The organism is Prosthecobacter sp. (genome assembly GCF_014879935.1).
Taxonomy (GTDB): domain Bacteria; phylum Verrucomicrobiota; class Verrucomicrobiia; order Verrucomicrobiales; family Verrucomicrobiaceae; genus Prosthecobacter.
Genome location: NZ_JACSRD010000169.1, coordinates 1 through 161,578, shown reverse-complemented (window position 1 = coordinate 161,578; position 161,578 = coordinate 1). Strand labels below are relative to the sequence as shown.

The 161,578-nt window shown below is 61.7% G+C and carries 99 protein-coding genes; 47 read left to right on the top strand and 52 right to left on the bottom strand.

Annotated elements, in window-relative coordinates; all coding sequences use genetic code 11:
* The coding region (locus IAE77_RS17595) for a SulP family inorganic anion transporter (protein WP_294229166.1) at nucleotides 1–1,835 on the bottom strand (1,835 nt) is incomplete at its 3' end.
* 116 nt (nucleotides 1,836–1,951) lie between these two features.
* Here IAE77_RS17595 and IAE77_RS17590 point away from each other — a divergent pair.
* Entirely contained in the window at nucleotides 1,952–2,245 is a 294-nt protein-coding gene (locus IAE77_RS17590; protein ID WP_294229164.1) for a Smr/MutS family protein, read from the top strand.
* Nucleotides 2,246–2,293: 48 nt separating this feature from the next.
* On the opposite strand, the gene IAE77_RS17585 is transcribed toward IAE77_RS17590, so the two are convergent.
* Nucleotides 2,294–2,791, bottom strand: a complete 498-nt coding sequence (locus tag IAE77_RS17585; protein ID WP_294229162.1) for a hypothetical protein — start codon at nucleotides 2,789–2,791, stop codon at nucleotides 2,294–2,296.
* Between the two features lie 122 nt (nucleotides 2,792–2,913).
* On the opposite strand from IAE77_RS17585, the gene tig reads away from it, so the two are divergent.
* Complete coding sequence (gene tig / locus IAE77_RS17580) at nucleotides 2,914–4,254, top strand: trigger factor (RefSeq protein WP_294229160.1); 1,341 nt, start codon at nucleotides 2,914–2,916, stop codon at nucleotides 4,252–4,254.
* A 46-nt stretch (nucleotides 4,255–4,300) separates the two neighbouring features.
* Here tig and IAE77_RS17575 read toward each other — a convergent pair whose 3' ends face one another.
* A complete protein-coding gene (locus IAE77_RS17575) occupies nucleotides 4,301–5,026 on the bottom strand; it encodes a DUF1080 domain-containing protein (protein WP_294229158.1) in 726 nt (241 codons plus the stop codon).
* A gap of 319 nt (nucleotides 5,027–5,345) precedes the next feature.
* Here IAE77_RS17575 and IAE77_RS17570 point away from each other — a divergent pair, with 319 nt between their 5' ends.
* The 3 genes from IAE77_RS17570 (at nucleotide 5,346) to IAE77_RS17560 (ending at nucleotide 9,323) form a co-directional block, all read left to right on the top strand.
* On the top strand, nucleotides 5,346–7,292 hold the full coding sequence (locus IAE77_RS17570; RefSeq protein WP_294229156.1) for an ATP-dependent DNA helicase RecQ: 1,947 nt from the start codon (nucleotides 5,346–5,348) through the stop codon (nucleotides 7,290–7,292).
* Nucleotides 7,293–7,334: 42 nt separating this feature from the next.
* The gene (locus tag IAE77_RS17565; protein ID WP_294229154.1) at nucleotides 7,335–8,579 is read left to right on the top strand and encodes an MFS transporter; all 1,245 of its coding nucleotides are present in this window, start codon (nucleotides 7,335–7,337) and stop codon (nucleotides 8,577–8,579) included.
* Between the two features lie 93 nt (nucleotides 8,580–8,672).
* Nucleotides 8,673–9,323 (top strand): DedA family protein, encoded by a 651-nt coding sequence (locus IAE77_RS17560; RefSeq protein ID WP_294229152.1) that lies wholly within the window; start codon nucleotides 8,673–8,675, stop codon nucleotides 9,321–9,323.
* 108 nt (nucleotides 9,324–9,431) lie between these two features.
* On the opposite strand, the gene IAE77_RS17555 is transcribed toward IAE77_RS17560, so the two are convergent.
* Complete coding sequence (locus IAE77_RS17555; RefSeq protein ID WP_294229150.1) at nucleotides 9,432–9,911, bottom strand: hypothetical protein; 480 nt, start codon at nucleotides 9,909–9,911, stop codon at nucleotides 9,432–9,434.
* Between the two features lie 78 nt (nucleotides 9,912–9,989).
* Here IAE77_RS17555 and upp point away from each other — a divergent pair, with 78 nt between their 5' ends.
* The 4 genes from upp (at nucleotide 9,990) to IAE77_RS17535 (ending at nucleotide 13,509) form a co-directional block, all read left to right on the top strand.
* On the top strand, nucleotides 9,990–10,610 hold the full coding sequence (gene upp / locus IAE77_RS17550; protein WP_294229148.1) for a uracil phosphoribosyltransferase: 621 nt from the start codon (nucleotides 9,990–9,992) through the stop codon (nucleotides 10,608–10,610).
* Nucleotides 10,611–10,663: 53 nt separating this feature from the next.
* Nucleotides 10,664–11,587, top strand: a complete 924-nt coding sequence (locus IAE77_RS17545) for a metallophosphoesterase (protein WP_294229147.1) — start codon at nucleotides 10,664–10,666, stop codon at nucleotides 11,585–11,587.
* Between the two features lie 67 nt (nucleotides 11,588–11,654).
* Nucleotides 11,655–13,061 (top strand): arylsulfatase, encoded by a 1,407-nt coding sequence (locus IAE77_RS17540; protein WP_294229145.1) that lies wholly within the window; start codon nucleotides 11,655–11,657, stop codon nucleotides 13,059–13,061.
* Between the two features lie 52 nt (nucleotides 13,062–13,113).
* The gene (locus IAE77_RS17535; RefSeq protein ID WP_294229143.1) at nucleotides 13,114–13,509 is read left to right on the top strand and encodes an MmcQ/YjbR family DNA-binding protein; all 396 of its coding nucleotides are present in this window, start codon (nucleotides 13,114–13,116) and stop codon (nucleotides 13,507–13,509) included.
* 237 nt (nucleotides 13,510–13,746) lie between these two features.
* Here the strand turns inward: IAE77_RS17535 and tnpA are convergent, their stop codons facing one another.
* Both tnpA and IAE77_RS17525 read right to left on the bottom strand, forming a co-directional pair.
* Nucleotides 13,747–14,196 carry an IS200/IS605 family transposase gene (gene tnpA / locus IAE77_RS17530; protein ID WP_294229141.1) on the bottom strand — a complete coding sequence of 150 codons (450 nt, stop codon included), beginning with the start codon at nucleotides 14,194–14,196 and terminating at the stop codon, nucleotides 13,747–13,749.
* Nucleotides 14,197–14,367: 171 nt separating this feature from the next.
* A complete protein-coding gene (locus IAE77_RS17525; RefSeq protein WP_294229139.1) occupies nucleotides 14,368–15,123 on the bottom strand; it encodes an exodeoxyribonuclease III in 756 nt (251 codons plus the stop codon).
* A gap of 113 nt (nucleotides 15,124–15,236) precedes the next feature.
* On the opposite strand from IAE77_RS17525, the gene IAE77_RS17520 reads away from it, so the two are divergent.
* The 4 genes from IAE77_RS17520 to IAE77_RS17505 all read left to right on the top strand — a co-directional run bounded on the left by IAE77_RS17520 (nucleotide 15,237) and on the right by IAE77_RS17505 (nucleotide 18,648).
* Nucleotides 15,237–15,905 carry a class I SAM-dependent methyltransferase gene (locus IAE77_RS17520; protein WP_294229137.1) on the top strand — a complete coding sequence of 223 codons (669 nt, stop codon included), beginning with the start codon at nucleotides 15,237–15,239 and terminating at the stop codon, nucleotides 15,903–15,905.
* Between the two features lie 123 nt (nucleotides 15,906–16,028).
* Entirely contained in the window at nucleotides 16,029–16,871 is an 843-nt protein-coding gene (locus IAE77_RS17515) for a hypothetical protein (RefSeq protein WP_294229135.1), read from the top strand.
* An 87-nt stretch (nucleotides 16,872–16,958) separates the two neighbouring features.
* Nucleotides 16,959–18,026, top strand: coding sequence for a hypothetical protein (locus tag IAE77_RS17510; RefSeq protein ID WP_294229133.1), 1,068 nt, complete (start codon nucleotides 16,959–16,961; stop codon nucleotides 18,024–18,026).
* Between the two features lie 10 nt (nucleotides 18,027–18,036).
* Nucleotides 18,037–18,648 (top strand): DUF1801 domain-containing protein, encoded by a 612-nt coding sequence (locus IAE77_RS17505; RefSeq protein WP_294229130.1) that lies wholly within the window; start codon nucleotides 18,037–18,039, stop codon nucleotides 18,646–18,648.
* Between the two features lie 3 nt (nucleotides 18,649–18,651).
* Here IAE77_RS17505 and IAE77_RS17500 read toward each other — a convergent pair whose 3' ends face one another.
* The 5 genes from IAE77_RS17500 to IAE77_RS17480 all read right to left on the bottom strand — a co-directional run bounded on the left by IAE77_RS17500 (nucleotide 18,652) and on the right by IAE77_RS17480 (nucleotide 23,623).
* On the bottom strand, nucleotides 18,652–20,919 hold the full coding sequence (locus IAE77_RS17500) for an FAD-dependent oxidoreductase (protein WP_294229129.1): 2,268 nt from the start codon (nucleotides 20,917–20,919) through the stop codon (nucleotides 18,652–18,654).
* 158 nt (nucleotides 20,920–21,077) lie between these two features.
* Nucleotides 21,078–21,551 (bottom strand): type II toxin-antitoxin system VapC family toxin, encoded by a 474-nt coding sequence (locus tag IAE77_RS17495; RefSeq protein ID WP_294229128.1) that lies wholly within the window; start codon nucleotides 21,549–21,551, stop codon nucleotides 21,078–21,080.
* Nucleotides 21,508–21,699 (bottom strand): hypothetical protein, encoded by a 192-nt coding sequence (locus tag IAE77_RS17490; RefSeq protein ID WP_294229125.1) that lies wholly within the window; start codon nucleotides 21,697–21,699, stop codon nucleotides 21,508–21,510. The genes IAE77_RS17495 and IAE77_RS17490 overlap by 44 nt, the downstream gene beginning before the upstream one ends.
* A 43-nt stretch (nucleotides 21,700–21,742) precedes the next feature.
* Entirely contained in the window at nucleotides 21,743–23,008 is a 1,266-nt protein-coding gene (gene tyrS, locus IAE77_RS17485) for a tyrosine--tRNA ligase (RefSeq protein ID WP_294229122.1), read from the bottom strand.
* Nucleotides 23,009–23,110: 102 nt separating this feature from the next.
* Nucleotides 23,111–23,623: a hypothetical protein gene (locus IAE77_RS17480; RefSeq protein ID WP_294229119.1), complete on the bottom strand. Its 513-nt coding sequence runs from the start codon at nucleotides 23,621–23,623 to the stop codon at nucleotides 23,111–23,113.
* A gap of 167 nt (nucleotides 23,624–23,790) precedes the next feature.
* Here IAE77_RS17480 and IAE77_RS17475 point away from each other — a divergent pair, with 167 nt between their 5' ends.
* The 8 genes from IAE77_RS17475 to IAE77_RS17440 all read left to right on the top strand — a co-directional run bounded on the left by IAE77_RS17475 (nucleotide 23,791) and on the right by IAE77_RS17440 (nucleotide 37,310).
* Entirely contained in the window at nucleotides 23,791–24,774 is a 984-nt protein-coding gene (locus tag IAE77_RS17475; RefSeq protein WP_345780993.1) for a MoxR family ATPase, read from the top strand.
* A gap of 8 nt (nucleotides 24,775–24,782) precedes the next feature.
* Complete coding sequence (locus IAE77_RS17470) at nucleotides 24,783–25,805, top strand: DUF58 domain-containing protein (RefSeq protein WP_294229113.1); 1,023 nt, start codon at nucleotides 24,783–24,785, stop codon at nucleotides 25,803–25,805.
* Between the two features lie 94 nt (nucleotides 25,806–25,899).
* Nucleotides 25,900–28,002 (top strand): BatA and WFA domain-containing protein, encoded by a 2,103-nt coding sequence (locus tag IAE77_RS17465; RefSeq protein ID WP_294229110.1) that lies wholly within the window; start codon nucleotides 25,900–25,902, stop codon nucleotides 28,000–28,002.
* Nucleotides 27,999–30,179 (top strand): vWA domain-containing protein, encoded by a 2,181-nt coding sequence (locus IAE77_RS17460; RefSeq protein ID WP_294229107.1) that lies wholly within the window; start codon nucleotides 27,999–28,001, stop codon nucleotides 30,177–30,179. Before IAE77_RS17465 ends, IAE77_RS17460 begins: the two co-directional genes overlap by 4 nt.
* Complete coding sequence (locus IAE77_RS17455) at nucleotides 30,176–33,052, top strand: DUF4175 family protein (RefSeq protein ID WP_294229104.1); 2,877 nt, start codon at nucleotides 30,176–30,178, stop codon at nucleotides 33,050–33,052. The genes IAE77_RS17460 and IAE77_RS17455 overlap by 4 nt, the downstream gene beginning before the upstream one ends.
* Nucleotides 33,049–33,693 (top strand): DUF4159 domain-containing protein, encoded by a 645-nt coding sequence (locus IAE77_RS17450; protein ID WP_294229101.1) that lies wholly within the window; start codon nucleotides 33,049–33,051, stop codon nucleotides 33,691–33,693. The genes IAE77_RS17455 and IAE77_RS17450 overlap by 4 nt, the downstream gene beginning before the upstream one ends.
* Nucleotides 33,694–33,749: 56 nt before the next feature.
* Nucleotides 33,750–35,174 carry a multiheme c-type cytochrome gene (locus IAE77_RS17445; protein ID WP_294229098.1) on the top strand — a complete coding sequence of 475 codons (1,425 nt, stop codon included), beginning with the start codon at nucleotides 33,750–33,752 and terminating at the stop codon, nucleotides 35,172–35,174.
* 51 nt (nucleotides 35,175–35,225) lie between these two features.
* Nucleotides 35,226–37,310: an arylsulfatase gene (locus IAE77_RS17440; RefSeq protein WP_294229094.1), complete on the top strand. Its 2,085-nt coding sequence runs from the start codon at nucleotides 35,226–35,228 to the stop codon at nucleotides 37,308–37,310.
* Here the strand turns inward: IAE77_RS17440 and IAE77_RS17435 are convergent.
* From IAE77_RS17435 to nrdR, 6 genes are all read right to left on the bottom strand, one after another.
* The gene (locus IAE77_RS17435) at nucleotides 37,252–38,613 is read right to left on the bottom strand and encodes an O-antigen ligase family protein (RefSeq protein ID WP_294229091.1); all 1,362 of its coding nucleotides are present in this window, start codon (nucleotides 38,611–38,613) and stop codon (nucleotides 37,252–37,254) included. The two genes, IAE77_RS17440 and IAE77_RS17435, sit on opposite strands and share 59 nt — an antisense overlap.
* 3 nt (nucleotides 38,614–38,616) lie before the next feature.
* On the bottom strand, nucleotides 38,617–39,237 hold the full coding sequence (locus IAE77_RS17430) for a class I SAM-dependent methyltransferase (protein WP_294229088.1): 621 nt from the start codon (nucleotides 39,235–39,237) through the stop codon (nucleotides 38,617–38,619).
* Nucleotides 39,234–40,430, bottom strand: coding sequence for a BtaA family protein (locus IAE77_RS17425; RefSeq protein WP_294229085.1), 1,197 nt, complete (start codon nucleotides 40,428–40,430; stop codon nucleotides 39,234–39,236). The genes IAE77_RS17430 and IAE77_RS17425 overlap by 4 nt, the downstream gene beginning before the upstream one ends.
* A 120-nt stretch (nucleotides 40,431–40,550) precedes the next feature.
* Nucleotides 40,551–41,015, bottom strand: coding sequence for a hypothetical protein (locus IAE77_RS17420; protein ID WP_294229083.1), 465 nt, complete (start codon nucleotides 41,013–41,015; stop codon nucleotides 40,551–40,553).
* A gap of 44 nt (nucleotides 41,016–41,059) precedes the next feature.
* Nucleotides 41,060–41,413, bottom strand: coding sequence for a histidine triad nucleotide-binding protein (locus IAE77_RS17415; protein WP_294229079.1), 354 nt, complete (start codon nucleotides 41,411–41,413; stop codon nucleotides 41,060–41,062).
* A gap of 101 nt (nucleotides 41,414–41,514) precedes the next feature.
* On the bottom strand, nucleotides 41,515–42,003 hold the full coding sequence (gene nrdR, locus IAE77_RS17410; protein ID WP_294229076.1) for a transcriptional regulator NrdR: 489 nt from the start codon (nucleotides 42,001–42,003) through the stop codon (nucleotides 41,515–41,517).
* A gap of 96 nt (nucleotides 42,004–42,099) precedes the next feature.
* On the opposite strand from nrdR, the gene IAE77_RS17405 reads away from it, so the two are divergent.
* The gene (locus IAE77_RS17405) at nucleotides 42,100–42,642 is read left to right on the top strand and encodes a flavoprotein (RefSeq protein ID WP_294229073.1); all 543 of its coding nucleotides are present in this window, start codon (nucleotides 42,100–42,102) and stop codon (nucleotides 42,640–42,642) included.
* On the opposite strand, the gene IAE77_RS17400 is transcribed toward IAE77_RS17405, so the two are convergent.
* Both IAE77_RS17400 and IAE77_RS17395 read right to left on the bottom strand, forming a co-directional pair.
* Nucleotides 42,626–43,471: a hypothetical protein gene (locus IAE77_RS17400; protein WP_294229068.1), complete on the bottom strand. Its 846-nt coding sequence runs from the start codon at nucleotides 43,469–43,471 to the stop codon at nucleotides 42,626–42,628. The two genes, IAE77_RS17405 and IAE77_RS17400, sit on opposite strands and share 17 nt — an antisense overlap.
* On the bottom strand, nucleotides 43,468–44,553 hold the full coding sequence (locus IAE77_RS17395) for an SMP-30/gluconolactonase/LRE family protein (RefSeq protein WP_294229066.1): 1,086 nt from the start codon (nucleotides 44,551–44,553) through the stop codon (nucleotides 43,468–43,470). The genes IAE77_RS17400 and IAE77_RS17395 overlap by 4 nt, the downstream gene beginning before the upstream one ends.
* Nucleotides 44,554–44,676: 123 nt before the next feature.
* Between IAE77_RS17395 and IAE77_RS17390 the strand changes: the two genes are divergently transcribed.
* From IAE77_RS17390 to IAE77_RS17380, 3 genes are all read left to right on the top strand, one after another.
* Entirely contained in the window at nucleotides 44,677–46,089 is a 1,413-nt protein-coding gene (locus IAE77_RS17390) for a Fic family protein (protein WP_294229063.1), read from the top strand.
* Nucleotides 46,090–46,168: 79 nt separating this feature from the next.
* Nucleotides 46,169–47,614: a family 10 glycosylhydrolase gene (locus IAE77_RS17385; RefSeq protein WP_294229061.1), complete on the top strand. Its 1,446-nt coding sequence runs from the start codon at nucleotides 46,169–46,171 to the stop codon at nucleotides 47,612–47,614.
* Nucleotides 47,615–47,679: 65 nt separating this feature from the next.
* Nucleotides 47,680–48,057 carry a hypothetical protein gene (locus IAE77_RS17380; protein ID WP_294229058.1) on the top strand — a complete coding sequence of 126 codons (378 nt, stop codon included), beginning with the start codon at nucleotides 47,680–47,682 and terminating at the stop codon, nucleotides 48,055–48,057.
* Between the two features lie 83 nt (nucleotides 48,058–48,140).
* On the opposite strand, the gene IAE77_RS17375 is transcribed toward IAE77_RS17380, so the two are convergent.
* Nucleotides 48,141–48,743, bottom strand: a complete 603-nt coding sequence (locus IAE77_RS17375) for a DUF6642 family protein (protein ID WP_294229055.1) — start codon at nucleotides 48,741–48,743, stop codon at nucleotides 48,141–48,143.
* A 98-nt stretch (nucleotides 48,744–48,841) separates the two neighbouring features.
* Here IAE77_RS17375 and IAE77_RS17370 point away from each other — a divergent pair, with 98 nt between their 5' ends.
* Nucleotides 48,842–49,129 (top strand): hypothetical protein, encoded by a 288-nt coding sequence (locus IAE77_RS17370; RefSeq protein WP_294229053.1) that lies wholly within the window; start codon nucleotides 48,842–48,844, stop codon nucleotides 49,127–49,129.
* Between the two features lie 9 nt (nucleotides 49,130–49,138).
* Here the strand turns inward: IAE77_RS17370 and IAE77_RS17365 are convergent, their stop codons facing one another.
* The 5 genes from IAE77_RS17365 to IAE77_RS17345 form a co-directional block, all read right to left on the bottom strand.
* Entirely contained in the window at nucleotides 49,139–50,023 is an 885-nt protein-coding gene (locus tag IAE77_RS17365) for a hypothetical protein (RefSeq protein ID WP_294229051.1), read from the bottom strand.
* Between the two features lie 61 nt (nucleotides 50,024–50,084).
* Entirely contained in the window at nucleotides 50,085–50,663 is a 579-nt protein-coding gene (locus IAE77_RS17360) for a hypothetical protein (RefSeq protein WP_294229047.1), read from the bottom strand.
* 174 nt (nucleotides 50,664–50,837) lie between these two features.
* A complete protein-coding gene (rpsA, locus tag IAE77_RS17355) occupies nucleotides 50,838–52,517 on the bottom strand; it encodes a 30S ribosomal protein S1 (protein WP_294229043.1) in 1,680 nt (559 codons plus the stop codon).
* Nucleotides 52,518–52,712: 195 nt separating this feature from the next.
* Nucleotides 52,713–53,156: a cytochrome c oxidase assembly factor Coa1 family protein gene (locus tag IAE77_RS17350; RefSeq protein WP_294229040.1), complete on the bottom strand. Its 444-nt coding sequence runs from the start codon at nucleotides 53,154–53,156 to the stop codon at nucleotides 52,713–52,715.
* A 56-nt stretch (nucleotides 53,157–53,212) separates the two neighbouring features.
* Nucleotides 53,213–54,796, bottom strand: coding sequence for an ATP-binding protein (locus IAE77_RS17345; RefSeq protein ID WP_294229037.1), 1,584 nt, complete (start codon nucleotides 54,794–54,796; stop codon nucleotides 53,213–53,215).
* A 132-nt stretch (nucleotides 54,797–54,928) separates the two neighbouring features.
* Here IAE77_RS17345 and IAE77_RS17340 point away from each other — a divergent pair, with 132 nt between their 5' ends.
* The gene (locus IAE77_RS17340) at nucleotides 54,929–55,582 is read left to right on the top strand and encodes a hypothetical protein (RefSeq protein WP_294229033.1); all 654 of its coding nucleotides are present in this window, start codon (nucleotides 54,929–54,931) and stop codon (nucleotides 55,580–55,582) included.
* 168 nt (nucleotides 55,583–55,750) lie between these two features.
* Nucleotides 55,751–59,368 (top strand): MBG domain-containing protein, encoded by a 3,618-nt coding sequence (locus tag IAE77_RS17335; protein ID WP_294229030.1) that lies wholly within the window; start codon nucleotides 55,751–55,753, stop codon nucleotides 59,366–59,368.
* Nucleotides 59,369–59,398: 30 nt separating this feature from the next.
* On the opposite strand, the gene IAE77_RS17330 is transcribed toward IAE77_RS17335, so the two are convergent.
* The 4 genes from IAE77_RS17330 to IAE77_RS17315 form a co-directional block, all read right to left on the bottom strand.
* Nucleotides 59,399–60,427, bottom strand: a complete 1,029-nt coding sequence (locus IAE77_RS17330; protein WP_294229027.1) for an MlaD family protein — start codon at nucleotides 60,425–60,427, stop codon at nucleotides 59,399–59,401.
* A 45-nt stretch (nucleotides 60,428–60,472) separates the two neighbouring features.
* A complete protein-coding gene (locus IAE77_RS17325) occupies nucleotides 60,473–61,270 on the bottom strand; it encodes an ABC transporter ATP-binding protein (RefSeq protein WP_294229025.1) in 798 nt (265 codons plus the stop codon).
* A gap of 3 nt (nucleotides 61,271–61,273) precedes the next feature.
* Complete coding sequence (locus tag IAE77_RS17320) at nucleotides 61,274–62,077, bottom strand: ABC transporter permease (RefSeq protein WP_294229023.1); 804 nt, start codon at nucleotides 62,075–62,077, stop codon at nucleotides 61,274–61,276.
* Between the two features lie 119 nt (nucleotides 62,078–62,196).
* Nucleotides 62,197–62,889 carry a hypothetical protein gene (locus IAE77_RS17315; RefSeq protein WP_294229020.1) on the bottom strand — a complete coding sequence of 231 codons (693 nt, stop codon included), beginning with the start codon at nucleotides 62,887–62,889 and terminating at the stop codon, nucleotides 62,197–62,199.
* A gap of 243 nt (nucleotides 62,890–63,132) precedes the next feature.
* Between IAE77_RS17315 and IAE77_RS17310 the strand changes: the two genes are divergently transcribed.
* The 3 genes from IAE77_RS17310 to IAE77_RS17300 all read left to right on the top strand — a co-directional run bounded on the left by IAE77_RS17310 (nucleotide 63,133) and on the right by IAE77_RS17300 (nucleotide 68,823).
* Nucleotides 63,133–63,573: a 23S rRNA (pseudouridine(1915)-N(3))-methyltransferase RlmH gene (locus IAE77_RS17310; protein ID WP_294229017.1), complete on the top strand. Its 441-nt coding sequence runs from the start codon at nucleotides 63,133–63,135 to the stop codon at nucleotides 63,571–63,573.
* A 292-nt stretch (nucleotides 63,574–63,865) separates the two neighbouring features.
* Nucleotides 63,866–66,685, top strand: coding sequence for a PAS domain S-box protein (locus IAE77_RS17305; protein WP_294229015.1), 2,820 nt, complete (start codon nucleotides 63,866–63,868; stop codon nucleotides 66,683–66,685).
* A gap of 56 nt (nucleotides 66,686–66,741) precedes the next feature.
* Nucleotides 66,742–68,823: a hypothetical protein gene (locus tag IAE77_RS17300; protein ID WP_294229013.1), complete on the top strand. Its 2,082-nt coding sequence runs from the start codon at nucleotides 66,742–66,744 to the stop codon at nucleotides 68,821–68,823.
* Nucleotides 68,824–69,050: 227 nt separating this feature from the next.
* Here IAE77_RS17300 and IAE77_RS17295 read toward each other — a convergent pair whose 3' ends face one another.
* Together IAE77_RS17295 and IAE77_RS17290 are read right to left on the bottom strand one after the other, a co-directional pair.
* Nucleotides 69,051–71,105, bottom strand: coding sequence for a hypothetical protein (locus tag IAE77_RS17295; protein WP_294229012.1), 2,055 nt, complete (start codon nucleotides 71,103–71,105; stop codon nucleotides 69,051–69,053).
* 131 nt (nucleotides 71,106–71,236) lie between these two features.
* A complete protein-coding gene (locus IAE77_RS17290; RefSeq protein ID WP_294229009.1) occupies nucleotides 71,237–71,953 on the bottom strand; it encodes a YebC/PmpR family DNA-binding transcriptional regulator in 717 nt (238 codons plus the stop codon).
* Nucleotides 71,954–72,077: 124 nt separating this feature from the next.
* Here IAE77_RS17290 and IAE77_RS17285 point away from each other — a divergent pair, with 124 nt between their 5' ends.
* Nucleotides 72,078–72,545, top strand: a complete 468-nt coding sequence (locus tag IAE77_RS17285) for a CYTH domain-containing protein (protein WP_294229006.1) — start codon at nucleotides 72,078–72,080, stop codon at nucleotides 72,543–72,545.
* Nucleotides 72,546–72,730: 185 nt separating this feature from the next.
* Here the strand turns inward: IAE77_RS17285 and IAE77_RS17280 are convergent, their stop codons facing one another.
* From IAE77_RS17280 to IAE77_RS17255, 6 genes are all read right to left on the bottom strand, one after another.
* Nucleotides 72,731–73,381 carry a hypothetical protein gene (locus tag IAE77_RS17280; protein ID WP_294229004.1) on the bottom strand — a complete coding sequence of 217 codons (651 nt, stop codon included), beginning with the start codon at nucleotides 73,379–73,381 and terminating at the stop codon, nucleotides 72,731–72,733.
* 95 nt (nucleotides 73,382–73,476) lie between these two features.
* Nucleotides 73,477–80,025 (bottom strand): ATP-binding cassette domain-containing protein, encoded by a 6,549-nt coding sequence (locus IAE77_RS17275; RefSeq protein ID WP_294229002.1) that lies wholly within the window; start codon nucleotides 80,023–80,025, stop codon nucleotides 73,477–73,479.
* A 69-nt stretch (nucleotides 80,026–80,094) separates the two neighbouring features.
* Nucleotides 80,095–82,272: a thioredoxin domain-containing protein gene (locus tag IAE77_RS17270; RefSeq protein WP_294228998.1), complete on the bottom strand. Its 2,178-nt coding sequence runs from the start codon at nucleotides 82,270–82,272 to the stop codon at nucleotides 80,095–80,097.
* Nucleotides 82,273–82,351: 79 nt separating this feature from the next.
* The gene (gene hisF, locus IAE77_RS17265; protein WP_294228995.1) at nucleotides 82,352–83,116 is read right to left on the bottom strand and encodes an imidazole glycerol phosphate synthase subunit HisF; all 765 of its coding nucleotides are present in this window, start codon (nucleotides 83,114–83,116) and stop codon (nucleotides 82,352–82,354) included.
* 109 nt (nucleotides 83,117–83,225) lie between these two features.
* On the bottom strand, nucleotides 83,226–84,164 hold the full coding sequence (gene tal, locus IAE77_RS17260) for a transaldolase (protein WP_294228993.1): 939 nt from the start codon (nucleotides 84,162–84,164) through the stop codon (nucleotides 83,226–83,228).
* A gap of 331 nt (nucleotides 84,165–84,495) precedes the next feature.
* Entirely contained in the window at nucleotides 84,496–85,644 is a 1,149-nt protein-coding gene (locus IAE77_RS17255) for a lactonase family protein (protein ID WP_294228991.1), read from the bottom strand.
* A 145-nt stretch (nucleotides 85,645–85,789) separates the two neighbouring features.
* Here IAE77_RS17255 and IAE77_RS17250 point away from each other — a divergent pair, with 145 nt between their 5' ends.
* From IAE77_RS17250 to IAE77_RS17240, 3 genes are all read left to right on the top strand, one after another.
* A complete protein-coding gene (locus tag IAE77_RS17250; protein ID WP_294228988.1) occupies nucleotides 85,790–85,927 on the top strand; it encodes a hypothetical protein in 138 nt (45 codons plus the stop codon).
* A gap of 72 nt (nucleotides 85,928–85,999) precedes the next feature.
* The gene (locus IAE77_RS17245; protein WP_294228986.1) at nucleotides 86,000–87,112 is read left to right on the top strand and encodes a D-TA family PLP-dependent enzyme; all 1,113 of its coding nucleotides are present in this window, start codon (nucleotides 86,000–86,002) and stop codon (nucleotides 87,110–87,112) included.
* Nucleotides 87,113–87,133: 21 nt separating this feature from the next.
* Nucleotides 87,134–87,598, top strand: a complete 465-nt coding sequence (locus IAE77_RS17240; RefSeq protein WP_294228983.1) for an EVE domain-containing protein — start codon at nucleotides 87,134–87,136, stop codon at nucleotides 87,596–87,598.
* Between the two features lie 368 nt (nucleotides 87,599–87,966).
* On the opposite strand, the gene IAE77_RS17235 is transcribed toward IAE77_RS17240, so the two are convergent.
* Both IAE77_RS17235 and IAE77_RS17230 read right to left on the bottom strand, forming a co-directional pair.
* On the bottom strand, nucleotides 87,967–88,551 hold the full coding sequence (locus tag IAE77_RS17235; protein WP_294228981.1) for a hypothetical protein: 585 nt from the start codon (nucleotides 88,549–88,551) through the stop codon (nucleotides 87,967–87,969).
* Nucleotides 88,548–90,026: a sulfatase gene (locus tag IAE77_RS17230; protein WP_294228979.1), complete on the bottom strand. Its 1,479-nt coding sequence runs from the start codon at nucleotides 90,024–90,026 to the stop codon at nucleotides 88,548–88,550. Before IAE77_RS17230 ends, IAE77_RS17235 begins: the two co-directional genes overlap by 4 nt.
* Before the next feature lie 282 nt (nucleotides 90,027–90,308).
* Between IAE77_RS17230 and IAE77_RS17225 the strand changes: the two genes are divergently transcribed.
* Both IAE77_RS17225 and IAE77_RS17220 read left to right on the top strand, forming a co-directional pair.
* Entirely contained in the window at nucleotides 90,309–109,082 is an 18,774-nt protein-coding gene (locus IAE77_RS17225; RefSeq protein ID WP_294228976.1) for an autotransporter-associated beta strand repeat-containing protein, read from the top strand.
* A gap of 427 nt (nucleotides 109,083–109,509) precedes the next feature.
* The gene (locus tag IAE77_RS17220) at nucleotides 109,510–123,708 is read left to right on the top strand and encodes an autotransporter-associated beta strand repeat-containing protein (protein WP_294228974.1); all 14,199 of its coding nucleotides are present in this window, start codon (nucleotides 109,510–109,512) and stop codon (nucleotides 123,706–123,708) included.
* 41 nt (nucleotides 123,709–123,749) lie between these two features.
* On the opposite strand, the gene hflC is transcribed toward IAE77_RS17220, so the two are convergent.
* From hflC to IAE77_RS17205, 3 genes are read right to left on the bottom strand one after another with little or no spacing between them, the layout of a single operon-like run.
* Complete coding sequence (gene hflC / locus IAE77_RS17215) at nucleotides 123,750–124,796, bottom strand: protease modulator HflC (protein WP_294228970.1); 1,047 nt, start codon at nucleotides 124,794–124,796, stop codon at nucleotides 123,750–123,752.
* Nucleotides 124,793–125,800, bottom strand: a complete 1,008-nt coding sequence (hflK, locus tag IAE77_RS17210; RefSeq protein ID WP_294228968.1) for an FtsH protease activity modulator HflK — start codon at nucleotides 125,798–125,800, stop codon at nucleotides 124,793–124,795. The genes hflC and hflK overlap by 4 nt, the downstream gene beginning before the upstream one ends.
* A 51-nt stretch (nucleotides 125,801–125,851) precedes the next feature.
* Complete coding sequence (locus tag IAE77_RS17205; RefSeq protein WP_294228965.1) at nucleotides 125,852–126,820, bottom strand: NAD-dependent epimerase/dehydratase family protein; 969 nt, start codon at nucleotides 126,818–126,820, stop codon at nucleotides 125,852–125,854.
* A gap of 55 nt (nucleotides 126,821–126,875) precedes the next feature.
* Between IAE77_RS17205 and IAE77_RS17200 the strand changes: the two genes are divergently transcribed.
* Nucleotides 126,876–127,748, top strand: a complete 873-nt coding sequence (locus tag IAE77_RS17200) for an NAD(P)-dependent oxidoreductase (protein ID WP_294228962.1) — start codon at nucleotides 126,876–126,878, stop codon at nucleotides 127,746–127,748.
* Nucleotides 127,749–127,798: 50 nt separating this feature from the next.
* Here IAE77_RS17200 and IAE77_RS17195 read toward each other — a convergent pair whose 3' ends face one another.
* Together IAE77_RS17195 and IAE77_RS17190 are read right to left on the bottom strand one after the other, a co-directional pair.
* Nucleotides 127,799–128,554 carry an SDR family oxidoreductase gene (locus tag IAE77_RS17195; protein WP_294228959.1) on the bottom strand — a complete coding sequence of 252 codons (756 nt, stop codon included), beginning with the start codon at nucleotides 128,552–128,554 and terminating at the stop codon, nucleotides 127,799–127,801.
* 123 nt (nucleotides 128,555–128,677) lie between these two features.
* On the bottom strand, nucleotides 128,678–129,016 hold the full coding sequence (locus IAE77_RS17190; protein WP_294228957.1) for a hypothetical protein: 339 nt from the start codon (nucleotides 129,014–129,016) through the stop codon (nucleotides 128,678–128,680).
* A gap of 112 nt (nucleotides 129,017–129,128) precedes the next feature.
* Here IAE77_RS17190 and IAE77_RS17185 point away from each other — a divergent pair, with 112 nt between their 5' ends.
* Nucleotides 129,129–129,839, top strand: coding sequence for a DUF1080 domain-containing protein (locus tag IAE77_RS17185; RefSeq protein WP_294228953.1), 711 nt, complete (start codon nucleotides 129,129–129,131; stop codon nucleotides 129,837–129,839).
* 3 nt (nucleotides 129,840–129,842) lie between these two features.
* Here the strand turns inward: IAE77_RS17185 and IAE77_RS17180 are convergent, their stop codons facing one another.
* The 3 genes from IAE77_RS17180 to IAE77_RS17170 all read right to left on the bottom strand — a co-directional run bounded on the left by IAE77_RS17180 (nucleotide 129,843) and on the right by IAE77_RS17170 (nucleotide 134,898).
* Nucleotides 129,843–132,515 (bottom strand): DUF1592 domain-containing protein, encoded by a 2,673-nt coding sequence (locus IAE77_RS17180; RefSeq protein ID WP_294228950.1) that lies wholly within the window; start codon nucleotides 132,513–132,515, stop codon nucleotides 129,843–129,845.
* Nucleotides 132,512–133,435, bottom strand: coding sequence for an alpha/beta hydrolase-fold protein (locus IAE77_RS17175; protein WP_294228948.1), 924 nt, complete (start codon nucleotides 133,433–133,435; stop codon nucleotides 132,512–132,514). The genes IAE77_RS17180 and IAE77_RS17175 overlap by 4 nt, the downstream gene beginning before the upstream one ends.
* An 83-nt stretch (nucleotides 133,436–133,518) precedes the next feature.
* Nucleotides 133,519–134,898 (bottom strand): DUF1501 domain-containing protein, encoded by a 1,380-nt coding sequence (locus IAE77_RS17170; protein ID WP_294228945.1) that lies wholly within the window; start codon nucleotides 134,896–134,898, stop codon nucleotides 133,519–133,521.
* 127 nt (nucleotides 134,899–135,025) lie between these two features.
* Between IAE77_RS17170 and IAE77_RS17165 the strand changes: the two genes are divergently transcribed.
* Nucleotides 135,026–139,534, top strand: a complete 4,509-nt coding sequence (locus tag IAE77_RS17165) for a bifunctional serine/threonine-protein kinase/formylglycine-generating enzyme family protein (protein ID WP_294228942.1) — start codon at nucleotides 135,026–135,028, stop codon at nucleotides 139,532–139,534.
* A 115-nt stretch (nucleotides 139,535–139,649) separates the two neighbouring features.
* On the opposite strand, the gene IAE77_RS17160 is transcribed toward IAE77_RS17165, so the two are convergent.
* Together IAE77_RS17160 and IAE77_RS17155 are read right to left on the bottom strand one after the other, a co-directional pair.
* Nucleotides 139,650–142,433, bottom strand: a complete 2,784-nt coding sequence (locus tag IAE77_RS17160; RefSeq protein WP_294228938.1) for a DUF1553 domain-containing protein — start codon at nucleotides 142,431–142,433, stop codon at nucleotides 139,650–139,652.
* A gap of 96 nt (nucleotides 142,434–142,529) precedes the next feature.
* Nucleotides 142,530–144,353, bottom strand: coding sequence for a sulfatase (locus tag IAE77_RS17155; RefSeq protein ID WP_294228937.1), 1,824 nt, complete (start codon nucleotides 144,351–144,353; stop codon nucleotides 142,530–142,532).
* 190 nt (nucleotides 144,354–144,543) lie between these two features.
* On the opposite strand from IAE77_RS17155, the gene IAE77_RS17150 reads away from it, so the two are divergent.
* On the top strand, nucleotides 144,544–144,996 hold the full coding sequence (locus tag IAE77_RS17150) for a hypothetical protein (protein WP_294228934.1): 453 nt from the start codon (nucleotides 144,544–144,546) through the stop codon (nucleotides 144,994–144,996).
* Between the two features lie 3 nt (nucleotides 144,997–144,999).
* On the opposite strand, the gene IAE77_RS17145 is transcribed toward IAE77_RS17150, so the two are convergent.
* Both IAE77_RS17145 and IAE77_RS17140 read right to left on the bottom strand, forming a co-directional pair.
* The gene (locus IAE77_RS17145; RefSeq protein ID WP_294228931.1) at nucleotides 145,000–146,283 is read right to left on the bottom strand and encodes a PhoPQ-activated protein PqaA family protein; all 1,284 of its coding nucleotides are present in this window, start codon (nucleotides 146,281–146,283) and stop codon (nucleotides 145,000–145,002) included.
* 55 nt (nucleotides 146,284–146,338) lie between these two features.
* A complete protein-coding gene (locus IAE77_RS17140) occupies nucleotides 146,339–146,929 on the bottom strand; it encodes a group 1 truncated hemoglobin (protein WP_294228928.1) in 591 nt (196 codons plus the stop codon).
* Nucleotides 146,930–147,077: 148 nt separating this feature from the next.
* Here IAE77_RS17140 and IAE77_RS17135 point away from each other — a divergent pair, with 148 nt between their 5' ends.
* Nucleotides 147,078–147,539, top strand: coding sequence for a group III truncated hemoglobin (locus tag IAE77_RS17135; protein WP_294228924.1), 462 nt, complete (start codon nucleotides 147,078–147,080; stop codon nucleotides 147,537–147,539).
* Nucleotides 147,536–148,726: an NnrS family protein gene (locus IAE77_RS17130; protein WP_294228920.1), complete on the top strand. Its 1,191-nt coding sequence runs from the start codon at nucleotides 147,536–147,538 to the stop codon at nucleotides 148,724–148,726. The genes IAE77_RS17135 and IAE77_RS17130 overlap by 4 nt, the downstream gene beginning before the upstream one ends.
* A gap of 86 nt (nucleotides 148,727–148,812) precedes the next feature.
* Here IAE77_RS17130 and IAE77_RS17125 read toward each other — a convergent pair whose 3' ends face one another.
* Complete coding sequence (locus tag IAE77_RS17125; protein WP_294228917.1) at nucleotides 148,813–149,598, bottom strand: hypothetical protein; 786 nt, start codon at nucleotides 149,596–149,598, stop codon at nucleotides 148,813–148,815.
* A 135-nt stretch (nucleotides 149,599–149,733) separates the two neighbouring features.
* Here IAE77_RS17125 and IAE77_RS17120 point away from each other — a divergent pair, with 135 nt between their 5' ends.
* The 4 genes from IAE77_RS17120 (at nucleotide 149,734) to IAE77_RS17105 (ending at nucleotide 161,200) form a co-directional block, all read left to right on the top strand.
* Nucleotides 149,734–150,219 carry a phage regulatory CII family protein gene (locus IAE77_RS17120; RefSeq protein WP_294228914.1) on the top strand — a complete coding sequence of 162 codons (486 nt, stop codon included), beginning with the start codon at nucleotides 149,734–149,736 and terminating at the stop codon, nucleotides 150,217–150,219.
* A 6-nt stretch (nucleotides 150,220–150,225) separates the two neighbouring features.
* On the top strand, nucleotides 150,226–150,591 hold the full coding sequence (locus IAE77_RS17115; RefSeq protein WP_294228912.1) for a cupin domain-containing protein: 366 nt from the start codon (nucleotides 150,226–150,228) through the stop codon (nucleotides 150,589–150,591).
* 195 nt (nucleotides 150,592–150,786) lie between these two features.
* Nucleotides 150,787–160,917 carry an RHS repeat-associated core domain-containing protein gene (locus IAE77_RS17110; protein WP_294228909.1) on the top strand — a complete coding sequence of 3,377 codons (10,131 nt, stop codon included), beginning with the start codon at nucleotides 150,787–150,789 and terminating at the stop codon, nucleotides 160,915–160,917.
* Between the two features lie 10 nt (nucleotides 160,918–160,927).
* Nucleotides 160,928–161,200, top strand: a complete 273-nt coding sequence (locus IAE77_RS17105) for a hypothetical protein (protein ID WP_294228906.1) — start codon at nucleotides 160,928–160,930, stop codon at nucleotides 161,198–161,200.
* Nucleotides 161,201–161,578 lie beyond the last annotated feature (378 nt).

The window sequence follows — 161,578 nt, the reverse complement described above, 5'->3', positions numbered from 1 at the left end:
AGATGTGTATAAGAGACAGCCTCGGCGTCCTTGATGCCGAGAATCTCCTGGGCGCGGCGGAGGGCGTTGCGGGTGGCGAGGTTGGGGTTGGCGGGGCTGGCGGGGAAGATGTTTTCCTTCCCCACCACTTCGACGAGCCCGGCGTCCTTCAGCACCCGGTAGAGGTCCTTCACCACGCCGCTGATGATGAGATCGCGTCCGTCGCCGCGCAGGCTGCGCACGAGTTCCTCGATGGCCATGGCGCAGGTCGCATCGAGGTGGCGCGCGTTTTTGAGCCGCAGCACGATGATGCGCAGATTGGGATCGGCGCAGGAGCGCTGAATCTGCGTGCGGAAGAGCTCGGCGGAGCCAAAGAACAGCTCACCCTCCACATGCACGATGGAGATGGCCGGATGCTGCCGCCCGCCTGCCTTCGCCTCGGTGAGGTGGCCTTCCTCGTTGAATTGGTATTCGACCAGCGACGGGTGACTGGCCTTGCGCAGATACAGCACGATGGAAACACCGATGCCGACGAAAATCGCCACGTGCAGCGGCAGCATGAGCGTGGCCGCGAGAGTGACGATGAACACGATCGCGTCCGAGCGTGTGGCGTGCAGGCAGATGGAGATGTGCCGCCGGTTGAAGAGTGAAACGGCCACGCACACCACCAGCGTCGCGAGCGTCGCCCGCGGGATGTAGGCCACGGCGGCACCGAGCGTCAAAGCGCCGACGAGGCAACAGAAGCCGTTGAACATGCTGGCGAGGCCCGTGCGCGCCCCGGACGCGTGGTTCAAGGCCGAACGCGTGAGCGAACACGAGGCGGGCATGCCGCTGAGATAGGTGCAGGCGAGATTCGCCGCTCCGAGTGCGATCATGTCCTGATTCGGATCGACGCTCTGGTTGCTGCGGCTGGCCAGCGTCTTGGACATGGCGCTGTTTTCCAGCGTGGCGAGGAAGGCCAGCGCGAAGGCGAGGCCGAAGAGGCGGCTGGCATCCGCCAGCGCCCGGCTTGAAAGGAAGTCGGGGAAGGGGGGCAGCAGCTCGTTCCAGGTGAAGGTGGCGTTGCTAAACGTGGGCACCTGCAGGCCGAAGGCGGCTGGAATCAGGGCCAGCAGGGAGATCACGATCAGCGTGGTGGCAAAAGCCGGCCAGCGCGGCAGCCAGCGCTTGATGCCGAGGTAGCAGCCGAAGGTCAGCGCGGAGAAGAGGATGCTCAGCCAGCTCGCCCGGTCCAGATGGGAGAAGATGCGATGAATGTGGCCGGGAAAGGTGTTCACGATCTTCCCGCTGGCCTGCAGCACCTCCGACGGGATGCCGAGCAGCACGGGAAGCTGGTTCGCCGCGATGAGGATCGACGCCCCGGTGACGTAAGCCACCACCACGGTGCGGCTGATGAACTGCGTCAGGTCCGCCACACGCAAAAAAGCGCCCATGATCAGCAAGGCCGCCGTCATGAAGACCAGCAGCGGCATCATGCCGATGCGATCCAGGTGCGGATAGGCCGCGAAGTAGGAGAACACCATGAACGCGGTCGCATTGGTCGGCCCGAAGATGGTGTTTCGTGATGAGGAAAGCAACGGCCCCACCAGCGCGGCGATGGCGGAGCAGGTGATGCCGTATTGCAGCGGCAGGCCGGCGATCAGCGCGTAGGCCATGCCCTGCGGGATGTCCAGCAGCGCCACGGTGCTGCCGGCGCGGAAGTCGGAGGCGAAACTGCGTTTTCCATAGCCCCTGAGCGACCGCTTCAGCGGAAACGGGTCCAGCGCACTCTCCGTGACGACCTTTTTCAGCAACGACCGTCCCTCCTGTGTGAGATCACGCAGCCGCTGAATCCAGGATCGAAGGTCGGGTGCCACAACAACAAGCTCCTCAGGTATGCCGGGGCCATGCTAGACGCGCAGGCGTGAAGCACAAGCACTCAGGACATCGTTCGCCAGTGGACGGAAACCGTGTCTCTTTCCAAGCTAAAGACATGTCTGAACCCGATCCTGAAGCGATCCCTGAGCTGGTGGAGCATCCCATCGGCCCGGAGCTCGACCTGCACACTTTCCGCCCGGATGAGATCAGCAGCCTGCTGCCGGAGTACTTCGCGGAGTGCCGGAAGCGCGGCATCCTGCGCGTCCGCATCATCCACGGCAAAGGCAGCGGCACCTTGAGAACCGGTGTGCATCAGTTGCTCGCGAAACTGCCGGAGGTGCGGCAGTGGATCTGGCCCGCCGATGAAACCAGCGGCTCCTGGGGTGCGACCTGGGTGATTCTGGAGTAGGCGCATTCGCCAGAATGCGGATCTGCGGCCTCGTTCTGGCGAACGAATCTACAAAGTCCAGTTCGCGCTCGTCCACACCCTCGGCTTCTTGTTCTCCAGCTTCTCCAGATCGAGAGGCGTGCTGTTTTTCACCTCCAGCTTCTGGCCGCGGATGTCGAACGTGAGCGGGCCGGCCAGGTCGGCCTTTTCCAGCCAGAAGCGCAGGCGGACATCGGAGGTGGCCTGCGCCTCGATGCTGGCGGGTTTCTCGGCGGGCAGGATGAAGGGCGGGACGTCCTTTCCGGCGGCGTTGATCAGACGCACGTCGGGCGGTGTCAGGTAGAGCGGGCGCGGGCTGGTGTTCTTGTAGCGGATTTCGAGATCGAGCCGGGCATTGCCAAAATCACGCTCCAGCGTGCAGCGGCGGAGCTGGAGTGGCGCATCGGCCTTCATCTCGGCCACAGGGCCGTCATCGGTGGGGAGGCTGTCGGATTGAAAGGACCACCAGATGGCCGCCACGCCCGCCAGGAGCAGCAGCCAGACCTCGAATCGTTTGAACAAGTGCATGGAGGGAAGAACCGGGTTTTCCGGGGTTGTCAAACCGGGAAGTTGTCCTAGCATGCCCGCCCCCCAGGCCCGGGACCGGATTCCCTGCCTCGCGGCCTCCGCTTATGGACCAGCTTCCCCCCATGAACATCAACGTCGAACACCAGCCCAACTGCCGCGCCGTCGCCCACGTCCGCGTTCCCGCCGACCAGGTCGGCAAGGAGCGTGATGCGATCATCACCTATTTCGCCAGCATGGTGCGCCTTCCAGGTTACCGCCCCGGCAAGACACCAAAGACCATCGTCGCGAAGCGTTACGAGAACGAGGTGAAGGACGAGCTGGAAAAGAAGCTCATCAGCGAAGGCCTGCGCCAGGCCGTGAAGAGCGAAGGCCTTGAGCTGCTGAATGTCCTCGCTGTGAACGACAAGATGTATCACGACACGGACAAAAGCTTCAGCTTCACCATCGAGATGAGCCTCGCGCCGAAGTTTGAGCTGCCGGAATACACCGGCATCCCGGTCAAACTGCCGCGCATCGAGGTCACCGACGCCGATGTCGATCACGACCTGCTCCACCTGCGCGAAAACCAGGCCACCTATGAAGACGTGGACCGCGACGCCGCCATCGGTGATGTCGTCGTGCTCAGCACCACCGGCAGTGTCGATGGCCAGCCGCTCGACGAGGATGCCCCGGCGCACCTCAAGGAGATGAAGGAAAACTGGTTCCTGCTCGCCGAGGAGGACGACTTCCTCCCGGGCTTCTACGCCGGCCTGGTCGGCATCAAGAAGGACGACGAGCGCTCGCTGAACCTCGCCATCGCCGACGACTTCAAATACGAAACGCTGCGTGGCAAGACCCTCACCCTGGCCGCGAAATGCCTGGGTGTGAAGAACAAGGCCGTGCCGGAGCTGACCGAGGAGTTCATCAAGAAGATCGGTGGTGACGAAATGACCATGGAGACGCTGCGCGACGAGGTGCGCGACGCCATCCGCCGCCGCAAGGAGCAGGCCCGCGACGCCGCGAAGGCCAACCAGGTCATCGCCCACCTGTTCGAGAAGGTCGAATTCGACCTGCCGCAGGAAGTCGTGAACCGCGAAGCCCAGCGCCGCACCAACGAGATCGCCATGCGTGCCATGCAGCAGGGCATCAGCGAGGACGAACTGGTGAAGCAGCAGGACGAGATCCTCAACAGCGCCACCAACCAGGCCCGCAACAACGTGAAGGTGAGCTTCATCCTCGAGCAGATCGCGAAGAAAGAAGCGCTCGAAGTCCCCGGCCAGAAAGTCGCCATGGCCCTCGCACAGATCGCCGAGCGTCAGAAGATGCCCGCGAAGAAGTTCATGGCCGAGGCCCAGAAAAACGGCCTCATCGACAACGTGCGCGGTGACCTGCTCCTGCAGGAAGCCATGGAGTTCCTCAAGGACAAGGCCGTCGTCGAAGAGACCGACCCCGAGCCCGAGCACTGCGACGTGCACAGCAAGTGATCGCACACGAGCCTTGGACCAGCGAAGCCCTTCCGGTTGACCTGTTTCACAGCTCCTTGATCGAAACATTCCTGAACTGAATCAGGCTGGAGGCCGGCGAGAGTTCGCCGGTCTTCGCGTTTTTGCCGCCGTGATGCTGGAGGCCGAGTTTTCCTTTCGCAGGAACGCCGGGAAGTTGCGCGTTTTCGATCACCGTTTTGCCGTTGAGCACGACCGTGAGTCGGTCGCCCTTCATCGTGATCTCGAAGGTGTTCCATTCGCCCACGGGCTTGTCGGCCTTCACCTTTGGCGTCACGCCGGCGCGCACTTCGGGCGGCATCGTTTTGTCCATGCGGTAGCCATAGACCTCGCCACTGCCGATGGGCCAGCACCAGATGTTGATCTGCGACTTGCCCTGGCCGCGCAGGTAGATGCCGGAGTCGGCGTTTGGCGTCGGGATTTTGATCTCCTTGCCGTTTTCATCGAGCTTGTGCGTGCCGTCGGGCAAAACGACGGGCATGTCGTAGAGCCCGGTGGTCTGTTTGAGCCGCCAGTCGATCTTGAGTGTGAAGTCGCCGTATTCTTTGTCGGTCCAAAGGTTCTTGTCCTTCCCCGGTGCCTCGCTGCACGCGTCGTAGTCGATGACGCCGTCGATCACCTTCCAGTGGCCGTTGTCGCCTTCGGGAATGGCCCAGTTCGTGAGGTCTTTGCCGTTGAACAGCGGGGTAAAGCCGTCATCGGCAGCGAAAGCAGCGGTGGAGAGGCAGAGAAGGGCGGTGAGACAGGTCTTCATGGTCGCGAGAGAACGAACTCCGCCAGGTTTGCATTGCACAGAGGCACGAAGTTCCAGGCTACGCTTGAAACATCTGCCTTCACCCCTCACCCGGCCTCTCCCCGAAGAATGCTGTGTTATTCTGCGAAGGTCAGCGACGGGGAGAGGGGATTCGTTTTGCGCCAGCTCCAATGCGAAATCCCTCTCCCCGCCCCATGCAGGTCTCGCTTTGAGGTTCACTTCGGGGAGAGGTTAGGTGAGGTGTCGATTGGAAGCCGCGAAGGTGAATCTGCATGGTCCTGGCTTGCCAAGCATCTGACAATCATGCCAAGAGTATCGGATGCCTCACGATCTCCACGCCGCCCTGAAACAGCACTTTGGCCATGCGGCCTTTCGTGCCGGGCAGCAGCAGGTAATGGAAGCTCTACTGGCCGGACGCAGTGCGCTGGCACTGTTTCCGACGAGCGCGGGCAAATCGCTCTGCTATCAACTGCCGGCGCTGCTGATGGACGGCGTGACGCTCGTGATCTCGCCGCTGATCGCGCTGATGAAGGACCAGGTGCAGGCGCTCAAGGCCCGCGGCATCGCTGCGGCACGGCTCGACTCATCGCTCAGCCAGCAGGATGCCGCGGAGGTCTTCGAAGGCATGCGAAATGGCACGTTGAAGCTGCTCTACATCGCCCCGGAGCGGCTCATGAATGAAAATTTCGTCGAGCGGCTGAAGCGCCTCAAAATCTCGATGATGGCCGTCGATGAAGCGCACTGCATCTCCGAGTGGGGGCACAATTTCCGCCCCGAATACCTGCGCCTCGCGTTGGTGGCGAAGGAACTCGGCATCAAGCCCGTGCTCGCGCTCACCGCCACGGCCACGCCATCCGTCGCGGCGGACATTCGCAAGGCGTTTGGCATTGAGCAGGCAGATCACGTGCAAACGACCTTCCTGCGATCGAATCTGCACTTCCGCATCACACCCTGCACCGCGCAGCAACGCCTGCCGGTGCTCACCAAGCTGCTGCTCAAGCGAAAGGTGCCCAGCATCGTCTATGTCACGCTGCAAAACACCGCGGAGCACGTCGCCACGCACTTGCAGAAAAGCGGCGTGAACGCGCTCGCCTACCACGCCGGTTTGCCGGACGAGCATCGCCACGCCGCACAGGATGCGTTCATGAGCGGGCAGACGGACGTCATCGTGGCGACGATCGCCTTCGGCATGGGCATCGACAAGGCGGACATCCGCGCCGTGTATCACTACAACCTGCCGAAGACGCTCGAAAACTACTCGCAGGAAACCGGACGCGCCGGCCGCGATGGCAAAACCTCCGTCTGCGAGATGCTCACCTGCGCCGATGACTGCATCGTGCTGGAAAACTTCACCTTCGGCGACACACCCACGCCACAGGCCATCCGCCAGCTTCTTGACCACCTGCTGCTCGGCGGCAGCGAATTCGCTGTGTCGATGTACGACCTCTCGCACGCCACGGACATCCGTCCGCTGGTCATCGAAACGGTGATCACGAATCTGGAACTCGATGGCATCCTCCGCCCGCTCGGCTCCTTCTACGCCAGCTACCAGTTCCGCTTCCTCCAGCCCGAGCCGCGCATTCTTTCCGGCCACAAACCCGAACGGCAGGCGTTTTTGCGCCAGTTGTTCCAATGCGGCAAACGCGGCACGAAATGGACGACGCTCAATCCCGACGAAGCCGCCGCCGAACTCAACGAACCGCGTGATCGCGTGCTCAAAGCGCTCACCTGGCTTCAAGAGTGCGGCGACATCGAGCTCAAACCCAGCGGCAGCCGCCAGAAGTATCGTCTCTCGGAAGATGCGCATCGTCGCGATCCGAAGGAGATCACGAAAAAGATGCAGCAGCTCTTTGCCGACCGCGAACGCCGCGATGTCGAGCGTCTGCGGCAGGTGATCGAACTCGCCAGTCATCGCGGCTGCCTCACGAAATGGCTTCTCAACTACTTCGGCGAAACGATGGAGGCCGATTGCGGCACCTGCACGAGCTGCAAAGAGCGTGAAAAAGGCCTCACGGATGATTCACCACGTGAAATTCCGCAATCTGCGACCCCGCCGATCACCACGGAGCATGTCGCCGCGATCCAGGAGCTGCTGCGGGAGAAACATCCTTCGTTGCGGACCGGGCGCCAGCTCGCTCGTTTCCTCTGCGGCCTCACCAGTCCCGCGACGAGTCGCGAGCGCCTCAGCCGTCATCCGAACTTCGGCCTGCTGGAGCGCATTCCCTTCGCCGATGTCCTGGCGCAGACAGATTCCATGCTGAGATAGGCGCTGACGAAACACCACGCGGCCTGCTGACGATAAACAGGGATGAAACCCACCCGCGCACGTCATGTCGTCCTCGCCGGGCTCTGCGTGGCAGCAGCACTGGCGTATTTCGTGCGGAATGGCGTGGCTCCGGCGGAGAGCACGATCCGCGCGGATCTCGGCCTCACGAAGGAGCAGTCGGGCATGATGATGAGCGCGTTTTTCTGGCCGTATGCGCTTTGCCAGATCCCGGCGGCGATGCTGGCGCAGCGTCTCGGCGCACGATGGGCGCTGGCGCTCTACGCGGTGATGTGGTCGCTGGCCACCGCCGGTTTTGCCCTGGGCCAGTTGGGCTGGATGACCGCCTCCCGGGCCTTCATGGGCGTGGCGCAGGCGGGACTCGTGCCGGTGGGCGTGAGCGCGATGGCGCGATGGTTTCCCAAATCATCGCAAGCCACCGCAGCAGGGGCCTTCAGCGGTTTCATGTCCGCCGGGAGCATCGTCGCAGCGCCGTTGACGGCGTGGCTGGTGTCCGATCTCGGCTGGCGCTGGATGTTCGTGCTCTACGCGGTTCCGGGTGTGCTGTGGGCGGCATGGTTCGCGTGGTGGCATCGTGATGAGCCCGCGCTGCATCCGGCGGTGAATGCGATCGAGCTGGAATTGATCGGACCATCGGCCGTGAAAGCTTCCAGCGAGGCTTCGGCGGCCTCGTGGCGTTCATTGACTGCCAATCCAGTCTTGGGTTTGCTCTGTCTGCAGCAGTTCTGTCGTGCGGCGGGCTACATTTTCTTCGCGAGCTGGTTTGCCACCTACCTGCAAGAGGCGCGAGGCATGGCGCTGGTGAAATCGGCGTGGCTCACCACGCTGCCGTTGCTGGCGGATGTAGCGGGCGGCTTTTCCGGCGGGCTGATCTCTGATGCCTTGCTGCGCCGCACGCAGAGCCGCCGCATCGCGCGGCAAGGCATGGCGATGACCGCGCTGCTGCTGTGCGCGGCGCTCATCTTCACGGCGTGGTTTGTCGCTGATCCAGTGCTCGCCGTGCTGGTGATCAGCACAGGCATGTACTGCGCCGGGGTGGTGAATCCGTGCTACTCCGCCACGCTCATGACCTGTGGCGGAGCACAAACCGCGACCTGGAGCGCCGTCACGAACATGTGCGGGAACTTCGGCGCGGCCAGTTTCCCCATCCTCGTGCCGTGGCTCATTGCCCATGCGGGTGGCTGGGACGCGGTGCTGTTCGCGTTCGGTGGCATCTACATCATCGCCACGGTGTTCTGGGCCTTCATCCGGACTGAACACGCGTCGTAGCGCCGGACGGGCGGAGGTTTTTGGCGCACCCCGGGGCATTGAAACCGACTTTTCGTTTGCCGTGACGCTTTGCGGCCTGAGAATCGCGCCCGCATGATCTCCCAGCTCCTCGATTTCGTTCTCCACGTGGACAAGCACCTGCAAACCTTCGCGCAGGACCATGGCGCGTTGATCTACGGCCTGCTGTTCGCGATCATTTTCTGCGAGACGGGGCTGGTGATCATGCCGTTTCTGCCGGGTGACTCGCTGCTGTTCGCCGTGGGAGCCTTGGCGGCGCAGGGTTTCATGCGCATCGAGCTGATCATTCCGCTGCTGATGTGCGCCGCGATCATTGGCGACAATCTGAACTACTGGATCGGCCGCAAGGCGGGCGGTTGGATCGTGAACCAGCGCTGGTTCAAGCGTGACTACCTCGCGAAAACCGAGGCGTTCTTCGTGAAACACGGCGGCAAGGCGATCATCCTGGCCCGCTTCGTGCCGATCGTGCGCACGTTCGCCCCTTTCACCGCCGGTTTCGGCCGCATGGACTACCGGCGCTTCCTTTGCTACAGCCTGGGCGGCGGCCTGTTCTGGGTGCTGAGCTTCAGCATCGCCGGTTACTTCCTCGGCAGCATTCCGATCATCAAAAACAATATCAAGCTGGTGTTCCTGCTCATCATCGTGGTCTCCGTGCTGCCGATCGTGATCGAGGTGATCAAGCACAAGATGGAGGCCAGACGCGCGAAGAACAACGCGGCCGATTGAAGCCGAATGCCGGCTTGTTGTAGCTCGGAATTCCGATTCCGAGGTGGCATCGACGCGGAATCGGAATTCCGCGCCACAATCCCGCCCTGCACGCCGAAACGCCGCGGATTAAAACCGCACACGTGCCCCTGTGGCCGGATTGATGTAGTAGCCGGGGTTTCCACCGACGCCGGGCACAAACACGGGTTGCTGCGAAGCCGGCGTGCCATAATACGGCTGGTTCGGCACGTAGCCCGGAATGGCGGCGCCCGGATACACGGGCACACCGCCGATGGTTTGATAGCTCTGCACGCCGCCACTGGAACGAATCACACCTGAGGAACTGCGGGTGCCGAAGGGGCTGGATTCGTTGTATTGATACATGAACTGATCGCCCTGGGGCATCGCGGTGGGGCCGGAGCCGGGAGCGTAGCCACCGCGCGGCACATTTGTGTTGCTGGCTGTGGCGGCGCTGGGTGTCCTGGTGGTGGGAGGGGCTGGCTGATTCGCCGAAGGGTAGTAATAGCTCGAACCGTCCTGCGGGAGGGGCGTTTCGCAGGAGGCGAGTGCGATGGCGCAGAGACTGAGGATACGGAGGCGGGTTTTCATGCCGGAGTGTATCACGAGAGCCTGTCGCGGCGGTGGAAAACTTTGCCAGCGCAGGCAAACGCGGCAGAATGCGGCCCCATGCAGCCTGTCGTCGTTCAGCACCCTCTGGCGCAATGCCACCTCGCCGCCATTCGAGCGCAGGAAACGCCGTCGCACCAGTTCCGCCGCCATCTGAACCTGCTGGCGCGCATGCTTTTCCTGGAGGCGACGCGTGAGCTGCCGCTGCGGGAGATCCAGGTGCAGACGCCGCTCACGCAAACGTCCGGCGCACGGCTGGAACGACCAGTCGTGTTCGTGCCGATCCTGCGTGCGGGCCTGGGCCTGCTGGATGGCATTCTGCCGCTGATGCCGGACGCCACGGTGGCGCACGTGGGCATCAAGCGGAACGAGGAAACCGCCCTGCCGCAGTCCTATTATGCCAATCTGCCCGCGAACCTCGGCAGCGCGGACGTCTTTCTGCTCGATCCGATGCTGGCCACAGGCGGCAGCGCCTGCGAGGCCGCACGGCAGCTCAAAGCCGCCGGGGCTTCCCGCATCACGATGATCTGCGTGGTGAGCTGTCCGGAAGGGCTGGCGGCAATGAAACGCACGCATCCCGATGTGCCCGTCTTCACCGCTGCCATCGATCAGGGGCTGAACGAGAAGTGCTACATCGTCCCCGGCCTCGGTGATGCTGGAGACCGCTATTTCGGCACCTGACAATCGCTGGACTGCCAGCACGATCCGCGTCTTTTCCCTCGTTCTCCTTTCACATGCCCATCACCCTGCCTCCCTTGTCCCGCCGCGGCTTTCTGAAACGCGGCTCTGCTGCTGCTCTGAGCGCGCTCGCCACGCAACTGCCAGCCATCGAGATTCCGGAGCAGGTCTGGGTGCTGTTTTCCGACACCCACATCGCCGCTGACGAGACGCTGAACGCACGGGGCGTGAACATGGCTGAAAACCTTCTCCGCTGCGCCAACCAGGTGCTGAAACTCGGCCAGAAACCCTTCGGACTGATCGTGAACGGCGACTGCGCTTATCTGGAAGGCATCAGCGAGGACTACGTCACCTTCCTGCGCTGCATGCAGCCGGTGCGGGAGCAGTCGATCCAGGTCCACTGCACGCTGGGCAATCACGATCACCGCAACAACTTCCTGAACGCCGTCATCGGCCCGCCGCCGCCGAATGCGGAGCGTCCGATGAATGTGCCGGACAAACACGTCGCCACGGTCACCAGCGCCCTGGTGAACTGGATCCTGCTCGACTCGCTCGATCTGGTGAACAAAACGCCCGGCCGCCTCGGCGAAGCCCAGCTCGTATGGATTGAACGCGAGCTGCGCAACTCACCGAACAAGCCCACCTTCATCGTCGCGCATCACAATCCGCAGGGACCGGTTCCGGAGGGCAAGAACCCGACCGGGTTGCAGGACAGCGATGCCTTGTTCGACCTGCTGGCCTCCTATCCCAAGGTGCAGGGCTACATCTATGGCCACACGCACACCTGGTTGAAGACCAAGCACGAGAAGACCGGCCTGCCGATGATCAATCTGCCGCCCATCGCCTACACCTTTGATCCGAAACGGCCGAACGGCTGGGTCATCGCCCGCATCGATGCGGATCGTGCCGAGTTTGAGCTGCGGGCGCTGAATCCCGCGCACGACGAGCACGGTCAGAAGCACGTGATCAAGTTCGCTTGAGCCGTTCGTAGGGCGCGCTGGCAAGTCGTCGCAAGCTCCTTGCATGGGATGGCGTTTCAGCGCGGCCATGAAGTCCGCCCTGTTCCCTCTTTTCCTCGCCGTCGCTGCGTTTGCCGCGGAAGCGCCCCGCCCCAACGTCGTATTCCTGCTCGTCGATGACCTCGGCCGCGCTGATTGCGGTTTCATGGGCGGGAAGGACATCCAGACGCCGCACATCGACAAACTGGCCAAGGCGGGAGCGGTTCTGGATCAGTTCTACGTCCAGCCCGTGTGCTCCCCGACACGTGCGGCCTTGATGACGGGACGTTATCCGATGCGCCATGGCCTGCAGGTGGGGGTGGTGCGGCCCCACGCGCAGTACGGCCTGCCGCTGGAGGAGCGCACGCTGCCTCAGGCCTTGAAGGAATCCGGCTATGAGACCGCCATCGTGGGCAAATGGCATCTCGGCACCTTCCAGCCCGGCTATCTGCCATTGCAACGCGGGTTCGATCATCAATACGGCCACTACAACGGCGCCATCGACTACTTCACCCACATCCGCGATGGCGGCTTCGACTGGCACCGTGATGACAAGGAGAACCGCGATGAAGGCTACTCCACGCATCTGGTGGCCAAGGAATGCGTGCGCCTGATCCGCGAGCGCGACAAGGCCAAGCCCCTCTTCCTTTACGTGCCGTTCAATGGTGTGCACAGCCCGTGGCAGGTGCCGGATGAGTACCTGAAGCCATACGGCCACCTGCAAGGCAACCGCCAGAAGTACGCGGGCATGCTCGCGGCGGTGGACGAGGCTGTGGGGCAGATCGCCGGCGCGATTGATGAGGCGGGCCTGCGCAAGAACACGCTCTTCATCTTCTCCAGCGACAACGGGGGGCCCAGCCCCGGCCAGATCACCGACAACGGACCGCTCCGTGCTGGGAAAGGCACGCTTTACGAAGGCGGAACCCGCGTCGCGGCCTTTGCGACATGGGATGGCGTCATCAAATCTGGCACCACGGTGAATGCCGCTCTGCACATGGTGGATTGGTATCCCACGCTGCTGAAGCTCACCGGAGCACCTGCGGAGCAAAAGCTGCCGCTGGATGGACGCGATGCCTGGCCGGCCATCACCCAAGGCGCGGCCTCTCCGAATGACTTCATCCTCTACAACACCACGCCGAACAACGGAGCCATCCGCGTCGGCGACTGGAAGCTCGTGGTGGGTGGCAACGTCGCCGACAGTGAGGATGGCGGCTCGGCCTCGCCCAAGAAGAAGGGCAAGGGCAAAAAGAAGAAGGCTGACAGCGGCCCGGCGGTCGAGCTCTTCAATCTGGCTGCCGACCCGAATGAAAAGACCAACCTGGCGGCCGCACAGCCGCAAAAAGTCGCCGAGTTGCGTGCCAGGCTGGACGAACTGGCCGCTCAGGCCGTTCCGCCGAAGAGCGCGCCTCCAGCGCCGGGTTTCAAGGCCCCGCGGGTCTGGGGCCAGAAAGACTGAGTCGTCAGCGGGATTTCATTCGCCATTCGTCATTCGGATTTCATCATTCTGAATGGACCTGCCCGATGTCATCGCCCACTGCCTGAGCCAGCCCGGAGCCGAGGAGACCCAGCCGTTCGGTCCCGAGGCGCTGGTTTACAAGGTGGGCGGCAAGATGTTCGCAGTGACCGTGCCGGAGGAATTTCCCGCGCGGATCAATCTGAAGTGTGATCCGCAACGTGCGGTCGAACTGCGCGACGAATACAAGGGCATCAAGCCCGGCTGGCACATGAACAAGAAGCACTGGAACACCGTCATGCTCGACGGCAGCGTCCCGCCAAAGCTCGTGCGCGAGCTGGTCGAGCATTCTTATCAGCTCGTGTTCGATGCGCTGCCGAAGAAGGAGAGGGAGGGTTTGAAAACGAAGCGATGGACAAAGAAACCCTCTCCGAGGGAGCGGAGAAAATAGCCAAGGGTCGCAGACCCATGCGAACGCAAGCCTGCCCCCCATTTTCCATGAACAAGTGGCTCACTCAGCCCTCCGAGACTCATCTGCCGCAAAACTGTTTGTGTGTTTGGAAGCGCGTAGCGCTGTGATAATCATAGCCGTGGGTGAAAACCCACGGCCACGTGATGTGGGTGGTTTTTCGCGGGTTGAACCGCGTAGCGGTGACACATTGCCAAGGCAACGCTCGCGGTCATTCAATCACACGACGTATTTATGGTCGTATTGAATTTTCGCCTCGTCGAGCAGACGACAATATTCTGCCAGGTAGTCCGTTTGCTGGTGATGCGCCTGCTGGTCTTTGATGTAGCGAATGACCGCGTCTTTTTCACGCATCGAAACCGTGAAAGCACCATAGCCGTCCTGCCAGCCGTTGAACCCGGGAAAGACCGCCTCTTTACTGATCCATCGACTGGTGCCCGTTTTCAATTCACGCATGTAATCTGCGAGGGATAGTGAAGGATGCAGAGCCATCAAGATGTGGACGTGATCCTCCATCGCATTGATCCGATGGAGATGACAGTTGAGTCCTTGATGAATGCCCCACACATAGCGAAACATCTCCTCCCGGCGCTCAGCATGTAGGACCGGAACACGGTTTTTGGTGGAGAACACAATATGGTACAGAATCTGCGTGTAGGTGTTGGCCATGACGGTGGCGGATGCTGATGCCGCAGTTTGTATCACCGCTACGCGGTTTCTCGTTGTAGATCAATCTACGGTTCATCGGTGGTCCGTGGGTTGGCACCCACGGCTAGGATTGTCGCAGCGCTACGCGCTTCTTGCACCGAACTTGGTTCGCTCTGCAAGAAGCTGTCATATTTACCCCACCACCAGCTCCACCGGGCAGTGATCGCTGCCGTGGATGTCAGCGCGGATGGTGCAGGACTTGAGCGCAGGCTTCAGTTTTTCGGAGGCGAGCCAGTAATCGAGGCGCCAGCCGATGTTCTTGGCCCGCGCATCGGGCGTGCGTTGTGTCCACCACGTGTAGCGGCCGGGATTGGGATCAAACTGACGGAAGACATCGAGGAAGCCGGCCTCGAGATGCTTCGCGAAGCTGGCGCGTTCAGCATCGCTGAAGCCGGGATTCATGCGGTTCGACTTCGGATTGGCCAGATCGATCTCCTGATGGGCGCAGTTGAGGTCGCCGCAGGCGATGACGGGCTTCTGCTTTTCCAGGTTCTTCAAATGCGCACGATAGGCATCATCCCAACTGAGGCGATAGTCGAGACGGGCGAGCTCGGCCTGCGAATTGGGCGTGTACACGTTCACGAGGAAGAAGTCCTCGAACTCGGCCGTGATCAGCCGGCCTTCACGGTCGTGGTCTTCGATGCCGAGGCCCAGGGCGGTCGTTTTGAACGGCACGCGGCTGAGGATCAGCGTGCCGGAATAGCCTTTCTTGACGGCGCTGTTCCAGATGGCGCTGTAGCCGGGGAACCAGCCCAGATCGACCTGATCCTGCTGGGCTTTCGTCTCCTGGAGGCAGATCACATCGGCATCGCAGGCCGTCATGTATTCGCGGAGGCCTTTGTTCAGTGAGGCGCGGATGCCGTTGACGTTCCAGGTGGTGAGTTTCATGAAAAAGCGGAGAGATCGGAATGAGGGAGGCCGAATGAAGCCCGAAACCACCCCGGGGAAAGAAGGAATCGGACAAGGTTGCGACAGCCGCAGTCCTCGGTTTCTCCTCCGCCATGAGTTTCGACCTGCTGGCACCGCATTATCGCTGGATGGAGGCCGTGTTCGCAGGTGGACGCTTGCAACGCTGCCGCACGGCGTTGCTGGGCACGATCTCGCCGCCACGAAACGTGCTGATCTATGGCGAAGGCAACGGACGCTTTCTCTGCGAACTGCTGCGGCGTTTTCCGGAGGCCCAGGTGACCGTGGTGGAAGCCAGCGGTGTGATGATCCAGCTCGCACGCGAACGGCTGCGTAACAGCGGGCTCGCCCGGGCTGCCGTGAGATTCGTCCAAGCTGACGCGCTGGAATGGATGCCGCCCGCCGCGTCATTCGACTTCCTGGTGACCTGTTTCTTCCTCGACTGCTTCCGGGAGGATGAACTGCGGCGGCTGATGCCTCAAATCGCCTCTGCGGCGACGTCTGACGCCCGATGGCTGGTCGCCGACTTCCAAATCGCTGGAGATCATGTCTGGTGTTGGCGAAACCGCATGATCGTGAGGTTTCTCTATGCGTTTTTTCGCTGGGCGACTCATCTGTCAGGGCGCGCATTGATCGATCCCACGCCATCGCTTCATGCTGCCGGTTTCGTGCGGGTGCAGCGCTTGGAGATGAGTCATCGCCTGCTTTCCGCCGAGCTCTGGAGCCGTGAATCGCAGCCGTCCTGCATTCCGCGCATAACTTGATCAATGGATGCCAGGATGTGTGGATCAATCCGCCACATGCCATGCTTTATATAGCGCATGGAAAACAAACCATACTCCCGCAATCGGTGGTTGTCTGCGCTGGGCCTTGGCGCTCTGGCAGCCGTGTCTCTTTCAACCGCAACCGCTGGCACTGTTGCCCCCAAGAATCCTCCCCTTGAGGCGGCTGACTGGAAGGTCAACACCATCGCCCCGGTCACCAATCCGATCTTCTTTGAAGACGCGATCATCCGCTCCGAGATCCGCCCGATCTTCGTGCACCACACGATCGACAACAACTTCCTCGGCGGCGGCACCGCCCAGCTCTACGCGTTGCAGCTCCGCTACGCCGTGACGGATCGTCTGGCCCTCATCGCGACTCAGGACGGTTACTTCGACGTGAACAACGACGCCATCGCCAATCCGGATGGCTGGATGGACCTCGCCGCCGGCTTCAAGTATGCGCTGATCGACAATCCTGCCGCCCAGTTCATCCTCACTCCCGGCCTGACCTTCCACATCCCGACCGGCGACCGCCGCGTGTTCCAGGGCCGTGGGGGTGGTGAGTTCAATCCCTTCGTCTCCTTCCAGAAGGGTTTTGGCGACCTCCATGTCAGTGGCAACCTTGGCCTTCGCATCCCGGTGAGTGGCAATGAGCAGAACCTCATGGCCCACTACAGCCTCATGGTGGACTACTACGTCAGCCGCTGGTTCATCCCCTTCGTCTCGGCGAATTTCTGGACCAATCTGAACGACGGCACCAACATCGGCCTGCGCAGCAACGGCTACGATGTGATCAACTTCGGCGCCAATAATGTGAACGGCGTCACTCAGGGCATGGTCGGCATCGGCTTCCGCAGCCGCATCACCAGCAGCATCGACATCGGTGCCGCCTATGAAGTCGCCGCTGTCCGTCCTTACGGTCTGACGAACAACCGTCTGACCTTCGACATGTGCATCCGCTTCTAAGTTGGTAATCAGTTGAGTTGGGTAAACGCACGGGGGCGGAGGCTCCCGTGCGTTTCTGTTGTTGCCGGTCAGCGCCTTTCCTGCATCATGGCCGCCCTCACCATGAAACTTCCCGCCCTTCTCCTGTCCGCGAAAGTCCTCGCGCTCTCCTTTGTCTTGAGCGCCTGTGGAAAACAGGAGCAGACGTCTGGTGGCGGTGAGAAACCGGCAGCAGCCCCCGCCGCAGCCGCCGCACCAGCCAAAGCAGTGGCGGAGTCAAAGCCGAAGGAAGAGCCGAAAGAGACTCCGGCAGCACCTGCGCCTGCACCGGCTGTCGATCCGCTTTTCGCGCAGCCGATGGTCCACCTGAACGGCTTTGGCAGTGATGAGCCTGCCGTGAGGCCGGATGAGCCGGCCCGTGGTGTGATTCACGTGGCCATGAAGGATGTGAAGCGCATGTCGGCGCAGCATTGGGAGCAGTTTGACTGCACGAGCCTCACGGCCAAGCGCTGGGGGCGCTACGAGATCCGCGTCACCTACACGCTGAAGCACGCCTCCCTCGGCACCCAGTTTCGCTTCAGCCAGCAGCCGCTGAAAAAGACGCTCATGGCTGCCAGCCAGCCGACGCCTGCGGTGTATGGCGAAGTTTACATCGAAAAGCCCGGCACCTATCCCTTCACTCTCTACATCGCCGCCACAGGCGCCGAAGCGGGCTTTGAGATTCAGGACATCGCCTTCGTTCCGGCTCCGGAAGGCCCTGCGCCGGAGCAGGCGGCGGACGGCAGCGTGGTTTTGGAGGCGAAAAGCGCCACCACCTGGTCTGAAAACATGCGCTACGAGCCGAAGCCCGAGAAAAACTGCCTCGGCTTCTGGACGAGCGAGGACGATCTGGCCGAGTGGGAGTTCCAAAACATCAAACCTGGCCGCTACAAGGTCAGCGTCTTCCACGGCTGCGGCACAGGCAATGAAGGCAGCGAGGTCGCGGTGAAACTCGGCAGCCAGGAGTTGAAGTTCACGGTGAAAGACACGGGCGGCTTCCAAAACTGGCAGGAAGCGCAGCTCGGTGAGGTCGAGATCAAGGACAAAGGCATCCAACGCCTCGTCATCGATCCGGTGACGAAGGCCAAAAGCGCTGTGATGGACGTGCAGAAGGTCGTGCTGACGCCTGTCGGCTGAAATCGCCCGCATGGACTGCTCGCGCACGCCGACTCGCGATCCGGAAACCTGGCTCGACCTCGCGCCTGAGTTCTCGCAAGTCCTCGCGCGTCAGGTTCGCGACTGGATTCTGCGTTGGGAGCCTGATCTCAGCGAGTCCATCAAGTGGAACATGCTTTGCTTCAGCGCCCGCAAGCTCGTCTGTGGCCTCAGCGCCTGCAAAAAGCACCTGGGCATCACCTTCTTCCGCGGCACGGAGCTGCGTGAGATGACGCCGCTGTTCGATGGCGGCGAAAGCAACACCAGCATCCAGTCGATCCGCATCACATCGGCCGATCAACTTGACGCAAAGGCCTTGCGCCGACTTTTGCATGCCGCCGTGGCCCTGGATGCGGATGAAACGACCAAACCGCCGCCGCAGAAGAAACGCGCCGAGTGGCCGATGCCGGAGGCGCTGGCCAAAGCGCTGAAGAAGAATCGCGCCGCTGCCGCAGGTTTTGAATCGCTCAGCATTTCCTGCCAGCGCGAATACAAAATCTGGGTCAGCACCGCGAAGCAGGAGGAAACCATTCAGCGGCGCGTGCAGGAAACGATCCGTGCGCTCACCAAAGGCAAAAAGTGGGCGCAAAGGAAGGACGCGTGACGATCACGGCAGGTATTCAAGCCGGTCCGGAATGCTGTTGTTGTTGCTGTCGAAGGGCAGGGGATCGTCGAGGTCGCTGCGGCCATCTTCGTCGTGATCGTTGTCGGCTTGCAGCCACGAATCATCCTCCATCAGCCATTCACCGCGTTCACGGAGCGTGCGCCAGAGCTGGATCACGGCATCAGCGCGGGTGAGCGGGCGATTGGCCGCCTCCTTGGCAATGAGACCGGGATTGGCGGGTAGTTTCAGTGACACAAGCCAGCGATGCAGCGTGTTCCAGTCGGCCGGTTGATCCGGATTGAAGGTCTTTTCCGTCGTCACAATGCCCCACGAACAAATCGCCTCGATTGCCGCACGATCCGCATCCTCCGGGCCGACGTCGCTGAAGCGTGGCGTGGCGACCATCGGCCACTGCGGCGTGGATGGCTGCGCACGGACCAGCCGCGCCAGCACACGGGCCAGTTCGCGGCGTGTCATGACGTGATCGGCGTCGAAGAAGACGCTGTCCGCATCCGCAGGCCAGATGCCGCGCACCGCCAGCATGTTGGCGGCCACAAAATGCAGCGAATCGGTCGGAAGATCCTGCCAGGGCCACAGCAGCATGCCGGGACCCCCGGTGCCACGTGCGAGGCGCAGTTGCAGCTCACGCACGTGCTGCTGGGAACCGGCGATGGTCCGCGGCTGCACACCGTCGCGCAGGCACATCCACGCCAGCGTGGCGCTCGCCTGGCCCACATGCATCATCTGGCCGTGCAGTCGCAACGCGCTTTGCACCACGCAACTCACGCCGATGTTCTTCGAGCAGCCGAGCAGGCCGTTCATTAGCGCGGGAACAAGGCCGCGCAGCGGAAACATCGCGCGGTCGGTGTCTGTGTGCCAGCCGCGTGACGGTGTCTGCACGTACACCCACGGCCCATTGCGATCTTCCGTCAAAAATCGGCGGCGCGTGGGATGGAAGTCGATGTTGAACTGAAACCCGAACACCCCATCCGGCACCATGACCTTCGCCCACTTCGGTTCGCGGGTTTCGGCGCGGATGTCCTGCTCCCGGAGCATGTAGAGCGCCTCCAGCCGCAAACCTTCACGCACATACGGCTTCGGTGGCAGCAGATCGGGCGTGCCGAACTCGGTCGTGAGCTTCATGTAGCGGAACGTCTGCGGAAAATCGCCCACACGGTCATGCACCGCCGTTTGCAGATGATACAGCATGCCCAGCGCGTGCTGCTTCGCGTCGTCGAAGATGATCTGCCGCTGCGCCGGCGTGAGATCGACGATGTTATTCTTCGACGCACCGGCTTCAGTCTTCTCCAGCGCATCCACGACACGCTGCGGCAACTGGCACAGCGGGTAATCCTGCACCGGCCAGTTCAGAAACGTCGCCTCCGTGCCCTCCGGCAGATAGTTGTGCCAGCGATCGACCAGACGGCGATGCGTGTAAACGCTCCAGCCGGACTGGCTGTAGATGCCCACGCTCATGTCGCTGTCCACCCACGGCGGTGTCTTGTCGAGCTGGCTGAAGGAACGCGGGTCGTAGGTCGCTGGTCTCGGAATGGAGCTGTCCTTGCCGGCTTCGCGCAGCACGATGCACCACGAGATGGGATTCATCTCCTGCGGATCGCCATCGTCGTAGTTCGCAGGCGCGCTGGGTTCACCGAAGCGCGATTTCAAATCCGCGCCCGCGCTGTATTTTGCCCCGCTGAGCCGGATCACATCGCCCCAGTCGGAGGAATCGAGCGTGACCTTCGCACGCACCGTGAGGTCGGGCTGGGAGGCCTTCTGGAACGTCACCGCCGTCACAACACCGTCGTCCGCCTGAACGCTCGCAGGCTGCCAGCCGCGTTCGATCCGCAGCACGCCGGAATCCACGTGCGGCTTCACCAGTTGCTCGAAAATCACCGCTGCCGCGGCTGGTTCGATCGTCTCGGTGCCGCAGTAAGCGTTTCCAGGCGATGGAATGCCGTAGGTCTGCGAGTTGTGCGCGCGAATGCGGTCGATCACCTCCTTGTAGAGCCCGCTGCGCGGAAAATTCACGCGTCGTCCGTTCACGCCCGTCCACTCATCCGGACAACCCACGCCTTCGGAACTGAACTGCCCACCGAGCCACTCGATGTCATTCACCAGCACGATCTTCTTCACGCCAAGGCGCGCCGCCTGCACCGCCGCCGCACAGGCTGATTCATTGCCACCGACGATGAGGAGGTCGGTTTCGAGGATCTCAGCCCTCGCAGGCACGAGCAGGGCCGCGAACAAAACAGATGGGAGCAACTTCATAGGATTCGTGATGAAACAGCAGGAACTATTGCGCTCCTTACATCACGCTCCTGCGACGCGAACTGTTGCGCAGCTCTTCTTGTCTTTGCTCAGGATGCAGATCCTGTCGCGGAGGAAGTTTTCAGCGGTGAGGACGGGAGTAGAACCGGTGGCTTTGCTCAATCCAGCCAGTTCTCCACGCGTAGTTCCGGCACCTGATTGAAATGAACCAGATTGCGGGTCAGAACGGTGGCATCGTGGGCGAGGCCGATGGCGGCGATCTTAAGATCTTGTGTGCCGGCCTGCGGCAGATGCTTGCGCAGTTCACGAAAAATGGCGGCTGCCTGCGCATCAAAGGGCAGCAGGGTGAGTTCCATCAGCATTTCGAGGCTGTGTTGGAACTGCTCATAGCCATGGACTTGTTTCTCGCTGCCTGCTTTCTGTTTGCGGATGAAGGCGCTCCAGCCCTCACTGACCTCCTGCGCGGTGATGATCGTGGTCAGCACCTCGGCTTTATTCGACGTGAACCGCCGTTTCAGTCGCGCACCGCTCTCGGTGTCGCGCAAAAGTTCGGAGAAGTGGTTGGTATCGAGCACCACAAACATCGGCCTACCAGTTTTCTTGGTTTGCCTGCTTCCGCCATTTCGCGCCAAGGCGCATGGCTTCCGCGAAGTGATGATCGTCTTTGGCCGCTCCGGCAATCTTCTTCCAGCCATCACGAGGCGTGCTCATGCGGGCCTCAATCCTGGCCACGCGACGTTTAAGGTCGGTGATCGTTTGTTCGAGAACCTTGGTGCTCATGGAATCAAGGTTGCCATGCACAGGCGGCGTTCGCAAGCGTGCTTCACACCACCGCCACCCGCACCGTCGCGTAGCTCTTCTTGCCTTTGCGCAGGATGCAGAGCTTGCCGCCGAGGAAGTTTTCGGCGGTGAGAGTGGGAGTGGCACCCGCGGCGACCTGGACGTTGTTGATGTAGAAGCCGCCGCCTTTCATCAGACGACCTGCATCGCCTTTCGAGGTCGCGAGACCGAGCGTGACGAGCAGATCGGCCACCTGCGGGATGTTCGCGAGATCGACTTCGGTCGTGGGAGCAGACGCGGTGGCTTCGATGAGCGTGCCGACGTCGGCGGTAGCGAGATCGGCTCCGCCAAAGAGCGCGTTGGAGGCGTTGATGACTTTTTGCAGCTCTTCTTCGCCGTGAACCATGCGTGTGACTTCGGCGGCGAGGCGTTTGTGGCCGCTGCGCTGTCCGGGATTCGCGTTGTGCTCGGCTTCGATGGCTTCGATCTCCGCGTGCGAGAGCAGCGTGAACTGGCGCAGGAAGCGCGGCACGTCGGGGTCTTCCGAGTTCACCCAGAACTGGTAGAAGGCATACGGGCTGGTCTTCTTCGGGTCCATCCAGATGGCGCCGGCCTCGGACTTGCCGAATTTTTTGCCGGAACTCGTGGTGATGAGCGGGAAGGTGACGACGTGAGTGTGCTGGCCGCGCAGTTTGCGCACGAGGTCGATGCCGGCGGTCATGTTGCCCCACTGGTCACTGCCGCCGATCTGCACGGTGCAGCCATGGCGCTCATTGAGCACGACGAAGTCATACGACTGCAAAATCATGTAGGTGAACTCGGTGAACGAGATGCCGCTCTCCAGACGCGCGGCGACGGATTCCTTCGCCAGCATCCACGCGATGGTGAAGTGCTTGCCCACATCGCGCAGCAATTCGACAGCGCTCAGCTTGCAGATCCAGTCGGCGTTGTTCTCGATGATGGTCTTGTCAGGAACGAGGATGCTCCGGATCTGCACCTCAATGCGCTTCACGAACTCGGCCACGGTCTCGGGCGTGTTGAGCGTGCGCTCATTCGCCTTGCCGCTGGGGTCGCCGATCAAACCGGTGCCGCCGCCGACGATGGCGATGGCTTTGTGCCCATGCTCCTGCACACGTCGCAGGGCCATGAGCGGAAGCAGGTTGCCGATGTGCAGACTGTCCGCGGTCGGGTCGAAACCGCAATAGAAGGTCTGCGGCGTCTTGAGGGCTTCTTTGAGAGCTTCAAGGTCGCTGCACTGCTTCAGCAGTCCGCGCCATTCGAGGTCGGCGATCAGGTCGGTGGTGGGCATGAGGGAAAAATGACGAATGTCGAATTCAGAATGACGAATGAATGCCGAACAGCGATGAAGCGGTGGCGCTTCATTCGGCATTCGGTGTTCTTCATGGCGCGGTCACGGCGTTGATCCCGGTTCGGCGCGAAGGAGCTGCGAGCCGTTGAAGCGTTCGTTCGGCTTGAAGAGCCAGCCGGGGCTCTCATTGCGGATCTCCCAGCGATGCAGCTCGAACTCCGGCAGCACCATGTTGCTGTTCGGATCAAACACCTTCTTGCCCGTGTAGCGGCCCCAGATGCGGTACTCGGTGTTGTGGTCGTCGCCGTAGGCATAGCCACCGTCCGAGGGCTGCTCATTGAGGCGGTAGGGGATCTTCTGGAAGCGCTCATTCATGATCACGAGGCGGGAGGCGTTCCAGTCCTGGCCCGGGCTGCGCAGGTAGCCCCAGAAGTGGGTGTGATCGATGAAGAAGCGGCGGCCGATGTAGTAGTCCCCTCGTGGCTCCATCGCGATCTGGCGGCGGCGTGATTCGACCTGGGCGGCCTGCTGAGGAGACAGGCCGGTGGTTTCGCAGCCGGTCATGAACAGGCTGGCGAGGCAGATCAGGGCGGAAAAGAAGGCGCGGACGGACATGGCGGCGGGCATTCTGCCGCGTGGGGCCGCTGTCGCAATCGGAAAGGCGGTTTGCAGCCGCCGCGCACAATTGTCTCGTCGTTGCAGACGCGTTCTGATATTCCCACGGGCAAATTCCAAATCTCAAACGCGTGAATTCCCCCGGCTCCCCGTCGATCTCTGCCGCCCTGCCCGATCTCACCCCTGCGGATGCCAGCGCCGTCTTTGAGCGGCTCACGGCCGAAATCTCCAAAGCCATCGTCGGCCAGGATGACATCGTGCGGAAGCTGCTGGCCGCCCTGTTTGCCAACGGCCACGTGTTGCTCATCGGTGTGCCCGGTCTCGCCAAAACGCTGCTCGTGCGCTCGCTCGCGGCCACGCTGGGCATGGACTTCAAGCGCATCCAGTTCACGCCCGACTTGATGCCTGGCGACATCCTGGGCAGCGAACTGCTGCGCGATGAAGGCGGCAAACTGGAGTTCGAATTCCAGGAGGGTCCCGTTTTCACCAACCTGCTGCTGGCGGATGAAATCAACCGCACGCCGCCGAAGACCCAGTCCGCGCTGCTGGAGGCCATGCAGGAGCGCCACGTCACCGTCGCACGCCGCACGCGCACGCTGCCATCGCCCTTCCTCGTCGTCGCCACGCAGAATCCCATCGAGCACGAGGGCACCTACCCGCTGCCGGAAGCCCAGCTCGACCGCTTCATGTTCTCGCTGAAGCTGGAGTATCCTGCGGCGGCTGAGGAGGTCGAAATCGTCCGCCGCACCACCATGGGAGACGTGGAGGAACTGCAACCTGTGACCGATGGCGAGACGCTGCTCGCCCTCCAACGCCTCGTGCGCGCGATGCCTGTGAGCGATCACGTGATGAGATACGCCGTCGCCTTGTCCACCGCCACGCGGCCGGGCGTCACCGGTTCATCGCAGGCGGCGAAGACTTACATCGAGTGGGGTGCCGGACCCCGTGCCTCGCAGTATCTCGTGCTCGGGGCGAAGGCGCTCGCCCTTCTGCGGGGCAAGGCGACACCGGAATCCGAGGATGTGCGCGATGCCTGCCCGGTCGTGCTGCCGCACCGCATCGTGCCGAATTATCGTGCGACTGGCGAGGGGCATGACGCGCATGCGCTCGTCGCCATGGTGCTCAAAGAAGTGCGGGAACCGGCCTACTGACCATCGCCATGAAGCGGGACGACTCGTTTGCGGACATGCTTCGCCTGGCGAAGCAGGCGCCCGCCGTTTGGAATCGTCCGTCCTCGCTGCTCGTCCCACCGGGGAAGGCACAGCCGCCGCCTCTGCCGCGGCAGAATCTTTTCACCAGCCAGTTTCTCAATCCGGCGGAGCTTTCCCGGTTTGAGAACCTCATGGTCTTTGCTCGCACCATCGTGGAAGGCTGGTTCGCCGGTCGCCACAAGTCGCCGCACTTCGGTTTCAGCGCTGAATTCGTCGAGCACAAGCCCTACACGCACGGCGACGACATCGAGCACATCGACTGGCGCGTGTATGCGCGCACCAAGAAGCTCTACACGCGCAAATACCTCGAAGAGACCGACATGACGGTGCATCTGCTCGTCGATGCCAGTCCGTCGATGGACTACACCGGGCCGCATCGGGAACGGAAATACTCGCGCGTCGCTCGCATCGCTGCGGCGCTGGCCTATTTGATGATTCGGCAGGGCGACAAGGCCGCGATGGGGCTCTTCGCGGATGGCATGATCGGCCAGACACCCGCCGGTGGCACGAAACGCCACATTCATCGCCTGCTGCAACTGCTGGAGCGCCCGCCCGTGCACGGAAAGCGCACGAACATCCCACGTGCCTTGCAGCAAGCCGCCGCGCACATGCGCAAGCGTGCGCGCATCGTCATCCTGTCCGACTTCCTGGGCACCGATGTCGATGCCATGTTCGACTGCCTCGGGCAGTTCCTGCATCGCGGCTTTGAGATCATGATCCTCCAAGTGCTCGATCCCGATGAACTCGAGCTGCCTTCCGTCAACGTGGCGCGCTTTCGCGACATGGAAACGAATCAGGAAGTCCAGGTCGAGCCGGAGGAAATTCGCGCCGCGTATCAACGCGAAGTGCAGGCCTTCACCGACGGCATCCGCAAGCACGCCCTGCGCCGCCGCATCACCTACGAGATGGTTTCGACCAAAGCGCCGTATCTCGAGGCCATCGAGGCCTACATGGGCTTCAGGAGGAAATGAGCATGAATGACGAATGCAAAATGACGAATGCCGAATGGCTCCGGCCCATTCGTCATTCTGCATTCGTCATTCGTCATTCCATCGCCACCACACGATGATCTTCCAAAACACAGCACTGCTGCCACTGCTCCTCCCGCTCCTCGCGGTGCCACTGGTCATTCATCTGCTGAACAAGAAGTTTCCGAAGCTCGTGCTCTTCCCGTCGGTGGAACTGATCCGGCGCAGCATGGCGCAGCGCAGCAAACTCATGCGCTGGCGCCACTGGCTGCTCACGCTCGTGCGCACGCTGGTGGCGTTGCTGGCGCTGCTGGCATTTTTGCAGCCGTTCATGGCCCGCATGGGCCTGCCGCCGGTCTCACCGCAGGCGAAACGGCATGTCGTCATCGTCATCGACCACTCCTTCAGCATGGAGCAGCCGGACGGCCTCATGTCGCTTCGCGCACGGGCTGGCGCGGAGGCGCTGCGCATTCTCGATGCGCTCGGTCCGGAGGATGAGATGCAGATCATCGCCGCCGCAGGCAGCAGCACCGCCTGTTTCAGCGGCTGGTCGCACCACCACGCCGCCGCACGCTCATTCATCACAGCGATGGGCCCGGGCTATCAGCGTGCCGACTTCTCGAAAGCCACCGAGGCGGCCGCCGCGCTCATGCGCGATGTTCAAGGCGCGACCGAGATCTATTTCGTCTCCGACTTCCAGCGCACGAACTGGTCGGACGCGGCCTTCAACTCCCTGCCACAGCAGACGCGGGTCTTCTTCGTCGCCGTCGGTGATGCGGCCAAAACACGTGCCAATCGGGCCGTCACGCATGCGGAGATCGTTTCCGGCACCGTCCTGGCCGGCGGTGACGTCACGCTCATGGCGCAGATCGCCAATCACAGCCCCGCCGCGCTCGATGAACCGGTCGAGGCCGTGATCGACAACCGCATGACCTTCGAGGCACGCGTCAAGGCCGCCCCGTGGTCCGTCCAGCGCGTGCCGCTGCGCATCAAGGCACCGGCTCCCGGCTGGCACGCGCTTCTGGTGCGCCTCAAGGACGGCGATTCATTGCCGCTCGACGACGCGTTCCATCTCCCGCTCCATGTCACGGAGAAAGAAGAGGTCGTCATCGCCACCGACGAGCCCGCCAGCACGCTCACCACGCGGTTTCTTGAGGCTGCGATCAATCCGTACGCCGGAAACGCCGGTTCGCTGCTGCCACGTCGTGTGGTAGCATCCAAACTCACGCCGGGCGATCTCGCCTCGACGTCCAAACTGGTGCTCACGCGTGTGAATCAACTGCCGCAGCCACAGATCCGGGCCCTGGCAGATTACCTGAAGTCCGGCGGCGGCGCTTTGTGGTTCCTCGATGGCAAATACGACGCGGAGAACGCCCGGGCGCTGTCCGAGTGGTTCACGCAGGCCGAGGCCGTTCCGCTGAGGCTCACGTTGCGTCGTGATGCGGCGCTTGCGGGCAGCGAAGGATCGCAAATCGCCCGTGGGAAGTTTGATTCCCGCTTTCTGCGGCTGTTTCGTGACAGCGCGCGCGACTCACTCTCGCAATTGTCATTCTACGAGCTGTGGCAGGCCGCGCCGGTCGAGCGTGCGGAGGTCTTGCTGACCTATGCCGACGGCACGCCGGCGCTGGCCCATGGCAGCCCCGGCCTCGGCACGCTGCTGATGTGCAATTTTTCCGTGGCCGAGATCGCCAGCAACATCGCGCGTCAGCGTGTCTTCCCGGCGTGGATTCAGGAAATGACCGCGCAGCTCTCTGGCGAGCGCGTGGCGGCCGCACGCTTCGCCCCTGGGGACGTGATGGATGCCGAGGCGTGGCTGCGCGATGTGCAAAGCACCGAGTTCGTCGGCCCCGCAGGCAGTCCGGTCGTTTCAAGCCGCGCGCTCACGGGCGAACGCGTGCAGCTCACGCTCACCGCACGCGAACCGGGCTTCTACACGCTCCCCGATGCGAAAGGCCGCCCAGCCGCGCTGCTCGCCGCGAACATCGCACCGGAAGAAAGCGATCTGCGCGTGTTGGAAGGCGGCGTGGCGGCGAAACAAGCGCAGCAGGACGCCGTCACCGCCAATCAAATCGCCGCTGGTGCCGATTACCTCGAGCTGGCACGCGGCGCGTCGGTGTTTCATTGGTTCGTGTGGGCCGCGCTGGGCATGCTGGTGATCGAAACACTGCTGCAAACCAAGATCCGGAGGTCCGTGGCATGAGCGGCGGCCCAATTCAGTTCGATCCCGTGCCCGGGTGGCCGCAGTGGTGGGTGCTGGCCGTGTTGAGCGTGCTGTTTTTCACCACGCTGGGCCTGCGCAACGCTTTCCGCCTCGGCTGGCAGAAGGCGGCTCTTCTCACCGGCCTGCGTCTGCTTGGGATCGTGCTGCTGCTGATCATTCTGCTGCGCCCGGCAAGGCGTGAGGAGCTGCCGGAGGAGAAGAAGGACCTCGTCGTGCTCGCCGGCATCGACACCTCCCTCAGCATGCAGCAGACCGATGCGGGCAATGCGAAACGCATCGATGCCGCCACGCGGCTCGTCAGCGAATCCGGCCTCGACGATCCACGAATGCGCCTGCGGTTGTCCGCCTTCGATGACGAGGTGCGCGGCACCACGCTCGATCAATTGACCACGCTGCGTGCCGAAGGCCGCGACACGCGCATCCACAACGCCGTCACCACCATGCTGCAAGGCGTGCGCAAAGAGGAAAACGCCGCCGCCTTGCTGCTCATCACCGACGGCCATGATTTCGAGATGACCAGCGCCGCGAAGACCGCGCTGGCCGCACGCGCACGCGGTGTGGCGATCTACACCGTGCCGCTGGGTGCTTCCGGCCAGGTGCGGGACGTGAGCCTGCGCATCGCGAACTTCCAGCCGTTCTGCTACGTGAAACAAAAATGCCGCATCAGCGCCGTGGCACGCTTCACCGGCTGCGAGAACGAATTCCTCACCCTGCAATTGCTGCGTGATGGCAAGCTGGTCGATTCCAAGCAGCTTTCCACGCGCCAGGAGGCCGAATTGCCGGTGGAGTTCGTCGTCAGCGAAGCAGCCGCCGGCCAGATCGAATACGAGGTGCGTGCGCTGCCGCTGTATCGCGAGACTGAGACCGCCAACAACAGCACCATCACCTACCTGAACGTGCTGGATGACAAGCTGCGCGTGCTACTGCTCGAAGGGGAGCCGTATTGGGACACGACTTTCCTGCAGCGCTCGCTGATGCGGAACGACAAGATCGATCTCGACGCCGTGATCCAGTTCGCGCCGGGCAAGCTGCGCCGCATTCGCAAATCACCCGGCCAGGACAGCCTGAAACTGCCTGCCACCCGGGATGAATTCGAGGCCTACGATGCCATTCTGCTCGGTGCGAAGATCGGTGACATCCTTCTGAAGGAGCAACAGGCCGCGCTGGTCGATGCTGTGCGTGAGGGCGGTGGCGCGGTGATGTGTCTGCGTGGCCGGACCGGACTCGACCCGAGCGCGGCGGCCATCCTGGAGCCGGTGATTTGGGAGGACACTGAACCGGTGACCGGCGAACTCCATGTGCAGCGTGAGGGGCGTTCGCTGGCTCCGTTTCAACTGCTCAACACCTTCCGCACCGGCCAGCGTGTGCTGCCGCCGCTCACTTCGACGTTGCGCATCAAGGAGCGTCCGCCGCTCGCCGCCTCGCTGGCGGTGACGCGTGACACCGCCGCCCAGGTCGCCGCCGATGTGTTCATTCATCGACCTGTCGGCAGAGGCCAGTCGCTCGCGCTGGGAGCCGGCGACTGGTGGCAGTGGGCGTTCAAGAGCGCTGATGCGGCCCGTGATGCGTTGTTCGACCGCTTTTGGGATCAAGTCATCGTCTGGATGCTTTCCAGCTCCGAACACGTCTCCGGCGCGCAGCATCGTCTGCGTGCCAGCACGGCGAATCTGCCGCTCGGGCAGGAGATGTTTCTGCGTTTGCAGTTCAAGAACGACAGCAAGCCCGCCGGCCCGCCGGTGCTCGACATTTCCACCGGTGGCGATGCTCCCGTGCCGGTGACGATGACCGCCACGGACGATCCGCTGCAGTTTGAGGCACGCTACGTGCCGCCGAAGACCGGTCGCTGGCGCGCGGAGGTCAAACTGCCGGATGGATCGGTTCAAAGTGCGCGCTTCATGGTCTTCGAGGAAAATCGCGAGGCCACCGAAGTCGCCGCCGACCGCACCTATTTGAAGAAACTGGCCGAAAGCAGCGGCGGACGCATGCTGGAGGCCGCGGAGGTAAAGCCCTTCATCGCGAGCCTCAAAGACGCGCTGCGTCCCGGCGAGGCGCGATACCGTCTCATCAGCCTCTGGGACCGTGCCTGGGTGCTGTATTTGATCATTTCCTTGCTCGCGCTGGACTGGTATCTTCGCCGGCGCTGGGGACTCACATGAAAGCCTCGCCTCCATCCTCCGATGCGCTGACACAGATGATGAACCGTCTGCGGCAGGCGGATCGTGCGTGGCAGCAGCAGCGGGCCGCGGTGTGGCTGCTGCGCGGGGCGCAATGGCTGCTGCTCGTGCTCGTCGTCCTGCTCGTCACCGATGTGTTTCTGCATCTGGATGCGCCGCTGCGGCTCACATTGTCGTTGATCGCCGCCCTGGCAGCCTTCGGATTGCTGGGTTGGCTGGCACGTCAGGCGTGGTTTGTCACGAATCCGGCGGAACGCATCGCCCGGTTGCTGGAAAGCCGTGCGCCGGAGCTCGGCTCGAAGCTGATCAACGTGCTGCAACTGCGCGAGAAGTTCCTCGCGGACACGAGTTCGAGCGGGCTGACCCGCACTTTGGCGAACCAGGCGGTGAACGACGCCGCGGCCGAGGTGCGCGAGGTGCGCTTCCTGCCGCTCACGCGTGAGCCGGATCTTGGACGCGGCTTGAAGCATGCGCTTTGGGCGGGCGCGGCCTTCATCGTGCTCGCCGCCTGCACCTTCCAGGCCTTCAGCACCACGCTGATCCGCTTCCTCGATCCGTTCGGCGATCATCCGCCCTACTCGCTCACGAATCTGTGGTTGGAGGAGCCGGCGCAGCGTGGATCGAGCGTGCTGTATCGTGACAGCTTCACCGTGAAGTGCCGCTGGTCCGGCCACGATCCGAAAGAGCTGTTCCTGACGGCCCATCCGCCGGGCGAGCCTGAGAAAGCGGTCACGATTCCGATGTTCGCGCAGGAGCAGGGCGTCTTTGTGCAGAAGATCGAGGACGTGCGCACGGATCTCGTCATCCACACGCACACGCGGAACCGTTGGAGCCGCAGCCGCACTCATCCGCTCACCGTTCTGCTCACGCCGCAGTTCCTGATGGCGTCGGTGAGCATCGCGCCGCCGGAATACACCGGCCTGCCGGCAAAAGGCAGCGAGTTTGGCTTCAACGGCCTCAACGCGCTCAAAGGCTCGCGCGTGACGTTCCGGCTGGCGTCGAATCGTCCGCTCAAAGAAGGCCAGATCATGCTCGCCACGGCTTCCGGCAAGCCGCAGGCGATCAAACTGGCTCCTGACACGGAAAAACCGGACGAAGTGACCGGCAGCTTCATCGCCGAGGAGTCTGGCCGCATGACCTTCGCGTTGACGGACATCGGCGGCATTCCGTCCGACGCGGAAAAGAGCAGCGCCTTCACCGTGACGCACGATCTGGCGCCGCAGGTCGCGATCGCCGAGCCTGCGCGTGATGGTTTTCTCGTCGAAGGCCATGCGATGAACGCGCGCATCACCGCCAGCGACGATTACGGGCTGAAAAACCTGCGCGTGATGGTTTCACGCAACGAGACGTATGGCGAGCCTGTGGAGCGCACGTTCAAATCGGTGACGCGCAGCGAGGCGATCACGCTGCCGCTGTCTGAAGGTGTGAAGACGGGCGATGTGATCACGCTCTTCGCCGAGGCGATCGACACGCATCCGAACCCGCCGCACGTCGCACGCTCTGAAACGCGGCGGCTCACGGTCATTTCGAAGGAACAGTTCAACGACTTCATGCGCCAGCGGCACGACATCGCCGATCTGGAGGCGAAGTATGCCGCCTTGATGGAGCAGCACCAGCAACTGCTCGACCAGCAGAAGAAACTGGCCGAGGAGGCCGCCAAGCTCGCCGATTCGAAAAAGCCGGAGGATGCGAAGAAGCGTGAGGAGTTGCAAAAGCAGCAGGAGAAGCTGAACCAGGAGTTGCTGAAGTCCGCGGAGCGCATGGAACAGTTCGTCGCGGAAGCGCCGCTCTACGAGGTGGAGAAGAGCTTCCAGGACGACTTGAAGCGAGAAGCGCAGCAGGTGCGTGACTCGGTGGCGGCGAACCAGAAGGCGAACGGATCGCAGCCTGACAGCCAGAGCTTTGCCGAGGAGGCGAAAAAGCACCATGAACGCATGGCCGGTGCGCAGCAGGAGGCGCAGGAGAAGATCGAAAAAGCCATCGCCGAGTTGTCGCAGCTCCAGGAGATCATGAAGGACTTCAATCGCTTCAAAGCGCTGTTCGAAATGCAGCAGCAGGTCACGTCGCAGACGGAGCCGTATCTGCACAAGCCGACGATGACGGAGGCGGACCAGCTCGCGGTGCAGGACCTGGGTGCCCAGGAACGTGCGATCAGCGGGGAGCTCAAAGAGCTGGCCGAAAAGTTGCAGGCGGACGCCGCCGCGGCGGAGAAAAACTTCCCCAAGGCCGCCTCCAGCGCCCGCAAACTGGCGGAGGCCATGGAAGACGTGCGCATGGACCATCTCGCCTCCAGTGCGGCGCAAAAGATGCTCGCCGGTGATGGCAAGAGCGGTCATCAAGGTGCCCAGCGGCTCGAACAGGAGATGCGGGCGCTGTTTGGCGAATGCAAAGGCGGCGAGGGGGAGATGAGCAACGAACTCGACCAGTTCCTGTCGCTTTCGCAGTGCATGAACCCCAGCATGGGCCAGGGCGGGATGTTTCAGCAGATGATGCAGAGCCAGAAGTTCGGCAAAGGCGGCCGCAGCCGTGGCGGTGAAGGCATGGGCATGGGTGGATTCATGATGGGGGATGATCCTGCGGGTTCGCAGAACGTTTACGGCGCGGATCAAAACCTCGGCCGTGTGAGCAAAGGCATGGGCGATGGCCAGACGCCGCCCGGAGAGGACGTGAGCATGCAGCCGACGATCACGAAGAGCGATGTGAGCACCGGAGCGGCGGAGGTGAACCGCTCCACCGATGCGATCCCCGCCGCCACGCTCATCGAGCAGTATCGCGGTCTCACCGAAGCCTACTTTGAACGCATCACCGGGAAGCCCGCCGATGCCCAACCGCCTGCCCAGGAGAAGAAGCCATGAAACTCGCCGCCGTCTTGTTGTTTGCCAGCGTGGCCGCCGCCGCGGACCTGAAACCCTTCCGCATCGCCTGTGGAAACCTGGTCTATTCGATGGATGAGAAGACGTCCGTCTGCTTCGCCGACTACTTTCTGGGGGAAACCGCACGGCTGACCGGTTTGAACGTCGAACCGAGTTTCCTGAAGCTGAAACTGGGCGACGAGGAGCTTTTCACCACGCCCTTCTGCGTCTTCACCGGCACCGGCGATTTCAAGCTGAGTGAGAAGGAACGCGCCAATCTGCGAGCCTACCTGCAACGCGGCGGCTTCATGGTGGCGAGTCCGGGGTGCTCCGACGCGGCCTGGGTCTCGGCGTTTCGGCGTGAGATCGAAGGCACGCTGCCGGAGGCACCGATGAAGGTCATTCCCATGACGCATCCGATCTTCGACACGGTGCACAAGGTGCCGCAGCTCAATCTGACGAAGAAGAAAGGCATCGCGATGCTCCACGGCATCGAGATCGACGGCCGCCTGGCCCTGGTCTTCTCACCGGAAGGTCTGAACGACACGCATCACACCAAAGGCTGCTGCTGCTGCGGTGGCAATGAGATCGGCGAGAGCATGCTGATGAACATCAATTTGTTGGTGTATGCGTTGCTGTATTGAGACATGCGGAGTGATGGCTGTTGGCGGAGTTGGAAATGACGAATGACGAAATCCGAATGACGAATGAATTCCGAGAAACCAAGGCGAAGCGCCATTTGGGCTTCGTGATTCATTCGTCATTCGTCATTCGGATTTCGTCATTGGCGCTGCTCCTGGCATCGTGCGACAAACCTGCCGCGCTCCCGCAGCAGCGCCCGGTCCGCGTGCATCTGACCTGCGATGTGAATGGACGGATCGAGCCGTGCGGGTGCTTCACCGGGCAGTTTGGGGGGCTTTCAAGGACGCAGACGGTGCTGATGGCGGAGGGGAAGCCGACGCTGCGGGTGGATGCGGGTGATTCCATCGGTGGAGCGGAGGATTACCACGTCATTCAGTTCAAACACGTGCTGCAGGCCTTCAAATCGCTCGGCTTTCATGCGGTGAACCTCGGACGGCGTGAAGCGGCGCTGGATGTGGAGACGCTGCGCAAGGTGGCGGCCGATTCGCCCGTGCCGCTGGTCAGTGCGAATGTGGTTGATGCGCGGACTCAGGAGCCGATGGCCAGGCCGTGGGTGCAGGCGACTGTGGATGGCGTGCGCTACGGCATCGTGGGCGTCGTTGATCCGAAGTCGGTGGGCGAAACGGATCTCGGCGCGGGTGTGGAGCTGCTCGATCCTGCGTCGGCGATCACCAAGCACCTGCCGGAGGCGAAGAAAGACGTGGATGTGCTCGTCTTGCTGACCTTTGCCCGTGAGGAGCGCATGAAGGAGCTGGCAGCGCAGTTTTTTGAGTTTCAGCTCATCCTGGGTGGTGATGTGAGGCAGCCCTCGCAGGAGCTGTTGCGGGCGAATCGCTCGTACATCCTCGCGACGACGAACCAAAGCCGTGCGCTGGGCTTTTTCCAAGCGGCGCTGAAGCCGGATGGCACGCTGGAGCAGCCAAAGCAGGAGATCATCTTCATGGCGGACGACATTCCGCAGGATGAAGGCATCATTGCCCACGCCGAGGCCTATCGCGCCGAGGTGCGCACGACAAAGCTGGCCATTGATGATCCGCAGCGCACGCGTGATGACGCCGTGCCGGGCGTGCGGGTGGCCGCCAGATACGTCGGCAGCGAGGCCTGCGCCGCCTGCCACGCGGAGGATTATGCGATCTGGCAGAAGAGCGCTCATTCGATGGCGTTCCCGGCGTTGCAGCGTCGTGAATCGGAGGCTGATCCGAGCTGCATCGGCTGCCACACCATCGGTTTCGGCACGGAGAGCGGCTACCGGCGCGAGTTTGCGGGCAAACGGCTGACGCAGGTCGGGTGCGAGTCTTGCCACGGCCCTGGCAGCACCCATGTGGAGCAACGAAACGCACAGCGCACGCAGGGCAGGGAACCTGGCTTCAAATTCCGCCCGCTGGCTGCCGCGGACTGCGTCACCTGCCATCACGGCGAGTTCAGCCGCCCGTTTGAATGGGAGGAGTTCTGGAAGCTCATCGCGCACGGGAAGAAGAAGTGACGGCCGGATTTGATGAAAGTCGTCCGGCACCGCCATCGTCAAGAGCGGGCCATGCGCTTCCTCTTCTGCCTCGCTCTCTTCGCTTCGAGCCTCATCGCCGCCGACACGCCGAACATCGTCATCATCCTGGCTGATGATTTCGGCTACGGCAGCAGCGGCTGCTATGGCGCGGACGGGAAGCTGGTGCAGACGCCGAACATCGACCGCCTGGCCCGTGAAGGTCGGCGTTTCACCGATGCAAACACGACCTCGTCCGTGTGCTCGCCGACACGTTACTCCGTGCTGACCGGCCGCTACTGCTGGCGCACGTCGCTCACGCACGAGGTGCTGGGCACGTTTTCACCGCTGCACATCGAGACCACGCGGCTGAACATGGCCTCGCTGCTCAAGAAGCACGGCTACAGCACCGCGGCGGTCGGGAAGTGGCATCTCGGCTATGGCACGAGCGATGGATCGCCGAAGTGGCGCACGGATTACACGGCGGAGCTTTCACCCGGGCCGCTGGACATCGGCTTCGACTACCACTTCGCCGTGCCGGCCAATCACGGCGACCTCACCGGCGTGTATGTGGAGAACCGCTTCGTGTACGGTTTGCGCAGCGGCAAATTCCCGGCCGGCATGAAGCTGCATGCGCCCGACTCCGACGATCCGAACTTCAAGAAGAACTACGGCCCGGAAGACATGGAAAATGGCAAGGCTACCATCCTGGAACTGGATGCGCCGCGACGGGTCAACGAGCGCGTGATGCCGCTGCTGACCTCGAAGGCGGGCGACTGGATCGCGCAGCAGAAAAAAGGCACACCGTTCTTCCTCTACTACACGCCGGTGGCCGTTCACAACCCGGTCACGCCGGACAAGGACATCGCCGGAAAGAGTGCCGCAGGTCCGTATGGCGACTGGATTCACGAGCTGGATCGCAGTGTGGGCGGTGTCCTGAAGGCGCTGGATGACGGCGGCTTCGCCGAGAACACGCTGGTCATTTTCAGCAGCGACAACGGCGGCGTGTTTCATCCCGAACGCGAAATGCCGCAGACCACCGCCTACAAGGCCGGGCTGAAGGTGAACGGCAGCCTGCGCGGCAGCAAACACGACGTGTGGGAGGGCGGCTTCAAGGTGCCCTTCCTCGTGCGCTGGCCGGGCCGCGCTCCGGCAGGCTCCGTGTGTGATGACATGATCAGCGTGGCCGACATCCTGGCGACGACGGCCGCGATCGTCGGCGAAAAACTGCCCGCAGCCGCCGTGGCGGCTGAGGACAGCCACAACGCGCTGGCGGCCTTCACCGGCGCGAAGGACGCGGCTCCGACACGCGACCACATGTTCATCCACAGCGCCGACGGCGTCTTCGCCATCCGCAAGGGACCGTGGAAGTGGATCGAGGGCGAACCGGTCAGTGAGATCAAACCCGGCGTGCGCAAGTCGCGTGCGGATCAATTCAAGCCGCAGCTTTACAACGTGAAGGACGACCCGGCCGAAACGACCGACGTCAGCGCCCGGCATCCGGAGGTGGTGAAGGAATTGAGCGCGCTCGTGAATCGTTATCGCGACGGTGGTTACAGCCGCGAACTGCCGCCAATCGTGGCGAAACCCAAACCAGCTGAGCTTCCGCCGCTGACGGGCAAGACGGTGACCGAGGTGGACTTCAAATCGATGCCGGAGAAGCCGTGGACGAGCCCCCGTGGCGCGTGGAAGAGCGAAGACGGTGCGATTTGGAACACCCGACCCAAAGCAGCTGACCAAGGGGTGACGCTGAGCGGGCCGCTGCCGATCACCGACGGTGTGTTGCAGTATGATTTGAAGCTGCACACAGCAGGCCGGCATTCGCTGCGCATCCACACGGTGGGAAACAAGCATTCCTTCCGCGTGGTGGTGAGCAGCACGCAGATCGAGATCACCAAGAACCCCGATCCTGGTCAGGGCAAGGACCAGACGGAGCCGCTGGCTCGGGAGAAAATCAAACTGCCGGCCGAGGAGTGGCAGACCTTGCGTGTGACCTTGGCCGGGAGTCAGATCACGGCGCAAATCGCCGGCGCCACGGTCAAAGCCTCCCACCCGGTCATCGCCGAGCCAAAACAGCAGCTCAATTTGATCGTGTTCGATGGAGAAGCTGGTTTCCGGAACCTGCGGATCGTGAATTGAGGCCGCCGCGTGCCAGCGCGACGGTCAGCGGCAGCCAGAACAGCAACCCTTCAAAGCGTGGGGCGGTGGCGAGGGAGGTGAGGGACTCGCCATCGAACAGCAGGCCGCCGCAGCCGAAGGCGAGCAAGGCCAGCCACACGGCATCGCCTTCCGCTGAAACACGCCATGCGCGGCGGAAGGCCAGCACGAGGAGGGCGAGCAGCAGCAGCGCACCGATGATGCCGCCATGGACGAAGGTGGCGAAGAAGGCGCTGTGCAGGTGGCACATGATTGCGCTGTCAGCGCCGGGTTGCAGCTCGCATTGCCACACTTCGCGGATCCCCCACTGGCCGGTGCCGGACCAGACATCGTCGATGGCTGTCCACCCGGCGTGGTAGATGTCGATCCGCCGGCTGTCGCCGCGTTCGATGGCCTGCTGCAACGGATGCACGACCGTTGGCACTGGTGCGGCGCCTTTCTCCGCGTGCCATGAAGCGATGTGCGAGAAGACTGGAGCACTGGAGAAGTAGATCGCACCGCTCAGGACAAAAACAGCCAGCGCTGCGATGCCACGACGCCAGCCACGCGCCGCGAACAACGCCACATGGCCTGCGGTGAGGGCCAGCATGGCTCCGCGACTGCCGGAAAGGAACGCCGCCAGGTGTAGGAATGCGACGAATCCCCACATCACACGACGGCGGCTGACGGAGGGTGTGTTTTCCACCTCTGCTGCCAGCCATAACGCCGCAAAGCCAAAGATGAGTCCCGTGCAGACCGGATTCAGGCCGCCATGGACGAGCAGATTCTGCAGGCGTTCACCCGGCTGGTGCTCTGGCAGGATGAAGGTACAGAGGCTCAGGCTGATGAAGGCGGCGGCTCCGGCCGCGCAGGCGTTGATCCAGGCCATGTGACGCAATAGACGGCGATCCCGGGCCAGGGGCCAGAGCACGGCGCAGAACAACGCGAGCAGCGCCGTGCCGCACAGCCCACGCATGACCTCGGTGACGGCATGGCCTTGCCTGACGGTGTCACCCAGACACGAGCGCAGCGTCATCCACAGCAGAAACGCGGTGATGAGCCAGGTGCCGGCGTCCATCGGCCTGCGCTGCAGCATGGACGAGCGTTCCGACCATCCGAAGGCGAAGCAGCCTGCGCAGGCCAGCCAGCCGAGGTGCAGCCATTCATTCGGCAACACGGAGAATCCTGCGAGGTAGCCGGCGATGGCGGCTTTCGCCAGGAGGCCCTGCGCGCCACCGAGGGACCATGCACGCCCTTCTTCGCGGCCGTGAAACCATGTCGCGGGATTCAACGGCGTCGCATTCATGGTTCAAAGCTGCTTTCGTCCGATGAAGATGCCGTAGCTCCACAGGCCGCCGTAAGCGGAGAAGCGGTCGTTGAGCAGCGGCACAAATTTCTGGCCCAGGCGCGGCCAGAGATGATTCTCCATGCGGACATGGTTCACTCCCATCCATCGGCGGAACCAGGAGAAACGGCTGTGCGAAAAATCCACGACGGCGATGACGCCGCCGTCTTCCAGATCGCCCCAGGCGGCGTCGATGGCCTGCTCCCAGCCGGGATTGAACATCGAGAGCGCGTAGGAGAACAGCACGAGGTCGAAGGGCCCGCCTTCCGCATGCACCGGCAGCGAGTAGGAGCGGCGCAGCAGCGTGACCTGCCCGTCAGCCTTGCCCGCGGCGATGGCGAGCATCTGCTCCGACAGATCGACACCCGTGACATGCGCCTCAGGAAACAACCGCCGCAGTGACACGAGATTCCGCCCGGTGCCGCAGCCGACTTCGAGGATGCGGCGCGGATTTGCCACGCGGAGAACACGCCGCAGCACCTCCTCACGGCCGAAGAGGAAGCTCCAGCGCGTGCCGTCGTAGATGCGGGAGTGAAGCCGGTAATAGCGCTCCAGCGCGGTGTTTTGAGCGGTCGTGGAGCTCATGCGATGACTTCTGCGAAATGCAGGCTGCCATAGGTGCCGACGCGGTCGAGCTGATGCAGCGCCTCCGTGCGCTGCGGGAAGAACCGCAGCCGCGAACGCACCGGCTCCGGCACAAAACTCAGATCCAGACCGGCGGAGCGCATGAGCACCTTCGCTCCCGGGGCGCTGTTGGCGAGGATCAGCTCCCATTCGTCTAGCAGCGCGGCGGTGTCGTGCGCGGCCAGCCAGTCTTGATGGTCCAGCAGCACAAAATGCGTGTAGAGGCCGGGATGCTCCCGCAGGAAATTGGACACCGTGGTCGTGTGCGGCGTCAGGCGGTCCACCCGATCCTGGAGGGTGAGGAGATTCTCCTGCTTCAAGTAATTCGGGCAGCACCCCAGCGTGTAGGAGCCGGTCATGTACACGCGCCAGAAGTAGTTTTCGGCCATCGGCAGCTCCGTGAAGACGTGGCGCAGCTTGTCCTTCACGTAATCCGTGAGGCCGCCCGGGTAGGAATCCTGGATGAGCTTGATCTGCGGACGCGGCACGCCGAGCAGGGTCATGAGCGTGGGCTGGCGCAGCAGCCAGTGGCTGAACGGGCCCCACACCTCGCGCTCAAACATCGCGTAGGCCTCGCGTTGCTCTTGGAGGGAGCGGGCATCAAGCAGGCAGGCGGCGAAGTTCTTGATGTTCGGCCGCAATTTGAAGAGCGCATTGCCCATGACCCAGGCGGCGATGCCGGAGGTGCCGTGGTAGTAGAAGGACTTCTTCAGGCTGGCCGGATTGAAAAAGCCGATGCGCCGGTCCCAGAACTTCCTCGCCGGCAGGCTCAAGGTGCCGCGCACCCTGCGGTAAACGGCCTCGTAGCGTGGGTGGGCGCCCAGTCCGAACATTTCAAAGAGCTCGTCGAAATCGCCTTTGCGGATGAGTGCCTGTTTGAGCTCCAGCAGGGCGTTCTGGCGGTAGTTCATGTCCACCGCGTGGATTTCCGCCGGTCCATCGAGCAGGTAGTCGAGCGCGTTGCATCCAGCGCTGGTGATCATGACCACGCGGCTGCTGCCGTTCAGCTTCATCAGCTGCCGGTCCAGCCTCGGGTCCTCCCAGGCGGCGTTGTAGATGAGGTTGGAGTTGTGGACATGGCGGAAGACCATGTCATGGGCCGATTTCAGCAGGGGAGTCGGTTTGCGTCGCGGGGAGTCGAGCAGCTTGGGCATGCGCGGGACGTGTTCCATGCGCCACCGATTCCGCGACTGCCGCATTGCACCTGTTTCGTCACATGGGCGGGGTTTGGCGCGGGAAGAGCGCGGCCCTCGCACGCCTGACGGTGCCGATCCTCAATACAGCAGGAAGCTGATCTCGCTGTCCGTGAACTTGGTGGTGTCTTCGACGGCCAGCAGCGCTTCGGTCTGGTAGGCGGCTTCCCAGGCGGTTTCCGCCGCGGGAAGATCCGGCATCACAGACTCGGCCAGAACGGGCTCTGGAACGGCTTTCACGGCAGGAACCGCCACCGGGACGGCAGGCGGGTGATTCACCATCTGGGGAGACGCGGCTTCCGGCTGCATTTGCAATACCGCCACCGTCAAAGCCACCGCAGCGGTCGCGCCGGCGGCAAAGGCCCAGGCGCTTCCCGGACTCACCGTCTCGGACCACCAGGCACGAACTCCCGCGAACCAACCGCGGTCTTGCGGAGTTTGGCGGGCGGCGCGGACGACATTCTGCGTGAAATTGGAACGCGCCTCGATCCTGCGGGCCTGGGCCAGCAATTGAGTGAGAGGATCTTCGGGAGAAAACGGTTCCATGATGTCAAAAAAACCGGCGGACAGGCCGGAAGTTGCAAAAAATTTCAGCCTGGAGGCCATTCCAGGCTGCGTCCGGCCAGCAGATGCACATGCAGGTGCGGAACGGACTCTCCCGCGTCCCTGCCATGGTTGATCACGAGCCGGAAACCCTTGCTGGTGTCCTTGATGCCAAGCTTCTCGGCGATCTTTCCCGCCGCGAGCAGCAAGGCGCCCAGGGTGGCCTGATCCTCGGCCCCAGCCTCGCCCACACGCGGAATAAGCTTTTTCGGCACGATCAGCACATGCGTCGGCGCCTGGGGGTTGATGTCATTGAATGCCGCCACCAGATCGTCCTCGTAAACGAGCGGGGCCGGGATTTCGCGGTCGATGATTTTTTGGAAAATGGTCTTCTCAGACATGGCGCCGATGGTAGTCAGCCTCGAAGGCGGCGCAAAGGGCAAAGAGCAGAGGGCGCAGAGTCACGGAATGGCCTACGCAAGCGTTGCGACATCTCTTTGCTCTATCTGAACAGCTCGGGCTGGCGTCCATCACGCGGGCGGCGTTCGCCGAGACTCTTGATCTCGTCGATGAACTCGCCCACGTCTTCAAACTGACGGTAAACCGAGGCGTAGCGCACGTAGGCCACGTGATCGATGGCTTCCAGGCGGCGCATGACCTTCGCGCCGATCACGGTCGAGGGAATTTCGCGGTAGCCTTCCTCCTCAAGCTCGTTCGCGATGTCGTCCACGAGTTGTTCGAGCTGCTCCATCTTCACCGGGCGCTTTTCGCAGGCCTTGGTGACGCCGCCCATGAGCTTGTCGCGGTTGAAGTTCTCCCGTGCGCCGTTGCGCTTCACCACCCGCAGCTCCTCACGTTCGACGATCTCATAGGTCGTGAAGCGGAAGTCGCACTTCATGCACTCCCGGCGGCGGCGGATGGCGTGCCCCTCCCGCGCCTCGCGAGAGTCGATCACTTTGTCCTGGGAACTGCCGCATTTGGGGCAACGCATGGTGTGGGGGTCGGAAATGTGCGGTCTCGCAGGCAGCAAGGCAAGTTCCTTCGTCGTCGGGCTTTAAGCGGCCCGTTTCCAGGGTATTCGTGCCCCATGTCCCGCATCATCCTCGGCATCACCGGTTCCATCGCAGCCTACAAGGCGGCGGACCTCGCCAGCCAGCTCACCAAGGCCGGCCATCGCGTGACATGCGTGCTGACGAAGTCCGCGCTCGAATTCGTCACGCCGCTCACCCTGAGCACGCTGAGCAAGAATCCCGTCATCACCGATCTCTTCGCCGAAAAAGAAGGCTGGCAGCCCGGTCACATCCAGCTCGCCGACGAGGCGGATTTGCTCCTCATCGCACCCGCGAGTGCCAACGTGCTAGCCAGCATGGCACACGGCTTCGCCAACGATGCCCTGACCGCCATCGCCCTCGCCACCCGCGCCCCCATTTTGATCGCCCCGGCCATGAACGGCAATATGTGGCAGCATCCGGCGACGCTGAAGAACGTCGAAACCCTCCGCGGCTACGGCGCTCAATTCGTCGAACCCGCCGAAGGCATGCTCGCCTGCGGTTACGAGGGCGTGGGCAGGCTCGCTGAGGTCGAAACGATCCTGACTGCGGTCGAATCGTTGCTCAGCGCGAAGAAGTAACTCGCTTCAGCCACTCGCGGGCTTTGTCACGGGCAGAGCTCGGGCGCAGCGTCCAAGCGTCGTTGTGATTGCGGAAGCCGGTGCCGAGGAAGGTGAGATCGGCTTGTGGCGCGAGAGGGCGCAGGTAGGCCTCGGTTTGCTTAGCGTTCGCGCCTTCGCCGCAGATGAATTGCGGGCGGTTGCCGAGGCGTTGGAGGCGGGTGAGGGCGGATTCGCGATCGGAGGCGGGATAGGGCCACTTGTGGACACCATCGTAGTGGCTGTAGGCAAAGAAGGCGCACCAGAGCTTCGCGGTTTCGTCGTCGTGGAGGCCGAGGTAGCTGCAGGCAATGGCTCCGCGGGAGAAGCCGGCGAGCACGACTTTGGTTTCATCGCCGCTGAAATCGCGGCAGAGGCTTTGCACGCTTTCGCGGAGGTGTTTGAGCGTCGGCTGAGGGTCGTAGGATGGTTTGTCGCCCCACCAGGTGATGGCGATTTGATCGCCTTTGGCATTCAAATAGGGCACGCAGAGCCAGATGAAGCCTTTTCCGCCGGAGAGGCCGTAGCCGAGGTTGCTGCCTTCCGGCAGGCCGGTGCTGACATCGCCATACTTGTTCTTGTAACCGCCATTTCCGGCCAGTTCGACGATGACGGGCCACTTCGTGTCAGCCTTCCAATCGGTGGGCAGGTAGAGGACGTTGAGCCCGAGACGGACGCGTTTGCCTGCGGCGGGCGTGCCTTCGCTCAAAGCGGGCACGACGAGATCCGGCGGCACGGTTTGGATGTCCGGCAGCTCGGCGGCGACGAGCAGCGACGGGAGCAGCAGGAGTGCGAAGAGCAGCGTTTTCATTTCAGAGGAACGCTCCACAGATGGCCGCCGGAGGTAATGAAGAGTGTTTTGCCATCTTTGCCGCCAAAGGCGCAGTTGCAGCACTCGTCGGGAGAGGTCGGGATGAAGTCGATGAGCCTGCCGGAGGGCGAAAGGATGTAGCAGCCGGCTTTGAAGCGTGTCGTTTCGTAGTCCGTGGCCTTGTTCGTGCCGGCGGCGACGTAAATGCGGCCCTCGGCATCCATTTTCATGCCATCGGGGCCGCGACCGTCCTTCCAGTCGAAGATCACTTTCCGCGTGCCGGGCTTCACATCGCCGTTTGGATCGAGCGTGTAGCGCAGCAACTTCCGCGAGCCGCCGTGCGTGTTGTTATTGTTGTCGGCGATGTAGAGAAAACGGTCGTCTGGAGAGATGAGGATGCCGTTGGGACGCTCGAGAATCGCAACGCCTCCCCCATCAAGTATCAGCTTTACATTTTTAGGGCCATCAATGCGATACACTCCCTCTCCGTGGGTGTGCGGGTGGAATGTGTCTTTTAATAGATTGTCGATGTTGTTCTCGATCACCTTTAATCTGGCTGCACCACGCAAACCTGCTGTAAGACCTGGACCCGTGAAGAACTGTGGCTGAACGGGAAAGGGAAATGAAACGAGACACTTTTGGCGAATCTCCATCCCCGCACGCGAGCCATAGCGTGGATCGGTGAAGTAAATCCGGCCCTTCGAGTCCATGCAGAGGTCGTTGGGTGTGTTGAAACGTTTTCCTTCGAAGCGATCCGCCAGCACGGTGATGCTTCCGTCCTTCTCAGTTCGTGTCACTCGGCGCAGGCCGGACTCGCAGGCGACGAGGCGGCCTTCACGGTCGAAGAGCAGGCCGTTGGAGGCGTTGTGGCGGAAGACGGTTGTTTTGCCGTCCGGGCCGAGGCGGTTGATGTGCTTGCCATCGGTGAAGTAGAGCGAGCCGTCCTTCCACGCCGGGCCTTCGGTCGCTCCGATGGCTCCGTGGTCTTTGGGCACCGCTCCGGGCACGATGGGCGATCGCATGGACGAGCAGGAAGTGAGGAGGAGGCCCGGAAGGAGCAGCAGGATGGGTCGAAGGGACATGGCTGGGCGATTGCAGTAGATCGGAGGCCAAAGAGCAAGCCCGTCGTTGCTTTGGCACGATTTTGAAAATCATGCCAAAAGGCTCTTGAATCGTGCCATTATCACGCCAAAATCGCGCCAATCATGCCAGAAATCACGCCAGAAGCCCTGAATCGCGCCATATCCGAGGTCAGCAATGGCCTCGGCATTGACGAGATCGTGGCACGATTCGGCGAGGAAGCCTCCCGCCGCACGCTGCAACGTCGTTTGGACGAGATGGTGCGTGCCGGGCAGCTTGAGCGGGTCGGCAAAGCACGGGCGACGAAGTATCGGACGGCCCAGCCGCCGACGCAGCCTGCTCCCGCGCCGGTTTCCATCCCGCTTTCCGAGTCGAATCTCCTCCGCGAGGACCAACCTGCCGACGCGGGCGATCCGCTCCGGGAGCTGAAGGACTACTTCCGCGAGCACCACAGCCTGCGGAAGCCCGTGGGCTACCGTCGCGAGTTCCTCGACGGCTATGTGCCGAATGAAACGGCTTGGCTGCCGGAGAATCTGCGGGCGCACCTGCGGGTCCGCGGCTTGCCGCCGGACATGGAAGGCATGCCGCCGGGCACTTACGCCCGGCAGGTGATGGACCGGCTCGTGATCGACCTCGTGTGGAACTCCAGCCGCCTCGAGGGCAGCACCTTCTCCCTGCTGGAGACGGATTTCCTCCTCCAGCAAGGCCGCAGCGATGACCCCGCGCGGCAGCAGGAGGCGCTCATGATTCTGAATCACAAGGCGGCCATCGAATTCCTCGTCGAGGAGCCGGAACAGCTCGGCTACAACCGCTACACCTTCCTCAACCTGCACGCGATCCTCACGGAATACCTGCTGGAGAGCCGGAAGGTGGAGGGAGCCCTGCGCACGAAGCCGGTGGGCATCGGCGGGAGTGTTTTTCATCCGACGAACAACCCCGCGCTCATCGAGGAGTGCTTTGACCTCATCCTGCAAAAGGCCGCGGCCATCCACGATCCGCTGGAGTGCTGCTTCTTCCTCATGGTGCAGATGCCTTATCTGCAGCCCTTCCTCGATGGGAACAAGCGCACCTCGCGTCTCGCGGCAAACATCCCGCTCATCCGCGGAAACATGTGCCCGCTGTCCTTCACCGGCGTGCCGGTGCGGGATTACACGACGGGCATCCTCGCCGTGTATGAGCTGAACCGCGTGGAGGTGCTGCGGGAGGTCTTTGTGCATGCCTACGAGGAGTCGTGCATCCGCTATGGCGTCATCCGCGGCGAGATGGGCTCCCCGGACCGCATCGCCATCGGCTACCGCATGGAGCTGAAGGACCTCGCCCGCGAGGTGGTCGTGAAACGCATGACCAAGCCGCAGGCGGCGGACTTCCTCCGTCGCTGGACGGCGAAAAACATCACCGCCAGCGACCGCGAGCACTTCCTCGAGCTCATCGAGGAGCGGCTGCTCTCGCTTCATGCGAACAACCTCGTGCGCATCAAAGTGCGCCCGAGCGAGTTCGACGCGTGGTGGCCGGTGTGGAGCGGTCAGAGCACGAAATGACCGTGCGGCTTGCAGTCGGGAGGCAGGGAACTTAGTTGGGGGAGCAATGCTCACGCGAATCCTGCTTCTCCTTGCCTCCTTGACCGCCGCGGTTTCCGCACAGAACGCCGCTGTGCCGCCGCCGGCGCGTGAGCTGCGTGGATCATGGATCGCGACGGTGCGGAACATCAACTGGCCCTCGGAGCCGGGGCTGCCGGTGGCGAAGCAGCAGCAGCAATTGCTCACGCTGATCGAATCGGCGGCGAACTTGGGATTGAACGCGCTCATTTTCCAAGTGAGGCCGGCGGGCGATGCGATGTATGCCTCGCAGATCGAACCGTGGTCGCCGTTTTTGACCGGGCAGATGGGCGTGGCACCATCGCCGATGTGGGACCCGCTGGAGTTTGCGGTGACGGAGGCGCACAAGCGCGGCATGGAGCTGCACGCGTGGTTCAACCCCTACCGGGCGCTGGCAGGAGAGAAGCATGCGCCGAGCGCGGATCACATCCGCCGCAGACATCCGGAATGGACGATGAAGTACAGCATCGACTGGTGGATGGACCCCGGCGTGCCGGAGGTGCGGCAGCAGGCGGTGGCGGTGATGCTGGATGTGACGCGGCGCTACGACGTGGATGGCATCCACATCGACGATTATTTTTATCCGTATCCCATCACCGACGCGAAGAAGCAGAAGATCGAGTTCCCTGACAGCGAGACCTTTGCGCGCTACAAAGCCGCAGGAGGCACGCTGGAGCTGACCGCGTGGCGCAGGCAGAACGTGGATGAAACGGTGCAGGCGATCTACGAGGGCATCAAAGGCATCAAACGGCATGTGAAGTTCGGCATCAGCCCGTTTGGGTTGTGGCGGCCAAATTATCCGGAAGGCACGGGTGGCGGGCTCGACCCTTATGAGGATCTGGGCGCGGATTCGAAAAAGTGGCTGCAGAACGGCTGGGTGGATTACTTCACGCCGCAGCTCTACTGGACGATCAACCGCCCGAAGCTCGGATTCATCACCTACTACGACTGGTGGCTGGAGCAGAACACGCAGGGCCGCCACATCTGGCCGGGCATGAACACCTCGAAGATCGGCGATGATCGCAACGCGGGCGAAATCCTGCATCAGATGAGCGTGCTGCGTGAACGCGGGCTGAAAATGACGCCGGGGCACTTCCACTGGAACTTCGGGGCGTTGCACAAGGACCTGGGCAAGATCGGCACTTACACGAAGCAGCGGGCTTACACCACGCATGCGATCCCGCCAGCCTCTCCGTGGCTCAGCCAGACACCGCTCCCAGCGCCGGTTGTCGGCAAAATCATGCCGGGAGGCAAGCTGACCGTGGCCTGGCAGCACAGCGATGTGCGCTGGATGAGTGCGACACGCTGGTGGGTGGTGCAGGCGCTGATCAATGGCAAGTGGGTGACGTGGAAGTCATTCTTCAAAGACCAGCTCAGCACGGAGTGGCCTGAAAACGCCGCGGCAGTGGCTGTGAGGGCTGGAGGACTCGGCTGGGAGACCGGTGAAGCGGGCGTGGTGATGAAGTGAGCCTTCTCCAAGACAGATCAAACATCGAGATTGGCAGTCTGGATCACTGTTGATAGATCTGGCTCATGAACTTGAGACTATTGGTGATCCTCACTGCCTTTGTGTCGGGCTGTTACATGTTCGATTCGAATCTTCCACGGCCTGAAGGAGTTTATGGGAAGGCTGCAGAGAACACGATCTCTGTGACTTTGGGCAAAGGGTTTAGAAATCCCGGCACGCATCATTTGCCACGCGGAACGACGGTGCGGCAGTTGCTGACGATGACGCCAATGCTCCCCAATCCAGGAGGAGGATCAGAATTGGGTTGGTGGAGCCTAAAGGTCACCCAGATGAAAAATGGCCGGGCCACCGGTTTTATCTCGAAGGAGACGCCCACCGAAAAGGAGCTCGATACCATCCTTGAAGACGCTGCACAGATAACCGTGATCAAATACAATGCCTGACGTGAAACGGTCGCGTGATTGCGGCATGGGACGATAACGTTCTAATTCCGGGGATGGCCGACGCTGTTGCTGGCAGCCGCGTGTCACGGCCTCTCCCGAATGACCATTTGGAAATCGAGCTTGCGGCAGAGCGCACCGTATTCCTGCCGCAGGCCTTCTTCGACCTGTCGCACACCTTGAAGTGTGAGGTTGTTGCGCAGCAACTCGGAGAACAGCAGCACTTCGAAACAGGAGGACAGCAGCCAGTCCACCTCCATCTTGAAGCCGCTGATGGCATTGGCACCGGTCTTCTGCAGGAAGGCCTGGAGGCTGCGGCGGCTGGTGTTCAGCGTGCTGCATGAGCCCAGGTGAATCACACGCCGGTTGAGATTCGTGCCAAGGATGGTGGCCAGATCATCGAGCGTGACTTTGCTGCGTGCTTTCTGCCTGCGGTCGCCGACATGGATGCCTCCGGGTGTGCCGTGGAAGGCGAGGTAAAGCATCGGATAATGCGCGGAGCCTTTGCGCGTCCAGCGACGGCAGTAGTATTCCAGTTCCTCGCGCGTGCCGACATCGCGATGCACAAAGGGGATCGGGCGGTTCTGCGCCTGGGCGAGCAGCTTCAGCACCGGTTTCACCGACGAGGTGCGGTTGAAGTCATTCCTCCAGTCGCCCTCCAGACAGAAAATGCCGTGACCGTTGTTCATGGCCCAACCCTTTCATCCTGTGCCGGGACTGGCAAGCCGGTTGAAGCGGCGTCCGAGATCGCGGTTGTGTCGTATGCGAAGGACCGCATGTTGTTGCCATGAAATCGAGGACGTTTGAAATCCGCGGGCTGCCAGCCGTGCTGATGGTGGGTTTGTTCGCGGTTGTGGCGGTGGGCATCATCGCCCTGTTGTTGATGGTGGGCGCGGCGGTGGCGGTGGTTGGACTCGCCTTGTCAGCAGGAGCGGCCTTGTTTTATGCGGTTCGACGCAAACTGGCACCTGCAGGGCCGAAACCGGCGTGGCATGTGGAAGATGTGCCGGTGACGCAGGTCTCGCATGAAGTTCGTGAGATCGAATTCGAGGTGCTGCCGAAAAAGGACGACTGAGGTGTCAGCTCACGCGCAATAGTCGCGAAACAGGCCGCCCATCATGCAGCCGAGCTGGTTTCCCGGGGCGAAGTTGCCACGCGTGTAGAGCACGATCGCGTAGGGCGTGCCGCGATGGTAGAAGAACAGCGATTCGTGATCCCATTCACCGTAATTGCCGGTCTTGCCGCCGATGTAGGTGATGCTGGCGGGCATGACCCAGCGGCCGAGGCCGTATTGATCGCGACGCATGGCTTCCAGCAGCAACTCGCAGCCGTGGTCGAGGCGGTAGTTCACGCAGCGCTCGTAGAACTCGGCGTAGAACCGCGGTGACTGCCAGTTCTGGAGGATCTGCACATCAGGGAGGTTGTACTTCCGCTCAAAGTACTGCTCATCCGCCGAGTTGAGGCGGGCCATGAGGTAGAACCAGGCCGCGTTGATGCTGCGGTCACAGGCGTAAACAACGTTCTGGAACTCCTCGCGGGTGAGGTTGCCCTGGCGCTTCTCCAGCAGCACGGCCGAGACGGCGGGTTTCGGCATGGAGCAGCCGAAGAAGGTTTTGTCGGCCTGGAATTCGGCGAGGTAACGGCCGGTGGCGAGGTTCTTCACGGCGTAACCCACACGCGGATCACGGCGATGCGAACGATACACGGCCTCCATGCCGGAAGTCCATGGCCGGCCATGCGCAGCGTGCGGCCGGAAGCGCAAACGGGCTCCGGAGGCGAGGAAGCGATTGTGATACTCCCACTGCGCCCGCGTTTTGCGTGCGCTAAAGCCGAGCATCGAGGTCGTGGAAGCCGCGCAGCCTGTGAAAGCGAGAGGCAAAGCACCGATCGCACGACGCAACCACGTGCGGCGTGTTTCTTCCGGCGATGAAGGCTCAGCTTCGAACATCGTGCCGGAAAATGAGCGCATGCCGTGCCGTTGCCACCCGGAAAATGTGAGAAGATTGTGCCTCGGGGGGTCTGTTCGGCCTTCAGAGCCAGGCCGGGTGGCGGGGGTGGAATCCCTGTTTGTCGCGGCCGGGCACGCGCCAGCGGGGGCCTTCACCCGCACGCTGGCCGGAGGTGTCAAAACGCAGGCCGCAGACCTCCATGAACACGTGGTGGCCGGGGTTCACATAAATGGTGACGTAGTTTCCCGGTCCCGGGAGCCCATAACGCAGAAAGGCAGCGGAGGTGGAGGCGTGCTGGAGCAGGCCGGAACGATAAAGCACGTGCGAGATGGAGCCGGAGCAGTCAAAGCCGTTATCGAAGAGCACCTGGTGCCCGCCGCCCCACTTGTAGGGCTTGTCCACGATCTGATTGGCTGCTGCGACGATGCGGTGCACGACCTCTGGATGGCTGACGTGGGCGAAGGCGTGGATGCCGTTGAAGTAGAGCGGCGCGACGGGTGGTGAGGTCCAATACCAGGCGGCGGCGCCCGCCATGCCGACGGTGCTCCACAATCCCAGCCGCCGAATCCACTGCCGACGGGTCTGCAACTGCCGCGTGCAGGCGGCCTCCGGCGTGTCGGCCAGTGAATCGGGGATGTCCAGCTCCTGCTCTTCTTCCATCGGCCGGAAAGCTAGAGTCAGGCGTGTTTCCGGCAGGTGAATGAGGCTTCAAAGCCGTCTGAGGGATGGTTTACCTTGTCCGCCAATTGCCGCTCAAACGCGGGAAGAAAAAAGAAGGGACGCCTCGCGGCGTCCCTTCGTGGGTTGATCGTGATGTGAGTCGTGGATCGCGGATTACTGACCGCCCGGACGCCATTCTTCGGTGGCGAACTTGAAGGCCTGCTCCAGGCCGACGAGGTCGGTGCTGGGGCGGAGGGCTTCGAAAGCGGCGCTTTCCTTCTGGATCTCGGCGTCGCTGTAAGCCATGGCCTTGATGGAGAGGCCGATGCGGCGCTCCACCTTGTCCACCTTGATGACGCGGGCTTCGACTTCGTCGCCCACATTGAGCTTGTCCTTGACCTTCTCGATGCGCTCCTCGCTGATCTGCGAGATGTGCACGAGGCCGTCGATGTCGTCTTCGAGCTCCACAAAGGCGCCGAAGCTGGCGATCTTCGCGACGCGGCCCTTGACGATGTCGCCCACCTTGAAGCGGGTGTCGATGATGGACCACGGATCGGTGTCGAGCTGCTTCATGCCCAGGCTGATGCGCTGGTTGGCCTTGTCGATGCCGAGAACGACGGCGTCCACTTCCTGGCCCTTCTTGAGCAGTTCGGACGGATGGTTGATCTTGCGGGTCCAGCTGAGGTCGGACACGTGGATCATGCCATCGATGCCTTCTTCCAGCTCCACAAAGGCGCCGTAAGCGGTGAGGTTGCGCACCGGACGCTTGAGCTGCGTGCCGATCGGGTAACGGACGTCGATGTCGTCCCACGGATTCGGCTCGAGCTGACGCACGCCGAGGCTGATCTTGCGCTCGTCCTTGTTGATGCCAAGAACGACGGCGTCGATGACCTGGCCGACGGTGAGAACATCGGACGGACGGGCGATGCGCTTCGTCCAGGAGAGCTCGGAGACGTGGATGAGGCCTTCGACGCCTTCTTCCACTTCCACGAACGCACCGTAAGCGACGAGCTTCGTGACCTTGCCGCGCACCTTGTGACCGACAGGATAGCGGCCTTCGATGTTTTCCCACGGGTTGTTCTGAAGCTGCTTGAGGCCGAGGGAGACACGCTCCTTCTCGCGGTTGACCTCGAGGATCTGGACTTCGATCTTCTGACCGATGCCGAGCATCTCGGAAGGATGGTTGAGGCGGCCCCAGGACATGTCGGTGATGTGGAGGAGGCCGTCCATGCCGTTGAGATCGACGAACGCACCGAAGTCGGTGATGTTCTTGACGATGCCGATGACCTTGTCGCCGGGAGTGACGCCTTCGAGGAACTTCTGGCGCTGCTCGGCACGCTCGGCCTCGATGACTTCGCGGCGGGAGAGGACGATGTTTTTGCGCTCGTCGTTGATCTTGACGATCTTGAACTCGAACACCTTGCCGACGTACTCGTTGAGATCCTTCGGCGGAATGATGTCGATCTGGCTGCCGGGGAGGAAGGCTTCGACGCCGACATTGACCATGAGGCCGCCTTTGACGACGCTCTTGACCTTGCCCTTGACGAGGCCGCCGTCCTTGAACACGGCGTAGATTTTCTCCCAGTTCTGACGATGGGCGGCCTTCTCCTTGGAGAGCACGACCATGCCTTCGTCGTTTTCGAGACGTTCGAGGAGGACTTCGACTTCGTCGCCGACCTGAATGTCTTCATCTTCGAACTCGTTGGAGGGGATGGCCCCTTCGGACTTGTAGCCGATGTCCACGAGGACGACCTGCGGTTTGATTTCGAGGATCTTGCCTTTGACAATGGATCCTTCGGAGAGCTCGCGGAAAGAACCTGCGATCAGGTCGGCGAGCGTAGCGGATGCGTTCATTTAACTTAACGGGTTGGGAGCGTTGGGGTAAAAACCGCACGGGCACTTCCGCTCCGGAGGCGCACGGCGGGCTTTCGTCCTGCGGCACCAGAGGGCACCCGGACAAGAGGGCCGGGATAGTCGGGGAGAATCGCCCTTTGGCAAGGAGGAAGATGGACGGAATCAAGGGGCCGCCCCGGGGCGATTTTCTGCCCGTTATGGCTCACGCAGGTCCACTTTCCTGTCGCCGGGGAGCTGAACTTCCAGGACCTCATACTTCCACGGGCTCCCGGAAGCCTTGTTTGCCTTCACATTCAGAGTTCCTTCGCCCTTCGGGCCGGTGACGGGCAGCGTGAAATCGGCCGAGCCGGCGCCGTTGTTGTAGTTCACGGAGCCTGAGAAGGTCCAGCCCGCTTTGATGGGTGTCCCCAGGGCTTCCTTGACCTCAGCAGACTCCTGCACGCGCTTGAAGGCATGGCTGTAGACGTCCGTCTCCCGGATGATGCCGGTGGCGAAGAAGAAAATAACGGCACTCAGCACGGCGCCGAGGACGATCAGTCCCAAACAGCCGCCACAGCCGACAAGGACCCATTTTGCAGCTCCAGTCTTTTTTGGTGGCAACGGCGGAGGAGCGTTGGGGAAGGGGGACTCGGCGTTCATGGCCAGAGGCTACGAGAAACAACGTTCCAGCGTCAAGCTGGCAACTTGAACGCGGATCAAAGCGTTGGCGGACAGTTCAACCGGACTTCAAAGGTGGTCTCGTCCCCGTCTGAACGTACGAGGCGGAGCTCGGCCCCATTCGCGCGGGCGAGTTCGGTGGCGATGTTGAGGCCGAGGCCGAAGCCATCGGTTTTGCGCGTGTGGGCGGAGTCGCCGCGGAAGAAGCGCTCGAAGAGACGGGCCTGGTTTTCGGCAGGAATGGCCGGGCCATTGTTGGTGAGGGCGAACAAGACGCAGTTCTCTCCCCTGGCCAGACGCAAGGTGACTTTACCGTTGGGACGATTGTATTTGATGGCGTTGCTGAGCAGGTTTTGAAACACCTGCCGCAGCAGCGCACGATCGGCATGCACCTCGATTCCGGGTTGAATCTGCGTTTCGAGCGTCAATCCGGCCTGTTCGCAGAGGATTTCGCCATCCTCGACCAAACGGCCGAGATCGGCGCTGAGATCGTAGGTTTCAGGATGGGTCGGCAGGCGGCCGGCATCGGCCTGGGAGAGCAACAGCAGGCACTGGGTGATCTTTTTGAGCCGGTTCGCCTCGTCGAAGAGGGAGACGAAGTGATCATGCTCGGCGCTGCCAGGCTGGCTGTGGCGCACGGCGTCATCCAACGTGGCGAGCATGATGGCGAGCGGTGTTTTGAGCTCGTGGGAGGCATCGGCGGTGAAGCGCACGGCTTGCTGGAAGCTGGCCTGCAGGCGTTCCATCATGCCGTTGAGCACGTCGATGAGCTGGGCGAATTCGCGGTCGTCGTCCTGGCTCAAATGGATGCGTTCGGCCAGATCGCTGGCGGTGAGGCGCTGGGCGGTGGAGACGACGCGCTCCAGCGGGCGCATGGCGCGTTTGGATGTCCACAAGGCGGCCAGTCCGGCGCACATGAGGCCCAGGGCACCTGCACCCGCATACCAGCGGGCCATGCGATTCACCTCTGCGTAGTAGTCGGTGAGCGAGAGACCGATGAAAATCGTGTAGCTGGGGCTGCCGAAGGCACCGAAACGCCAGTCGATGCCGCCCGAACGTGCGGTGAACGTGGTTGGCTCCCTCACCATGGGCATTTGCGGCCGGAAAGGCAGTTCTTGGCCTTCGGGTGGCGAAGGCCCCGGGGCGGGCGGCAGTCCGAGGAGATCGTCGAATTCCGCGCCCGGAGGTCGTCCGAGACGGCGGCGGCCGCCGGGCATTCCCGGCGCTCCCTCCGGCGGGACGCGATTGATCTCCTCCAAGGTGGGAAAACAGGCGCGGAAATAGACATCCAGGTCTTTCGGGGCGTTTGGCGTGGCAAAAAGGGTCTCGCCCTGGGTGTGTTCCTGCACCACGAGCACGGCATTGGTGGCGTCGTGGGCGGGTGAGGTGCCGAAGACGAGATCGGCGATCGTTTTGAACTCCTCGTCGGTCGTGTAGGGATCGATGCGGCTCCAGACGCGTTGGGCCGGAGCGATGATGCGGTCATCGACACTGCGTTCCAGCGTCTGGCTGGCATACCACCAGGCGGCGATGCCAAACGCCGCCACCAGCGCCCCGGAGACCAGAATTGTCTGCAAGGCCAGGCGGATGCGAAAGCTGCGGGTGTTGGCCGGGATGCTCATGCCGGGGTGACGCGGGGCGATTCTCACGCGGAGACCGGCGGCACGCACGAAGATAAATCGGTTTTAATGATCGGGCGGGGGCTGGTGTCATGCGGCGCGTCTCCAATACGGGGTAACAACCCACTCAAAGCCATGCACCTCGGAGAAGACTACGCCCATGCCAGCCACACCATCGATTCATCCACGCAGGCGGACGCCGCCGCGCTGTACCGCCGCCACTGGGGCGCCCTGTGCGCCTTTGCCCGTGCCCGGGGCTGCGAGGCGCACGATGCGGAGGACGCCGTGCAGGAGCTCTTTGCCAAACTCGTCGCCCGGGGGCAGCATGAACGTGCTGCGGCCATCAGTGATCACGGCGAGCAGGCGGCATTCCTGTTTGCGCGGATGCGCACCCATTTGATCAAGCGCTGGCAGTATCGCACCCGCCAGCGGCGGGGCGGCGGCGCCGGCTGCCTCTCCCTGTGCGATGAGGACGGCAAGAACATCGATGTGCCGGATGATCACGCGACGCCGGACCGCGAGATCGACCGATGCTGGGCCCGCGGTGTGATCGACCGTGCTCTGGACCACATCAGCGTCGAGCTCAAATGCCAGGGCCGTGCCGAGGTCTGGAGCTGCCTGGAGGCAAACATGATCGAGGGAAACCGGGGTGCGCTGCCGCAGAGCGGTGCTTTGCGCACGGCCTTGCATCGGGCACGGAAGCGCCTGCGCCACTTCATTTCCGAGGAACTCCAGGCCATGCATGAAGGCTGCGGATCACCCGGGAAACTCCAGGCCTTGTTCGCCTGAACTTCAGGCTGGGAGTTGCATCACAGTGGTTGAACACCGCCCGCAGCCGGAGTGTCTGAGCGCGTCCCTAGGCCCTCGTCACAATGCGCGCTACTTCCAAGGTTGACGCGTGTTCACGAGCCCCCTTATCCTGCCGACCCTTTCCCCCAGCCTCTCGCTGCCGACCTCATGGCCTGCTCTCTATCACACTCATTGACAAAGGTTTACCTCGCCATGGCGCTCGTCACGCTGGCGCTCGCCACGGACACACTGGCGGTCGCGCCAGCGGCCCCGACCAACATGACGAGCACTTATACCCAAGCGGACGGCAGTACTCTCTACTGGCGCTTCGAATGGACAGACAATTCCACCGATGAAGGAGGATTCACCATCGGATATCGCATCTTCAACGGTGCGTCTTGGGACCAAGGGACACTTGGTAGTTTTGACGTGAATGCAGCCACCAAGGACTCCACCGGCCCGTTGTCGATCAACGTCGATCTGAGTTCGCGATTTGGATGGTATCAAAATCCGCAAAATGGAAGCTGGTTTCCTTATCCAGGCCTCCAGTTCTTTGTGACTGCCTTCAAAGGCACTGCGGCAAACCCGACGGAACCCAGCGCTCCGGCCAATGGCCCTCAGTATTCATCTTCCCCGGGCGCGCAGACGCCGACGCTTGGTGCTCCGACCAATCTGGGGGTCACTGCGGGCGGGGATGGCCACTTCCATCTCACCTGGAATGACAATTCCAACAGTGAGTACTACTTCGAGGTGGACTACAAGAAGACCACTGACAGCACGTGGCTGGCCACGGGTGTTGATTTTAATCTGACGAGCCAGGATGTGGGAGGGTACAAGTCACGCACGGCGGAGGCGGACATGTTTCTGCCGAACTTCCTTCCTGGAACGTCCTATGACTTCAAGATACGTGCGGTGGACTTCGGCAGCAGTGTCAGCGCCTTCACCAGCGTCGTGACCGCGAGCACCCAGGCCTTCAAGGCTCCCACCGGATTGACGGCCACCCGGGTGGGGGAAAACACGTTTGACCTCAGCTTTAGCAACAACTCGACGGCTGAGTCCGGCTACCACTTCCAGTATCGCGTCCAAGGCTCGAGCACCTGGCTGGATCTGGGCTCGATCGACAACCCTTACTTCACCATCATCAACACTGGGGCGATGCCGCCGGGGACGCTGTTCGAGTTTCAGGCCAGGGCCTACATCCGCGGCACCAACACGGCCTCCGACGCCCCGATCCTGTACACGGCTTTTTCGAGCGCCGCCTCAGCCTCGACCAACTTCAACGCTCCGACCAACCTTCAGGCCACCTCCAGCAGTGAAGGGCGGGTAAGCCTGACGTGGACGGACAATTCGTCCTCCGAAGGCAACTACGAGGTGCAGGTGCGCCTGCAAGGGGACACGCAATGGCAGACCTACCAGTATCTGGCAGCCAACACCACCACCCTCACGAATCAACTCATCGCTCCGGGAAAGACGCTGGAGTTCCAGGTGCGTGCCACTTACGGCCCTGAAGCGACGACGACCTCGGCCTTTTCCAACATGGCGACGATCAGCCCGGCGTTCAACGCCCCCACGAACCTCGTGGCCACCGCTTCGACCACCGATCCCTATCGCATCAGCTTTGCCTGGACGGATAACTCGAACGTGGAGACGGAATACGAACTGCAGTATCGCAAGCAGGGTGCCAGCAGTTATTCCACACGCAAAGTGGTGGCTGGCAGCAGCGGCGCCACGCCCAATAGCATGACTTTGTCCAATCTGCCGGAGTTTGATCCTGGCAGCATCTACGAGTTTCAAATTAGGGCACGTTACTCCGCGTCTGACGGCACAGTGATTTCGACGTCGGCGTTTTCATCGACCGCCACGACCACGACCAAGGACGGCTTCAGCAGCAAGCCGTATGCGCCGATCAAAATGGGTGTGTCGTTCTCCTACCAACTGGCCACGATCAGCCAGCAGACACGCACGGGCTGGAGTGTGGGCACTCTGCCGGACGGGCTGACTTTTGACAGCGTCACCGGCATCATCTCCGGAACGCCGGCGGTGGCGGGCCTGTTCGACGTGCCGATGACGGCCAATTTCAGCGGCGGCGGGTCTCATGTGCTGAATCTGGCCCTGCGAATCCTGCGTCCGACGCTGGCACCCGTGGCGGAGGTGATCGCGGATCAAACCATCGCTCCATCGGGCAGCACCAGCATTGATCTGGGCACGAAATTCTCGGACCTGGACACGGAGGCCGCCGTGCGCATGACAACCACGAAAGGCGATGTGGACATGGTGCTCTATTCATCGCTGACGCCGGGAACGGTCGCCAATTTCCAGTCCTACAATTACAGCGGGACCATTTTCCATCGGAGTCCTGCCGGTTTCGTGCTCCAGGGCGGCGGTTACACGATTTACGAGTCTCCAGACGTGTTCGAATCCGTCTCGCGGCAGTCACCGGTGGCCAACGAGCCCGGCATCTCGAACGTCTTCGGCACCGTCGCGATGGCGAAGGTCGGGGACGATGCAGACAGCGCCACGAGCGAGTTTTTCATCAGCCTCGGCAACAACAGCTCGAACCTCGACAACCAGAACGGCGGTTTCACCGTGTTCGGCCGCATCTCCTCGGCATCCACCGCAGTGGTGAATGCCCTGACGAGTGTCGCCACCGGCGACTACGCCGTGAAGCTGCGGCAGGATGGCGTCACGCCTTCATCGGCCAACATGGTGTTCTCGGACCTTCCGATCGATGCGGCCACGGCTCCGACCACGATTGACCAGACGAAGCTGCTGAAAGTGGACTCCATGACCAGCATTCCGGTGCTGACCTATGCGATCACCGCCGCGCCGGACGGTGCCATCGCCACGGCAAATCTGGTGGGCACGAGCCTGCAGATCAGTGCCGTGGCACCTGGAAACACCTCCGTTCAGGTCACCGCCACGGATGTCGATGGCAACACCACCGCGCAGACCGTGAACATCATCGTTCCAAAGCTGGCGGGCACTGTGACGCTTGAAAGCCTGGCGCAGACTTACAATGGAACGGCCAGGGCGGCCACGGCGACCACGGTTCCCGCCGGTCTGGCGGTGACCTTCACCTACGATGGCTCGGACACCGTACCCACGAATGCAGGCAGCTACGCGGTCATCGGGACGATCAACGACCCGAACTACCAGGGCAGCGCAAGTGGCACGCTCGTGGTGGCGAAGGCGACAGCGGGCATCTCGTTGAACGGTCTGGCGGCGGACTACGACGGCAATCCGAAGCCCGTTTCTGTCACCACCACTCCAGCCGGACTCACGGTGAACGTCACTTACGATGGCTCCAGCACCGCTCCCAGCGCCTATGGCAGCTATCTGGTGGAGGCCAGCGTCGATGATGCGAATTACCTGGGCACGCAAAGCGGAACCCTGGTGATTGGTCCCCAGTCGGTGGCCAGTTGGCGCACGCAGCATTTCAGCACCGGGGAGATCGGTGCCGGCTTGGCCGATGATGACGCAGACGCGGATGGCGACGGCATCAAAAACCTCTTCGAATATGCTCTTGGCAGAGATCCACGCGCTCGTGACGCCGCTTTGGTGCCCGTTCGTGATGGGAATGGCCTCACGCTGGAGTTCACACGGCCGAGAAACCTGCCAGGGGTGACCTATTCGGCCGAATCGACCGACAGTTTTGGTTCTTGGAGCCCTGTGACACTCGAAGTGATCGTCGATGGCCCGGTCCAGACCGTCCGGGCCCGCGATTCGCTCAGCACTGGCAATCCCGCCCGTCGCTTCATGCGATTGGTGGTGACGCCGGTCCCATGACGGGATCTCGTGCCGCCCTGGAAGATCGGCTTAGCGGAAGAGGCCGCGTTTTTGTGGCTGTTCTTCCTGCTGCCGTTTCATTTCCTCCGCCCGCAGACGTTCCGCCGTGTCCTTGTACCACACGGCACCGTTGACCTTGAGGTTGTAAATGAGATCGCGGAAGTCGTTCTTCATCTGCTGATCATTGAGCAGTGCGCCGAGCAGGCCTTTGCTGTCAGACACACTGGCGGCAGCCACGGCGAAGCTGTCGGCGGCTTTTTTGATCGATTGAAGCGACTCATCGGCCGAGGTCATGACCTTGTCTGATTTGGCGATCACCGGGTCGAGTTTCCGGCTGGCTTCCTCGATGTTGCGGGAGGCGCTCTTGAAGCTCGATGCGGCGTCTTTCAGCTCGGCGATGGCGGTCTTCAGGTTTTGGGCGTTTTCGTCGCCGAGGACCTTGTCATCGACGCGTTTGAGGGTGCTGTGGAGGAACTCCATGCTTTCCTTGAAGTTCTGGATCGTGGTGTCGGAGAGGGCGTCCTTGTTCACCTTGCCCATGGCGTCCTGGATGTCTTTGAGGGCCACGCGGACATCATCGAGCACGACATCGACCTTCTCGCCGACGGCCTTGGCGGTGGATTGCAAGTCGTTCAGGCCGCCTGCTTTCTCGCCCTCGATGATCTTGTCGTAGTCGTGTGGCAGGAAGACGTCTGTTTCACGGCCGGTCGGTTTGATTTCGACCAGAGCGTCGCCCATCAGGCCGGCGGAACCGATGGCGAAGCTGGCGTCGGCCGGGATCATCACGTCTTTGAAGAGCTCGAGATCAATGACGACGCCGGTGAAGGTCTCGTTGAGCTCCGGTTTCTTGGCGACGCGGCCCACCCGGGAGCCGCCGAGGAAGATGGGGGAGCCCTCCTTGATGCCCGCTGCGTTGGAGAACGCCACCCGGAGGTGGTAGGTGTCTTTGAAGACTTCACGCACCCGGCCGAATTGAAGAATGAGGCCGCCGAGCAGAAGAAGCCCGACGAACAGGAACAATCCGACGAGCATTTCGGTTTTTCTATCGCTGTCGATCATGGAAAGAAGGGAAGGGGATGGTTTGAACGAGGAGGGGCGGCATGGCTAGCCGGTGACGTCGGAGCGGCCGTTGATGAAATTCTGCACCTCAGGGTCGGGGCTGTTGCGCAGTTCTTCAGGTGTGCCGAGGAAATGGATTTTCCCCCGGTAAAGCATCGCGACGCGGTCGGCGATCTTGAAGATGCTGCGCATGTCGTGTGTGACGATGATGGAGGTGACTCCGTAGCGCCGCTGCATGCGCAGGATCATCTGGTCGATGATGTCGGAGCCGATGGGATCGAGGCCGGAATTCGGCTCGTCATAGAGGATGCACTCGCTGCGGGTGATGATGGCGCGGGCGATGCCGGTGCGCTTGCGCATGCCGCCGGAGAGGCTGGTGGGGTATTTGTGCAGATGCTCGGCCAGATCGACGGCCTCGAGCGCCTCGGTGACGCGTCGCTTGATCTCCACGCGATCTCGCAGGCCGCTTTCCCACAGCGGGAAGGCCACGTTTTCCTCCACGGTCATGCGGTCAAACAGCGCGGCCCCTTGGAACAGCATGCTGACCTTCTCACGGATCGGTGCCATCTGGCGTTCATTGAGCAGGTTCACGTTCATGCCCTCGACGAAGACATCACCCTGGTCCGGGCGGATCAGGCCGATGATGTGTTTCATCATCACCGTCTTGCCTTCACCGCTGGGACCGATGACGCACAGCGTTTCGCCATGCTTGAGCTGCAGATCGATGCCGCGCAGGATTTCCTGTGACCCGAAGCGCTTGTGGACATCACGCAGCTCGATGAACACCCCGTCTTTCGGAGGTGCCTGCGTGCCTGAGGTCGTGCTGGAGGGGGCTGCGGCCATGAGCTAGACAGTTCCGATGGGAAAGACGTAGTTGAGCAGGATGGAGAGGAAGAAATTGACGATGAGAATGACGAGGGAGGAGATCACCACCGCGCGAGTGGTTCCCGCGCCCACGCCGACCGCGCCATTCTCCGCCGCCAGGCCCTGGTGGCATGAAATGACGGTGATCAACATGCCGAAGACGAAGCCTTTGATCATCCCGATCGAGAGGTCCTCCATGTTTGTGTGTTCGAGCATGTGGTTGAGATACCAGGCCGCCGGCATGTCATAGCCAAAGCTGGTGACCATGTAGGAGGCGAACAGGCCGAAGGAGATGCTCTCGGCGACGAGAAACGGCATCGAAATCATCATCGCCACGAAACGGGGCAGGACCAGGTAATCGACCGGATGCACGCCCATGACGCGGAGCGCATCGACCTGCTCAGTGACTTTCATGGTGCCGATATCCGCAGCCATCGCGGCCCCCACACGTCCCGCCACCATCAGTCCCGCCAGCACCGGCCCCAACTCCCGGCACAAGGCCACGGAAACCACCGCCCCGACCGTCGTCTCGAAGCCGAACTCCTTGAACTTGGCGTAACTTTGGAAGGTGAACACCGCCCCGGTGAATGCACCGGTCACAATGACGACCCCCTGCGATCCGTAGCCGATGGCCACGATCTGCTGGGCCACAAGCCGGAGCCGCCAGACGCGCGAACGCACCGCGATGGCCAGATCACCGATCAGTTTGGTGATCTGCCCCAAATAGACCAGAAAATGTAGGAAGATGCGGCCTGGAAAAGCCAGCAAGGCGGCGGGGGAATCCATCACCATCCATCATGGCATGTTGTGGGGCGATGGCAAATCATGGAACCGTCACCCAAAAATGAAAAACCCCGTCTGACGAAGGCCAGACGGGGCTTGGAGAACGAACGGTCACAACCCGCTTACTGCGGTGGCACGCGGAAGAGTTTTCCCGTGTAAGGGCACTTTACTTCCATGCCGACAGGCAGCCCGGTGACATCCACAAGCTGATGCTTGGCCGCGTAAGGGCTGTTCACGAAACCCGGACGTCCCGAGATCGGCGATCCATAAGGGAGGTCCGTTGAAGCTTCGGCTGTCGGTGCCGGCGTGACACTCGGAGTGGTGGCTGGCGTCGTCGGCTTGTTCATCGCGGCGACTTTGTCGTCCGCTTTCGGCGTGCTGCGCGGGCGTTCCGGTGTGGCTGGGGCTTTCGGACGTTCAGGAGCGGAAGCAGCGACATTTGACGAGGAGGAAACACCTCCAGGCACCAGAAACGGACGCTGGGTGTAGGGGCACACCACTTTGGAACCGGCGGCCATGCCGCGGACATCGACGAGGCGCGGAGGATTGGTGAACGGCGTGCGCACGTAGCCAGGAAGGTCGGCCACGCTTTGGGCCACCGGCATCGTGGAGGCATTCAGCATTGATGGAGGTGGAGTCGAGGGGCGCTCAGGTCCCACCACGGCAGCCGTCGTGGGTGCCGTCGGCGACGAAACACTGTTGCGCTGGGTAAGCATGGGCGCATGGCTGGAGCCCCCTGCGGAATGACTGCCATCAGCGAGGTAGCTGATCAAACCACGTGTCTGAATCTGCTGCCATGCCTGGCGGGGTGGCACGGCACACGAGGCCATCAGGACGGCCGCGAAGCTGGCTGTGGTAAGGCGAACCATTGAAGGAAGGGCTTGAGACATAGCTTGGAGTTCGGGTTAATTTTTGAATTAGCATTCTCATTTTATCGATGTTTTTAAATTATGCAACAATCAGGATGGTAATGGCAGACAGTATTACTAAACAAATCCGTAATTTATAGAATCAATTGCCGGGTTGTGGCTGGCTGAATCGCGGTTTTAGGCTCTTCCATGCAATGGCGAATCATTTCTGTGGGCAAACCCGGACACGACTGGGTCAAAGGAGCGTTGGTCCTGTACTCCAAGCGGCTCCAGCACTACGCCCGACTCGAACATGTAATGATCAAGGAAGGGCCACGTGATCGTGTGGAGCAGCAGATCAGCAATGCATGTGAAGACGGCCTCTGTGTCGTTCTTGACGAGCGTGGCAGACAATTGCGCAGTGTGGACATGGCGCGGTGGATCGAAAATGAGGAAATCACCGGCCGGAAGCGAGTTTGTCTGGTGATCGGCGGCGCTGACGGTCATTCGCCAGAGTTTCGGGCGAAAGCAGCCGTGTCCTGGTCCCTGTCCAATCTAACCCTGCAACACGACATCGCTCTGATTGTGTTGATGGAGCAGGTCTATCGTGCTTACACCATCATGCGGGGCGAGCCTTACCATCGCGAGTGAACCTCGAACCCCAACAACCACGAAGGAAATGGCCTGAAGGTCTGTTTATTGCTGAAGTGAGTCGCAGATCTTTGATTTTTCCCATTGTCGATAGGTTGGGAAAGGTTAAATTTTAAAAATTCCCAAACAAATACACGTGTCCCGGTCGGTCCTTCAGAACGTCATCCATCCAAAGTCGCAGACAGCGCCTTTGGAGAAGGTGCGTGAGGAGTCTCATGAGTCGCGTCCTTCTGGCGCAGGCCTCTCTGTCAGTTCCGCAACCCCGCAGGACCAAAAGCGTGAGACAGAAGACATGGAGAGTGTGCTCGGAGTGCTGGTTGAAAATGCGCCCGTGGCCATGGCCATGTTTGACCGCGCCATGCGCTACATGCTGGCAAACCGGCAGTGGATTCAGGAATTCGGTCTGCAGCAGGTGCAGCCCCTGGTCGGCCGCAGCCAGTATGAGATTTTTCCCGGCCTTCATCCCGGCTGGCGGCAGGTGTATGACCGTGCGTTGCAAGGACACATCGTCCGCAGCGAGCATGATGCGCACAACGGTCCTGACGGCCGCCACCTGATTTATCGCTGGGAGGTGCGTCCCTGGCGCAAAAAGCGTGATGCCTCCGTGGGCGGCCTGATGGTCACCTGTGAGAAATTCAGCTCATCGCAGGCACCTTCGTCGGAAGAGGACGAAACCCGGTCCTCATCCGATCACGGCCACCCCGCTCCGCCAGTCGATAGAACTCCCGACCCGGTCGATTGTGCGCTGCCAATGGTCGTGGTGAACGATCTGGGCGTCATTCTCCGCTCCAATGTCGCTGCGGCGCATCTGACCTTGGACAAAGGCATCCAGGAAGGTGTCACCTTCTTCTGGGAAGTCTTCGGGGAAGGGCGGGATTTCACCGCCTTGCGTCACCACACGCTCGAATCCCTCGCAAAGGCGGCAGACACCAACGCCGCCGTCTCCAGCACCATCATCTCACTGCCCGGGGTGGCAGCGGATGCGCCGAAGCCCGCCCGTTGGCTGGTGTCCGTGCTGAAAGGGCGAACGGCCGAAGGTTCCTCCAACCTCTTCATGTTGATGGGCCTGCCGCCCCAGGCTGCCGCCGAAACGGTGACTCGTGTCACGTTTCAGATGCCGGCTTCAGCTCCCGCCGCCCCACCTCCACCACAGCCGGTGCCGCCGCCACCTCCACCTGCGGATGACGGAGCGCTCCAGCGCATGGAAAACGAGCTTCTGCGTGCGCGGCAGGAACTGCGCACGTTGACTGAGGCGCAATACGCGTTCGGCCGGCGGGAAGCGCGATTGCGCAGCTACCTCGAAGGCATTCCCTGTGGCGTTTTCGTCCTGGATGAACGCGGCGCTCCGGTGTTTCAAAACGAGCGTCTTGCCCGTCTCCTGGGCCGTCCCCTCGAAAAAGACCAGACGGTGGAAAGCTGGCTCGCCCACGCCTGCCCCACGGAAGAACATCGCGAGCAGGTCACTCTCGCCTGGCGTGAAAGCGTCTGGCGTCGCCAGCTCACACGCACCGTCTCTCTCGCCACGGCGGATGGACTGCTCAAGGAGCTCGAATTCCATCCCATGTCACTGCCTGGCGGCGGCATGCTCGTCAGCATCCAGGACATCACCGAGCACACGCGTCATGAGGAGCAGCTCCGCAGCATGGAGGCAAAGCTGCGCACGCTTCTACAGGGCAGCCCCGTCGCCATCGTGCTTACCGACAAGGCGGGGGTCATCTTCGAGGTCAACCAGCATGCTGAAACGCTGCTCGGCCAGGCGAAATCCGAGCTCCGCCGCTATCCGCTCGACGCCTGGCTGGATCCTGACAGCGCCACGGCACGTCGTGACGCCCTGCGTGCGCTGCATGCCGGCGGCAGGCAGGTCGAGGCGCTCGGCGTTCGCGTCAGGCGTGCCGATGGCAGCCTCTCGAACGCCATTCTGCACCTCGCCGCCGTCCTGGATGCGCAAGGCGACGCTCACTGCACCATCCATTACCTTCAGGAAGTCACCGCTCCGCACAGCGATGCCCCGGCCTCACCCGTTCCGGCGCCCGTCATGCCGCCGGCGGCGTCTCCCATGGCCGCCGCGCCTGGCGGCATCCTCCTGACCACCGACGCAAACGGCCGTGTCCGCACCTGGACAGCGCATGCCCAGCGCCTTTTCGATCTGGATGCCTCCGCCGCCATCGGCCGCCCGCTGCATCAGTTCTTCCGTCCCTCGGATGCCACGGGCTTCTTCGCGGACCTCGTTCAACAAACGGCCGATCCCGACCGCTTCGTCGCTTATTCATTCTTCGGCGGCAACGGCAGGCGGGGCGAGGCGAAAATCAGCGCCCGCAGGCTCGATCACGGCGGCTTTGAGCTCACTTCGAAATCCGCCGCCGACGGTGCGCCTGCTGAATCTGCCGTACCTGCCCCCGTCTCGCCGACACAGGCACTGAAAGCCGCCACGCCCCTCGCATTTCAGGTCGTTTCGCCTTCCAGCCACCGGTGGCCCGTCGTTGATCTCGAGCGCGAGAAGCTCCTGCTCACCGAGACGCACCACCGCATCAAAAACCATCTGCAGATCATCTCCAGTCTGCTGAACATGCAGATCAATGGCGTCAGCGATCAGGACGCCCGCAACGCCCTTCGCTCCAGCCAGAATCGCGTGCGTGCCATCGCCGCGCTGCATCAGCATCTCTATCAGATCGCCCTTGGAAAAGGCGACACTTTCAGCCACTTCGCCCACGATCTTGTCGCTCATCTTCGCCAGTGTTACGAAACACCTGTCGAGCAGGTCAATGTGCGCCTGGAGATCCAGGACGGCCCGGTGCAGCCGGAGTGGCTCATGCCGCTGGCTTTGACTCTCAATGAAGCGCTTTCAAACGCCTTCGAGCACGCCTTCCCGCACGGCCGCCAGGGGCAGATCACTGCCACGCTGCGCTATGCCCAGGCCAGCGGCGAACTCATCATCAGCGACGATGGCATCGGTCTGCCGCCCGGTTTTCATCCTGGCGAAGGCAACGGCCTCGGGCTCAAGATCCTCGCCGTCTTCGCCGACCAGATGCGCGGCCAGCTCTTCGTGCAGGGGAATCCCGATCTCGGCACTGAGATCAAGCTGCGCTTCCCGCTCGCCACGATGGCGGGATAAACCTTTCTCCCGGCATATTCCTTTTGCGAATGTGTGGCCCTTCGTGACAGTGGCGCGTGTTCTTCGCGCCCACGGCAGCTCCGCGCGTCCTTGCGTTTCTGGCGCTGGGATTTGGGGGTATCTCCGCCGAGCCTGTCACCACCCGCACGGATGAGGTGGCCAAAAAGCTCAATGAATGGTTCGTCAATGGTACCGCTGCAGGCCTGAAGGCCATCACCTATGAAAACCGCGACGGCCAGCACTCGCCGCTGAACACCGCCGAATATCCCCAGCTCCAGGTCTTCAAAAGCACGGCGAACGACAAAGGCGCCGCCACCCAGATCCGCGCCACGCCGACGCTCGGCAACTGCTCCATGGCCTCGGCCGCCACCCAGCTCGGCTGCCTGCCGCGCATGTACATGATGGATCCCGGCGGCAACCGCTTCCTGGCCCAGCAGTATCTCTCGAACAACCTCTTCATCTATCCCGAGCACCTCGACCACGACATCGGGGCCAACGGCATCGGCGGTTATGGCGATCTCCTTCCTCTGAACACGCCTTGCTTGGTCATTTCGCAAGGCTCCTCCTTCACCGACCAGCCCTTCCTGCGGGCGTTGCTCTCCGCCACCGCCGCATTACGCCCGGAGACGCAGAAGATCCTCATCGAAAAGCGTCTGCTCTGCCCCACGCTCCAGTCCATCTTCCGTCGCTCGAACCAAATGGTCCGCACGCCCGAGGATTACTTCACTGGAAAAGCGCATCCCGTGGTCTTCGACGGTTCGCAGATCGATGAGGCCAAGATGATCCAGATCGCCCACGACATGACGCCGGAGACCGTTCCGCCCGTCGTGGTCATTCAGGTGCTGGAAGAGACCAAGATCGAGTCCGGCAAAAACTACTTCGAACTGCCCGGCAACTATCCGTGGCAGCTCTCCGACACGCCGTTCTCCATCGCCCGCATCCTGCGTGGCAACGAGGCGGAGCACGGCATGCTCCTCAGCTTCGAAAAGACGCTCAATCTCACCAAAAAGCCCCTCGCCATGCGCGCGCAGGTGCTTCAGGGCGACCCACGCTTCGTCCGCATCGACAATTCGGAAGGAAAGGGCGTCATGCGCCTCCGTGTCCGTTGGCAGCCGCCCGTCATCAATGCCACCGGAATCCGCAGTCATCGCATCGACATCGGCATCTTCGCTGACAACGGCGTCAACATCAGCGCTCCTGCCATCATCAGCTTCTACATGCTGCCGAACGAGATGCACTTCTACGACGTGCAGGGCCGTGTCTCCGAGATCCACTATCAGACGCACAATCCCGACTTTGGCCTGCCTGTCACCGACACCGATCCGCGCTGGGTCAGAGTGCTCCTCGCCTTCAGTCTCAAGGACACCAATCTCCGCAGCCGTCTCCTCGACCAGACGCTGAAACCTGCGGAGCGCGAAGCCCTCCAGAAGCTCTACCTCACACTCAAACCGCAGTCGGATGCGCTCGAAGCCATCGCTGGGGATGACAAACGCAAAGACGAGGCCGCGAAGCTGCGCTCCCAGCTCGGCACGGACATCAGCGCCACTTTGAAAAAGCATCTCCTCGATCCTGCCGGCCTCACCGTCCGCCAGACCCTTGAGCGTGTCCTGCACTCCATCGCCGGCTTCGACACGCTCTACTTTGGCCTCCAGCGTGAGCTCGATGCGCTCGCCGCCCAATCAACCAAATCGTCCGCCGTGGCCGATGTCCGCGCAGACCTTCACCGCCTCATCATGCAGGGCGTGCTGATCGAGCATGCATCCGGCCAGATCGACACCATGTCTCCGCCAGAGCGGCTGTCGCTTGGCGAGCGCCACATGCTCCGCGGCCTCAATCTCACCCTTCTCAGCCAGGTTCTCTTCCCCGACGTCCTGGAACGCTCCACCGAGCCCGCCTACGTCAGCCCACGTCTCACCACCCCGAAGCAATGGCGTGACGTGTATCGTTACGACGACGATTCCGGCCGGCTGATCGGCTGGATTCGATACGCCAAAGGCCGTCTGGCCAATTTTGATGCCGAAGGTCGCTTCCAACCCGATGGCCCAGCTGGCAAATCCGTTCCCGTCACCTATCTCAAAGGCGAAAACGGCACACTCACCTGGCAGCCCCAGGCTGAAGCTGCGGCACCTGCGAAGTAGCCGCATTTGTCACACCTGGAGGTGCTTGCGCAGCGGCGATGTAGCGCGGAATTCCGATTCCGCGAAGGCACCGACTCAGTATCGGCTACGAAGTCGCGAAGAGAATACCGAGCGGCAAAACGCGGCCTCGCATCGTGTGGCTTCCCATGAAGAGAGTGTCAGAAATGCGGGACAACAGCGCTCTGCTGCGGCCAAACGCGGGCACTCAAGCCGCGAGCGGCCTCTGATCAGTCATACCGCAAAACGTCGTGCATCTTCCACGACATCGCACCCCGCCCCACGTCGCCCTCGCCCCACACGCGCAGATCCATCGCATCCAGCGGCTCCAGCCATTTCACAGCGCTTTTCAATCCATCCACCTCGCCACCAGCGCTGCCGCGTGCCGTTGCGAACGCCTTCAGAAACTCCCGCAGCTTCGCGAACCCGGCCTTCACCCGCAGACCCGGCATCAAGGCAGAACCCGGCTGCCGCAGGTTCTTCTCGATTCGAATCTGCTGCTCCCGGGACGTTCCTATCATGAACCAGCGCTCCGTCAGCGACACGCACGGCACCAGATCGTCCGATTCAAACGGCAGCGCATACGTGTAACTCGTCACGCCATCGTCCTGCCGCCTCAACGGTTTCGGCAGTTCAAAAGGTTGCGGCAGCGGCAGTTGGTTCGCCAGTTTCTGCGCCGCCGTCTCGATGTTCTCCCAGGACACGCCGATCAGCTCGCGGTTCTTCATCTCCTGCACCATCACCAGTCGTGCCAGCGGCACTTCCCGCCCTCCGGGCGGCAATCCTGGCAGCGCAGGCATCTTCCCGCCCACATCGGCCACGAACGCGCCATCGCCGCCCAGCCCCTTCTGCCAGATCGACTTCGTGCCATCATACACCTCCACCACTTCTGGCAGAATCCCCTCATCCACCAGCTTCAGCAGGCCTGCTGCCTGCTCCCCGCCGACGCCTGCTTTGACCAGTTCCACCGCAGCGGCATGCGCCGTCGTCATCCACGCCTCGAAATACGCACGTCCTGCTCCTGCCGAGGTGCTCTGGCCGCTCATGCCGAACACTACTGACGGCTCATCCAGCAGTGAATGAAGCGCCGAAGTCTGGGAAAGCACCTTCGTGCTCGCCTTGCTCACGCCACCCGTCCATTCTGCCTGCAAACCGCCTTCCCACCACGCCGACAGGGCGCCTGTGGCGTAATCCCCGCGATAGCAGGCACGCTCTGCTGCTGCCAGTTCCACCACCAACGGCTCCAGCGCACGCGCCACGCCCGCAAACGTCCGCTCCTGCTGCAATCCCGCCAGCAATCCACGCACCATCGGCTGGAACGGTTCGTCCGACTGCAAGGCACTCAAAAACTCCCCGTCCCAGCAGGCGATCACGCCCAGGTTCTTCATCACATTTCCATCCAGCGGCCGCATCTCCGCCCGCGACAGCATGGAATCCTCCGCCGCGTTCGCCAGCCGCACCTGCTCAATCGTCGGCGCCACGGCCAGATAGGCCCGTTCCTTCCCCAGACCCATCGCCAGCACCCACTTCTTCTGCGCCAGCACCTCGATTCCGCGTGCGATGCGGTCCTTCATCTCCGCTGCCATCGGCGGCAGCGCCTCCATCCACGCCCGCCGCTGCTCCGTCGTCAAAATCTGGCTCATCGCGACCACGTTCACCGTGATCTGCTCGCCCTGCGTCGTCACGATCCGCGATTGTGGCGCCTCACCCAGCCATTCCGCCAGCCGCAGCACACTGCTGAACCTTTGCAGCACCTTCTCCGGCTCCGGCGACGCCACGCCGATCATCACGGATGGCATTTCAAACCGTTCCAGCCACAGAATCAGCGCCTCCATCACCTGCGCGTCGCCCAGCGCCGCCTCGACCATCTTCGCCGCGTCAAACTGCGTGCCCAGGCCCTTCAACATCCCGCCGCTCATCATGCCACGATACGCCGTCTCGTTGTAGAGATCGTTCAACTGCCTCAGCATCACGATCCCCTTCACGCTGTCCTTTCCGAAGGCCACAAACGCATCGTCCACCGTGACTCCGCCCGCAGTTTCGTCCGCCGGCAACTGATCCTCCACAAACGTCGCCATCTGCTTCCACCAGTTCGAGGCTTTCAATGCCTCAAAGTGCTTCCTCCCCTGCACGCTGCTCACGCAGAACGCCACATCCGCCGGAACCCGTCCCGCCAGCCCGAGTCGCGCGGCTTCGGTGATCAACGTCGGCTTCACCACCACCTGCGGTTCCGCCTTCGCCTTCGATGGCAGCCTGGCCTTTTTGCAGCCGCAAAGCAGCAGCAAAAATGACAAAACCACAATGGTGAACGACGAATGAATGACCAGACCCGAACGAACACCCGATGATCGACGAAGCCTTGCCTCGTCATTCGAGCTTCGAACTTCGTTCGTCATTCGGAATTCCTCATTCGTCATTACTTCAGCGCCGCATACACCCGGTGCACATCATCGTGTCCGTCGAGCGCCTGGAGGAAGTTCGTCACCTCCTCCCGCTGCGCATCGCTGATCTCAGGATACTCCTTCGGGTGATAGCCCAGCTCCGAACTCGTGATCACCCATCCGGCCGCCTTCAGCGCCTTCGTCACCGCGTCCAGCGTCGTCGTCTGCGTGAAAAACCGCGCGCCGATGTGGCCAGCGGCCTCTTCATCCTCGACTTCCATCGGTTCCACATTCTCCGCCTCGGTTTCGAGCGCCGCCACTTCGATGTCGAGTGACTTGTCCGCATGATGCGCCTCGATCAGGCCGCAGTGGTCGAACATCCACGCCACCTTGCCCATGCTTCCCGCACGGAACAACACCTTCACCTCCGATGACGTGCGGTTGTTGTTGTCCGTGAGGCATTCCACGATCACCGGCACCCGGTGCGGCGTGAATCCTTCGTAAATCACAGTCTCATACTGCACCGCGTCCGGGCCCGTCCCTGAGCCCTTCGCAATCGCACGCTCGATCGTATCACGCGTCACGCTCTGCTTCTTCGCATTCGCCACCGCCGCAGCCAGACGCGCATTGAACTCCGGATGCGGCCCGCCCAGCTTCGCCGCCACCTGGATTTCACGCACCAGCTTGCCCGTGATCTTGCCCTTCTGGTCCGCCGCCAGTTCCCGCCATTTCTGTTTCCATTGTGCGCCCATGATGTGTGTGTCTTGCGTTGAGGATTGGACGCCATGGAAGAGCAGGCCGGGGGAAATGCAAGAGTGAGGGTTCGGCCCGCGGCAATTGGACTGGCGGACGCTGTCCTTGCTGTTAATCACAACCATGCCCGCCGAAATCGAACGCAAATTCCTCCTCGCCTCCGAGAGCTGGCGCAACGCGATCACCCAAAGCCTGCGCATCACTCAGGGCTATCTGTCGCGTGATCCGGAACGCACCGTGCGGGTGCGAATCAGCGGCGAACAGGCCTGGATGACCATCAAAGGCAAAACCGAGGGCATTTCGCGATCCGAGATCGAGTTCCCACTACCGCTGGAAACCGCCCGCGAACTCATCCCACTCTGTTTCCAGCCGCTGATCGACAAAACCCGCCACATCGTCCTCCACGAAGGCTCCCGCTGGGAAATCGACGAGTTCAACGGCGCCAACGCCGGCCTCATCGTCGCCGAAATTGAGCTTCCATCCGAAGAAACGGTCTTCGCTCGTCCTGAGTGGCTCGGTGACGAGGTGTCGCACGACTTCCGCTACTCGAATGCGAGCCTGTCGGAGAGGCCGTTTAGCGAGTGGGGGTGACTTTAATCGCGACAGCGTCGTGGAGTGCGGTGGCAGAGATGCAAGGGCACCTTGCATCGGCGACACCGCTGTCGAGCGCAGGAAGATCGTCCTTCGACCTCAGCGATCCGTCCGGCACACGACAGCGGTGTTGCGCCCAGGCTTGCCACCGCACTCCACGACGCTGTCGCGAATGGCAAAAGCTTTCAATCTACGATCCAAACGATCCATCGACGACGCTCCGAGTCAGCCAACAAGCAAACCTCACGGTGAACTATGGGCGTGCTGTGTTCATCGGCGGACCACCAGTAAATGACATCTGCCTGCCAGGATGCTTTTGGGCTGAAATAGGTTTCGGCACGTTGAATCGCCACACCTGCAATCGGGAGTAGGCTTCTATCAGCGGGTGCCCACCCCCGAGATTGAACCAATCGCTCGAAATCACCCGGGCTTCCCTCCAAGAGCCAAAGTTGCCGGTGATCGGCGAGAGCAAATGTGTGTTGAGCCAACACGAGCCTCGCATTCTTTGGGATGGGCACTCCGACACTACTCTGAAACATTCTTCGCTCACCTTCGGGAGTCAGTTTGTTCAGGGTTGAACGAATCGACAAGAGAAGGAAAGCCATTAATAGCAAGGGTAGAGTCCAGACTCGCCAACGGGCAGCAACCTTCAGCCAGCGCAGCAACAGAAGTAGTGCCACATAAGCAGGAGCAATCACAAACGCAAAGGCCATACCGCTGAAGACAAGGCCCATGACCAAGGCATGAGCGATTCGATCTGAAAAAGACTCTAAAAGTGAGGAGTGCAGGAATGCAGGGACAGCCGTGTGCGCAATGCAGACGAGAAACGTGAACACGAAACCCGGCCACACCTTCTCATACCACCGAGGTGGTGGAACTGCTTCAAGACTGCTCATACACTCATGATTTCGGATCGCCGTCGATTCAGCAATCACAAAAACCGCGCCGTCCGGCTCACCTTGCTCTTCTTCACCTCCTCGGGCGTTCCAGCGGCGACGAGCTGGCCGCCATCGGTTCCGGCTTCGGGGCCGATGTCGATGAGGTAGTCGGCTTCGGCGTAAACGTCGGGGTGGTGCTCGATGACGACGACGGTGTGGCCTTCATCGACGAGGCGGTGGAGGACGTCGATCAAACGGGCGACGTCGCGGATATGGAGGCCGATAGTGGGCTCTTCGATGAGGTAGAGATTGCGCTTCCCGGCCTTTTGAATGCCTTTGAGCTGCTCCTTGATCGTTTTGCCGTCGCCGCTGCGGAGTTCGGTGACGAGTTTGATGCGCTGGGCCTCGCCGCCGCTGAGCGTGGGGCTCGGTTGACCGAGTTGAAGGTAGCCGAGGCCGGTGTCGGCGAGGAGTTTGAGTGGTCGCGCGATTTTTTGCACGGGTGCGAAGAACTCGGCGGCTTCGGTGATGCTCATGCGGAGCACGTCGCCGATGTGTTTGCCGTTGTATTCAATTTCGAGCGTGGCGGCGTTGAAGCGCAGGCCGTGGCAGGTTTCGCAATGCACACGCGTCGTGGGCAGGAAGGCCATCTCGACCTTGATCTCGCCGTTGCCGCCACAGGTCTCGCAGCGGCCGCCTTCGGTGTTGAAGGAGAAGCGGCTGGCGGTGTAGCCGCGCGTTCTCGCGAGCGGCACTTGAGCAAACAGAGCGCGGATGTCGTCGAGGATGCCGACGTAGGTCGCGGGGCAGGAGCGGCTGGTTTTGCCGATGGGCGATTGATCGACCTCGTGGACGGTTTGGAGGTTTTCGAAGCCTGAAACGGTCTTCCAGGCCTTCGTGACCTTGATCTTGGCCTTGCTGATTTTTTCGCGCACGGCTGGCGACAACGCGCCGTGCATGAAGCTGCTCTTGCCGCTGCCGCTGACGCCGGTGAGCACGGTCAAACGACCGAGCGGAATGCTGACGTCGATGTTTTTGAGGTTGTTCGCGGTGGCGCCGGTGACGCGGAGCCAGCCTGGAGATGGGAGGGCAGGATTGTATTCCTGCCCATTTTTCTGGTCTTTCGGTCTCGCCGGGCCTTTCGCCTTCGAATTCGGCGGGAATGCAATCCCGCCCTCCGGCAAAGGCCTGCGAGTGCCGCGTGAGGGATGTTTGAGCGGATGTTTGAGGCTCTGGCCGGTGACGCTCTGCTTCGCCTTCAAAAGATGCGCCAGCGTGCCTTGCGCGACGACTTCGCCGCCGAATTTGCCCGCGCCGGGGCCGAGGTCGAGGATGGTGTCGGCGCGTTTCATCGTCTCGTCATCGTGCTCGACGACGAGGAGGCTGTTTCCTTTGTCGCGTAGGGCGGTGAGCGTGTTGAGGAGCTTTTCGTTGTCGCGTGGATGCAGGCCGATGGTGGGCTCGTCGAGCACATAAAGCACGCCGCGGAGGTTGCTGCCGAGCTGCGCGGACAAACGAATGCGCTGCGCCTCGCCGCCGCTGAGCGTGTCGGCGCTGCGATTGAGCTGCAAGTAGCCGAGGCCGACCTCCTGCATGAATTTGAGCCGCTGCTCGATCTCCTTCACGATGTCGCGGGCGATGATGGCTTCGGTGCCTTCGAATTTGAGCTTGGCGATGAGTTTGCCGGCCTCACCGGCGGTGAGCGAGGCGAAGTCCTGAATGGTGCTTTTTTGAAGCTGCACGGCGCGGCCGATCTCGTTGATGCGGCTGCCGTTGCAGGTGGGGCACACCTGGCGTGGCGCGGCGTCTTCATCGTCGTCGCTGTGGAAGCGGCGTTCTTCCTCCAACTCGGCTTCGAGCATGGAAACGTCGGCATTGCGGTCATTGAGATCGCGTTTTTGACCGACGTAGCCGAAGCCGCGGCAGTCTTTGCACCAGCCGTGCGGGCTGTTGAAGCTGAAGAGACGCGGATCGAGCTCTTCAAACGACAAACCGCAGCTCGGGCAGCTCATTTCGGTGCTGAGCACGTGCATCGACTTGTCGGCGAGACGCAGCTTGATGGTGCCTTTGCCCATCTTGAGCGCGGTTTCGATGTGCGGGCGCAAAACATCCGCATGTTCGCCTTTTCCGACCTTGGCGATGACGGCGTCGATGCTGTGCTCTTTGAAGCGTTCGAGGCGTTTGAAGCCCATCGTCGGTTTGAACTCGCCATCGACCCAAAGCGTCTCGATGCCGTGTTTCGCGGCGTTTTCGGCCACATCGGTGTGGAAGCCTTTTCGCGCCTTGATGAGCGGCGCGAGCAAATGGCCGCCGTTGGTGCGCAGGTGGCCCATGATGGTCTTGAGGATGGCCTCCGAGCTTTGCTTTTTCACTGCCACGGCGCATTTCGGGCAGAACTGCGTGCCGAGCTTCGCAAAGAGCAGTCGCAGGAAGTGGTAAGTCTCCGTCACCGTAGCCACGGTCGATTTGCCACCGCCGCGCGAGATGCGCTGCTCGATGGCCACCGTCGGTGGCACGCCACTGATGAGATCGACCTCCGGCTTCTCCATCTGCTCGACGAAGGTGCGTGCATAGACGGACATCGAGTCGAGGAAGCGGCGCTGGCCTTCCGCGAAGATGAGATCGAAGGCGAGGGAGGATTTGCCACTGCCGCTGAGACCGGTGACGACGACGAATTCGTCGCGAGGGATGTCGAGGCTGATGTTTTTCAAGTTATGTTCGCGTGCGCCTCGGATGGAGATGGCATTGCTCGCGGCAGCGTCTTGGAGTGCGCCAGTCCTCTGGCGCTTTCGAGCGTCTTCAGGCCCACGAAAAGCTCCAGAGGGCTGGAGCACTCCAGGACGCTCTCGCGTTGTTTGGAACAGCAGATCCCGAAGATACTGGCCCGTGTGCGACGCACTGCAATCCGCGACGTCCTCCGGCGTCCCCGCGATCACAAGCGTCCCGCCGCCCGCGCCGCCTTCAGGCCCAAGATCAAGCACCCAGTCGGCGCATTTGATGACTTCCAGATTGTGCTCGATGACGACGAGGCTGTTGCCTTCATCGACGAGGCGCTGGAGAAGTTTGATGAGCAGCGCGATGTCGTCGAAGTGGAGGCCGGTGGTGGGTTCGTCGAGGAGAAGAAGGCTGCTCTTTCCCGGTGTTTGCGGCTCCAGCAGGTGACCGACGAGTTTGAGGCGCTGTGCTTCACCGCCGCTGAGCGTGTTGAGCGGCTGGCCGAGGCGCAGGTAGCCGAGTCCGGCATCAATGACGAGCTGCAGGCTGCGATTGATCGCCGCGACGGCGCGATGCTCGATGCCGGCGAACCACGGCACGGCGTCGTCGATGGTCATGCTGAGCACGTCGTGGATGGATTTGCCATTGAGCAGGATTTTGAGCGCGTGCGGCTTGTAGCGCTTCCCCTCGCACTCGGGGCAGGTGACGAAGAGATCGCTGAGGAACTGCATCTCGATCTTTTCGAAGCCGTTGCCCATGCAGCGCTCGCAGCGGCCCTCGCCGCTGTTGAAGCTGAAGAAGCCGGGCATGATGCCCTGCGTGGCTGCGTCGTCGCAGGCCGCGAAGAGCGTGCGGATGTGATCAAACGCGCCCGTGAACACCGCCGGCGTCGAGCGCGGCGTGCGTGCGAGCGGTGATTGATCGACCATGACCACGCTGCCGAGCTGCTCCCAACCGCTGATGCTGCCCACGCGTCCGGGTTCGTCCTCGCAGACCTCGCCACGCAGCTTTTGCAGGTTCCGGTAGAGCACGTCGTGCACGAGCGTCGATTTCCCGGAGCCGCTGACGCCGGTGATGCAGACGAAGGCGTTCAGCGGGATGTCCGCGTCGAGTTTGCGGAGGTTGTTTTGGCGGGCGGAGCGGATCGCCAAGCACTTATGATTTACGACTTTTGATTTATGATTTGATCGGTCGGCACGAACGGATGCTTTGGACTGGAAGTGAGTAAGCGAGACCCCGTTCTGCTTGGCGGTGGACTCAAAGAGGGCACGTGGATAGGGATGCGCGATGACGTCGATGGGGACGATGATGTTGTCGGCGGCGCGGGAGAAATTCTCAGGGTTGGTGTCGCCGGTGAGCACCGAATCAGCAGCGCGATACCAGAAGAATTTGTTGCTGTATTGGCTGAGCATCATGTCGTCCGGCACGCGCACGAAGCCGCATTGCGTCATGAACTCATTCACTTCGGCCTGAGTGGGACGTCCCAGATCGACCTCCACCTGCGAGGTGATGATGGAGGCTGTTTTGCCTTTCTCTTTGGCGATGGCTTCGACCCGGATGGTGTCGCCGAAGAGGAGATTCTGTGTGCCGAGGCGCAGCAGATATTCGGACGGCAACGCGTGGCGCAGCGTGAGCTTGTTCGACTTGTTGTCGCTGTCCTGATCAATCACATAGCCGAACTCGCCACGATTGGTGGCTTTGTGGACGAGGTGGCTTCCCTGTCGGTGATACACCTCATGCTCACCACCACCACCAATGTGCGTCCCGAGATCCGCCGGTGCGGTGGCGTGACGATTGAGAATCGCTAGCTGGTCATCGAGAAGCCTCTCTCTTTTCGAGCGGCGAGCCCAGCCGAAACTTTCTTGATCAGCGCCTCGGTGGAGTTCTTCGGCGCACGGATGCGGGCTTGGCGCAGCTTTTCCGGATCGGTCTCGAAGCGACGGATCGGACGGGAGTGGCTGGAGGATGGCGGCGTAGGCACGGCTGCGGGATTCATCGTCGGAGAGAGTGGGGAGGTCGAGAGGATTTTCGGCGGCGGAACTTGAAACTTGAAACTTGGAACCTGAAACAGGTCGCCGCGTTTGCGGCACAGGGATCGACTTTCTTCCGAACAAGTAGTCACCGGTGAGCGAGCCCTTCGTCTTCGAGAGCTTCTCCAGCGGTCCGTTGAAGACGAGCTCGCCGCCTTTCTCACCGCGGCCGGGGCCGATGTCGATGAGGTTGTCGGCGGCTTGCATGACGGCTTCTTCGTGTTCGACGACGAGGAGCGTGTTGCCTTTGTCGCGCAGGCCTTCCATCACGCCGATGAGGCGACCGATGTCGCGCGGATGGAGGCCGATGCTGGGCTCGTCGAGAACGAAGAGCGTGTTTACGAGTGACGCGCCGAGGCAGGTGGTGAGATTCACGCGTTGCAGCTCGCCGCCGCTGAGCGTGCGCGTTTGACGGTCGAGATTCAGGTAGCCGAGGCCGGCGCGGTCCATGTAGCTCACGCGGCTGGCGATTTCATCGCGCAGGAGTTTCGCGGCGTGATCGCCTTCTTTGAGCGGCCAGGTTTGCACGAGCGGATGCAGTTCGCTCACGGGCATGCGCCACAGATCAGCGATGGTGTGCGGGCCGATGCGGAAGGCGTAGGCTTCTTTTTTCAAGCGTCCGCCGCCGCAGTCGCCGCACTCGGTGTAGGCGCGGTAGCGGCTCAGGAAGACGCGCACATGCATCTTGTAGCTGCGCGATTCCATCCACTTGAAGAAGCCACGCACGCCATACCACTCGCCGCGATTGTAGGCGACCTCGGGATCGGGGTCGGTGCCCTCGATGAGCCAGTGGCGCTCCTCGGGCGTGTAGTCATCGAAGGCCTTGTGGATGTCGATGCCGCGCTTACGTGCCGCGCGCTCGAGATCGAGCTGCGATTCGCCATAGGTGCTGCCTTGAAACGGACGCACGAGGCCGAGATTGATGCTCAGCGACTCATCCGGGAGCGCCTTGCCGATGTCGATGCCGAGCGTGCGGCCAAAGCCACGGCATGTGGGGCACGCGCCGATGGGTGAATTGAAACTGAAGAGACCCGGCGTCGGTGTCGGCAGCGTGATGCCGCAATCGGCGCAGCTCCAATCGGTGCTGAAGTGCCGCGTCTCGGCATCGATGTTCACCGCGACCTTGCCTTTGCCATAGCGCAGCGCGGCTTCGAGTGCCTCGCTGAGTCGCGAGCGTTGTTTCGCATCGAGCGCCACGCGATCCTGCACCACGAGCACCTGCGCGGGCAGTTTGCGGCCTTTGAGCGCCTCCGCGTCGTCGAGGCGGATGACGTTTCCGTAGAGCCACACGCGGACGAAGCCTTGGGATTGGAGAAACGTGGCGAAATCGGCGGTGACGGCGTTTTTCGGCACGGGGACGGGAAACAGGATGAGCGCCTGTTTTTCGGCGTGGGCGCTCAAAAGCTCGCGCACGATGCTTTCGGGCGTTTCGGGGCGCACGGGGCGTTTGCAGCCGGGACACGTGGCCTCGGCGAGACGCGGGAAGATCATTTTGAGGTAGTCATTGATCTCCGTGATCGTGCCAACGGTGCTGCGCGTGCTGCGCATGTTGTTCACCTGCTCGATCGCGATCGCCGGCGGGATGCCCTCGATCGAATCGACCTTCGGTTTGTCCATGCGCTCGAAGAACTGCCGGGTGTAAGGCGAAAACGTCTCCACATAGCGCCGCTGCCCTTCGGCGTAGATCGTGTCGAAGGCGAGAGAGCTTTTGCCGCTGCCGCTAGGGCCGGTAATGACACTCAACTGGCCGAGCGGCAGGTCGAGATCGATGCCCTTGAGGTTGTTCTGCCGAGCGCCGCGGACGCGAATGACGTTTTCCAGGTTTTTGGCGGCGGATTTTTTGGCAACACGAGGCATGGGAACGCGAGGATAGAGATACGTTCTCGCGTAGCAATCGGGCGCAGCACGAATCCGCCGATCAGGCTTTTATGGGCGCACGAGTTTCTCCAATTCCTCCACCGTCGTCACGGGAGCCTGGCAGGTGAAGTTCTGGCAGACGTAGGCGGCGGGTTTGCTGGAAACGGGCTTCATGCCGGCGACGGCTTCGTTGTGCTGGGCGAGCCAGGACTGGCCTTCGCCGCCATCGGCATGCAGGAGCACGGCGGCGGGGAGAAATTTGCGACGGATGAAATTCGCGAGCGCTTTGAACTCGGGCGTGCTCGAATCACCCGCGAGGACGATTTGCTGCTTCCCGCGTTGATCGAGGTCGAAGGCCATGGTCATCACGGGGACGGCGGAGGGGCTGTCTTTGAGCGTGGAGCCGAAGAGTGAGAAGATTTTCTCCGCCTGCTGCTTCCAGGTGTCCTTGGCGAGCATGGCGCTGAGGCGCACGAGGTTCAGCGCAGCGAGCGAGTTCGGTGAAGGCTCGGCACCGTCGTAGTCCTCCTTGATGCGGAGGACGCTGTTCGGCATGTCGGTGTGGACGCTGTAGTAGCCGCCGTTTTTGGTGTCGAGAAAGAGCGCATCCATCTCAGCTTGCAAGGAAACGGCCCACTGGAGCCATTTCACATCGAAGCCGGCCTCGTAGAGGTCGAGCAGGCCGTGAATGAGGCAGGCGTAGTCGATGGCGAAGGCTTTGGGTCCGCGCTGGCCTTCACGCCAGGAGCGATGCAGTTCCTTGCCCGGTGTGGTGCAGAGCTGGTCGTGGAGGAATTGCGCGGCACCGGCGGCCAGGGCGATCATTTCGGCATCGGCCAATGCGGCACCGGCACGGGCGAGGCCGCCGATCATGAGTCCGTTCCACGCGGCGATGATTTTGTCATCGAGATGCGGACGTGGGCGTTTGGCACGGGCTTCGAAGAGCTTCTTGAAACCGTCATCGATGATCACTTTGACCTCGTCGGCGGGCTTTTTGAAGTACTCACCGGTGCGTTTGAAGGAGGCGGCACGGTAGAGGGTGTTCAGGCCTTTGAGTTCGCCCTGCGGATCGCTTTCCGGGCGGGCGTTGCCGTCACGACGGGCGCCATAGGCATAGCGGAAGATGCTGCCGTTCTCCTTGCCGAGGATTTCGTCGATCTCGGCGGCCTTCCAGACATAAAACGCGCCTTCTGTCTTGTGAGCGGCATCGGCGGTGGCGAGGCTGTCGGCATCCTCGGCGGAGAAAAAGCCGCCGTCTTGGTGGCGGAGATCGCGCTTCGCATACTCGACGGTGCTGCGGATGATGGTTTCAAACATCGCATTCTCCGTGAGCTTCCAGGCCTCGGCATAGCCACTGAGGAGCTGGCCCTGATCGTAGAGCATCTTTTCGTAATGCGGGATGTGCCAGTAGCCATCGACGCTGTAGCGATGGAAGCCGCCGCCGACGTGGTCGCGCATGCCGCCGTTCGCCATGCCGCGAAGGGTCTTCACGGTCATCTCCATGGCCCAATCGCTTTCGGACGAGCGATCCTCGCCCTTTTTCTCGGCGAGGATGCGATGAATGCGCATGAGCAGGTTCAAGGTGGACGGCCGGGGGAATTTCGGCGCGCTGCCGAAGCCGCCTTCGTGGTAGTCAAAGCTGCCGGAAAGGTCGTCATAGGCCTTTTGGATGATGGCGTCGTGATTGTGGTCGCTGACGGCCGAGTTTTCGTTGTCGAGGTGCTCCTGCAGCTTGTCCACGGAGCGCGTGGCTCGTTCCTCGATGCCTTTGCGGTCTTCCTTCCAGACCTTCGTGAGTTCAGTGAGCAGGGCTTTGAAGCCGATGCGGCCCGGCATGCTCTCCGGCGGGTAATAGGTGCCGCCGTAGAACGGCTTGAGTTCGGGCGTGAGGAAGACGCTCATCGGCCAGCCGCCGTGGCCGCTGGCAGCCTGGACGTAGGTCATGTAGGTGAGATCGACGTCGGGGCGCTCCTCGCGGTCCACCTTCACCGGGATGAAGCTCTCATTGATCTGCTTGGCGATCTCCTCGTCCTCAAAAGACTCGCGCTCCATCACGTGGCACCAGTGGCAGGTGGAGTAGCCGGAGGAGAGGAAGATCGGTTTGTCCTCGGCCTTGGCCTTGGCAAACGCCTCGTCGCCCCAGGGCAGCCAGTTCACGGGATTGTGCGCATGCTGCAGCAGGTAGGGCGAGCGCTCCTTCGCGAGGGCGTTGGTGAACTTGGGGGCTTGGGCGGTCGTGTCGCTCATGAGGGTGTCAAAAGGCAAACGTCCGCACATGGGCCGGGGTTGCAAGGGAGCTTCGCAGCACGGATGGCGCCCGGCTGCCTCAAGCCAGCATGCGCACGGGCACGCCGTGCTCACCGAGGAAGCGCTTCACATCGCCCACGGTGTATTCGCCGAAGTGGAAGATGCTCGCCGCGAGCACGGCGTCGGCTTTGCCATCGCGCAGGACATCGACCATGTGGTCCACTTTGCCTGCGCCACCACTGGCGATGACGGGGATCGTCACGGCTTCGCTCACGGCACGGGTCAAAGCGATGTCGTAGCCATTTTTTGTGCCATCGGCGTCCATGCTGGTCAGCAGGATCTCACCCGCGCCGCGTTTACAGACTTCGGCGGCCCATTCGACGGCGTCGAGCTCGGTCGGATTGCGCCCGCCGTGCGTGTACACCGTCCACGAGCCTTTTTCGTTCCGTTTCGCATCGATCGCGACGACAAGGCACTGACAACCGAAGGCTTCGGCGGCTTCGTCGATGACATGCGGCGTTTTGACCGCCGCAGTGTTGATGCCGACCTTGTCCGCTCCGGCGAGCAGCATTTCGCGCATGTCGGCGACGGTGCGGATGCCGCCACCGACGGTCAGGGGCATGAAGCAGCTCGCGGCGGTGCGCTCCACGACATCGACCATCGTCTTGCGCTCCTCATGACTCGCGGTGATGTCGAGGAAGACGAGTTCATCGGCTCCCTGGGCATTGTAAACCTGCGCACACTCCACCGGATCGCCCGCGTCACGCAGCTGCAGGAATTTCGTGCCTTTGACGACACGTCCTTCCTTCACGTCGAGGCAGGGGATGATGCGTTTGGTGAGCATGAGCGGGGGAATTGATGGATGGGTGGATTGTTGGATGAATGGATGAAGCCGCGAAGCTTGGTTCAGGCATCCATCCAATCATCCAGCCATCCATTCATCCGGCTTCGGCTCAGCCGATCGCGGCCTTCACCAGCGCTTCGAGCTTCACGATGTCCTTGGCGAAGTTGCGGATGCCTTCGGCGGTCTTGTCCACGGCCATGGCGTCCTCGTTGAAGAGCCAGCGGAAGGTCTTCTCGTCGCTGCCGATGCGCTCGATCTTCAGCGAGGCGGCGTTGGCGGCGTTCAGCTTCGGAGAGATCGGATCGCTGCTGCCGGCGAGTTCGCCGAGCAAAGCGGGGCTGATGGTCAGAAGGTCGCAGCCGCAGAGTTCGGTGATCTCACCTTTGTTGCGGAAGCTGGCACCCATGACCTCGGTCTTGTAGCCGAAGTGCTTGTAGTAGTTGTAGATCTGCGTCACGGACTGCACGCCCGGGTCTTCGGTGGGGGCGTAGTCCTTGCCGGTGCTCTTCTTGAACCAGTCAAGAATGCGGCCGACGAAGGGGCTGATGAGCTTGATGCCGCCTTCGGCGCAGGCCACAGCCTGGGCGAGGCTGAAAAGGAGCGTCAGATTGCAGTTGATGCCTTCCTTCTGGAGGACTTCCGCCGCCTTGATGCCTTCCCAGGTGGAGGCGATCTTGATCAGGATGCGCTCGCGAGAGATGCCGGCCTTTTCATACATCGCGATGATGTGGCGGGCCTTCTCGATGTTGCCCTGCGTGTCAAAGGAGAGGCGGGCGTCCACTTCCGTCGAAACACGACCCGGCACGATCTTGAGGATTTCGAGGCCAAAGGCGACCACGAGCTGATCCATCACGGCGTCCACGCCGCCGGATTTGCCGTCGGCCACGGCTTTGTCAAAAATGGCCTTGTACTCGGGCTTCGAGGCAGCCTGGAGGATGAGGGAGGGGTTCGTCGTGGCGTCCTGGGGCTTGTAGGCCTTCATGGCTTCGAAGTCGCCGGTGTCGGCGACCACCACAGTGTGCTGCTTCAGTTGATCGAGCTGGGTCATGGTCTTGGTTTTTTGGGGGCGGGAGAGTAAGGGCAAAGGCGGTGCGTGCAATGGCGAATGCGGACACACGCCAGAACTAAACTCGCCCTCGTGGTTTTGGTTCACACCCCTCACCCCGACCCTCTCCCCGGAGGTCACCATGGTGCAAAGCTTGTCCGAGGCGAGGAGAGGGAGCCAGCTCTCGAGCTGCCGATGACCAGATTGAGTTTGGAATGCGAAACTCCTCTCCCCGCCGCTGATCGGGGATACTTCAGTGTTTGCTTCGGGGGGAGGTCGGGTGAGGGGCGGCGCATGGGTCATCAAGACTGCAACCGCGGTGCCTTACGCCATCTCAATCCAACGCCAAAAACCGCACGCAGATGCTGCCGGGGACATTCACCTTGGTGCCGGTGAAGGTCAGCTTGCCGCTGTCCTGATCGACCTTGAAGAGGGCTGCGGTGCCGCTGTTCTGGTGGGCGGCGATGAGCCATTTGCCGGTCGGGTCCAGGCAGATGTTGCGTGGGATCTGGCCTTCCACCGGCACGTTCTGGATGAGCGTCAGCTTTCCGGTGGCAGGATCGCAGGTGAAGACGGCGATGGTGTCGTGCGTGCGGTTGGAGACATAGACGACGCGGCCGTTGGGATGCGCGAGGCTTTCGGCGGTGCTGAAGCCAGGCTTGCCGCGGTCAGCCTCGGGCAAGGTGGAGACGGTTTCGATCTCGGTCAGGGCGCCTTTTTCCGCGTCATAGGCGAAGACGGTCTCCGACATGCCCATTTCATTGTTCACGAAGACGTACTTGCCGCTCGGGTGGAAGGCGAGGTGACGCGGGCCGCCGCCAGCGGGTGTTTTGGCAAAGGCAGGCTCGTTTGGCGTCATTTTGCCCGTGGCCGGATCGACCTTGTAGATCAGCACCTTGTCCAAACCGAGGTCACAGGCGAAGGCGAAGCGGTTGTCCGGGCTGAAATTGACCGAATGCGCGTGCGGGCCGGTCTGGCGCTTCGGATCGACGCTGGAGCCCTCATGCTGGATGAAACTGGCCGCTTCAGAGACCGAGCCGTCGGCCTTGATGGCGTAGGAGGCGACGCTGCCGCTGCCGTAGTTCGCCAGGGCAGCCATCTGGCCGGTTTTGTCCACGTTCACGTGGCAAGGACCTGCACCGACGGCGCTGGCCTGATTGATCGGCGTCAGCTTGCCGGATTTGAGGTCGATGCCGAAGGAACTGATGCCGCCGCCTTTCTTGCCGTCCGGCAGGCTCACGTCACCGATGGCGTAGAGATACTTCTTCGACGGATGGATGGCGAGGAAGCCCGGATTGCCGGCCTCGGCGGCGAGTTCGGGCTGCGTCAGTTCGCCGGAAGCGGAGTTGAAACGGGCGACGTAGATGCCCTTGCTGCCGTTTTTGGCGTTCGTGTTCGTGCCGAAATAGACCAGGAAGTTCTCCCCGGCGATGGCGGTGGTCGTGAGGGCGGCGAAGACGAATGAAAGCGTGGAGCGGTTCATGAGGCGGCGATGCTGAAGGTTGGCGGGGCGTTGGTCAAGGCTCCGACGTCGGCGGGGGCGGTGAATTTACCTGGCGTTGAGATTGTCTGCTTGCCGCGAGGGCTGGAGGGGTCATCTTCGGCCGGTCAACCGCCCTTCACTGCTCATGAAAACGATCTTGCTCTTCCTGGCTGCCTCCTGCCTGCTGTCCAGTTGTTCGGGTTTCCAGCCGGTGCGACTGGAACACGATGACAAAGAGCAGCTCGACTACCGCGAAGGCGACTGGCAGCCGAAGAACGGCTGATCGTGGTTTGCTGAAATACAGACTGATTGAGGCGCGGATTTGACCGTGGCGATGCTCTTGCCACGATGCGACATGCATCCCGCCTGGTTCCACATCGACAACGAAGCTGACATCCCGTCCCCCGCGCTGCTGTTCTATCGCAGCCGTATCGAGCACAACCTGCGGCTCATGATCCAGATCGCAGGCGATGCGAAACGCCTGCGCCCGCATGTGAAGACGCACAAGTGCGCCGAAATCATCGCGATGCAGATCGAGATGGGAATCACGCGGTTCAAGGCCTCCACCATCGCCGAGGCGGAGATGTGCGCCGCCGTCGGGGCCACCGATGTGCTGCTGGCGATGCCCTGTGTCGGCATCAATGCGCACCGGCTGGCCGAGCTGGCGCAGAAGTTTCCCGAAACGCAGTTCTCCAGCATCGCCGATGCGGAGGAGACGATCCGCTTTCTAGCCTCCGCCGCCCAGCAGCACCAGGTCACGCTGGGGGTCTTCCTGGAGCTCGACTGCGGGATGAGCCGCACTGGCATCGTGCCAGGAGACGAGGCAGCCGTCCTGGCGCATGTCATGAAGGACACGCCGATGCTGCAATTCCGCGGGCTGCATGCCTACGATGGCCACATTCACGATGAGAGCCTCGACGTGCGTCGCGAGCGCTGCGATGCCGCATTCGAGGCCGTGGTGCAGTTTCGCTGCCGCCTTCAGGGCGAAGGCATCGTGGTGAAGGAACTCGTCGCCGGCGGATCACCCACCTTCGGCATTCATGCCGGTTACGCCGACCGCACGCTCAGCCCGGGAACCACGGTGCTGTGGGATTTCGGTTACGGGGACAAGTATCCCGGCGACCTGCCCTTCCAGCCCGCCGCTGTCCTGCTGGCCCGTGTGATCAGCAAGCCGGGCAAAAACCGGATCACCCTCGACCTCGGGCACAAATCCGTCGCGCCGGAGAATCCGCACCCACGCGTCCGCTTCATCGAACTGCCGGATGCCACCGCCGTGATGCAGAGCGAGGAGCATCTCGTGCTCGAAACCGAGCGTGCGCACGAATTTGTCATCGGCCAGGCCCTGCACGGCATCCCGCGTCACGTCTGCCCGACCGTTTCGATGCACGGCGAAGCCTACGTCATCTCCGGCGGCAAAACGACCGAACGCTGGCCGATCACGGCCCGGAACCGGCTGATCACGGTCTAAAACGCCCACAAAACGCGCTTCATGAACCACTGGCTGCTCAAATCCGAACCTGACGTGTTCTCCTTCGCCGATCTCAAGTCGCGACCGAAGAAGACGGAGCCGTGGAACGGCGTGCGGAATTATCAGGTGCGCAACATGATGCGGGATGAGATGGCCGTGGGGGATCTCGGTTTCTTCTATCACTCCAGTTGCGAGGTGCCGGGCATCGCGGGCGTGTGCAAGATCGTGAAGGAGGCCTATCCTGATCCGACGCAGTTCGATCCGTCGTCGGAGTACTTCGACAAAGGCAGCAAGCGGGAGGAACCGCGCTGGCTGATGGTGGATGTGAAGTGGGAGGCGGACTTCAAGACCTTCGTCACGCTGGACATGCTGCGTGCGGACGAAAAGCTGGCTGACATGCTCATCCTGCGTCGTGGGAATCGGCTTTCCATCACGCCCGTGGAGCCGAAGCACTGGGAGCGCATCTGCAAGCTGGGTGGGATTTAAATCGCATGCAGGATTGAAGGCCAACGGCCTTCCGTAAGTCAGCCCCAGGGTGCCGAGCCTTGGCGAGTGCTCCCTGGGGTGATGTGTGGGCAATCTCGTGTCTGTTCATGAACCTCAACGAGGTTCCGTCACTCGAACGGGCCTGCGACGTGACGACGTCTGACGGGACCGCGTTGCGGTCCGATGACGTTGGAATGAAAATGGGTGCGAGAATCCCAAGGGAGCCTCGCTGAGGCTCGGCACCCTTGGGCTGTATGACGCAAACCCGTTGGGTTTGAAAAAAGCGCCTGCGCGAACACGAAATTTCCCGGTGCTTTGGCAGGTGTGTTGGAAGGACTGGAGGCGGATGAGGGCGTCTGCACTCCGTATCATTTCTCCACGACCAAATCCTTCACGCTGACGGTGCCGAAGGCGAAGCCGATGCTGAGATTGGTCTTCGGGCGGGCGATGGAGGCGTGTTCGTAGGTTTTGGTGAAGTCGCCGATCTTGAGCGTGGCCTTGGAGCCGCGCAGTTCGACGCTGACCGGCGTCCAGGCGTCCGGTTTGAGCTTGAGAGCGGGCTCATTCCCGAGCGCGATGGACTTGTGGTCCTTTTCATCTGGTGGGAAGGCCCGGACACCGGCACCGGCCAGGCTGAAGACGATGCGGAAGACATGCCCGTCCTCCCCATTGGCGGTGAAGACAATCGACTTGGTGGCCGCGTCCGGCTTCATGGCGAAACGAATCGCCGCGTCGGTGTAAGCCAGATCGTAGAAAAGGATCGGCCCGTGATCCTTGTTCTTTTTGTAGAGTTCGTCGTCCTGAGTGCAGGTGGCGGTGTTGTCGGCGAATGTCCAATCCCCACGTGAGGCGCGGCGATTCTCGAGCTTCGGCGCGGAGAAGTCGTCTTTGAGCAGCGGGGCGTCGGCTGCGAAGGCGGAAGTGACGGCGAGGAGGAACAGGAGGTGTTTCACGGGAGAGTTTTGGCGATTTTGTTGAAGCCCGCACGGACCGTGCCGTCGTGGCTGATGAGTGGCAGCGGGTTTTCGACGCGGCCAAGCGCACGAACGCCGGGGGCGTCCTTCGTTTTGTCACCGAGATCGGCTTGCATGGCTTCCGCATGCTTCAGAAGCTGCGCGACAATGTCCGCATGATCAGCGGCAACGTTTTGAGCTTCACCAATGTCGGAATCGAGGTTGTAGAGCTCGTTTTTCGCCAAGTGGAGCTTCCACGGGCCGCTGCGGACCGCCTGGAGGTCAAACCCGCGGTAGTAGTGGAACACGTCGTGACCGACGGCACCTTTTTCGCCGAGGAGAACGGGGGAGATGTCCTTGCCGTCGAGTTTCAGTCCGGCCGCAGTCTTCGAGCCCGCCAGAGCACCAAACGTGGGCAGCCAGTCCATGTGAGCGGTGACGGCCTGTGTTTCGGAGCCGGCGGCGATCTTTCCGGGCCACCAAGCGATGGTGCAGACGCGGATGCCGCCTTCCAGTGTGCTGCCTTTGCCGCCGCGGAGCGGGGTGTTGTCCGCGTTTTGGTTGAGCGGCCCGCCGTTGTCGCTGGTGAAAATGACGAGCGTGTTGGAGTCGAGCTTCAGCTCGCGCAGCGTGTCGAGCACCCTTCCGACGGACCAATCGACCTCCAGGACCCAGTCCTTTTGAAGGCCTAGGCCGGATTTGCCCATGTAATCGTGATGCGGGTAGAGCGGGAAATGCACGGCGTTGTGCGGGAGGTAGAGGAAGAAAGGCCCGGATCGATGCTCGCGGATGAATTTCACCGCCCGCTCGGTGTATCGGCGGGTGAAGGTGTGCTGCTGGGCGGCTTTGACGCGTTCGACGACGTTTTGGTCGTCAATGAGCGGGAGGGGCGGTTGCGAGGCCCCTTTGAGGCCAGTTTCATCGCCGCCGTAGTTCTTTGGATCGATGCCCTTGGATGCGACGTCCTTTTCCGGAGGTACCGGCTTGTCGGGATTGCTTTTCGAGCCCTCCTGCCGGGGACCCATGTCGTTCGAGTAGGGAATGCCGAAATAGTGGTCAAAGCCCTGACTGGTGGGGAGAAACTCCGGCTGATCGCCGAGGTGCCACTTGCCAACGCAGGCGGTCGCATAGCCCGCGTCTTTCAACACTTCGGCCACGGTGGTTTGGGCCGGGCTCAAACCCACGGCCGACGATGGAAACAGCACGCCAGGGATGGGGAGGACGCGTTTAGGGTAGCAGCCGGTCATCATGGCCGCCCGTGAAGGGGAGCAAACGGGTGCCGCATAGTGGCTGGTCAGCTTCATGCCCTCCTTCGCCATGCGATCAAGCTGTGGGGTGGGCACCTTCCCGCCAAAGGGGCTGATGTCCGCATAGCCAAGGTCGTCGATGTTGATCAGGACAATGTTCGGAGGCGGGGCTGCGAAGGCAGTGACGCCGGTCAACAGGCATGACAATAGGTTGGAAAGGATTCTCATGAAAAGGGTTAGGGGGAGGGCGGATCCGTCAAACGCAGCCATTTTGTGCATTTTTGACGCTTTGACGGCGGGAAAACGGCAAGTCCCATCCAATCTTGCGAAGTCTTGAGTGGTAGCGGACGGGCCGACACCGCAGCCTCAAAGGCAAAGAAAATCTTTATACGCAAACGAACAAAACCTTGCCTTTCACCACTCATGTCGGTTTAAACTGCATGTCCGCCAAAATTTAAATTATTTATGATCAACCAATTGCGCTCTCGAAAGCAGTCAGTCGGCTTCCTGATGACCGTTTTGTTGTTTGCCTGGCAGGTAGGCCAGCCGCTGCAAGCAGCGACGTTTTACTGGGACGGCGGTGACGCGAGTGACGCTGGCAATTCGGTGAACGGCGACGGCCTGGGAGGTGGCGGAGCGTGGGACACGACTACTGCCAATTGGTGGCCGGAACCCGCCGGAGCGCTGACCACCTGGGGTGACACCAGCTCAGATATCGCGATTTTCACGGGGCCGCTCTCGTTCCCTCCCACGTTGAACACGGTGACGCTGACCGGGGCGCTGACGGCCAATCAACTGCAGTTCTGGCGTTCCGGCTACACGCTGACAGGCGGCACGTCCCTCACGCTGGCGGGTGCCAATGCAGGTATTTTCACGTCGCTCGGCGACTCTGCCATCATCAACAGCCTGATCGCAGGCACTGATGGCCTGACAGTGACCGGAGGCGGCTCCCTCCGCCTGGGGAATGCAGGCAACACCTACACGGGGGTGACCACGATCAGCAATGGCACGCTTATCATCAGTGACACAGGGGTTTTGGGAGCGGACGTTTCCGCCATCTCAATCCTGACCACGAACGCGACTCCGCAGAACACCACGCTTTACGGTTTCGGCGGGGGTTCCCTGGTTCTCGACGGCACATCGGCGGGATTCGATTTCTCCCGTAATGTCAATATGGAAGGTCGCGGTCCGATCGGCCAGAGAAGCGCCGCCATCATCAGCCTCGGCAACAACACGCTGTCCGGGACGATCAGCACTGCCATCAGCCCGCTGGCTCCCGTGACGCTCCGAAACAGCGCCATCAACAGCGTCAACGGCACCCTTTCCCTTTCCGGCACGGTCAACACCGGCGGCACCTCCGCCACCACCTTTCTGTCCCTCGGCGGCATCAACAGTGCGGGCAGCGGCAATTTCAACCTCACCGGCGTGCTTGCCGGGACCGGTTCCATCGAAAAAGCGGGTGGTGGCACGATTCTTTGGAATCCGTCCAGCACTTCCGGCTTCAGCGGTACCCTGCGGATCAGTGCGTCAGGCACCGGACAGGAAAGTTCGGTCCTCGTCACCCAGCTCACAGCCGGAAGCACCAGCATCTTTGGGACCAACACGGTTTCTGGGGATGATCCCAGCGCCATCGATCTGAACGGCGGCATTCTGGAGTTCCACAGCGAGAACAGCCTGAACTTCAACAGCCTCACTTCCGGCAAAAACGTCTATCAGCGAGCCTCCTCCACCGTGTATGCGGGTCCTGGCCTGGGTGGGCAGGGCATCAACAGCACAATCACGCTGGGCACCTATCGCGTCGCCGCAAACACCACCGGCACGTTCAACAGCCGAAATGGCTACGGGTTCACCTTTCAGGCATGGACTCAGGAGTCCAGCACCAACCCCAACACCATCACGAACAACATGGGTGGCACCCTGCTTTTCACCGCAGGTGCCTGGGGCAACAGCGACACCACCGCCCGCACTCTGACCATCGGGGGCAATGGCAACACGGTGATCACCGGCAGCATCACTGCCAGCGGAGCTGCCCATGTTCTCGCCAAGTCCGGCAGCGGGAACCTGACGATCATCGGCACTGCATCGACCTACACCGGGAACACCAACATCACCGCCGGCGCCGTCCAGATCACGGATTTCCGTTCCATCAACAACAACACCTCGGCGATTTCGCTGGGCAACGCCACGACGACTGGCGGCAACCTGATCATCGGTGGCACTGGCGTCACACCAACTGCCGCAGGCCTTACAACCAGCAAAACCATCACTCTAAACACAACCTCCGGGTCCAACTCAATCTACGCCAATCAGACGGGTTCGAATCCGGTGGTTCTCAACGGGGCAATCACCAAGATCGCTGCCGCGACCACGGGTGCCTTGATTCTGGGTGGCACGAACGCCGCCGACAACATCATCAACGTGGTGATTCCGGTGGAAACCACCCCGAGCACTGGCGGCGTGACGAAGATCGGATCCGGAACGTGGGTGTTGAACGCAGCAAACACCTATGCGGGTGCCACAACGATTCAGAACGGCACCATCAAACTCCGCGCCACGGCTGCTGCTTCCGACGTCATCAAGGAAGCGGCATCCAACACCATCGTGTTCAGTGGCAACACCACCACGGGAACAGCCGGCGGCACCCTGGAGTTTCGTGGATTCTCAGGTGCGGCAACGACGGAAACCTTGGGTGCCCTTACTCCCACGGCAGGGGCCGCCACGATCCGCCTTCTGGGCAATGATGCCGCAGCCAGCCTGACTTTCACGAGCCTGGGGGCGACTGCTGCTGCATCGAGCGTGAACTTTGACACCTCGGGGGCGAGTGGAGGCATCATCACCCTCACAGGACAGGCGGCGACCAGCGCCACCAACCTGCCTGGGACGGCCAACTTCCTGGGGCATTTGTATCTCAATGGCGCTGACTTCGCCGTCATCAACGGCTCGGCGCAGGTGGTGGCCCCAACTTACGGAGCATCCGGGAACTTCCGCGAGGCCGCCACCGCTTTGACAAGTGCGGTGCACAACAAGCTCACGGACAGCTTTTCGAGCGCCGCGATCACGGTGTCCTCTCTCGTCACCAACAGCAAGACCCTCACCATGAGCGGCAATCTGACCGTCTCGACCGGGGGCATTCTGCAATCTGGCGGCGCGGCGTCCATCGTGAGCGATAGCGGAACTTCCCGGCTCATCCTGGGGGCGGCGGCGGCCACGAACATCGCCATCCGGGTGGATGGTGCCTCGGATGTGCTGAACATCGGCTCTGCGACGAATCCCATCAACATTGGTTCGGCCCAGACAGGTGGGCTGACCAAAAATGGAGCTGGAACGCTTGTTTTCTTTGCCGCGAATGCCCAGACGGGCACCGTCAACATCAACGAAGGGACGATTGAACTGAACGGGCTCAATGCCCGTCTGGCCGCCGCCGCAGGCGTTGCCACGGTGATCAGGCAGAATGCATCACTGGACTTCAACACTGGCGTGGCATTTGCGGCCAATCCGACCGTGGCTGCGCTCGACGGGGCCGGGACGATTCAAAACATCGGGTCGGCGGATGTCACTGTCGTGCAGACCGGTGCTGGAACCTGGGCCGGCAGCTTTAATGAAACGGGAAGCGGCAAGTTGAATGTGAGCAAACTCGGAACCACGGGAGCGCCGACTTGGAGCGGGATCAGCAACTACACTGGCGTCACCACAATCGGAGGCACCACAGGCTCGGTGACAGTGGACTACCTGGCGAACGGCGGTCAGAACAGCGCCATCGGCGCCTCCAGCAACGCCGCGTCCAACTTGGTGTTCAGCGGCACCACCGGGGGCATCATTTATCGTGGCAGCATCATCGAAGGAGCCCTCACCTTGGGCTCCCGATCCGCGACCACCGACCGTCTGTTCACACTCTCAGGTACCGGTGCCACGCTGTCATCGACCGTTTCCAACAACAATGCCATCATCTGGGGCAACACTGGCACCATCGTCCATGGGACGAACGCGAACCGGACGCTTTTCCTCGCGGGGACCTCGACCGGCGACAACACATTCAATCCGCAACTGACGGACAGCACAGGCTTTGCCACCAGCCTCACGAAACAAGAAGCTGGCCAGTGGAATTTGGGCAACAGCAACAACACCTACACTGGAGCGACCACCGTCGCCAACGGCATCCTGGGACTTAATGCCAATGGGGCGCTGCCTGCGAACAGTCCGCTTGTGCTGGGGAGCACCACAACTTCCGGCATCCTTCAAATGTCGGGCACCTTGGCCCGTGATTTGGCGGTCAGTGCCACGGCGGGCGTTGGCACCATTACATGGGGCGGCACGACTGGTGGTGGCGGATTTGCCGCTCATAGCACGCCGCTCACGGTCACCTTGAACAGCGGTGCGGGCCTTAGTTGGGGCAGCGGTGGTTTCGTCGGCACGGGTGGCACGCAGGCCCTTGTTTTCGGTTCTGCCAGTGCCATGTCGGAAGTGATCTTCACGAATGCCATCGATCTCGGTGCCGCCGTTCGCACGATCACCGTGAACAGCAACACCAACACCGGAGGCGACTTTGCCACCCTCAGCGGCGTGCTCTCAGGTGCGGGCGGGGGTATCCTGAAAAACGGCACCGGGGTTCTGCGCCTGACCGGTGCCAGCATTTACACTGGTACCACGGAGGTGCAGGCGGGCACGGTGGTGGTCACCTCACTCGGCAGCAGCACTGGAAGCGGGTCCAGCGGCGTCGGGGCTGACGGGGTGACCATGGACAACAGCAACGCCATTGTCCTTGGCAACGCCACCACCACTGGCGGCATCCTCCAGTATGTCGGCTCCGGTGAAACCAGCGACCGCAAAATCCGCCTTCGTGGCACCACGGCAGGGAATCAGATCCACGCCGACGGCTCGGGCCCCCTCATTCTCACCAATGTGGCTCATGACACGACGGAGACTGGCAACAAAACGCTTTCCCTTCGTGGATCCAACACGGCTGACAACATGATCACGAGTGCGCTGACGGACAACGGCGCGGGCGTTCTCAGCGTGACGGTGGATGGCAGCGCCACCTGGATCCTCACGAACAGCAGCAACACTTACACTGGCACGACCACGGTGGGTGCTGGTGCGCTGGGGATTGGAAGTGACACCGCCATCGGTGCGACGCTCACCATCTCCAACGGCAATGTCTTCGCCTACGGCGGAGATCGCACCCTTGCCAACACGCTCAACCTTGGCAACAACGCGACGAGCGCTTTCATCGGCAACTACAGCCTGACTTTCAACGGGACGAACAACCTTGCCGCGGGCGCCAACAACGTGATCCTCAGCAACAGCGTTGCGGCGGGGAAAGCCGTCACCTTCAATGGTCTTCTGGCCAATTCCCTGACCGCGACTCGCGCGTGGACCATGGGCGGAAATGGCGAAACCATCATCAATGGTGACTTCACCACCAGCACCGCGTTCGGCGTCAACATCACCTTCTCAGGCAATGGCATTTTGACGCTGGGCACCAATGGTGCCACCTCCAACTGGAATCAGGCGGGCAGCGCGTTGGACCTGGACCGCGGCACTCTGAGATTCACTGCAGACAACGCCATTCCGTCGGCGACTGCCGCGAACACCGGCCTCACCCTCAGTCCTGAGCTTGCGACCTTCGACACGGCCACCGTGGATTTGAATGGCACCACTCAGACCATCACCACGCTTACCGCCACCACGGATGGAACGGTTGTCATCGACAACACCTCGGACCTGGCCGCCACATTGCGGTTCGGGGCCAATGACACCGCAGTGAACTTTGGCTCTGGTTCGGGCGCTTACTCGATTGCCAACAGCGGCACGGGTGCTCTGTCGATCGTCAAACTGGGAAACACCAGCGCGACCTTCGCCGCCGGCCTCAGTCTCGGTTACCAGGGTGCGACTCGCGTTGAAGGCGGCACTCTGACCCTGGCATCGCCGGTCAACGGCACCACTTCCCTTGCAGCGGTCAACAGCGGCAGTGTCCTCGCCCTCACTGGCGGCATTGCATCTCCGGGCGTCATCACGAACGTCGTGGTTGAAAATGGCGGCACGCTGAGCCTCCTGGACGGTGCTGGCAACCGGTTGAACGGCCTGATCAACCTTCAACTCGGCTCCACTGGCGGCACTCTGACCACTTTGAATCTCAACGTGGGCGACAGCACGACCCCTGGTGACAATCTCAACACGGATCTTCTTTCTCTCATTGGCGGCGGCACTCTTTCTTTGTTCGCAGGCAACAAAATCTCCTTCAACCTCACGGATGCGGGGCTGAACCCCAACCAGGAGTATGTCCTTCTGGATGCCTCCGCCATCGGAGGCGGGTTCCTTGGCGGACCGCTCAGCATTGGCGACTACGTTCTCGGCGGGACCCCGGGCGGCTTCACCTCGATCAATCTCACCACCAACTCCACCACCAACCAGATCATCATCACCACAGGTGATCTCATCACAGGTGACCTCTTCTGGCGTGGCCTGGCTGGCGGGGGCACGGACAGCACTTGGAATGCCAGTTTGAACAACTGGTCCCAGGACAAGGGCAACACCACACTCGCCACCACCATTCCCGGACAGGGCACCGATGTGATTTTCGCCATTGATTCAGCATCCGGCGCGGTAGCCACCACGCTGGAGCAGAACTTCAAGATCAACTCGCTCACTTTTGAAGCCGGAACTTCCACTCCTGCGTCCGTCACCATCGGGTCTGGAGCGGTCAGCACCAATCGCCTCGAAGTGGCGCCGCAGAACAACACGGACGGGGTCGCGATCACTGCGGGAGGGCCTGCCTCCGTCACGATCTCCGCTCCATTCCGGCTTGGCACGGATCAAACCTGGACGGTGGCGGATTCCGCATCCGTTTTGACCATCTCGGGAGCGCTCCTGGGCGACAAACAAGTCGTCAAGACCGGCTCGGGCAAAGTCATCCTCTCCGCTGCCTCTGATCCTACGTTCAACGGATCCGGAGGGGCCAATTTCACCGTCAACGGTGGCAATCTGGAGATCACCAATGTCGGTGCCTTGGGAACTCTTGCCGTCGGGAACCTCGCCCCTGTGACGGTGAATTCTGGCGGTGCGTTTTATTACAATGGAACGGCCGGGACAGTCGCCAACGACCTGACTCTCGGTGGTGGCACGCTTTCGGCCGGAACGGGCAACCAGACCTACAGCGGCGCGGTGAACGTCAGCGGTGATTCCTTCATCAACATGGCTGAAAACAACGGTCCGGCTGCAAACACAGCCCGCAACATCACGCTCTCCGGTGCATTGACTGGCAATGGCAGCCTGACCATTGACAGCAACAACACCGTCTCCAGCGGCAGTCAAATCGGGGGCACACTCACCATCAACAATGCCGGCGGCACTTGGGACGGGGACTTGTTCTTCAATGAGGGCACGGTCACCATCGCTGCGGCGGCCAGCGCGGGAGTGCTTCCAGATGACATCACTTTCAACAGCTTCGGACGGTACATCGTCCAGGGGGTGGACGCCCGGACGATCGACCGTGCAGGCACCCTGAACCTAGCCGCCGGTGCCGTTGGAGAATTCCAGGTGGATAATACGACCACCACGCAGGTCACCGATTTCACGGTGAATCAGAACGGCCTTGTCACCCTCGGCGCTGGTGGCACGGGAGCAAGTCTCCGGGTGGCCCTCGTGGACACATTGGCGAAACTGAACCTGACTGGTGGAGTGCTGCTCGGAGGGAACAGCAGCATCTCGCTTTCCAATAACGCCGCCCGCGTGCTCACGATCAACAGCGTCATCAGCGACGGCGGCAGCGGCTATTCACTGGCCATCAATGACGACGCGGGTGCGTGGGCTCAAACCAACGGCACAGTCCGCCTCGCCGGGCTGAACACTTTCACCGGCGCTTTCGCCTTGGGTGAGGGCATCGTCGAATTCAACACCGTGACCAATGCCGGGGGCGCCGCCAGCAGCCTCGGTCAGGGCAGCACCATTTCCCTGGCGGGGGGCATTCTGCGGTTCACTGGCTCCACCAGCCAGTCCACCAATCGTGCCATCTCCACAACGGCTTCATCGACTCTCTCGGCCGACGGAACCGGCGGGGCCAGCATCACCTACAGTGGCGCCATCACGCAGGCGACGGACAACGGACTCACGCTGACCGGCACCGCTGGCAGCCTTGGCGTGATCACAGGCGGCATCACCCAGGTGGGTGACGCGGCCGACCTGACTGTCAACGGCGGCACCTGGACTCATGCCACCGGCACGACCCGCATCGGCGACGACCTGAGCCTGACCGGTGCCACCACGATTCTAAATCTGAACAGCGGTGTGTTCCGGGTGCGTGACGACTTCACCGTGACCGCAGGGGCCACGCTGAACCTGAATGGCACCGGTGCCTTGTCGTTCAGCACGGCCACTCTGAGTGCTGATGCGTCTTTGCGTGCCACGGCAGGTGGCGTGATCAATCTTGGTGCCAATGCAGCGGTGCTCGCCACCGATTTCGACGGTCTGCGCATCGGTGTGGACGCAGGCGGCGCCTCGGGTGTGCTGAACATGGGGGCCTTCAGCCTTTCGGTCAGCGAGTTCATTCTGGGCAATCGCAATTTGGACCGTGAAGGTATCGTGAATGGTGTGGGCGTGCTGACGGTGACCGGCAATCTCGATGTGTATGAGGGCACCATCAACGCCAGCCTCGCCAGCAGCGGCAGCAACACGTTCGAAAAGTTCGGGGTCGAAACGGTGACCCTGAAAGGGGACAACAGCGGCCTGAACGCCACCGGCTCCACGATCATCTACGAAGGTACGCTGGAACTCGACTACACCGCCAACACCGCCACCAAGCTGCGCACCGCGACCACTTTGGACCTGCGTGGCGGCACCCTCCTCATCACTGGAAACGCGGGCTTGAACATCGCCCAGAGCATCGGCACTCTCACCCTGGCCAGCAGCGGTTCCAGCACCATCACCGTCAATCCGGGCGTCGGTCGCGAGGCGGTGCTGAACATGGGCTCGATCACTCGTGTTGCCGCCGCGCGTGCGGGCGTGGTCCGCTTCAACCTTCCCGTCGGCTCCCAGAGCAGCACGAACGGGATTACCACCACGGCCAGCCTCACCAATGGCATTCTGGGCGGTTTTGCCACGGTGAAGGATTCCAGCGGGACTTGGTTTGCCACCAAGACCGGCGACAACGTCACGGGCCTTGTCTCAACCACCAAGAATGACGTCTCCACCTGGGTTGCCGGCGACAACATCACGGACGCAGGCACTGGATTCACAGGCACGGTGACCAACAACTTCATCAACACCCTGCGTTTCGACGCGGTCGCCGGGTCCACCTTGAATGTCAGCGCGGCAGGCACTCTCAGCCTCGGCAGTGGTGCCATTCTGGTGACAAACAACGTCACTGGAAACTCACGCATCACCGGCGGAAGCATTGCCTCCGCTTACATTGGAAGCGGAATCGGCGAAATCATCGTGATCCAGGACAGCTCAGGAACCTTTGAGCTCCGATCAGCCATTTCCGGCAGCCAGACGCTGACCAAGGCTGGCACCGGGACCATGTTGCTGGCTGGCTACAACAGCTACACGGGCGGCACGGAACTGTTGGAAGGCATTCTCCAGGTTTCCGGTGGCAATGCCATCGGAGACACTTCGCTGGTCTCTCTTGCCACGTTAAAGGGTTCCACCCTCCAATTACTGGCTGACGAGACGATCGGCCGCCTCCAAGGCGGGCAGAGGGGGACCGATGGTGACTTTGGCGTCGTGGCCCTCGGCGGGAACAATCTCACGATCAATCATTTGGGAGGAAACACCACTTATGCAGGGTTCTTCACCGGCTCCGGCGTCCTGACGTTGGGTTCGCTCAGCAACAGCAACCTCAATCTCACCAACATCAGCACGGGCTTCACGGGGACCGTTGTGGTGAATGGCGGCCTGTTCCAGATGAGTGGCGTGGGACAGGTGGATGCGTCGAGTTTCGTCATCAACAATGGTGGCGCCCTGTTGCTGGACAACAATGGTGGCACGCGCTCAGGCACCCGCATCCTGGACTCGGCGTCCGTCACGCTCAACTCGGCGGCCGGAACCTTTGCAGGTGAGCTCGTTGTCCGTGGCCTTGCCATCCGCACCAATCAGAATGCCTCCACCAATGAGACGATTGGAAATCTGGTGTTCCAGTCTGGTGCCAGTTATCTGACCGGAGAGGCCAGCGGGACGACGGGCGTCGCGCAAATCATCGCGAGCAATTTCATCCGCAACAACAACGCGACTGTCATGGCGCGTGGTCGTGCGCTGGGTCTCACCACTGGTGACCGTAACCAGTTCCGCATCGGTGACGCCACGAATCAGACCACCTTCATCAGTGGTTTGGTGGGTGGAGCGGGCGCCGCTGGCAGCAAGACGATCAGCATCGTGCCTTGGGCGATCGGTCAGACGATTTCAGCGACGGCCACAGTCAACGACATGGGCGACAGCCTTGTCACTTATGATTCAGGCGCAGGCTTCCGCCCCCTGAATCTTGCCACCGAGTACGACACCTACGCGGCCGCCGCAGCGACCAGCAACGTGCGTGAAAGCCTCACCACCGACCTGACAGCGCTGAGCGGCACGACTGTGAACGCGCTGGTGATTCACAACAACAACACAGCGGCCTCCACCCTCAATGTCACTGGTTCCGGCAGCGGCCAGGCGCTTCAGGTCACCAGCGGTGCCTTCCTGTTCACGCTGAACACGGCTGCCACGGCATCATCGGTGCATGGCGTCACTCTCGGCGGTTTTGACAACGGCATTTCCGTGGGCGGCACCAACGAATATCTGTTCTATGTCGTGAATCCTTCGTCATCGGCGACCACTCCGCTGCTCTCGGCTGTCATTGACTCCACCTTGGTGTCCGTCGCGGACATCACAAAATCAGGCCGTGGCACATTGCTGCTGACAGGCACCAACACCGCAGGCGGGGGGGCGCGGAAGACCACGATCAACGAAGGCGTCCTCGAAATCGGCGATCTCGACAACATCGGCGGCAGCAGCGGCCAGCTTGTCTTCGGCGGCGGCACCCTGCGTCTGTCGAGTGGCTGGTCGGGGGACGATTTCACCGAGCGCCAGATCACGCTTCTCACCGGCGGCGGCACGTTGGATACCAACGGGATCGATCTCACCGTGAGCAAGAGCCTGGGCGGCGGCGTGGGCAGCTTCACCAAACGGGGCGCCGGTCTGCTGACGTTGGACGGAGCCTTGTCGGTCGCCACATACACGGGAGACACGAACATTGTGGATGGTGGCCTGGCCCTCAACGGTGGAACGAACAATCGTTTGTCCTCGTTGACTGACCTGACACTCGGCGGCGGCACGACTTCCGGCCTTTTGCGCCTGGGGAACTCTTCGGGAGCTTCAGATCTCACGGTGGCATCGCTGAGCACCGCAGGAACTGGCACCGCCAACAAGATCGTGGGTGGCAGTTCCACAGTTTCGGTTCTCACCATTGACCAATCGGTCATCACCACGTTCTCCGGAGATGTCGGCGGAGCGAATCCAGACGAGGACAAGCTTGCGCTGGTCAAATCAGGTGTCGGAAGTCTCACTCTTTCAGGCGCGGTGATCAACTACACGGGAAGCACCACCGTCAATGGCGGTACTTTGAACATCACCGGATCGACCTCTGCTCCTCTTCAGACCAGCGGCCTGGTGGTTGCTGCCGGAGCCACCTTCAATGTGGTCAATGGAGCAGGCCAGGGAGTGGATCTCGGCGCGGGGCCGCTGAACCTCGGCGCGGGGCTTGGAACCGCCATCCTCGGGCTTGAGCTTGGCTCGACCAGTGACTACGACCATTTCTTCACCTCGGGTGCTGCCACCACGGCCAACCAGGTGGTGTTCAATCTGACGGGCCTGTCCGGCTTCGGCGCGGGGAACTACGACCTGCTGGCTGCTTCAGGGGGGCTCAACAACGCCACGTATTCGATTGGCAAGCTGAGCGGCTCCTTGACGGGCGTCACGCTCAGTTTGAATGCCTCCGACACTCTTGTGCAGCTCTCCGCAGCGGCCTCCAGTGGAGACATTTACTGGAACGGCACGATCAACAACAGTTGGATCGGCATGAATGGCATCAACACCAACTTCGCCAGCGATCTGGCGGGCACCACGAACGCCAACGGGACGCCGGGCGCAGCGAGCAGTGTCTTCTTCAGCACCAGCAATCAAACTGGCACCAACATCAACACGACTCTGGATGCTGTGTTCAGCATTGCGGACCTGACCTTCAACAACTCCCTCGGCTCCGGCCCGCTTGGCTCGATCCTCATCGCCCCGGGCACAGGCGGCAGCCTCACCATCGCCAACGGCATCGAGGTGCAGACGGGAGCTGCGCCGTCGGTCACCATTTCCGCTCCGGTGGTTCTTGGGGGAGATCAGACCTGGACCGTGACAGATGCAGCGACGGCCCTGACCGTCAGTGGCGGCATCAGCGGCACAGCCAGCCTCACCAAGGCTGGGGACGGTATTCTGCGTGTCATTGGCACCAGCAGCTACAGCGGAGCCACCAATGTCAATGCAGGTATTCTTGCCGGCGGGGCGGCCAATGCGTTCAATCCCACCTCGGCTTACACCATTGGTGCCTCCGGAACCTTGGCGCTGAATGGATTTGCCCAGACCATTGGCTCTCTCAGCGGTGTCGCCGGCGCGAACCTGGTCAATGGAGCAGCCAGCGGCAACGTGGTTCTCACGGTGGGGGATGCCACCAGCACCACCTTCGCGGGCAGCATGTCCAACGCCGCCGCCGCGACGCTCGGGCTGACAAAAGCGGGGACGGGAACCCTCACATTAAGTGGCACCAATACCTTCACCGGCGCGACCATCGTGCGCGATGGCGTGCTGTTGATCAGCGGCAGCACCAATACGGGTGCGGGTGGGATTGTGGTGGGTGACACTGCGGCCTCTCGTGGTCGCTTGCTCATTAACAGCGGAGCAGACCTGACCAGTGCGGATCTGGATTTTGGCAGCAATGCCACTGCCGCAGGCGCGGGTTACCAGTCCGGCAGCAACGTCACAATCACAGGGACGGACGGGACGAATCGCTTCGCACTGGGCAATGTGGCGGGTGGTTACGGTTATTACCAGTTGTCAGGCGGAGTGCTCAACACGGCCCGGTTGACCGCCGCTGGCAACAACTTTGCCGGTGCCACAGGCGTGTTTGTGCAGACTGGGGGCACCATGAACGTGGCCACCTGGTCTGTCATTGGCCATGGCAGCGGTAATGCGTTGGTGGACATCTCCGGCGGCACTTACAATGCCGGCGGCAGTTTCGCGCTCAACCACGTCGCCAATGCATATTCAGTGGTCAATGTGCGCGGCTCAGGTTTGATCAACCGAACCGCTGGCACCATCACCCTCATGCAGGGAAATGCCAACTCCGTGAACAATGTCGGCATCATCAACCTGCTGTCCGGAGGAACCATTCGTACCAGCACTGGCGGCATTGCTGTTGGGGCCGGGACCGGAAGTTCCGGAAACATTTCACTGCTCAATGTCAATGGCGGCACACTCGTCACCAATGCCGCCACCACGACTTTGGTGGGAGTCTTCGCCAATGCGGCACACACAGCCACCAGCGGAGCCTACATTTACAGCGGAGGGCTCACCATCGACACCAACGGCTTCAATTCCACGTTGCCCGCTGCCTTGCTCGCTCCCACAGGAGAAGGTGTCGCCAGCATTGCGGTTGTGGACCAGGGCAGCGGCTACATCGGTGCGCCGCTGATCAAAATCACCGGAGGCAGCGGCGTGGGCGCTACTGCTATCGCCAACATGGTGGATGATGGCACTGGCAATGGCACGTTCAAGATCGCCAGCATCACCATCACCAACCCCGGAACAGGGTACCTGAACACGGATGTCCTCACGCTGGCCTTTGGTGACAACACAGCCACCTACACGACCCAGGCCACGTTCGGAGCCGTTGTGTTCAATGGTGGCAACACCTCGGGGGGCATCATCAAGACTGGGGAAGGCACCCTGACCCTGACGGGGGCCAGCACCTACACTGGCGGCACCTCCGTCACTGCCGGGACCCTTGCGCTGGGCCTCAGCAACGCACTCGCCGATGCTGGCGATGTCACCGTCAATGGCGGCACGCTTAATGTCGCCACCTTCAACGACACTGTGGCAACCGTGAGCCTGCAGGCTGGTAGCATCACGGGCACCACGGGCGTGCTTACCTCGACGGCTGCATATGATCTCCGTGACGGCACGGTCAGCGCCATTCTGGCGGGTTCTGTCGGCCTGAACAAGACGACCGCTGGCAACGTCACGCTTGCCGGTGCCAATCTTTTCAGTGGAGCTGTCAGCGTCACCGCCGGCACGCTGTTCTTCTCAGGCAGCAGCAATCTTGGGGACGGATCTGGCACTAACACGATCAGCGTGAATGGCGGGACTCTCAGCTATACAGGCTCCAGCAATGTGGATCTCGGAAACAACCGTGTTCTTACCGTCGGTGCGTCAGGTGCCACCTTGAACGCCAGTGACTCGCTCGGAACAGTCCAGTTCACAGGCGGTGTCAATCCGTCCAGCAGCGGCAATCTGACCAAGACGGGGGCTGGAACGGTCGTTCTGGGTGGCACCACCGATCTCAATGGCGGGCAGGTCACCGTCAGCAACGGGACCTTGCGTGCTGAATTTGGCACTGACGGCATCGGTGCCCTGACAGTGTCTTCCACGGGTGTCATGAACTTTGGCAACGGAGCGGCGCAGGCGCTGGGCGGCCTTGCCGCGCTGACTTTGAACGATGGTGCCAGACTTGGCTTCGATCTGGACGGGATCACCAACGACAGCCTCACGGTGCTCAATGCCGCCACCGCGACAGGGACGATCATCCTGGACTTCTTCAGTGCTGGGAGCGGCATCGCGGCCGGAACTTACAACCTCATCACCGCCACCGGTGGTTTGAACGCCGCCAGCTATATCTTGGGCACCGGTATCAGCGGCTGGAACCTGGTACTGAACAAAACAGACACCTTGGTCACTCTGGATGCCACCCCGTTTGTGCCGGTTTACTGGCGCGGTGGACAGAACTTCTCATGGAACACGCTCGGTTCCGCGGCGGCCAACTGGACGACAGATGCAGCAGGTCTGATTGATGCCACCCAGGTCCCGCAAGCCAGCAACACTGTCGTCTTCAGTGCCGCTGGAGCGCCCTTCAGCAGTGGCACCGAAATCGCCACCACTCTCGATGCTGCGTTCACCATCGACAGCCTCGTGTTTGAAAGCGTGCCCGCCACCGTCACCGCTGTGACCATCAATCCGGGAACGGGTGGCAGCCTGGCGCTGGTCCCAGTGAGCACCACCGCAGGCATTGAGATCAAGGACAACGCGGGACTCGTCACCATTGCGGCCCCCTTGAGCATCGGCAGTTCCCAGACGTGGCTTGTCTCGGCAACAGGCGCCGGCTTGGTGGTCGCTGGAGACACAGTTTTCACAGGTTCTGTCACCAAGTCTGGAGCCGGGGTGGTCACGCTCTCGGGCAACAATTCCGGTGCGGGCGGACTAATGCTTTCCGGCGGCTCGTTGAACATCAATTCAGCGACCGCGCTGGGAACCGGCTTGTTCACGATCGGCGTTGGCACCACGATCGACAGCACCGGAGCGTCCGCCGTGGCTTTGACCACCGGCAACGCCATGAACTGGGCCGGCAGCTTCACCTTCACCGGGACTCGCTCGCTGGACCTGGGTGCCGGCGCGGTCACCATGCCCAACCACACAACCGTCACGGTCAACGGCCAGACGCTGACTGTGGGAGGCGTCATCAGTGACAATGGCAACGGTCGGGTGCTCACCAAAGCCGGTGCTGGAACGTTGGTGCTTGGCGGAACGAACACCTACAGCGGTGGCTTCAGCCTGCTTGGGGGTACGCTGCATCTCAACAATGCCGGGGCTCTCGGCTCGGGTCTTTTCACCATCGGAAGTGGCACCACTTTCGACAACATCAGCGGCGGCGCTTTGACTCTGTCCGGGAATGTGGCCCAGCAATGGAACGGAGCGTTTACCTTTACGGGTACGGATGATCTGAATGTCGGAACTGGCAGCGTCACTCTCAGCGGCGACGTTTCCGTCACGACGGTCACATTGGGCAAGACTCTCACCGTCGGCGGTGTGATGGATGACGGTGCCGGCACCTTTGCGCTGACCAAGTCAGGCACCGGAACGTTGGTTCTGGCCGGCAGCAACACTTATGGTGGCAACACTGTGTTGAATGAAGGTGCACTGGTGTTCACCTCGGCTCAGAATCTCTCCGCAGTCACCAACGGCCTCACGCTCGGTGCGGCGGCCGGCAGCACCAGCTCTCTGGCCATGCAACTGGACGCCAGCGCCACCTTTGGCGGCGCATTCGTTGCCCAGACCAGCAATTCGGTCGCCAACACCATCACCATCGGTGCCGGCCAGACCTTGCGGATCAACGGTTCCTTCACGGTCGGCTATAACTCGGCTGCCAACACCACGACCAAGCTCACCGTCACCGGTGCTGACGGCACGTTGACCATCGGTGCCGCTGGTGCCCCGACCAACGCGAACTTCCAGTTGGGCAACGGTGCCACCTCCAGCATTTCAAATGCGGGGACTTTGGACATGAGCGGCCTTGGAACTTTCTACGCCAATCTGGGCACCGGCACCTTCCGTGTGGGATCACCGACCAATTCCGGTGGTGGTACGGCTGCTGGCTCCACCCTGATTTTGGCTGCCAACAGCACGATCATCGCCACCACCATCACCTCTGACAGCCCTGACACCAGCACGGTGACCCAGGCCATCAAGCTGGGCAGCGGTGCCAACATCTTCAATGCCACCACGATCACGATTGGTGGTTCAGGAAACCGCGCGCGCGGCACTTTGGACTTCAATGGCACCACTGGCACGATTGTTGTCCGTGGTCTTGATGGCGTGTCCCGTTCCGCGATGAATGTGCAAAATGGAGCGGCGAGCACTTCTGCCGCCCTGTTCGGCACCGTGGACTTCACCGGACATAATGCGGACCTCCTTGTCAGCACCCTTGCCATCGGCGGACGCAGCGCAGGAACGACCGGAGGCGGCACCGGCTTGTTCACCTTTGACACGGGAGTGCTGGATGCCACCGCCATCAATCTGGCGGCTCGCACGGGCAGCACATTGACGACTGCCACTGTGACTGGAACGCTGAATCTTGCCGGCGGGGCGGTGACCACGGGCACGGTCACCATGAGTACGAACTCGGTCTCCACCGCCAGCACTTCGGGCGACGCCGTCTCCACCGTGAACATCAGTGGCAGCGGAACCAACACCATCACCACCATGACCATGGGTGTTCTTTCTGTCTCTGGGGCGACCAACGTCGCTGGCTCTGACACCAACGCCACGGTCAACGTTTCCGGTGGCACCACCACCGTCGGCACGCTGACCATGGGTGCCAACAACTCGACCGCTGCGGCCGTGAATGGTGCGAACACCGCCACTTCCACTCTCAACATCAGTGGCGGCACATTCGAGGTCACGAACAACCTCACGATGGGACAGACTACTCTCCGTGCCTTGAACACAGCCACGGCCACCATTTCAGTCACAGGCGGGCAGCTCACAGTGGGTGGCAACATCCAGTATACCAACGGGCTGGGAACCGAGAACAACACCGTCACCCTCGACGGTGGCATCCTGGACATGACCGGCGGGAACATCGGCAGTGCTGCGGCAACGATCACGTTCAACGCCCAGTCTGGAACCCTTCGTAATCTAAATGAGGTCAACGGTGGAGCAACCGTGACCAAGACCACCACGGGCACTTTGATCCTCGACACCGCCAATGCCTTCACGGGACAGACCGTGGTCTCGGCTGGCGTGCTCGCAGTCAGCCATGGAGGTGCGTTGGGTGGCACCACCAACGGCACCAGTGTGGCGGCGGGCGGCACCCTGTCGCTCTCGGGTGGAATCACGGTGGCGGGTGAGACGCTGGCACTGGCAGCAGGCGCGGGTGGAAGCTCCACGCTCAACAATCAGAGTGGCAACAACACCTGGACCGCGAATGTCACGGTGGACACGGGATCGGACGGGTCCAACCGCGTCCTCTTCAACTCTGATTCGGGCAAACTGACCGTCAGCGGGAATGTGAACCTCTCTGCGGGGACCCAGGATTTTGTGCTGCGGGGCGATGGCGATGGCGAAATCAGCGGGCAGATCACCGGTTCCCAGCGCCTCTTCAAGAGTTCCGTCGGAACGGGCACCTGGATTCTCAGCGGCGACAACAGCGCCACCTTCACCGGACGCACAACCATCGGCAATGGAGCTCTCCAGGTCGCGTCGGAGGCCAATTTGGGGGCGACACCGGGCTCGTTTGTCGCCAATCAACTGACCGTGGGCGGTGGCAGCACTCAGGGGACGCTCAAGACCACAGGCACCATGTCACTCAGCGCGAACCGCGGTGTCACCGTCGCCAATGGAGGTGGTGCCTTCGACACGGCGGCCTCCACAACATTGACGATTGATGGCGTGGTGGCAGGCGCTGGTGCTGTGAGCAAGGCCGGGGCAGGAACGCTCAAACTGACCGCCGCCAACACCATTTCCGGTCCTGTCAGCGTTCTGGCGGGCGTCCTGGAAGTGAACAATACCTCCGGTTCGGGCACTGGCACCGGCGATGTCACTTTGAGTGGCAGCGACACCACATTGGCGGGCTCAGGAACGATTGCCGGAAGCGCTGTCCTCGGAAGCGACACGATTCTGGCACCGGGTGAGGGCGCTGCCGCATCAAGCAACAAGACGCTGACCTTCACAGCCGCCACCTCCATCACGGCAGCCAACACCGCGCAGATCCAATTGGGTGTCACCTCGGCCGATTCGATCGATGCAGGTTTCGCCGCGTGGTATCAGGCGAATCCCGGCGGCGATGCAGCCGGCTATCTGGCATCGCTGTCCGGAGGCATTGCTGACACCACCTGGAACAATGCACCAGCGGGCAGCCATGACTACATTTCCGCCAGTGGCACCATCGTTCTTGGGAACACGTCCACTGGCGATGTGCGCGTCGCAGTTTCACTGAACGGATTGACCTCGGTGACCTACGGCAGCGTCTTCAACCTCCTCGACTGGTCCAAGGCTTCCACCACAGACCAAAACTCGCTCTCAACCATGAGCGGCGGTGCCTTCAGCCTCGCCAATCTTCAGTTGGAGGACTTCTCGGGCGCGTTGTCTGGTTTCGCCTGGGACACGAGTGTGTTCGACAGTTACGGCATTCTGGTGGTTGTGCCAGAGCCCTCCAGGGCATTGTTCCTCCTGCTTGGCTTGTTTGGATTGCTGATGCGCCGCCGCCGCGCGCGTGCTTGAGAGGGCACCATTCGTCTGCCACTGGGAACTTTCGTTTCCTGGTGGCGAGATGATTGCGAACAGCCAGGCAGCTCCACGGGGAGCGAAATGGAAGTGATGACCCAGTTGACCGGCGTTCCGTCGGGCCGTTTCGATCTCGCTAAGAACTTAAATGGCCGTGGCCGGGGCAATTCTCTCCGGCAAAATGCCGGTCAAAGCCGCAGGCCGGGCTAGGTGAAGAAGGGGTATAAAGACGAGGCTTATTGTTTTCGTAAACCACTCTGAATCAGCGTGTTAAATGCATGGCGCGTTGATGGCCTAAGGGCGGTTTTATCCTTGTTCGGCAGAGAGAGGAGTTCGCATACTTCCCGGCTTCACCTGGGGCAGTTGTCTCGCGAGAGCGGCTGTCGGCGGTGTTTCTTTACCTCCAGCCAACCTTTTGCTCACCATGCACGCGAGTCGCACTCTCCTTTCGCACCTGAATTCGTTTTTCCGGGTGGCAGCGGTCAGCTTGGCGGGTCTCCAGCTCGGATTTGCTCCGCCATCGACCCAGGCTGCCACGTTGTATTGGGACACCGACGCCAGCACGGCAGGCAACAGCAGCGATGGGACTGGACTTGGCGGCAGTGGGACGTGGGATGTCGTCACGGGCAATTGGTGGGATGGCAGCGTGCTCACGACTTGGCCGAACAGTGGCGCGGATGTGGCGATCTTCAGTTCCCCTTTCGCTGCGCTGCCAGTGGCCACGTCCGTCACTTTGAATTCTGGCATTTCGGCCAATCAGATCGCTTTCCTGCGCAGTGGGTTCCTGCTGACAGGCGGCGATCTCACGCTCGCGGGTGCTTCCCCGACGTTCACGGTGAATCTGGGGGAGTCAGCAACCATCGAGAGTCTTGTCCACGGAACCGCCGGCCTGAACCTGGCTGGTGGCGGCACGCTTCGCCTCGATAACACGTCAAATGACTACACGGGCACCACCACGCTCAGCAACGGCACGCTGGTGATCACCAGCCAGGGCGCTCTGGGTCTGGATGGTTCGGCAGTCGTCGTCAGCGGCAACAATCCCGTCATCGGCTCGACCAACCTGCGGGGTTTTGGCGGCGGTTCGTTGTTTCTGAACGGTCTGGGCGGAAGCGTTGACATCAGCCGGGATCTGTCGCTCCAGGGTTTTGGACCGATTGCCGATCGTGGTGGAGCGCTTCTGAGCACGGGCGTGAACACTCTCTCCGGCGTGGTGACCATGGGGACGCCGTTTTCGGGCACCAATCTGAGCACACGCGTGATCGCGGCGGATGGCACCCTGAATTTCACTGGCACCCTGAATGTTCTCGGCACGGCTGCCACGACCATCAGCAACTTGGGCGGCGTCAATCAGGCCGGAGCCAGCTTTTACAATGTGAGCGGGATTCTCGCCGGCACCGGAACGCTGGAAGGCTCTGGTGGCGGCACCCTCTTCTTGAACCCCTCGGACTCCTCGGGCTTCTCCGGCACCATCCGGGTCAGCGGCAGTGCTGCCAGCGGCCAAAGCGTGGTGCGCATCGATTCCGCAGGCGTTCTAGGCACGCGCACCGCAGGCACCACGAGTGCTGTGCTCGACTTGAATGGCGGCATTCTGGCCGTACTGATGGACACACCGGACGTCAAAGTCTCGAACGGAAGCAATGCGAACGTGTACTTCCGGGCGGCCAGCACGATCTTTGCCGATCACACTCCCGGCAGCTCCACCAAGGACCAGACCGTCGCCTTCGGAAACATGTCGTTCGAGGACAACATCACGCTCACCTTCAGCAGCCGCAATGGTTACGGCATGAGCTTCACCACGGCACCGGTGAATGGGGGCAATGCCAACACCACGCTCACCAACAATCTTCAAGGCGGTGCGCTCCTCAGCTTCACGGGCAACTTCTGGAGCAATGCCGACGCTGGTGCCGCCCGCACGATGACCATCGGCGGAAATGGCAACACGCTGATCAATGGCAACATCATCGCCAGCGGTGGAGCATCCTTTGATCACATTCTCACGAAGTCCGGCAGCGGCACGCTGACTCTCACGGGCACCGCCTCCACGCTGGATGGCGCGGTCAACGTCCAGGGCGGCACGGTGGCGGTGAATGACTTCCGCGCCGTGACCAACAACACCTCCAACATCAACATCGGCTCCGGCAGCACCTCCGCCATCTTCAGCATTGTCGGAAACAATGCCACCCTGGCCAACCTCACCACGGGCAAAGTCTTCAATCTGTCCGGCTCGACCGGTGGAGCCACGATCCTGGCGAACCAGACCGGAACGAGCCCTGGCGTCGTGTTGAACGCGGATTTCACGGCCACGGGCGGCGGCAGCAAAACACTGACTCTGGGAGGTGCGAACGCCGGTGCCAACACCATCAACGGCACCATCGTCAACAACAGCGGGACCAATCTCACATCCGTGACGAAGATTGACTCCGGTCGATGGATTCTCGCTGGCGAGAACACCTACACAGGCTCCACCACCATCGCGAACGGCATCCTGCAGATCAAAGCCAACGCGGCAGCCTCCACGGTCATCGCCGACACCTCCGCCATCATCTTCAACACCGTCAATGTCTATGCCGTCGGCACCCTGGAATTCCTCGGCCAGGCCAGCACGAACAATGTGGAGAATCTCGGTGCCCTCACGCCGACCACGGGAGCAGGCACCATCAAGCTGACCCCTGGAAGTGGCGGCACCGCGTCGCTGACCTTCGCCTCCCTGGGCACCGTGGGTGATGGATCGGGCCTCAACATCGTGGGGGCGGATCCCTTGAACAACATCGTCACTGTCACCGGCCTCGCCACCGGCCTGGCTTCGCCCCGCATCTACTTTGACGGCGCTGACTTCGCCTATTCTGACAATGGTGTGCTGCGTGTGCCGGTTTATGACACTGACGCCACGTTTGTCAGCAGCACGGGAGGTGCCGCGTTGTCGGCGGGGCAGAACAACTTCCTTCTCACCGGAGATCTGACGGCCCAGGGCAGCCAGACCATCCGCACGCTGAAGATCGACGGCAGCCGCACGATCACGCTCAATGCCGGTGCCACGCTGACCGTTCGCACGGGTGCCAATAACACGGACGGCGGCATTCTCGCCACCGGCGGTTCCTCAGTCATCACCGGTGGGACGAGTGTGCAGGCCGGCGGCAGCGGCACTCTCACCATTCGTGTGGATGGCGGAGCGGATATTCTGACCTTGGAAACGCCGATCAATGCAGGCACCGGCGGGCTGACGAAAAACGGAGCGGGAACGCTGCGCCTGGCAGGTGCCAATGCGCAGACCGGCACCATTTCAATCAATGAAGGCACGGTTCGTCTTGTGACCGGTGGCAGTTTGGGTGGGGCGGCGGCCGTCACGATCCGCCAGGATGCCGTTCTCGAGCTCAACGGTGTCACGCCACCCAACAACATCACCTCGTTCAACAACAACGGCATCGTCCGCAACACCAGCGCCACGACCGATGTCGTCCTGACGGTCGGGGGTTCCAACGGCACCGGCACTTCGAACGGAATCATCGAAGACGGCGGCCTGGCCAGCATCAGCGTGGTGAAGCTCGGCACGGGGGCGCAGTCCTGGCTCGGTTTGAGCACCTATTCCGGCTCCACCACGATCGGTTCCACCGGCATTGTGAGCATCAACAACCTCCAGGACGGCGGCATGCCCAGCGGCATCGGCGCATCAAGCAATGCGGCGGCCAATCTGATCTTCAATGGCGCCAGCGCCACACAGGCCTACGGCGGCATCAGCTACACCGGCACCACGAATGATGCCACCGACCGTCTGTTCACCTTCGACGGCGGGGCGGATGGCGGGGTCCGCATTCAGTCCAACGGCGTGAACGGCGCCACCAGCAGTTGGACGAATCCGGGAGCGCTGGCCTTTGGACCGAACGCGGCTGGAAATCCGCAGGGCCTCGTGCTTGGCGGCAGTTCCACAGGAGACAACCGCTTCTTCCCCATCATCGGGGACAACGGGGCGGCGGCCACGTCTGTTTACAAGGCGGACACTGGTGTCTGGTATCTGCAGGCAGCGAACACCTACACCGGTCCGACTGAGCTCCGCGGCGGCGCTCTTTACGTCACCGACGGCGTCGGACTGCCCACGGATTCGAACCTGGTCTTCAATGGCGGCATCCTTGCCAGCTCGGGAAGTTTCTCCCGCACCATCGGCACCGGCGCATCACAGATGCGTTTTGCCACGCCAGCGGCCACATCCGCGATGTTCCGCGGTGGTTTCGCCGCCGGTGGCAGCAAGCTCACCGTCGATTGGGGCGCCGGGAATGTCTGGGGCACAACCACGGGTTTCCTGGATAATCGCGACGGTCTCATCTTCGGGGCGATGGTCGGTCAGACCTCGGTGACCAAGGCCGAAGTGGAAGTCACCAGCGATTTCTCGCTCGGCACGGCCACGCACACCGCTCTCGGCCCCGGCTTGAGTTTCACCATTGCTCAAAACAGCGCCAATGTGACGGTCGTCTCCACGGCCGGACTTGCCGTCGGCCAGTCGATCACGGGCACAAACATTCCTTCCGGTGCTTACATCGTCAGCGTGAACAGCGCCACGCAGTTCACCATGAGCGCCAACACGGCAAACACAGGCGGCATCGCCGGCACGTACACCGACGGCCAGATCCACGCCCAAGGTCTCCGTGCGATCCGTGTCGATGACAACACGCTCATCGGAGCGGATTTCACCACGCTCAGCGGGGTGATTTCCGGTGATGCAGGCACCGGCATCCGCAAGGTGGGTGGCGGCATCCTCGTGCTCAGCGGTGCGAACACCTATGATGGCGAGACCAACATCGCCCAGGGCACGCTGGTCGTGTCATCGCTTGGCCACAGCGCCAGCCCGGGGGCCACCAGCATCGGCAGCTCGGCCAATGGCAGCACCACCGCCGCCCTCACGCTCGGCAACGGCGGCACGGGCGGAGGCATTCTTGAATACGTCGGCGCTGGTGAGGTCAGCGACCGCTACATCCGGCTCAACACCACCACGGGCAGCAATCAGATTCACGCTGACGGCGCAGGACCGCTCATTCTCACGAACGTGGCCAATGACCTCGTCGCGGGAGCCAAGACGCTCATCCTTCGTGGCGTCAATGCGATGGACAACCGCATCACCAGTGTCCTGGCCGACAATGGTGCCGCGCTCAGCGTCACCGTGGACGGTTCTGCCTCCTGGATCTTGTCGGGAGCGAACACTTACACGGGCACCACCACCATTGGCGCGGGAGCGCTCGGCATCGGACATGACAGCGCCCTCGGCACCAGCTCTCTCACCCTCAGCAGCGGCACCGTCTTCGCCCATGGCGGAGACCGCACGCTGACCAATGCGGTGACACAAGGCAACAACACCACCACGGGGTTCACCGGCGACTACAGCATCACCTTGGGCAACGTGACTGGCGGTGCCAGCGCGAACAACTGGGGCACCAACAACAACCTTGCGGCCGGTAAAACGCTGACTTTCGGCTCCTGGACGGTCAACAGCCTCACCGCCAACCGCGCCTGGACCATCGACGGCACCGGAACCACCATCATCGATGGCAGCATCACCACCTCCACCGCCTTTGGCGTGGTGCTGACCAAAACTGGCGATGGTGTCCTGGTGCTCAACGGCACCGCGAGCAACTACAACCAAAACAACGCCAACACCGACATCGATCGCGGCATCCTGCGCATGGGTGCGGACAATGTGATCCCGTCAGGCGCTGGTTTCGGCGGCGTTCTGCTCGCACCCGAGCTGGCAAACGGCGACACGGCCATCTGGGACCTCAACGGCACCTCGCAGTCCGTGAATGCTCTCACGGCAAACACCGACGGCACCTCCATCATCGACAACATGTCCGCCACCGCGGCCACTTTGACCTTCGGCGCGAATGATTCCGCGGTCAGCTTTGGCGGCGGCATCGGCACCTACACCATCCAGAACAGCGGCGGTGGTGCCCTCTCCTTGATGAAAACGGGTGCGGGCGTGGCCACCATCCCCACCGGAGTCACGCTCACTTACACGGGCACCACGGGTGCGACGGGCGGCACCTTCACCATCTCCTCCCCGGTCAATGGCACCACTGGCTTGAGCGCCACAGGCGGCAGCACGCTCGCCCTCACCGGCGGCATCGCCACACCCGGTGCCATCACCAGCATCGAGGTCGGAGCCGGTTCCACGCTCAATCTCCTCGATGGCGCAGGCACGCTCATCTCAAACCTCACCTCGCTCAGCCTGGGCAACACAGGCTCCGGCACAGCCGCTTTGAATCTGAACATCGGCGACTTGGTCACGGCGGGTGATGGCCTGAGCACGGACACCTTGACGCTGCTCACCAGCGGCACCCTGGCCCTTGGCAACACGATCACTTTCAACATGACCGATGCCGGGCTCAATCCTGGCACCACCTACACGCTGCTGAGCGTCACGGACGGCGGCTTGAGCGCCCTCGGCCTCGGAAACTTCATTCAGGGAGCCACACCGGGCGGTTTCTCCGGCTTCACCTGGGACGTGCAGGACACGTACGTGAAGATCACCACCGGCACGCTGATCACCGGCTCCTCCTACTGGCGTGGCCTCACCGACACCACCTGGAACGCGGCCGCCGACAACTGGTCGCAGGACAAGGCCGGCACCATGGTCGCACTTTCCATCCCGGGGCAGGGGACGGATGTGATTTTCCAGTGGGATGCGCCGACCAGTGCCGCCGTGACCACCACTTTGGAGCAGAACTTCAAGATCAACTCGCTCACGTTTGAGCCCAGCACCACACCGGCGAATACACCGGCCTCCATCACCATCGATCCGGGAGTGAACACCACCAGCCGTCTCGAAATCGCGCCCCAGGTGGCCACGGATGGCATCGAGATCGCCACGGACGGGCCTGCTGCCGTCACCATCAGCGCCGCCGTTCGCATCGGCAAGGATCAGACCTGGAATGTGGCGGATGCGGGTTCCGTGCTTTCTCTCGGCCCGCTGTTCGGCGAGGCTGCCGTGACCAAAACCGGCGATGGCAAGGTCACGCTGACCTCCGCGGCGGACAACACCTTCAACAGCGGCGTCACCGCGGCCTTCACCATCGATGCGGGCACTTTGGAAATCCTCACCAGCACGGCCCTGGGCAGCACCATCAACAGCAACCTCGCCAGCATCACCGTCAACAGCACCGGCGTGTTTTACTACAACGGCGCGGCCAACAGCGCGGCCACTGGCGTCGCAAACAACATCACGCTCGCCGGAGGCACTCTCTCCGTCGGCGGAAACGCCGGCAACAACTACCACACCGGCACGGTGACCGTGACGGCCGACTCATTCATCAACATGCGCGGATCGAACTCCGCCGTGGTCACAGCGACGCAGGGGAACGTGGTGCTCAGCGGCCCCGTCAGCGGCAGTGGCAAGCTCACCGTGGACAGCATCAACACGCTGAGCGGCGGGAACCAGATCACCGGCGTTCTTTACTTCCAGGGTGACAACAGCACGTGGAGCGGCGGGATCGACCTCGTTCGCGGCACGATTCAAAGCCAGACCGTCACCGGATTCGGCACGGGGGCCATCACCGCCAGCGCCGGGCGTCTTCAATTCGTCACTCCCGGCGGCACCACCTTCAATCTGGCCCAGAACATCACCATCGACGCGCCCGGCGGCATGCTGGAGCTCAGCGCCGATGCCTCCGGCACGCCGGTCAGCGATCTCAACGTCAATCTCACCGGCGTCATCACCATCGGCAGCGCCACGAATGCCAATAATGCCCTCCGCCTCAGCCAGGCGTCGGACAACTTCTCCATCATCAACATCAGCAACTCCATCGTGCTCGGAAACAACGCCAGCATCAGCTACCAGGGCTCCTCCGTGCGCGCGCTGGACATCGGCGCGGTCATTTCTGATGGCGGTTCCGGCTACAGCCTCGCCATCAATGACGAGCTCGGCGGCTGGGGCGTCACCAGCCGCACGGTGCGGCTCAGCGGCGTGAACTCCTTCTCAGGAGACATCTCCATCACGGAAGGGGCGCTCGAATTCAGCACCGTGTCGGATGTGGGCGGCGCGGCCAGCAATCTCGGCCAGGGGTCCGCCATCACCATTGGCTCCGCGACGCTCCGCTTCGTCGGCAGCACCAGCCAGACCACGGATCGTGCCATCACCGGCACTGGCGCGGCCATTCTGTCAGCCGCAGGACTCGGCGGTGCCACCATCACCTACACCAGCCCTGTCACCGTCAATCCCACGGCTGACGGCACGCAGTTCACCTTGACCGGCATCGCTGGCAGCGAGGGCATCCTCGGCGCGGGTTTTGTCATGACGGGTGACACGGCCGACGCCGTCGTCAGCGGCGGCGGCACCTGGACGATCACGGGCGGCACCAGCCGCGTCGGTGACGTGCTCACACTCAGCGGCGGCACCACGCTGAATCTCAATGGCGGCGTCCTGAACGTGCGCAATGACTTCGTCGTCTCGGGCACCGGCACCACTCTCTACTTGAATGCCTCCGGAGTCCTTTCCTACAGCACCACCACCCTCAGCGCGGACGCCTCCTTGCTCCTTCGGGACGGTGCCGTCGTGGAACTCGGCGCGAATGACGCCGTCGTCGCCACCGACTTTGATCGTCTCTTCATCGGCCAGGACGCCGGCGGTCTCACGCCCACTCTCAACATGGGCGTGTACAATCTCACCACCTCCCGCTTGATCCTGGGTGAGCGTGCGAACGACCGCAACGGCCTCATCGACGGCACCGGCGTGCTCACCATCACCGGCGGCGACATCGATCTGTATGAAGGCACCATCAATGCCGGTCTCGCCTCCACGGGAACCACGGCCCTCGAAAAATTCGGCCCCGGCACCGTCACGCTGGCCGGTGACAACTCCGGCCTGGCCTCCACTGGCGCCTCTGTCGTCGCGGAAGGCACGCTCGTGCTCGATTTTGGTCCAAACACCGGCGTGAAACTCCGCACGGGCTCGGCGCTGGAGCTGCGCGGCAGTTCGCTCACGCTGATGGGCAATGCCGGCACCGCCGTCAGCCAGACGGTGGCCAGTTTCACCCTCGATTCGACCGCTTCGGACGACAACGCAGGCGCGGCGAAGCTCAGCCTCATCTCCGCCGGCCAGGATGTGCTCCTGACCCTCGGCGCCATCACTCGTGCCACCGGCAACCGTGACGGCACCATCCGCTTTGTCCTGCCTGCCGGCGTCCAAAGCGCGACCAACGGCATCATCACCAACACGGTGAACACCAACGGCCTTCTTGGCGCAAGCGCTTACGCCACGGTCGATGACGGCACGGGCGTGTGGTTCGCCACCAACGCCACGAACGCGGCCGGTGGCAACATCGTCGCCCTCGCTTCCATCGCCAAGAACGACGTCTCCACCTGGGTCACCGCTGATCACGTCACCGACGATGTCGGCGGCTTCAGCGGCACGGTTTCCGGCATCAGCATCAACAGCCTGCGCTTCAACGCGGCCTCCGGCTCTGACCTCAATCTGGGGGGCGCCGGCGTCCTCAGCATCGCCAGCGGCGGCATTCTCGTCACCAGCAATGTCGGCGGCACGCCATCCATCGTCGGCGGCACGCTGCTCACCGGCATCAATGAGCTCATCATCACCCAGGACAGCGCCCAGACCTTTGAAATCAACGCCGACATCCGCGGGCCCTACGCGCTCACGAAGTCCGGTGCCGGCACCCTGCTGCTGTCCGGCAACAACTTCTTCACCGACGAGCTGGACCTCCAGGAAGGCGTGCTCCAGGTCGCGGGTGGGAACGCGATTGGCGACATCTCCATCGTCTCCCTCGCCGCGCATCGCCAGACCACGCTGGAACTGCTCGATGACGAGACCATCGGCCGGCTTTCCGGCGGCCAGCGGGCCACCAATTCTGAAAACGGCATCGTCGATGTCGGCGTTCACACGCTCACGATCAACCAGGGGGCCAATTCCACCTACGCCGGCACCTTTGCCGGCACGGGTGCGATCATCAAGGACGGGCCGAGCAACCTCCAGCTCACTGGAATCAGCACCGGCTTCACCGGCGGCATCATTGTCGAGTCCGGCACCTTCTACTTCACCACCGCCGGCCAGATCAACGCCAGCTTTGTCCAGGTGAACAAGGGCGGTGTGCTCCTCTTCGACCAAAACGGCTCCACCGGGCCTTCCTCCCATATTCTCGACACCACCAGCATCACCCTGAACTCCGCCGACGGCACTTTCAGCGGGCAATCCATCGTGCGCGGTCTCGCCATCCGCACGGACAACAACTCCACCCGTGATGAGACCGTGGGCGTCGTGAACCTGAATTCCGGCGCGAACTATGTCGGGATGGAAACCACGGTCGCCGGGGCGGATGCGGACATCATCACCAACAACATCACCCGCCTGAACAACTCCACGCTCAACGTGCGTGGCAACAACCTCGGCATCGTCAACACGCGTTCGAACCAGTTCCGCATCGGCGACGCCACCAATCAGGACGCCTTCATCGCCAGCGCCGCCAATCTCGTCGGCGGTGCCGGGGGGGATGGCAGCACGAACCTCAGCATCGTTCCCTGGGCCATCGGGGAGGAAACCGGAGCTGGAGCGCTGGCGGCCGGTCACATGGGCAACTCGCTCGTCACCTACATCCTCGGCACAGGCTTCCGCCCGCTCAATTTCGCCACCGAATACGCCACTTACGCGGCCGCCGCGGCCACGGACAACGTGCGCGAGTCCCTGAGCGCCGATCTCACCGGACTGTCGGGCGCCACGATCAATTCCCTCGTGCTCAACAACGCCGCCACGCCGCTCCTCAGCGTCTCCGGCAGCGGTGCGGGCCAGACGCTGGCCATCACCAGCGGCGCGATGCTCTTCACCGTGACTGGAGCCGCCGCGAATGACTCGCTGCAGACCAGCCTCGGTGGCTTTGACGACGGCATCGCGGTCGGCGGCACGAATGAATACGTCATTCAGGTGATCAATCCGAACTCCTCGAACAGCCTCGCCTCCGGGACGACGACTCTGGGCTCCACCACCATCACGGTGACCAGCACCACCGGTCTGATGCCCGGCATGCCGTTGTTTGGCGCGGGCATTCCTGTCGGAGCTGTCGTCACCAGTGTCACGAGCGCCACCGCCTTCGAAATGAGCCTGCCTTCCGTGCTCAGCACCTCCTCGCAGACCTTCATCTACGCGACGAACGAGAATCTCGCCGCTACCATCAGCTCTCCGCTCACTTCGACGGCCGACATCACCAAATCCGGCCGGGGCACGCTCATTCTGACGGGTGCCAACACGGCTGGCGGCGGCACCCGCAAGACCACGATCAATGAAGGCGTCCTGGAGATCACCGATCTCGACAACATCGGCGGGGACACCGGCGCCCTCGTGTTTGCCGGCGGCACATTGCGCCTCGGCTCGGGCCTCACGGACGATATTTCCCTGCGCACGATCTCTTTCCTGGCGGGTGGCGGCACCATCGACACGAACGGCGTGGATCTCGTGCTCGCAGGCTCTGTCGGCTCCGGCATCGGCGGCCTCACCAAGACTGGTGCCGGCAATCTGACGCTGAACTTGGCCGCCACCTACTCGGGTGACACCGTCATTCTCGGCGGCACGCTCACCATCGGTGCATCGAACGCGCTTGGGCTCGGTGGCGACATCACCCTCGGCGCCGGAGCCACGCTGGACGTCGGAGGCAACAGCCTCAGCGCCGGCCTCTTCACCACGGCAGGCGTGAATCCGTCCCTGCTCGGCACGGGAACCATCAATGCGTCGAGAGGCTTTGTCTTCGGCAACACCGGCGATCTTCCCGTGAGCACCCAACTCGCAGGTCCTGGCGGCTTGTTGAAGCTTCAGAACAACATTTTGACGCTCTCCGGCCTCAACACCTACTCCGGCACCACGGAGATCCGTGGGGGCACCTTGAGCATTGATTCCATCAGCGGCATTGGCGGCGGCGCCAGCGCCCTGGGAAGTGTTGCCAGCGCCGAGGACGGCATCATCCGCATGGGCTCCGGCTCCACGGCCACCACACTGCAATACACCGGCAGCGGCCACATCTCCGACCGTCTCATCGGCATGCAGGGCACGACTGGCGCGGTCACCATCGACGCCGACGGCACCGGTGTCCTCGTTCTCGGCGGCGTCCGGATCGAGAACCCCGGAAACAAGACCCTCACCCTTCGCGGTGACTCGGATCCGGCTCTCGAAAACGCCATGGGCCCCATCGTGGAGACCGCCGGTGTCCTCACCTTCACCAAAGCCGATGCCAACACCTGGGTGATGACCGCCTCCAACGCCTACTCCGGAGCCACCCGCATCGATGACGGCATCCTCCGCTTCACAGCGGACCAGAATCTCGCCGGTGCGCTGACATTCGGCACCGCGAACAGCATCACCACCGCTGGCAGAGTCGAGGCGAAGGCCGATCTCACCTTCGGCGGCCTGATCGCCCAGACCAATTCCGACACGCTCGTCAACATCCTCGACATTGACGCCTCCAGGACGGTCACCGTCACCGGCAATGTCTCGCTCGGCAGCGGCGGCGCCACCACCACCACGTTCTTCTCGGCCGTTGGAGAGGGCACCTTCAACGTGAGCAACACCACCGGCACGGGCAACACCTTCATCGTCGGTGGCTCCAACACCAACTTCGCCACGGCGGACTTCAGCGCATTGAAGACGATGAATGTCTCGCTGGACACCACCAGCGGTGTCTTGCTGGTCAGCAGCACGTCAGGCACGAACAGCACCGGCACGGGCACGCTGATTCTCGCCCAGGACACCACCATCACCGCCGGCGCTCTCACGGTGGGCGGAGGCGGCTCTTTCAATGGCAACTCAGGCCAGGTGAACAGCCTGCAACTCGGCACGTCCACGAACATCATCAACGTGGACGCGTTCAACGTCGGCACCGGTTCCCGCGACCTCGGCGCCGTGAGCTTCCTTCACGCCTCCGATGGCACGGTCGTCGTCCGTGCGGCGGATGGCGTCAGCGCCGCTGCCTTCAACATGGGCACTGGCAGCGCAACCACGACCGTGGGAGTCGGCGTGAATCAAAACAGCTTCGATGTCACCGGTCACGCTGCCGACCTGAAGTTCTCCACCGTCACCATCGGCACGCAGAACCGCAACTCCGACCTCGCCAGCGTCTTCCGCTTTGACACCGGCACGCTGGAAATCGGCACCCTCAACGCCTCCTCCAAGGGTTCCAACGGCAGCACCACCACGACGAACATCGAGATCGGCGGCGGCACCGTCACCTCGGGGGCCTGGACGCTCGCCTCCACTTCGGGTGCCGGCAATGCAGTCGCCAACGCCACCTTCACCGGCGGCACGCTCACCTTCTCCGGCAGCATCCTGCGCGGGGCGGATTCTGCGGGCGGCGGCACCGCCACGGGCACGGTGACTCTCGACGGTGCCACGCTCGACATGCAGGCCAACACCATCGGCTCCGCCACCAATGACGTCGTCTTCAATGCCATGTCGGGCACGCTGTCGAATCTCGGCGAGCTCAATGGCGGCGGCGCCTTGACCAAGGCTGGCTCCGGCACGCTCTACATGGACGGTGTCAACACCAACACCGGCGTCACCAACGTCACGGCCGGCACCCTGCAGTTCCGTAAACAGACCGCGCTCTACAACAACACGCCGGCCAGTTGGACGGACACCAACATCGTCGTCAGCAGCGGTGCCACCGCCGCTTTCAACGTCGGCGGCACGGGTGAGTTCACCGCGTCTGACATCGACGTCATCAAGGGTCTCGGCACGGCCACGGGTGGTTTTGCCGCAGGTTCCTCCATCGGTCTCGATACCACGAACGCCGCCGGAGGCACCTTCACCTATGCCAGCGCCATTGCGGACACCAATCTCGGAGCGAACAGCGTCGGCCTGAAGAAGTTGGGCGGCAACACCCTCGAACTCACCGGTGACAGCACCTACACCGGTGCCACGACCGTCTCCGGCGGCACCCTGCGGGTCGGCGATGGCTCCACGGGCTCCCTTGGCGGCGCAGGTGTCGTCACCATCAACACCGGGGCGACATTGTCGGGTTCGGGCAGCATTGCTGGAGCCACGATCATCGGCAACGGGGCCATCCTTGCCCCTGGCGTCGGCAGCACGGCCATCAGCAACCAGAAACTCACCTTCACGGCCGCTGCGACGGCTTTGGAAGTGCAGGACGGCGGCCAGATCCAGCTCGGCCTCACCTCCAGCAGCCAGATCGACGCCGGCTTTGACTGGATCACGACCGATGCGCTCACCTACCTCAACGGCCTCACCAGCAACGGTGCCAATCTGAGCGACAGCACTTACGCCGCTCACTGGAAGGACGCCGGCACCACCTACGACAGTCTCAAGCTCACCAACGGTGAATTCAATCTCGGCACCACCGCAGGCGGCACCATCAAGGTCTCCGACAACAGCGGCACCTACATCATCGGCAACATCTTCAAACTGCTCGACTGGAGCACGGTCGGTGCTGCTGATTCGCTGCTGGCAGGCTCGGGTGCCTTCACCCTCGGCGATCTCGATCTCAGCGGCATCGGTCTGGGAGCCGGACTCGCGTGGGACACCAGCGCCTTCACCAGCTACGGTGTCCTGGTCGTCGTGCCGGAGCCCTCCCGTGCCGTGTTCCTCCTCCTCGGCCTTTCCGCCCTGCTGATGCGCCGCCGTCGCTCGAAGTAGTCGAAACTTTGCTGCCTCCGGTCACCTCCGAGTTCAAAACCTCAACGTCCCACTTCCAGCAGCGTCGGCAGCTTGTTCAGCGGCGTGAATCCGGTGGCGGGTTCACTGGTGCCGCTGCTCTGCGGCTTGCTGGACTTCAAAAAGCGGAACAGGTCGCTGTCGGTGGTGAAGATCATCGTGGTGTCATCGGTGATGAGCTTCTTGTAGGCATCCATCGTCTGCTTGAACTCGAACAGCTCCACCGCCTCCGGGCTTTGATTGTAGGCCTTCGCGTAGATCTCGGTGGCCTTGGCATCGGCGCTGCCTTCCAGCTCCTGCACTTTGCGATAGGCCTCTGATTCGATGGTCGCCAGGTCGCGTTCGCGCTCGCCGTTGATCTTCGCCGCCTCACCGGCGCCTTCGGACCGGTAACGCTCCGCGATCTGCTGGCGTTCCGTGATCATGCGCTGGTAAATCGACTGGCTTACCGAAGGATCATAATCAATGCGCTTCAGTCGCACATCGAGGATCTTGATGCCCAGGTCCTTCACCTTCGGCGCTGCATTGGCAAAAATCTCCGCCTCCAGCTCGCCACGGCCTTTTGTGATCAATGGCAGCACACCGATGCGGGCCTCCGAGGTCGAAATGACTGCGTTCGCGTCAGGAGCCGGGCCATCGCGGGCCACTTTGCGGTCCTTCGTGCTGCGCACGGCCTCGATGAAGTCATGCCTGGCGATCACGATGCGCGTCTCGCTGCCGATGATGCCGTTCAGCCGCGAGATCGCACGATTCTCATCCGTGAGCTGGCGGAAAAACGCCAGCGGATCCACGATCTCCCACCGCGCGAAGGCATCCACCATCACGAAGACCTTGTTCCGCGTCGTCATCGGGGTCGCTTCGCCATCCCACTCCAGCACGCGTTTTTCGATGCGGTTCACCGTCTGGATGAACGGCGTTTTCCAGTGCAGGCCGGCTTTGGTCACCGGTTCGCCCACCGGCATGCCGAATTGCGTGATGATGACCTGTTCGGTCTCGTTCACGGTGTAGAGGCCGGAACCGAGAACAATCACCAGGGCCAGGGCGACAACGAGTGCGAGTGTGGATTTCATCGTTCAGGGTCGGTTTGGGGCTTTGAGGGGGCTGGCTGGCGCAGATTCATCAGCGGCAGGAAAGAGGAGGCCTTGTCATCCAGGATGATCTTCCCGGGCACCAATGGAAGCACCTCGCCCATCGTTTCGAGGTAGATGCGCTTCGTCGTCACGTCCGGCGCCTTTTTGTATTCCGTCAGCAGGGCGTTGAAGCGCATCGCGTCACCCTCCGCCTCGTTGATGCGCTTCGTGGCGTAACCTTCCGCCGCGCTGATCTTCTGCACCGCCTCGCCACGCGCACGCGGCACCACGCGGTTGTACTCGCCGCTGGCCTGGTTGATCGCGGATTCCTTTTCCTGCTGGGCGCTGTTCACCTCGTTGAAGCTGGCCTTCACCATCGCGGGCGGGTTCACATTGCCGAGCTGGATCAAATCAATGCGCAGGCCCATCTTCAGCCCGTCCACCAGCGTGCGAAGGCGGTCCAGCGCGGTCTTTTCCATCTCCTGGCGTCCGATGGTCAGCACCTCGTCCACCGTGCGGTCGCCCACCACCTCGCGCATGACCGCCTCGGTGAGATCGCGCAGCGTGGCCAGCGGCTCGCGGAAGTTGAACGTGTAGGCCACGGGGTCTTCCACGTGATATTGCACCTCCCACTCCACCAGCACCGCGTTCAGATCGCCGGTGACCATGTTTTTCTCACGCTGCTGCTCCTCGTAGTCGGTGTACTGGTAGAAGTTGGTCGCGCCATGCGTCGCGGTGCCGAATTCCAGCTTCTGCTGCCGCTGCACTTCGACGACGATCGCGGTGTCGATGCCCCAAGGCAGTTTGAAATGCAGTCCGGGCGGCGCGGTCCGCAGATAGCCGCCAAAACGCTGCACCACCGCCACCGAATTGGCCGGCACCTGGTAGATGCCGGAGAAAACGCCGATCAAGACGAAGATTCCGACGATGGCAGAAACGATGAGACGGGTGTTGATCCTGATCTGCGGAGCACCTGGCAGAGGCGGCGGACGAAAAGTGGCCATGCGCGAGGCTAATCCATCGCACGCACCGGGCAAGGTTTCATCCGTGCTGTTTCAGCGGGCGAGAAAATCCTCCACATACTGCTCCACGATCACCTTCAGCTCCGGCGGACGGGGAACACCGATCTCCACCGCCCGCGAGCCATCGACCTGCTGCGGCCAGTTATCCACGATGCCTTGAATCCGTGCATCGAACGCGTCCACGATCGGCCCCAGCGTGATGCCACGCTCCGCAGCGACCTCGGTGATGACTTTCTCGGCGATCTGCGGCGTCACGCGATGCGCGGGCAGCACGTAGGCGCGATCTTTGCCGAGTTTTGCCTCATCCACCTCGCTCAAAGCGATGAACGACTCGATCACGGTCCGATAACCCGTCATCGGATGCGGTTGATCGCGGCGGATCGGCAGGTTGCAGGCCTCGCCATTCAGCGGTTCACGAAACATGCCGCTGGCCCAGCTCGAAGCGGCCGCGTTCGGTTTGCCAGGCCGCACAATTACCGTCGGCAGACGCACGCTGCGGCCGTCAAAGTGGCCTTTGCGTGTGTGATCATTCACCATCATCTCACACATCGCCTTCGTCATGCCGTAGGTCGTCTGCGGTAGTTGCTTTGTGAGGTCCGACATCATCTGCGACATGTCGATCCCGCCGTAGCAGGCCACGCTGCTGGCGAAAACGACCCGCGGCCTCCCTTCCGCCGCGCGTGCGGCCTCGAACACATTCCGCCCGCCGTCCAGATTCACACGCATCGCATCGTCGAAGCGCTCCTCGCACTCGCCGCTCACCATTGAGGCGAGATGGAAGATGACATCGAACTTCGATCCCGTGGCCTCAAACACCGTCGCCCGGTCGCCAATGTCACCCTTGATCTGCCTCACACGCGCATCCGTCGGCTCACTGCGGAAAAACGCGTCCAGCAGCACCATTTCGGTGATTGTCTGGCCGTTCCACGTGCCGCGTTCGAGGAGCTTCTGCGCGAGCTGCGAGCCAAGAAAGCCGCCGCCGCCGGTGATGATGATTTTCATGTGTGAATCGGGAAGAGATTTGCCATCAGGCACGGCCTGATGTGAGTTCGCCGACATGAGCAAGCCTCTCACTGGACACAAGATCGGATTCGTCGGCCTCGGCAACATGGGCCGGGCCAATGCGCGTCATTTGCACGAAGCCGGAGCCGATGTCGTCGTCTGGAATCGCAGCGATGCGCCTGCCGAAGCCGCGGTGAAACTCGGCATGCGTCGCGCCGGCAGTTTGCCCGATCTCGCCCGTGAAATCGGCCCCGGCGTCATCTGTATCAACCTCACCATGACCGATGTCGTCGAAAACGTCGTCTTCGGCCCCGGCGGCTTGATCGAAGGCCTGCACAAAGACGCGCTGATCATCGATTTCGGCACCACCGGCGTTCCTGAGACGAAAAAATGGGCTGAGCGCGTGAACTGGGTCGATGCGCCTGTCTCCGGCGGCCAGGTCGGTGCTGAAGCCGCGACACTCACGATCATGGCCGGCGGCACCGAGGCGAATTTCCAGCGCGCGTTGCCCATTTTTCAGGTCTGCGGCAAAAACATCACCCATCTCGGCCCCAGCGGGGCAGGGCAGGTGACAAAACTCGCGAATCAACTCATCGTCGCGCAGACCATCGACGCCGTCGCCCAGGCCCTGCGCCTCGCCGAACTCTCCGGCGTCGATCCCGCCCTCGTGCGCAAGGCGCTGCTCGGTGGCTTCGCCGAAAGCCGCATCCTCGACCTCCATGGCGACCGCATGGTGCGCCGCGACTTCAAACCCGGCGGTCGTGCCACGCTCCAGCTCAAAGACGTCCGCCTCATGTGCCAGCTCGCCGATTCTGTCGGCCTCGACTCACCGACGCTGAAGAACTCGCTCGCGCAGTGGGAGAAGTTTGTGCACGAGAAAAACCTCGGCGATCTCGATCACAGCGGCTTGTTCCGGCTTTACGAGTGAGTAGAGCGAACTTCCAAGTTCGCTTTCACAAATGAATCTGGAGAGTCGTTCTACGAATGCATCACCTGGCCGCCGTCGATGTTGATCGTCTGGCCAGTGATGTTCTTCGCGTGATCGGAGGCGAGAAACGTCGCCATCGCGGCATACTCCTCAGGCATCTGCCAGCGGCCGAGGTGGGAGACCTTTTTGATCTTCTCCTTCGCCCAGTCATCGAAGCTCTGGCGCTGCGCTTCAGGCAAAAGCTTCTGTCCGGCGGCCCAGATCGACTGGTTCAGCTCCGTCTTCACCATGCCCGGTGCGAGTGCGTTCACGCGGATGTTGTGCGGGCCCAGGTCCTTGGCGGCGCATTGGGTGAAATTGATCAGCGCGGCCTTGGAGGCGCTGTAAGGCGGATCCGTTTGCGATCCCATCTGTCCGGCGACGGAGACCAGGAACAGCATCGATCCGCCGCCGCGCTCGATCAGCCGCGGCGCGAAGGCGTGGGCCACATTGACCGCACCGATGAGGTTCACCTCCAACACCCGGCCCCAGTCTGACGGCGCCAGGTTCCAAAACGGAAAGCCAAACTTCCCGGAACCGATCCCCACGCAGAAAACCAGGTGATCCACCGCTTCGAAGTCAGCGGCGAAACCCTTCACGGCCTCATAGTTCGTCACATCGCCTGCGGTGATGAAATCAGCGCTCATTTCCCGGTCGAAGCCGCGCACCGAGCATCCCTCGGCGATGAAGCCGTCCGCGATCGCCCGGCCAATGCCACGGGCGGCTCCGAACACGGCGACGGACTGGCCTGCGAGATTCAAATTCATGCCCGGGAGCATGCCGAGAGACGGAAGGAGTTCAATTCGCCATGCGCTCCCGCCTCATCGGGGCACGAAAAAGCGGCCTCCGCGTTGGCAGAGGCCGCTTCAAATTCGATGGCTGTCCTTCGATTACTTGTAGGACTTGGTGACAGCCGCCGTGGACTGCACCGGCGTGTAGGCCGTCACTTTGGAGGTGCGGTAGATGTTCTTGCTGCCCCACTGGTAGGGATCGTCAAACCAGCCGTAGTCGCCGTAGTTGTCGGTCGGCATCGGCCAGATGGCGTAACCATTGCCGAATCCGCCGCCGTGACCGCCAAAGGCGAACGGATCATCCTTCAGGTACACCTGGGAACGGTAGGTCTGGCCGTAAGCCGACTGATAGGCCGTGGAGTGGTTGTGGCTCGTGCAGGAAACCAGGGACAAGGCGGCAACAGCCGGAAGGAGCAGCAAGGCGCGGGCGAGTTTCATTGGGTATCGAGGTGTGGTTCGGGAAAAAAATTTTGGAATTTTGGGATGATGATCTGCGAACGCAAAAAAAGCAATGCGATAAAATCCTGCCCTGCCCCGGCGTGCCACTCTCATGGTCTCCCTGACCGGTTTTGAGGTGGAAGTTCCGGCTGTCCCGGCAAAGCTGCCCTCCCGCACCACCATGAAACGCATCGCCCTCGCCCTTCTCGCCACCCTCAGCCTCGCCGTTGCCGCCGGACATCCCGACACCACCGGCTGGGAGGATCTCTTCGCCACGGATCTCTCGAACACCGTCGCTCCCGGCCAATGGGCGTTCCAGGACGGCGTCCTCGTCGCGAAGGATCACGACACGCTCTGGACGAAGGACTCGTATGGCGACTTCATCCTCGATCTCGAATTCAAAGTGGAGAAGGAGGCCAACAGCGGTGTCTTCCTGCGCTGTGGCGACATCAAGAACGTCCTCTCCGCCCTCGAAATCCAGGTCCACGAATCCGCTGACGGCAGCAAATACGGCATGGTGGGCGCGATTTACGATGCCATGCCGCCCAGCAAGAGCGCAGCGAAGCCGGTGGGCGAATGGAACCACTACACCATCACCTGCAAAGGTCCGCAGGTGACTGTCGTCCTCAATGGTGAGACCATCATCGACGCCAACCTCGACAACTGGCCTGAAGTCGGCAAAAACCCGGACGGCACGCCGAACAAATTCAAGAAAGCCCTCAAGGACTTCGCCCGCAGCGGCCCCATCGGCCTTCAGGGCCTCCACGGCAAGGCGCAGGCGCCCGTGTATTATCGCAATCTGAAGATCAACGTGCTGGAGTAGCCGTCACTTCGTTGCTCCCTGCGTCCGAAACGCCTCGCTGAGCACGATGGACTCGATCAGCGTATCGGCGCGATAGTCGTGCTTCTTCAATTCACCGAGCAACTGGCGGATCAAACCTTCGTCCTGCGGTTTCAAAGCACGACCAAGGGCAAAGGCGGTGAGGCGTTGCGTGACGTTGCGGATGAATTCATCGCTGTAGTGCTGCTGGATGGCGCTTCGGAGTTCAGCGGGCCCGTTGATCTGAATACCGCCGGGCAGGGTGCCGCTCGCATCCACCGCCTTGCCCGCCTCCTTGTCACGGAAACGCCCAATCGCGTCGAAGTTCTCCAAACCAAACCCAATCGGGTCAATCTTGTCGTGGCAACTCGCGCACGACTCGTTGCGACGATGCGCGGCGAGTTCTTCGCGCAGGGTTTTGCCACGATCACCGGCCTTGTCGTCGAGCTGGCCAGCATCGGCGGGTGGTTCGGCGAGTTTGCGGCCGAGCAGGGTCTCCAGCACCCACTTGCCGCGGATGACGGGGCTGGTGCGGTTCGGTGTGGACGAGGCGGTGAGCACGGCGGCCATGCCGAGCAGGCCGGCGCGTTTGTCGTCGGTGAATTTCACGGGCTGCATGGCCGCGCCGCTGACTTCGAGGCCGTAAAGCGAGGCGAGTGAATCATTCGCGAAGGTCTCGCGGGCATCGAGCAGGCGCGTGAGACTGCCGCCGCTGCGCAGGAGGTTTTCAAAGACGAGCACGGGCTCCAGCTTCATCGCGTCGGCGAGCGCAGGCGTGAAGTCGCGGAACTTTTTCGTGTCCGGCACATGCTCGGTTCCGAGACCGGCAAAGCCTAGCCACTGGCCGAGAAAGGTGCTCGTAAAGGCCCGCGAGCGCGGATCAGCGATCATGCGCTTCACCTGCGCACGCAGCGTTGTGTCATCGCACAGCTTGCCGGCATCAGCGAGAGCACGCAGCTCATCATCCGGGAGGCTCATCCAAAGGAAATAGCTCAGGCGGCTGGCGAGTTGATGATCGTCGAGCTTTCCGGCGCGGAGTTCATCGCGGAACAAAAAGCTCGGCGACGTCAAAGCGGCCGCGAAAGCGAGTTTGAGAGCCTGCTCCGGCGATTCACCGCGCTTTTGGGCCGTTTCATAGAGCGCGAGATGCTTTTCGAGTTCACCGGCTCGCAAAGGCCTGCGGAAGGCTTTCGGCAAAAAGGCACTCAAAGCGGCCTTGGCATCGCTTTGGAAGATTTCGCGTGGTTTCGAGCCTGCGGGCGAAATCGGTCCTTCGACGCGAATCCAGTCCACACCTGGCGCACCGACTTTTTCGGCCTTCACGGCCTTTTGTGAGGCCGCGCTGCCGATCAGCGAGGCGGGATCGAACGGCAGATCGAGCACCTCAAGCGAATCGCCGACCACCTTTCGATTGCTGGCGAGCTTTTTGACGTTCGCGGCCTCGATTTGGCGATCCAGTTCGGTCACGGGCACCTGCATCGCCTTCGCGAGTTGATGCTTCACGGCCACCATGGCCTCCGTGCGTTCCGGCAGGAGGTTGTAGAAGCTGCGCAGATCACTCGGATTGCCCTCGGGCGTCACGGCGCGCAGATACTCGATGCGCATCTGCATGTTCTGAAGGTGACGGTTGAGGCTGTCGGTGAGCTTTTTGACTTCGTCGGTGGCCTTGGCGGGCAAGGGAAGCTTTGGCGCATTCGTTGCGGCAGCTTCCTTCACCAGCGGCGCGGCCTTCGGTTGATCAAAGACGGGATAACCACCTTTCGGCGCTGCTTTTCTCGCTTTGCGCACGGGAACAGGCGTCGGCGCACGCAGGCTGGTGTTGTCGATGTTCCAGGTCATCTGATGCGAACCCGCGCGGAGCAGCAGCTCGATCGTTTCCTCCTTCGATGTGTTGTCGAGACACTTCAAAAGAGCCCGTGGCTCGTTGTCGATGCGCAAACGAAGCCCTGCATCGCCACCACGGCCCACATGCTTCACCGTCAGGCGATACCAGCCGTCCGCAGGCACGATGACCTCGTCATAAAGCGTGCGTTGGCCTGCTCCGGCGAGCGAGTAGCCAGTGCCGCCGCCGGGTAGCTCCTCCGGCTTTGAGCCGCGCTCGGTCATGAGCATCGACTCGGTCTCGAAGTGCTTCGAATAAGGCTTCAGGCGCAGATTGAGCATGCTTTGCAGCGCGTAGTCCGCCGCATCAAAGAGCTGCTCGGCTAGCGCGGGCGAGATGAAGAGTGCGTCGCGATCATTCGTGAAGCCAGAAAGGCCCGGACCGTCGTCGAGCAGCAGCTTGCCGGGCTCGAAGTCGATGCCGAGGAGGTCGCGCAGCGTGTTGTTGTATTCGGTTTTCGTCAGCCGCGGCAGCGTGACGTGCTCGATGCCTTTTTGCGTGCTCCAATCGACCGAGTCGATGCCTTTGCGCAAAAACGCCACGATCTCCTCGCGCTCCGCGGCGCTCGGCAGCGGCTTCTTCGGCGGCATTTCTTCATCCTCGACCTGCTGCAGCATCGTCTGCCACAGCTTGAACTCCTTCACCACATTCTGCGGCGATCCGAAGTGTGTGAGATCGACATCGCCTTTCTGTTTGTCTGCGTTGTGGCAGTCGAGGCAGTATTGTTGCAGCAGCGGGCGGATGTCCGCAGCGGGAGCGGAAGCGGTGATCAGAAGGAAGGCAGCGGCAAATCTCATGGGCGGTGCTTGGCAAAGGTCTTCTGGTGGTGGCGCATGATGTCATCGCCCTTCACATCGTAGCTGCCGATGACGGTGTGCTGCACATCGGGGATCGGGAGAAACTCGTGCGCGATGCCCAACTCGGTCAGGTAGGCGGAGTAGAGCTTGTTGTGTTCGTAATTGAAGCACTTCGTGCCATCCCAGACGAGGATGCTCAGCGCGGGGCGGTCTTTTCGCTCTGCGTAAGCCTTGGCGAGATCCCACGCGTTGTAGCCGAGCGGCAGGAAGCGCAGCTTCTCACTCTCGTAACCATCATTTTCCTGAATGTGCTTCTCCGGGCCGTAGCCCGAGCCGCCGGGAGCGACGGAAAGAAACAGCTCCGGATGCTTGAACATGATGCGCGTGGTGCCACGACCACCCTGCGAGTAGCCCTCCAGCGCCCGGCCCTCGCGCGTGCCCCAGGTGCGATATGTCGCGTCGATGTGCGGCACGAGCTCCTTCACGAAGACGCTCTCGCCCATGCCCTGCGGCATCTCCGGCATGTCATACCAGCTCACCGGGCCGCCGTTCGGGAACACATAGATCGTGGGCTTGATCGTGCCTTTCTGGATCGCCGCGTCCACGTAGCTCGCGAGCCGCACGGCCTTGTTCTCCGCACCGGGCCGCCCGCCGTGCAGATGATACACCACCGGATACTTTTCCTGACCCGCCTCATACCCTGGCGGCAGGTAAATGTAGTAACCGACATCCATGCCCATCGAGGGACTCCTGAAAGTCGCGTGTTTCACCGTCGCTGGCAGCGACTTCTTCGCCCATTCGGCATTTTGCATCGGCGAAACCCACGAAAAGGGCGGCGCGGCAGGCGCTTTGGCCTTCTTGGCATCTTGGGCGGAAAGAAGGCTGGCGCAGGTGAGCAGGCAGAAAAGGGCACGGAGCATCCGTCGAGAACGAGGTTCGCCACGCCATGTTGCCGTAGATTCGATCGGGCCATCGAATCCGATGCCGTGGTGGCCAACTGACGTTACGCGAAGAGTCCATGCACCACCTCGCCATACACATCGGTGAGGCGGAAATCGCGGCCGGCGTAGCGATACGTCAGCTTCAAATGATCAATGCCGAGCAGGTGCAGGATCGTGGCGTGGAGGTCGTGCATGTGGACTTTGTCCTTCACGGCGTAGTAGCCGAAGTCGTCCGTCTCGCCATACGCGAGGCCGCCTTTCACGCCTCCACCAGCGAGCCACATAGTGAAGCCCTGCGGATTGTGATCGCGACCGTTCGCGCCCTGCACAATGGGCGTGCGGCCGAATTCACCACCCCACACGACCAGCGTGTCTTCCAGCAGGCCGCGTTGTTTCAAATCAGTGAGTAATCCGGCGATGGGGCGATCCACGGCGGCGGCGTTCTTTGTGTGACCACCGACGAGATTGGAATGCTGGTCCCACACGTTCGGCGTGTTCACCTGGATGTAGCGCACGCCCGCTTCGGCGAAGCGACGCGCGAGCAGGCACTGGCGGCCGTAGTTGTCGGTCACATCGCTGCCGATGCCGTAGAGCGCTTTGATGTGCGCCGGCTCATTTTCGATATCCATCACGCCGGGCGCCTCGTTTTGCATGCGGAAGGCCAGCTCCATGCTCTGGATCATGCCCTCCACGGGCGCATGACGCGTGCGATCGAAATGCTCGCGGTTCATCGTCTGCAACAGGTCCATTTTGCGCCGCTGACCAGCCACATCGCCTTTGGCATCGAGAAAGCGGAAGGTGGCGTCCTTGCCGAGTTTGCCACCGCGACCGACCGTGGTGCCCTGATGCGCGGCGGGCAGGAAGGCGCTGCCGTAATTGCGCGGGCCTCCATGCGTGCCGGACGGGCTGATGCTCACAAAGGCGGGCAGGTCGGCGTTTTCCGTGCCGAGACCGTAACTGATCCACGCGCCCATGGACGGACGGACGAAATTGTCCGTGCCGGTGTGGATCATGCACACGGCCTGACCGTGCGACTGGCCTTTGCTCTGCATGGAACGGATCACGCAGATGTCATCGAGACGCTTCGACACTTCCGGGAACAACTCGCTGCCCCAAAGTCCGCTTTCGCCATGCTGCGAGAACTTCCACGGCGATCCGAGCAGCTTCGCCTGGCTCGTGGACGATGGATCGAGGTTCTTCGCAGGCGCAAAGGGCAGCTTCTTGCCGTCCATCTCCTGCAGCTTCGGTTTGTAATCAAACGTGTCCACCTGCGACGGCCCGCCGTGCATGAAGAGAAAAATGACCCGCTTCGCCCGCGGCGTGTGATGCAATCCACGCGGCAAACTGGCCGCCGTGGCGATGCCGTTCATTGCGAGCGCTCCAAATCCGCAGGCGGCGGTCTGCAAGGCGTGGCGGCGGGTGATGAGTGGGGACGTGTTCATGATGGCTACTGAGCAAGGCGGCGAGCAGCTTGTTTTGGACATGAAGTCAACGAGGCCACCGGCCTGGAGATTGCAATGCCAATCCGCTCTTGCCAAATCCGCGCCGGTTCGCCAAGCTCATCCCTGCATGTCCTCGTCCATTCCCGCAAGCACCCCTGGCAAACCGTGGCAGCCACCTGCGCCGGAGGACTTGGCTCCTGAGCTGCCGCAGTATGAAATCCTCGGTCTGCTGGGCCGTGGTGGCATGGGGGCGGTGTATAAGGCGCGGCAGAAGTCGCTGAACCGGGAGGTGGCCATCAAAATCCTGCCGCCGATGGCCGAGGAGGACGGCACCATGCACTACGCGGAGCGCTTCATCGCCGAGGCGCAGGCAATGGCGCGGCTGGAGCATCAGAACATCGTGGCGGTGTATGACGCGGGCCAGACACCCGGCGGGCTGCTGTATTTTGTGATGCAGTATGTGCAGGGCACAGATGTCTCGCAGATGATCCGCAGTGCCGGGCGGCTGCCGCCGGAGCATGCGTACGCCATCACCGCGCATGTGTGCGAGGCGCTGGCCTACGCGCACAAAAACGGCATCATCCACCGGGACATCAAGCCCGCGAACATCATGGTCGATATGGAAGGCCGCGTGAAGGTGGCCGACTTCGGCCTGGCGAAGGCGGTGGATGCGCAGACGGGCTTCACGCAGAGCAACATGGCCGTGGGCACGCCGGACTTTGTGGCCCCGGAGGCGCTGATTCCCGGCATGCCAGTGGATGGACGGGCGGATTTGTACGCGGTGGGGGTGATGCTCTACCAGATGCTCACGGGAAACATTCCGCGCGGGGCGTGGCAGCCGGCCAGTGTCATGGCACCGGGCACGGACCCGCGTTTTGACCAGATCATTGTGAAGGCGATGGCGTATGACCGCGAGCAGCGGCATCACAGCGCCACGGAGCTGCGGCAGCACTTGGACAGCATCCTGATGCCCGCCGTGGCCGCGCCCGACTTGCAGCAGTATTCCAGCGCGCAGATGCCGAAGCAGGCCGCGCCGCAGGCAAGTAGGTCGGGTGTGGCGACAGCCCGCCCGGCTGCTGCGGCACCGAAACCAGACGGGCGGGCTAAAGCCACACCCGTCCTACCACCGAAATCGAGGACGCCGCTGTTCATCGGCATCGGAGCTGCCGCAGCCATCGGCATCGGTGCGTTCGTCATGTTCAGCGGAGGTAGGGCGGTTTCTCCGAAACCGCCGCCCGGCGTTGTCGGGGACAGCGCCCCAACTGCCAAGCCCCAAACTCTGGCGGGTTCGGCTACCGCTCCTGTCAAACCCAACGAGCCACCGAAAGCAGCCCCCACGCCCATCGTCGTGGCAAAAGTTCCCGAGCCAGCGAAAGCGGAGCCACCAAAACTCGCCTCCGCCGTGCCGCAGATGGAGGAAACCAAGCCCGCCGCCCCGGCCATGCCAGACCGTGCTCTGGTGAGCACGCCTGCACCAGTCCCAGCGCCTGCGAGTTCGGCTGTCCCCTCATCTCCCAGTCTCCCCATCTCATCGTCTCCGCCCTCCGCCCTCGACCAGCGCCTCGCCGGACTCGACGCCAGCTTCCAGGCCGCCGTGGAACGGGACGCCAACACCGCGTTCAAGGCCAGCATCGCCGCGTTAGATAAACTCTACCTCACCGCGCTCGATCGCGCCCTCGCCACCGCTTCCAAAGGCGGGAAGCTGGAGGAAGCCCTGGCTCTGCGGGAGGAGAAGCAGCGCATCGAGAAAGGCGAGGGCGTGCCCTCCGAGGTGGATGAAAGCACGCAGGTTCCCGGCAAGGTGCCCGACACGCTCAAGACCTTGCGAAAGACCTACCGCAGCACCTCCGCCCAGCACGAAGCCACGAAAGCCAAGGCCATGCAGCCGCTCTACGACAAGTACGACCAGGCCCTCGCCGCCGTGCAGACCGAGCTGACCCAGGCACAGAAGCTCGACGACGCCCTGCGCGTGAAGACCGTGCGCGAGCAGATCGCGGCGACGCGGGGTGGTGGTCAAGCCAACACCGCCGCCACATCAAGCGCGATCACCTCTACCTCTTCTGTCGCAGTCGTGTCGAGTTCATCCTCGGGTGACTGGCTGAGTGCCGCTCGGAAGCGTGGTGGGCCACTCAAATTATGGGGAGGAACTGAACCTGGACAAAACATCCCGGTGCCTGCCAAAGCTGCGAAATACGATGACTATGTCAGCTTGAATATGATGAACTTGATGAAGCGGGTTCTCTTCGCGACGCGACGTGACGGAAATGTAGTGGCCCTCGACTTGACAGACTTCCCCAAAATCGAAGTAGAGGAGCTTCGCGATACAATGGCGCTCAATGCCGGGGACATTGCCAGTTTCGTCGCCAAATCCGGGAAAGTTCTAAGGGCGGATGGATACGAAGTCTTTGACCCAAAGATGGTGAGGAAAGCCCTGGGTGTGGCACATTCATACAAAGGCGGTGTGGTGTTCTCTGGGGAAGGAGACTTGGAATCATTCGGGGGCTTCGACAACAAGGAGCTCGAAATGCCCCCCGCCGACCTCCTCAAAGGTCTGCGCATCGTGGCAGGAGGAGCGATTGATGGAAGTCTCGTCTTCCTCACACAGGATGGGAAGGTTGTAGGCTGGAATGGTCGTGCCAAGAAGCCACTTGAGTTCGGGAGGCTGAATAACAGCACAGTGCTGGAGATGGCAGTGTGTGATGGGTTGGGTTTCCTCACAAGTGAAGGCAAAATCCTGATGTGCGACCACAATGGGCTCTTTGGCAACGGTGGATTTGCGGCTCTCGGAACTGAGGCGCTCAAAGGCCAGTCCGGGCCCTTTGTCCGGGTTCAAGGGACCATACGTTTTGGAGCGGTACAGCACGAGGATGGAAGCTGGTTAGGATGGGGCGAAGCGGCAACCCTGAACGATAAAGTGAAGTCTCTGGGTTCCGTGCTGGATCTCGATGGGGCCTACCAAATCGAAGCAAACTCGAAACAAGTTCAGTCCATGACGCTCGCATGGATCGAACTCCCCTCAGGAGCCAAACCAGGTGCCGCAACAAAGCCCGCCCCTCCGACGCCCACGCCGCCGGTCGCTCCGGCTTCCGGCTCTACCCTCGCCGCCACCAAGGACAAACCCTTCACCAACAGCCTCGGCATGAAGTTCGTCCCTGTGCCCGGCACGGACGTCCTCATGTGCATCCACGAGACAAGAAAGATAGATTACGCCGCGTTTGCGATGGCAAACACCAACGTGAAAAGTGATTGGAAAAGCCCGAACGAAAACGGACTCCCGGTGAGCGATGCCGATGACCATCCCGTTGTCATGGTGGACTGGAACAGCGCTGTGGCATTCTGCACCTGGTTGAGCCTGAAAGAAGGCATTACTTATCGTTTAGCAACGGATCGGGAATGGAGTTATGCCGTGGGTATTGGACAGGATGAGGACAAAGCAGCCCGGTCAAAGGGATCAGATCGGCCACCGAGGCAACTCTATCCATGGGGAGACAAATGGCCGCCGCCCAAGAACTCGGGCAACTATGCCGACAGCTCCTTGAAGCAGAAGATGTCAATCAATTCCGTGATTCAAGACTATGACGATGGCTATGCGGCGACCGCGCCAGTGATGCGTTTTAAGGAGAACCAACTGGGCCTTTACGATCTCGGAGGAAATGTCTGGGAGTGGTGTCTCGACAGCCAGGATCCGGCCAAGGCAAAGCTCAATCTGCGAGGCTGTTCCTGGAAGGACGCCGGCAATCTACACTCGGCCACTCGCCGCTTGGAAGCCCCCGATTTCAAGCATGTGCATGTAGGCTTCCGCGTCGTTCTGGACACCCGCGCTCCCGCCAGCCCGAACGGAGCCGCCACCAAGCCCGTCACTCCGACGCCTGCCCCGGCACCCGCACCGGCCACCGCCGCCAAGAGCGACTTCACCAACAGCCTCGGCATGAAGTTCGTCAAAGTCCCCGGCACCAAGGTGCTCTTCTGCATCCACGAGACGCGGAAGGGCGACTACGCGAAGTATGCGGCGGAGACGCCGGGGGTGGATGACAAGTGGAAGAAAGCTGAGTTTGGCAATCCACCGACAGTCCCTGGAGACGATCACCCAGTGGTGATGGTGAACTGGGAAGAAGCGAATCATTTCTGCGCATGGCTGAGCACAAAGGAAGGCAGAAGATTTCGCCTGCCCACGGACAATGAGTGGAGTTTTGCAGTGGGCATTGGACGCGATGAGAAAAATAAAGCGACACCGCAGGATTTGAACTCGAAAGTAATGGAAGAGTGGCCGTGGGGGAAGAAGTGGCCGCCCCCACAAGCAGTGGGAAACTATTCTGATTCAGCACGCAGCGCGAAAGAACCCGGCGCACTTGTCATTCCAAACTACACTGACGGCCACGCCTATACGGCACCTGTGATGTCTTTCAGCCCTAACCGTCTGGGCATTTATGACTTGGGCGGCAACGTGCAGGAATGGTGCGGCGATTGGTTCAATGACGCCAAGATAGATCGCGTGGTTCGAGGCGGGGCATGGGATCAAGTTTTGCGCGCCGCAACATGGTCATCGCATCGCTTCCATCCGCAAGACGGCATAAGCACCCCCGTCACACGCGACAACCGATTCGGCTTCCGCATCGTCCTGGAGACCAACGAGTAGCGGTTCTCTTGAGTGCGGAAGCTTGCCCTGACTTCTCTGCATCTGTTACAGCGATCTTTTCTCCCTTGAGCCGCTTCGCTACTGCTCCAGCGCTGCCTGTGCGCCTGGCCTAAGCTCATTCCAGAAACAAAAACTCCGTGGAGGCGAGCAGTACATGGGCGAGGTCGGCGAGGGCTTTTTCGCGATCATCGTTGGCGGTGTTGATGAAATCATTCGCACGCTTGGCAGCGGTAGCACTCGGTCCACGTCCGAGGATGGCTTCATGCAGCCAGGTCACGGGGTCGGCTTGCGCGTAGGCTTGTTGAGCGAGTGTGGCTCCCTGTTTTTGCAGGAAGGGGCTGTTGAGCAAATAGAGTGCCTGCGTCGGCACGGTGGTCAGCGGACGATCACCGGCGGTCATTTCGGGATTCGCGGCGTCGAAGATTTCAAGATCGGGCGCGAGGTTGTTGCGGGCGATGGGCAGATAGACGCTGCGATGGGTGAAGCCGTCGAGCTTCATCAAATCATCGAGATCTTCGCCGTAAGTGAGCGCTGTGGCCTTTGCTTGCTCGCTTTTCAGCTCGCCAGTGAGTTGAAGCAGGCTGTCGCGGATTTCTTCGGCAGTCAGGCGGCGATACGAATGACGCGCGAAAAGTTTGTTTTCAGGATCGGCGCTCACGCGTTGCGATTTGCCCTCGGCGGCGAGTTGATAGGTGCGGCTAAGCACCATCTCGCGGATCAGTGCTTTGATCGATCCGCCGCTGGCGCGGAATTTCGCGGCGAGGTGATCGAGCAGCGCGGGATGCGTGGGTTTTTCGCCCTGCACGCCGAAGTTATCGACCGTGCTGACGATGCCGCGGCCAAAAAGCTGCGCCCACAGGCGGTTCACGATCACGCGGTCGAGCAGCGCGTTGTCCTTGCTCGTGAGCCAGTTCGCGAGTTGCAGACGGCCGCTTGATCCGGCGGGAATTTTCGGCGCGGGGCCTTTGTGGAGCACGCTGAGGAAATTGCGCGGCACCTTGGGGCCGAGCTGCGTCACCTCGCCGCGCACGCGCAGATTCACATCGCCCGAGTCGGCGAAATCACGCGGCGTCATCGCCAGCTCGGCATCCTTGAGCGCGTCGATCTGCTTCGTCAGTTCCTTCGTGAGCGAGGCGCTGTCCATCATCAGCAGCGGATCGCCAGTGGTGCTGCCGTTTGCCATCGCGAGCGCCATGGATTCTCGCTCGATGTCCTTTTCGGAGATGAACTGCACCGCATCGACGATGACGTGATCCTTCGTGCCCTGCGTGCCGATGATCACGTTGACGCGCCCGCCTTTTTCGAAGTGGAAACGCCCGATCGGCTCAAACAGGCCGCCGATGCTCGGTTTCTTGGTTTGATCAAAGATGATCTCATGCACGCCATCGAAGGCTTCGACGGCGATGGGCACGCGCTTGTCGCAGTTACCCTTCGCCGGATAGGCGAGGCGCACCTCGTAAACGCCAGTCTCCGGCAAAGCCCCGCGAAACACGGCCTTCTTGATGCCCTGGCCCTGCTTGTCGTTGCGGATGTAGAAGTCGCCGAAACGGTTCTTGGACAGGTTTGACTGCTTCCAATCGCCAATCAGCTCCGCGGCGGATTCGTCGTAGATCACCCCCGCGAGCGGCAGCTTGTTGAGCGTCTTTTTGCCGCCGACGGTCTCCATGAAATCGCGCTCCACTTTGAGCCGCATGGCGAGCTCGAGCCGCGCGATACGCGTTTTCAGCTCGGCGTAAGCGGGCCCGGGCTGCGGCAGCGCCTGCTCCACCCAGCTCGCGACGTTCACGCAGCCGTTCCGCGTGCCCATGACGATCTCCGTGCTGCGCATGAAGCCGGCGAGCGCGTAGTAGCCGCGCTGCGAGACGGGATCGAACTTGTGGTCGTGGCAGCGTGCGCAGCCGAGCGACAGGCCGAGCATGGATTTGCCGATGGTGTCGAGCTGCTCGTCCACCGTGTCGAGATGGAGCTTCTCCTTGTCGCGCTCCGTGAGCATTTTCGGTCCCAGCGCGAGGAAAGTCGGCGCGATCATGCGCTCACGTCGCTGCGCGTCGTTTTTCGACGGCATCAGGTCGCCGGCGATCTGCTCGCGAATGAAGTCGTAGTAGGATTTGTCGCGGTTGAAGGCGTCGATGACGTAGTTCCGGTAACGCCAGGCCTGGAAGAAGGTGTAGTTCCGATCTCCGCCGTTCGAGTCGGCATAGCGTGCGAGATCCAGCCAATGCCGGCCCCATTTTTCGCCGAAGGCGGGGCTTTGCAGCAAACGCTCCACATAGTCAGTCACGTCACTGAGGCCACTCTGGTCAGGCGGAAGCCCCGTGAGATCGTAGCTGAGGCGGCGCTTCAACGTGCGCAGATCGGCATCGGCGGCCGGTTGGAGGCCCTTCGCCTCGATCTCGGCCAAAATGAAGGCGTCGATGTCATTGCGCGGCCACGCTTTGTCTTTCACGGCGGGAATCGCAGCCTTCTGAAGCGGACGATAAGCCCAGCCTTGGCGTGCGGATTCGATGTCGATGCTTTTGGCCGGTTTCGCGGTGGCCAGCCCCTCTGTGCGCGGATCAGGCGCGCCCATTTGGATCCACTGCTCCAGCGTCGCGATGTCCTCCGGCGGCAATTTCGACTTCGGCGGCATCTGCAGGTCTTCATCCTCGTAGCGCACGCTGTGGAGGAGAAGGCTCTTCGCGGGCTGGCCGGGCACGAGCGCGGGCCCGGCGTCGCCGCCCTTCTGCCAGCCCTCTTTGCGATCCAGCAGCAGCCCGCCCTTCACCTTTCCCTCCTGCGAGTGGCATTCGTAGCAATGCTTCACCAGCAGCGGCCGCACCTTGCTCTCAAAGAACGCCACGCCATCCGCCGCCGAGGCGGATGCGGAGAGCAGAAGAGCGATGGGCAGAAGGCGACGCACGGGTTGGAAAGGCAGGATCGGAGGAGTGTTGGACAAGAAAAGATCGAGTCGGCGGCCCGGTTCTTTCCGGGGCATCCGAACGGTTTCCGTCGCCAATCAAGGCTGTTTCACCGGCACAACTTTGGACTGCAGGTGCTGGAGGGCGTCCTGGATGCCTTTGCCGACGAGGCCCGCGAAGCTGACGGAGGAAACGTCGGCCGGGATGTCGAAGGTGACCTCCTTGAGGCCTTCGCCGCTGGCTTTGACCTCAATGCGGTGGATGCGGACGTTTTTGCCGTTCTTCAGTGTCACTTGGACGGGTTTTTCGCCCAGCTCGGCCGGGAAGTGGTGATGGAGCTTCACGACGGCTTTCTGTCCTGCGATGACGGCCTTTGGGATCTCCAGTTCGATGAGCGCTTTTTGCTCGCCAGCCGTTTTCATGGCGTTGTTGGCGGCTTTGCGGTCCTTGCGGTTCGTTTGCCCTGCTTCCAGCTTCTTCATGAAGGTCTCACGAAACGCCGCGTCATCGCGTTTACGGAAGACTTCGAGCAGCGGGTCGTTCGTTTTGACCATCCAGTCCTCCAGCGCCTTTTCGAGCATGGCCACCTGCGCGGCGTTCTCTGGCTTGGCGATGAGATTGGTCAGCGCATCGGGATCGTAACGCACTTCATAAGCCTCTTCGGGCACTCGATGATCGAAGAGATCGATGCGGGCGGCGATCTGCGCGTTCGTTTTCGCCAGCACACGCATCTGGCGGCAGGTGGACGTGCCGGCGGTGGCTCCGCTCATCACGCGCGTGCCGTTGGACCAAGGGCTGAAGACGTACAGCCAGTCCTTGGTCTGCACGGCACGCATCGGTGTGTTCTGGCCGCCGGCGTTCTCGTTGTGCTCCTTGAAGACCATCGTGCGGCCCGGCTGTTTTTCGCCTTTGAGCACGGCGGCGAAGGATTTGCCGTCGAAACCGCCCGGCTGTGTGACTTGCAGCATGTCGAGCATGGTGGGCAGCAGATCGACCGTGGAGATCATGTGCTCGTCATCGACGGCGCCGGCCTTGGTGATGCCTGGCCAGCGGATCATGAGGGGCGTGCGGCTGCTGTGGTGGTAGAGCTGGGTTTTGGCAAAGGGCAGCGGCATGCCGTGATCGGAGAGGAAGACGATGACCGTGTGGTCCTCCTGCCCGGAGGTTTTCAGCGACTCAAGAATCGCGCCCACGGCGTCATCGGCACGGCGGACGCTGCTGTAGTAGTGAGCGAGTTCTTTGCGAATGACGGGATCGTCGTGCAGGAAGCCGGGAATGGGCACTTCCTCGGGTGTGAAGACTTTGCTAGGGACGTTGTCGTCCGGAATGGTCTGCCCCTTGTTTCCCTCGGCGTAGAAGGGCTTGTGCGGATCGGCGATGTTCAGCAGCAGGCAGAAGGGCTTTCCGGCCTGTTTCGCTGCCTCGATGCCCCGGGTGGCCGCCGCACCCCAGGAAGCGGCGTTTTTCACGTCGTCGCGTTTTTCACCGAGCACGAGGTCCCACGGAAAGGGCGAGTAGGGCGTGGAATGCTCCACTTTGTGCCGGATGCCGGTGAAATAGCCCGCTTCCTTCACCAGGTCGCCGAGCACGGGATAGTCCTTCTCCTGCTTCTCCATGGCACGGAAGCCCTCGATGCGGTTGTTGTGCGGGTATTTGCCGCTCCACATCACGTTGCGCGAGGGCATGCAGTTGCCGACGACGACATGCGCGTGGTTGAAGCGCAACGACTGCGCTGCGAGGCGGTCCATGTTCGGGGTCGTGCCCTTCAGCCTGCAGCCGTAAACACCGACGGAGTCGCAGCTCATGTCATCGGTGGTGATGATGAGGAGATTTAGCTTCCCATCCTTCGCTGAAGCCACTGAGGGCAAGGCTGCGAAGAGCGGAGGGCAAAGGGCGAAGAGGAAGAACAGGACGCGCGTCATGGCCGTGCTGAAACGATGCCCCTGTGGCCGGATTTCAGGGAAGAATCGCGAAGGTGCGGGCGGCAGAATCCGACGCGGCCCAAAAACGCCTTCCTGAAAGCCTGGAGACGCTTGCGGTGGCGGGTCATGTTGCTCTGTTTGACCGAGGCTTGCGGGATTCCACCCCGCAGGCACGGATTCTCAGCCAATCATGAAACCATTCATCCTTCTCATGTGCCTGTGCGCGATGTCCTTCCTGTGGGCGGCGGGTTCGAGCTCGTCCCAGTCGTCCTTCGGGGGAGATGGCTCCTCCGCCGCCCCGGTGGACCCGAACCCGAAACTGCTGCGCATCACGGCCACTGTGGACGGCAGCGGACGCTTGGCGTTCACATTGGAAGGCGGCCGCTATCATCGGAAATACTGGGATCCGCCGTCAGACATGACGATCGACGGAGTCCCATGGACGGACTTGTCCAAACCACCGCCGGGATGGGAGGCCCTTACGGAAGGACTCGATCTGACGCGGGCGCGGATCGTGAAACGCGAAGGTCGTGATTTGATCGCGTTGGAGCTGACGGATCAGGGATTCGACCTTTATCTTTGCGACACACCCAACGGAGCCGCTGCCTACGAAGTGACCGTTGCCATTCCGCACCGGTTGTGATGGTTACTTCACGACCTTCGCGGTTGTGCTCACCATCGCATCGCGATCGTCGGTGATGGTGATGAACCAGGTATTCGCGTTTGCGGGTGGCTTTGGCGCGAACACGCGACTGGTTTGTCGGATGAGCTCACCGGAGACCAAGGATTTGGTCGAAAATTTTGCCGCTACGGTTTTCCATTCGCGTTTCGAGCGCAGGCCGGTGTCGGTGGTGTAATTCAGCTCGGCTTTTTTCAAGCCAGTTGCGGATTCGCAGGTGACCTCGACTTGATCGCCTTTCATGACGGGCGTGCCGGGAGTCGGCAGCGGCTTCCCACCACGGCATTTGGAATCGATGAAGATCCCGATCTCCTGCGGCGCCCAGCCTGGGGGATGGCCGTGGGGCATCTTCACCTGGATGCGGATGTTTTTCTCGCCGGGGACGGCGTTGTAGCTCTTCATGTAGCTATCGAGGACGTAATGGACGTCGTTGGTGCCGTTGACGAACAGGATCGGCACGCGGCAGCGTGGCAGCAGGCTGCCGGGATCGTATTCCTTCACCCACAAGGCGCGATGCTCGGCGTCCAGCTTGTCGATGCTGGGCTTTTGCACGGATTCGCCTTCATGGAGGAAGCCGCAGCCGTAAACCGGCACGGCGGCCTTGAAGCGATCATCGAGCGAGGCGACGAGGCAGGTCGTGTAACCACCCCAACTGATGCCAGTGACGGCGGTGTGCTCCGCATCGACCTCCGGGAAACTGCGCAGTAGCGAATGCGCGCGCATCACGCTCGCCGCGGCATGGAAAGGCCAGTCGTCGCTGGTGTCAGGGGTGAGGATGCAGTCGAACTTTTCGACATGTCCGTGCGGCGGGCCGCCGTTCGGCAGGCGTGTGCGTTCGCCACGATGACCGTTGCCGATTGCCATGCCGGTCTTCGGATCGAACTCGGGATCGGGCGGACGTGAGCCGTTCAAATCCATCGCGATGGCTGCGTAGCCGCGTTTTGCCCAGAGATGCACCCAATCCGCGAAGGCGGTGCCGCCGCCGCCGTGAATGAGCACCACGCCGGGGAACTTGGTGCCCGCCTTGGCCTCGCCAATCGTGATGGGTGACGCATAAAACGCGAAGACATCCGTGTCGTGGCCTTGATACTTCTCCCCGGCGTAGGTGAGCGAATGAATCGGCTGGTCCTGACGCACCCACTTCATCGCAGGCACGTTTTTCTTCAACGCATCGAGATCCCAGGGGCCGACGGATTCAGCGAAGAGGGAAGGGCAGAGAGAGAGGAGACTGGCGACAATGAAAAACCTCATGGCGGGCATGTAACGCCGCCATGAGGTCGAATCCGAGCCGAAATTCGTGGGACCGTTATTTTTTGGGACGGCCGAGCACGTCGTCCTTCGTCGTCAGGGCGATGGCGACGACCTGGTCGATGAGTTCCTGTTTCACTTTGAAGTCCTTCAAGGTGCCGACCAGGTTCTCTGCGATGGCATTGAAGTGCTCCTCGGTCAGGCCCATGCCGTCGTGCGCCTTGCGCATGTCCTTGCCGGTCCAGGGAAGCGGACCGCCGAACGCGAAGGAGAGGAATTCCTTCTGCTTCCGGCGCTGCTTGTCCATGCTCACGTCGGCAAAGAAATCCTTCACGCGGTTGTCGGCCAGCACCTTGACGTAGAAGGCGTCCACCACGGCGTCAATGGCCGCCTTGCCGCCGAGTTTTTGATACAGGCTGTCTTCGCGGGCCTTGAGCCATTTGGTTTTGCAGGCTTCCTTCGCAAAGGCCCACTTCAATCCTTCATAGTCGGCCGTGATGGCAGGATCGACCGGCTTTCCCGTGACAGGGCAAACGCTGTTGGGGGCGGATTCAGTGGCGACGGAGGCCGGATCGGCGGCGAGCGCGGCGTTCACGAGGAGCGTCATCACGGCTGTGATGGTGGCGATGGAGGAGAGGATCAATTTCATGGTTGAGACCTCTACATAAGTTGCATCAGCGATGCATCAATGCACCGATCTTGCGAGCTGCTGTGCCGTCGTTGCGCGGCCAATCGGTGCGCAGTGGCCGACAGGAAGCGTGCAATGACAAGTGTCCGCATTGTTGCATCGTGGGTGCATGTTTGAACCCAAACCTGACATCCAAGGCCGCGCCGAGATCGAGACGCTGGTGAACGCCTTTTACGAACGTGTGCGTGGCGACGAGCTGCTCGGCTTCATCTTCGACCGTGTCGCGCAGACCAACTGGACCACGCATCTGCCGAAGATGTATGCCTTCTGGGAGACGGTGCTCTTCCGCAGCGGCGGCTACACAGGCAATCCGCTGGCCGCGCATGCGAAGCTGGTGCCGCAGACGGCGATGGGGCGCGAGCAATTCGACCGCTGGCTGATGCTGTTTCGAGCGACGGTGGATGATCTGTTTGCTGGCGAGCATGCCGAGCACATCAAGAACTGCGCCGCTGACATGGCGAACGTGATTCACGCCCGCATCAACCAGGTGGCTGATCCGCGATTTGATCCCGCCAGTCTCACGCCCGAACAGCGGGAGCGCTATGCGCGTTACAAAGCCTCCGCCGCATGAGCTTTCCCGCCTGCAAACACAAGAAGCACAAAGCCAGAGGCCCGCGCAAAACCGGGCTGTGCTGGCTGGCGTCGGAGCCCTATCGCGTGTTCTTCGCCAGCGGAGCGGTCTGGAGCCTCATCGGCGTGTCGTTGTGGCCGTTGTTTTATGCCCAGAAGCTTGGCTTCTACCCGAATTTCGTCCACGCACGCCTGATGATCGAGGCGTTCGGCGGTGCGTTTGTCGTCGGCTTCCTCGGAACGGCCGGCCCGCGCATGGCGACGGCACCGAAACTCACACCACTGGAGTTGTTCTGGCTCTTGGCACTCCATCTGGGCTGCGGTGTCAGTCATCTCACGCTGCATCTCGCGTGGGGAGATGCGTTCTTCATCGCGCTGCTGGTGTCGTTGATGCTCAGCCTGATCATCCGCATCGTTCGTTTCCGCAAGGAGGCGCCGCCGCCGCAGATGCTGCTCGCGCTCACCGGAATGGCCTGCGGAGTGGCGGGAGCTCTGCTGCAATCGGCGGTGACGACGCCCGAACGCCTGCGGCTGGCGAATCTGCTGCTCTACCAGGGGCTGCTGCTGCCGCCGGTGCTTGGGATCGGCTCCTTTGTGTTTCCGCGCATGCTCGGGGGTGACTTTGGCGATCCAAGAACCGCTGCGCAGAGCAGGGCGAAGCTCATTCGCGCCATCGCCGCCGCCATGTTGTTGGTGGGCAGTTTTTTCCTCGAAGCCTCCGGTCAAGTCATCGCGGGTTATGCGCTACGTTCGCTCGTGGCGCTGGCTTATCTGCTCATCGAGGTGCGTTGGAGGCCACAGCAGGCCGGATCGCTGACCACGGGGCTGTTCTGGGCGCTCGGCACCGGATTTTCCGGCCTGGTGCTCGCAGGGTTCTTTTACCCGCAGCACATCAGTATCGAGCATCTGCTCTACATTGGCGGATTTGGGATGCTGATGCTGATCGTGGGCTCGCGCGTGCTGTTTGGGCACAGCGGCGACCTGGACGGCTTCTTCGTGAGATCGAAGTGGGTGCGGTTTCTCGTCTTCCTCGGCATCCTGGCCGCTCTGACGCGTGCCACGCCCGCGTGGGTGCCATCGACGACCCTTTCCCATCACATCTACGCGGCGTGGACCTGGGGTCTGCTGTCGCTTCTGTGGCTGCTGTGGCACCGAAAACGGTTTGTGAAGCGGGATGAGGAGCCTTGAGACGCTCCGTCCAGAAACGAACAATGGCCGGGGCTTCGAGACCCCGGCCATCGCGTTGATTTGAATCCGACCGGGAAAGCGCCGGATTACTTCAGCTCGGCGGTGACGACCTTCTTGCCTTCAATCTTGAGGCCTTCGACCTTGCTGAATTTCGAAGCGGCGTCGGCCATGCTCAGGCCGTTGTCGCCAGTCTCCATGATCTCCGCAAAGGCTTCCGCATTGTCCATGAGCTTGTCGAACTGGATGTCCAGGTAGCTGATCGTGCCATCGTTCGCGTGAGTGGCGTCGGTGCTGCCGATGCCGCCCGCGCCCTTCACTTCCACGGAGAGGCGCATGCCGGCGAACATCGGGCGCATCATCGCCATCTGGGCCTTCATCTGCGCGATTTCAGCGGCGCCCTTCTTTGGCTTGTTGGGATCGGCCTCCTTCCTCTTGTCGGCCTCCGGATTGGTGATCGTCAGCGTGGAGCCGCTCAGGGCGAAGGTCATCGGCTCGGTCTTGGAGGGCTTGCCCTCCTGCTCCGGCTCGAAGGGCACGTACTTCAGCTTCGAAATGTCCGCGACGGCGAAAACGACCTTCGTTCCAGTCTTGCCATCGGGGGATTTGACCTCTTCGAGAGATTTCAGAGTCACGCCCTCGCCGAGCTTCTTCGCACGTGCCTCGGCCTTCTCCTTGTCCATCACCAGACCCTTGAGCTGGTCGGCCTGACCACCGCCTGCGGCAGCCATGGCGGCGAGCTGGGCGCTGAGCAGCATCGATTCTTCGATGGTGGCGGTGCCATCCTTGTTCGCGATGACGGTGGATTTGATTTCAAGGCAGGAGGTCAGCGCAAAGGAGGCCGCTGCGAGGAGCAAAAGATGGAGTTTTTTCATGAGGGCCGGAGCTTAAGGTGGCCCTGCCGCCACAAACAAGGAGAAAGCTGTCTTAAAAGTGCAACGGAGCACGCAGGATCGGGGAACTGACGATGGCGCTTGCCAAACGGCTCCAGTTCTGAAACAAATCGGGCCATGGACTCGCATGAAGTCATCAGCAAGGCCGTCGAACGCACCAGCTTCAAAGAAGTGGCCGCGCAGATGGGTGTCTCACTCTCGCTCGCCTACAAGTGGTCGCAGCCGGACGAACTGCAGGGCAGCGGCACCGCGAATCCCCTGGATCGCGTGCGGCAGCTCTTCGAGATCACGCGTGATCCGCAGCTCATCCAGTGGCTCTGCCACAAGGCGAATGGCGTTTTCGTGCAGAACCCCGTCGGCGGCGGTCCGCGTGGCATGGAGCTGATGCCCGCCACGCAGGAGATCGTGCAGCAGTTCGCCGATCTGCTCACCGCCATCAGCAAATCCGCCGCGGACAACCGCATCACGGCGGATGAGGCCGAGCACATTCGCAAGGTGTGGGACGAACTGAAACGCTTCACCGAAGGCTTCGTGCGCCTGTGCGAAAAGGGTGACTTTGCCCACCTCGCCGAAGAGATCCGCACTCACCAGCCGAGGAAATAGCCGCCGATGTCAGCCTCCGGCCCGCTGCTCATCCGCCACGAAGGCCACACGCCGCGTGAGCGCAGCACCTGCGGCTGGCGCGACCGTCTAATCAGCCGCGAGGATGCCGAATCGAACCCCGCCGCCTGGGCACACGCCGTGGACATCGATGGTGCGAAGCTGCACTACCACAAGCGCTCCACGGAGCTCTACTACGTTCTCGAAGGTGGCGGCTCCGTCATGCTCGACGGCGTCGAACAACCCGTGAGCAAAGGCTCCCTCGTCCACATCCCGCCCGGCGTCGTCCACGGCGCTCGAGGGAAAATGCGCGTCCTCGTCGTCGGCATCCCGGACATCGCGGAGGATGACTATTTTGAGGTGGAACTGGCCTGATCAGCGAACGGCGTGACCAATCAAAGGTTTCCTGTCAAGCGCACGGCCTGCATATAGGCAGGTCTGCCCATGTCTAAACGAACACTTCATGGATAAATAACGATTCACCCGGGATTCGGCCTGTGGAATTTGCTTGCCTCGTTCAGGGTAAATTCAGTAAACAGGCGCGGAAATTAGTTTCACGATCTCACCGCCATGAACCATTTTCGCTCCTGGTCCCGCCGTGCTTGGGTTTTGCATGGTTATCTGATCGCCACTCTCGCCCTGGTGCCGCTTCAGCCCGTCAACTCGACTTGGACGGACGGGGATGCCGATGGCAGTAACGAGACCTGGACGACCTCCGAAGGAGTCAGCTATTCGCTGTCGCAGCTCGATGCCATCGACATCGATGTTGATCACGACGGGGCTTACAATGAGGAAGAACTCGCAGCAGGCTCCGACCCGTTCCTGTATGACACCGATGACGACGGGTTGAATGATGGTGACGAGATTCATCTGGCCAATCAGCAGAACGGTCACGGTTATTCGCTGACGAACTGGGACAGCAACGGGGATGGCGTCAGCGACCACGATGACTTCTACGGCTGCTTCAGCGTGACTTACCCGAATGGTGAGCTGCCGGGATTCAGCGGAGCAAAGTACTTCGACTACGATGGAGACGGCATCAAAAATCCTTTAGACCTCTATCCTGCCGATCCCCTCAACAATGATGCCGACGGCGATGGCATCGATGACAGCACCGATCCCGCCCCCGGTGATCCTTACAACACCAGCTCAGCGAATGGACAGCAGTGGGGCAGCAGCGCCCTGGGTGATGACGACTACGATTCGATCCTCAATTTCTATGACGCCTGGCCCTCCGACAGCGCCAACGGCAACAACGATTCCGATGGCGATGGTTATGACAACGGCTCCGATCCATTTCCATCCGACTACTCCAACTTCAGCTCCGCCAATGCCATCTACTGGTATGGCGACCTCTTCGGAGACAGCGACAGTGATGGCGTGCCGAACTACAACGATTCGTGGCCATACGACTCCAGTAACGGGTCAAGCAACACGTCCAACGATGACGATGGCGACGGCATCACCAACGACCTCGACCCAGCACCTTCCGACTACGACAACAACAGCCCCCACAACAACACGGCATGGTCCTGGTATCCCCTGGAAGATGCGGACAACGACGGACAGAGCAACTTTTACGACCTGTTTCCTTACGACCAATATGACAACCAGCCCGACTTTGACGGCGACGGCTGGCCCAATGAAAGCGATCCTTTCCCGCGCGACAATTCGAACTACAGCGAGGTGAACTCCACCGCCTGGCAAACGGCCTTGTTCGAAGATCCGGACGGCGACGGTGTTCCGAACTGGCAGGACCCGTACCCCTCGGACTTTTACAACGGTGACGCCGATTACGATGACGACGGCATCGTCAATGAGAGCGATCCATTCCCGGCCGACGGAGCCAACTACAGTGAGGTCAATCAGACCAGTTGGGGGGGCAGCGTTCTCGGTGACGATGACATAGACGGCATTCTAAACTGGCAGGACCCGACCCCCTCTGGAGACGGCCCTTCCACCTCAGATTCCGATGGGGACATGATAGATGACAGCATCGATCCGGCCCCCTCCGACCAAAACAACTACAGCACCCACAACTGGCAGTCTTGGTACACCGACGTGTTTGGGGATGAGGATGGTGACGGCACTTTGAACTTCTGGGACCAATGGATCGGTGACCCCTACAATGGATACCCGCCGACCTACGACACGGATGGGGACGGTTTTTCAGATGACGTGGATCCTGCCTCGGGAGATTTCTCGAACTACAGCTCCTACAACTACACTTCCTGGTACTCGGATGCGCTGAACGACGCGGACAACGATGGCACCGCTAACTTCTTCGACTACCAGCCCTACGGCGACTCGAATGTGGACTCCGATGGCGACGGTCTCTACGACAGCAATGATCCGGCCCCAAACGACTACACGAACCACAGCTACGTCAACAACACCTGGTGGTACTCGAACGCTCTCGGCGACGATGATTCGGATACCATCATCAACTTCGAAGATCCCTATCCGTCTGGACCGCCGCCTCCTCCCGATTCGGACGGTGATGGCCTGGATGTGAATGCGGAACAGTACTGGGGAACCAGCGACAACGCTGTCGATAGCGACGGCGACGGCCTCAACGATGACGAGGAGGTGAACTGCTTTGGCACACACCCAGCCAATGCCTATTCGCGTAGCCAGTATCTGGGATGGGGAGATCGTTATACGGACTGGGAACTGGTTGATCTCACCGACAGCGACGGGGATGAAATTCCCAGCCGCATCGAACAGCACTATGGACTCAATCCAAACTGGGCAGGTGATGCATTGCTGGACCGTGACAATGATGGTACGAACAATATCAGCCAGTATCAGGCAGGCATGGCGCTGGATCTTCACCTCGACGCCTATGACTCCGACGGCGACGGCATGACGGACGTGTTCGAGGATGCGTATTCCCAGGTCTTGTCCAGGAACAATCCAGGGGATGCCGTGCTGGATGCGGACGGTGACGGCGTCCTAAACTATGAGGAGCATGCGTTGCTGATCTCGCCGATGAACATGGACACAATTCAACTGGGCGGGCTGAAGGACCTCCAGTGGTTGATGCTCAGCGTGCGTTACGCCATCGGAACCACCCCTCCTGAGACGGACGCGGATGGCAACGGCACCCCGGACTGGGCTGACGCCGTCCGCACGACTCCGACCGCACCGGATTACTACCATTTTACACGGGCTCTGGTGGAGGATCTGGATGGCGATGGCATGCCCGACGCCTGGGAGCACCAGTATGGACGTTGGAAGTATCCGTCCGGTGGTCTTGATCCGCGTCTGGCACTGGACGCCGGACGTGACCCAGACGGTGATGGCTTGTCAAACCTCACTGAGTATCGCTTTGGCACCAACCCCCTGGCTCCAGAGACCCAGCAGGGACTCAATGACCGCTCGAAATTCTACAGGAACGGGTCGCCTACGGTCACAACCGGTGGCGCATTGCTGTCCCGCTACAGGGCACAGATGGCATCAGATTTGCAGGGTGATCCCTCTTATCGTCGATTTAACTTCGGCGAAACCGGAGGCGCAGGGCCAACCGAGCCTGGGGGTGCAGGAAATCCGCCGAGTTTCACCATGTCAGTGTCGCGCTGGTATCATGATGCGATTGGTGCGTTTGTAGATGCCACTTATCAGAAGGAGCCCGAAGGCGAAAGTTGGATTCTGGACTCGTGGAATAAGTCTCTTCACCCGTGTAAATCGGTAGATTGCAGTCAATGCATCGACGGTTATAAGACATGTGTGACATGTGATGGTGTGGGAACCTTAGACTGCTACCACACTACGTCCTGCCCTCCGACCATCAAGAGTAACTGTCCTCAAGGGGTGCATGATCGCCCCTGCCCCGGTGGAGTGCATGTTATCCCATGTCCTAGCGATCGTTTACATTATTCTCAGCAGAAGAGTAAGGTTTGCGAAGAACCTGATCATGCGCACTCTATCTCAAGCTGCTATCAGCTCTTGTGTTCGGACGATGAACACGAACATGGCAGTGAGTGTTATGGGTGGCTGAACTGCACTTCACATGTGCATGACGACAGTTGTTACGATTATGCAACTATATCTTGCATGGAGGATGGTTGCCCAGCCGGACAACTCTGTGGCGAAGATTGTAGTCAGATAATTATCGGTAGTTGCCCGGGAGAAAATTGCCCCTACCGACCCAGTATCCCGTGTCCTACTTGCAATGAAACGGGTTCCAGGATGATCAATTGTCCTGACCCAGACCCTTACTCCTGCCCCGATCGCCCTGAATGTCCTGACCCTGAGTGTGAAGACGGGTCTATCAAATGTACAAACTGTAGTGGTGGGTTCAACTGTGGATGCGGCAATGCTGATTGTGAGTGCTATGGAAACGATGTGGACTGTCAATACAGAGAGAGGGACATAGATCCTGATGTCTATTGGGCTGAGGCCGGAGAATTAAGTATTACCTACAATGACGGGGCAGACACCAGCAGATGGGCAGTACTGCGAAACGGCAGTGTAGTCGGGTACTTGGGGCCAAATACCGATAGCCGGAGCGTGAGCCTCGACGAAGTGGCAGAAGAAGAAAGTGCTACAATCACTTTGGAGCCTCTCGATGATGACCCCCCTGAAGACCCTGAGAGTGGTGGCGGGGGGGCGGACGTCAGCATCAATGACTCCGCAGGTAGCCGTTATCGGAAACTCGGGCTGGACGGCTTGCCAATGGCAGATGGTAAACCACAAATGCAGGATGAGTCTGGAGAGTCGCCCGAAGAGACCTACATTGACGCCTTCACCAGGCAGTTGCGGCATTCTGTGTCGGATATCTACGCGACTGCAGATGGAGCATTGCTGCCTCTGATGATCCGCCGGGATGCGAGCTCCGAGATCTGGCAAATGAAATCTGGGCAGCGTCCTGAAGAGAAGCCAGAGTTGGCGTTTGGAGCCGCCTGGACTTCCAACGTGTGCGCGTATGTCAAATTTGAGCGTGACGTGTTCCTGGACCCTGACCCAGACGACTCGAATGCCCCGCCACGTCCCGGGAGATTGCGAGCGACCGTGGTCGATGAGCAAGGCAGCATGCAAAGCTATCTGCATGGAGCCAGCCTGCCTGCGGGGGGGGGCTCCACTCGAATGGGCTGGGCATCTCCTATGTACTTGGCCGCAACCTATGAGTCATCCGAAGCTACAGGACCTCTGTCGACGCAGACGTTTTACAATCCACAGATTTCACAAATGGGGGGCATTCAAGTGCCTGCCACCTACCCGACGATGCAGCCCTTGCCATATGTGCAGACAACCATGGTGCCGCTTTCGTTTGTCCAGTTCTCAGTCGGCGGCCTTGGGGGAAGTGGTAATGGTGCAGGACGGCATCCCTCAGTTAGCAGCATTGCGAATGAGTATTTTGCGGGGGGCGGAAACACCGGGCGTTGGGTTCACAATGGTGAGGAACTCGTCGATGCCAAAACCGCACAGAACATGTTCAACGGCTCGATGCTGGTGAAAAAATTTGGCACGACATGCTTCTATGAGCCAGCTGGCATTGAACAATTGATGCGGGCCGACCGGATAGACGCTGAATCGACCGCGTTCTCACAGGTCAGCTATGCTCGCCTGCGCGAGGTGCGCGACAGGTTGGGCAACCGGCTCTGCTATGCATACCCTGGCCCTGGGACCCTGATCCCCGAACGCATCTACGACCCTGAGCGACCAGGTCACGCAGTTCAGATTCTGCAACAGGATGGCCGCGTGAAGGCCGTGAGCGGTCCAGGGGGACAAACGGTCGAATACAGCTACTCTGGACAGACCCTGCAGTCCGTTTCGCGTGGAGGCACAGTTGTCCAGTATGCATACGACATGAACATGCAAGTCGGGGGTGAAAGCCGTTCTTTCAAACACATTGACCTGCACAGCATCACCGATGAACTAGGACGGAGCTACGTCTTCCACCGTGAATTCGACAACGGTCGAGCGGATCGTTTCCGAGGCTACCGCGCGGGAAGGCCGCGTTTGATCGCAGAAGTGACATCACCTGGAGGAAGAATCCAGCTCTCCAGCCAATGGGGGCAAACATCACCGCTGCTCGTCGGTGGCGCTCCTGCACACTCGAATACAGTGCGCACCTGCGAGGCTTACGACGGTACACTGACAACATATACCTTTGAGAACCCGGTGATTTACGATCCACGGTTTGCCTTTGCTCTCCAGGGGAACGAAGCAAACTCCATCACTGTCACCTACACCTCGATGTCCGTGACCCAGTCTAAGAACGGGGAAAATTTCGGCACGGAGACCTACACCTATAACCCGCTGGCCAGTTTTGCTCTGGCCACGGCCACCGATCGCAGCGGTCACACAACCAGCTTCACTTACGGCCCTGAAGGTTATGACGATCCGCTCACGGAAACTGATGCCCAAAGCCATGCCAAACACTTCACCTACGATCCGGCAACCCGCATCATGACCAGCATGACAGATGCCATGGGCGTGCGCACGGAATACGAGATCGACAACTCACGCACCATCACCCGGGATGGCATGACCATCGAGGTGAGGGGCCTCAAGACCGACGAACGTGTTTTCAATGCCTCCGGCCAGTTGCTGCGGCAGACCCGGTACAGTTACGATCACCCCACATTCCCCGGCCTCATCACCAAACAGTGGACCATTTCTTCAAGTGAAGAAGTCATGCCTTCCAGTGTCACCTTGACCACCCTGGGACAGCCCCAGGACGGGCAGGGAGCCAATCCAGGCTGGTGGCGTGAGGTCACCCAGACCTCCGGCACCGCCACGGGCCAGGGCGGTCTGGCTGAGGCGATCAGCACCACCACCACGATCCATGATTTCAATGGAGCCAAACGCAGCGTCATCGACGGGCGCGGTTTCATCACCAACTTCGACTACGACGAAGCCGGCCGCCTGGTCAGCGTCACCCATCCAGACGGCAGCACCAAGGGCCTCGATTACGATGCGCACGGCAATCTGGTCCAGGAGACCAATGAAAACGGTGTCAGCACGTTCCACGAGTACGATTCGCTGAACCGCCGCGTCCAGACCACCCTGGACTTGAACGGCAACGGCAGCCCCGACCCGTCCTACAATCCGGCCAGCAGCGGTCCGACTGGCTCGACCATTTCCTACGATGGCGACATCGTCACCACCACCACCTACAACCAGCGCAGCCAGGTCACCTCGCAGACCGACCCACGCGGCCTCATCACGGTGAACGACTACGATGCCGCCGGGCGTCTGATCTCGGTGAACCGGGGCGGACTGCTCACCGAATTCTTCTACGATGGCGTGAACAACGGCGGCTCGGTGTTCGACACCAGCGCCATCAAGCCCAACCGCACCATCGACCCACGCGGGGTGCAGACCTCCGTCGTCTATGACAGCCTCTACCGGCCGGTTTCCTCCACCGTCATGGCCCCCGGCATCACGGCCGTCACCCTGACCACCTACGATGCCGCCGGCAGGCCGCTCACCGTCACCGACCCGCTCGGCCGTGTCACGACGAACGTCTATGACGGCTTGGGCCAGTTGGTGGAGGTCATCGAGCCCGACACCACGGTGGACACCACCGACAACCCCAGCGTGAGGACGTTCTATACCCATCATGGGAAGCCGTGGAAGGTCATCGACCAGATGGGCCATGAAACCCGCACCCTCTACGATGCCCTCGGACGCCCCGTGCAGGTCGTTTCACCTGCGGTGGACGGCGTCTCGGCCATCACCACCAGCGAATACGACGCCGCGGGCAACGCGATCAAGGTGACCGACGCCCTCGGGCGTGAGACCGCCACGGTCTATGACGAACGCAACCGCCCGGTCGCCGTTTACGCTCCCACGGTGTGGGACGCCAACGAAGCCGAGTTCGTGCGGCCCGTCACCCAGACCGCCTATGACGCCCTGGGCCAAGTCACCCAGGTGACCGACCCCATGGGAGCGGTCACGACCAAGCACTACGACCGCGCAGGCCGTAACTGGAAGATAGAAGCCCCAGTCATCCAAGGAGCGGGGGTCTCCGACCCCCAGAAGCCCACCACGATCACCACCTTCGATCCCGGCGGCCTGGCCCTCACCGTCACCAATCCGCTCAACCAGACCGTCACCAACACCTACGACGCGTTGGGCCGCCTCATCACCACCCTGGATGCGGAAAACATCACCAACAGCTTCGGTTACGATGACGCCGGAAACCGCACCAGCGTCACCGATGGCAACGAACAGACCACCACCTTCGCCTACGACGGGCTGAACCGCCTCGTGTCGCAGCGCTTCGCCAACGGCGACGAATGGAGCTACGAATACAACGCCATCCAGAAGCTCTCGCAAACCTCGCCGCGTGGCATCGTCACCAGCTACAGCTACGACACCCGCGACCGGCTCAAGACTGTCAGCACCCAAGGAGGGGGAGTCTCCGACTCCCCACCTGCGGTCACCCGCAGCTACACCTATGACAACGCCGGGAAGCTCCTCACCGTCAGCGAAGGCAGTGCCACCACCCCGTCCGACGTCAGCTACACCTACGACGCCATGGGCCGCGTCACGGCCGAAAGCTCCCACGGCCAGACCCACTTCTACCAGTACGACCTCGCCGGGAACCGCACCCAGGCCACCTACAGCACCGGCCGGGTCGTCGAGACCACCTACGACGGGCTGAACCGGCCGCACCTCATCGCCGAAGGCGGGCGCCTGACGCGTTACGGCTACGACCTCGCCGGACGCGCCGTGGTGCTGGTGGCCGGAAACGGCCAGACCTCCCAGAACACTTACGACGCCCTCGGCAGGCTCACCGACCGCACCTTGTTCCGCACCCAGGCCATGACCGACAGCGATGTGCTCGCCGAGTTTGCATGGCATCACGACCTGCTCGGCAACGTGAAGAAGCAGGAGGAAATCTGGCCTGGGGAGCTGGGACGGGCCGCCGGGGTGCGCAGCACCACGATGGGCTATGACGACAACAACCGCCTCACCTCTGAGACGATCAGCCATCCCACCGAAGGCACGCAGAGCACCACCTACAGCTACGACGACGCCAACAACCGCGACACCAAGACCGTCACCGGAGGCGCGGAGCCGGGTCACTGGGCCTACACCTACAATGTGGCGAACCAGCTCACCGCCTGGGAACATCTGGATTACCCCGGCGGCAGCGTCCTGCGCAGCGCCAGCCTCACCTACGACGACGCCGGCAACCGCACCAGCCAGGCCGTCACGCAGGTCAGCGGCAGTTACAACCCCACCCACAACCCCCAGCCCGCCGTCAGCGGCCTCACCACCTACACCTGGGACGCCCAGGACCGCCTCGCCAGCGTGACTCTCCCCGCCTCTGTAGCGGCGGGCGTCAGCACGCCGAGCCGGACGTTCCGCTACGCCTACGACTACCGCACGCGGCGCGTGGGCACCGTGGAGCAGACACTCCTGTCTGCTGCTGAAAAACGCACCTCCATCACTTTCAGCGGCGGCTTAAGCGTCGCCGAATACGAAAGCACCGTCCCGGTCAACTCTCCGCCCTCCGCCCTTAGCTCTACGCCTACGGTGGAATACACCCGTGGCCCCGACATGGGCGGCGGCGTCGGCGGCCTTCTCTACACCTCGCGAAGCGAATCTGCCTCCGTCTCCTCCTCGCGCACGCTCCGCTACAACCTCTCCAACGGCCGAGGCGACATCGTCGCCCAATCCGACTCCTACGCCTCCCTCACCTGGACCGCCAGCTACGAAGCCTACGGCAAGCGCACCAAGGAAACGGGAACGAACCTCGACAAGCAACGGGCGAACAGCAAGGACGAAGACCCGACGGGCCTGCTGAATGAAGGGTTCCGGTATCGTGACATCGAAACCGGTGTGTGGCTGTCCCGCGACCCGGCGGGCTTTGTGGATGGCCCAAACCTCTATGCCTATGTGAAACAGAATCCTTGGACGGCTTTCGATCCCGATGGGTTGGCTGAGGTGAAGGGTTACTACAAGAACAAGGAGAGAAAAGGCGTCACCCGCCTCGAAGCTGACGAGAATGGAGCACCCCAAACCAGAGAAGGACCCAACGGTTTGGAGGTCAGAGCGAACCACTACACGGATGCAGGTGATCGGATGTTCTCATGGTTTAATGGTCCTCAAGGTGAACCAAACGATAGTGCCTGGGAGCCTGCATCAAGGTATGGGGTCAAGGCCCCAACCTCATCAGCAAAAGGAGAGTGGGGTACGAATGTTCAGCGGAATCTCAAGGCTATGGGTGAGGCTGGCAACAGTCCGGGTGTGCAGACCGCAGGCACGGTGGCTCGTGCATCTATTGAGATTTCGGCGATGTTGATGACCGGTGGCATGACTCGTATTCCATTCCGACCTGGAGCCGCAGGTGCAGAGGAAATGGTCACCTTATACCGAGGTGTTAACTCTACCCACGCGAAGTATGCCGAAGCGCTACAAGGAATCGCCACTCCAAACAAGAGCTGGTGGCAGTTCTGGAAAAGAGGGGCATCAACCTTGGAGCACAATGCTGGTCGAGGAGGAACTTTGAGTTCTCCATACACCTCTTGGAGCACCAACCCTGAGGTGGCCAAAAACTTTGCCCTTAGAACTAGCGGAGAAGGCACAGTCATTACAACGCAGGTTCCTAGATCAGCGATGATTCAAAGTCCAAACCTCAAAAGCGTCTCGCTTATGCAGGGCGGCGGCGTTGTATCAGAATCTGAGGTTTTGCTGCGCGGGACCGTTAAAGGCACTGCCGAAAGAACAACTCTTTGGTGAACTGTCCGTCATGAAATTTTACGTCACGATAGCAGAATTTGAAACGGGCATCGTCCTCCATACGGATGGGCGCAGATCACTCGACGGCATGCCGCCGAAGACTGAGTTTGAAGACCTCCACAGTGCCCTTGAGTTTGCCTCTAATCATCGAGCAGACAATCCAGACCATGAATGTGTGATCTCGGATAGCGATGGGCAAGAAGTTCAGATTTTGCGTCCTGAACTGCGTCGCCAAGCTACGAGCACGGCACCAACTAAGCCTTGGTGGAAGTTTTGGAGTTAGCAGTTTTCGGAATGGAATGTTCTTCGTCAAGCCATCACCAATCCTTCCCCAGCTCGTCGCGTGCTCCTCGGCTCCGCGCCGTTGCTAGCCATGAAGAAGCTCCGCCCGCTCCCGCCCCTGCCGCTGGGGAGTGTGCGGCTGATCGCCGCAGCTCTGCACCCGCCGAAGGGCCGCCCTTCCAGTGTGGTTCGCAAAGCTCACCAGCTCCGCACCAGCCAAGCGGTAACCACGACACAATGCGGTGTATAGTGCAGCAGGCCGCCACCCGGCCAAAGCGCCGGGACCCGGCGGCCTGCTGTGCGCTCGCAAAGCCTCGCCACTATACCCGCCATTGTGTGTAGTTACCTCGTTCCCGGTATCAGGCGGCTGCGTTCGCTG

Excerpts from the sequence above, each read along its gene's own strand:
- IAE77_RS17590 (WP_294229164.1), top strand. The coding sequence starts at position 1,952 with ATGTCTGAACCCGATCCTGAAGCGATCCCTGAGCTGGTGGAGCATCCC.
- IAE77_RS17585 (WP_294229162.1), bottom strand. The coding sequence starts at position 2,791 with ATGCACTTGTTCAAACGATTCGAGGTCTGGCTGCTGCTCCTGGCGGGC.
- tig (WP_294229160.1), top strand. The coding sequence starts at position 2,914 with ATGAACATCAACGTCGAACACCAGCCCAACTGCCGCGCCGTCGCCCAC.
- IAE77_RS17575 (WP_294229158.1), bottom strand. The coding sequence starts at position 5,026 with ATGAAGACCTGTCTCACCGCCCTTCTCTGCCTCTCCACCGCTGCTTTC.
- IAE77_RS17570 (WP_294229156.1), top strand. The coding sequence starts at position 5,346 with ATGCCTCACGATCTCCACGCCGCCCTGAAACAGCACTTTGGCCATGCG.
- IAE77_RS17565 (WP_294229154.1), top strand. The coding sequence starts at position 7,335 with ATGAAACCCACCCGCGCACGTCATGTCGTCCTCGCCGGGCTCTGCGTG.
- IAE77_RS17560 (WP_294229152.1), top strand. The coding sequence starts at position 8,673 with ATGATCTCCCAGCTCCTCGATTTCGTTCTCCACGTGGACAAGCACCTG.
- IAE77_RS17555 (WP_294229150.1), bottom strand. The coding sequence starts at position 9,911 with ATGAAAACCCGCCTCCGTATCCTCAGTCTCTGCGCCATCGCACTCGCC.
- upp (WP_294229148.1), top strand. The coding sequence starts at position 9,990 with ATGCAGCCTGTCGTCGTTCAGCACCCTCTGGCGCAATGCCACCTCGCC.
- IAE77_RS17545 (WP_294229147.1), top strand. The coding sequence starts at position 10,664 with ATGCCCATCACCCTGCCTCCCTTGTCCCGCCGCGGCTTTCTGAAACGC.
- IAE77_RS17540 (WP_294229145.1), top strand. The coding sequence starts at position 11,655 with ATGAAGTCCGCCCTGTTCCCTCTTTTCCTCGCCGTCGCTGCGTTTGCC.
- IAE77_RS17535 (WP_294229143.1), top strand. The coding sequence starts at position 13,114 with ATGGACCTGCCCGATGTCATCGCCCACTGCCTGAGCCAGCCCGGAGCC.
- tnpA (WP_294229141.1), bottom strand. The coding sequence starts at position 14,196 with ATGGCCAACACCTACACGCAGATTCTGTACCATATTGTGTTCTCCACC.
- IAE77_RS17525 (WP_294229139.1), bottom strand. The coding sequence starts at position 15,123 with ATGAAACTCACCACCTGGAACGTCAACGGCATCCGCGCCTCACTGAAC.
- IAE77_RS17520 (WP_294229137.1), top strand. The coding sequence starts at position 15,237 with ATGAGTTTCGACCTGCTGGCACCGCATTATCGCTGGATGGAGGCCGTG.
- IAE77_RS17510 (WP_294229133.1), top strand. The coding sequence starts at position 16,959 with ATGGCCGCCCTCACCATGAAACTTCCCGCCCTTCTCCTGTCCGCGAAA.
- IAE77_RS17505 (WP_294229130.1), top strand. The coding sequence starts at position 18,037 with ATGGACTGCTCGCGCACGCCGACTCGCGATCCGGAAACCTGGCTCGAC.
- IAE77_RS17500 (WP_294229129.1), bottom strand. The coding sequence starts at position 20,919 with ATGAAGTTGCTCCCATCTGTTTTGTTCGCGGCCCTGCTCGTGCCTGCG.
- IAE77_RS17490 (WP_294229125.1), bottom strand. The coding sequence starts at position 21,699 with ATGAGCACCAAGGTTCTCGAACAAACGATCACCGACCTTAAACGTCGC.
- tyrS (WP_294229122.1), bottom strand. The coding sequence starts at position 23,008 with ATGCCCACCACCGACCTGATCGCCGACCTCGAATGGCGCGGACTGCTG.
- IAE77_RS17480 (WP_294229119.1), bottom strand. The coding sequence starts at position 23,623 with ATGTCCGTCCGCGCCTTCTTTTCCGCCCTGATCTGCCTCGCCAGCCTG.
- IAE77_RS17470 (WP_294229113.1), top strand. The coding sequence starts at position 24,783 with ATGAAGCGGGACGACTCGTTTGCGGACATGCTTCGCCTGGCGAAGCAG.
- IAE77_RS17465 (WP_294229110.1), top strand. The coding sequence starts at position 25,900 with ATGATCTTCCAAAACACAGCACTGCTGCCACTGCTCCTCCCGCTCCTC.
- IAE77_RS17460 (WP_294229107.1), top strand. The coding sequence starts at position 27,999 with ATGAGCGGCGGCCCAATTCAGTTCGATCCCGTGCCCGGGTGGCCGCAG.
- IAE77_RS17455 (WP_294229104.1), top strand. The coding sequence starts at position 30,176 with ATGAAAGCCTCGCCTCCATCCTCCGATGCGCTGACACAGATGATGAAC.
- IAE77_RS17450 (WP_294229101.1), top strand. The coding sequence starts at position 33,049 with ATGAAACTCGCCGCCGTCTTGTTGTTTGCCAGCGTGGCCGCCGCCGCG.
- IAE77_RS17445 (WP_294229098.1), top strand. The coding sequence starts at position 33,750 with ATGACGAATGAATTCCGAGAAACCAAGGCGAAGCGCCATTTGGGCTTC.
- IAE77_RS17440 (WP_294229094.1), top strand. The coding sequence starts at position 35,226 with ATGCGCTTCCTCTTCTGCCTCGCTCTCTTCGCTTCGAGCCTCATCGCC.
- IAE77_RS17435 (WP_294229091.1), bottom strand. The coding sequence starts at position 38,613 with ATGAATGCGACGCCGTTGAATCCCGCGACATGGTTTCACGGCCGCGAA.
- IAE77_RS17430 (WP_294229088.1), bottom strand. The coding sequence starts at position 39,237 with ATGAGCTCCACGACCGCTCAAAACACCGCGCTGGAGCGCTATTACCGG.
- IAE77_RS17425 (WP_294229085.1), bottom strand. The coding sequence starts at position 40,430 with ATGCCCAAGCTGCTCGACTCCCCGCGACGCAAACCGACTCCCCTGCTG.
- IAE77_RS17420 (WP_294229083.1), bottom strand. The coding sequence starts at position 41,015 with ATGGAACCGTTTTCTCCCGAAGATCCTCTCACTCAATTGCTGGCCCAG.
- IAE77_RS17415 (WP_294229079.1), bottom strand. The coding sequence starts at position 41,413 with ATGTCTGAGAAGACCATTTTCCAAAAAATCATCGACCGCGAAATCCCG.
- nrdR (WP_294229076.1), bottom strand. The coding sequence starts at position 42,003 with ATGCGTTGCCCCAAATGCGGCAGTTCCCAGGACAAAGTGATCGACTCT.
- IAE77_RS17405 (WP_294229073.1), top strand. The coding sequence starts at position 42,100 with ATGTCCCGCATCATCCTCGGCATCACCGGTTCCATCGCAGCCTACAAG.
- IAE77_RS17400 (WP_294229068.1), bottom strand. The coding sequence starts at position 43,471 with ATGAAAACGCTGCTCTTCGCACTCCTGCTGCTCCCGTCGCTGCTCGTC.
- IAE77_RS17395 (WP_294229066.1), bottom strand. The coding sequence starts at position 44,553 with ATGTCCCTTCGACCCATCCTGCTGCTCCTTCCGGGCCTCCTCCTCACT.
- IAE77_RS17390 (WP_294229063.1), top strand. The coding sequence starts at position 44,677 with ATGCCAGAAATCACGCCAGAAGCCCTGAATCGCGCCATATCCGAGGTC.
- IAE77_RS17380 (WP_294229058.1), top strand. The coding sequence starts at position 47,680 with ATGAACTTGAGACTATTGGTGATCCTCACTGCCTTTGTGTCGGGCTGT.
- IAE77_RS17375 (WP_294229055.1), bottom strand. The coding sequence starts at position 48,743 with ATGAACAACGGTCACGGCATTTTCTGTCTGGAGGGCGACTGGAGGAAT.
- IAE77_RS17370 (WP_294229053.1), top strand. The coding sequence starts at position 48,842 with ATGAAATCGAGGACGTTTGAAATCCGCGGGCTGCCAGCCGTGCTGATG.
- IAE77_RS17365 (WP_294229051.1), bottom strand. The coding sequence starts at position 50,023 with ATGCGCTCATTTTCCGGCACGATGTTCGAAGCTGAGCCTTCATCGCCG.
- IAE77_RS17360 (WP_294229047.1), bottom strand. The coding sequence starts at position 50,663 with ATGGAAGAAGAGCAGGAGCTGGACATCCCCGATTCACTGGCCGACACG.
- rpsA (WP_294229043.1), bottom strand. The coding sequence starts at position 52,517 with ATGAACGCATCCGCTACGCTCGCCGACCTGATCGCAGGTTCTTTCCGC.
- IAE77_RS17350 (WP_294229040.1), bottom strand. The coding sequence starts at position 53,156 with ATGAACGCCGAGTCCCCCTTCCCCAACGCTCCTCCGCCGTTGCCACCA.
- IAE77_RS17345 (WP_294229037.1), bottom strand. The coding sequence starts at position 54,796 with ATGAGCATCCCGGCCAACACCCGCAGCTTTCGCATCCGCCTGGCCTTG.
- IAE77_RS17340 (WP_294229033.1), top strand. The coding sequence starts at position 54,929 with ATGCACCTCGGAGAAGACTACGCCCATGCCAGCCACACCATCGATTCA.
- IAE77_RS17335 (WP_294229030.1), top strand. The coding sequence starts at position 55,751 with ATGGCCTGCTCTCTATCACACTCATTGACAAAGGTTTACCTCGCCATG.
- IAE77_RS17330 (WP_294229027.1), bottom strand. The coding sequence starts at position 60,427 with ATGATCGACAGCGATAGAAAAACCGAAATGCTCGTCGGATTGTTCCTG.
- IAE77_RS17325 (WP_294229025.1), bottom strand. The coding sequence starts at position 61,270 with ATGGCCGCAGCCCCCTCCAGCACGACCTCAGGCACGCAGGCACCTCCG.
- IAE77_RS17320 (WP_294229023.1), bottom strand. The coding sequence starts at position 62,077 with ATGGATTCCCCCGCCGCCTTGCTGGCTTTTCCAGGCCGCATCTTCCTA.
- IAE77_RS17310 (WP_294229017.1), top strand. The coding sequence starts at position 63,133 with ATGCAATGGCGAATCATTTCTGTGGGCAAACCCGGACACGACTGGGTC.
- IAE77_RS17305 (WP_294229015.1), top strand. The coding sequence starts at position 63,866 with ATGGAGAGTGTGCTCGGAGTGCTGGTTGAAAATGCGCCCGTGGCCATG.
- IAE77_RS17290 (WP_294229009.1), bottom strand. The coding sequence starts at position 71,953 with ATGGGCGCACAATGGAAACAGAAATGGCGGGAACTGGCGGCGGACCAG.
- IAE77_RS17285 (WP_294229006.1), top strand. The coding sequence starts at position 72,078 with ATGCCCGCCGAAATCGAACGCAAATTCCTCCTCGCCTCCGAGAGCTGG.
- IAE77_RS17275 (WP_294229002.1), bottom strand. The coding sequence starts at position 80,025 with ATGCCTCGTGTTGCCAAAAAATCCGCCGCCAAAAACCTGGAAAACGTC.
- IAE77_RS17270 (WP_294228998.1), bottom strand. The coding sequence starts at position 82,272 with ATGAGCGACACGACCGCCCAAGCCCCCAAGTTCACCAACGCCCTCGCG.
- hisF (WP_294228995.1), bottom strand. The coding sequence starts at position 83,116 with ATGCTCACCAAACGCATCATCCCCTGCCTCGACGTGAAGGAAGGACGT.
- tal (WP_294228993.1), bottom strand. The coding sequence starts at position 84,164 with ATGACCCAGCTCGATCAACTGAAGCAGCACACTGTGGTGGTCGCCGAC.
- IAE77_RS17255 (WP_294228991.1), bottom strand. The coding sequence starts at position 85,644 with ATGAACCGCTCCACGCTTTCATTCGTCTTCGCCGCCCTCACGACCACC.
- IAE77_RS17250 (WP_294228988.1), top strand. The coding sequence starts at position 85,790 with ATGAAAACGATCTTGCTCTTCCTGGCTGCCTCCTGCCTGCTGTCCAGT.
- IAE77_RS17245 (WP_294228986.1), top strand. The coding sequence starts at position 86,000 with ATGCATCCCGCCTGGTTCCACATCGACAACGAAGCTGACATCCCGTCC.
- IAE77_RS17240 (WP_294228983.1), top strand. The coding sequence starts at position 87,134 with ATGAACCACTGGCTGCTCAAATCCGAACCTGACGTGTTCTCCTTCGCC.
- IAE77_RS17230 (WP_294228979.1), bottom strand. The coding sequence starts at position 90,026 with ATGAGAATCCTTTCCAACCTATTGTCATGCCTGTTGACCGGCGTCACT.
- IAE77_RS17225 (WP_294228976.1), top strand. The coding sequence starts at position 90,309 with ATGACCGTTTTGTTGTTTGCCTGGCAGGTAGGCCAGCCGCTGCAAGCA.
- IAE77_RS17220 (WP_294228974.1), top strand. The coding sequence starts at position 109,510 with ATGCACGCGAGTCGCACTCTCCTTTCGCACCTGAATTCGTTTTTCCGG.
- hflC (WP_294228970.1), bottom strand. The coding sequence starts at position 124,796 with ATGAAATCCACACTCGCACTCGTTGTCGCCCTGGCCCTGGTGATTGTT.
- hflK (WP_294228968.1), bottom strand. The coding sequence starts at position 125,800 with ATGGCCACTTTTCGTCCGCCGCCTCTGCCAGGTGCTCCGCAGATCAGG.
- IAE77_RS17205 (WP_294228965.1), bottom strand. The coding sequence starts at position 126,820 with ATGAAAATCATCATCACCGGCGGCGGCGGCTTTCTTGGCTCGCAGCTC.
- IAE77_RS17200 (WP_294228962.1), top strand. The coding sequence starts at position 126,876 with ATGAGCAAGCCTCTCACTGGACACAAGATCGGATTCGTCGGCCTCGGC.
- IAE77_RS17195 (WP_294228959.1), bottom strand. The coding sequence starts at position 128,554 with ATGAATTTGAATCTCGCAGGCCAGTCCGTCGCCGTGTTCGGAGCCGCC.
- IAE77_RS17190 (WP_294228957.1), bottom strand. The coding sequence starts at position 129,016 with ATGAAACTCGCCCGCGCCTTGCTGCTCCTTCCGGCTGTTGCCGCCTTG.
- IAE77_RS17185 (WP_294228953.1), top strand. The coding sequence starts at position 129,129 with ATGGTCTCCCTGACCGGTTTTGAGGTGGAAGTTCCGGCTGTCCCGGCA.
- IAE77_RS17180 (WP_294228950.1), bottom strand. The coding sequence starts at position 132,515 with ATGAGATTTGCCGCTGCCTTCCTTCTGATCACCGCTTCCGCTCCCGCT.
- IAE77_RS17175 (WP_294228948.1), bottom strand. The coding sequence starts at position 133,435 with ATGCTCCGTGCCCTTTTCTGCCTGCTCACCTGCGCCAGCCTTCTTTCC.
- IAE77_RS17170 (WP_294228945.1), bottom strand. The coding sequence starts at position 134,898 with ATGAACACGTCCCCACTCATCACCCGCCGCCACGCCTTGCAGACCGCC.
- IAE77_RS17165 (WP_294228942.1), top strand. The coding sequence starts at position 135,026 with ATGTCCTCGTCCATTCCCGCAAGCACCCCTGGCAAACCGTGGCAGCCA.
- IAE77_RS17155 (WP_294228937.1), bottom strand. The coding sequence starts at position 144,353 with ATGACGCGCGTCCTGTTCTTCCTCTTCGCCCTTTGCCCTCCGCTCTTC.
- IAE77_RS17150 (WP_294228934.1), top strand. The coding sequence starts at position 144,544 with ATGAAACCATTCATCCTTCTCATGTGCCTGTGCGCGATGTCCTTCCTG.
- IAE77_RS17145 (WP_294228931.1), bottom strand. The coding sequence starts at position 146,283 with ATGAGGTTTTTCATTGTCGCCAGTCTCCTCTCTCTCTGCCCTTCCCTC.
- IAE77_RS17140 (WP_294228928.1), bottom strand. The coding sequence starts at position 146,929 with ATGAAATTGATCCTCTCCTCCATCGCCACCATCACAGCCGTGATGACG.
- IAE77_RS17135 (WP_294228924.1), top strand. The coding sequence starts at position 147,078 with ATGTTTGAACCCAAACCTGACATCCAAGGCCGCGCCGAGATCGAGACG.
- IAE77_RS17130 (WP_294228920.1), top strand. The coding sequence starts at position 147,536 with ATGAGCTTTCCCGCCTGCAAACACAAGAAGCACAAAGCCAGAGGCCCG.
- IAE77_RS17125 (WP_294228917.1), bottom strand. The coding sequence starts at position 149,598 with ATGAAAAAACTCCATCTTTTGCTCCTCGCAGCGGCCTCCTTTGCGCTG.
- IAE77_RS17120 (WP_294228914.1), top strand. The coding sequence starts at position 149,734 with ATGGACTCGCATGAAGTCATCAGCAAGGCCGTCGAACGCACCAGCTTC.
- IAE77_RS17115 (WP_294228912.1), top strand. The coding sequence starts at position 150,226 with ATGTCAGCCTCCGGCCCGCTGCTCATCCGCCACGAAGGCCACACGCCG.
- IAE77_RS17110 (WP_294228909.1), top strand. The coding sequence starts at position 150,787 with ATGAACCATTTTCGCTCCTGGTCCCGCCGTGCTTGGGTTTTGCATGGT.
- IAE77_RS17105 (WP_294228906.1), top strand. The coding sequence starts at position 160,928 with ATGAAATTTTACGTCACGATAGCAGAATTTGAAACGGGCATCGTCCTC.